The sequence below is a fragment of the Chitinophaga barathri genome, from assembly GCF_003807585.1.
Lineage (GTDB): Bacteria > Bacteroidota > Bacteroidia > Chitinophagales > Chitinophagaceae > Chitinophaga > Chitinophaga barathri.
Genome location: NZ_RMBX01000006.1, coordinates 113,111 through 343,796, shown reverse-complemented (window position 1 = coordinate 343,796; position 230,686 = coordinate 113,111). Strand labels below are relative to the sequence as shown.

196 protein-coding genes, 7 tRNA genes and 1 other RNA gene (2 of these 204 cut by a window edge) are annotated in these 230,686 nt (G+C 51.3%); 55 read left to right on the top strand and 149 right to left on the bottom strand.

Annotated features, from left to right (window positions below; all coding sequences use genetic code 11):
- The 4 genes from def to EG028_RS13110 all read right to left on the bottom strand — a co-directional run.
- Positions 1-420, bottom strand: the 5' portion of a protein-coding gene (gene def, locus EG028_RS13125; protein ID WP_120516717.1) for a peptide deformylase. The gene continues 159 nt to the left of window position 1, outside the view; the window shows 420 of its 579 coding nt (coding positions 1-420); it begins with the start codon at positions 418-420; the stop codon falls past the left edge of the window.
- Positions 421-486: 66 nt separating this feature from the next.
- The gene (ruvX, locus tag EG028_RS13120; RefSeq protein WP_120516718.1) at positions 487-900 is read right to left on the bottom strand and encodes a Holliday junction resolvase RuvX; all 414 of its coding nucleotides are present in this window, start codon (positions 898-900) and stop codon (positions 487-489) included.
- A 5-nt stretch (positions 901-905) separates the two neighbouring features.
- Entirely contained in the window at positions 906-1,775 is an 870-nt protein-coding gene (locus tag EG028_RS13115; protein WP_120516719.1) for a UbiA-like polyprenyltransferase, read from the bottom strand.
- A gap of 5 nt (positions 1,776-1,780) precedes the next feature.
- Positions 1,781-2,314 carry an RNA methyltransferase gene (locus EG028_RS13110; RefSeq protein WP_120516720.1) on the bottom strand — a complete coding sequence of 178 codons (534 nt, stop codon included), beginning with the start codon at positions 2,312-2,314 and terminating at the stop codon, positions 1,781-1,783.
- A gap of 55 nt (positions 2,315-2,369) precedes the next feature.
- Here EG028_RS13110 and mutS point away from each other — a divergent pair, with 55 nt between their 5' ends.
- Entirely contained in the window at positions 2,370-4,970 is a 2,601-nt protein-coding gene (gene mutS, locus EG028_RS13105) for a DNA mismatch repair protein MutS (RefSeq protein ID WP_120516721.1), read from the top strand.
- A 1,013-nt stretch (positions 4,971-5,983) separates the two neighbouring features.
- On the opposite strand, the gene EG028_RS13100 is transcribed toward mutS, so the two are convergent.
- Both EG028_RS13100 and EG028_RS13095 read right to left on the bottom strand, forming a co-directional pair.
- Positions 5,984-7,675: a SusD/RagB family nutrient-binding outer membrane lipoprotein gene (locus EG028_RS13100; RefSeq protein ID WP_120516722.1), complete on the bottom strand. Its 1,692-nt coding sequence runs from the start codon at positions 7,673-7,675 to the stop codon at positions 5,984-5,986.
- Between the two features lie 18 nt (positions 7,676-7,693).
- Complete coding sequence (locus EG028_RS13095; RefSeq protein WP_120516723.1) at positions 7,694-10,981, bottom strand: SusC/RagA family TonB-linked outer membrane protein; 3,288 nt, start codon at positions 10,979-10,981, stop codon at positions 7,694-7,696.
- A gap of 1,339 nt (positions 10,982-12,320) precedes the next feature.
- On the opposite strand from EG028_RS13095, the gene EG028_RS13090 reads away from it, so the two are divergent.
- The 3 genes from EG028_RS13090 (at position 12,321) to EG028_RS13080 (ending at position 17,178) form a co-directional block, all read left to right on the top strand.
- Positions 12,321-13,961, top strand: a complete 1,641-nt coding sequence (locus EG028_RS13090; protein WP_120516724.1) for a carboxypeptidase-like regulatory domain-containing protein — start codon at positions 12,321-12,323, stop codon at positions 13,959-13,961.
- Between the two features lie 63 nt (positions 13,962-14,024).
- On the top strand, positions 14,025-15,572 hold the full coding sequence (locus EG028_RS13085; RefSeq protein WP_123864657.1) for a SusC/RagA family TonB-linked outer membrane protein: 1,548 nt from the start codon (positions 14,025-14,027) through the stop codon (positions 15,570-15,572).
- 19 nt (positions 15,573-15,591) lie between these two features.
- A complete protein-coding gene (locus EG028_RS13080; RefSeq protein ID WP_162946466.1) occupies positions 15,592-17,178 on the top strand; it encodes a SusD/RagB family nutrient-binding outer membrane lipoprotein in 1,587 nt (528 codons plus the stop codon).
- A 133-nt stretch (positions 17,179-17,311) separates the two neighbouring features.
- Here EG028_RS13080 and EG028_RS13075 read toward each other — a convergent pair whose 3' ends face one another.
- Complete coding sequence (locus EG028_RS13075) at positions 17,312-18,346, bottom strand: LacI family DNA-binding transcriptional regulator (protein WP_120516727.1); 1,035 nt, start codon at positions 18,344-18,346, stop codon at positions 17,312-17,314.
- 310 nt (positions 18,347-18,656) lie between these two features.
- Between EG028_RS13075 and EG028_RS13070 the strand changes: the two genes are divergently transcribed.
- Positions 18,657-19,532, top strand: a complete 876-nt coding sequence (locus tag EG028_RS13070; RefSeq protein ID WP_120516728.1) for an AraC family transcriptional regulator — start codon at positions 18,657-18,659, stop codon at positions 19,530-19,532.
- Positions 19,533-19,677: 145 nt separating this feature from the next.
- Here EG028_RS13070 and EG028_RS13065 read toward each other — a convergent pair whose 3' ends face one another.
- The 4 genes from EG028_RS13065 to EG028_RS13050 all read right to left on the bottom strand — a co-directional run bounded on the left by EG028_RS13065 (position 19,678) and on the right by EG028_RS13050 (position 26,480).
- On the bottom strand, positions 19,678-21,297 hold the full coding sequence (locus EG028_RS13065) for a RagB/SusD family nutrient uptake outer membrane protein (protein WP_120516729.1): 1,620 nt from the start codon (positions 21,295-21,297) through the stop codon (positions 19,678-19,680).
- A 35-nt stretch (positions 21,298-21,332) separates the two neighbouring features.
- On the bottom strand, positions 21,333-24,785 hold the full coding sequence (locus tag EG028_RS13060; protein WP_120516730.1) for a SusC/RagA family TonB-linked outer membrane protein: 3,453 nt from the start codon (positions 24,783-24,785) through the stop codon (positions 21,333-21,335).
- Between the two features lie 4 nt (positions 24,786-24,789).
- Entirely contained in the window at positions 24,790-25,818 is a 1,029-nt protein-coding gene (locus EG028_RS13055; protein WP_120516731.1) for a FecR family protein, read from the bottom strand.
- 80 nt (positions 25,819-25,898) lie between these two features.
- The gene (locus tag EG028_RS13050; RefSeq protein ID WP_120516732.1) at positions 25,899-26,480 is read right to left on the bottom strand and encodes an RNA polymerase sigma factor; all 582 of its coding nucleotides are present in this window, start codon (positions 26,478-26,480) and stop codon (positions 25,899-25,901) included.
- 242 nt (positions 26,481-26,722) lie between these two features.
- Between EG028_RS13050 and EG028_RS13045 the strand changes: the two genes are divergently transcribed.
- Both EG028_RS13045 and EG028_RS13040 read left to right on the top strand, forming a co-directional pair.
- Positions 26,723-27,595, top strand: coding sequence for an SPFH domain-containing protein (locus EG028_RS13045; RefSeq protein ID WP_120516733.1), 873 nt, complete (start codon positions 26,723-26,725; stop codon positions 27,593-27,595).
- Positions 27,596-27,598: 3 nt separating this feature from the next.
- Complete coding sequence (locus tag EG028_RS13040; RefSeq protein ID WP_120516734.1) at positions 27,599-27,781, top strand: hypothetical protein; 183 nt, start codon at positions 27,599-27,601, stop codon at positions 27,779-27,781.
- A 61-nt stretch (positions 27,782-27,842) separates the two neighbouring features.
- Here the strand turns inward: EG028_RS13040 and EG028_RS13035 are convergent, their stop codons facing one another.
- Positions 27,843-30,164 carry a M1 family metallopeptidase gene (locus EG028_RS13035; RefSeq protein ID WP_162946467.1) on the bottom strand — a complete coding sequence of 774 codons (2,322 nt, stop codon included), beginning with the start codon at positions 30,162-30,164 and terminating at the stop codon, positions 27,843-27,845.
- An 11-nt stretch (positions 30,165-30,175) separates the two neighbouring features.
- On the bottom strand, positions 30,176-30,763 hold the full coding sequence (locus EG028_RS13030; protein ID WP_120516736.1) for a HupE/UreJ family protein: 588 nt from the start codon (positions 30,761-30,763) through the stop codon (positions 30,176-30,178).
- 69 nt (positions 30,764-30,832) lie between these two features.
- Here EG028_RS13030 and EG028_RS13025 point away from each other — a divergent pair, with 69 nt between their 5' ends.
- Positions 30,833-31,321, top strand: coding sequence for a DUF6702 family protein (locus EG028_RS13025; protein ID WP_120516737.1), 489 nt, complete (start codon positions 30,833-30,835; stop codon positions 31,319-31,321).
- On the opposite strand, the gene EG028_RS13020 is transcribed toward EG028_RS13025, so the two are convergent.
- From EG028_RS13020 to EG028_RS12875, 30 genes are all read right to left on the bottom strand, one after another.
- A complete protein-coding gene (locus tag EG028_RS13020; protein WP_120516738.1) occupies positions 31,318-32,607 on the bottom strand; it encodes a phenylacetate--CoA ligase family protein in 1,290 nt (429 codons plus the stop codon). The two genes, EG028_RS13025 and EG028_RS13020, sit on opposite strands and share 4 nt — an antisense overlap.
- A gap of 11 nt (positions 32,608-32,618) precedes the next feature.
- The gene (gene acpS, locus EG028_RS13015; RefSeq protein ID WP_120516739.1) at positions 32,619-32,981 is read right to left on the bottom strand and encodes a holo-ACP synthase; all 363 of its coding nucleotides are present in this window, start codon (positions 32,979-32,981) and stop codon (positions 32,619-32,621) included.
- 7 nt (positions 32,982-32,988) lie between these two features.
- Positions 32,989-34,671, bottom strand: coding sequence for a C45 family autoproteolytic acyltransferase/hydolase (locus EG028_RS13010; protein ID WP_120516740.1), 1,683 nt, complete (start codon positions 34,669-34,671; stop codon positions 32,989-32,991).
- Position 34,672: 1 nt separating this feature from the next.
- Entirely contained in the window at positions 34,673-36,181 is a 1,509-nt protein-coding gene (locus tag EG028_RS13005) for a phytoene desaturase family protein (RefSeq protein ID WP_120516741.1), read from the bottom strand.
- On the bottom strand, positions 36,174-40,043 hold the full coding sequence (locus EG028_RS13000) for a trifunctional MMPL family transporter/lysophospholipid acyltransferase/class I SAM-dependent methyltransferase (protein WP_120516742.1): 3,870 nt from the start codon (positions 40,041-40,043) through the stop codon (positions 36,174-36,176). The genes EG028_RS13005 and EG028_RS13000 overlap by 8 nt, the downstream gene beginning before the upstream one ends.
- Before the next feature lie 9 nt (positions 40,044-40,052).
- Positions 40,053-41,252 (bottom strand): DUF2062 domain-containing protein, encoded by a 1,200-nt coding sequence (locus tag EG028_RS12995; RefSeq protein ID WP_120516743.1) that lies wholly within the window; start codon positions 41,250-41,252, stop codon positions 40,053-40,055.
- Entirely contained in the window at positions 41,253-41,615 is a 363-nt protein-coding gene (locus EG028_RS12990; RefSeq protein ID WP_120516744.1) for a 3-hydroxyacyl-ACP dehydratase, read from the bottom strand.
- Positions 41,615-42,238, bottom strand: coding sequence for a hypothetical protein (locus EG028_RS12985; protein ID WP_120516745.1), 624 nt, complete (start codon positions 42,236-42,238; stop codon positions 41,615-41,617). Before EG028_RS12985 ends, EG028_RS12990 begins: the two co-directional genes overlap by 1 nt.
- The gene (locus EG028_RS12980) at positions 42,216-42,845 is read right to left on the bottom strand and encodes a LolA family protein (RefSeq protein WP_120516746.1); all 630 of its coding nucleotides are present in this window, start codon (positions 42,843-42,845) and stop codon (positions 42,216-42,218) included. The genes EG028_RS12985 and EG028_RS12980 overlap by 23 nt, the downstream gene beginning before the upstream one ends.
- Positions 42,838-43,608 (bottom strand): polysaccharide deacetylase family protein, encoded by a 771-nt coding sequence (locus tag EG028_RS12975; protein ID WP_162946468.1) that lies wholly within the window; start codon positions 43,606-43,608, stop codon positions 42,838-42,840. The genes EG028_RS12980 and EG028_RS12975 overlap by 8 nt, the downstream gene beginning before the upstream one ends.
- Positions 43,602-44,639, bottom strand: coding sequence for a beta-ketoacyl synthase chain length factor (locus EG028_RS12970; protein WP_120516748.1), 1,038 nt, complete (start codon positions 44,637-44,639; stop codon positions 43,602-43,604). Before EG028_RS12970 ends, EG028_RS12975 begins: the two co-directional genes overlap by 7 nt.
- 5 nt (positions 44,640-44,644) lie before the next feature.
- Positions 44,645-45,838, bottom strand: coding sequence for a beta-ketoacyl-[acyl-carrier-protein] synthase family protein (locus EG028_RS12965; RefSeq protein WP_120516749.1), 1,194 nt, complete (start codon positions 45,836-45,838; stop codon positions 44,645-44,647).
- Positions 45,835-46,098: a phosphopantetheine-binding protein gene (locus EG028_RS12960; RefSeq protein WP_120516750.1), complete on the bottom strand. Its 264-nt coding sequence runs from the start codon at positions 46,096-46,098 to the stop codon at positions 45,835-45,837. The genes EG028_RS12965 and EG028_RS12960 overlap by 4 nt, the downstream gene beginning before the upstream one ends.
- Before the next feature lie 6 nt (positions 46,099-46,104).
- Positions 46,105-46,716, bottom strand: coding sequence for a hypothetical protein (locus tag EG028_RS12955; protein WP_185096817.1), 612 nt, complete (start codon positions 46,714-46,716; stop codon positions 46,105-46,107).
- Positions 46,713-47,960 carry an NAD(P)/FAD-dependent oxidoreductase gene (locus EG028_RS12950; RefSeq protein ID WP_120516751.1) on the bottom strand — a complete coding sequence of 416 codons (1,248 nt, stop codon included), beginning with the start codon at positions 47,958-47,960 and terminating at the stop codon, positions 46,713-46,715. The genes EG028_RS12955 and EG028_RS12950 overlap by 4 nt, the downstream gene beginning before the upstream one ends.
- Positions 47,961-47,980: 20 nt before the next feature.
- The gene (locus tag EG028_RS12945; protein WP_120516752.1) at positions 47,981-49,048 is read right to left on the bottom strand and encodes a methyltransferase; all 1,068 of its coding nucleotides are present in this window, start codon (positions 49,046-49,048) and stop codon (positions 47,981-47,983) included.
- Between the two features lie 24 nt (positions 49,049-49,072).
- The gene (locus tag EG028_RS12940) at positions 49,073-50,206 is read right to left on the bottom strand and encodes a beta-ketoacyl-[acyl-carrier-protein] synthase family protein (protein ID WP_120517005.1); all 1,134 of its coding nucleotides are present in this window, start codon (positions 50,204-50,206) and stop codon (positions 49,073-49,075) included.
- Positions 50,203-50,628, bottom strand: a complete 426-nt coding sequence (locus EG028_RS12935) for an acyl-CoA thioesterase (RefSeq protein ID WP_120516753.1) — start codon at positions 50,626-50,628, stop codon at positions 50,203-50,205. The genes EG028_RS12940 and EG028_RS12935 overlap by 4 nt, the downstream gene beginning before the upstream one ends.
- A 25-nt stretch (positions 50,629-50,653) precedes the next feature.
- Positions 50,654-51,307, bottom strand: coding sequence for a hypothetical protein (locus tag EG028_RS12930; RefSeq protein WP_120516754.1), 654 nt, complete (start codon positions 51,305-51,307; stop codon positions 50,654-50,656).
- A 5-nt stretch (positions 51,308-51,312) separates the two neighbouring features.
- Positions 51,313-51,735, bottom strand: coding sequence for a 3-hydroxyacyl-ACP dehydratase (locus EG028_RS12925; protein WP_120517006.1), 423 nt, complete (start codon positions 51,733-51,735; stop codon positions 51,313-51,315).
- A gap of 94 nt (positions 51,736-51,829) precedes the next feature.
- Complete coding sequence (locus tag EG028_RS12920; protein WP_120516755.1) at positions 51,830-52,714, bottom strand: LpxL/LpxP family acyltransferase; 885 nt, start codon at positions 52,712-52,714, stop codon at positions 51,830-51,832.
- On the bottom strand, positions 52,714-52,971 hold the full coding sequence (locus EG028_RS12915) for a phosphopantetheine-binding protein (RefSeq protein ID WP_120517007.1): 258 nt from the start codon (positions 52,969-52,971) through the stop codon (positions 52,714-52,716). The genes EG028_RS12920 and EG028_RS12915 overlap by 1 nt, the downstream gene beginning before the upstream one ends.
- 123 nt (positions 52,972-53,094) lie before the next feature.
- Positions 53,095-54,315: a beta-ketoacyl-[acyl-carrier-protein] synthase family protein gene (locus EG028_RS12910; RefSeq protein ID WP_120516756.1), complete on the bottom strand. Its 1,221-nt coding sequence runs from the start codon at positions 54,313-54,315 to the stop codon at positions 53,095-53,097.
- A gap of 66 nt (positions 54,316-54,381) precedes the next feature.
- Positions 54,382-55,110, bottom strand: coding sequence for a 3-oxoacyl-ACP reductase FabG (fabG, locus tag EG028_RS12905; RefSeq protein WP_120516757.1), 729 nt, complete (start codon positions 55,108-55,110; stop codon positions 54,382-54,384).
- Between the two features lie 83 nt (positions 55,111-55,193).
- On the bottom strand, positions 55,194-56,771 hold the full coding sequence (locus tag EG028_RS12900; RefSeq protein WP_120516758.1) for an HAL/PAL/TAL family ammonia-lyase: 1,578 nt from the start codon (positions 56,769-56,771) through the stop codon (positions 55,194-55,196).
- Between the two features lie 226 nt (positions 56,772-56,997).
- Positions 56,998-58,284 carry a hemolysin family protein gene (locus tag EG028_RS12895; RefSeq protein ID WP_120516759.1) on the bottom strand — a complete coding sequence of 429 codons (1,287 nt, stop codon included), beginning with the start codon at positions 58,282-58,284 and terminating at the stop codon, positions 56,998-57,000.
- Between the two features lie 24 nt (positions 58,285-58,308).
- On the bottom strand, positions 58,309-59,046 hold the full coding sequence (locus EG028_RS12890; protein WP_120516760.1) for a ZIP family metal transporter: 738 nt from the start codon (positions 59,044-59,046) through the stop codon (positions 58,309-58,311).
- The gene (locus tag EG028_RS12885; protein ID WP_120516761.1) at positions 59,043-59,618 is read right to left on the bottom strand and encodes a phosphatase PAP2 family protein; all 576 of its coding nucleotides are present in this window, start codon (positions 59,616-59,618) and stop codon (positions 59,043-59,045) included. The genes EG028_RS12890 and EG028_RS12885 overlap by 4 nt, the downstream gene beginning before the upstream one ends.
- Positions 59,618-60,367 carry a class I SAM-dependent methyltransferase gene (locus tag EG028_RS12880; protein WP_120516762.1) on the bottom strand — a complete coding sequence of 250 codons (750 nt, stop codon included), beginning with the start codon at positions 60,365-60,367 and terminating at the stop codon, positions 59,618-59,620. Before EG028_RS12880 ends, EG028_RS12885 begins: the two co-directional genes overlap by 1 nt.
- A gap of 14 nt (positions 60,368-60,381) precedes the next feature.
- Positions 60,382-62,358 carry an LTA synthase family protein gene (locus tag EG028_RS12875; RefSeq protein ID WP_162946470.1) on the bottom strand — a complete coding sequence of 659 codons (1,977 nt, stop codon included), beginning with the start codon at positions 62,356-62,358 and terminating at the stop codon, positions 60,382-60,384.
- Between the two features lie 196 nt (positions 62,359-62,554).
- On the opposite strand from EG028_RS12875, the gene glmM reads away from it, so the two are divergent.
- Together glmM and EG028_RS12865 are read left to right on the top strand one after the other, a co-directional pair.
- On the top strand, positions 62,555-63,937 hold the full coding sequence (gene glmM / locus EG028_RS12870) for a phosphoglucosamine mutase (protein ID WP_120516764.1): 1,383 nt from the start codon (positions 62,555-62,557) through the stop codon (positions 63,935-63,937).
- 119 nt (positions 63,938-64,056) lie between these two features.
- Entirely contained in the window at positions 64,057-65,184 is a 1,128-nt protein-coding gene (locus EG028_RS12865; protein ID WP_120516765.1) for a cysteine desulfurase family protein, read from the top strand.
- Positions 65,185-65,269: 85 nt separating this feature from the next.
- On the opposite strand, the gene EG028_RS12860 is transcribed toward EG028_RS12865, so the two are convergent.
- The 6 genes from EG028_RS12860 to EG028_RS12835 form a co-directional block, all read right to left on the bottom strand.
- Positions 65,270-65,458 carry a hypothetical protein gene (locus tag EG028_RS12860; RefSeq protein ID WP_120516766.1) on the bottom strand — a complete coding sequence of 63 codons (189 nt, stop codon included), beginning with the start codon at positions 65,456-65,458 and terminating at the stop codon, positions 65,270-65,272.
- A 1-nt stretch (position 65,459) separates the two neighbouring features.
- Positions 65,460-66,041, bottom strand: coding sequence for a hypothetical protein (locus EG028_RS12855; RefSeq protein WP_120516767.1), 582 nt, complete (start codon positions 66,039-66,041; stop codon positions 65,460-65,462).
- Positions 66,042-66,136: 95 nt separating this feature from the next.
- Entirely contained in the window at positions 66,137-66,829 is a 693-nt protein-coding gene (locus tag EG028_RS12850; RefSeq protein WP_120516768.1) for a LytR/AlgR family response regulator transcription factor, read from the bottom strand.
- Positions 66,804-68,135, bottom strand: a complete 1,332-nt coding sequence (locus EG028_RS12845; RefSeq protein ID WP_120516769.1) for a histidine kinase — start codon at positions 68,133-68,135, stop codon at positions 66,804-66,806. The genes EG028_RS12850 and EG028_RS12845 overlap by 26 nt, the downstream gene beginning before the upstream one ends.
- Positions 68,136-68,220: 85 nt before the next feature.
- Entirely contained in the window at positions 68,221-68,514 is a 294-nt protein-coding gene (locus EG028_RS12840; protein WP_120516770.1) for a DUF4907 domain-containing protein, read from the bottom strand.
- 23 nt (positions 68,515-68,537) lie between these two features.
- Entirely contained in the window at positions 68,538-69,563 is a 1,026-nt protein-coding gene (locus tag EG028_RS12835; RefSeq protein WP_120516771.1) for a Kelch repeat-containing protein, read from the bottom strand.
- 283 nt (positions 69,564-69,846) lie between these two features.
- Between EG028_RS12835 and EG028_RS12830 the strand changes: the two genes are divergently transcribed.
- Entirely contained in the window at positions 69,847-71,145 is a 1,299-nt protein-coding gene (locus tag EG028_RS12830; RefSeq protein WP_162946472.1) for a DUF4270 family protein, read from the top strand.
- Positions 71,142-72,365, top strand: a complete 1,224-nt coding sequence (locus tag EG028_RS12825) for a hypothetical protein (protein WP_123864656.1) — start codon at positions 71,142-71,144, stop codon at positions 72,363-72,365. Before EG028_RS12830 ends, EG028_RS12825 begins: the two co-directional genes overlap by 4 nt.
- Positions 72,366-72,468: 103 nt before the next feature.
- Here the strand turns inward: EG028_RS12825 and EG028_RS12820 are convergent, their stop codons facing one another.
- A complete protein-coding gene (locus tag EG028_RS12820; protein ID WP_120516774.1) occupies positions 72,469-73,809 on the bottom strand; it encodes a GH1 family beta-glucosidase in 1,341 nt (446 codons plus the stop codon).
- 88 nt (positions 73,810-73,897) lie between these two features.
- On the opposite strand from EG028_RS12820, the gene EG028_RS12815 reads away from it, so the two are divergent.
- Complete coding sequence (locus tag EG028_RS12815; protein WP_120517008.1) at positions 73,898-74,944, top strand: formylglycine-generating enzyme family protein; 1,047 nt, start codon at positions 73,898-73,900, stop codon at positions 74,942-74,944.
- Between the two features lie 89 nt (positions 74,945-75,033).
- Here EG028_RS12815 and EG028_RS12810 read toward each other — a convergent pair whose 3' ends face one another.
- From EG028_RS12810 to hisG, 20 genes are all read right to left on the bottom strand, one after another.
- On the bottom strand, positions 75,034-77,250 hold the full coding sequence (locus EG028_RS12810; RefSeq protein WP_120516775.1) for a M56 family metallopeptidase: 2,217 nt from the start codon (positions 77,248-77,250) through the stop codon (positions 75,034-75,036).
- Positions 77,251-77,273: 23 nt separating this feature from the next.
- A complete protein-coding gene (locus EG028_RS12805; protein WP_120516776.1) occupies positions 77,274-77,630 on the bottom strand; it encodes a BlaI/MecI/CopY family transcriptional regulator in 357 nt (118 codons plus the stop codon).
- Positions 77,631-77,651: 21 nt separating this feature from the next.
- Positions 77,652-78,806 carry a carboxypeptidase-like regulatory domain-containing protein gene (locus EG028_RS12800; protein ID WP_120516777.1) on the bottom strand — a complete coding sequence of 385 codons (1,155 nt, stop codon included), beginning with the start codon at positions 78,804-78,806 and terminating at the stop codon, positions 77,652-77,654.
- A 650-nt stretch (positions 78,807-79,456) separates the two neighbouring features.
- A complete protein-coding gene (locus EG028_RS12795) occupies positions 79,457-80,599 on the bottom strand; it encodes a TlpA disulfide reductase family protein (RefSeq protein WP_123864655.1) in 1,143 nt (380 codons plus the stop codon).
- A 94-nt stretch (positions 80,600-80,693) separates the two neighbouring features.
- A complete protein-coding gene (locus tag EG028_RS12790) occupies positions 80,694-81,785 on the bottom strand; it encodes a TlpA disulfide reductase family protein (RefSeq protein ID WP_123864654.1) in 1,092 nt (363 codons plus the stop codon).
- Positions 81,782-82,378 carry a bifunctional phosphoribosyl-AMP cyclohydrolase/phosphoribosyl-ATP diphosphatase HisIE gene (hisIE, locus tag EG028_RS12785; RefSeq protein WP_120516778.1) on the bottom strand — a complete coding sequence of 199 codons (597 nt, stop codon included), beginning with the start codon at positions 82,376-82,378 and terminating at the stop codon, positions 81,782-81,784. Before hisIE ends, EG028_RS12790 begins: the two co-directional genes overlap by 4 nt.
- Before the next feature lie 37 nt (positions 82,379-82,415).
- Positions 82,416-83,171: an imidazole glycerol phosphate synthase subunit HisF gene (hisF, locus tag EG028_RS12780; protein ID WP_120516779.1), complete on the bottom strand. Its 756-nt coding sequence runs from the start codon at positions 83,169-83,171 to the stop codon at positions 82,416-82,418.
- Positions 83,172-83,174: 3 nt separating this feature from the next.
- Positions 83,175-84,320 (bottom strand): 1-(5-phosphoribosyl)-5-[(5-phosphoribosylamino)methylideneamino]imidazole-4-carboxamide isomerase, encoded by a 1,146-nt coding sequence (hisA, locus tag EG028_RS12775; protein ID WP_241559113.1) that lies wholly within the window; start codon positions 84,318-84,320, stop codon positions 83,175-83,177.
- Positions 84,317-84,910, bottom strand: coding sequence for an imidazole glycerol phosphate synthase subunit HisH (hisH, locus tag EG028_RS12770; protein WP_120516780.1), 594 nt, complete (start codon positions 84,908-84,910; stop codon positions 84,317-84,319). The genes hisA and hisH overlap by 4 nt, the downstream gene beginning before the upstream one ends.
- A complete protein-coding gene (gene trpA / locus EG028_RS12765; RefSeq protein ID WP_120516781.1) occupies positions 84,907-85,689 on the bottom strand; it encodes a tryptophan synthase subunit alpha in 783 nt (260 codons plus the stop codon). Before trpA ends, hisH begins: the two co-directional genes overlap by 4 nt.
- Before the next feature lie 6 nt (positions 85,690-85,695).
- Complete coding sequence (gene trpB / locus EG028_RS12760; RefSeq protein ID WP_120516782.1) at positions 85,696-86,901, bottom strand: tryptophan synthase subunit beta; 1,206 nt, start codon at positions 86,899-86,901, stop codon at positions 85,696-85,698.
- A 6-nt stretch (positions 86,902-86,907) separates the two neighbouring features.
- On the bottom strand, positions 86,908-87,531 hold the full coding sequence (locus tag EG028_RS12755) for a phosphoribosylanthranilate isomerase (RefSeq protein WP_120516783.1): 624 nt from the start codon (positions 87,529-87,531) through the stop codon (positions 86,908-86,910).
- A complete protein-coding gene (trpC, locus tag EG028_RS12750) occupies positions 87,528-88,319 on the bottom strand; it encodes an indole-3-glycerol phosphate synthase TrpC (protein WP_120516784.1) in 792 nt (263 codons plus the stop codon). The genes EG028_RS12755 and trpC overlap by 4 nt, the downstream gene beginning before the upstream one ends.
- Before the next feature lie 7 nt (positions 88,320-88,326).
- Positions 88,327-89,316 carry an anthranilate phosphoribosyltransferase gene (gene trpD, locus EG028_RS12745; RefSeq protein ID WP_120516785.1) on the bottom strand — a complete coding sequence of 330 codons (990 nt, stop codon included), beginning with the start codon at positions 89,314-89,316 and terminating at the stop codon, positions 88,327-88,329.
- A gap of 18 nt (positions 89,317-89,334) precedes the next feature.
- On the bottom strand, positions 89,335-89,904 hold the full coding sequence (locus EG028_RS12740) for an anthranilate synthase component II (RefSeq protein WP_120516786.1): 570 nt from the start codon (positions 89,902-89,904) through the stop codon (positions 89,335-89,337).
- A gap of 1 nt (position 89,905) precedes the next feature.
- On the bottom strand, positions 89,906-91,315 hold the full coding sequence (locus EG028_RS12735) for an anthranilate synthase component I family protein (protein ID WP_120516787.1): 1,410 nt from the start codon (positions 91,313-91,315) through the stop codon (positions 89,906-89,908).
- A gap of 227 nt (positions 91,316-91,542) precedes the next feature.
- Entirely contained in the window at positions 91,543-92,676 is a 1,134-nt protein-coding gene (gene hisB / locus EG028_RS12730; RefSeq protein WP_120516788.1) for a bifunctional histidinol-phosphatase/imidazoleglycerol-phosphate dehydratase HisB, read from the bottom strand.
- A gap of 76 nt (positions 92,677-92,752) precedes the next feature.
- Complete coding sequence (gene hisC / locus EG028_RS12725) at positions 92,753-93,805, bottom strand: histidinol-phosphate transaminase (RefSeq protein ID WP_120516789.1); 1,053 nt, start codon at positions 93,803-93,805, stop codon at positions 92,753-92,755.
- A 4-nt stretch (positions 93,806-93,809) separates the two neighbouring features.
- Positions 93,810-95,090, bottom strand: coding sequence for a histidinol dehydrogenase (hisD, locus tag EG028_RS12720; RefSeq protein ID WP_120516790.1), 1,281 nt, complete (start codon positions 95,088-95,090; stop codon positions 93,810-93,812).
- 11 nt (positions 95,091-95,101) lie between these two features.
- A complete protein-coding gene (gene hisG, locus EG028_RS12715; RefSeq protein ID WP_120516791.1) occupies positions 95,102-95,956 on the bottom strand; it encodes an ATP phosphoribosyltransferase in 855 nt (284 codons plus the stop codon).
- 511 nt (positions 95,957-96,467) lie between these two features.
- Here hisG and EG028_RS12710 point away from each other — a divergent pair.
- The 7 genes from EG028_RS12710 to EG028_RS12680 all read left to right on the top strand — a co-directional run bounded on the left by EG028_RS12710 (position 96,468) and on the right by EG028_RS12680 (position 102,540).
- Positions 96,468-97,046 carry a Crp/Fnr family transcriptional regulator gene (locus EG028_RS12710; protein WP_120516792.1) on the top strand — a complete coding sequence of 193 codons (579 nt, stop codon included), beginning with the start codon at positions 96,468-96,470 and terminating at the stop codon, positions 97,044-97,046.
- 80 nt (positions 97,047-97,126) lie between these two features.
- A complete protein-coding gene (locus tag EG028_RS12705; RefSeq protein ID WP_120516793.1) occupies positions 97,127-97,474 on the top strand; it encodes a YciI family protein in 348 nt (115 codons plus the stop codon).
- 9 nt (positions 97,475-97,483) lie between these two features.
- Positions 97,484-97,927 (top strand): DUF1569 domain-containing protein, encoded by a 444-nt coding sequence (locus EG028_RS12700; RefSeq protein WP_120516794.1) that lies wholly within the window; start codon positions 97,484-97,486, stop codon positions 97,925-97,927.
- 11 nt (positions 97,928-97,938) lie between these two features.
- A complete protein-coding gene (locus tag EG028_RS12695) occupies positions 97,939-98,601 on the top strand; it encodes a hypothetical protein (protein ID WP_120516795.1) in 663 nt (220 codons plus the stop codon).
- Positions 98,602-98,864: 263 nt separating this feature from the next.
- Complete coding sequence (locus EG028_RS12690) at positions 98,865-99,899, top strand: sensor histidine kinase (protein ID WP_120516796.1); 1,035 nt, start codon at positions 98,865-98,867, stop codon at positions 99,897-99,899.
- Complete coding sequence (locus EG028_RS12685; protein ID WP_120516797.1) at positions 99,868-100,557, top strand: LytR/AlgR family response regulator transcription factor; 690 nt, start codon at positions 99,868-99,870, stop codon at positions 100,555-100,557. Before EG028_RS12690 ends, EG028_RS12685 begins: the two co-directional genes overlap by 32 nt.
- Before the next feature lie 57 nt (positions 100,558-100,614).
- Positions 100,615-102,540 carry a heparinase II/III domain-containing protein gene (locus EG028_RS12680; RefSeq protein WP_120516798.1) on the top strand — a complete coding sequence of 642 codons (1,926 nt, stop codon included), beginning with the start codon at positions 100,615-100,617 and terminating at the stop codon, positions 102,538-102,540.
- A 33-nt stretch (positions 102,541-102,573) separates the two neighbouring features.
- On the opposite strand, the gene EG028_RS12675 is transcribed toward EG028_RS12680, so the two are convergent.
- The 10 genes from EG028_RS12675 to EG028_RS12630 form a co-directional block, all read right to left on the bottom strand.
- Positions 102,574-103,452 (bottom strand): glycosyltransferase family protein, encoded by an 879-nt coding sequence (locus EG028_RS12675; RefSeq protein WP_120516799.1) that lies wholly within the window; start codon positions 103,450-103,452, stop codon positions 102,574-102,576.
- Between the two features lie 205 nt (positions 103,453-103,657).
- Positions 103,658-104,521: an alpha/beta hydrolase gene (locus EG028_RS12670; protein WP_120516800.1), complete on the bottom strand. Its 864-nt coding sequence runs from the start codon at positions 104,519-104,521 to the stop codon at positions 103,658-103,660.
- 10 nt (positions 104,522-104,531) lie between these two features.
- Entirely contained in the window at positions 104,532-105,716 is a 1,185-nt protein-coding gene (locus tag EG028_RS12665) for an AGE family epimerase/isomerase (protein WP_120517012.1), read from the bottom strand.
- Between the two features lie 14 nt (positions 105,717-105,730).
- Complete coding sequence (locus tag EG028_RS12660; protein WP_120516801.1) at positions 105,731-106,666, bottom strand: DUF4434 domain-containing protein; 936 nt, start codon at positions 106,664-106,666, stop codon at positions 105,731-105,733.
- Position 106,667: 1 nt separating this feature from the next.
- On the bottom strand, positions 106,668-107,330 hold the full coding sequence (locus EG028_RS12655) for a GDSL-type esterase/lipase family protein (RefSeq protein ID WP_120516802.1): 663 nt from the start codon (positions 107,328-107,330) through the stop codon (positions 106,668-106,670).
- A gap of 1 nt (position 107,331) precedes the next feature.
- Entirely contained in the window at positions 107,332-108,003 is a 672-nt protein-coding gene (locus EG028_RS12650; RefSeq protein ID WP_120516803.1) for a GDSL-type esterase/lipase family protein, read from the bottom strand.
- Positions 108,000-109,853 carry a sodium:solute symporter family protein gene (locus EG028_RS12645; protein ID WP_120516804.1) on the bottom strand — a complete coding sequence of 618 codons (1,854 nt, stop codon included), beginning with the start codon at positions 109,851-109,853 and terminating at the stop codon, positions 108,000-108,002. Before EG028_RS12645 ends, EG028_RS12650 begins: the two co-directional genes overlap by 4 nt.
- A gap of 10 nt (positions 109,854-109,863) precedes the next feature.
- Positions 109,864-111,207, bottom strand: coding sequence for a DUF5009 domain-containing protein (locus EG028_RS12640; RefSeq protein ID WP_120516805.1), 1,344 nt, complete (start codon positions 111,205-111,207; stop codon positions 109,864-109,866).
- 61 nt (positions 111,208-111,268) lie between these two features.
- Entirely contained in the window at positions 111,269-112,594 is a 1,326-nt protein-coding gene (locus EG028_RS12635; protein ID WP_206614443.1) for an alpha amylase family protein, read from the bottom strand.
- A gap of 30 nt (positions 112,595-112,624) precedes the next feature.
- Entirely contained in the window at positions 112,625-114,490 is a 1,866-nt protein-coding gene (locus EG028_RS12630; RefSeq protein ID WP_241559114.1) for an FAD-dependent oxidoreductase, read from the bottom strand.
- A 396-nt stretch (positions 114,491-114,886) separates the two neighbouring features.
- Here EG028_RS12630 and EG028_RS12625 point away from each other — a divergent pair, with 396 nt between their 5' ends.
- From EG028_RS12625 to EG028_RS12600, 6 genes are all read left to right on the top strand, one after another.
- Positions 114,887-116,116: an ROK family transcriptional regulator gene (locus tag EG028_RS12625; protein ID WP_120516807.1), complete on the top strand. Its 1,230-nt coding sequence runs from the start codon at positions 114,887-114,889 to the stop codon at positions 116,114-116,116.
- Positions 116,117-116,171: 55 nt separating this feature from the next.
- Complete coding sequence (locus tag EG028_RS12620; RefSeq protein ID WP_123864653.1) at positions 116,172-116,843, top strand: helix-turn-helix transcriptional regulator; 672 nt, start codon at positions 116,172-116,174, stop codon at positions 116,841-116,843.
- Positions 116,844-116,869: 26 nt separating this feature from the next.
- On the top strand, positions 116,870-118,183 hold the full coding sequence (locus tag EG028_RS12615; RefSeq protein ID WP_120516809.1) for a GntP family permease: 1,314 nt from the start codon (positions 116,870-116,872) through the stop codon (positions 118,181-118,183).
- A gap of 75 nt (positions 118,184-118,258) precedes the next feature.
- The gene (locus EG028_RS12610; protein ID WP_120516810.1) at positions 118,259-119,179 is read left to right on the top strand and encodes a helix-turn-helix transcriptional regulator; all 921 of its coding nucleotides are present in this window, start codon (positions 118,259-118,261) and stop codon (positions 119,177-119,179) included.
- Positions 119,172-119,864 carry an HAD family hydrolase gene (locus EG028_RS12605; RefSeq protein ID WP_120516811.1) on the top strand — a complete coding sequence of 231 codons (693 nt, stop codon included), beginning with the start codon at positions 119,172-119,174 and terminating at the stop codon, positions 119,862-119,864. The genes EG028_RS12610 and EG028_RS12605 overlap by 8 nt, the downstream gene beginning before the upstream one ends.
- Positions 119,861-120,487: a chloramphenicol acetyltransferase gene (locus EG028_RS12600; RefSeq protein WP_120516812.1), complete on the top strand. Its 627-nt coding sequence runs from the start codon at positions 119,861-119,863 to the stop codon at positions 120,485-120,487. The genes EG028_RS12605 and EG028_RS12600 overlap by 4 nt, the downstream gene beginning before the upstream one ends.
- Here EG028_RS12600 and EG028_RS12595 read toward each other — a convergent pair.
- From EG028_RS12595 to EG028_RS12580, 4 genes are all read right to left on the bottom strand, one after another.
- On the bottom strand, positions 120,471-121,097 hold the full coding sequence (locus tag EG028_RS12595; protein WP_120516813.1) for an alpha/beta hydrolase: 627 nt from the start codon (positions 121,095-121,097) through the stop codon (positions 120,471-120,473). The genes EG028_RS12600 and EG028_RS12595 overlap by 17 nt on opposite strands.
- A 25-nt stretch (positions 121,098-121,122) precedes the next feature.
- Positions 121,123-122,070 (bottom strand): ring-cleaving dioxygenase, encoded by a 948-nt coding sequence (locus EG028_RS12590; RefSeq protein ID WP_120517014.1) that lies wholly within the window; start codon positions 122,068-122,070, stop codon positions 121,123-121,125.
- Between the two features lie 281 nt (positions 122,071-122,351).
- Positions 122,352-123,203, bottom strand: a complete 852-nt coding sequence (locus EG028_RS12585; RefSeq protein ID WP_120516814.1) for an NAD(P)H-binding protein — start codon at positions 123,201-123,203, stop codon at positions 122,352-122,354.
- Between the two features lie 155 nt (positions 123,204-123,358).
- Positions 123,359-123,429 (bottom strand) — tRNA-Gln (locus tag EG028_RS12580).
- 185 nt (positions 123,430-123,614) lie between these two features.
- Here EG028_RS12580 and EG028_RS12575 point away from each other — a divergent pair.
- A complete protein-coding gene (locus EG028_RS12575; RefSeq protein WP_120516815.1) occupies positions 123,615-124,052 on the top strand; it encodes a hypothetical protein in 438 nt (145 codons plus the stop codon).
- A 181-nt stretch (positions 124,053-124,233) separates the two neighbouring features.
- On the opposite strand, the gene EG028_RS12570 is transcribed toward EG028_RS12575, so the two are convergent.
- On the bottom strand, positions 124,234-125,517 hold the full coding sequence (locus EG028_RS12570; protein ID WP_123864652.1) for a hypothetical protein: 1,284 nt from the start codon (positions 125,515-125,517) through the stop codon (positions 124,234-124,236).
- A 186-nt stretch (positions 125,518-125,703) separates the two neighbouring features.
- Between EG028_RS12570 and EG028_RS12565 the strand changes: the two genes are divergently transcribed.
- On the top strand, positions 125,704-126,102 hold the full coding sequence (locus EG028_RS12565; RefSeq protein WP_120516817.1) for a lysozyme inhibitor LprI family protein: 399 nt from the start codon (positions 125,704-125,706) through the stop codon (positions 126,100-126,102).
- A 35-nt stretch (positions 126,103-126,137) separates the two neighbouring features.
- Entirely contained in the window at positions 126,138-127,511 is a 1,374-nt protein-coding gene (locus tag EG028_RS12560; RefSeq protein ID WP_162946474.1) for a phosphatase PAP2 family protein, read from the top strand.
- A gap of 54 nt (positions 127,512-127,565) precedes the next feature.
- Here EG028_RS12560 and EG028_RS12555 read toward each other — a convergent pair whose 3' ends face one another.
- The 7 genes from EG028_RS12555 to EG028_RS12525 form a co-directional block, all read right to left on the bottom strand.
- A complete protein-coding gene (locus EG028_RS12555) occupies positions 127,566-128,615 on the bottom strand; it encodes an isoaspartyl peptidase/L-asparaginase family protein (protein WP_120516819.1) in 1,050 nt (349 codons plus the stop codon).
- 1 nt (position 128,616) lies between these two features.
- Complete coding sequence (locus tag EG028_RS12550; RefSeq protein WP_120516820.1) at positions 128,617-129,645, bottom strand: cyanophycinase; 1,029 nt, start codon at positions 129,643-129,645, stop codon at positions 128,617-128,619.
- Positions 129,646-129,689: 44 nt separating this feature from the next.
- The gene (locus EG028_RS12545; protein WP_120517015.1) at positions 129,690-131,105 is read right to left on the bottom strand and encodes a RagB/SusD family nutrient uptake outer membrane protein; all 1,416 of its coding nucleotides are present in this window, start codon (positions 131,103-131,105) and stop codon (positions 129,690-129,692) included.
- Between the two features lie 18 nt (positions 131,106-131,123).
- On the bottom strand, positions 131,124-134,441 hold the full coding sequence (locus EG028_RS12540) for a TonB-dependent receptor (RefSeq protein WP_120516821.1): 3,318 nt from the start codon (positions 134,439-134,441) through the stop codon (positions 131,124-131,126).
- A gap of 189 nt (positions 134,442-134,630) precedes the next feature.
- Positions 134,631-135,689 (bottom strand): FecR family protein, encoded by a 1,059-nt coding sequence (locus EG028_RS12535; protein ID WP_120516822.1) that lies wholly within the window; start codon positions 135,687-135,689, stop codon positions 134,631-134,633.
- Between the two features lie 77 nt (positions 135,690-135,766).
- A complete protein-coding gene (locus EG028_RS12530) occupies positions 135,767-136,318 on the bottom strand; it encodes an RNA polymerase sigma factor (RefSeq protein WP_120516823.1) in 552 nt (183 codons plus the stop codon).
- Positions 136,315-139,506, bottom strand: a complete 3,192-nt coding sequence (locus tag EG028_RS12525; RefSeq protein WP_120516824.1) for a S41 family peptidase — start codon at positions 139,504-139,506, stop codon at positions 136,315-136,317. The genes EG028_RS12530 and EG028_RS12525 overlap by 4 nt, the downstream gene beginning before the upstream one ends.
- Positions 139,507-139,717: 211 nt before the next feature.
- Between EG028_RS12525 and EG028_RS12520 the strand changes: the two genes are divergently transcribed.
- Together EG028_RS12520 and EG028_RS12515 are read left to right on the top strand one after the other, a co-directional pair.
- Positions 139,718-141,070, top strand: coding sequence for an IPT/TIG domain-containing protein (locus EG028_RS12520; protein WP_120516825.1), 1,353 nt, complete (start codon positions 139,718-139,720; stop codon positions 141,068-141,070).
- A 645-nt stretch (positions 141,071-141,715) separates the two neighbouring features.
- Positions 141,716-142,699, top strand: coding sequence for a glycosyltransferase family 2 protein (locus tag EG028_RS12515; RefSeq protein ID WP_162946476.1), 984 nt, complete (start codon positions 141,716-141,718; stop codon positions 142,697-142,699).
- A 56-nt stretch (positions 142,700-142,755) separates the two neighbouring features.
- Here EG028_RS12515 and EG028_RS12510 read toward each other — a convergent pair whose 3' ends face one another.
- The 14 genes from EG028_RS12510 to rplK all read right to left on the bottom strand — a co-directional run bounded on the left by EG028_RS12510 (position 142,756) and on the right by rplK (position 162,448).
- Entirely contained in the window at positions 142,756-145,143 is a 2,388-nt protein-coding gene (locus EG028_RS12510) for an ABC transporter permease (protein ID WP_221198104.1), read from the bottom strand.
- Positions 145,144-145,251: 108 nt separating this feature from the next.
- Complete coding sequence (locus tag EG028_RS12505) at positions 145,252-145,665, bottom strand: DUF6157 family protein (protein ID WP_120516827.1); 414 nt, start codon at positions 145,663-145,665, stop codon at positions 145,252-145,254.
- A gap of 189 nt (positions 145,666-145,854) precedes the next feature.
- A tRNA-Gln gene (locus tag EG028_RS12500) sits at positions 145,855-145,925 on the bottom strand.
- Between the two features lie 75 nt (positions 145,926-146,000).
- On the bottom strand, positions 146,001-147,032 hold the full coding sequence (locus tag EG028_RS12495) for a glycosyltransferase family 9 protein (protein WP_120516828.1): 1,032 nt from the start codon (positions 147,030-147,032) through the stop codon (positions 146,001-146,003).
- A complete protein-coding gene (locus tag EG028_RS12490) occupies positions 147,013-147,621 on the bottom strand; it encodes a DUF4254 domain-containing protein (protein ID WP_120516829.1) in 609 nt (202 codons plus the stop codon). Before EG028_RS12490 ends, EG028_RS12495 begins: the two co-directional genes overlap by 20 nt.
- A gap of 556 nt (positions 147,622-148,177) precedes the next feature.
- Positions 148,178-149,599, bottom strand: a complete 1,422-nt coding sequence (locus tag EG028_RS12485) for an APC family permease (RefSeq protein WP_120516830.1) — start codon at positions 149,597-149,599, stop codon at positions 148,178-148,180.
- Positions 149,600-149,668: 69 nt separating this feature from the next.
- Positions 149,669-150,280 carry an OmpH family outer membrane protein gene (locus EG028_RS12480; RefSeq protein ID WP_120516831.1) on the bottom strand — a complete coding sequence of 204 codons (612 nt, stop codon included), beginning with the start codon at positions 150,278-150,280 and terminating at the stop codon, positions 149,669-149,671.
- 178 nt (positions 150,281-150,458) lie between these two features.
- A complete protein-coding gene (locus tag EG028_RS12475; protein ID WP_162946478.1) occupies positions 150,459-151,481 on the bottom strand; it encodes a glycerophosphodiester phosphodiesterase in 1,023 nt (340 codons plus the stop codon).
- Between the two features lie 217 nt (positions 151,482-151,698).
- A complete protein-coding gene (gene rpoC, locus EG028_RS12470) occupies positions 151,699-155,997 on the bottom strand; it encodes a DNA-directed RNA polymerase subunit beta' (RefSeq protein WP_120516833.1) in 4,299 nt (1,432 codons plus the stop codon).
- 155 nt (positions 155,998-156,152) lie between these two features.
- Positions 156,153-159,962: a DNA-directed RNA polymerase subunit beta gene (gene rpoB / locus EG028_RS12465; RefSeq protein WP_120516834.1), complete on the bottom strand. Its 3,810-nt coding sequence runs from the start codon at positions 159,960-159,962 to the stop codon at positions 156,153-156,155.
- A gap of 209 nt (positions 159,963-160,171) precedes the next feature.
- The gene (rplL, locus tag EG028_RS12460; RefSeq protein WP_120516835.1) at positions 160,172-160,546 is read right to left on the bottom strand and encodes a 50S ribosomal protein L7/L12; all 375 of its coding nucleotides are present in this window, start codon (positions 160,544-160,546) and stop codon (positions 160,172-160,174) included.
- A gap of 81 nt (positions 160,547-160,627) precedes the next feature.
- A complete protein-coding gene (gene rplJ / locus EG028_RS12455) occupies positions 160,628-161,200 on the bottom strand; it encodes a 50S ribosomal protein L10 (RefSeq protein ID WP_120516836.1) in 573 nt (190 codons plus the stop codon).
- Positions 161,201-161,268: 68 nt separating this feature from the next.
- A complete protein-coding gene (gene rplA / locus EG028_RS12450; protein WP_120516837.1) occupies positions 161,269-161,958 on the bottom strand; it encodes a 50S ribosomal protein L1 in 690 nt (229 codons plus the stop codon).
- A gap of 46 nt (positions 161,959-162,004) precedes the next feature.
- Positions 162,005-162,448 carry a 50S ribosomal protein L11 gene (gene rplK / locus EG028_RS12445; RefSeq protein WP_120516838.1) on the bottom strand — a complete coding sequence of 148 codons (444 nt, stop codon included), beginning with the start codon at positions 162,446-162,448 and terminating at the stop codon, positions 162,005-162,007.
- Between the two features lie 407 nt (positions 162,449-162,855).
- Between rplK and EG028_RS12440 the strand changes: the two genes are divergently transcribed.
- On the top strand, positions 162,856-163,929 hold the full coding sequence (locus tag EG028_RS12440) for a lactonase family protein (protein WP_120516840.1): 1,074 nt from the start codon (positions 162,856-162,858) through the stop codon (positions 163,927-163,929).
- A 147-nt stretch (positions 163,930-164,076) separates the two neighbouring features.
- The gene (locus EG028_RS12435) at positions 164,077-164,637 is read left to right on the top strand and encodes a DUF1579 domain-containing protein (RefSeq protein ID WP_120516841.1); all 561 of its coding nucleotides are present in this window, start codon (positions 164,077-164,079) and stop codon (positions 164,635-164,637) included.
- A gap of 72 nt (positions 164,638-164,709) precedes the next feature.
- Here EG028_RS12435 and nusG read toward each other — a convergent pair whose 3' ends face one another.
- The 11 genes from nusG to rpsU form a co-directional block, all read right to left on the bottom strand.
- A complete protein-coding gene (gene nusG, locus EG028_RS12430; protein ID WP_120516842.1) occupies positions 164,710-165,285 on the bottom strand; it encodes a transcription termination/antitermination protein NusG in 576 nt (191 codons plus the stop codon).
- Positions 165,285-165,479: a preprotein translocase subunit SecE gene (gene secE / locus EG028_RS12425; RefSeq protein ID WP_120516843.1), complete on the bottom strand. Its 195-nt coding sequence runs from the start codon at positions 165,477-165,479 to the stop codon at positions 165,285-165,287. Before secE ends, nusG begins: the two co-directional genes overlap by 1 nt.
- 111 nt (positions 165,480-165,590) lie before the next feature.
- Positions 165,591-165,661 (bottom strand) — tRNA-Trp (locus EG028_RS12420).
- 107 nt (positions 165,662-165,768) lie between these two features.
- Positions 165,769-166,956: an elongation factor Tu gene (gene tuf, locus EG028_RS12415; protein ID WP_120516844.1), complete on the bottom strand. Its 1,188-nt coding sequence runs from the start codon at positions 166,954-166,956 to the stop codon at positions 165,769-165,771.
- A 232-nt stretch (positions 166,957-167,188) separates the two neighbouring features.
- Positions 167,189-167,260 (bottom strand) — tRNA-Thr (locus EG028_RS12410).
- 15 nt (positions 167,261-167,275) lie between these two features.
- A tRNA-Gly gene (locus EG028_RS12405) sits at positions 167,276-167,348 on the bottom strand.
- A gap of 95 nt (positions 167,349-167,443) precedes the next feature.
- Positions 167,444-167,526: transfer RNA gene (locus EG028_RS12400), tRNA-Tyr, on the bottom strand.
- Positions 167,527-167,573: 47 nt separating this feature from the next.
- A tRNA-Thr gene (locus tag EG028_RS12395) sits at positions 167,574-167,647 on the bottom strand.
- Positions 167,648-167,879: 232 nt separating this feature from the next.
- Entirely contained in the window at positions 167,880-168,179 is a 300-nt protein-coding gene (locus EG028_RS12390; RefSeq protein ID WP_120516845.1) for an HPF/RaiA family ribosome-associated protein, read from the bottom strand.
- Positions 168,180-168,421: 242 nt separating this feature from the next.
- Positions 168,422-169,375, bottom strand: coding sequence for a tyrosine-type recombinase/integrase (locus tag EG028_RS12385; protein ID WP_120516846.1), 954 nt, complete (start codon positions 169,373-169,375; stop codon positions 168,422-168,424).
- Positions 169,376-169,468: 93 nt separating this feature from the next.
- Positions 169,469-169,666: a 30S ribosomal protein S21 gene (gene rpsU / locus EG028_RS12380; protein ID WP_120516847.1), complete on the bottom strand. Its 198-nt coding sequence runs from the start codon at positions 169,664-169,666 to the stop codon at positions 169,469-169,471.
- A 166-nt stretch (positions 169,667-169,832) separates the two neighbouring features.
- Between rpsU and EG028_RS12375 the strand changes: the two genes are divergently transcribed.
- The 4 genes from EG028_RS12375 (at position 169,833) to truB (ending at position 173,566) form a co-directional block, all read left to right on the top strand.
- Positions 169,833-170,429, top strand: coding sequence for a riboflavin synthase (locus EG028_RS12375; protein ID WP_120517017.1), 597 nt, complete (start codon positions 169,833-169,835; stop codon positions 170,427-170,429).
- Between the two features lie 8 nt (positions 170,430-170,437).
- Positions 170,438-171,424, top strand: a complete 987-nt coding sequence (locus tag EG028_RS12370) for an NAD(P)H-dependent flavin oxidoreductase (RefSeq protein WP_120516848.1) — start codon at positions 170,438-170,440, stop codon at positions 171,422-171,424.
- A gap of 1 nt (position 171,425) precedes the next feature.
- Positions 171,426-172,562 carry an MFS transporter gene (locus tag EG028_RS12365; RefSeq protein WP_120516849.1) on the top strand — a complete coding sequence of 379 codons (1,137 nt, stop codon included), beginning with the start codon at positions 171,426-171,428 and terminating at the stop codon, positions 172,560-172,562.
- Between the two features lie 314 nt (positions 172,563-172,876).
- Positions 172,877-173,566, top strand: a complete 690-nt coding sequence (truB, locus tag EG028_RS12360) for a tRNA pseudouridine(55) synthase TruB (protein WP_120516850.1) — start codon at positions 172,877-172,879, stop codon at positions 173,564-173,566.
- A 57-nt stretch (positions 173,567-173,623) separates the two neighbouring features.
- On the opposite strand, the gene tamL is transcribed toward truB, so the two are convergent.
- A complete protein-coding gene (gene tamL / locus EG028_RS12355) occupies positions 173,624-176,050 on the bottom strand; it encodes a translocation and assembly module lipoprotein TamL (protein ID WP_123864650.1) in 2,427 nt (808 codons plus the stop codon).
- Between the two features lie 84 nt (positions 176,051-176,134).
- On the opposite strand from tamL, the gene EG028_RS12350 reads away from it, so the two are divergent.
- Positions 176,135-176,875 (top strand): TrmH family RNA methyltransferase, encoded by a 741-nt coding sequence (locus EG028_RS12350; RefSeq protein ID WP_120516852.1) that lies wholly within the window; start codon positions 176,135-176,137, stop codon positions 176,873-176,875.
- Positions 176,876-176,932: 57 nt separating this feature from the next.
- Here the strand turns inward: EG028_RS12350 and EG028_RS12345 are convergent, their stop codons facing one another.
- A complete protein-coding gene (locus EG028_RS12345) occupies positions 176,933-178,153 on the bottom strand; it encodes an ABC transporter permease (RefSeq protein ID WP_120516853.1) in 1,221 nt (406 codons plus the stop codon).
- Between the two features lie 42 nt (positions 178,154-178,195).
- Between EG028_RS12345 and EG028_RS12340 the strand changes: the two genes are divergently transcribed.
- Entirely contained in the window at positions 178,196-179,482 is a 1,287-nt protein-coding gene (locus tag EG028_RS12340; RefSeq protein ID WP_120516854.1) for a type IX secretion system plug protein, read from the top strand.
- A 138-nt stretch (positions 179,483-179,620) separates the two neighbouring features.
- Here EG028_RS12340 and EG028_RS12335 read toward each other — a convergent pair whose 3' ends face one another.
- From EG028_RS12335 to EG028_RS12310, 6 genes are all read right to left on the bottom strand, one after another.
- Entirely contained in the window at positions 179,621-180,952 is a 1,332-nt protein-coding gene (locus EG028_RS12335) for an NAD(P)/FAD-dependent oxidoreductase (protein ID WP_120517018.1), read from the bottom strand.
- Positions 180,953-181,182: 230 nt separating this feature from the next.
- Entirely contained in the window at positions 181,183-181,890 is a 708-nt protein-coding gene (locus EG028_RS12330; RefSeq protein WP_120516855.1) for an MIP/aquaporin family protein, read from the bottom strand.
- A 26-nt stretch (positions 181,891-181,916) separates the two neighbouring features.
- On the bottom strand, positions 181,917-183,416 hold the full coding sequence (glpK, locus tag EG028_RS12325) for a glycerol kinase GlpK (protein WP_120516856.1): 1,500 nt from the start codon (positions 183,414-183,416) through the stop codon (positions 181,917-181,919).
- 616 nt (positions 183,417-184,032) lie between these two features.
- The gene (gene fsa / locus EG028_RS12320; RefSeq protein WP_120516857.1) at positions 184,033-184,683 is read right to left on the bottom strand and encodes a fructose-6-phosphate aldolase; all 651 of its coding nucleotides are present in this window, start codon (positions 184,681-184,683) and stop codon (positions 184,033-184,035) included.
- A gap of 137 nt (positions 184,684-184,820) precedes the next feature.
- An RNA gene (gene ffs / locus EG028_RS12315) (signal recognition particle sRNA small type) lies at positions 184,821-184,920 on the bottom strand.
- A gap of 60 nt (positions 184,921-184,980) precedes the next feature.
- On the bottom strand, positions 184,981-185,682 hold the full coding sequence (locus tag EG028_RS12310; RefSeq protein ID WP_120516858.1) for a hypothetical protein: 702 nt from the start codon (positions 185,680-185,682) through the stop codon (positions 184,981-184,983).
- 170 nt (positions 185,683-185,852) lie between these two features.
- Here EG028_RS12310 and EG028_RS12305 point away from each other — a divergent pair, with 170 nt between their 5' ends.
- Complete coding sequence (locus tag EG028_RS12305; protein WP_120516859.1) at positions 185,853-186,659, top strand: class I SAM-dependent methyltransferase; 807 nt, start codon at positions 185,853-185,855, stop codon at positions 186,657-186,659.
- Here EG028_RS12305 and EG028_RS12300 read toward each other — a convergent pair.
- The 4 genes from EG028_RS12300 to EG028_RS12285 form a co-directional block, all read right to left on the bottom strand.
- Complete coding sequence (locus tag EG028_RS12300; RefSeq protein WP_120516860.1) at positions 186,637-187,098, bottom strand: hypothetical protein; 462 nt, start codon at positions 187,096-187,098, stop codon at positions 186,637-186,639. The genes EG028_RS12305 and EG028_RS12300 overlap by 23 nt on opposite strands.
- A 16-nt stretch (positions 187,099-187,114) precedes the next feature.
- A complete protein-coding gene (locus EG028_RS12295; RefSeq protein ID WP_120516861.1) occupies positions 187,115-187,837 on the bottom strand; it encodes a shikimate dehydrogenase family protein in 723 nt (240 codons plus the stop codon).
- Positions 187,838-187,896: 59 nt separating this feature from the next.
- Positions 187,897-188,661, bottom strand: coding sequence for a phosphosulfolactate synthase (locus EG028_RS12290; protein WP_120516862.1), 765 nt, complete (start codon positions 188,659-188,661; stop codon positions 187,897-187,899).
- A gap of 165 nt (positions 188,662-188,826) precedes the next feature.
- Positions 188,827-190,257, bottom strand: a complete 1,431-nt coding sequence (locus tag EG028_RS12285; RefSeq protein WP_120516863.1) for a tetratricopeptide repeat protein — start codon at positions 190,255-190,257, stop codon at positions 188,827-188,829.
- Between the two features lie 195 nt (positions 190,258-190,452).
- On the opposite strand from EG028_RS12285, the gene EG028_RS12280 reads away from it, so the two are divergent.
- A complete protein-coding gene (locus tag EG028_RS12280) occupies positions 190,453-190,803 on the top strand; it encodes a hypothetical protein (RefSeq protein ID WP_120516864.1) in 351 nt (116 codons plus the stop codon).
- A gap of 69 nt (positions 190,804-190,872) precedes the next feature.
- Here EG028_RS12280 and EG028_RS12275 read toward each other — a convergent pair whose 3' ends face one another.
- The 5 genes from EG028_RS12275 to pafA form a co-directional block, all read right to left on the bottom strand.
- Complete coding sequence (locus EG028_RS12275) at positions 190,873-191,361, bottom strand: DUF6169 family protein (RefSeq protein WP_120516865.1); 489 nt, start codon at positions 191,359-191,361, stop codon at positions 190,873-190,875.
- 31 nt (positions 191,362-191,392) lie between these two features.
- Positions 191,393-191,668 carry a hypothetical protein gene (locus tag EG028_RS12270; protein WP_120516866.1) on the bottom strand — a complete coding sequence of 92 codons (276 nt, stop codon included), beginning with the start codon at positions 191,666-191,668 and terminating at the stop codon, positions 191,393-191,395.
- A 101-nt stretch (positions 191,669-191,769) separates the two neighbouring features.
- Positions 191,770-192,432, bottom strand: a complete 663-nt coding sequence (locus tag EG028_RS12265) for a hypothetical protein (protein ID WP_120516867.1) — start codon at positions 192,430-192,432, stop codon at positions 191,770-191,772.
- Between the two features lie 59 nt (positions 192,433-192,491).
- Positions 192,492-193,265, bottom strand: a complete 774-nt coding sequence (locus EG028_RS12260; RefSeq protein ID WP_174235427.1) for an enoyl-CoA hydratase/isomerase family protein — start codon at positions 193,263-193,265, stop codon at positions 192,492-192,494.
- Positions 193,266-193,450: 185 nt separating this feature from the next.
- A complete protein-coding gene (pafA, locus tag EG028_RS12255) occupies positions 193,451-195,127 on the bottom strand; it encodes an alkaline phosphatase PafA (protein WP_206614444.1) in 1,677 nt (558 codons plus the stop codon).
- 137 nt (positions 195,128-195,264) lie between these two features.
- Here pafA and EG028_RS12250 point away from each other — a divergent pair, with 137 nt between their 5' ends.
- From EG028_RS12250 to EG028_RS12240, 3 genes are all read left to right on the top strand, one after another.
- Positions 195,265-196,503, top strand: coding sequence for an aminotransferase class I/II-fold pyridoxal phosphate-dependent enzyme (locus tag EG028_RS12250; protein WP_120516869.1), 1,239 nt, complete (start codon positions 195,265-195,267; stop codon positions 196,501-196,503).
- Positions 196,504-197,100: 597 nt separating this feature from the next.
- On the top strand, positions 197,101-199,443 hold the full coding sequence (locus EG028_RS12245) for a TonB-dependent receptor (protein WP_120516870.1): 2,343 nt from the start codon (positions 197,101-197,103) through the stop codon (positions 199,441-199,443).
- A 9-nt stretch (positions 199,444-199,452) separates the two neighbouring features.
- On the top strand, positions 199,453-200,508 hold the full coding sequence (locus tag EG028_RS12240) for a PepSY-associated TM helix domain-containing protein (protein WP_262707111.1): 1,056 nt from the start codon (positions 199,453-199,455) through the stop codon (positions 200,506-200,508).
- Between the two features lie 152 nt (positions 200,509-200,660).
- Here EG028_RS12240 and purL read toward each other — a convergent pair whose 3' ends face one another.
- Positions 200,661-202,880: a phosphoribosylformylglycinamidine synthase subunit PurL gene (gene purL / locus EG028_RS12235; protein WP_120516872.1), complete on the bottom strand. Its 2,220-nt coding sequence runs from the start codon at positions 202,878-202,880 to the stop codon at positions 200,661-200,663.
- A 257-nt stretch (positions 202,881-203,137) separates the two neighbouring features.
- On the opposite strand from purL, the gene EG028_RS12230 reads away from it, so the two are divergent.
- From EG028_RS12230 to EG028_RS12220, 3 genes are all read left to right on the top strand, one after another.
- A complete protein-coding gene (locus EG028_RS12230) occupies positions 203,138-205,333 on the top strand; it encodes a glutamine synthetase III family protein (protein ID WP_120516874.1) in 2,196 nt (731 codons plus the stop codon).
- A 125-nt stretch (positions 205,334-205,458) separates the two neighbouring features.
- On the top strand, positions 205,459-206,964 hold the full coding sequence (locus EG028_RS12225) for a TlpA family protein disulfide reductase (RefSeq protein ID WP_162946484.1): 1,506 nt from the start codon (positions 205,459-205,461) through the stop codon (positions 206,962-206,964).
- 53 nt (positions 206,965-207,017) lie between these two features.
- Entirely contained in the window at positions 207,018-207,671 is a 654-nt protein-coding gene (locus EG028_RS12220; protein WP_120516876.1) for a hypothetical protein, read from the top strand.
- 277 nt (positions 207,672-207,948) lie between these two features.
- Here the strand turns inward: EG028_RS12220 and accC are convergent, their stop codons facing one another.
- From accC to efp, 3 genes are all read right to left on the bottom strand, one after another.
- Positions 207,949-209,286 (bottom strand): acetyl-CoA carboxylase biotin carboxylase subunit, encoded by a 1,338-nt coding sequence (gene accC, locus EG028_RS12215; RefSeq protein WP_120516877.1) that lies wholly within the window; start codon positions 209,284-209,286, stop codon positions 207,949-207,951.
- 77 nt (positions 209,287-209,363) lie between these two features.
- Entirely contained in the window at positions 209,364-209,843 is a 480-nt protein-coding gene (gene accB / locus EG028_RS12210; protein WP_120516878.1) for an acetyl-CoA carboxylase biotin carboxyl carrier protein, read from the bottom strand.
- Between the two features lie 63 nt (positions 209,844-209,906).
- Complete coding sequence (gene efp, locus EG028_RS12205; protein WP_120516879.1) at positions 209,907-210,473, bottom strand: elongation factor P; 567 nt, start codon at positions 210,471-210,473, stop codon at positions 209,907-209,909.
- A gap of 162 nt (positions 210,474-210,635) precedes the next feature.
- Between efp and EG028_RS12200 the strand changes: the two genes are divergently transcribed.
- The 4 genes from EG028_RS12200 to EG028_RS12185 all read left to right on the top strand — a co-directional run bounded on the left by EG028_RS12200 (position 210,636) and on the right by EG028_RS12185 (position 213,509).
- Positions 210,636-211,133, top strand: a complete 498-nt coding sequence (locus EG028_RS12200) for a peroxiredoxin family protein (RefSeq protein WP_162946486.1) — start codon at positions 210,636-210,638, stop codon at positions 211,131-211,133.
- 119 nt (positions 211,134-211,252) lie between these two features.
- A complete protein-coding gene (gene mdh, locus EG028_RS12195) occupies positions 211,253-212,191 on the top strand; it encodes a malate dehydrogenase (protein WP_120516881.1) in 939 nt (312 codons plus the stop codon).
- A gap of 193 nt (positions 212,192-212,384) precedes the next feature.
- Positions 212,385-212,966 carry a YceI family protein gene (locus EG028_RS12190; RefSeq protein WP_120516882.1) on the top strand — a complete coding sequence of 194 codons (582 nt, stop codon included), beginning with the start codon at positions 212,385-212,387 and terminating at the stop codon, positions 212,964-212,966.
- 78 nt (positions 212,967-213,044) lie between these two features.
- A complete protein-coding gene (locus tag EG028_RS12185; protein ID WP_120516883.1) occupies positions 213,045-213,509 on the top strand; it encodes a MarR family winged helix-turn-helix transcriptional regulator in 465 nt (154 codons plus the stop codon).
- Between the two features lie 12 nt (positions 213,510-213,521).
- Here EG028_RS12185 and EG028_RS12180 read toward each other — a convergent pair whose 3' ends face one another.
- The 3 genes from EG028_RS12180 to EG028_RS12170 all read right to left on the bottom strand — a co-directional run bounded on the left by EG028_RS12180 (position 213,522) and on the right by EG028_RS12170 (position 217,030).
- Positions 213,522-214,772: an MFS transporter gene (locus EG028_RS12180; RefSeq protein WP_120516884.1), complete on the bottom strand. Its 1,251-nt coding sequence runs from the start codon at positions 214,770-214,772 to the stop codon at positions 213,522-213,524.
- Positions 214,773-214,865: 93 nt separating this feature from the next.
- Positions 214,866-215,567, bottom strand: coding sequence for a DedA family protein (locus EG028_RS12175; protein ID WP_120516885.1), 702 nt, complete (start codon positions 215,565-215,567; stop codon positions 214,866-214,868).
- Positions 215,568-215,650: 83 nt separating this feature from the next.
- The gene (locus EG028_RS12170) at positions 215,651-217,030 is read right to left on the bottom strand and encodes a dicarboxylate/amino acid:cation symporter (RefSeq protein ID WP_120516886.1); all 1,380 of its coding nucleotides are present in this window, start codon (positions 217,028-217,030) and stop codon (positions 215,651-215,653) included.
- Between the two features lie 260 nt (positions 217,031-217,290).
- Between EG028_RS12170 and EG028_RS12165 the strand changes: the two genes are divergently transcribed.
- Together EG028_RS12165 and EG028_RS12160 are read left to right on the top strand one after the other, a co-directional pair.
- The gene (locus EG028_RS12165; protein ID WP_120516888.1) at positions 217,291-218,739 is read left to right on the top strand and encodes an amino acid permease; all 1,449 of its coding nucleotides are present in this window, start codon (positions 217,291-217,293) and stop codon (positions 218,737-218,739) included.
- A gap of 136 nt (positions 218,740-218,875) precedes the next feature.
- On the top strand, positions 218,876-219,586 hold the full coding sequence (locus EG028_RS12160; protein ID WP_120516889.1) for a YebC/PmpR family DNA-binding transcriptional regulator: 711 nt from the start codon (positions 218,876-218,878) through the stop codon (positions 219,584-219,586).
- A 77-nt stretch (positions 219,587-219,663) separates the two neighbouring features.
- Here EG028_RS12160 and EG028_RS12155 read toward each other — a convergent pair whose 3' ends face one another.
- From EG028_RS12155 to EG028_RS12135, 6 genes are all read right to left on the bottom strand, one after another.
- Complete coding sequence (locus tag EG028_RS12155; RefSeq protein ID WP_120516890.1) at positions 219,664-220,617, bottom strand: D-2-hydroxyacid dehydrogenase; 954 nt, start codon at positions 220,615-220,617, stop codon at positions 219,664-219,666.
- A 90-nt stretch (positions 220,618-220,707) separates the two neighbouring features.
- Complete coding sequence (locus EG028_RS12150) at positions 220,708-221,037, bottom strand: c-type cytochrome (RefSeq protein WP_162946487.1); 330 nt, start codon at positions 221,035-221,037, stop codon at positions 220,708-220,710.
- 378 nt (positions 221,038-221,415) lie between these two features.
- Positions 221,416-221,577: a hypothetical protein gene (locus EG028_RS27685; RefSeq protein ID WP_162946488.1), complete on the bottom strand. Its 162-nt coding sequence runs from the start codon at positions 221,575-221,577 to the stop codon at positions 221,416-221,418.
- Positions 221,578-222,181: 604 nt separating this feature from the next.
- Positions 222,182-222,526 (bottom strand): hypothetical protein, encoded by a 345-nt coding sequence (locus EG028_RS12145; protein ID WP_120516892.1) that lies wholly within the window; start codon positions 222,524-222,526, stop codon positions 222,182-222,184.
- A gap of 120 nt (positions 222,527-222,646) precedes the next feature.
- Entirely contained in the window at positions 222,647-223,582 is a 936-nt protein-coding gene (locus EG028_RS12140; protein WP_120516893.1) for a DnaJ C-terminal domain-containing protein, read from the bottom strand.
- Positions 223,583-223,684: 102 nt separating this feature from the next.
- Positions 223,685-226,060 carry an alpha-ketoacid dehydrogenase subunit alpha/beta gene (locus EG028_RS12135; RefSeq protein ID WP_241559118.1) on the bottom strand — a complete coding sequence of 792 codons (2,376 nt, stop codon included), beginning with the start codon at positions 226,058-226,060 and terminating at the stop codon, positions 223,685-223,687.
- Positions 226,061-226,277: 217 nt separating this feature from the next.
- On the opposite strand from EG028_RS12135, the gene EG028_RS12130 reads away from it, so the two are divergent.
- Both EG028_RS12130 and EG028_RS12125 read left to right on the top strand, forming a co-directional pair.
- Positions 226,278-226,682, top strand: coding sequence for a DUF1573 domain-containing protein (locus EG028_RS12130; protein ID WP_120516895.1), 405 nt, complete (start codon positions 226,278-226,280; stop codon positions 226,680-226,682).
- A gap of 109 nt (positions 226,683-226,791) precedes the next feature.
- On the top strand, positions 226,792-227,988 hold the full coding sequence (locus EG028_RS12125) for a pyridoxal phosphate-dependent aminotransferase (protein WP_120516896.1): 1,197 nt from the start codon (positions 226,792-226,794) through the stop codon (positions 227,986-227,988).
- 892 nt (positions 227,989-228,880) lie between these two features.
- Here EG028_RS12125 and carA read toward each other — a convergent pair.
- Both carA and EG028_RS12115 read right to left on the bottom strand, forming a co-directional pair.
- Positions 228,881-229,966, bottom strand: a complete 1,086-nt coding sequence (carA, locus tag EG028_RS12120; RefSeq protein WP_241559119.1) for a glutamine-hydrolyzing carbamoyl-phosphate synthase small subunit — start codon at positions 229,964-229,966, stop codon at positions 228,881-228,883.
- 128 nt (positions 229,967-230,094) lie between these two features.
- A protein-coding gene (locus EG028_RS12115; RefSeq protein ID WP_120516899.1) for a hypothetical protein crosses the window boundary here: on the bottom strand, positions 230,095-230,686 show its 3' portion. It continues 215 nt past the right edge of the window; only the last 592 of its 807 coding nucleotides appear in the window; its start codon lies off the right edge, out of view; it ends in the stop codon at positions 230,095-230,097.

Below are 230,686 nucleotides of genomic sequence, written 5' to 3'. Positions count from 1 at the left end.
TCCATGAAATGTACGCACATGCGGCTGGAAATTCTCGTCCAGGTATTTGATCTTCACCTTTTCAGGACGGTACACGTCTTCCCTGATCTTCGGGATGCTAAGGCAACCCTCGTTGTACGCCCAGTCGTCCCCTTCCGTTTCCACGATCTTCGCGTTGATGAACACCTGTTTGATGCCATGATCGCCGGGATAGAGGTTTTCCTCGTCTTCTTCAAGATTATTGATGATCTGCTCGCTGTCCACCACAAAAAGGCGGATAGGTTTGTTGATCTGCGGCGCGGCCAATCCCACCCCGCTGGAGGCATACATGGTTTCCCACATGTTGTCCAGCAACTTTTGCAGATCCGGGTAATCAGGCGTAATGTCCTGGCTTACTTCTCTTAAAACGGGCGCCCCATAGGCTACTATTGGTAAAATCATCTCTTATTTGATCAAAATGGAAAAATGCAAAGTTAGGTTTTTTCCCGGAAGGGCTCAGCCATCCCCCTACGGGTTGTGCTGAAGGTATTCCTGGAGAATGATCGTCGCGCTGATCTCGTCCACCAAACCTTTATTCTGCCGGTCCTTTTTTTTCATCCCGCTGTCTATCATACTCTGGAAGGCCATTTTGGAGGTGAACCGCTCGTCCACCTTCTTCAGCGGCATATCCGGGAAGTTTTTGGTCAGGATCCTGATACATTCCTCCACCAGCGCGGTGGCGTCCGTAGCAGAGCCGTCCAGGTTGCGGGGCAGGCCTATCAGGATCATCTCCACCTGTTCTGCCGCGAAATATTTTTTGAGGTAAGGGATCAGGTCGTGCGAAGGAATAGTGCCCAGCCCGCTTGCAATGATCTTTAAAGGGTCCGTTACCGCCAGTCCCGTGCGCTTTTTCCCGTAATCGATGGCGAGTATCCTGGGCATATTTGTTATTGTTTGAAAATCAGCATGTCCGCAATGGCAAACACCGCGTATACCACGCTGGCCACCCCGTTTGTGGTCATAAATGCAAGGTTCACGCGGGAAAGATCGTCCGGCTTCACCAGCCTGTGCTGCATGAGCAGCATCAGGATAAACACGCCCGCGCCGATCCAGTACAGCCAGCCGAAATGCCCCATCACCCCAATGGTAATGGCCATGGCCGCGGCTACCAGGTGCAGCCCCTCGGAGAAGCGCAGCCCGCCGGCCTTGCCCAGCCAGGTGGGAATGGAATGCAGCCGCTGCGAGCGGTCGAACTCCTCGTCCTGCAAAGCATAAATGATATCAAAGCCGGATACCCAGCAAAGCACCATCACGCTCAGCAATACCGGCAACAGGCTGAAATGCCCGGCAACCGCCAGGAATGCGCCTATCGGCGCAAGACTGAGGCCCACGCCCAGTACCAGGTGGCAAAGGGCGGTGAAACGTTTGGTATAACTGTACCCCAGTACCACGAGCACGGCTACCGGGGATAAAAAGAAACATAAAGGATTGATGAACCAGGTGGTGGCCATAAACAGCACCACGTTGCCGATCACGAACCAGAGGGCATTTGAGGCGGAAATAATACCGGCCGGTATTTCCCTTTTGGCCGTACGCGGGTTCTTTTTATCAAATTCCGCATCCAGCCAGCGGTTGAATGCCATGGCCGCGCTGCGCGCAAACACCATACAAAGCACCACCAGCAGCAGGAGCGTCCAGCTGAAGGAATAACCCGCCCAGCTCACCGCCATAAAAAAACCCGTCATGGCAAAAGGCATGGCGAAAATGGTGTGGCTGAACTTTACTAACGAGAGATAGTTCTTAACAGTTGTGGACATGGCTGCTAATTTACAGGTTTCAGTTTACAAAACAGGTCCCAGATCACGATACCCGTGCTCACGGAGATATTCAGGGAATGTTTCATACCCAGCTGGGGTATCTCGATACATCCGTCCGCCAGTCGCATCACGGCGGGGTCCACGCCGCTCACTTCATTGCCGAACACCAGCGCCAGGGGTTGTTCACCCGGCTGAAACGCATCCAGCATCACGCTCTGCGCCGCCTGCTCGATCGCCATAATGGCGTAACCCTGTTCTTTGAGGGCCTGCACCGCTTCCACCGTGGTAGGAAAATACTGCCATTCCACCGTTTCCGTAGCGCCCAGTGCCGTCTTCTGGATATCCCGGTGCGGGGGCACGGGCGTATACCCGCACAGCGCGATGCCCTGTAAAAGGAAAGCATCCGCCGTTCTGAACACGGAGCCCACATTGTGCATACTCCGCACATTATCCAGCACCAGCACCAGCGGCGTTTTGTCCGCCGCCTTGAACTCAGCCACCGTTTTACGGCCCAGCTCCTGCATGTTTAACTTCCGCATGGTTGCAAAGATAGTTGACTATAAGTTAATGCTCACAGCTTCTTATATTTGCCGCATGGCTAAAAGTAAATCGGAAGAAACGCCCCTGATGATGCAGCACAACGCTATCAAAGCCCGCTACCCGGACGCGGTGCTGCTTTTCAGGGTCGGGGATTTTTATGAAACTTTCAACGCGGATGCGGTGATCGCATCCAAAGTGCTCGGCATTGTACTCACCAAAAGGGCCAACGGCAGCGCTTCTTACGTAGACCTCGCGGGCTTCCCCCATCATTCACTGGATACTTACCTCCACAAGCTGGTAAAAGCCGGCCATCGCGTAGCCATCTGCGACCAGCTGGAAGATCCCAAAATGGTAAAAGGCATCGTGAAACGCGGCGTGACGGAAATGGTGACGCCCGGTGTAGCCGTGAACGATAAACTGCTGGAAAACAGTACGAACAACTTCCTCGCCGCCGTGCACTTCGGCATGAACGAACAGGCCGGCGTGGCTTTCCTGGATATTTCCACCGGCGAGTTTTTCGTAGCGCAGGGCAGCCTGGAATATGTGGACAAACTCCTGCAAAGTTTCCGCCCCTCGGAAGTGCTCTTTGCCAAACAGCAGCAGAAACATTTCCGGCAAACCTTCGGCAGCCGCTTTTATACCTACACCCTCGAAGAGTGGATCTTTACCAATGCCTACGCCAGGGAGATCCTGAACAAACATTTCGAAACCCATTCCCTCAAAGGGTTCGGCGTGGAAGACCTGAACGATGCGATCATCGCCGCCGGCGCCGCCATGCATTACCTGAAAGACACGGAACATCCGAACCTCCAGCATATCACCGCCCTCACGCGTATAGACCAGGACGATTTCCTGTGGATGGACCGTTTTACGATCCGCAACCTGGAACTGCTGCAAAGCACCGTGGAGCAGGGCAGATCGCTGATCGGCACGCTGGACCATACCCTCTCCCCCATGGGCGCACGCCTGCTGAAACGCTGGATCATTTTCCCGCTCCGCGATATCGGCAAGATCAACGAAAGGCTGGACGCAGTGGAAACGCTCATCCGCGAAGCGGACCCTACTAAATTGCTGCAAACGCATCTCAAGATCGTGGGCGACCTGGAAAGACTGGTATCAAAGATCCCCCTCAAAAAGATCAACCCGCGCGAAGTGATGCAGCTGGCCAAAGCGCTGCAACAGGTGCATGAAATATCCACTACGCTCAATGCTATCGACAACCCGCTGCTCAGGCAGCTGCAGGAGCAGCTCGATCCCTGCCAGCCCATCCTGGACCGCATCCTGGCGGAAATATCAGACAACCCGCCGGTACTGGCAAACAAGGGCGGCGTGATCCGCGAAGGTACAGACGCCACGCTGGACGATCTCCGCGCCATCGCCACCTCCGGCAAAGAATACCTGCTGCGCATCCAGCAGCAGGAATCCGAAGCTACCGGCATTCCTTCGCTGAAAGTGGCTTTCAACAACGTGTTCGGTTATTATCTCGAAGTGACCAACACGCACAAAAACAAAGTACCGAACAACTGGATACGCAAACAAACGCTGGCGAACGCGGAACGGTACATCACGCCCGAGCTGAAAGAATACGAGGAAAAGATCACCGGCGCCGAAGAAAAGATACTCGCGCTGGAAATGCGGTTGTACGACGCGCTGCTACTGGCGTTGCAGGATTACATCGTGCCCATCCAGCGGGATGCGCAGGCCCTGGCCCGCCTGGACTGCCTGCTTTGTTTCGCGCACAACGCCGTGCAGTTCAAATACCGCCGCCCCAACGTAACCGATTCCCATCACCTTGATATCAAAGAAGGCCGTCACCCTGTGATAGAACAGGGCCTGCCCACCGGCGAAAGTTATGTAACGAACGATCTGCTGCTGCATCGCGACGAGCAGCAGGTGATCATCCTCACCGGGCCTAACATGAGCGGTAAATCCGCCCTGCTGCGGCAAACCGCGCTCATCACGCTTATGGCGCACATGGGCAGTTTTGTGCCCGCTTCCGCCGCCGAGATCGGCCTTACGGACAAGATCTTCACCCGCGTGGGCGCCTCGGACAACCTGAGCGGCGGCGAAAGTACCTTCATGGTGGAAATGAACGAAACCGCCAGTATTATCAACAACATCACGCCGCGCAGCCTCATCATCCTCGACGAGATCGGCCGCGGCACCAGCACCTACGACGGTATTTCCATCGCCTGGAGCATCGTGGAGTACCTGCACGACATGACGGATCACCGCCCCAAAACTTTGTTCGCCACGCACTATCATGAGCTGAACGAGCTGGAAAACACGCACTCCCGCGTGAAGAATTTCCATATCACGAACAAAGAAGTGGGTAACAAAATAATATTCCTCCGCAAGCTGGCCCCCGGCGGCAGCAGGCATAGTTTTGGTATACATGTTGCGAAGATCGCGGGTATGCCGCCGCAGCTGATCAACCGTGCAAACGAAATACTCTCCCAACTGGAAAGCCAGCATATCGAAGCGCCGATGGAACAGATCGCCACGCCTGTGCAGAAAGTACAGCTCAGCATTTTTGACGCGCACACCGATACTTTCCAGAACATCCGGGAGAAGCTGAATGCCGTAGATATTAACCGGCTTACGCCGGTGGAAGCGCTGATGAAACTGAGCGAGATCAAGGACCTGCTGCAATAAACGCAGGCTGAAATAAGGGGGAACGGGAAAATCGAAGGATTTTCCCGTTCAAACACAGTATGGTAAAAGTTTTCATGCTAAAAAACCTCTCAGGGGCAAAAATGACCCAAGTCCAGGTAAAGTCCAGGTAAAGTCCAAGTATAGTCCAAGTAAAGTCCAGGTATATAGGTATTATGCTGTGGGTATATCAGTATGATGCTTCTGTCATACTTGCTTCATACCGCGGTCATACTCCCTTTATACTCCCATCTGCCCCCTTTCCTACCTGTCTTTTAAGTTTCTGCCAGTCTTTTGCCATCGCGCGACGCTATACTTGTGCCGATCATCATACCGGGCGCGGCTTTCCGGAAAGCCTCTTCCCTGCTTTATTATCGAACCCACCCCACTGGTATTTTTTTAACCCGCATCAAGTCCGCCTCATCTCCACGTCATCTCCACCTCAACTTCAGTAACAATAGTACTTCCATATAACTACCCTATAAAAACACAATATCGGTAATATAGCACCACCATACTCCCCATACAACTCAGATTCAGATTGTTATACTCATAACTAAAACACCATTTTACCCTTTTTCACGTATACTAAAATTCTCTGCACTGAAAGTGCAGAGGTTCGGAATCCGGATTAAAGTCCTGCTTCGGTGCTGATCATCACATTAATGCCCCAAATTAGAAGAGCCCCAGGCTGGCGCAAAGCCGTCATTGCGAGGAGCAGCAGCGCTAAAGTGGGTGGGGCGACGAAGCAATCTCCTGCATCGAATAGATGTACGCCAATATCTGGAGATTGCTTCGTCGCCGCTCCTGCACAAATCCCCGCTGCTCCTCGCAATGACGACCTTTTCACAAGGACGCCACAAACAAGGCCAGTTCTGTAGTAGATTTTCCCGCATTACCAAAGCCCTTGCACTAAAGTGCATAGTTTTAACTAACGGCCGGGACCAATAAACCCATAAAAAAAGCCCCGGGAAATCCCAGGGCTTTTTGCTTTTCAGCCTTTATTCCATTCTTCACTATTTTTTATCCCACCAAACACGGCCGGTGATATCTTCCACCGCGTTGCCGTATTCTCCTGTTGCCTTCATTTCGGTCACTGCTTTATTGTAGTTGTCGATATTCTGGTTGGAAATAGGCAGCGGCCAGCGGCGCGGAATTTCCTGTTTCACACCGCTTGCGATAAATTCCTTGCGGTTCAGGATGCCGCCCACTTTCGGGTAACCCAGCAGCTTGTAATAACCCCAGGCTTCCCAGGGCGTTTTGAAGCTATTGATATATTGCTGGATGCCGATCTTTTCCATCTTCTCATCGGTAGTGCCGGTAAATGCGATCGCGGGTTTGGCCAGGTAAGCGTAGATGGCTTCGGGCGTTGCAACCGTGAAGTCCACCGCCGGGGCCAGGGTAGCGATACCGCTGTAGGCATTGATGGAAGCAGTCACGCCTTTGTTATACCACTCTGTTGCGTCTCCCGTGATGATGCTTTTCAGGGAAAGCTCGGACAGGATGAAACACATTTCAGCGTAAGTCACCATAGGCTGGGTATATGCACCGGCCAGGTCGCCGTCCGATCCGAGATCGAAAATGCGGTTCTGGAAAGTAGACAAGGTATCCACTTCCACACTCACGTTCTGACCGCCTTCCACGATGCTGTAACGTTTTACGCCGTATAACCTGGCGAAAGCGGGATTGTTCCTGTCATCAGGGCTTTCAGGCATACCTACATACTGGCGGGGATTGTATACCGCTGATGCGGGGAATGCGCCGCCGGCTTTCAGGCGGTTGAATACCGCCAGCGTGAAACCGTTCTTTTTGAAGAACAGGTTCAGGCGCGGGTCCGAGTTGTCGTACATGAAGTCCACGAGGGTTTTGCCGCCGCGCGTTGCGTTGCCTTGTGCGTTCCAGTTGCCGCCTCTGGCGAAGTTGGTGCTGGAGATAAATTTCCATTCATCCGCCACGCCGGTGAACAGGCCCGCGGGGCTGGCCATTACTTCTGTGGCGATAGCCTGCAGTTTCTGCGGAGCACGTTTGCCCAGGCGCATGGCTATTTTCAGACGCAGCACATTTGCAGCTTTCGCCCATTTGGATGCGTCGCCGGCGTAGAATATGTCATATTTGCCCACCTGCATAAACTGGCCGGCGGTAGTCAGCGTAGTGATGGCGGCTTTCAGTTCGGCATCAAAAATATCGAACAGTTTTTCCTGGCTGTCGTAAGCAGGCTTAAAGCTCCCCTCTCCCACACGGGCCAGGAAGGCTTCGGTGTAAGGAATGCTGCCGTTCACATCTGTTACGCGGAACGCGGAATACACTTTGTTCACCGTCGCAATGGCTCTTACCTGTGCGTAATAAGCCTGGTCGGACCCGGTTTTGCCGTCCACGATCTGCTGAATATCGGTGAGGTTCCGGCCGATGTTTGTATAAAACGCCGAATAAAAATCATTCACGCGCGGATTGGCGAACATACCGCCGGTATTACCGTCAGGATAACTTACTGTAAACTGCGTATAACGCATCAGGTACTGGTAATGCTCGTAGAACCAGTCGAAGTCACGGTCTACCATCGCTTTCTGCGAAGTAGTGATCAGCATTTCGGGAGAAATATCGGGCGTGATCTCAGGATTTTTATTGATGTTCTCGAAATCCTTTGTGCAGGAGCTGGCCAGTGTTGCCAGGGCCAGCGCCCCTATTCCTAATTTATGAATTGCTTTCATGGTTGTCTCGTTTTGAAATTAGAAGCCAAGTTGAAGGGTTACTGCCATGTTCCGCACGAACGGTGTGCCGCCGTACTCGGAGAATGCGCTGGTGCTGTTGTTACGCAGGCTCTCCGGGTTGATGTTATCCGGCAGGTTGTTGTACAGGTAACCGAGGTTACGGCCGATCAGCAGCACACGTACTTTGTTCATACGTATCTTCTCCGCGATCTTGCTGGGCATGGTATACCCGATGGACACCTCGCGCAGCGCAACATAAGATGCGTCGAACACAGATGCTTCGCGGATACCGATACCCCAGTCACCCACCATGCTGTAATACTGGTAGGGGCTCATGGGTTTCACATAACCCCTGCTGTATGCATCGCGGTAGGTCATGCCGCCAAGGTCCACTTCCGTGCCGTTGTGGGTGATCTTGTAACCGTCTTCAAATACGCCTTCGGGGATCATACCGTCATTGCGGCTGCGGCCTGAATTATCCGTCCAGGCAACGCCACCGTGCTCCGCATCGCGGCCTTCGATGGTGCTGGCTACTGTACCGCGGCCTGTACCGTACTGGTGGGAAGCGGAGAACATATCGCCGCCGATCCTGGCCTGTAACAGGAAGCCGAGGCTCCAGTTTTTGTAATTGAAGTTGTTGCTCAGGCCAAGGTTGAAGTCCGGCGTGATATTGCCCACTACTGCCGCGCCGCGTTTGAATTTATACGGCTGGTCCGCTGAGTTGGGTGAAATCACGGGTTTGCCGTTGTTCGGATCATTGGCATCTTTACCTACGTAAGGCGTGTAACCATAATTGGTCTGGATTACACCATAGGCCGCGCCTACGATCGCCAGTACCCTTACGTCCTGGTCGCTGCCCATTTCATATTCCTTTTCATTTCCGTAGAGGGAGATGATCTTGTTATTGTTTTTGCTGCCGTTCAAAGTAAGGTCCCAGCTGAAATTCTTTGATTCAATGGGCCTTGCGTTGATCGCGATCTCGATCCCGCTGTTCCTGAACTTGCCGGCGTTGATGAAACGGTCTTTTACACCGGATTCCATCGCCACGGGGATCTTGATGATCTGGTCCTTGATGATGGAGCGGTACCAGGCCACATCCAGGCCCAGGCGGTTGTTCAGGAAACGAACGTCCGCACCTACCTCTACAGAGCTGGAAGTGGAGGGTTTCAGGTTCAGGTTCGGCAGTGTGTTGGACTGGTAATATTCGTTGATCGGAAGAATGTTCGCGGCGCCGTTCCACACGGAGGAGGTAACATAGCCGGAGTTGTTCTCCCAGGGCATCATATCCCCGCCCACGAAGGCGTAAGACGCGCGGAGCTTACCGTAAGAAACCCAGGAAGGCATGCTGCTCTTCAGGCTTTCGGTAAATTCCCATGCCGCGCTCACGGAAGGATAAAAATAAGAAGGTGTGCCGTGGCCGTCAGGATACATCAGGGCGGAAGACCAGTCGTTACGGCCGGTCACGTCCAGAAACCAGGCATTTTTATAAGAGAAGCTCGCTGCGAAGAACAGGGAGTTGATCCTTTTCTGCGCCAGTGTTTTTGCCTGTGCATCCAGCGGTCCTTCACTGTTCGTCATGGCGTACATGCCGGGGATACGGAGACCGTTGGTGGTAGCGGTACGGAAGCTGTTGCCGATACCGGAGGTCCAGGTTTCAGCACCAAGGTTCAGGCTGGCGGTGAAGTCGGAGCCCAGTTTCGGGGTGATCACAGCCATACCGGTGAAAGTGTATTGTGTTTTATTCTGACCGGAAAGCACAAACAGGCCGCGGTTGCCGGTGTAGTTCGGGCCCCAGCCCAGCTGGCGGCGGTCATCCGCATTCTGTTCGTAGCTGAAGTTACCGCGGGCGATGAATTTCAGCCATTCGGTAGCCGTGCCGGTGAGGGAGAGATTACCCATGAGGAGTTTCTCTTTACGCACCCAGTTGTCGTTTTCCAGGGAGAACCAGTAGTCCGCGCCTGGATATTGGCCCAGGTAGCTGTTCAGGTCCTGCTTGCCGGGGTCCGGGCCCATGTAGCGCGCCTGCCAGTAACCGGGATCGTAGTTACGCGGGAAGATGTAGATCCATTTACGGCCAACGTTTTCGTTGGTATAATCGCCGCCCTGGCGGGTGGGATTGGTGGATTCGCTGGAGGTGAACGTTACGCCGCCTTCAGCGGAAAGGAATTTGGAAATAACGGCGGATGATTTCAGGGAGAACGCGTCTCTTTTGAAACCGTTGTTCGGCATCACGCTGTTATTGTCCACGTGGGAATAAGAAAAACGGAAGTTCGCTTTTTCGTTTCCGCCTTCCACGGCCACGTTCGTATTAAAGTATTTACCGGTCTGGTAAGTGTTTTTCCAGTTATTGGGCTGCGCGCTGAAAGGCACCACATCACCGTTGATGATCTTAGCCATAGTGCCGTCCATTTTGGGGCCGAAGCTGAAGCCGCCTGCCCACTCCACTACGTTGCCGTCCGCATCCGTGTTGAAGAAAGGATTATAACCCGCGCCGTATTCATTTTGCAAAGCGATGGGCGTGCGGTATACCTGCTCAAACTGTGCGGTCTGGCTGAATTCCACACCCAGGCCTTTACGGGTGGTTCCTTTTTTCGTGGTGATGAGGATGGCGCCGTTGATGGCGCGTGTACCGTAGAGAGCCGTAGCTGCCGCGCCTTTGAGCACGGTTACGGATTCAAAATCATCCGGGTTGAAGTTTTTGAGCACGTTACCGAAGTTCACGGCATTGTCCGCATCTTCATTTTCGAAGATGGTACCATCTATGATAAAGATGGGCTGGTCTTTGCCGTTGAGCGACTTGGCGCCGCGCAGTACGATGCGGCTGGCAGCCTGCGGGCCGCCGGCTGCGCCGGAGATGTCCAGGCCGGCCACTTTACCCTGCAGGGCTGCTACGGGGTTGATGGCGTTGGTTTTGGCCACTTCGGAACCCTTCAGTTCCGTAACGGCGTAACCGAGTTTTCTTTGCTCACGTTTGAACCCGAGGGCGGTTACTACCACTTCATTCAGGTTTTTGGAATCTTCTTTCAGCACGATGGCGAAAGAAGCGGCGGAAGCGGAAACTTCCTGCTGGGCATAGCCCATAAACGTAAACACCAGTGTGCCGTTCGGGGCCACGCTGATCTTAAAGGAACCATCCGCAGCGGTCATTGTGCCGTTCTGTGTTCCTTTTTCCATAACTGTTACGCCGGGTAATAGCTGGCCGTTAACATCCTTGACGGTGCCGGAGACTGCTTTTTTTTCCTGCGCCCATGCGATCGGGGCAAAGCAGAAAGACAGCAGCGTGGCAAGCAGAAGAATTCTTCGCATAGCTTCCTTAGATTTTAAGTTTGAACGTGAAAACAATAGTTTAGTTATCCTTTTATTATTGGTTGATAGCCGATGGCGGGCATGGCATAGGTTGCCCCGCGCATTGACCGCAATGCAATACAATTCCGTCCCGCCGGATGAAGGCAGGTGTGCATTAGCGCTGATAAAACTTCACAGATTTTCCCGTTGCATCAGTGCAATACGAATCCATCCCGTCCCTTAAGGCCAGGTCTACATTAGGCTGATAAAACGTAACAGATCGCCGGTTGCATCAGTTGTTATACAATACTTTCCTATCCAGCTTTTGGCGGGCGGGTCTGCATAACAGGCGGCTGATAAAAGAAGAGGTTTGTTTTGTTGCTGCTACCTCATGTCGCGTATTCTGATTATTCCGTTCACTATTCTCCGTTGTTCCTGGAATGGATAAAACGTTTTAGCCTCATCCAATAAAAAAATCCGTGCATGCCTTGCTCCTCCTCAATTTCACGGGCCAGGGGGTTTAGTTTATATGATAAAACGTTTTAGCATTTTACCAATAAAAAAAACCTGTGACATGCCAAGCGCTTCATATTCTTTCAACTCGCACAGATTTAGTTCAGAAAAACGAACGAATGCAAACTAGTCAAACTTTATAAAGTCACAAAAGAAAATTTAACTTTTTTTTGATACGCTCTTAAGATTACGCTAACAATCCGGAAAAAAACATCATTCCGCGCGAATATTCTACATAAATCCTGCTAAATTCCCTGCAAAATCATACCAATACAAGGTTCCAGCCGGTTTTGCAACCGATTTCGTATAGCACAGGCAGTAGGCGATCTTGTCTTGTCTTTGAGCCTAAAAACTTGATAAACGGCCATGGTGGATTTCGAAAAAAAAGGTAAGTTTGAGTAACAACAAAACCGGCGTTTTGGTAATTATTCAGAACAGGGCAAACCACCAGGCGCACCCCGGTTCTTTTTTTAGAAGGAAAGGCTAAAACGTTTTAGTGTAAATCCGCGTCCAATCCCCATACCGCACCGCAAATCATGATTATTTATCTGGTCAACCAATAGTATTTTTATCCGTACGGAACTCAGTGAACAAACCAGGAACAAACCTCCAGAGGACGGCAATGATCGAACCCAAAAAATAACTACAAACAAAACGGCCCCCAGGACGTTAACAATGAGCAACCAAAAATAATAACCAGAATTCAGTACTAACAACACCGTAAACCAGGAACCATTTTTTGAACAAACACAGGACCGCAACAGGAAGGTCCCCTGTTTTCCCATTCAGTAAACCCGGCCGGATTACCGGGAACCGCATCTTTTTTACGCATTTAAAACAGTGAACAATGAAAAGAACGCTACTACTTTTAGCGGTCTTCGTTAGCCTGTGCAATCAATTCTCTTTTGCACAGGCTAAAAAGACCGTATCCGGAACCGTGCGCAATGCCGGCGGGGAAGCCATCCCGGGTGTCACCATCACCGAAAAAGGCACTTCAAACGGCGCCATCTCGCAGACGGACGGCAGCTACCGCATCAATGTGACGCCCAACGCCACCCTCGTATTTAATTACATCGGGTTTCTGAAACAGGAGATCAAAACCGGTGATGGCTCCGCTTACAACATCACCCTCCAGGAAGATGTGACCGGCCTCAACGAAGTGGTGGTGACCGGCCTCAACCTCCCCCGCTCCCGCAAAGCCCTCGGGTATTCACAAGGCACCGTCAAAGCGGAACAGCTGGAAAACATCGGCTCCCCGGTGAACGCCTTCAGCGCGCTCTACGGCCAGGTAGCCGGCCTCAAGATCACCGGTACCGCCCTCGGGCCTGCCGGCGGCCTTTCCATCAACATCCGCAATGCCGTAGCCCTCTACGAAGGCTCTACCAACAGGCCCCTGTTTGTAATAGACGGCATCCCCATGCTGGACTGGCAGACGGACATCAACCGCAGCACCGGCAACGGCCTGAACGACCTGAACATGGATGACATCGCCACGTTTGACGTGCTCAAAGGCGCCAAAGCCGCCGTGCTTTACGGCTCCCAGGGCGCCAACGGCGTGATCCTCATCACCACCAAAAGCGGCACCAAAAAGAAAGGTTTCGGCGTGGATGTGAACCTCACCCATTCGCAGGACAGGGTATGGCTCATGCAGGAATTTCAGAACGAATACGGCTCCGGTTTTCCCGCCGCATGGGTGAACCCCGGCGTGGTGGACGGTGAAGGTTTTTACCAGAAAAACGGCAAACAGGCCTATTACCCCACGAACTACAACTTCGGCCCCAAAATGGACGGCCGCCAGATACTCTGGTACGACAGCGTGATGAGGCCCTACATCGCCCAGCCGGATAATATCCGCAACTTCTACCGGAACGGGTACACCAGCTCGGCGAACGTTGCCCTGCAGGGCGGCGGTGAAAACGGCGGTTTCCGCGTGTCTTACACCCGCAAGGATTACAAAGGCATCTTTGAAGGATTTAAACTGCACGACAACAACTTTACCTTCAACGGCAACATAAAGATCACCAACCGTGTAAACTTCAAGCTGGTGAGCACTTATGCGAACACCTTCAACCACAACTCGCCACCCACGAACCAGGACGTGTTCGTAACCTACGGCGTGCCGCGGCAGCTGAGCACCGAACTGCTCCGCACCCAGGTGGTGGACCCCGCCAATGACGATTACTTCTGGTGGGCCATGGAAAACCGGCAAACCCGCTACCCCGTAGGCGGCATCGTAAGGGACGGGCTGGCCGGCAACTACTTCTGGAACCAGATGCAGAACGATTACGACAATACCCGCAATCACTTCATCAACTCAGCCACCGTAGACGTGGATATCGCCAAAGGCTGGAAGTTCCAGCTGCTGGGCGGTTTTGACTGGGTCACCAATAAGAACGAACAAAAGGAAAAACTCCGCAGGCCGCTCTCCATGGGCGAAGGCGGCAGGTATTACCTGTACAACAGCACGGACGTGTATTATAATGGCTAGGCCATCGTCAGTTACGAAAAACAGATCAACACAAATTTCAGCCTGAACGCATTCGTGGGCGGCGTGATACAGAAACGCACCAGCGAATGGACCAGCCGGAACACCCGTTCTGACGGGTTCATCACCCGTGACTGGTTCTCCTTCAGCAATGCCAAAACCACACCGGTGGAAAGCAACGGCTTTCGCCGCTACAGCCTGTTATACGGCGCGTTCGGCTCCGTACAGGTAGGATTTAAGGAATGGCTGTACCTGGAATTGCAGGGGCGTAACGACTGGTCTTCCATCCTCCCGCCCGCCAACAATTCCTATTTCTACCCCGGCGCCAGCGTGTCCTGGATATTCAGCGAAACGCTCAAAATGCCCGCATGGGTAAGCTTCGGCAAGTTCAGGGTATCCTGGGCGGATGTTGGCCGCCCCGGCCCGGAATATTTTTCGAACAATGTGTATGACATCGGCAACTACGGTGGTGTGATCACCTACGCCCCGCGCGGGAGCCGGCCACCTGAAGACCTGAAGCCCGAACGCAAACGCGAAGTGGAGCTTGGCCTCGAAACCAAGTTCTTCAACAGCCGCCTTGGCCTGGAAGTGAACTATTACAACGGCAACACCTACGACCAGATCATGGGCCTGAGCGTACCGCCGTCCTCCGGATTTGGCGATACCAAGATCAACGCCGGGCAGATCTCGCACAGCGGCATCGAAGTATTCATCAATGCCACGCCGCTCAAAACGGGCAGTTTCAACTGGAATACCGTGCTGAACTTCCACAGCGACAAACCGATGGTGAAAAAACTCGCCCAGGGCATTACCACGCAGGGATTGTGGGGTATGTCCGGCGCCAGGGTAGTGGCGGTTGAAGGCCAGCCATGGGGCCAGGTAGTCGTGAGGCCGTATAAGGTGAATGAAAACGGCGAAAGGATCGTGGAAGGCGGGTATTATTCCACCGATCCCACAAAAGAAGAAGTGATCGGCAAAGTACTGCCGGATATTGCCGGCGGTTTTAACAACACCATTTCTTACAAAGGCCTTTCATTGGACTTTAATATCGATTACCAGTTCGGCTCCACACTCGTGTCCCAGACCAATATGTACATGGTGGGCAATGGCTCCGCTGCTTCCACCACCGCTTACCGCGATGAAGCGCATGGAGGCCTCCCCTATTACATCAACAACAGCAGCACGCTGGTATTATTGCCCAGTCACACTTCCGGCGTACCGGCAGATTCCAAATACCCCTTTATCATGCACGACGGTGTGATACTGCCCGGCGTACAGCCTGACGGCAAACCGAACGAAACGATCATCACCGCGGCGGATAAACATTCCTATTACTGGCAAACGTTTATGGACATCCAGCCCGATATCGTGTATAAAAACGATTACATCAAACTGCGCAACATCGTGCTCACATACGAACTGCCGAAGAAACTCACCAATAAGATACGTTTCGACCGGCTCGCGGTTTCATTGTTTGCCAACAACCTCTGGTATATCTACAAAACAATGCCGAACGTAGATGCGGAAGCGCTGAACGGCACGAACGTATTCTACGAAAACAATGCATTCCCCACTACCCGGAGTTACGGCGCAAGCATCAGGGCATCGTTTTAACAGCACAAAACAGTACAACATGAAAAAGAAAAACATATTCAACATACTGGCCGGATTGCTGATGTTATCGGTCGTTTCCTGCCAGAGCAAGCTGGAAGACCTTTACCTGGACCCGGACGGGTTCACCAATCCGGACATCCAGGGATTTTATACGAACACCCAGCAGCAGCTTGGCATCTTCCGGTATTCCTACGGGGAAATGTTCCATAATTTCAACACGCTCAATCCCATACTGGGCTCCGGCGGTTTCCAGAACGACGGCGCGCCCAGCAGCTTTTCCTGGGTGCACGACCCCTACTCGGACGCCTACAGCAAACTGCGCTCCATCGCCGCCATGCAGCAGGTGTACAACGGGCTTTCCGAACAGGATAAAAATGATTACGAGATCTTTATGTGGACGGCCGGCGCTATCAAGGAATACATCTTTCACCAGCTGACGGATGTATGCGGCGATGTGCCTTATTTCAAAGCCATGCAGGGCGCCGAACTCAACTTCTTCCCGCCTTTCGACAAGCAGTCCGAGATCTACCCGGCCATGCTGGCAAACCTGAAAGAAATATCCACTAACCTCAAGGGGTATACGCTGAACGGAAGTTTTATCCAGCAGCAGTTCACCCGCAACGATGTGTACTTCAATGGCAACATCACCAAATGGCGGGTGTTCATCAACAGCCTGCGGATGCGCCTGGCGCTGCGCCTGACGAACGTGATGCCCGAACTGGCGAAAAGCACGATACAGGAAGTGCTGGCGGATGATGAGTACGCAAAAGACAGGGCCACGTCCATTACGCTCGTGGACAGGCGGCCGGACCAGGCGATGGAACTGCTCATCTTCCGTTCCCTTTCAGAAAGGCTGACCCTGCGCCTCTTTGTGCCGGCAAACATGCTGAACCTGATGCGCAAGACCGGCTTTGCGGATGATCCACGCATCCCCGTGATCTTCCAGCCTGACAAAGACGGCAACTACACCGCCATGCCCACCGAAGCGCCCGATGTAGCCGCCATCGCCAGCCAGATCACCACCACGAACCTGGCAGCCACCTTCCCGTCCTTTTACAACCGCACCACGTTTGAGCGGAATTTCGGGATGCCTTACCAGATCATCACTTCTTCCGAGATACATCTGCTCAAGGCGGAAGCTAAACTCCGCTGGGCAGACCTGACGATCACCGCCGCGGATGAATACCGCGCCGCCATCAAAGAATCCATCGACATCTATTACGAGATCAACGCACTGAACCCGGACAACCAGTACAACGGCTTCATCCCCGCCTCCAAGGCCGTGAAACCGCCGGATGCCACCATCAATACTTTCCTGGACCAGAAAGTGGCGGAGTTCAATGCGGCCGCCGCCGGTGAAAAACTGGGCCTGATCTACGACCAGCGTTACATCCATTACAATATGCTCAAACCCTATGAGCTATGGGCGGACACGCGCAGGCTGATGAAAGAGCTGGGCCCGAGAGTGCGTAAATCGCCGAGCAACGTGCGGATGATGGAAAGGACCGTGTATCCGACGAGTGAAGAATTAAATAATCCCGTGAATTTCCAGGCTGTAAAGGCCTCTAACAATTATACCACCCCGGTGTGGTGGACAGGCCGTTAACAATTCCACGTAGAAAAAGGGGCCGTGCCGGATGGTGCGGTCCCTTTGTGTTTCGCCGGGGCATAAAAAAGAGACTGTAACCTCCTGGATAACCTGGTTACAGCCTCTTATATGTTTACCTGGTGAATGCGGATTAAGCGACGGTTTTAGCCTTTTTACGGCAACTTTCCCGTTTGATGAGGGTAGCAGGCAGCACCACCTGGTTGATCTGGTTATTGTGCTGGTTCAGCTCGTTCATAAGCACCTGTATCACATTGCGGGCAATGTCGTGAATGGGCTGCGCCACGCAGGTGATCCCGGGGGTGTGCAGGCGGAAGAGGTCGTGATCGTCGAAGCTGATGAGCGCAACGTCCTCGCCTATCTTCATCCCCAGCTCCTTTACGCTTTCGATGCCGTAAATGCCGAGATAGTTGGTCGTGAAAAAGATGGCGTCCAGGCCGGGAATGCCTTTGATGAACTCAATGATCTGGCTCACCGCCTCTTCGTTCGTGGCGCCGAATGGTATCTTTTTGCACATTTTGCGGGGAAGGTTGGCGCGGTGCGCTTTCATGGCTGCGGAGAAGCCGTTGAAACGTTCTTTCATCTGGATCTGCTCCGAGGTGGTGGTGACCAGCGCTATTTTCTGGTAACCCAGCTCAATCAGGTACTCCGCGGCATCGTACGCACCCTGGAAGTTGTTCACCATCACGTAGTTGGTGGGTATCTGGGGCAGGTAACGGTCCATGAGCACCATGGGCTTTCGGGAGTTCTTCAGCACTTCGATCTCCTTGTCCAGGTTAGGCGTGGGCGTGATGATATACCCGTCCACCTGGCGGTATTCGAGCACTTCCAGCAGGCCGCGGGCTTTCACGAGATTATCTTCCGTGGATCCGTACAGCACTTTATAGCCGAATTTGTCCGCTTCCTCTTCCACGATCTTCGCGACGTTGGCAAAGAAGTGGTTGGCAATGTCCTCCACGATGAGGCCGATGGTCTTTGTTTTGCCGGTCCGGAGGCCCCTTGCAAGCTGGTTTGGTTTGTATTTGAGCTTGGCAGCGAGTTTTAGTATTTTTTTACTAACCTGGTCGCTGATCCGCTTTTCTTTGGCTTTGCCATTTAGTACAAACGAAACGGTTGTGGGAGAAACGCCGGCTTGTTTAGCAATATCTTTGATGGATATACCCTTCATATGGAATTATAGGTCGTACGCGCTATAACGATTTAGCACGAACAAGGTACGGAAAAATCAATAAAACAAAAAAGAATTCCCGGCCCTGATACCGCCTGCCGGCAGGTTTTAGCAGCAAATCAGCCACTACAAGGGGCCTGGCCTGTTTGCCGCGGGTCATATTTTTCAAGCCCCGTAAATATTATGGGAAAATAGTACCGACTAGTATTTTTTTAACCGAAATTTAATAATTTGGCAAAATAGAATTCAAAATGGCAGAATTACTACCTGCTAATTACTTTCATAGGACTAAACCAACAAGGAAGCAAACATGAAACCCATTCTGATAAAAGTGGGGGCCTTTGCCGACAACCAGATCACCATCATCGAACGCTGTGATCCTTACTTTAATACACCTTTCCATTTTCATCCCGAATGCGAACTGGTGTATGTAACGGAAAGCCAGGGAAAACGCATCGTAGGAGACAGCATTGAAAGCTTTGACGTAGGGGACATGGTATTCCTGGGGCCGAATATACCGCATGTGTGGTATAACGACGAGGCCTATCATAAAAATGATGAATCGCTCAAAGCCCGTTCCGTGGTGATTTATTTCCCCAAGGACATTTTTGGCGACAAGTTCTACGGCCTGCCCGAAACCAAAGCACTTACAGACCTGTTCCACCGCGCCCAGCGTGGTATGAAGATCATCGGCAACACCCAGGAAAAGCTCAGAGATGAGATCCTCTCCCTTCCCAAAAAGGACGGGCTGGAGCGTATCATTTCCCTGCTGCATATCCTCAAAACGCTCTCGGAGACCAAAGACTGCTATTTCCTGGCCAGTACCGGCTATTCCCACGCCTACAACGTGAAGGACAACCACAAGATCGACGAGGTCTTCAAATACGTGATGAACAACTTCTCCAAGGAGATCTCCCTCCAGGACGTTGCCAGCATTACCAACCTTTCCCCGCAGAGTTTCTGCCGCTTTTTTAAGAACAGGACCAAAAAGTCTTTTGTACAGTTCCTCAACGAAGTGCGTATCGGCCATGCCTGCAAACGCCTTACCGAAGAAGACTGGTCTATCGCGGAGATCGCCTATTCATGCGGGTTTAAGAACCTTTCTAATTTCAACCGATTCTTTAAAGAGATTGTGGGTAAAACGCCGAAAGAATATAAAAATGAGCTGAGGCTCAAGGAAGCGTAACTCCCTTACACCGATATGTTTTTTAGCGCAGGCCATTGGGGCCTGCGCTTTTTTATTGCCGCCTGAATCCCTATCGTTCCCGCTACAAAAAAAGCCGGCCCAAAAGGGCCGGCCGGTCATTCTTAGATGAGCTATGTCTATAATGCTATGGTTTGTCCCACCAGAGGCGGGTACCCCCGTTGTCGGGACCACCTAGTAAAGTAACGGCCCGTTGTACGCCCAACGGATTGGATGCGTACTCGGTATTAGCAAAGTTCACACGGCGGATGTACAGGTCGGTGGGTATCTTGCCACCGCTGTTGTTCACCACCACCTTAAACAGTTTGGGATAACCCGTCCTGCGGAATTCGCTCCAGGCTTCCTGCCCGTCAGGGAATACGGATATCCACTTCTGGGTGATGATCCTTTCCAGTTTTCTCTCGAAAGCATCGCCTTCTTCCCACCTGATTGTCACAGTGCTGATGGTAGGGTCGCTGGCGTTTACATTGTTCACCGGGTTTTTGGTATCCACGTAGGGCGCTGCTTTGGCGGTATTGTTCGCCAGGTAAGCATCTGCCCTGGAGGCCAGTTCGTATTGTGCGAAAGAGGCTCTAACGCCTGCTTCATAGTTGTCTTTGGCGGTACCTGCTTCGGCCCATCCGCGCAGGGCGGCTTCGGCTTTCAGGAACCATACTTCCGCGGCGGTCATCAGCTGCATTTTGCTGGGCATTGGCGCCAGTTTGGAATAGTCCGCATAGATCTTATCCGGCAGTGCGATGCCGGTGCGGATGCCTTTATAAATACCTCCTGGCATGGCCGTTGCCGTATCGAAGTATTTAGCGATACGCGGGTCGTTGTAACCGGTCAGGATAGATTCCATGGGCGCGCCCATTCTGATATCGTTGTAACCGCTGGTATAAGTATTGTAAGGGTTCGGCGTGGGCGCGATGTTCACCGCCGCGATATCCGCTACTGTGCTGAGCAGGCCGCCGGGATTGGACAGGGCGGCTTCGCCTTCGGCTTTTGCCTTCACCGGGTCCACCTTCGCGATCCGGATGGCGAGGCGCAGGCGGAGGCTGTTGGCAAATTTCAGCCAGGCGCCGTAGCTGCCGTCGTAGGTAAGGTCAAACTTCTCGAAAGGTTTGAGCGCGGAGTTGCGTAAAGGCGTAAGCACCGTGATCGCATCGTTCAGGTCTTTGAAGAACGCGTAATAAGCGTCTTTCTGGGAATCGTAATCGATGCTTTTATCCGGGTTGATCACCCCGTATTTTGTGTAGATGATAGGGCCGTATACATCGCTCACGCGCTGCATTACCAATACTTTCAGTATCTGCATCCAGGCTTTGAAGTCTTTGAACTCCTCTCCCGCCAGCTGCTCGATCCTGCGGGCCACGGGCATTACGGACAGGTTCGGGGCATCGGGATAGTTACCGTATGCGCAGCCCCACATCACCACCGTCCAGCCGTCAATGAGGTTGTAGGTGGAGTTGTTGTTGCCGCCGTTGCCAAATGGCCCGGGTACGCCCATGTAGCCGCTCCAGATGTCGCCTTCGAGGTTCTGCTGTACCTGCATTACCCAGCCTGGGGAGTTGCCGTAGATACTGTTCTGTATCTGCTTGAACGGTTCGCCGATCAGGCGGAAATCCGTTTTAAGATCATCCTCACTCACCCCGTAAGGGTTCGTATTGATGCGCTCGAAGTCTTTTGTGCAACCTGCCAGCGCAACCACAGCACTGATCCCTGCTATGGCGAGGTTCCGGATATATTGTAGTTTAAACGTTCTCATCTTTGTAAGTTTTTTAGTCAAGTACTTGTCTAAGCTTAGAATCCTACTTTCAGGCTTGCACCAATGCTGCGGGTGGCCGGCTGTCCGAATACGTCTATACCCTGCAGCCTGTTATCGCCACCGGCGCTTACTTCAGGGTCAAACGGCGCATCGTTCTTGAAGAAGAACAGGTTCCTGCCGATCACCGCCACCTGCAGGTTGCGGATCACTTTTGATTTTACCGGTATTTTGTAGCTCAGCGCCAACTCGCGGAGGCGGATATTGGTAGCGTCGTACATGTACAGGCTGCCCACACCGGCGCGGCCCGCAACGGCCAGGTAATATTTGTTCGCGTCGATCTTGGTAACTGCCTTACCGGTTTCGTCCACCGCTCTTACATCTACTCCACCGTTGTCCCTTGCAGCAGCACTTACTTCGCTTACACCGTACTGGTCCAGCACAGCCTGTGTCATACTCATCACTTTACCGCCAAAACGGCCATCTATCAGGAAGGTGAGGGAGAAGTTCTTATAATCGAACGTGTTGTTCCAGCCTAGGTTAAATTTAGGATTCGGGTTGCCGATGTTATAGAAACCGCTGGTGCTGTCCATGGGTTTGCCATCAGCATCCACGATCATTGCCCCGTCTTTGGTGTAACGCAGGGAACGGTTCGTATAGATGTCACCCCATGATCCGCCTTCCTGTATAAAAGAGCCGAACATGTTGGAGCCGAACTGCGTCAGCACAAAACGGCTGCTGGGATCGGCGCCGGAAATGGCGTCGTCTGAGAGTTTCACCACTTTGTTCTGGTTGGCGGAGAAGTTCACGTTGGATGTCCAGGTGAAGTCTTTGCCTTTCACAGGCACGGCGGTGAGCATACCTTCAATACCCTTGTTCTGGATGTTGCCGAGGTTCACGAAATAAGTGAGGAACTCGGAGCCTGAAGGAGCGGGTATTTCCATGTACTGCCTGAAGTTGTTGTTTTTGTAGAACGTCATGTCCAGCGACAGGCGGTCGTTGAAGAAGTGGATATCAAAGCCTGCTTCGATGGAACGGTTGTCTTCGGGTTTCAGGTAAGTACCGGGGTAAGGGCCGTTGTTGTTCAGCAGCAGCTGCGGCGCGCCGCCAATGATGCGTACGGTGAAGTCCGCCGGGCGTGAGTTGTACGGCGCGATGTCGTTACCCACTTTGGCGTAGGAGAAACGTACTTTGGCGAAGTTGATCGCTTCGGGCAGTTTCACCATTTCGCTGATCACACCGGTGATACCGGCTGAATAGTAGAAGAAACCTTTGCTGGCGATAGGCGTGAAAGCCAGTGTGCTGGACCAGTCGTTGCGGCCGGTCAGGTCCAGGAAGAGGTAATCTTTAAAGCCGAGCTGTGCGCTTCCGAACAAGGCCTGCACCTGTTTGCGGTCCATTCCCTGGATGGAGGTAAGCGCCATCGGGTCGATGTTCGTTACCTGGAATTTGTTCGCATATACAAGGCCCTGCGCGGCGTCAAAAGCAACGTCCGTAAGGTTGCGGTCCCTGATACGCTGGTCCAGGACGCTGGTACCGAGGGTGGCGGCCAGGTTAAAGGTTTCGCTCAGCTTTTTGTTCGCTGAGAAAATAAGGTCGCCGTATAGTTGTGTGTTGAATTCTTTTTCCACGGTATACCTGCCGTTCGGCGGAGCCAGTGAAGCCTGTGTGCTGGCGTATGCCTTCATTTCATACTCGTCGTAGCTTTTATCGAAGCTGCCGCGTGCCTGTACGCTCAGCCAGTCCAGCAGCTGGTATTTGAGTGAAAGCGAAGCCATGGCGCGCATCCTGTTTTCGTCGCGCAGGTTCCTGTTCTGGATCCAGTAAGGGTTCTGCTGTTCGGGATCGCCCGCCCAGGCGGAATCTGAATTCAGGTTCCACCAGTTTTGCAGGTCGGTGTTACGTTTGGCGGAAGGATAAGTGTAGTTATTCTTGTAGGTATCAAAGTTCAGCCCGCGTGGGAAAAGGTACAGGCCGGTGAGCGGGTTGAAATAAAAACCGGTGCCGGGCCTGTTATGCGCTTTCTGCGCGAGGAACGTGATGTTCGCGTCCGCGGTCAGTTTGTTGTCCAGCAGTTTCAGCGTTTCACGGAAGTTGAATGTGTGGCGGTTGAACTTGGCGGTGGGCATAATGCCTTTGCTGCTGGTGTTGGAATAGGAGAAATAAGACTGCGCCACTTCGTTGCCGCCGCTCAGCGCGAGGCTGTTCGTATAAGTTGTGCCGGTTTTGAAAAAGTCGTCTACATGGTTATTGGCGTTCGTTTTCGGGCCCCAGCTCTGGTTGCTGCCGGGCCTGGACGAAGAGGGGGACTGTGCGTACCTGTATTGCAGGTCCGGCTTCAGCATGGGGGATTCAAAGGTCGCGTCGGAGCTTACGTCTATGCGGGTTCTGCCTGCGCGGCCTTTTTTGGTGGTGATCACGATCACGCCATTTGCAGCCTGGCTGCCATAAAGAGCGGCCGCGGATGCGCCTTTCAGGATGTTGATGGTCTCGATATCGTCCGGGTTGATGTTCGAAATACCGTCGCCACCGTCGCGGCCTGCGCCGGACTGGATGTCTGAAGACTGGCCGTACACGTTCGCGGGCTGGGAGGGTGAAAAGTTCGCCATCGGCACCCCGTCTATCACGTATAGCGGCTGGTTTTCGCGGGTGGATTTGTTTCCGCGCATGATCACGCGGGCGGTGCCGCCCAGGCCGGAGGCGCTGCGGCTGATGGTCACACCGGCGGCTTTACCGGCCAGGCTGTTGATCACGTTTGCGTCTTTTACACGGCTTAAGTCGCTGTTACTCAGTTGTTGTGTAGAATATGTAAGCTCTTTTGATTTCTTTTCGATACCCAGCGCTGTCACCACAAACTCGCTCAGGGACTGGGAGTTTTCAGTCAGCATGATGTTGATCACATCACTGGCACCCACGGCTATTTCCTGGGTGGTAAACCCCAAAAAACGGATCACCAGGATGTCGCCGGGGTTGGCGCTCAGCACATAATTACCGGTGGCGTTGGTCTGGGTGCCGCGGTTGGTGTTTTTCACCACGATAGTCACGCCGGGCAGCGGGTTGCCGTTGGCGTCCTTTACAACGCCGCGGATCTCCTTTTCGAGGGTCCCGGCGCCGCTCATCAGGGCTACTGTCGTTAAGGAGCCGGCAGCATGTTGTTCCTGATTTACTATGACTTTATTGTTTTTTCTCGTAAATTTCAGTCCGGTTTGGTCTGTGAGCAACTGAAGCACCTCGTCAATGGGTTGCTTCACGCAATTCAGGTTAATCTTCTTTTTGAGATTCAGATCGGATTTGTCGTAATGGAAACTGAGGCCTGTTTTAGCAGAAATTTCAGTAAACACGTCTTCCATGTTTTTGTTCTTGACCTGGATGGTGATACTGACGTTCTTGGTGTCCTGCGATTCGGCACGAGCACTGGCGGTGTAAGGAGCCGCCAGTGTGATGGCCATCGCAAGAACCACTAGAGAAACAAGGCGTAGGCATTTTTTCATACATCTAGTTTTTGCGGGTAAGGAATATTGTGTCGTTCTTGAGCGTGTAGCTGATGTTTTTGGTCAGACAAATGGTTTCAATAATTTCCTGCAGGCTCTCGTCTTTAAAGAAACCCGTATAAGTCCACTCTGTAATGCCCGAATCGTTGATCACCGTTACGTTGTAGCGGTTTTCGATCTCCGTGGCCACCTCGTCGTAATTGGCATCCCTGAATACGATATAGCCGTTTTTCCAGCCGATGATATCATCTTCTTTATTAAACACGGATTTGGCCATGGCCATAGACGTTTTGTCTATGCTCAGCTGTTCGCTGGGGAGCAGAATCACAGGCTGCCGCTTTTCCCCATGATCCACTTTTACTTTACCGGTCAGCAATGCCACTGTAATGCGGTGCTCACGGCTGTATGCCCGGATGTTGAAAGAGGTGCCGAGGGCGGTGGTGGCGATGTTCCCGCTATGCACGATGAACGGGCGTTTCGGGTCGCTGGCTACCTTAAAGAAAGCCTCGCCTTCTTCCAGGAAAATGCTGCGGGTATCGCCGTCGAAGTTTTCGGGGTAACGGAGTTTTGAAGAAGCATTCACCATGATGGTAGAACCATCAGCAAGTACAACCTTTTCCGTGGATCCCCTGGTGGTGGAAATTTCTACGTAGCCGTTCCTGATCACCTTGTTCGTTTTAACCACTACAGATTGTACTGCCGGATGGGTTGGGTTCCCTGGATGAGTGGCAGGCATAGGTTTATATAGTAGGGTAAATGCTATTGCTCCGGTGATCATGGCCGCCGCGCCGGTATATATCCAGGCGCGCAGGCGGCGTCTCCGCGCAGGGGCTTCCACGACCGGTGTACTGATCTGCTCCTGGATGCGCATACGCACTTCTTCCAGCTGTTCCTTGAGGAAATCGTCCTCTATCATGGCGGAACGGTGCTGGTTAATGCTTGCAAACCATTGTTCTATAATCCGGATTTCTTCCTGGGTACATTTTCCCTGGGTATAACGCTCCAGAACTTTCCTGATCTGTTCAATTTCCACAGCGGTAGTTTTTAGAAGTTGGTGATATAAGGGAGTCGGGCCAGCTTCAAAAAGGTACCATCGGGGTCAAAAGAAATTTTTTAAAGGATGGACAGCACAACCGCCAGGACCATCAGGTCGGTTTGTGTGTAGTGGGTGCGGAGGATCTTAAGGGCTTTGGATATCTGGTTTTTTACCGTCTGCTGGGAGAGGTCGAGGCGGCATGCAATCTGTTCAATGCTAAGGTTTTCGAATCGGCTGAGCATGAATATCTCTTTCATTTTTTCGGGCAGCCGGTTGATGGCTTCAAACACTTCGGTGGCTTTGGCCTTATAGTCATACGTCTCGGAGATGTTGTGCGGCTGGGCGTCAAAATGTTCTATCAGTTGCTGGAGATACTTGCGATAGGTCACGTCTTTGCGGTACAGGTCTATGATCTTGTGCCGCACGGACTGGTAAAGGTAAGAACGGAGGGATTGGTGAATGTCGAGGGTGAACCGTTTTTCCCACAGGGTGGCAAAAAGGTCCTGCAGCACGTCTTTACTCGTCTCACCACGGTCCGTTTTGCTCAGGATATACAGGTACAAAGGCCTGCTGTACCGGTCGTAGATGGTATTGAAAGCCGTACTGTCGCCATCACGCAATAACGATAACAATTGCTCGTCTGAATAGCTATTGTACATAAAAGATTAAGGTTGATAAAACGCTGTCGATTTTGGTTATGCTGTAATTCTTTGGCTTATTCTAACGTGTCGTGACCCGGTTAACCGGGACTGAAAATAGTAATTCTCTTTAAAATTAGAACTTTTTTACGAAGCAAAATTTAAAATCATTCATGGTGTCCGTTGTACACTATCCATTTTTTTGTCTGGATTAAGTTTATTAAATTTGATATCAAATCGATATCACTATAAAATATCCCCTTATGGAAAAGATCGTCAAGCCAATGAGCGGCTACCTTGCATTTGTGCTCACCATCGTCTTTTTTCTTGCCGGCATCTTCGCCGTTGTACAGGCCACAAAATTAGAGTCTTCCGGCTACTGGGGAGGCCTCGCCGTTGTACTTTTTATCACCTTTATTTTTATTGCCAAAGGCATCATGATCGTCAATCCGAACCATTCCCGGGTACTTACTTTTTTCGGGAAATACGTGGGAAGCGTAAAACAGAACGGTCTTTTATGGGTGAACCCGCTGTACCGCACACAGAATATTTCACTGCGTTCCTATAACCTGAACGGCCAGACACTGAAGGTGAACGACAAGATGGGCAACCCCATCGAAATTGCCGCCGTGATCGTTTGGCAGGTGAGGGACACTTACAAAGCGGCCTTTGATGTGGAAGGATATAATCAATATGTGCAGATCCAAAGCGAAGCAGCCGTGCGCCACCTGGCCACCAGCTGTCCTTACGACCGCATGGAAGCCGAGAACGCGGAGATCACGCTGCGCGACGGCGGTGAGAAAGTAAACGAGCTGCTGGAAGTGGAGCTGAATGAAAGGCTCTTTGCAGCGGGCATCCTGGTGCAGGAAGCGCGTATCAGCCACCTCGCCTACGCCCCCGAAATTGCGGGCGCAATGCTGCAACGCCAGCAGGCCACCGCTATCGTAGCCGCACGTTCTAAGATCGTGGAAGGCGCTGTGGGCATGGTGGAAATGGCGCTGGAACAATTGTCGAAGAAAAATATCGTGGAGCTGGACGAAGAGAAAAAAGCGGCAATGGTGAGCAACCTGATGGTGGTGCTTTGCGGTGAGAAAGCGGCCACGCCAATATTAAATACCGGATCTTTATATCATTAATCCATGGCGGGGAAGGAAAAAAAGTCTTTTGTACTGCGGATAGACAATGTCACTTACGAGGCGTTGGAACGTTGGGCGGCGGATGAGTTCCGCAGCGTAAACGGGCAGATGGAGTGGATCATCGCGCGGGCGCTGAAAGAAGCAGGCAGGGACAAAAAGAAAGAATCCACCAGTAAAAAAACATAACAAAAGGCCAGCGGTTACATTCCCGCCGGCCTTTTGTTATCAATCAAATATTCACCTCATTTTATTGTCTTGCTCTCTGCATCGGGTTGCCGCTGTTATTCGTGCCTCTCGGCCCGCCGCCGCCTTCCATCTTAAACAACTCAAACCTCGAAGGCACTGCCTGCCGCGGCCATGAGTTATTCAGCTCGTCGATGTCCGCCGTTTCCCTATATGGGTCCAGCCGGATGCCGGTTACCGCTTTATCTTTCGCGAACACTTTGGTCACTTTCAGTTCGTCGTGACGCCAGATGTAAGCGGAGATACGCTCTACTTCTTTTGTGCCGTCCGCAAACGTCCATTCAATGATCAGGGGCATTACGTTGCCACCCACATTGGAGAATGTAAGCTCGTAGAAATTCTTTTTGCTTTCGTACAGGCGTTTTTCATCCGGAGTGAGGCCTGCCTGCATTTTGCTGTAGGCTTCGGTCTGATCCGGCGTTACAGCGTAACGGTCCCATTTGTTGTAGAAGTCCTGCAGACTGGTATCCTGGTCTACCGCGAATTTCACGCCGGCCGCTTTATTCCGTGTTTGTGCGATGTGCACGTCATCCGCATTGGTGCTTGTTTGTTTCAGTTTATTTTCCACCGCGGGATTTTTTGTATCCATACGGTACCATTTCACGGAATCGATCGCAATGTCCACCGGCTCGATGCCAAAGAACCATCCGCGCCAGAACCAGTCCAGGTCCACCGCGGAAGCATCTTCCATGGTCCTGAAGAAGTCGCTGGGGGTGGGGTGTTTGAAGGCCCAGCGGCGGGAATATTCTTTAAATGCATAGTCGAACAGTTCGCGGCCCATGATGGTCTCGCGGAGGATATTCAGGGCGGTGGCCGGCTTTGCGTATGCATTAGGCCCAAACTGCACAATGTTCTCGGAATTGCTCATAACAGGCTCCAGCTGGTCTTTCGGCAGCGCCATATATTCCGCGATCCTTTGCGCGGGGCCCCTGCGGGAAGGGAAGTTATTGTCCCACTCCTGCTCCGTGAGGAACTGGCAGAAAGTGTTCAGCCCTTCGTCCATCCAGCTCCACTGGCGTTCGTCGGAGTTCACGATCATGGGGAAAAAGTTGTGCCCCACTTCGTGGATGATCACGCCGATCATACCATTTTTCGTGGCTTCGGAATAGGTACCGTCTTTTTCAGCGCGGCCGTAGTTGAAGCAGATCATCGGGTATTCCATACCGTTCGCGGCTTCTACTGAAATAGCCACGGGATAAGGATATGCGATGGTATGTTTGGAATAAGTCTTCAGGGTGTGGGCCACTACTTTCGTGGAGTAACGGCGGTAAAGCGGGTAGGCTTCGGGGCCGTAATAACTCATCGCCATCACGTGTTTGCCTTCCACATTGGTGCCCATCGCATCCCACACCAGCCTGCGGGAACTTACCCAGGCAAAGTCGCGTACGTTCTGTGCTTCGTAGATCCAGGTCTTTTTGGCCCCGGCTTTGTTTTTCATCGCGTTTTGCGCTTCACTGAGCGTTACCACTTCCACGGGTTCTTTCGCGCTCTGGGCCTGTTGCCAGCGCTGGTATTGCGCGGGCGTCAGCATTTCTTTATAGTTGCGGCATTCGCCGGTACCGCCTACCACATGGTCCGCCGGAACGGTCATTTTTACTTTAAAATCGCCGAAGGTGAGCGCAAACTCTCCCCTGCCGGTGAACTGTTTGTTCTGCCAGCCCTGGAAGTCCGAATACACGGCCAGGCGGGGATACCATTGTGCCATGGTATAAATGTTGTTGTTGTCTTCCGCGAAATTTTCATATCCGCCGCGGCCGCCGAGGGTCATGCGGTTGGAGATATTGTACCACCAGTTCACATTAAAACGGATCTTTTCACCGGGCATAAGCGTTTTGGGCAGCTCGATACGCATCATCGTCTGGTTGATGGTGTATTTCAGGGCATTGCCCGCCGCATCCGCACACTTTTCGATATTTACCCCATGGCCCGGCTCAATGCCCATAATGCGGTTGATAGCGCGGCTGGTCATCTTGTCGCGCATGGAACTTCCGTCGAAGCTGTTGTTGTCGCTCTTCGGATCGTGCTCGTTTTCGTCCAGCTGCAGCCAGATGTAGGTGAGTGGGTCGGGCGAGTTGTTATAATAAGTGATGGTTTCCGCGCCTTTAAGGATGCGTTTTTCATCATCCAGCTCCGCGCTGATGTCGTAATCGGCTTTTTGCTGCCAGTACTTCGGGCCGGGTACGCCGGAAGCGGAGCGGTACATGTTCGGGTCCGCCAGCAGGTAACTCAGCTGCTCGAAGCGGTTACCGTGGTTGGAACCTGGGTTCTGCGCCCGGAGGATCGCCGGGGCGGCCATAAGCAGACAGATGATTAGTTGATTCCTCATAATTATGTATTCTAATGCATTAGTTCTCTGAGTCTTTCAATGCTCATGATAAAAGCTGAGCCGAAAATAGCGGAGGACAGGAACATGATCCAGTCCCGGCGCGCCATGCTGGTAAGGTTTACAACGATCTGCGACAGCAGCAGGATCACCATTACGATCAGTATCTGCCCGAATTCGAGCCCCAGGTTAAAGGCCAGCAAGGGTTGTACGATATTGGTCTGTGTACCGAGCATACTTTTCAGGTAGTTGGAAAACCCCATCCCATGTATCAGCCCGAAAAAAAGCGCAAAAAGGTAATTCAGTTGTAATGCACTTCCCGGCTGATCTCTCCGTACAATGTTCACCAGCGCGGTGATCACGATGGTGACCGGTATCAGGAATTCGATCAGTGCGGTCGGTACCCTGATGATATTCAAAACACTGAGTGCCAGGGTGATGGAATGCCCTACAGTAAACGCGGTCACCAGTATGAGCACCTTTTTCCAGTCTTTCAGCAGGTAAACGGCGCAGAGCGCCATTACAAAAAGAATATGATCGTAACCGTTCAGGTCCGCTATATGTTTCCAGCCCTCTGCAAAATACAGACTGAACTCCTCCATGGCGTAGATTTTTGTGTAACTTCGTAATTATAAGCAAGACAAGTTTAAAAATAAAATTTTTGGTGGCAAATGGGAGTATTATTATGCAAATGGTTGTTGCCGGTATGGATGAGCGCAGTGCATCCCTTTTACATGAGCGTGACGGAAATAAGGTATAACCAGCCGCGTAAGTCGCTGGAAGTGAGCTGCCGCATCTTTACGGACGACCTGGAGAATGCCCTCAAAAAGTACAATAAAACGAGCCTTGACATCATCAAACCCAAAGACCGGCCCGCGGTAGACACGATGATCGCGCGGTATCTCCGCCAGCATTTTGCGCTCAGCGCGGACGGCAAAACACTTCCCTTACATTATCTCGGTTACCAGATATCCGAAGACGCGGCCTGGTGTTTCCTGGAATATACACCCATGACGCCTTTCAAACATCTTGACATTCAGAATGACGTGCTGTATGCGGAGCATGACACCCAGGGGCACATGATCCACCTGATCGTGGGCGACCGGCGGAAAAGCACCAAGATCGATAATCCAAAAGCTACGGCCAGCTTCGATCTTTAGCGGTTATCCAGGAATTTTACGGGTTTGCGGCTGCCTTCGGGGAACTGCATTTTGAGAATCTCCTGCATGGAACAGTACTTCACCTGGGGTATCACCCTCAGTTTGGCCTGCAGATATGACTTGATCCTGCGGTCCACGTCCTCGTTCACCTCCGTGGGGCTGAGGTGCAACAATATTTCATCTGTGCCTATTTCGTTGGAGAACACTTCGACGATAAATTCTTTCACTTCTTCCATATCGCTCAGCAGGTCGTACAGTGCGGGCGGGTATAACGTCGTTCCTTTGTATTTGATCATTTGTTTCCTGCGGCCTATCACGGGAGAAAGCCGGAGCGTCTGCCTTCCGCAGCTGCAGGGCGTTGTATCGTACTGGCAAATGTCACCGGTCTTATAACGCAGCAGGGGCATGGCTTCCACGCCCAGCGTAGTGATAGTTACTTCGCCGGGAGCGCCGGGCGGCACGGGCCCGTCGTTTTCATCCAGCAGTTCCACGATGAGCAGTTCCGGGTGATGGTGCCCTCCCCTGCCCGCTTTGCATTCCGTAAAGGCGGTCTGCATTTCAGTGGAAGCATAGGTGGAAAACAATTGGATATCCCATTTGTCCGTGATCTTTTTGCCGAGTACGTTGTACGTGTAGTCGGTATTTCGGATATTTTCGCCGATACATACGGCTTTTTTCACGGAGGAAGCATTGATATCAATACCGTGCTCTTCCGCAAATGCGATCAGTTTGAGGATAAAAGAAGGTACGGCCACGATGGTGGTGGGCTGAATGCGGGTAATATTCTCCCATTGCATGGAAGGCACACCCGGCCCCACGCGTAACACGCCGGCGCCTATCTTCCGGATACCGGAATAATAAGCCATGCCGGCCATAAACTGCCGGTCCAGCGTAAGCATCAGCTGGTATATGTCTTCGTCTGTGCCACCGGCGCAGCTGAAGGAGATAAATTCATTGTAGGTAAGGCGTTCAAGGTCTTTTTCCGTTAAAGGGATGATCACCGGTTTGCCTAAAGTTCCTGATGTGGACGTATACTCCGCGATCCTGCCTTTATCCACGCACAGGAAGTCCCAGTTGCGCTGCTGCAAGTCTTCCTTTCCCACGGTCGGGATCTTACGGAGGTCTTCGATGTCACGGATAGTATCTGTATCCAGGTTATGACGGGCGAACCATTCCCTGTAGAAGGGCGAAAACTGCCGTAGGTAGCCCAGCTGGTGTTGCAGGGCTTTTGCCTGGAACTGCCGGATAGCGGCCGGGGATTGCAATTCTATATCAGGTATGTACATAGTTATTCCGGTTAGAAGATCACGACAGTGGCCATAGCGACCGCTTTTACATGGCTCATGGACAACAATACGTTCAGCCCTTCCATTTGCGGCGCCGCATTGCCGGTTAAGAACAGCTCCGGTTTGCCGGCCGGGTTGTTCCTTATCTCGATCTCGTTGAAATGGATGCCGCTGCCGCCATAGCCTGTGCCCAGGGCTTTCAGGAATGCTTCTTTGGCGGCGAAGCGGGCGGCGTAACTTTCGTATTTATTCACCTGTTTTTCGCAATAAGCGATCTCCAGCGGTGTAAACACCAGCTCCCGGAAGCCCTGTCCTTTTTCGATCTTGGAGGCTACGCGATCTACTTCAACGATATCTGTCCCGATGCCTTTCATAAAAGATTCATATTCGTTTATCACAGTCCGCAATACGCTGCAACACATGGCCTTTCTCCGCTTTGGTAGCGATCTCTTTCATGAGCGCCTGCTGATAATATTGTCTGGCCTGTTTGTAGTCTTTCTGACGATAAAGATAATCACCCGCCAGCACATAGGCATGGTAATAGGAAGGATTGTCCGCCACCATCCGTTTCACGTCCACGGGCTGTTTGTCCATTACAGCTGCTTTCAGCATGCGGAAATCCACAAACTTACGGTAATCCGCCGTTTGCAGGAAAGTGTCCGCGGGTATGATCAGCGCGCTGTCGCAGATCTCGTGGTCTGTCTGAAGGCCGTTCATGGCAAAGACTTTTTTCAGGTCGTAGGCCACAAACTCGCCCAGCTGCCAGGGCGCGGTGCTCACCCATACTTTCAGCTGCTTCGGCTCAAACACCACGGAATGGTGCGCGATCAGCTGGTTCAGGGCCTTTTCATTGCCCATACCGATATCTGTATCTTTTAAACCTTTCTGGTCACGGAGGATGGCGATAGTTTTAGCCACGGAGTTTTTGCCGTTGCGTGCCAGCAATTCCTGCAGGCGCTGGTAACGGTAGGGAGAGGCGCTTCCTTCCAGTTGTTCCTGGTTGGGGGCCGATGCGCCCAGCGTTTTGCTCTGGAAGTGATTGGCGCAGGATATCTCGTTTCCTTTGGGATCGTACAGCGCCAGCTCCTCCGGCGTCTTTTCGATAATAGCGGCACGATTGTCGTTCGCGGAGCCGATCAGGAAAGACTCCGATACAAACATCTTCCTTTTCTGCGCAATGGCGTATGCTTCATTGATGTTTTTGGCGTATTGCAGTATCTCCCTTGCCACCAGCGATACCGGTGTGGCCGAACCGGAAGGTATGCTGGATTTTGCCGCGTTGATAGTGACAGTAAGACCTTGCTCGTTCATGCCGGATACCACGCCGGTAAAGCCCGCCCAGGTGATGAACATAAAGCGGTATCCCTGCTCCGGTTTGTAAAAGGCCACTATCTTTTCTTCGGCAAACTTATCGCCTACATAAAAATCGAAGTTGCGGCCGATGATCAGCGAGCTGTCTTCGGAACGGTCGTTCCAGGTGCCGAACGACGTACAGCCTACCAGTGCCATACTTTGCAGGGCATGGCCAATGTCATGCGCGGCATGATAGTTCATGATACGCTGGTAATTGGAGCCGATAAATTCGTATTTGTTGCTGGCGGCGAAAGACACGCCGTAGATTTCTTCTTTGTATTCTTCAGGAACGTTTTCGTCCATGTGGCGGTTGAACCAGCCGATGAGGTATTTCAGGAAATGCAGGTAGGCTTTGGAAGGGATCATTTTGCCGATCTGTTCCGTGAAGTGATCTTCCTGCCGCTGCACCAGCTCTTCCGTCAGTTTTCCATACACCACGCCCCTTTCAAAAGGTTTGCCTTCCACATACAATTCATACAGGCCGCTGCGGCTCTTGCGGAACCAGCTGTTGTTCAGGGTAAAGGCCGTGGAATCTATCCGGCTGCGCGTCCACTCCAGGCTCGTTTTGTCCGCGATCTCCGGAGGATGCATACGGGCTACGGTGTAGAGATAAACGATCAGGCCAATGAGCAGCAACACAAAAAAGCCGAGGATAAATAAACAGAACCTCAGCAACTTCTTCCATATCGATCTTTTCTTCTTCTCCGCCATTTTAAGCCATCTTGATATCGTGCAATAATTTTTCCATATCCAGTAATTCCGAACAGGTCACCACGGAGCTCATGCTCACGCCGAGTATACCGTGCATGTTCAGGTTCTGCCCGGTGAGGAACAGGTTGTTCAGCTTCGTCCGGGAAGAAATGAAGGTACGCAAAGGATCGTTACTGTCCTTCAGCACGCCGTACATGGATCCATCCGAGGTACCGATGTAATCGCGGAAAGAAAGCGGGGTGGCTACGTAGTAGCTCTGGATGCACTGCCTGAGCACGGGGAAACGTTTTTCCACCATGTCCAGAAGTTTTTCTGCTTTTTCTTTTTTGAAAGCTTCATAGTCATCGCCACGGTCGCCCTCGCTCGTCACGGTGTTGAAGGTATCGATCCAGGGTGCCACGTCTTTGATGTTCATGTATGCCATGATGGACAGGCCGTTTGCAAAACGGTGATCTTTCGCGTCAGGGGAAATGAACATCGCGTAGCCCGTGGGCCAGGTTTCTTCGGTATAATCATGACCTCCCCACACGCTTTCCACGCCGTGGTAGTAGTAGTTGTAATTCATGTGCGGGAACATACCGGGCTTCAGTACGGCGTTCACCATCAAAGTGGAATTGCCATTCTCCAGCGATTTAATGCGGGAGCGGTAAGCCTGGCGGATCACGTCGGACTCCAGCATGTCCAGCGTATTGGCCGGGTGTACGTTCGAGATAAAATGTTTGGCCCTGTATTGTTCGCCGGTGGCGGTTTCTACAAACTGCACCTCGTGCCCTTCGGCCACAATACGTTTCACCTCCTGGTATTTGATCATCGTACCACCATTCTCCAGGATCACGCGCCCCAGCCACTTCCCGATCTGGGAGCCGCCGTTCACGCATTTCCAGGAGCTTTCGATATAGCTGTTCAGCACCAGTGCGTGCACGTACATCGGCGTTTTGCCTTCCACACCGGCGTACAGCGGGTTGTTCGCGGCCAGCACCTGGGTGAGGCGGCGGTTGGAACTGAGACTGTTGATATATTCAGCGGCATTGATGCTCAGCACGGATTCTTTTTCATCAAACCCGCCCATACGGAGGTTGTACAGCGGAAACTTGGTGCAGATATACTGGAGCATATCGCAGTATTCACGCAGCGCCTTTTCTTCACCCGGAAAGTCTTTCAACAATCCTTCGATGAACAATTCATAACCCTGCGCCATTTTATATTCCTTGTTATCTCCCGCAAACGCAATGCGGTCAAAACAATCCATATCCAGCCGCTTCAGGTTGAGCTTTTCCATGATGCCCAGGTATTTGAATATCTGGTACATGTTCTGCCCCGGCTCCAGCCCGCCTACGTAATGCACGCCCGAATCAAAAATGGTTTTGTCCCGGGTGAATGTTTGCAGGCATCCGCCGATCTGTTTGTTTTTTTCCAGTACACACACTTTGTAGCCGTTCTTGCTGAGGATTGCTCCGCAGGTTAAGCCGCCCAGGCCACTACCAATGATCACTACATCGTAATTATGCATATTGCTCGCTGAATGAATGTTTTATAATGAAAATAACGTTGGAAGTGAACTTCGTGTTGTCTATCTGCTCTACCGTGCCCCCGTTCTTTTCCACAATGCTGCGGAGGGTGGAGGAAGAAAAGAACGATAGTTTGTTGCCCGTTTTGTTGAAACCCAGCAAACGTGTGCTGAACAATTCCGTCAAACGTGTGCCTTTGTGCCGTTCGGTAAGGTCCGCATCCCCGTCCCGTACTACGATCACACCGCCCGGGGTCAGTTTTGCCAGGCATTGGCGGATCAGTTTTTCCTGCGCTTCCGGTTGCAGGTAATGGAGTACGTCCAGTATTACGAATGCATCCTGGTGCGGGAGGTTGTATTGTGTAATGTCCGCTGCTTCAAAACGTACATGTTCGTTGCGGATGTAGCAGTATTGCGCGGTGGCGATCTTGTCTTCGTCGTAATCCACGCCCAGGATAATCCTTTCAGAACTCAGGAAGTGGAGCATGTAACTCATAAAGCCGTATCCGCAGCCAATGTCCATGATCTTTCCTTTGGTGGGGAGCAGCTCGTGAAAAAGGGCGTAATTGTTTTCCAGCTTCGTTTTGATACGCATGTACCACTCCAGCACCGGGCCTTTGTAAATATACTGGTAAACGAGCTGTTCGCGGTACCAACCGGGTGTTTCCATGGTTTTGCGCATCTGTTCGTACTCCTGCCGGAAGTACCTGCTCACCAGTTTGGTGCGGGTGCTGTAATTGTCGCCCCAGCGCGTATCGCCCGGTTTGATGCGGGGTAATATCTTCTGGGTAATGGTGCCGTTCTTAAGCAGGAAGTCGCCTTTGGACATGGTATAGGCCGTGCCGTGCAGTACCACGGGGATGATGTCCAGCTTCAGTTCTTCCGCGAGATAAAAGGCGCCTTTGTGGAAACGTTTGATGTTCGCGTCCGAGGAGCGGGTGCCTTCAGGGTAAATGACAATGGAATAACCATTATCCACCCTATCTTTCAGCTTGTCTATACTGGCTTCCGCACCTTCAGCCACCGGGTAATAGTCCGCCATCTTCACCACGTAGCCGAACAACGGCGAGTTGTACACCCACTGGTTCGTGAGGAGCACTACATTCGGCGTCATCGCGGTGGACATGAGGATATCCAGGAAAGACTGGTGGTTGCTGATGATCACCGCCGGTTTTTTAAAGTCTTCGCCACTGGTGTTGACCGTCCTCTTTTTGATGTTGCCCATGATATGAAGCAGGCTCCAGGTAAATTTGGACAGGATCCAGTGGTATATCTTTTTCCCCTTTTCGATATTGATGAAGTTGATGCGGGTGAGGATCACACCGATCACCGTCAGCAGCACGGCGCCTAAGGTATAATACGTAAAGGCGAACATGGACTTTGACCAGCTCCACAGCGTCCATGGTGGTCTTTGGCCCTTCTTTACGCGGTTCGTAATGAGGAAGTTGAAGAAAAACGGTATGAGTACCTGCGACGTCACCACCACGCAGCTGATGCCGATCACCGCTATCAGGGCAATGGAACGCAGGGAAGGATGTTTTGCGAAAATAAGCACACCCAGGCCGAGGATGGTAGTGATGGCGGAAAAGAAGATGGAAGACTTAAAGGACGGCAAATGTTTGCTGCCCGTTTTGTATTCCTGTTGCAGGCCATCCATCGTGAAGATGCTGTAATCATCCCCCAAACCAAAGATGAATGTGGACAGGATGATATTGACGATATTGAACGGAATGCCGAAGAGGCCCATGATACCGAGAATCCATACCCAGCTGATGAGCATGGGAATGAAGGTGATCAGCGCGAGTTCTATCCTGCCGTAAGACAGCAGCAGTGCGAAAAACACGAGTAACGAGGTCATCCACGCGATCGTATTAAACTCTTTCTGTATCAGCTCGGCAAGACGGTTGGCGGTATATTGTTTATCGATCACGATGGTGCCGGGCTGATTTTCCAGGGCTTCGTACACTTCCGTTTTGCGGGCGGGGTCCACCTTCAGCAGGCTGGAAACGGAAGCGGATTGCGGCTTCACGGTCACGAGGTCGTTGATCATACTTACATCCAGCAGCGCGGATTTCTCAGGGGAAATCACCTTGTATTCTTTGCCCAGCAACTGTTCAAACGGATCGAAAGCGGTAGGTTTGAACTTAAACGCCTGGCCTTCGGTTCTTAGCTGCTGCATGAGCCGCTGCTGTTTCTCTGTTGTCCAGTAAGCTTTCCAACGTGCGATCCTCCTTGCCTGTTCTTTTTCGGAGAGCAACAAACCACCCGTGCCCGCGACCTTTTTGATCGCGCCGGATTGCAGGAGGCGCTGGATAGTCGTGTCTGTTTTTTCGCGGTGCTGAAGGGCTTCGTCCAGCGTGTTGCCTTCGGACAGCATGTACACGCTTTGCGCGGTATAGGCATTCAGCCTGTTCAGCTGCGCTTCCGCTTTTTGCAGCCGCTCCGGCATAAAATTCATCCGCATCATATCGCTCTCGAACTTCACATTACCTGCCGTGAAGAAAAATACGATGGTGAGCAGGATGATACCCCAAACGAGGTATTTGTTGCGTTCAGGCCGCCATTCGCTGAGCCTGTCGATGATATTGTGACGGGAGGCCGTTTCTTTTGCGGGCTTGCCCAGTACGACCAGGTGAGGGAGGATAATAAGTGAAAACAATGAAGCGCCAATGAGGCTGAAGGCTGCAAACAGCCCTACATCCTGCAGCATCGGCGATTTCACGAACTGCAGGCATAAGAAACCTCCCACGGTCGTGAAGCTACCTACGGTCATGGGCATGGCCAGATCGCGGATCACCTGCCGGATGTCCGGCAAATGGCGGTAGTGGTTGAACACATGCAGGGAATAATTCACCGCAATACCCAACACCACACAGCCCGCGCCCAGCGCGATCACTGAAATACCACCCTGTACAAGGTATACCATCGCAATGGAGAACACGGCGCCGAACACCACCGGCAGCATCACCAGCAAAGGCGCGCGTTTCCTGCGGAAAAACACTGCGATCAACACGATAAGCAGCAGCAAGGTAATGCCCTGCGTCAGGTAAGTATCCTGTCTCAGCTGCACCGCGTTGCCTACGGACACCGCCGTAGCGCCGAAATAACTGATGCCCGCAACAGTATGCGTCGTTTGCAGCGTATCGATCCAGCTATCAAGACGGGCGAGGAATTGTTTGTTTTTACCCGTTTCATTCGGCGGATGCACCGGCGTGATGAACAACAGGATGTTACGATGGTCTTTGCTCATCACAAATCCGTCGTACAGTTCAAACTGGTCATCTACCTGCAAAGCCTGTAATTTCTTCACGCCCAGCCAGGTGATGCCTACGGGATCGGCTTGTATCACCTGTTTCAGCACCATGCCCGCAGGCGAGATAAGCGTATTGTAATTTGATTCAACCGTTTGCTTCACTTTTTCAGGAGCAATCAGCGAATCTATCGCTGCATAATCCTTTTCTTCAAGAAACACCGGCAGGTGCTCCTGCACTGTGTTCATCAGCCCCATGATCATCCCGTCGTCTGATTGCCCCTGTACGGCTTTGATATCGGCGCGCAGCTGTTCGTTTTCCAATCCGGCCACAAATGCCTGCGCCAGCGCCGTCAGGCTGTCCGGCTGTGCTTCTTTGGTGCTGTCTTTCTGCGAAACCATGATCACCAGCTTGTCCGCGAACTTGGAGTTTTGCAGGAACTGGCTCAGCTGGTCGATTTTTTTATCCCTGGGAAGGATGCGGGTGATATCTTCTTCCAGCTTTATCTGCGAAGCCAGCAGGCCGGCAACGGCAAACAGCGCCAGCGTAAACAGCCACAGCAGCCATTTACGGGCATTGAAAAAATTATAGATGGATATAAAAAATGTTCCCATGGATCAATATTAGTGGTTAACCGCCACGCGTTTTTTCCTGAAAACCGACAGCAGCAGATACGTCACCGTCCCCGCCAGCAGCCCCGCGATCACAGCCAGCGTGATGGCGCCCGTGATGTACTGGAACAGGTTCTGCTTCATGGAATCTATCGTAAGTTCTTTACTGAAAATAAGCCAGGTGGCGTCTTCCGCTACATACATACGCCCGGTGAGAAAACTCAGGTAAATGATCAGCGGGATCATCGGCGGGATGCTGATGTTCGCGGCAATGATCACCAACGCCTTGTTCAGCCGCCACAATGCGGCCAGCGCGATCGCTACCAGCATCTGGAAACCCCAGATAGGCACAATGCCCATAAACACGCCAAAACCGACGGAGAGGGCTTTGCGACCGTTGCTTTCGCCGGGGCTCATCAACAGGTTTTTTAATACCTGTTTCAGGCCGCCTTTGGAAAACAGCAGGCGGATAAAGTTGCGGGGATGTATATAAAGGAACGCGATCGTTACCAATACGGTATTCAGTACGCTGATACGCGAAAAATCGCGGAACGGCCGGAAGTGGGAGACCCTTTCGTCCGCAGGCGGGTAATACACCTGCACGGGCACCCAGTCTACTTTAATGCCTTTCCAGGAGCTTTTAACCAGTACTTCTATTTCGAATTCGTACTTCCGGCAGGCGAAGCGCATCTTTTTCATGGCGTGCAGCGGGTACAGGCGGTAACCGGATTGTGTGTCCGGCCCCTTCAGCCCCGTTTCCACGTAGAACCAGAAGTTGGAGAATTTGTTGGCGAATGTATTTTTACCCGGCATATTCTCCTGCTGCAAATTCCTTGCACCAATGAGAATAGCTTTAGGTTCGGTTTCCAGTTTTTCGAGAAATACAGGAAGATCGCTGGCAAAGTGCTGCCCGTCCGCATCGATGGTAATAGCATAGTCGTAACCCTGCTCTATCGCATATTTAAAACCACGGCGGAGCGCGATGCCCTTGCCCTGGTTCGGCAGATAGGATACGACGGATACCTGCGGGAAAGCGGCCAGTACTTCGGCAGTATGGTCGGTGGCGCCATCGTTCACTACGATGACGTGGCTGGTATAGGAGAGCACGCTCCGCAATACGTCGGCCAGGGTCCCGGCGTTGTTGTAGGTAGGTACCAGCACGCAGATCTTTCCGGCGCTGAATTGCGGGTCGTATGTTGGCGTAGGTTCCATTTATTTAAATCGTCCCTGGAATTTCAGGAAAACGGTTGCTTCGTGTTTGATGACAGCGGTGGTTTTGTACGCCGCTTCGTCAGGCGTCCAGGTGATCTCCACGGTTACCTGCGGCGCCTGCCTCGGGTCGATCATGTTGAGGAATTTCATATTCGAGGCTTTTTCCACCAGCAGGTCTTTGCCTACGGCGGCAGACAGCAGTTCTTGGATGGTTTGCATCATACAAACCCCGGGCACCACGGGCTGATCGGGAAAGTGGCCTTCAAAGATCGGGTGGGCGGCGTTCCAGGCAATAACAGTGTGAACGGATTGTGCGTCCGGCTGCTGTTGGGAAACGATTGTAAAGAATTTTCCTGTTAACATTATTTTTCCACTCGTTGTGATGAAATAGTAAATTTTACTTTTTTATGCTGCACCAGCAGGCTGTCCGGCACGCCGTTGCGGTAATGCGTCATAAACGCCTCCACCACAGGTTTACGTTTCGATCCGTTCTCCACGCGCAGCAGCGTCTGGCAATCCCCGTCCGTGATGTAATAGATCTTCCCTTTCGGCAGATCAAATGCAATATACCGTTGCCCGTTCATGGTATACAACGTAGCGGTGGCAGGGTCCTGGCGCATGAGGATCATTTCGAAATCCTTTCTCAGTGTTTTTACTACTGCTTTTTTATCCATTTTGGGAAGCATGTAGTGTTTGGTAAAACGCCCGTCCTTACTGAATTCGAAGTCAAAAAACTTCATTCCCATCTCGCTCATGAACACCACCCGCATACTGCTGTCCTCCATCGGTTTGAAATACAACAGGCCCGAAAGATGATGCTGCAATACGTCCACCTGCGTGGCGTACAGCACAGGCTGTTCTATTTTCGGGCGAAAACGTTCCAGGCACGGAGCCATATCGTTGTCCAGGCGCATCAGCCCCCGGTAGGCGGAGCTACAGGAAGCCAGCGTCAGCAGCAGCAGGCTATTTAAGAGCAAATATCTCATCAGGTATGGAAACGTTGGTTTCTTTCTGGTTAAAACTGATGATGGTATCGTCCCCGGAACGCTCATGCATGGTGATCTTCAGGACAGACAGGTCTTTTTTGTCCACCAGCAGGTCAATGGAGGCGAAAAAGTCTTTCATCCCTTTGCTCACCGGCGTCATCTGCAACAAATAATACTGTGGGTTCTCCTGCACTTTTGTGGAAAAGTCCGTATTGCCCAGCACATTCCCCTGCACACAATCCGCTGTGATCTTGCTGATCTGTTCAAACAGTTTGTTGCCGCTGGTGGAGATATTTTTATCCGTCCTGGCGTCTTTGATACGGAAATTCCTGCCATTGATCACCATCAGGTAATACGAAGGGCTGCTGTATTCCATCCGCACCTTGTTTTCTTTTTTGAACCAGAACTTGCCTTTGCTCACGATCTTGTCTGACAGCATGCTGAGGTGTTTCTCCTGCACGAAGTCGCTCTTGATGGTATTGGTCTGCTGTGCGGCTTTGGCGAACTGCTGCCTGAACTGCTCCATGTTACCGACAGGCTTAAAACCAGTCTGGGCGGAGGCGTTCAGGGCCAGCAAACAACAGCACCATAAAATCCATTTACGCATAAGCCGGTATTTTTAAAAGTTCATCTATCCGTTTGATGGCGAAACCTTCCCGTTGCAATTTTTTGATGAGCGCCGGGAGTATTTTTACAGTGGCCGCGCAGGTATCGTGAAACAGGAAAATATCTCCCGCCTTGATCTTTTTGGTCACGCGTTCGAACAGTTCATCTTCATCTTTTATCATCGTGTCCAGCGAGCGGATGCTCCAGCCTACTGAAATAAAATCGAATTTTTTAACCGCCCGTGCCAGCATCGGGTTGGTGACGCCGTAGGGCGGGCGGAAAAGTTTGGGCGTCTCTCCTATCACCTGTTCAATCACATCGTTTGCCTTTTGCAGGTCCGCTTTCATTTTGAAGGTCGGGTACAGATCGAAAAGCGCATGATGGGAATAACTGTGATTTCCTATCAGATGGCCTTCCGAATGTATCCTGCGAAGCAGCTCAGGCGCCGCGGCGGCACGGTGGCCGATGCAGAAAAACGCGGCGGATATCTCATGTTTGCGGAGAATGTCCAGTATCTGCGGCGTATAATTTTCAACAGGGCCATCGTCGAAAGAAAGCGCTACGGCTTTTTCCTTTGAATCACCCTTGCATAATGTTTTGATAAAATAGTTGGAATCCACACGGCTGGCGCCCCAGGCGGAGATACCCGTAGCCACTGCCAGCGGGATCAGTATCACCCAGAACGGAATATAATCCATCCTGTACTGGTACAAGAGCATGAAAAAGACCAGCAAGGTCAGGTATGTGATCCAGTCTCTCAGCATGCGCTTAATAAAATGAGTGAATGATGTTTGCCGTTCTGGTGGTTCCAGATCAGTATCTTTTTCGGGGCTGCCGGTGTTTCGCCTTTGAACATGGCAGCGGCAGGAACTGTCCCCTTCTTCAGTATCCCCGCCGTCATCCATATGGCAAATGCGGCAGCTGTGGGATATTCCCCGGACAAATGTTTGAATGCCGCCACCGGTACGCCGGCGAACAGTTTTTCTTCGCCCGCGCCATAATAACCGTCGTTCTTCACATCCCCGTTCCTGCCGGTCACCAGCAGGTCCGGTCTGCCAAAACGTTCCAGGAACTTCGCGATATGCACGAATGTTTCTTCTTCGGACGCGGGATTGTAAAGCATTTCCACCGCCGTAAGTTCTGCTGCGGTGTGTTCGTTCTTCTCCGCGCCCAATACAAAAAAAGCCGCCCCTTCACCCGCTACCGTTCCGTGTGTACCGGAGTGCAGCAGGTTGCCGGTGGATGCGTTTTTATACAGCCTGAAACGGGAAAGAATCTGGTGGGAATAATCGGTGATCTCGTCCACCGCGCCGGCCAGTATTTGTTTTGAAGGGTCTTCAGCCAGCAAAAGCAGGCTGTCCTGCAAAGCATTTTCCAACGAAAAGGCGCCGTGAACAAAAGTATTGTTATAAGCATGGCAGCCCAGCATCAGCGCGATCTGCCCGCTTACCGTATTATGTGTACTCTGGATAAACGCCGTGGGCGTAAGCATATCCTCGTGCTGCGTCACCAGTTTGTTCAGGAACACGCCGGTATCCGCAAGGCAGCCGTATGCCGTACCCATCACGATAGCGTCCGGCATGGAGAGGTTTGCATCCTGTAAACTGATATGCGAAGCGGCTACGCCCATCTTGATCACACGGCCCATGCGGCGGATCTGTTTGATGTCGATCCACTGCTTGTAATCCGGGTCCGCCACGGGCATACGGTCTCCTTCATGCTCCCGGACAGTTCCGGAAAACAGGGCGTTATCCTGGGCGGATACACAACCGGTGCCTTGTATATATGCTTGCATACGTTTTATTCTTTTGAAAATACCAGGCTTGAACAATTACCACCAAAGCCGAATGAATTGGACATTACATGCCGCAGGTTGTTGTCTTTCGAAAAGGCCGTCACCGGGCTGAATGGAATTTCTTTCATCCGGGTGGTAAAGTTCGCGTTCGGGTAAATGATGCCTTCGCGGAGGGCCCAGGCGGAAAAAACCGCCTCAATGCCGCCGCTGGCGCCGAGCGTATGCCCGGTAAAACTCTTGGTGGAACTTGCGGGCGGATATGCGGGCGCAAAAAGCCTTTCCACTGCCTGTCCTTCAGAGCTGTCATTGTTCTGCGTGCCGGTGCCGTGCAGGTTGATGTAATCAATCTCCGAAGCTGCCAGCCCGCTCATTTTCAGCGCGCCCTGCATGGCCATAAAATTGCCGGTGCCTTCGGGCGAAGATGCCGTCTGGTGATAGGCGTCGTTTGCATTCGCAAAACCGCTGAGCCGGCACCATGGCTGGATCTTTTTCGCTATTTCGTCTGATACCAGCACTACGTAACCCGCCCCTTCGCCGAGATTCAGACCCGTGCGGGTATCGTCGAACGGGCGGCAGGGCTGCTGATCCAGTATCATCAGCGTATTAAAGCCGTTGAGCGTAAAACGTGTGAGCGCGTCCGTACCGCCGGCGATCACCACATCCAGCATACCCGCGCGTATCATGCGCGAGCCGTACATCAGCGCGTTTGCACCGGATGAGCAGGCAGTGCTGATGGTGGATACGTGATGCCTGATACCTAAAACATCCGCCACCAGTTCCGTTACCGCACCGCATTCATGATGCACCACTTCGCGCAGGCTGCCTTTGGATGTATCTTCCAGGAAGGCTTTCATAAAGTCTTCTGTTTTGTCCATCCCTCCTACTGTATTCGCAGAAACAAAACCCGCGCGGTATTGGGCAATATCGCCGAGGCCGGTGCTTTGCCAGGCTTCCCGGGCGGCGATCATGCTCAGCAAAGCGGTCCTGCTCCAATGGGCAGGCATGCCTGCTTTTTGGGCCAGCTCCGCGTTGCCCGCCTTCACTTCCACTACCGGGAAGGTATCGGCATGCACGGAATGCAGGTGCTGCAACGTTTTCATTCCCGGCCGCATTTCTTCAAATGCAACCATGCACTGGCCAAGATCATGACCAATGCCGGAAATAACGCCGCCGCCTGCTATCCATACGTTTCCGTTCATGCGGTCTTGTTTTTCTCCGCGGTAATATATTCGGCCATGGTACGCACGGAATAAAAGATATTCGGCCCGTCCTCAGGTTTGGCAATACGGATGTTGTGATGCTGCTGCAGCAAAACGATCAGCTCCAATGCGTCGATGGAATCCAGTCCCAGTCCTTCTTTGAACAAAGGCTGGTCGTTCCCGATGTCTTCCGGTTTTACTTCCTGCAAATTCAATTGCTGAATGATCTGGGCTTTCAGATCTGCCATCAACTTTTCCATATTATGTTATCTGTACAATTTTTCTGCCTGTTCCGCGGTGAACGGCAATGCCATGCCGCGGCTGTTTTTTTCCACCAGGTACAACGCGGCTTCATAACCGGCGTGGTATTGTTCCACCCAGCCGCAGATGCAGGCGTTGATAGCGCCCGTATCCAGCAGTTGCCGCACGTACCCTGTAATAAATTCAATATCGAAATGATCGTCGATAAAAAATGCATTCTCGCCTTTGAACCTGTGCCGTATACTGATCTCGCCGATCACGATGTTCGGCAGGGTGTATACGAACAAAGCGGGGCTTGCTATTTCGCTGACTGTTTCATAATAACGTTCGTCCGTATCCAGGCTGCTGCTGGTGTTCGCCAGCACCACGCCGGTGTCTTCCGGTACGTATATATCCATCGGCATATCCTGCAGCAGTATTTCCGTAGCGGCCCAGCCCAGTTTGCTGAGCAGGTCCATTTTGTGAAACTTCGGATACTGCCCGCTGTAGCGGTCGTACAGGCTGCGCAGGAACTCGGGCAGCCCGGTATTGTCTGATGTAAATACCGGTTCGCCGTTCTTCGTCACCGTATTGTTACGGATCACGCAGGCAGATGTGATATATGCGTTGTTACTCACGCAGTCGGGTTTAGTTTTTCGGTCAGTTCAATGAGACGGGCCAGTCTTTTAGGCCCTTCTTCATGATTTTTCACGTAAGGATTGCTCTGGTCCCACACGTAACCGGCCAATACGGAACATATTTGCTGTTTGATCTCCTGGTCAGGATTTTTGCTGAAGAAAATAGTGTCCAGCGTGCCTTCGTACCAGGCCATCACGTAAGAGCGGAACACGTTCACGCCCTGCAGGGTAGGTTCCATATATTCTTTTTCCCAGTCCACCGCTTCTCCTTTCAGTTTCCTGATCACCAGCTTGGCGGCCGTTTGCGCGGATACCGTAGCCAAAGTTACGCCGGATGAAAAGATCGGGTCCAGGAATTCTGTCACGTTGCCGGTAAGCACAAATCCCTCGCCATAAAATTTATCCGTGGTGGCGCTCCAGGCTTCCAGCTTGCGCGGCTCGAACACAAAAGGCACATCTTTGAAACGTTCCCTCGTATACGGCTCTTTATCCAGCATGGCGCGGAACTGCTCTTCCGGTGTGCCGGCAAAGCGGTCGTGGAAGGTGTGATCACCCACGAAACCTACGGACGTAACGCCGGTGGAGAAGGGAATGATCCAGATCCAGACACCTTTTTCGTGCACAACAGCCGTAATTCGGTTGGGCTCGTCCGCCATGGAGCGGCGGATGTCTTCCGTATGCGCAAAAAGAGCTTTACGGGGCTGGAGAACGGATTGTTTTTCAAGGTTAAACAGCCTGGGTATTACCCGGCCATAGCCGCTGCCATCCACTATAAAACGGGCTTCGATCTGTTTTTTATTGCCGTTGATGTCTTCTACGGTTGTTACAGAATCGGAGCCGGTAAATTTAATATCGGTTACGGTTGTTTCATATTCCACCGGCACCCCCATCTTTTCAACGGTTTGGGCAAGGGTGTGATCGAAATCCGCACGCTGCACCTGCCAGGTCCAGGTCCAGCCGGGGGTATGCTGCTCTTCAAAGGTGAAGTCACAAATCTTGCCGTTCTTTACGAACTTGGCGCCGAATTTCTTCTGGAAGCCGCGTTCCGTGATGGCATCGATGAAGCCGGCCTCTGTGAGGGCGTCCATACAGCGTGGCAAAAGGCTTTCACCGATCACGAAGCGGGGGAATTTCAGCTTCTCGACGATCTTAACTGAATAGCCGGCTTTGTTGATAATGGATGCGGCTACCGTTCCAGCAGGGCCGGCGCCGATTACGAGTACATCCACCTTTTCAGTTTGCATATTAAAGGGTTTAAATTTTCTTAAGCTTTCACACAACGAAGCAGGGTATAACTCAGCCCCACGTTGTTGTTTTCCATCACTACCTCAAGCCCGGCGGCACGGATGCAGGCGAAGAAATCGTCTGTATGGTACATCTGGCTGTTGCCGTTCGCAATGGCGGTGAAATAAAGTGACGTCTGCTGTAAACAGAAAGCAGCCGATTTGAACTGCTGTTTGTTCCAGAACGGCTCCAGGATAAATACGCTGCCGCCTTCATTCAGCGCTTCCCTGCAACGGCGCAGGATGCTGATGATCTCGGTTTCGGAGAAACAATCCAGGAACTGGCTCATCCAGATCACGTCGAAACCTTTCGCAAAGGGCAGGCTTTCGTCGAGGATGTTTGTTTCGTAGAAAGAAACACGGTCTTCCAGGCCGGCTTCCGCGATATTTTTCCTGGCCACATTTACCTGCACGGGCAGGTCCATGATGGTGATATGTACATCCGGATCGTGTTTGGCGCAGGCCATGGACCATTTGCCGGTATTACCGCCAATGTCCAGCAGCGATTTCGGAGAGTGTTCGAATACGATGGGCAATACGCCGGGAAAAGCGAGATCGGAATAATAGTGATCGAAGTTGAACCAGCTGGTGCGGGAAGGTTCGGGGAGAATGGAAAGGCCCTGGTAAATGGTATCCCATGGCCCCAGCTCCTGCAGGCCGCGCGGCCTGCCTTCCGTCAGGCTGTCCTGCAAATGGAACATGGCTTTATAACATACGTCATGCGAAAAATCCATGTTGATGCGGGTAAGCGTATCACTCAGGATAAAAAACCCCGTTTTGGTGAGGGTGTACTTTTTGTCGTTCACCACCAGCATTTCAAGTCCCAGACCGGCTTCCAGCAATACACGGGCGGAGTAACGCGATAATTTCACATGTTCGAGTATCTCTTCGATGGTTACACCGTTCATGCCACTGTCCGCCACTACCTGGAGAATGCCCAGGTCTCTCAGCGCCTTGGAGGCCTGGAAAGCGATAGGTGCGAATGCCAGCCAGAGCGCCTGTTCTTTTGCCTGTAATGCGGTTTTTGTTTCCTTGGTAAAAAAATTCATCTCTTTGATCTGCTTTTTAAAGATTTACAATTTCACTTTACTGAACACCATCGCAGCGTTACATCCTCCGAAGCCGGAGGTCGTTTTGATGTAATGCGCCATGGGCCGTGGCTCTAATTGACTGCTCACCATCAAGGGATGGCTGATTCCGGATGAAGCAAAGCCGGCGGTGGGGATCACTACTTCCTCCTGCATGCTGTACATGCCAATGATAGCCTCTATGAGCCCGGCCGCACCTAATGTGTGGCCGTAATACCCTTTAAGACTGTTCACCGGCACATGCTGCAGGCCCGATAAATGGAATGCTTTCGCTTCCATTTCATCGTTGTAAAGGGTAGCGGTGCCATGCGCGGATACGAACCCGATGTCCGGGGGCTGAACGCCGCTCTGCTGCATCGCCCTGGTGATGGCGGAAGCAAGTTCGGCGCCCGTCCTGGAGGGGCCTGAAATATGGTTGGCATCGTTGCTGGAAGCGCCTTCGCCGAGGCGGATGGCGTCTGTTCCCCACAACAATGTTTTGTTCTTTGTTAAAACTACCGTGGCTGCGCCTTCGCCCAGCGTAATGCCTTTCCTGTCCGCGTCAAACGGGCGGCAGGGCTCGTCGCTCACAGCCTGGAAAGACTGGAAGCCGGAGAGCACGAATTTTGTCAGCACATCCGCGCCGCATACCACTGCGTGGTCGTATTGGCCGGAGCGGATCATCCGCTGCCCGATCAGGATGGCCAGCAGGCCGGAGATGCAGGCGTTGCTGATCACTACCGGGCGGTTCGCCGCCTGGAAATATTCCGCCGTTTTCAGGGCGGTGTGGTGCAGCTGCATCGGTTTGATGTCCGCGCCCAGCCCCTGTTCCAGCAGGGCAATGTTTCCTTTGGTGGTAGAAACAATAAAAGCCGTGCGTTTGTCCCGCAGGCTGATAGTTGTCTGAGCCAGCGCATCCTGAATGCTCAGGATCAGCAGCTGCTCGAATTTTGTGTAGCCTGAAAGGCCTGACGCTGTTACCAGTGGTTGCAGCACTTCGTCCGGTATCACGGAGGCAAAAAACCCCTCGGGCTGACGGCTGATGCCGCTTTCGCCTGCGCGCACCCGGTCAAAGTTTTCACGGGCGGTTGTTCCCAGCGGGGAAACGATGTTTCCCGCAGCTACAAAAACCTCCATCATATCAAACCCCACTGCTTTTTCCATTCCGCAAAGAAGGGCGGAACGGTGAGTTGTAACATGGACCCTTCTTTGTCCAGGAAAACCTGAATGGAAGACCCGGTACACACCACTTCGCGGGTACCCGCATTGTAAAGGGTGTATTCAAACCTGATCTTGGCGGCCTCAGTGTTCACATAACGGGTTTCCACCACTACGGTGTCCCCGTAACGGAGGGGCCGCTTATAATTGCATTCCACGTTCACCACGGGCACGGTGTACCCATGATCGAAAATGTCTAAATAACGCAACCTGTATTTACTGCCGAATGCCTCGCGACCGTCTTCAAAATACCGGATGTAATGGCCGTGCCATACAATTCCTAATGGATCGGCTTCGTTGAACCGGATTAAAACTTCAGCACTCTCGGTCAATACAGGTTGCATGTAATGTTTTATACTAATTGATGAATTATCCGCCGTAGGTGGATTTCCACTCTTTGAACTTTTTCTTTTCGATGTCGTCTATCACGGCTTTCACGCCGGTGAGGTAGAGGTTGGCAAAACCCCAGGCCACACCAAAACGGCCACCCAGAGAGCCTGTAACGCGTTCGGTGAACAGCACTTTTTTTGCTTTCATATCCACCAGCGTTACGTAAGTGGAGATCTCTTTTTTGGTCTTGTTAAAACCTTCCATTACAAGCAGCAGGCCCAGCCCGGTTTTGCCGTTGAAATCAAAACCGCTCACGAGCGATTTAACGTCGTCGGGCGTCAGCGCCTGGTAATCGTCGGAGTTATCGGATTTGATATTGTCCTCGTCGATCTTCGCGTTCCTTTTGTTCACAGGGCCAATGTCCGTGCTTACTTCTTCCCTGTTGAACGCTTCGGCAATGGTGTATTTTTTTGCTTCGTTTACTACTTTCTGGTTAATGCTGGCGTACTGGGTTTCCGGAATATCGTCCGTTTTGAGGGCTGCGTCACCAATGATTTTCGCTTTGGTGAAATCGATTCCCAGGTAAGTCAGTTTTACTGACTTGTCAAATACGTCTTTGGCAGTTTGGGCGGTTACTGTGGTTACTGTCAGCATCAGGGCCACAAAGGGCAGTGCTAGGTGTTTAATTTTCATTTTGCTTATTTATTTTGGGACACAAAAATCTTCATATCACATTCGGCCATGAGGCGGCCGTTCTGTTTCACGGTACCATGGATAACCGTAGCGTTGAACACTTCATGCTCTATCACGATCTCCGTTTCGAGGCTGGTGCCGGCGAGGGGCAGTTCCAGTATCTCCAGGTTCTGGATAGCGCCGATGAAGCCGAGCGGCACAGGCACATTGTGTTTTTTGGCGAGATACCCGATACGCGCGGCGGCGGTCTGCGCAATGTTTTCCACCAGTCCGGGCGCCATGAACGTGCCGTTCTGCACAAATACATTATCCTCCGCGATATCAAAACCGGTGCGGATATTTTTGTCCCCTGCTTCCAGCAGGCGGCTGATCATCACGATCGGGGGGCGCTGGGGAATGTATTCCGTTATGTCTTCTTTGTTGATCATGGTATTCAGGTATATCAGTCTTTCATCCGTTAATAATCTATTTTCAGTGGTCGGATGGAACCTCGCATGGCCGTTTCTCTTGTGAGAAGTTTTTTCAGCCCGGTTTTGACCAAAAATCATAATAATTGAACCACTGCAGCGGATACTGCCGCACTTTCTCTTCCATTACCGCCACAAAATCCTTCATGGATGCTTCGAGCCCTCCCTGTTTTGCGCCCTGGTATGTTTTGGGCGGGGTTGCATACAGGTGGTAGTGTTTGCTGGTTTCCTTAAAAGCAAAAACGAACGAAACCGGCACCCTGAAAGTGGAAGCCAGCAGGAAAGGGCCAACCGGGAAGCGCGCGGCTTCCCCGAGAAACGGCATTTCCGCTGTTTTATTTCCTTCCAGGAAGCGGTCCGCATGCATACACACCAGTTCCTGCTTGCTCAGCGCATCGTGGATGGCGTAAATATGCGATAAATCGTCCTTTAAAACAATTACATTTACATTCCTCCCCCCTGTTATGCCTTCCAGGTAATTTTTAATCCTTTCATGCTCCCCGTCGAACATCACGATATTGATACGGGTATTAAGACGGGTGAACAGGTGGCCGGCCACTTCCCAGTTACCCAGGTGGGCACTGAGCAGAATGCCTCCTTTCTGGCCGGAAACAACCCCGTGAAGGTGTTCTTCCCCGTCAAACCGGAAGCTGAACCGGTTGGGAATGCCCGCCATTACCACGATCTTGTCTATCAGCGTTTGCCCGAACACGTAATAGTTGCGGTACACGCTAATGAAAGAGCGGAAACGGCCGAAGCCAACCTTTCTGTGAAAATACTGGAAAATGGATTTGGAAGAGCGATAGGAGAAAAGGCAGTAGTAACTTGCAACAAATCCCAGGAGAAAATAAGCCGGCCGTACTCCTCCATAACGCAATACACCAATAAAGATCCTATACCCCAGCTTATTTCCTTTGGACTTACCCTGCCAGGATGGCATTATACCAACTCTTTTTGTTTAACACGGGCAATTACATAATCATAGAAGTCCTGGAAGGTAACAATACCTTGAAAGTCTTCGGGTTTAACTTTAAAACCAAAGTTATTCTCAATAGCCACCACCAGGTCTATATAGTCCAGGCTGTCCAGCTCCAGCGTGGCCTTCAGATCGGCCCCGGGGGTAATGCTTTCCACGGCAACTTCAAATTCCTCTGCCAGAAAAGCATTCGTTCGTGTGATAATCTCGTTAATTTCCATAAAAAAAAGTGTGTTCTCCAGATATAGGTTGATTAGACAAATAAGCATTCCCGTTTCTCAATATGGGGCTCTGCTACCGGCAAAATTATACAAATTATGCCCATAACCACCGCATACCGGTTTTTATTGCCATTTCCTGACTACCAGGGAGGAGTTTGTCCCTCCAAAGCCAAAAGAATTAGACAAAAATATATTAAAGTTTTTATTAATTGTATTCGTGATGATATTTAACCGGGCTGAATCTTCATCCGGGTTCTCGAAATTGATGTTCGGGGCTATGAAGTCGTTCTGCATCATGAGCATGGAGTAAACAATCTCGCTGGCGCCGGCCATCCAGCATTCGTGCCCGGTCATGCTTTTGGTGGAGCTGATGGGGGTTTTGCTGCTTTCAAAGATCGCGGCCAGGGCTTTGGCCTCACTGGCGTCGCCCGCGGGGGTGGAGGTGGCGTGGGCGTTGATGTACCCGATCTCTGAAGCGTTCAGGCCGGATTCGCGCAGGGCCATTTCGAGGCTGCGCATGGGCCCGTCCACGCTGGGATTGCTGATGTGGGCGCCGTTGCTGGAAAAACCATACCCCAACACCTCGCCGAGGATAGCAGCTCCCCTGCGCTGGGCGGATTCGAGGCTTTCCAGTATCACCGTGGCCGCGCCACCACTGGGCACCAGGCCGTCACGGTCGCGGTCAAAGGGGCGGGAAGCTTTGGTAGGTTCGTCTTCTTTTACGGAAAACGCCGCAATAGCGTCAAAGTTGCCCATCGCGTATTTGTTCACTTCCTGTGCGCCGCCGCAGATCACCGCATCCTGCAGGCCGTTGCGGATAAACATATAACCAAGGCCGATAGCATGGGAACCACTGGCGCAGGCCGCGCTCACGCTGAAATTCACGCCCTTGAGCTTAAAGATCGTGGCCAGGTTCATGTTCACGGTGGAGTTCATGGTCTGGAACACGGAGCCGGAGCCCACCAGCATGGTGTCTTTTTTCTCACGGATGATGTCCGTGGCTTCTATGATAGGTTTGGCGGAGCTGTCGTTGCCAAACAGCAGGCCTACTTCCTTTGTGTCGATATAATCCTGGTCCATGCGGGCATTGGCGAGCGCCTCGCGGGTGGACATATAAGCATATTCCGCCTGCTCCGGCATCATCAGCCGGGCCCTGCGGTCAAGCAGTCCTTTCAGTTCAGGACGGGCTACATAGCCGGTAAGGCCGGAGCGGTAGCCGAACTGCTTGCGCTCTGCGTCCAGCACAATGCCGGAACGGCCCTGGAACAGTGATTCCCGGACCTCTTCCAGGTCTTTGCCGATGCAGGAGTAAATGCCGATTCCTGTTATCACTACTCTGTTCATGCGCTTTAATCTTTGTATGCCGCTAATTGGATGCGGGCCAAACAATATTTTTTCTCTGTATCCTGATCAGGAGTAAAGGCCGCCGTTGATATTCAGCACTTCTCCCGTGATATAAGACGCTCCTTTTGAAGCGAAAAAAGCCACTGCTTCCGCTACTTCCTCCGCCGTTCCGAAACGTTGCATGGGTACCATGGCGGAAAGTTCCTTTTCAGGCAGGCCGTCCGTCATGTCCGTTTTGATAAAACCCGGTGCAATAGCGTTCACCGTTACGTTACGTTTGGCCACTTCCTGCGCCAGCGCTTTGGTGGCGCCTATCAGGCCGGCTTTGGCCGCGCTGTAGTTCACTTGCCCGGGCGTGCCTTTCAGGCCGCTCAAAGACACCATGTTCACAATACGGCCGTAACGTTTCAGCAACATACCGGTGAGCACCAGTTTGGTCACGTAAAAGAACCCGTCAAGGCTGGACTCGATCACGTTTTTCCAATTTTCCGTGCTCATCTGGAACATCATCATATCCTGGCGGATGCCGGCATTGTTCACCAGTACTTCTATCTGTTTGTCTTTATTCGCGTCTATCCATGCACCCAATACGTTCTGCACTTCTTCTTCCTTTCCCACATTGAACTGCATCAGGGTGCCATCGGTCCCTTTAGCGCGTACCGCTGCCAGCGTTTCTTCCGCGGCAGCCGTGTTGCCTTTATAATTGATCAGGATGTGATATCCCTGTTCCGCCAGTTTAATACATACCGCCCTTCCTATTCCCCTGGAACCTCCTGTTACTAAAGCACATTTCATTCGATCTTATTTGTCTTTTTTTATTCGTCTCATGGAGCCTTACGGCTTCATCAGTTCTTATTTATGTTTATTCTTCTCTGCTATTATTGTACGGGTGATGATTTAGGTTTTTTCTCCACGGCAGGTTCCGTCAGGGAAGGTTCATGGCGCATCAGATAGGCTTTGATCTTCTGCACATCAGCATAGCGTGGAGCGTCTTCAATAAATTTAGGGAAAATAGCCCTGATGTCCTGATAGATTTTGTGCGAGAAGCCCGCCAGGCGCTCCTGGCAATTGAGGTAATCCACCGCCTGCAGCAGGGTCATTACCTGCACGGTAAGCACTTCGAAGGTGTTCTCTATCACTTTGTAGGTCATCTGTGCCGCGTTGCAGCCCATGCTTACGATATCCTGGTTATCATTGTTGTTGGGGATGCTGTGTATATACATGGGGAAACTCAGGGTCTGGTTTTCCGCCACGGTGGATGTAGCGGTGAACTGTACGCCCTGCATCCCGAAGTTGAAGCCCAGCTTGCCGAGGTTCATAAACGGCGGAAACTTGTGGTTCAGCTTGTCGTTCAGCAGGTAATTCAGCTGGCGCTCGCTCAGCATGGAGAGTTTCGTCATGGCGATCTTCACTTTGTCCATCTCCAGCGAAATGTAATCGCCATGGAAGTTGCCGCCGTGGAATACGTTCTTCGCACGGTGGTCCACCACAGGATTGTCGCTTACCGAGTTCAGCTCGCCCACCACGATATTTTCCGCATGTACGAGGGTATCATAAATGGGACCCAGGATCTGCGGCACACAGCGCAGCGAATAATATTCCTGTACTTTATCTTTAAATATCTCCTCTTCCAGTTCTTTATACAGGTGATCGGGCCTGTGGCGGATCATTTTGCTGCCTTGCAGCATACCGCGCATCATTTCGGCCACTTTGTTCTGGCCGTTGTGGCGTTTCACTACGTTCAGCTCATGACTCAGGTGATCGTCAAACGCCTCCACCACTTCGTTGATCATGGCGCTGAGACTACAGCTCCAGAGCAGGAGTTTGCGCGCTTCGATGATGTTCACCAGGGCAATGCCCGTCATAGCGGAGGTACCGTTGATCACGGCGAGGCCTTCGCGGATGTGCACGTCCAGCGGTTTGAGGTCAAGCTGTGCAAATATCACGGCTGCCGGGTGGATCTCGTCTTCATACAGCACGTTGCCTTCGCCGATCAGTGCGTGGGCGAGATGGGCAAGCTGCACGAGATCGCCGCTGGCGCCTACGCCGCCGTGTTCATATATACAAGGGTAAATGTTGTGGTTGATCATATCGCGCAGGAGGTACACAAGGTCTGTGTGCACCCCGGAGAAACCCTGCATGAAGCTGCTGAGGCGCGCTATCATGAGGCTTTTGGTGAGCACGGGAGCAAGGCATTTGCCGGCTCCTGAGCTATGGCTGCGGATCAGGTTGTATTGCAGCTGGAAAGTATCCTCTTCAGGGATGCGGTATTGGGCCATCGGGCCAAAACCTGTATTTATGCCGTAAATGAGCTTTTTTGATGAGAAATTTTTCAGGAACTCAAAGTTGTCATTCACATTCTTTACAGCGGCTTCGTCCAAAACAAGCTCCTCCCCTTCAAACAGTACTCTATGCACTTCTTCCAAAGAAAGCACCTTACTTCCAAGTACGACCATTATCTTAAATTAAATTATTTGTTTATGTAAAAAAGTGCTCAAAAATAGTATAAAGACGGATTTTTTCTAATATCCCCTATAAAATTTTTATCACTGATAACTTTATTGTTACCGGCTTGGCATTCAACTAGTTTATTCGCTGTTGCAGGTTCCCGTTCTTTCGGTTATATAGTCGGCGTCAAACACATGAAAACGCTGCCGGACAGCGTTTTCTGATGTAAATGTATTACTCTTCTGCTATATTTTCAGGGGGAGTCACTAATATTTTATCAATACGGTGGGCGTCCATATCTACAATTTCGAAGGTAAAGTCCCTCCATTCCAGTTTTTCACCCGTTTGGGGAATATGCTCCAGGTGATGAAGGATAAAGCCGGCCAGGGTATCGAACTCCTGTTCGAACTCCGCCATGAGGTCTTCCATGTCAAATTCACTGAGAAAATCGTAGAAAGGTATCTGAGCGTCAATGAGATAGGAGCCATCATCCCGTTTTATCATGTTGTAATCATCCTGGCCGGTTTCGGGCATATCGCCCACGATGGCTTCCAGGATGTCGTTCAGGGTGATCATACCCAGGAAAGTGCCGTATTCGTCCACGATAAAAGCGGCGTGTACCTGGGTTTCCTTAAACTTCTCCAGCACCTGGTAGGCGGTATTGTTGTCCGGGATGAAGAGGGGTTTGCGCATAATGTCCCTCAGCACAGCCAGGTTTCCGGCGGCATAAAGGTCTTTGATGGTCAGAATGCCTTTGATATGGTCTATCTGGCCCTCGCATACGGGGTAAACAGAGTGCGGGGCGGCTTTGATCTTACGTTTGTAGCTTTCTCCTTCCTCGTGGATGTCCAGCCAGATGATATCCGTCCGGTGGGTCATAAGGGAGGTGATATTGCGGTCCCCGAGGTGGAACACGCGTTCGATGATCTCCTGTTCGGTTTCCTCGATGGCGCCTGATGAAGTGCCTTCGGAGATGATCGCCTTGATCTCCTCTTCCGTCACATTGCTGTCAGACGAGCGTTTGAGCCCGATGATCTTTACCAGCGCGGTGGTGGAGCGGCTCAACAGCCATACGAAGGGGAAAGTAAGGCGGGAAATGAAGTACATGGGCTTGGCCACCAGTTTCGCGATCGCTTCGGGGTTTGCCAGCCCTATCCTTTTGGGCAGCAGCTCCCCCAGTACGAGGGTGAAATAGGTGACGCCTATTACGATCACGGCAGTGGCAAGGCCATTGGCGTAAGCGGCCAGGAGCGGGATGTCCAGGAAAAAGGCTTTTACGTCCTCTTTCAGCTGTTCGCCGGAGTACAAACCGGTTAAAATACCGATCAGCGTAATCCCTATCTGTACGGTAGAAAGGAATGTATCCGGGCTATTGGATAATTTAAGAGCGGCTTTGGCTTTTTCGTCCCCTTGCCTGGCTGAATTCTCAAGCCGCACTTTTCGTGCGGAAACCAGGGCTATCTCCGCCATTGAGAAGATACCGTTGAGCAAAATAAGGACGAGGATAATGACGACTTCCATAATATTAAGCCTAAAAATAATTAATTATTCAAATATCAGTGTAACAAAAGCTAAAGTGATGCCGGCTGCGATGGCCAACACCTTCTGACGGCTCAGTTCATGATGTTTGGTTCCGCTTTCATAAAAGATGGTGGTGGAGATGTGCAGAAAGGCACCTACAACCAATGCCACCAGGTATACCAGCGAATTTGTGACAACTTCAAATTCCCTGCCCAGCTGCGCGGCGAGTATAGCGGATAAAGGAGTGATCAATGAAAAAATAACCAGTATCCTCCATAATTGCGTCTTTGACTGATGCGCATGTATCATCACGGTGATCAGGGTGAGCGCTTCCGGCACTTTATGCGCCATGACGCCCAGCATCAGGGAGGGAAGGGCGGACTGGTCCTCGTAATGGAACCCCAAAGGGATACCTTCCATAAAAGCATGTATGGACAAGCCTATGAGCAGCGGCAGCACCGCCACATGCTGATGGCCGCCGCCGGTGGATGGCAGATGGGTATGCCCATGCTCCATACCGTGGCTCAACTGCTGTAGAAAAACCTGTAAAAAGAAGCCCAGGACGATATAAATGCCCGCGGAATGCCCCAGCTCGTGGTACACTTCGGGGAGTAGATGCATAATAGTGATCCCGAAAAGAAAAGCGCCCGTAAATGCCAGCAGGTAAATAGGCAGATTGGGGTGCACCTTTCTGAAAAGCATGGGGATCATACCCCCGCCGATGGTGGCGGCCAGTATTAATATCAGGTATGTTAAGTTCATGTTGTCTGTTCCAGCTCCAGTCTGATCCTTCGTTGAAAAAACCCTCCGCTCAGCAGGCCGGCCAGCATACCCAGCAGCGCACCGCCCACAATATCAAGCGGGTAATGCACGCCTACGTATACCTGTGAATAACCTATCACGGCCGCCCACACGAAAAAAAGCCAGGCCCATTTCCCGATCTGGGGTCTTAAAGTTATAAAAGAAAACATCGCCAGCCCGAAATGGTTGGCGGCGTGGGAGGACGTAAAACTGCCGCTCCGGGGATAATAATCCACCAGCACCCGCACGTACGGGGCTATCACCGGGTCGTTTCCCGGCCGCAGGCGACCCACCAGGTTCTTGAAAAACAAGCTGGACTGATCCGTAATGGCGAAAGTGATGATAAAAAACACCAGCCAGAAAAAACCCCTCCACCGGAAGTTATACGGTACAAAGATCAGCAGGAACAGGTACAGCGGCGCCCAGAAATACGGCTCGCGCATCCAGGGCAGCAGGAAATCAAATAACCCGTTCGTCCATTTGCCATTGATATAAAAGAACAGCTTCAGGTCCCAGGTAAGCAGGTCGTTCATCAGCCAAGCGGTTTTTGTGCAATAAGAATAAGCCTCGGGGAGTGCTCCTCATCGAAGATATTAAAATGATAGTCACCGAACACGTCGGTGATCCGCAATCCCTGCAGCGCGAACATTTCCTCAAAGTCCTTCCGTCTGAAAGCGCTCACGCTTTCGGTAAAAGTGGCGCGCAGTAATTGTTTTTTATCGAGTATGTGGATCTTTTTGAGGAATTTGCTGCCCTCCATTTCCCGGTGAATGTCAAACACCACATGGTCCAGCTCTTTCACCTCATTTTCTACCAGGTGGGCGGCTACGTAGGGGCTGTTCAGGTAGTCCAGCACCAGTCTTCCCCCGGGTTTCATGGAGTTTGCCAGGGTACGCAGCGCATTGTCGTTCTCATGGCGCGTTTCGAAATACCCGAAGCTGGTGAAGAAGTTAAACACTACGTCGAAGTAATTGATCCTGAACGGCAGGCGCATATCGTGCTGAAAAAAACTGAGATGTTCATTCTCCAGCTTGCGGGCGGCCGCGATACTTTCCTCGGAGAGGTCTATGCCGGTTACGTTAAATCCTTTGTCCGCGAGATATTTGGCATGCCTGCCCTTGCCGCAGGCCACGTCCAGCATAAGGGCGCCGGGCGCCGGGTGCAGGTATTCCACCAGTTTGTCAATAAATGAAGACGCTTCCCTCTCATCCCTGTTGCTGTACAAAAGGTGATAATAAGGTGAATTAAACCAGTCTTTGAACCATTGTTTCGGAACTTCCATTCTCGTGCGCTGTATTATCTCGGTTTCTTGTTGTTAAACATCAAATATCGGGAGCTTTCGTAAAAACCCCGCGTTAATTTATCCAGGCCGGCCGCAATTTCAGGCCGCTGATCCTTTATATCTCTGAATGGATCGGCTTTCAGGTCGTATAATTTCATCTCGCCCGATTCCAGTCCGATCTCGCAAAGATACTGCTGGCCCTGTAATGCATAAAACGATTGCAGGTTGCGCGTGTAAGTGATAAAGGCATACCGTTCTCCCTGGTAGGTGGTGTCCAGCATATCCACACCCATGGTATAGTTCGTAAAAGGGATGCCGGCCAGCCTCGCCACGGTGGGATACACGTCCAGCAGGCTGCCCATGCGGGTGATCTTCCGCGGTTTCAGCAGCTTCGGGTTATAGATGATGCAGGGCACATGATCCACGAAGGTGCCCATCTCGTATTCCGGCAAGGGCATGTGTTTGAACGGGTTAAGCCGGGCGCTGTGATCGCCGAAGAACACAAAAATGGTATTGTCCAGGTAACCGCTCTGCGCGGCCTTTTCCATGAGGTAACCAATGTTATAGTCCATATAACGCAGGGCGTTCAGCTGGTCTATGGAGAGGAAACCGCTTTTGTTAAAAGCCGCCACATCAATATCTTTTCCCGTCAGTTTCCTGAAATCCCCTTTTCCTTCGGTAGTGGTATAAGGCTCATGGTTATCCGCCGTTTGCAGGTAGGCGATGAACGGCTGTTTCCGGTCATGCGCCGCTTTAAATATCTCGTCGGACTCGGTGATGAGGTCGAAGTCCGAAACGCCCCATACGTCCGCCTTTGGCGCTTTGAAATAACCTTCCTCGTAAATCTTTATGCCATTGACATTATTGGTGAACACCGCGCGGATATTGGCCCAGTTGGTATTTCCTCCAAGAAGGTAATATTTTTCATAGCCGTCGAACTGGTCCATGATCACCCGCTGGTCCACAATGGTCGGGTGGCGGCTGGCAGTTTTGAACTTGAATATATCCGGCAGGCCGGTGGTTACGCCAAAAACGGTCCGGGCTGTGCTCATAGCGGGCACATGAAAATTTTCGAAGAAAAGCCCTTCGTCCGCCAGTTTTTGCAGGTTGGGCGTGGCTTGCATGGGATTGTTGAACATGCTCATCATGGCCGCGCCCCCCGATTCCAGCATTACGATGATTACGTTCTGGCGTGGCTTCAAGCTGTCTCCCGGAAAGCTCCGGGCGTAATTCAGTTTTTCAGGGTCGGGATTGTCCACCCCCAGGTATTCCGCTACAGGCTCATAATACTGCCTGGTCAGCTTCCGGTCAAACGACTCTTCCCGCACGGAAAGGTTGGATATATAATAGGTGACCGGGTTAAGAGCAAGGCTGGTGATGCCGTTGTCCCGCGTGAACATGGCCTGGCTCCACCGGAGAGGGAAATAAGCCACATTCCCGTATATCCCGGCGCTGAAAAGCAATACCAGTACTACCACCCATACGGCATACCGGCGAGGGCGCACCGCTATACCTTCTTTGCCTGCGTAACGGCGGAAAATGCAGCGCACACTCCAGTTTATCAACGCCAGCAGCAGTACAATGCCCAATACGCCCCAAATTATGGGGTAACTTTCCCAGAGCATGCGGGCATTGGTAAGCCTTTCTCCCGGCGCCAGGAATCGCATAACAGAAGGGTCTATCCGCAGGCCGAGGTAACTGTAATACCCCAGGTCCGTCACGTAAAAGAGGGTAAGCAGGAGATATATGATGAAAAAATACCAGTAATTGATGCGGCGGAGCGCGCCGGTGCCAAAAAGCCTGTCCCGCGCAATCACTGCAATGAGGCCCATGGGGATCATGAGGATGAGCGTGAGCCGCAGGTCGAACTTCAGCCCGAGGCCCCAGGCCCTCATGATCACAGCGGCGTCATGAATGGTGCTGGTAAAAAAGAAGCTGTAGAAGATCACGCGCCAGAAAACCAGGAATCCGAAAAGGTACAGGGTTTGCATGAATATATACCGGATGTACCTGGGTATACGCGACCAAAGATGAATCATTATATTATATTCTCGTTAAATTTTATACGTAGCTGCAAATATAGCCTAAATGCGGTAACTAGTATTTAATGCTTTGTTCACGGCAAATTAACAGGTGGGATAAAGTTCTAATCGACTATCTTTGCAGTCCTAAAAAAATCCAACAATTGTGGCACTGATTAAATCAATTTCGGGCATTCGTGGAACGATCGGCGGTAAACCGGGAGAAGGCCTTTCTCCCCTTGATGTTGTGAAATTCACCGCCGCCTATGGCACCTGGCTGTTGAGGCAAAACGCCGAGAACAGGAAGGTAGTGATCGGGCGGGACGGACGCATTTCCGGAGAAATGGTCAAAAACCTTGTGGTATCCACTTTGAATGGCCTGGGTATTGACGTGGTGGACCTGGACCTGAGCACTACTCCCACGGTAGAAATTGCCGTAACCATGGAGCAGGCCGCAGGCGGCATCATTCTTACCGCCAGCCATAACCCCAGGGAATGGAACGCCCTGAAACTGCTGAACGCCAAAGGCGAATTCATCTCCGGAGCGGACGGCGCGGAACTGCTGGACATCGCAGCCAAAGAAGATTTTGTATTTGCGGACGTATCAAAGCTCGGCACCTATCGCACGGACGATACTTACCTCCAGAAACACGTGGACCTGATCGTGAACTACCCGCTGGTAGACGTGGCCGCCATCAAAGCCGCCAACTTCAAAGTGGTGGTGGACGCTGTAAACTCCACCGGCGCCATTTACGTTCCCGCTTTGCTGAAAGCCCTGGGCGTGGATGAAGTAACCGTACTGTTCGGCGAAGTGAACGGCAAGTTTTCCCATAACCCCGAGCCCCTCCCCGAAAACCTGACAGCGCTCTCCAACGAGGTGAATAAAACGCAGGCGGACTTCGGCATCGCCGTGGACCCCGACGTGGACCGCCTTTGTTTTGTATGCGAAGACGGCAGCATGTTTGGCGAGGAATATACCCTGGTGGCCGTTGCGGATTATGTGCTGAAACACAGGAAAGGCAATACCGTGTCCAACCTCAGCTCTACGCAGGCCCTGAAAGACATCACCCTCAAAAACGGTGGTGAATACCATCCTTCAGCCGTAGGCGAAGTGAACGTGGTGAACCGCATGAAAGCCGTAAACGCCGTGATCGGCGGCGAAGGCAACGGCGGCATCATTGTACCGGACCTGCATTACGGCCGCGATGCCCTCATCGGCATCGGCCTGTTCCTGAGCCACCTGGCCCAGACCAAAAAGAGCATGAAAGCCCTCCGCAATTCCTATCCGGACTATTTTATTTCCAAGAATAAGATCGAACTGGACAAAGGGATTGACGTAAAAGAGATCTTCGAAAAGATCAAGGGTAAGTATAAAAACCAGCCCCAGAACACAGAAGACGGCCTGAAGATCGAATTCGACAAGGACTGGGTGCACCTGCGCACTTCCAATACGGAGCCTATCATCCGTATCTATGCGGAAAGCCAGAATGAGACCACCGCGGACAACATTGCCCGCAAGATCATGCAGGACATTAAGGAATTTATATAATTCCTATAGACTTAAATATACATGAGCGGATGACGGAATAGACCGTCATCCGTTTTTGTTTATGGCTAATTCCTTAAATTTGTGGCGCTTTTAGTCAAAAACCAAACCACCGCAAGAAATTGGAAAGGATCTACTTCGACAATGCCGCCACCACGGCGCTTGACAAGGCAGTATTGGACACGATGCTGCCTTATATGACCGAAAAGTTCGGCAACCCGTCCTCCATTTACTCCTATGGACGCGAATCGCGCCTGGGAATTGAAAATGCCCGTAAGACCGTTGCAAAGATACTCGGAGCGCACCCCGGCGAGATATTTTTCACCTCCGGAGGCACGGAAAGCAGCAATACCGCTATTACCGCCGCCATCCGCGACCTCGGCTGCCGCCACCTCATTTCCTCCCCCATCGAGCACCATGCCACCCTTCATACGGTAGAGAACGCCGGCCACAAGGAAGACGTGAAAGTATCCTGGGTGAAGCTGCTGCCTGACGGCCACGTGGACATGGAAGACCTCCGCGCCCTGCTGGCCGGCTCCAAAGAAAGATGCCTCGTATCCCTCATGCATGCGAACAACGAGATCGGCAACCTGCTGGACCTCCACGCCGTAGGCAACCTTTGCAAGGAATACGATGCCATTTTCCATTCGGACACCGTACAGACCGTAGGCCACTACCCTTTCGACCTGCGCAACACACCCGTTCATTTCATCAACGGGGCCGGTCATAAGTTCCATGGCCCGAAAGGTGTGGGCATTCTTTATATCAACGAAAATGTCAAGATCACTCCCTACATCCAGGGCGGCTCACAGGAAAGGAACATGCGCGCAGGCACGGAAAACCTGTACGGCATCGTCGGTTTTGCCAAAGCGCTGGAGCTTGCCACCGAACACTTCGAAGAACATAGCCAGTATATCAACAGCCTCCGCCTGTACATGGCAGAGCAGCTGCAAAAACATATTCCCGGCTTCAGCTACAACGGCGACCTCTTTGGCCGCAGCCTTTACACCGTGCTGAACGCTTCTTTCCCCAAGTCTGAAAAGAGCGAAATGCTGCTTTTTAACCTGGACATCAACGGCATCTGCGCATCAGGCGGCAGCGCGTGTACCTCCGGTGCGGATGCAGGCTCTCACGTGATCCGCGCCATCAACAATGATCCCAACAGGGTCGCGGTGCGGTTCTCGTTCTCAAGGCATAACACGAAGGAAGAGGTGGATAAGGTGGTGGAGAAGTTGAAGGAGTTGATCTGATTGATCTGAAGGATGAATAATTAAAAAAACCGCTTGGGCCGTAGGGCTGAAGCGGTTTTTGTTTGATATAAAAAGAAGTACGTTCCTACAGAACGCCTATTTTATGTAATACTTTTTTTATTCCCTGCCAGAAATCATTCACAAAGCCAAAATAAAAGCCTTCTGTGATAGCAAAATAGCCTGGATCTTTAACCATTTCATTTCTAATCCCGGGTAAGTTAATAATGGGTTTGGACGACTCCTTTTCTTGCAATTTGTTTTTTTCCTTTACCATTTTATGGCGTTTTTATAAAGTTACTGAATTTATTAACAATTTCTACCTTCTGAATATCATCTTTCTTAGTTCCTAAATGAAAGCCTAAACATACGACATAAGGTATTATGGCAAATGCGCCCAATGAAAACGCCTTGCGGTAGAACAACGTTTTTCTTTCCAGGTTCAGTCTGTTGATGTTCACTGCGATCTGCAATTCATAAATATACGCCGCTTTCAGAAACGAATCGGTTTGGCTTTGATCTTCGTTTATGGCCTCATACTTCTCCCGTTGCGTCAGATAGTAGTCCCGCGGTTCCAGAAGATGCCGGACGTCCGTAGGTATCAAAAGCCTTACCGTATAAAACAGCGAATATCCAACCAAGAATACAAAAACATAAAAAGACAAACTATGCAGCCAATAACAGCCAACATCAGAGAAGTATATTGCCTCAATAATAGGTACTAAAAAGATCGCAAACGCGGAATAGATCACTAAGAGAACGGTAAATCTTTCCAAATACTTTTGATAAGCGCTGGCATATTGCTCCAGTCTCTTCTCATTCAATTCAATGAGATAATCCAAGTCATAAAATGAAGTCATGTCTAATAGGTTTTCTATCTATTAAGACACAAAACCGATTCAGAAAGGGGGAAGCAATTTTCACATATTTCTTTTCACGATGGCAGACTCACTCATCACGAATACCGCGTGATCACATCATAAAACCGGTCCCTGTATCCTTCACTGATCGGGATGGACTGGTTTGCGATCATCACCGTATTCCGCTCCACGGAATTGATCTTGTTCATCGCTACAAGATAGCTGCGGTGCACGCGCATGAACTTGTCTTTGGGAAGACGGCTTTCGAATGACTTCAGGCTTTTGAGCGTAAGCACCGGCTGGTGCGCTGTGTAGATCTTAATGTAATCTTTCAGGGCTTCGATGTAAAGGATATCTTCCAGATTGATCTTGATGATCTTGTACTCTGTTTTGACGAAGATATAATCGGTTTCCGTCGGCCGCGGCTGCAGTACGCTGAAATATTCCTGCGCCCTGGTCACCGCTTTCATAAACCGTTCGAAAGGAATAGGCTTCAATAAATAATCCACCACATCCAGCTCAAACCCATCCAGCGCATACTCTTCGTAAGCGGTGGTGAAGATCACCATCGGCGGATGTTTCAGCGATTTAAGGAATTGTATGCCGGTAATGTCCGGCATTTTAATGTCAAGGAAGATCAGGTCCACAGGCTCTTCCTGCAGATATTTCAAGGCGAGCGCAGCATTCTCGAAAGTTTTCAGCTGCATGGGCACAGGCGCCTTGGCGGCAAAATCTGCAATGATCTCCAGAGCCAGCGGCTCATCATCCAACGCTAAGCACTTCATCATGTTTCAATGCAATTTTAAGGTCAGCAATATATTCATCTCCATGCTCGCGGACAGTTATGGTATGTGCATCATGATATAATAAACTCAACCGTTTCAGTGCATTGTTTAAACCTACTCCCCCTTTTTCCGCCACCCGCTGTTTGAACAACCGGTTGCGCACCACCAGGTGCAGAATGCCCCCTGGCTCTATGTGCAGGCGGATGTTGATGAATGCTTCTTCCCTGTAGCTGACCCCGTGTTTGAACGCATTCTCCACAAAGGGGATCAGCAGCATCGGCGCAATTTCAAGCCCCGAGGCATCGCCATCCTGGCTGAATTCCACGGGTATGTTGCGCGTCATGCGTAAGCGTTGTATGTCAATGTAATCCTGCAGGTACCGCAGCTCGCTGCTCAGTTGTACCTTATCCTCGTTGCTCTGGTAGATCATATACCGGAGGATATTGGAAAGCTTTACCAGCGCATGTTCCGTCTCCGGCGAGCGGCGATGCGCCAGTGAATAGATCGTGTTCAGGCTGTTAAATAAAAAGTGCGGATTGATCTGCGACTTCAGGAACTTCAGCTCCGCATTCAGGTTGGCCAGCTTCAGCTCTTCTCTTTGTTTTTCACTTTTGAACCACTCTAATCCTATTTTGATAAACCCGCTCATAAACAGCATCAGCAGCGTGAACGTGGCGCTCTTGCGGAATATCTCCGGGAAAAAGAAATGCCGGATGAACAGCCTGTCTCCAAAAGGCGTGGCAGGCGCGGCCATAGTGGCGGTCATGGTAGCCATAGAATCCATCCCAACGGTCGCTATCACGGGCCTGGAGTTCCTGTAGTCCAGGATAGCCCGCCTGCGCCACCCGGGAGACGGGCGTGCAAATTGCGCAATATGCAGCTCCGGCCCCTGATCATCGTCCATGATAGCGCCGCCGGTGATCAGCATCTTGCCCCGCGCGGGCAGCATCATGCCCGGGCCTGTCACCGCCATGCCCACAGCGCCCATCTTAAACGCCATGATCCTTTTCATGAACTGGTACTCCACCAGCGCCTGCTGCGCGCCGATGAACAACAGCGAAAGCATCACAAAACCGATATAGATGCCGATCCGTTTCAGTGTGAAAAAGCGTGGTATCAGCACGTATATATTCAGGTAAAAAAGCCCGATGATAAATAACGTGTTGATCGCTTCTTTCAGGTAAAAGGAATGATCTTCCACCCTGATGCGGTATATAAAAAAAGGGAACAGGAAAAGACAGGTCCATGCAGCCACATGAGCGGCCACCAGCACTAATTTGTTCCTGAAAATATGCCTGATACTGATCATAGGTGTGAATCGGCGATAAACTTACTTCACATACTCTTAAGCAAGTGTTAAAAGAGCTGCCGATACTCTTAAGCAAGTGTTAAAGTTACCGAGTGAGTTGAAGGCTGTCCACTTCTCTTATACTGAGCGAAGGCCACTTGCGGTTTTCCAGTTTAGATAACACCAGTTGGCCGGTCCGTTGCGCGTCTTCCCTGCTTCTGAACGGATGAAAACCAGGAATGGCGGGTATGTTTTCCTGGTAAATAAGCGGTTCCCCTTTTTTGGTGATCCTGTAAGCCCACCCATGCTGCGTTTGTTCTGTCGTGAGCCTCAGTATTGACTGCCGGCGGCATGCCAGCAGTATCAATACAACGGCTGCTGATAAGCATAATTTCCTCATAAGTGATAGTGCGGATGGTAAGATCAATCGTCTTCGTTATAAGTTTCGTCCGGATCGAAGCTGTAAAGATCATCGAAGTAGGAACCGCTGCTGCGGCCGGTGGACAGGTACAGCACGTTGCCCAGCGTAAAACCCACAGCGCCCGTTCTCGCCACACCTTCAAATTCCCTTAACTGCAGCCACATGTCAGTAGCGGGATTGTATTCCCAGGTAAGTTTGGAAAGCCCGCCTTTGGTACCGGTGCTGATATAAGCCTTGTTGTTTTTTACAAATGCCACTGCATTGCTGCAGGCCATGTCGTAATCATCGTCATAATCCTGGTCATCGTTTGTGTTGGCAATTTCGCGCAGCTCCACCCAGTCATCTTCATCGGGATGATATTCCCAGAAATCGATCTTGTTCTCACTGTTGTTCACACCTGTTACGATGTATGCCTTGTCCTGGATCACAAACGCCACGGCTTCGGTACGTTTGGTGCCTTCAAAAGACTGGCGGGGATACCATTTGTCTTCACCAGGCGAATACATCCATACGTCTTTCAACGCGCCGTTATGATAACCGGTGGCTACGTAGCCATTGCCTTTCAGCGCGAATGCCACGGCATCTTTACGGTTAAGCTCCAGTGAAGGGTTGGGGCCTATGAGCGACGCCTTTTTTTCCCAGTAACCTTTGGACGGAGTATAGGACCAGAAGTCATTCAGGCGGTAACCCAGTTCATTCTGCCCGGTGCCCACATAGGCCGTCTGCCCGATCACCATGGCCACGGCGCTGCTGCGCGCATCCGCCGCCGCCGGCAGGTCCGCGATCTGCGTCCAGCCGCTGCGGGGGGTATACTTCAGGAAATCCCTTAAATAATCCTCCCCGTTAAAGCCCGTGCCGATGTAAGCGGTGTCCCCTATCACGAACGATACGGCTTCCGCCCGGGGATCCCCGGCCAGCTCGCTCAGCTCCCTCCAGTTACCGTTGTCGTCATCGTCCGATGAATCGTCTTTGGAACACCCCGCCAGCAGCGCCGCGAGTATCCAGCAATAAATTCCTGCTTTCTGCATACAATAGTTTTTTTTATCACGGCCAAAATTATCCGGGGAACTGTTATGGGTACTTTAAAATAGACGGACTATGGGCATTTGCTGACGAATAAGCCGTTTTCATCTGCCAACACAGCGTTTTGCCGCTTTGCCGCACAAGGGGCTTAAATCGCCTTAAAACACCACTCGCCGGGAAATATCCGGGTATGATCGGTAAAAAGAGGGAACCTGCATATTACCCCGGCATCAGGCTGGTGAACCTGATTATCATTGCGCAGCTATGCAACTTACAAACCATTGCTTTATGAAGCGGTTGAGTATACTGGCCGCAATGGCCTGCCTCACCGCCTGTGACAAGAGCGGATTTTCTTATGATAATGTCGTTGACGGGGGAAACGTGCAATACTCACTGCTGGATACCCTGCAGGTGCAGATGCGTACCGTGCAGCTGGACTCCGTGCGTACCTCCGGCACCGGCACCGGCCTCGTAGGCAGCTACGCCGACCCTGTATTCGGGAAATTCACTTCGCACACCACTTTCCGCCTGGGCCTTCCACCGGCAACCGAACCCGGCCTCCGTGCCATCTATGATTCGCTGGAGCTGGTCATCTGGCCGGACGGGCATTATTATGGGGACACCCTCCCGCCGCAGCGTTTCCAGGTATACCAGCTCACCCGCCCGCTGCTGCTGCCGGACGAATATTTCGCACTGTTCAGCCACCAGGACTTCCCCATTGCATCAGCGCCGCTGGCCGATGTAACACAATACATCCGCCCCACTTCCGGCAAAGCCCTTCACCTGAGGCTGGACGATGCCAAAGGGATCGAGCTGTTTGAAATGATCAGGAACAAGTCGGACGACCTGAAGAACGAAGACTACTGGCGCGATTATTTCAAAGGCCTCAGCATCCGCGGCGTGAATAATACCGCCGCATTCCGCCTGCTCATGAACGATACCGCCGTGGTGATGCGCCTGCATTATCACATCGCGAATACCACCGTGGAAGAAAAAACAATCGACTTCCGCATGAACCTTCCCGAGCTGCAGTTCAATACTTTCCGGTACGACCGCACCGGCACCGCCATCGCCGGCCTGCAGCCCGGCCCTGACGGCATTTCCGGTGAAGCAACTGGTAATAAAACATTCTCCCAGCCCTTAACCGGCGCCGTTACCAGGATCGATTTTCCTTCCATCGCAGCCCTGCAGGAGTTGGGGCGTTACGGCCGGATCATGTCCGCCGAACTGGTCATAAAGCCGGACAACAGCACCCTCAAGGATTACCCGCTGCCGCCCAGGCTCACACTCACGCTGGCGGATAAAAAGAATTTCGTGACGCAGGGAGACACCCTCTCCGACGCCGCGGGCGTACAGTACGGGAACCTCCGCGTGGACAAACTTTATCCCGAAAACAACCAGTATTCCTGGGATGTGACGGCATACTGCCGCGCCATGATGACGGCCGATGTGTACACTTATCGCGGGCTGCTGCTGGCCGCCCCTTTCAGTGAGTTCCATACACAACTGAACCGTATTGTAGTGGGAGACGGCAACGGCAAACAGTACCGCGCACAATTAAAAATCTATTACCTGTTATACGAATGATGCGAACATATACTATCGGCTGCTGTATGATATTGCTGGCCATGCAGGCGCAGGCGCAGAAAGGCGTTAACTCGCTGTATTCCGCCTATGGCATCGGCGACCTGGAAGAAAAAGATTACAGCCGTAACTTCGGTACAGGCAGCGCGGGTATTGCCCGCCCATCCGGCAATTACCTGAACGAACTGAACCCCGCTTCCTACGGCCGGATACCCATGGAGACCTTCTTTTTTGAAGCCTCCGTGGCGGCAAAGTCCATCCAGTACAACAGCTCGGAGATCAGCCAGAGCGCGGGCGATATTTCCTTCAAACGTTTTGCGATGGGCTTCAAAGTGAATCCCCGCTGGGGCGTGAGCCTTGGGCTAATGCCCTACAGCCGCGTGGATTTTAAACTGGTGAACAATACCAGCATTGCCGGCACCGGCGCGGAGATACAGAATGCCATTGAAGGCACCGGCGGCATCAACCGGCTTTATTTTTCAAACGGCGTAAAACTTACAAAGAACTTCTACGCGGGACTGTCTTCCGCATTGCTCTTCGGCCCCGTAACGATCACGGATAGCCTGGGCAACAACGAGATCCATACGGAGAAAAAATACTTCTACCGCAGTTTTAATTTCACAGCAGGTTTACAATACACAGGCAGGGCAGGCGCCTGGGAAGTGGGTGCCGGCGCTACATACCGCTGGCAAACCCGCCTCCAAAGCGAAGATGAATTTTCCATCCGCGACGCGGACGACAACATGCTGTACGAAGGCCAGGACCATACCGGCAGTTATTACCTGCCCGCGCAATACGGCCTCGGGCTCATGATGGGAAAGGAACGTATTTCGCTGATGGCGGATTACCGCCTCCAGCAATGGGATGGCCTCAATGGCAAAAACACGGATTTTAAATACGTGAACTCCCAACGTTTTGCGGGCGGCATGGAATATTCTTTCTACAAGTATTATTTCGACAAGAGGGTCGAACATTTGTCTATCCAGGCAGGCCTGAGCTATCACACGGGTTATATACAGGTAAAGGGTGAAAAGATCAATGATTTCGGGTTATCCGTAGGCGCGTCCCTGCCCAGCAGAACCGGCCATTTAAGGTATTACCTGGGGCTGGAAGGCGGGCAGCGTGGCACGTCTTCGAACGGGTTGATCACGGAGACTTATTTTAATGTCGTGCTGCACCTGGGGTTAAAAGATAACTGGTTCTTCAAACGGAAGGAATTATAAAAAAGCCCGGCGGGTAAAAGGAATACGATTCTCAGCAACCTTTATACGGCGTTAATCCCAAAAAACGGATTTCTTTTGCCCGCCGGTGTTTTATGCTGATCATTTATTTATTCAACAGTTCACGGAACCATTGGCCGGACGCTTTTATCGTCCTCGCCTGCGTGTCATGATCCACATGCACGAGCCCGAAACGCGCATTGTATCCTTCAGCCCATTCAAAATTATCGGTAAGCGTCCAGGCGAAATATCCGTTTACGGGCACTCCCGCCCTTTTAGCCATCAGTACGCCTTCCAGGTATTCCTGGAAATAGGCGGTCCTCCCCGCATCATCCACCACACCCTCCACCAGCGCGTCTTTAAAGGCCGCGCCGCTTTCTGTTACAATGATCTCTTTTACGCCTTCGTATGCGGCGAACTGCTTTAATATGCTGTACATCCCCGCTCCGCTCACTTCCCAACCCAACGCGGTTTGCGGCACGCGCCGCTGCGCGGGTTTCACCTCGGAGGCCTGTATGTACGGCATAAATGCATTGTAGCGGATCACCAGCGGAAAATAATTCTGTACGCCGATAAAGTCAAAATCAAACGGCAGTTTTTCCCAATCGCGCCAGAGCGCATACCGCCTGCCGATGCGCTTCAGCAACGGGAATACGTCTGTAGGATAACCCAGGCCCAGCGCGGGTTCTATAAACAGGCGGTTGAACAATGCGTCCGCGCGCCGGGCAGCCAGTTGGTCGCGTTCGTTGTTTGTATACGGAATGATCTGTGAACAGGAGTAGGTGGTGCCGATGCGCGCATCCGGCACTTCCGCGCGTACCGCCCTCCCGCCTTCGGCCTGCGCCAGGGCGGTATGATGTACGGCCGGGAAAAAATAACTCAGCCCGAACTTGCCCGGCGCATGCACTCCCAGCATATAACCAAGGGAAGTAAAACCAAAAGGTTCGTTGAGGATGATCCAGTTTTTTACCTTATGCCCGTAAGCGCGGGCGCAGAGATGGGCAAACTCTTCAAAAGCGAATACGGTGCCCCGGTGGCACCAGCCGCCTTTGTGCTCCAGCGCCGCCGGAAGGTCCCAGTGATACAACGTGACGTACGGTTCCATACCCGCTTCCAGGCAGGTGTCGATCACTTTATGGTAAAAATCGATGCCGGCCTGGTTCACCGCGCCGGTGCCTTTTGGCAGGATGCGTGGCCAGGAAAGTGAAAAACGGAATACGGTAAAACCGAGGGAACGGGCCAGGAATATATCTTCCCGGTAACGGTTGTAAAAGTCACAGGCAATGCGGGCGTGTGTCCGGTCTTTGATCCTCCCTTTCCTGTCCTGGAAAGCGTCCCAGATGGAAAGGCCCTTGCCGTGAGTGTCGTGGGAGCCTTCGTTCTGAAAAGCGGAGATTACCACTCCCCATTTGAAACCCGGTCCAAAATCTTCTCGCGTGAAAGCCATGATGGGGCAAGTTACGGATTATGCCCGTTCATGGGCACTCCGGAAACAATTTAACAATTTCACAACCCGGTCGTACATTTGTACCCGTATGATACGGAAATATCCCGGCCAGGCACTGGCCCTGACTATAATGCTGGCAGCATGTAACCACCAACCCGCCAACCAGAAAGAACACGCCATCCCACAGGTGGTGGAGCAGCTGAACCCCATGCGGCTGGTGCCTTCAGGGCAGTTCGAAATGGGCGCGGATGACGATACCGGCTCCCCGGACGAATACCCGAAACACCTGGTAAAGATCGATTCTTTCTGGATTGACGAGCATGAGGTGACCAACGCGGAGTTCGCCGCTTTTGTACAGGCCACCGGCTACGTGACCACGGCTGAAAAGCCTATTTCCAAAGAAGAGATCATGGCTTCAATGCCCCCCGGCTCCCCCGAGCCGGACAGCCTGGACCTCCTCCCCGGCTCCCTCGTATTTGTACCTACCACAACAGCCGTAGACCTGAACGACGTAAGCCAGTGGTGGAGCTTTGAGCGTGGCGCCAGCTGGCAGCATCCAAACGGCCCCGGCAGCGACATTAAAGACAAAGAACAGCACCCCGTAGTACATATCAGCTGGGACGATGCGCAGGCTTACGCGAAATGGGCCGGTAAAAGGCTGCCCACCGAAGCGGAATGGGAATATGCCGCACGGGGCGGTTTAAAGAACCAGCCTTTCCCCTGGGGCACGGAAACGCCGCAGATGAGCAAAGGCAGGACCAATATCTGGAACGGCCACTTCCCCTACGAAAATTCCGAGGTGGACGGCTTCTACGGCACCGCTCCCGCCAGGTCTTTCCCCGCCAACGGTTATAAATTATTCGATATGGCCGGCAACGTATGGGAATGGACCGCGGACTGGTACGACCACAACTATTACAGCCAGGTAAAACCCGGCACGCTGAACCCCGAAGGCTCACGCACGCCCAACGATCCGTCGGACGATCCCAGGAATACAAAAAGGGTGATCCGTGGCGGTTCTTTTATGTGCAGTGATGAATATTGCAGGGGCTACAGGGTATCTGCGAGGATGAAAACGACCCCTTCTTCCGGCTTGTCCAACCTGGGCTTCCGGTGCGCCCGCAGCGCGAATTGAGATATTCCGGCGCTTCCTCCTACGAACCCGGCAGGCTGAACAGCCCGCCGCATGGTTTCGTCATTACATTTTTATCAATTCTCGAAAAGTTATTGCTTTATTATTTTAGAGGTCATGTCCGCACCGGGCAGTTTCACCCGGACGATGTACGTGCCCGCGGGATAACGGCTAAGGTCCACCTGCCCCCTGTAATTTCCTTTGAAACCTGCCAGTGAATAGCGGTACAGCGTTTTGCCGTTCATGTCATTTACTTCCAGGAAACTGTTCGCTGAATCATCAGGAACCGCGATCAGGACATTTACAATGCCTTTGGTGGGATTAGGATAAAGCGTGCTTAAGCCGGTAGTGGGCTCATTGGATTTGGCAAGCGTTAAAATGGAATTTTTAGTCTCGCTGGTTGTTGTTTCTCCCGCTTGTTTTGTATCCCTGGCCGATCTGCCTTCCACTGTTTTCACCGGTTCTTTCGCGGCCGTTGAATACCCGGTCACCGTCACTTCAGTGGGTTTGCCTTCCACCGCTTTTTCCGGTTGTTGTCCAGGTACCGCATAACCAACTACCACTACTTCGGATAGATCCTTCCCGATGCCGGCCGTGCCACTCCCGGTTACGGTTGCTGCGGGTTTGGCCGCATAACCGTTCACCACCACACCTTTCAGCTGCTGGCCTTCTTCCTGCGGCTGCCTGGTGCCATAACCTACTACGGTTACTTCATTCAGCTGTGCGGCTTTGGACGGGCGGCCCGTTACCACTACTTCTTCCACTTTGGGTTTCTGGGAATTCTTTTTGGTAGAGATGAGCAGTACCCCGTTTTTTGCAGCCGGGCCATAGATCGCCGCGGCGGATTGATCCTTCAGTACGTGAATGGATTCGATGGTGTTAGGATCAAGGTCGCTCAGAACGTTGCCGTCTTTACCCAAAGGGTATGGTTTGCCGTCCACGATCACCAATGGCTGGCGGCTGGTATCCGGCATATAACTAAGGGTTGCATTTCCGGTCGCGCGCAGCCGCAGGCCCGGCTTTTGCGTACGTACCTCCGCGGGGGTGGTGGTATAACTGGCATTTGCCTTCATGCTGTAAGTAACCGTGCTTTTAGCAGGTTCCTCCCCGGTAGGTTCCTGTATGGAGTAAATAGTTATCGGCTTCTGGGTGATAAAAGTATCCGCCTTGATGGAGATGCCGCTTACCCTGCCGGCCAGCTGCCTGCTGCCGTTGATGGTGAGCGCCTGGGCGCGGAACCCGTCCGTGGTTTTGTCATCGCCGATGGTCTGGAATTCATCCCTGTTCAGGGATTTGAATTTATCTTCCACGGTTTTGTAACGGTCTTCTTTCACTGCGTCAAACTTGTCTATGGCGGGAGGAGGAGGAACGGGCGTCGTAGTGTCCCCTTTTTGTACGTCCAGTACGTTTTTCACTTCACTCACCACATTGTGCACCACCGTACCGGCTTTTGTATAGTTCAGGGATAAAAGGACGCCGCATACCACGCCTGCCAGTACTCCATAGCGGTAGAGCTGCACGCGGGATGATTTAGTTTTGTTCATCATTTTTATGCGGTTTTTTAAATGGGAGAAATTAAAGTTATTCGCCACTCCCGCGGTGTATTGCGCGGCGCTCACCTTTACAAGACTGTACTGGTATGCCGTGGCGTTCACGCCGGAGCGGAGTATCTTCCGGTCCGTCAGGAATTCAAGGTTTTCTTTTACGGCAGTCTTCATGAGCCAGGCGCCGGGGTTGAACCAGTAGAATACGTTGTTCACCTCGCTCATCATCACATCGGCCGAGTGCCACTGGCTTACGTGCACCTGCTCGTGCCGGATGATAGCTTCCAGCTCTTCCTGCGAATGCAGCTCCGGGTTCACATATATATTCCTGAAAAAGGAAAAAGGATTGATATTGCCGTCCATCCGGCGTACGGCATGGTCCTGCAGTTTCACCGGCTCCGTTCTCCAATGCAGCACCATCAGCGACACCAGTTGTATCAGCAGACGAATGCCCATTACCACCACTCCTGTCCAGAACACCCACTCCAGCAGCACCCACATGGTAAACACCTCCGGCTTCGCAGCCTGCCGCAGTACGCCGAAGTCCGGCACATACTGCACCACCTGCGCCGCGATCGTTTCATTACGGCTGAAAAAATCATTCACGTCCACAAGGGGGAACAAAGATGAAAACACGATACCGGTAACCAGGAACACCCTGTTTAGCGTATAAAATGTAAGCCGGCGCAGTCCCAGGCGATAGGCGAGATAAAAGAGGCAAAGCGCGATATTGGCTTTTATCAGGTATATGAACAATGCGGTCATACCGTAAGTTTATAAGTTCAGCATTACTTTTTACCGATCATATTGATGATCTCCTGCAATTCTTCAGGACTGATCTTTTTATCCTTCGCAAAGAACGTCACCAGCTCTTTGTAGGAGTTCTCGAAATAGTCTTTTACAAAGCCGCTCATGAACTTCTTTTTATATTCACCTTCTTCGATACCAGGCGTGTATTCGTATACGTTACCGATTTTTTTGGCTTCCACGTATCCTTTTTTCTCCAGGTTTTTGATAGTTGAGGCTAAAGTGGTGTAAGGAGGCGCAGGCGCGGCGTGCGCTTCCAGGAAGTCTTTCACAAACCCGCTGCCCACTTTCCAGATGGCCTGCATGGCAGCTTCTTCCTGTTTGGTCAATTTTTCCATATTATGAACGGTTTGAAATTTTTACAGTTTATAGTCAAGCGGTAACATTTCCGCCATTTTTTCCCATCCCCAGTACTGTTCGCAGATCACGTCCATCGGCTTTTCAAGGTTGCCGTTCTGGTCCATCTTCACTTCCGGCGCCAGCAGTTGCAGCACCGATGTCTGCCAGCCCCGCTTTGCATTCGGCGGAAGCATCATGCTCACATACCGTTTGTCTTCTTTTTCTTTTTTGTAGGTCACGTACAGCAGGTCGTTGAAATTCATCACGTAGCTGTTGCCCGACCTGTACAGGATGCTGTCGTAAGGCAACTTTGCCGTGTACAGGTAGTTCACGTATTTGGAGAACATGGCTGGCTTCTGCATCTTCGCCTGCCCGGATTCCAGGTCCGCCACAGGCTCCACGAAATCCCGCTTTCTTTCTTTGCGCACCAGCTTCTGTACCATGAACCCGTCTTCTTCCAGCGTCTTATTCACAAGGCTTTTGTAAAACTGCGTGGTAGATCCCAGATAGGCAGCCTTCCTGTTGTCCGTCCATGTTTGCAGCTGGCGTTTGTTCCTCGGTTTCATCGGTTCAAACATCGGGTTGCCGTAGTACATGGAGTAACCCACCCGCATATCGTACGTAAAATGCATGAGCAGGAATTTGATCCTGTAACCCAGCGCCGCATTTTCTATCACCAGGAAGTCATCCGCCCCGGCGGTAAGGGTATTGGCGGCCCGGTCATATTTCAGGTCCACTATTTCCCCGTTCATCAGTTTACATTGCTGCGCAAAACTGCTTTGCCCTACAAATGTGTTCAGGAACACTTTCATCCATTTTTCACGGTCCGGGTCCCTGCGTACCACATATTCCTTCAGAACGCCCGCTTTCGGCTTCAATACGACGGTTACGCCACTTACGTCAGCCTGTACCTCCACCGGCAGAATGACGGGCTCATATCCAAGATATGACACGATCAGCTCGTATTTGCCCGGCGGGATGTTCTGTATCGTAAACATGCCCGCTTCGGTGGTCCTGTCGCCCAGTGTGGTCTGGTTGAGGAAGGCGCTTGCAAAGGGCAGCGGTTTCCCCCTTTCGTCCTGCACTTTCCCGCTTACCCTGAATACCGTTTGCGCAACGGCAGGTGTGATTCCAATGGCCAACCAGATGATTATTCCAAGCAAAACAACTTTCATAGTTACGATACTATCGTAAATCTACGAACAGTTCGTAATACTTCCAAATATTATTTGGGAAAATTCGGGACCGCCCGCCGTCATTTTACTACCATCCTCCCGGCAGCAAGGGTTTGAGGCGTTTCGTGGGAAGATGACGCTACTGACATCCTTCGGTGATCCTTCGGTGGTGTTCGGTCGTGGTACGGGTTTGAGGGTGTTTCACCGAAGGATGACCGAAGGATCACCGAAGGATGACCGAACAACTGGTATAAAGGTCATCCTGGCAAGACTTCCTTTTATCCCGCACTCCAACCTTTATCAGAAAGCGGGCTTATGGTAGCCTCCAGATAGTAATACCATCATGATATCCCATTTTCAAGGCATTTTTAAAGCACTGTTAAAGCATAGATAAGGCATATCTTATAGATATGCCTTATCTATGGGATATATATGCCTTATATATGGGACATATATGCTTTATCCCTACCGTAAGACAGTACTATGGCTGCTTTTAGCCAACTGTAATGTAAAAGTCCTATAAAAGAGGCCTGGAGGGAAGCGGATATTTTCCCATAACAAATTAATATTCAATGGATATCCGGGAGGGAGGTGGCATAAAAAAAGCCAGCCCCCGGGAGGGACTGGCCGCTATCAATTTTGAAAGATCCTTATTTCAGTAATTCCTCCAGCTTCCGGTTCAGGTCTTCAGCGCGGAGGTTGCGGGCGATGATCTTGCCCTGGGGGTCCACCAGCACGTTCTGCGGGATGGCGCGGATGCCATAGAGCTTGCCCACCTCGTTGCCCCAGCCTTTCAGATCGGATACATGCGTCCAGGTGAGGTTGTCCTGCTCGATGGCCTGCTCCCATTTATCCTTCCGCTCGTCGAAGGACACGCCGAGGATGGTGAAGCCTTTTTCTTTGAAACGATTATAAGCCTTTACCACATTGGGATTTTCCGCGCGGCAGGGGCCGCACCAGCTTGCCCAGAAGTCCACCAGCACATACCTGCCACGGAAAGACGCGAGGGATACCGGGTTGCCCGCCGCATCCTTCTGGTTAAACTCTATGGCGGGCTGGCCTACCGCCAGTTTCTTCGCTAGGTCCATCCGGTGCTCGAATTCTTTGGCAGAAGGGTATTTACGGATGTTTTTAGGTAGTGCGTTAAACAGCGGCTCCACATCTTCGGGGTTCATTTCGTAACCGGCCACCTGGTTCAACACATACATGCCGATGGGCGTGGCTGGATTCTCTTCGAGATATTTCCGCATCACGGCTTTTTTGCTGGCTTCCAGCTGCTCCAGGCGGGTTTCGGCTTTTTTGAGCCGGTCTTCGTCTTTGGATTCAGCGGCATCGCGGTATTTTTTTACGGCTGTTTCGTAGTCTTTATTGACGGAGCGGAGGAGGTCATTCAGTTCGTTGAACGCACCCTGCTCCTCGGTGCCGCCTGCTTCGGCCTTTGCCGCGGGCGTGGCAAGGTTCAGCTGGGTAGTGCCTTTGCCCAGGAAAATGAGCGCCACTTCCTTTTTGCCCATCGGGTTGTCGGGCGTTTCAGGGATCACGGCGAATACCTGTGCTAATTGTGGTTCGGGAATGTCCCCGGTAAATGAAAATTTTCCATCGTTGGCGATCGCGCTGTCTGTCTTAAAAACCCCCGCCGTTCTCATACGGAGATAAAATTTGGCTGGTTTTCCCTGGTTTGCATTGATGATGCTGCCTTCGATATGGTACTGGTAGGTTTTTGTTTTCTTATCCTGCGCCAACAACACTGCAGCCGGGCTTATCAGCACAGCTGCAAGGATCAATTTCTTCATATTTGGTAACAGTTTATAGTCCTGTCAACAAAGTTGGCTATTCCGCCAGCCAAAAGCAAGGCTAAAATGATAAGCGGTTCTATGGGGAAGGAACTTACTTCAGTATTTCCGCCAGCTTCTTTTCCAGGGCGCGGCCGCGGAGGTTGCTGGCAATGATCTTACCGTTGGGATCTACCAGGAAGTTCTGCGGGATACCCTGCACACGGTACAGTTGCGCCGCGGCATTTGCCCAGCCCTGGAGGTCGGACACCTGGGTCCATTCCAGGCGGTCCTGCTCGATAGCTTCCAGCCAGGCGGATTTACTTTTATCCAGCGATACACCAAGGATGGTGAAGTTTTTGTTTTTGAATTTGTGATAAGCCGCCACTACGTTGGGGTTCTCCTGCCGGCAGGGGCCGCACCAGCTGGCCCAGAAGTCGATCAGCACGTATTTGCCCCGGAAAGAGGACAGTTTTACCGTTTTGCCTTTGGGGTCTTTCTGTTCAAAGTCTTTGGCCGTGCCCGCATCGGCCTTTTCAGCATTGGCGGAAGATATCTCAGCGGCAATCGACCTGCCGAATTTGCTGTTCCTGACTTTTACATCCAGTGAGCCGAACTGCCTGCTGAATTCATCTTCGGTCAGCCTGTCCTTCAGCTCGCCGTACAGCAGAAAAAGGCTGGCCTGGGCTTTGGGGTGGGTTTTCACGAAGTTCATCCCTGTATTCATCAGCTCCGTTTCAAAATCGGTCGCTTTTGCGCGGAACGCGGCTTTGGCGGCTTCATCGTCACCGCTGATGACAGAGGCTTCTGAGTTCAGTTCTTTTACTTTATTCAGTACCGGCTCCATGGTCTTGTGATAAGCCTGCATCCACTCGGTCTGCTGGCCGCCTTTCACGGTTTTGGCCACGGGAAAACTGCCCGCATCACCCTGTATTTCCACTTCGTTGTTTTCAGACACCAGCAGCATCGGGTATTGTTTGCCTTCGAGTATCAGTGCAAACATATCGTCCGGAGCGGGTTTATAAGCCGTCTTAAACGAAAACCGGCCGTCCTTCAGTACGGAAGAATCCCTTGTATTGCCGTCTTCGCTGACAAAATAAAGCTTCTGCCCTTCCTGGGCCGGCGCGATGCTGCCGCTTACTGTAAACTGGGCGTTTGCCGCTGTGGCAGCCGTTAAAATGGAAAAGAGGATGGATACGGTTCTCATTTGTGCCGTTCTTTTAATATGGTTATGACATCTTCGAGCGTAAAGCCCTTGGCCTGTAACAAAATTAAGTAATGAAACAACAGGTCCGCCGCTTCGCCTAAAAACAGGTCTTTATTGTCGTCTTTGGCTTCTATCACGAGTTCAACAGCTTCTTCGCCTACCTTTTGCGCCACCTTGTTGATGCCTTTGGCAAACAGGGAAGCGGTGTATGACTTTTCGGTCGGGTTTTCTTTCCTGTCGCGGATCACCTGTTCCAGGCCGGTGAGGAAAGAAGCCGTGTCTTTGTTTTTTTCGTTCCAGCAGGTATCCGCGCCGGTGTGGCATACGGGGCCTACGGGATGCACTTTCAGCAGCAGCGTATCCTGGTCGCAGTCCAGTGCGGCGCTCACCAGGTTAAGGAAATTGCCGCTTTCCTCCCCCTTGGTCCACAGCCGGTTCCTGGAACGGCTGAAGAACGTCACCCGTTTCTCGGCCAGGGTTTTGTCCAGGGCTTCCCTGTTCATGTACCCCAGCATCAGCACGCGGTGGCTAATGGCATCCTGAATAATTGCCGGCACCAATCCGTCCGGTGACTTGGTAAAATCTACCTCCATGGGTAAAATCACTTTAAATATAATAAATATATATTAATCAGAAGCGGATCTGCACACCTCTTTTGTAGAGGTATGTTTTCAGCTCCTGAATTTCCATTTCTTTATAGTGGAAGATGCTCGCAGCCAGTGCCGCATCCGCCCCGGCCTTCTCAAAAACGTCCGCAAAGTGCTCCATAGTACCTGCCCCGCCCGAAGCGATCACCGGCACATGCAGGTTTTGGGAAAGGCGCCCGGTGATATCCAGGGCAAAACCCTGCTTGGTGCCGTCGTTGTTCATGGACGTGAGCAGGATCTCTCCCGCGCCGCGGTCCACGGCTTCTTTGGCCCAGTCCGTGGTAAGGATGTCGGTTTTTACGCGGCCGCCGTTGAGGTATACGAACCAGTCGCCGTCTTCAAAACGCGTATCGATGGCCAGTACGATGCATTGGCTGCCGAATTCGCGGGAAAGGTCGTTGAGCAGCTGCGGATTTTTGAACGCGGCGGTGTTTACGGATACTTTGTCCGCACCGGCGTTCAGCAGCACGCTCACGTCTTCCACGGAAGAAATGCCACCGCCCACGGTGAACGGGATGTTCACATGCCGGGCTATTTTGGTCACCAGTTCGGAAAGGGTTTTTCTCCTTTCATTCGTGGCCGTGATGTCCAGGAATACCAGTTCATCCGCGCCCTGTTCCGCATACAGCGCGCCCAGCTCGATAGGGTCTCCCGCATCGCGGATATTCTCGAAGTTCACGCCCTTCACGGTGCGTCCGTCCTTGATATCCAGGCAGGGTATGATGCGTTTTGTAAGCATATCTTAAATAAATTTCTTCAGTTCGGGTAATGTAATACGGCCTTCATAAATGGCTTTACCGATGATGACGCCGGCCAGGCCTGCGGCCTGCAATTCTTCCACATCACCGATGTGGCTTACACCGCCGCTCGCGGTGAGCCGGATGCCGGGCAGCTCCGCGATGATCTTTTTATACAGCTCCGTGGAGGGGCCCTGCAACAGCCCGTCCTTCGCGATATCCGTACAGAATACTTCTTTTACGCCGCGCTCCAGGTTGGTACGCAGGAAGTCGAACACACTGCGGTCCGTGGTTTCCAGCCATCCGCCCACCGCGATCATTTCTTCTTTTACGTCTGCACCGAGGAACATTTTATCAGCGCCGTATTGATCCAGCCAGCTGAAGAACAACTCCGGCTGTTTGACGGCCACGCTGCCGATGGTGGCAAGTTCCGCGCCGGATTCGAATACGATCTTCAGATCGTCCCCGCTTTTGATACCGCCGCCAAAATCAATGGTGAGGCCGGTCTTAGCGGCAATGGTTTCCAGTACTTTCCAGTTCACCACGGCTCCTTTTTTAGCGCCGTCCAGGTCCACGAGATGCAGTCGCTGGATGCCGCTGTCTTCGAATTCCATCGCTACTTCCAGCGGGTTTTCGTTGTATACTTTTTGCTGAGCGTAGTCGCCCTGGGTGAGGCGCACGCATTTCCCGCCGATAATGTCTATGGCGGGAATGATGGTGAAACCTTTTGCCTGGGCTGGTTTTACGGGTATTTTCATTTTGAAGAAAGGAAGATCGTCTTTAAAAAAGCGTTCGCTGAAAACGGTGAAGCCCAGTTGCTGATAAAAGCTGAGGGCGGTTTCCCGGGCATTGCACCAGAGTGTGCCGATGCCGCGCTGCCGGCAAACCTCTTCGAGGTGCCGCATCATCAATTTACCAAACCCTTTGCCCTGCTGGTCATGTGCGGTGGCCAGCTTGCGGAACTGCGCGGAATCGCCTTCGATAAAAAGAGATACCACGGTAGCCAGCCGCCCATCTGAATAAAGTCCGAAATGAATGCCGTCCGCATCGTGCGGCAGCGTCACCTGGTCCAGCGACCAGGTGGGGTACATTACGTCCCTGCGCAGCTGCAAAGTGTCTGCTGTGGTTATATTCCTGATTTGTATGCTCACAGTCGTAAAAAACTCTCGATGATGTTCTGGCCTGCTTCCGCAGACTTTTCCGGGTGAAACTGCACTGCGTAGAAATTGTCTTTCTGCAATGCCGCGCTGTAATTGATCACGTAATTGGCGATAGCCGTGGTCTCCGAGCCCAGCTCCGCGAAATAACTGTGCACAAAATACATGTAGTCATTCTGGTTCACATGTTCAAAGATCACACTGTGCAGGCCGGTGATATTGTTCCAGCCGATCTGCGGGATCTTCAGCAGGTTCTCTACCGGGCTCTGGAACTTCTTCACTTCCAGGTCAAACACGCCGATGCAATCCGTATTGTTTTCTTCAGAATGTTTGCAAAGCAGCTGCATGCCCAGGCAAATGCCCAGCACCGGCTGTTTCAGGTCTTTGATCAATGTATCCAGCTTGCGTTCGCGCAGGTAAGCCATGGCGGTGCTGGCTTCTCCCACACCGGGAAATATCACCTTATCCGCGGCTTTCAGCTCTTCCGGATCGTCCGTTACCGTAGCTTCCACCCCCAGTCTTTCGAGGGCGAACAATACGGAGCGGGTATTGCCGGCGTTGTATTTTAGGATCGCTGTTTTCATCTGTTCATATTTGTCTTGATGCCTGCCACAAATTCTTTCACGGTAGCCTGCAAGTTAGCACTGTTTTCGATGGCTTTTACAAAAGCGCTGCCGATAATTGCCCCGTTGCTGTGGCGGCAGGCTTCCCGGAAGGTTTTGTTGTCCCGTATACCAAAGCCTATCAGGATGGGGTTGCGGAGGTTCATGGCCTTCAGCCGCTGGAAGTACACCTCCTGGTCGCCCATCTCCTTATTTTTACCCGTGGTGGAAGAGGAAGACACGGCATATACAAAACCGTTGCTCACCCCGTCTATCTTACGGATGCGCGCTTCGCTGGTTTCGGGCGTTACGAGGAAGATGTTGTGCAGGCCGTATTTTTCAAACAGGCCCTTGTATTCCGATTCGTATTCGTCCATCGGCAGATCAGGCAATATGAGGCCGTCTACGCCGGTTTCGGCGCATTTCCGGAGGAAGTTCTCCACCCCGAACTGCATCACGGGATTCATGTACCCCATGAGGATGATGGGCAGGGACACCTTGTCCCGCAGGCCTTTCAGCTGTTCGAACAGTACGCTGATGCGCATGCCGTTTTTGATGGCGCGGGTGCTGCTTTCCTGTATCACCGGGCCGTCCGCCAGGGGGTCGGAGAAGGGCATACCCAGCTCCACCATGTCCGCACCGCTCTGTTCCAGGGCTTCCACGATGGTCACGGTATCGTTCAGCGAAGGGTAACCAGCTGTGCAGTATACATTCAGAATGTCTTTCGGTTTATTTTGAAAGAGTTGATCAATCCTGTTCATGCTCTTTTACTTTAAGTGTTTGATATAGGTTTCCAGGTCTTTGTCCCCCCGGCCGCTGAGGCATACCACCACCACGTCTTCGGGCTTCAGCGACAGGTCTTTCAGTTTAGCCAGCGCATGGGCCGATTCCAGCGCGGGAATGATGCCTTCCAGCAGGCTTAGCTCATAACCCGCGGCCAGCGATTCGTCGTCTGTCGCATTGAGGAACAGCGCGCGGCCGGTGGTGTAGAGGTTCGCGTGCATGGGCCCTACGCCGGGATAATCAAGCCCCGCGGAAATAGAGTGCGGCTCCACGATCTGCCCGTCATCCGTCTGCATCAGCAGCGTTTTGCTGGCGTGGATGATACCGGGCCTGCCCAGCTGGCTGGTGGCGGCGGAAAAACCGCTGTTCACGCCCTGCCCTGCCGCTTCCACGGCTACCAGTTTTACCTTCTCCGCATCGGTGAAGTGGAAAAATGCGCCGGCTGCATTGCTGCCGCCGCCTACACAGGCTATCACATAATCGGGATCGGGTTTGCCGGTCTTTTCCACCAGCTGCTGCCTGATCTCTTCGCTGATCACGGACTGGAAACGCGCCACCATATCGGGATACGGGTGCGGGCCTACTACCGAGCCGATGATGTAATGCGTATCCACCGGGTTGTTGATCCAGTCGCGGATGGCTTCGTTGGTGGCGTCCTTCAGCGTTTTACTGCCGCTGGTGGCAGGCACTACGGTAGCCCCGAGCATGCGCATACGGGCCACGTTGGGCGCCTGCCGCTGGATGTCCACACTGCCCATATACACCACGCATTCCAGGCCCATCAGGGCGCAGACGGTGGCCGTGGCCACGCCATGCTGGCCCGCGCCTGTTTCCGCGATGATGCGTTTTTTGCCAAGCCGTTTGGCCAGCAGTATCTGCCCGATGGTATTGTTCACCTTATGGGCGCCGGTGTGATTGAGGTCTTCGCGTTTGAGGTAGATCTTCGCTTTGTACTTTTCAGACAAACGTTTTGCGAAGTACAACGGAGAAGGCCGGCCTACGTAGTCTTTCAGCAGTTGTTCAAATTCCTGCTGAAACGCGGGGTCGGAGATGATCTGCATATACTGCTCTTTCAGCTCCTCCACGTTGGGATACAGCATTTCGGGGATGTATGCGCCGCCGAAATCGCCGTAGTAGCCCTTTTTATTGACATGATATTTGGATTGTGATGTATTCACCGCTATATCCATGATTCGTTATTTTTTTATCGTGTTGATGAATGCCGCTACTTTATCCATATCCTTTACGCCGGGAGCGGTTTCGAACCTGCTGTTCACATCCAGCGCAAACAGCTGTTTGTGGCGCCATCGCAGCACGGCTTCGGTATCATCAGGGCCAATGCCGCCGCTGAGGAAAAAGGGTTTGTCGTAGCTGTAGTCATTTAAAAGCTCCCAGTTGAACTGCCTGCCCGTGCCGCCGTATTCCTTACTGGCTGTATCAAACAGGAAAAAGTCGGATACCGCCATAAAAGGGGCTGCGTAATCCACTGCATTAGCCTTCTCTCCCATCGGGAACACCTTCATCACCGGAACGGTGAGGCGCAGCTGCTGGCATACGGCAATGGATTCATCGCCATGGAGCTGGATCATGTCCAGCCCGTAATCCTTTACGGTCTGGATCACCTGCTGCGGATCGGCGTTTACAAACACGCCCACCTTCCCGATCCTCCCGGCTATTTCGCGCACGGTACGCCCGTCCAGCTTGTTGCCGGCAAACCGGGGAGATTTGCCGTAGAAGATAAAACCCGCATAGTCCGCGCCCAGCTGTACCAGTGCGTCCAGGTCTTCTTTCCGGGTAATGCCGCAGACTTTTATCTTCATAACGACGCGAGTTTTTGGGTGAATGATTCAAATGCGGCGCCGGGGTTTTCCGCTTTCATAAAATGCTCCCCGATCAGGAAACCGTCAAATCCCGCGTTGCGCAGGGTCACGATCGTAGCAGGGTCATCCATGCCGCTTTCGGCCACCTTGCTGTATTCAGCGGGTATTTGTTTGAGCAGTTCCATGGAGCGGTAAATGTCCACCTGGAAGGTTTTCAGGTCACGGTTATTGATACCGATGAGATGCGTGTGCGGGCTGATCTTGTCCAACTGATCAGCGGTATGCACTTCCAGCAGTACTTCCAGGCCCAGGTTGTGCGCAAACTCCGCAAGGTGTTTTATTTCCTCTTTGGTAAGGCACTCCGCTATCAGCAGGATCACATCCGCGCCGATGGCTTTGGCTTCCAGTATCTGGTATTCGCCGATCACAAAATCTTTGCGCAGGATGGGGATGATGTTCACCGCCCGTGCCATTTGCAGGTCATCCATGGAGCCGCCGAAATAGTTCTGGTCCGTTAAAATGCTCAGGCCGGATGCGCCGTGGCGGGCGTAGGTGGTGGTTACGTCCTGTACATCCGCCGTATCGTTGATGATGCCTTTGGAGGGACTTTGGCGTTTGAATTCCGCAATAATACCGTTGCGCCCGGGTTGTTTGAGGAAGCTGCGGAGCGAAAGCGGCGTTCGGCTGAACATGGAAGTGTTTTCCAGTTCCTGCGCGGGACGTACTTTCTGTCTTTCCGCTACTTCCACGGCTTTGTGCGCGGTGATTTCTGCCAGGATGTTTTTCATAACGGTATTATTGTAAGGAAATGAGTTTTTGGAATACTTTATATGCCGCGCCTGATTCCAGCGATTCTACAGCCGCCTGGAAACATTCATCGTAAGTCGGGTATTTTTCGAGGCAATACAATCCCATGGCGGCGTTTGCCATTACCACGGAATGCTGCGCCCAGCTGCCTTCACCTTTCAGCACTTTGAGGAAGATCCTGGCCGCGTCTTCGGTGGTGTTGCCGCCGAAAATATCTTCCGCATGTACTTTTCTTTTGCCAAGGGCTTCGGGCGTCCAGTCCTGCTCGCCTTTGTTCGTAATAATGCGGGTATCGCCGGTGAGAGAGATCTCGTCATAACCGTCCAGGCTGTGCACGATAGCATACCGTTTGTCCGTCTGCTGGAAAAGATAGTTGTAGATACGCGCCATTTCGAGGCTGTATACGCCTATCAGCTGGTGCTGTGCAAACGCGGGGTTTACGAGCGGCCCAAGCATGTTAAAGAACGTGCGCACACCCAGCTGGCGGCGTACAGGAGCTACGTTTTTCAGCGCGGGGTGAAACAGCGGGGCGTGCAGGAAACAGATGCCGGCTTCGGCCATTTCCTGTTTCAGCTTGCCTTCATCGTTCTTAAACTTATACCCCAGGTTTTCCATCACATTGGAAGCACCGCTGATGGAGGACACGCCATAGTTACCATGTTTAGCCACCTTACCGCCCGCGCCCGCCACCAGGAAGCAGCTGAGCGTGGAGATGTTAAAGGTGTTTTTACCATCACCACCGGTGCCTACAATATCCAGCACGTTATCTTCCAGCTTCACCGGTACGCAAAGCTCCAGCAGCGCATCCCGGAAGCCCAGCAGCTCTTCGATGGTGATGCTGCGCATGAGGAACACCGTCATGAAGGCGGCCAGCTCGCTTTCGTTGTACACGCCTTTGGAAATGTTGGTCAGTATCTCCTTCGCGTTTTCGCGGCTGAATGTTTTATGTTCGAACAGATAGTTGAGTATCTTTTTCATTGTGCTTTGTTTATTGTTTTACAGCCCTAACCAGTTGCGCAGGATTTGTTCTCCCTGTGGCGTGAGCACGCTTTCCGGGTGGAACTGCACGCCGCAGACGTCGTATTTACGGTGCTGCAATGCCATGATGTAACCATGCCCGTCACGGGCGGTGATCTCCAGCTCCGCGGGCAGCGTGGACTCGTCCACCACCCAGGAGTGGTAACGGCCTACTTCCAGCTCATCGGGCAGGTTGCTGAACAGCCGGCCGCTGCGGGAGATGATGTTTACGGGAGTGGCTACGCCATGATACACATCGGTGAGATTGGTAAGTTTGGCACCAAAGGCCTCTCCGATGGCCTGCTGGCCAAGACATACACCGAATATCGGTTTGGTGGGGGCGTATTGTTTGATCAGGGGGAGCAGCAGGCCTGCTTCCTCGGGTATACCGGGGCCGGGGGAAAGAATGATCCGGTCGTATTGATCCACATCTTCCAGTTTGATCTCGTCATTCCTTACCACGGTCACTTTTCCGCCGATGATCTTCTCGACGAGGTGCACGAGGTTGTAGGTGAACGAATCGTAATTATCAAATACCAGGATGTTCATACTAGATATTTTGCGCCAGGATAATGGCCTGTTTTAATGCATTGAGTTTATTGTTCACTTCCTGTAATTCCGAGCTGGCAACGGATTTCGCTACCACGCCCGCGCCTGCCTGGTAATACAGCGTATTGTTTTTACTGAGGATGGAGCGGATCATAATTGCGTGGTTGAAGTCACCGTTGAAACCCACAAACCCCACACAGCCGCCGTAGAATCCACGGGCGGTAGGCTCGTAGGAATCGATCAGTTCCATCGCTTTGTATTTGGGCGCGCCGGACAGAGTGCCTGCCGGAAAAGTGGCCGCCAGTATATCAAACGGACTGCTGTTCGGTTCCAGCTGGCCGGTCACTTCGCTTACGAGGTGGATCACGTGGGAGTAATATTTGATCTGGCGGTAAGTTTCCACTTCCACGTCTTTGGCGTAACGGCTCAGGTCGTTGCGCGCAAGATCCACCAGCATCACATGCTCCGCGTTTTCTTTCGGGTCTTCCAGCAGCTGGTCGGCCAGGAGTTTGTCCTGCTCGTCGTTGCCGGTGCGCTTGAAAGTGCCCGCGATAGGGTGTATCACGGCTTTACGGTCTTTGATGATAAGCTGCGCTTCAGGCGATGAGCCCATCAGTTTGTAATCGCCGTAATCGAAATAAAAGAGATAAGGGGATGGATTGATGGAGCGGAGGGCGCGGTAAACGTTGAACTCATCGCCGTTGAACTCCCTGTGGAAAGAGCGGGACAGTACGATCTGGAATACATCGCCACGGAAACAGTGCTGTTTGCCTTTTTCCACCATCTGCATGTATTCATCGTCCGTCATATTGGTTTGTTCTTCTCCTTTACCGGTAAAGGAGTACATCGGAAAATCCTTGTTGCGGATGAGGGATTCCACGAACTCGAATTCACTTTCCTGGCCATCCACCTGGTTTTCGATGAGGTACATGTCATCCTTGAAGTGGTTGATGGCGATCACGTACTGGTAAAAACGGTAACGCATCAGGGGGATGGTGTTCCCCGCGGCCGGGCGTTTTTTGAAGCTGATCTTTTCGAAGAACTGCACGGAATCGTAGGTACTGTAGCCGTAGAGGCCTTCGCCGAAAGGAATGGGGGATTTTTCGGTGAACACGAAACTTTTCAGGAAAGCGTCCATTTCTTTGAGCACGGCGGCTTTGCCGGCGAGCTGCTTGTGCTCTACGGGCTGGCCGGGGTATTTGAACTCAAAGATGTCCGTGGAGGTCACTTCAATACCGGCGATGGGCTTGATCCCGATAAAGGACCAACTGTTTTCGCTGGCGTTGGAATCCGTGCTTTCCAGGAGGATGGAGCCCGGGAATTTGTCGCGGATGCGGAGGTAGATGCTGACGGGGGTGAACACGTCAGCAAGCATCTTTTTGGACTTTGTTTTTACCTGAATTAACTTCATATATACCGTTTGACTTTTGTTCTATCCCGGTACGGTACCGGCTGAAAACGAAGAAGGCCCGCTGTGTACAGCGAGCCTTCTTTTAGTATGTTCAATACAAACATGGCACTGCTACACAGCGGAGAAATTGCCTGCGTGCCACCAAAGTTTGTATGTGTTGTTCATTTGCATTATGAGGGCAAATATGCAGGGTTTTATCCGAAAATGCAAATTTTATTTTATCCATCTTACAGTACGCCTTTGGTGCTGGGAAGCTGCATATTGTCCGGGTTCCGCTTCACGGCCATCTTGATCGCCTTGGCGAAAGCCTTGAAGATCGCTTCTATCTTGTGATGTTCATTCTCCCCTTCCGCCTTGATATTCAGGTTACATTTAGCGGCGTCCGAGAAGGATTTGAAGAAATGGAAGAACATCTCCGTGGGCATATCCCCTACCTTCTCCCGTTTGAATTCCGCATCCCATACGATCCAGTTCCGGCCGCCAAAGTCGATAGCCGCCTGGGCCAGGCAGTCGTCCATAGGCAGGCAGAAGCCGTAGCGTTCCATGCCCTTTTTGTCCGCAAGGCCCATTGCAAAGGCTTCTCCCAGCGCAATACCGGTGTCTTCGATGGTATGGTGCTCGTCTATATGCAGGTCGCCTTTGGCGCGGATAGTCAGGTCTATGCTGCCGTGGCGGGCGATCTGGTCCAGCATATGGTCAAAAAAAGCAAGCCCGGTGTGGATATCCGCCTGGCCTTTGCCGTCCAGGTTCAGTTCGATGTGAATGTCTGTTTCCTTGGTGGTACGGGTATGGCTTACCTTGCGCAGACCTATTTTAAGGAATTCGTAGATCTTTGCCCAGTCGGTCGTTTCCAGTGCGATCACGTCTTTCAGGCTTTCGTCTCCCCTTACTTCAGCGGCGCCCAGGCCGGTGCCTTCGTTCAGCCAGATGGCCCTGGCGCCCAGGTTCTGGGCCAGCTTCACGTCCGTGATACGGTCGCCGATCACAAAGGAGTTGACCAGGTCGTATTCCGGGGTAAAGTACTGTTTCAGCATACCGATGCCGGGTTTGCGGGTGGGCGCATTGTCTGCAGGCAAAGTAGGGTCGATATGTTCGCGGGCAAACACGATGCCTTCGTTCGCAAAAGCGCGGATGATGTGGTTATGCGCCGGGTGAAAGGTGTCTTCCGGGAAAGAAGCCGTGCCCATGCCATCCTGGTTGCTTACCAATACCAGCTCGTAATCCAGCTCAGCGGCGATCTTCCCGAGGTAGGTAAAAACCTTTGGGTAAAACTCCACCTTTTCAAGGCTGTCTATCTGGTAAGTGGGCGGCACTTCGCGGATCATGGTGCCGTCGCGGTCTATGAATAGTACCCGTTTCATCCGTTCAAGTTGTTTTTTATAGGCCGGATGGAACCTCGCAGTTCATCCTCCCGATGTAAATTAATTATGCTCGGTTTCATATAGCTGGAATGGATTTTAAAGTATTGAGCAATGTGATATTCTCTTCCGGCGTACCGATGGTGATGCGGAGGCAGCCTGCGCAAAGCTCCACTTTGGAACGGTCCCGCACGATAATGCCCTGCTCTACCAGCTTGTTGTAGATGCCTTTGGCATCAACGGTTTTTACCAGCAAAAAGTTCGCATCGCTGGGGTATACCAGCTCCACGATGGGCAGCGCCGTGAGCGCGGCCTGGAGTTTGTTGCGTTCTTCCACGGTTTCTTTGATCCAGCCGTTCACCTGCTCAATGTTGTCCAGCGCCTGCAAAGCCAGTTCCTGGGAAGCCTGGTTGATATTGTATGGCGGCTTGATCTTGTTGAACACGTTGATAATGTCTTCGCTGGCAAAAGCCATCCCTACGCGCAGAGCGGCGAGGCCCCAGGCTTTGGAAAGCGTTTGCAGGATCACCAGGTTCGGGTACTCCGTAAGTTCCCGGATGAGGGACTTCTGGCGGGAGAAATTAATATATGCTTCGTCTACCACCACGATGCCGTCGAAGTTGTTCAGCACCATTTCGATGTCTTCGCGGTTGATGGCGTTTGCGGTGGGGTTGTTCGGCGAACAGATGAAGATAAGTTTTGTGTTTTCGTCTATCGCGCTTTCTATCGCCTCCAGGTCCAGCTGAAAATCCGGGGTGAGAGAGGCTTTGCGAATGGTCACATCATTAATGTTTGCGCTTACTTCGTACATGCCGTAGGTGGGTGGGCACAGTACAACATTATCCACGCCCGGGCGGCAGAAGGCGCGGTAAAGGATATCGATGGCTTCGTCGCTGCCGTTGCCGAGAAAAATATTCTGCGGCGGCACCCCTTTGATCTCCGCAAGACGATATTTCACCTTCCATTGCAGGGGATCGGGGTAACGATGATATGCGGCGGGAAGCGGGGAGCCGAAGCTGTTTTCGTTGGCATCCAGGTATACGGAGGCTTCGCCTTTGAACTCATCGCGGGCGGATGAATAAGGCACCAGTCTTTTGATATTGTCCCTTAAAATACTTTCCAGGTCGAACATATGTCTACATGTTTTTTATTCTGATTGAAACTGCGTTCCTGTGCGCTTCCAGGCCTTCCGCGGAAGCCATGGCTTCGATGGCGGGGGCCAGCGCCCGCAGGCCTTCGCGGCTGAGCCGCTGGAAGGTGATCTTTTTCACAAAACTGTCCACGCTCACACCGCTGTATGCTGTGGCGTAGCCGTTGGTGGGCAGGGTGTGATTGGTACCGGATGCGTAATCGCCCGCGCTTTCCGGGGAATAATTGCCGAGGAAAACGGAACCGGCGTTGATCACGCGGGTGGCCAGTATTTCATCGTTTTCACAAGCCATGATAAGGTGCTCGGGCGCGTAGGCGTTGAGCATGTCCATGGCTTCATCGCGGTCTTTTACCAGCACCAGCTTGCTGTTGTCCAGCGCTTTGGCGGCAAATTCTTTCCGGGGAAGCAGCGCCAGCTGTGCTGCCACTTCTTTTTCCACAGCCGCGATCACTGCATCTGAGGTGGTTACGAGCAGCACCTGGCTATCAGCCCCGTGCTCCGCCTGAGACAGGAGGTCCGCCGCCACAAAGGCCGGCACACAGGTATCGTCTGCAAATACCGCTACTTCAGAAGGTCCGGCGGGCATGTCTATCGCCACGCCATTGCTGTTCACCAGCTGTTTTGCGCAGGTCACGTATTGATTACCCGGCCCGAATATCTTGTAGACCTTCGGCACGCTTTCCGTACCGTAAGCCATGGCGCCGATGGCCTGTACGCCGCCGGTCTTAAACACCCGTGTAATACCGGTGTAACGGGCAGCCCAGAGTACAGCGGGATGCACGGCGCCGTTCTTACCGGGAGGCGTGCAAAGTACTATCTCGCTGCAGCCGGCCAGCCTGGCGGGAATGGCCAGCATCAGGATGGTGGAGAACAGCGGGGCGGTGCCGCCGGGAATATATAAACCTACTTTTTCGATACCTACCGGTTTGCGCCAGCATTGTACGCCGGGCATGGTTTCCAGCATGGTTACAGATTCCACCTGCGCGCGGTGAAACATTTCGATATTGGCTGCGGCAGTGCGGATGGCGTCTTTGAGAGGTTCTTCCAGCGCGGCGTCCGCTGCTTCAAATTCTTCCGCCGTTACGAAGATCTCGTCCAGGCTCACTTTGTCAAACTGTGCGGTATAGCGGCGGAGGGCATCATCACCGTTTTCCTTTACATCACCGAGAATGGCGGAAACAGTGGCCTCCAGCTCACGGGTGTCAAAGGCGGGGCGTTTCAGCAGCTCCTCCCATGTATTTTTCTCCGGGTAACGGATAACTTGCATAGTTCTTTGTTTTAAACAACCATTTTCTCGATCGGCACTACCAGGATGCCTTGCGCACCGGCAGCTTTCAGGCTTTCGATGATATCCCAGAAATCGTTTTCATTCAGCACGGAATGCACGGAGCTCCAGCCTTCTTCCGCGAGAGGCAGTACGGTGGGGCTTTTCATGCCCGGCAGCAGCCCGATGATCTCCGGCAGCTTGTCGTTCGGCGCGTTCAGCAGTACATATTTGTTGTTTTTGGCCTTTTTCACCGCCTGGATGCGGAAGAGGAGTTTGGCCAGCAACTGCTGCTGTTCGGGGCTCAGCTTGTCGTTGGACACCAGTACGGCTTCGGAGCGGAGTACGGTTTCCACTTCCTTCAGCCCGTTCATGAACAGGGTGGAACCGCTGCTCACCAGGTCGCAGATAGCGTCCGCGAGGCCAATGCCGGGGGCAATTTCCACGGAGCCGCTGATCTCGTGTATTTCCGCCTGGATGTCCAGCTTTTTCAGGAATTCGTTTACGATCACGGGATAGCTGGTGGCGATGCGCTGGCCCTGGAGGTCGCGGATGGAGTTGTACTGCATCGCTTTAGGCACGGCCATGGCCAAACGGCATTTGCCAAAACCCAGTTTTTCGATGGTGCGCAGGGGCCGGTTCTTTTCCAGCACTACGTTTTCACCTACGATACCGAGGTCTGCCACGCCGTCTTCCACGTACTGCGGAATATCGTCATCGCGGAGGAAGAACACTTCCAGGGGGAAGTTGGTAGCTTCTGTCTTGAGTTTGTTCACGCCGTTGTTGATATCTATCCCGCATTCTTTCAGCAGTTTGATAGAATCTTCGTGTAAGCGGCCGGATTTCTGAATGGCAATTCGCAGTTTCATCTGTACATTTTTATTTTCTTACGGGCCAGATGGGACCTCACGGTCTCACTAGTTCATTTTTATTCTTTTCGGGCCTAATGGGGCCTTACGGCCTCATCAGTGCATTTTTATTTCTTAAGGGTCTGATGGGACCTAACGGTCTCATCAGTAACATTTTTATTTCTTACGGGGCTGATGGGGCCTCATCTGATCATGTTGAAACAAAAAAGGCTTACCGAATCCGGTAAGCCTTTTATGGTGAATATCTGTAAAGTAATACTACAGCATCCCCTGCCTACCGGTCGGGTAAGTATGGTGATGATGTGTATGTACGTTGTTGTTCATAATTGTAATCCGGTGCAAATGTAGGAAGTAATTTTAAAATTCAAAACTCCGCTTCGTTTTATAGAAAATATTCGGATTTTGAGCTGTTTTAGTAGAAAATATTCAAAATCAAAGGACGAAAGACCCCTCATTTCTATGGCCTTTTCCTGTTATATTTGAATTCACGCCATCTTATAAAACCTGACATATGCAGCAACATTTCCTCGCCAACATCTTTAAAGAAGGCCAGTTTACCGCACAGGAGCTGGAAACCATCATTCCCAGGTTCAGCGAAGTAAGGTTTGAAAAAAACGCCTTTTTGCTGGCTGAAGGGAAAACCGCGGGCAACTACTGGTTCGTTCAGCAGGGGTATATCCGCTCTTTTGCCATAGATACGGAAGGGGACGACATCAGCACGAATTTTTATACCACAGGCGATATCGTTATCGACTGGACTTCCTTTTTCCTGCGCAAGCCTACACGGGAAAACATCCAGGCACTTACAGACTGCGTGTGCTGGCAGCTGGATTTTGAAACCTTCCAGCAATTGTTCCACAGCATAGAATCATTCAGGGAAGCAGGCCGGAAAAGACTGGTGGAAAGTTATTTCGAATTAAAAAGCCATAACATCTCCATGATCTCGGACCAAGCGAAAGACCGCTATAAAAGGCTGGTAAAGGAAAAGCCGCAGATCGTGCAGAATGTTTCCTTAAAACAGATCGCCACGTACCTTGGCATTACGGACACTTCGCTGAGCAGGATACGGAAAGAGATTGCCAGCGAATAACCGTTTCTTGCCATATGGCAAGAGAAATTTTTGCCGTTGCCGGTAGCTTTACACCATTCCATCACCCAAAAACCTATTACATGGAAAAGCTACAGGACTTTATGCTCCTCTTCAGATTCACTCCCGATTTCAGCCACCAGCCTACAGATGCTGAAATGACCAGCCAAAAACAGCTCTGGGGCTCCTGGATCAGCGGCATCGCCATGCAGGCGAAGCTGGTAAGCACCAGCCAGCTTGGATTCGAAGGCAGGCAGCTGCAGGCAGACCTTTCTGTAAAAGACGGCATTCATATCACGGCCAGCCAGACGCTGGGCGGCAATATGATCCTAAAAGCGCAGGACTTCGACGAAGCGCTCAGCCTGGCCAAAGGCTGTCCCATACTCGGGATGGGCGGTACGGTAGAAATAAGAAACATCCTCCCCATGTAAACCCCACTTATGAAAACGATATTCGATACAGAAACCCGCACACAGCTGACCGGCAGGATACAGTCGCTTTCGCCGGATAACAAGGCCTTGTGGGGAAAAATGACTGCTTTCCAGATGCTCCGGCATTGCAACAAAAGCGAAGAACTGTTCCTGGGCATGAAAACCTACAAACGGCTGTTCATTGGCCGGCTGTTTGGGAAAATGGCGCTGGGCAGTATTTTGAAAGATGACAGCCCGATGAAAAAGAACCAGCCTACCCATCCGGAATTCAGGATCACCGGCGACGGCGACTTTGAAGCGGAAAAAGAAAAATGGATCGGCCTGTTGCAGCGCTACGACCACACTACAGCCAGGGAATTCGTGCATCCTTTTTTCGGGAGGATGAGCCCTGAACAGATCGGGCAGTACGTTTTTAAACACACCGACCATCATTTGCGGCAATTCAATCATTAAAAACACCCGGTATGCCTGATCTCTCTTTTATAGCCATTACCCTGGCGGCAATCCTGTTTTTTTACTTTGGTACAGGCCGGAATACCGGTGTGCTGGTGGTTTCATTGTCCTGGATGGTTTTGGTGGGAGTGGTTTCCGGAGCGGGCTTCTTTGAGGATGAAAGATCCGGCCTGCCAAAGGTCATGCTGGGCGTGAACCTCCCTGTTATCCTGTATGTCGTTTACCTGTACCGGCAGCTGAACCCCGATAAAATACAACAGAACTGGCTGCTGGCAGTGCACGCACTGCGGGTTCTCGTAGAGATCACGTTGTACCGGCTCTTTCTTGATGGGAAAATACCCCGGATCATGACCTTCGAAGGCTGGAACTTCGACATCCTGATCGGCCTGACGGCTATACTGCTGCTGGCTTACAGGCTTTATTCCGGCAAAGGGATAAACCGGCTCTTCTTCAGGGCCTGGAATATTGCCGGGATTGTATTCCTCGCTATTATTGTCATCACAGCCATCCTATCCGCTCCTTCCCCCATTCAGCAGCTGGCTTTTGACCAGCCCAATATTGCGGTTACCCGTTTTCCCTATATTTTCCTCCCGGCCATTGTGGTGCCGCTGGTGTTATTGTCTCATTTACTGGTCCTGAAAAGTATAGGGAAACAGGGCAGCCGGAGAAAATAACAGGGTGGTATTTCAGCTGAAAACACAAAAGGGGCGGGCCAGAAGGCCCACCCCTTAGTGGTTAAATGGTCAACATGGTTTGAGACTAACTAACAATTTCAGTTTTTAGAATGGCGGCTGAAATTTCTATTCAGGACACAAAGCTGCAACTTGGAAAGTTGACCGCCAAATACATCTGACCAAACCCGCACGGGAAATGACGAATGCGGGATATCAGAAAAATGGCCCCATATACTCCCGGATCGTCTTAAATTGCCGCTTGTATGGCTTTTAAGAACATATTCAACAATAGCTGGGTAGTCAATATTCTGTTCCTGATAGTGCTGCTGGGGGTGAACCTGCTCATTAACCTGCAATATGAACCTATCACCAATACCCGCCTTTACCTGTACCAGAGCCTGTCATTGGTATTCATATACGTCATGGCCGCGCTGCACAACAAATACGCGCTTCAGCTGCTCATTATCAAAAGACATTACTGGAAATATCTCGGCGTGATCTGCGCGGGCCTGACCGTGACCACCCTCGTGACCTATACCCTCCGTGTGGAAGTGTTCAAAACGGATATGGACATGTTGTGGATCGGGGACTTTGTGTTCGCATTGGCCTGCCTGCTCATCGGTATCGGTCTCTGGTTCCTTTACCGGGGCGCCACACTGCAAACCATGGAATTGCGGAACTCTCTCCTGTTAAGGGAAAAGGAGTTACAATACCTTCAAAGCCAGCTCAATCCGCATTTCTTTTTTAACACGCTGAATAACCTGTACGGGGTAAGCCTCCGGTATCCCAATAAAACGCCCGAGCTGATCCTGAGCATTTCCGAACTGATGCGTTACCAACTGGAAAGCTCCCGCAAACAGTTTGTACCGCTGGAAGACGAACTGCAGTTCATCCGCAACTACGTACATCTCGAAAGGGCCCGTGTACGCCAGCGCTGCCAGGTGAATTTTAAGAAAAAAGGGCATGAAAAAGACCTGCTGATCACCCCGCTGATCCTGATCGCATTTGTGGAAAACGCTTTCAAATATGCCCCATCCAGCATGAGCGCCAGCTATATCAAAGTAGAGCTGGAGATCAAAGGGGAAACGCTGCATATGAAAATCCGCAATACCGTGCCGGACAACAAACAATCCGTATCTTCGACGGGCGTAGGGTTGAACAACGTAAAACAGCGCCTGGCGCTGGCCTATTCCAAACGTCACACGCTTATTACGCATGAAGAGAACAACATTTATTACACAGAACTCCTTTTAACACTGGACCGCCATGCAAACACTCCGTTGCCTGATCGTAGATGACGAACCCGGAGCGCACTACGTGCTGGAAGCTCATATTGAAAAAGTACAGGCCCTGCAGGTTGTAGGCCACAGCTACAATGCCATGGAGGCTGCGAACTTCCTCCACCGCGAGAAAGTGGACGTGGTATTCCTGGACATCAATATGCCGGAGCTGAGCGGGCTGGACCTTCTCAAAACGCTCAACAATAATCACCCGAAGATCATACTCACTACGGCTTACAGCGAATTTGCGCTGGAGAGTTACGAGTACGATGTAGTGGATTATATTCTCAAACCCATCAGTTTTCCCCGATTCCTCAAGGCGGTGAACAAGATCCTACAGCAGGAAGCCCCCGTGAGCACGCCACCCGTGGAGCCGCTGGTGCTCAAAACCGGCAGCACACAGACCACCGTGGACCCGATGGACATCTATTACGTACAAAGTATGGGCAACTACGTAAAAGTGTACCTGGAAAACAAATGCCTGATCGTAAACGCCACCACCGCGGAGATGGAAAAACTGCTGCCCGAATGCCACTTCGTGCGCATTCACAAATCCTATATCATAGCGGCGGACAAAGTGGAAGAATGGGGCCCGAGGCATGTAGTGGTGCTGGACGAGAGCCTGCCCGTGGGGCAGACGTTCAAGATCAACCTGAACAAACTGAAGGAAAGATAATACACAACCTGTTTGATCTCAATAATTTTGGTGCTATTTTGTACCAAATTAATCCACGTGAAAAGAATACTAGTCGTACTGGCGCTCCTGCTGCCAGGCCTTATCCATGCACAGGATCACCAAAAACTGCTGACCCGCACCTACTCCGAAGCCCAACTGGGCGGCATGCTTATCAACAACCAGGATTGGGTAACCCTCCCGGCTTATAATGACCGCACTTTCTGGGACGGCCTGCCCGCTTCCATCAGGGGTGAGCTGATCAAGGCCGGGGAAAATGCGCTCAAATCCGGTTGGGGCGTTGTGAAAGCAACCGATTACATGGAATTTACCCGCACGGGCGACCGCAACATCATGCAGAACCCGAACACTGACCGTAAATCCGCTTTACAGGCCCTTGCGCTGGCAGAACTCACCGAAGGCAAAGGTCGGTTCACCGACCAGCTGATCAACGGGATATGGGCCGTTTGCGAGCAAAGTTCCTGGGTATTGAGCGCACACCTTCCCGTGACCCGCGGCAAAGAGCTGATCCCCGACGTGACCAACCCGGTGATAGACCTTGGCTCCGCGGACGCAGGCGCATTGCTGGCCTGGGTGCATCATTTTTTCCGCGCAAAGCTGGATGAAGTGAACCCGCTCATTGCCGCGCGTATCCGTTATGAAGTGCGCAACAAAATATTAGAGCCCTATTACAAGCGGAATGACTTCTGGTGGATGGGTTTCAACGACCGCCCGCAGAACAACTGGAATCCCTGGATCAATTACAACGTGATGCAGTGCATTCTGCTGCTGGAAGAAGACCCCGCTCTCCGTTCCAAAAATATTTACAAAGCCATGCAGTCCATCGACCGGTTCACCGACTGGTACCATCCGGATGGCGCCTGCGACGAAGGCCCCTCCTACTGGAGCCATGCGGGCGGAAAATATTTCGAATGCCTGGAGCTGCTGAATCACGCCACCAAAGGCAAACTGGACGTATACGCCCACCCGCTGATCAAAAACATGGGCCAGTATATCGCCAATGTTTATATCAACGAACCATACTTTGTGAACTTCGCGGATGCCAGTGCCAAAGGCGGTATCAACGAAGGCATGGTGTACCGCTATGGCAAAGCCATCAATGATACGGTGATGACGGGCTTCGGTGCATTCTACGCACAGAAGGATAAGATGAATGAACACGCGTCTTCCGGCACCATTGAAGCAGTGATCACAGACCTTACTACTATGAACGAGATCATGGCCAGCCCCGCGCGTGAGCCGCTGATAGGCCATGCCTGGTATCCGGACAACCAGGTGGCCATTGCCAGGGAATATCCCGGCACCAAAAAAGGGTTTTATTTTGCGGGTAAAGGCGGGCACAACGCCGAATCGCATAACCACAACGACGTAGGCACGTTCATCCTGTACTACAACGGCCTGCCCTGCCTCGTGGACGCCGGCGTGGGCACTTACGTGCGCCAGACTTTCAGCCCGGACCGTTATAAGATATGGACAATGCAGTCCGCCTATCACAACCTGCCGCTGATCAATGGTGTGCAGCAGATGAATGGACGTGAGTTCAAAGCCGCTTCAGCAGCATTCTCCGCTACCGCCAAACAGGTCAGCTTTATTGCAGACATTGCCACTGCTTACCCCAAAGACGCGAAAGTAAGATCCTGGAAAAGGGGCTATATCCTCCAACGCGGCAAATCCTTCACCATCACGGACGCATTTGCACTGGATGCCTTCGTGGCCGCGCCGGAACTGCATTTCCTCTCCGCCTGTAAAGTGGACGTATCCACACCCGGCGTCATCAAACTGGCAGGAAAGGATTTCACGCTGAACATGACGTACAACGCACGCCTGCTGGAAGCCAGCACGGAGCACATCGACAATAAAGACCCGAGGCTGGAAAGAAGCTGGCCCGGAGGCCTTGAAAGGATTATCCTGAAAGGAAAAACGCCCGGTGTAAAAGGAGAATATAAAATAGAGATAAAGAGTTAAAAAAAGAAAAAGAGCCGATCGGGCTCTTTTTCTTTATCTGATAAGTTTGTAGTTCCGGTAGTCGAATAACCGTTTCCCCATTTTCTGTTCAATCCAGTACAGCATTTTTTTGCTGAAGCTCTTGAATTTTTTCTTGCTCACATCATGCTCGAACTCCCAGTTCTTATTGGCGATGCGCTCTTTCATCACTGAAGGGTGCGTACCAGTAAAGTGTTTCAGGGAATCGATGCCGGAGTAGTCGAACCATTCGGCTTCGATGACGTGTTTGATCTTATCGGGGTGATTGCCGTGGTAGAGTTTGGCGGTGTTTTTCCATTTGTTCATTGCGTGCATCAGGTCTTTCACCCAGCCGTAATGGTAGATGTAGGCGTTGATGGCCTTTACATGCAGTTTCCGGTCGTTGATGCGGAAGCCCTGCGCATCTTTATAGGAGCGGATATCTTTGAGATACCTTACAATCCTGATCTCCTGGTTGTACCAGGTGCGTGAATCGCCGAGGTAATCGTAGCTGCCGTAGAAATGGTTGTATTTAAACAACAGGCCTTCCACTTTTTTGTCATCCTTGTATTGTTCCATGGCGGCGCGGATGGCGTCATAATCATTTTCATTCACTACTTCATCCGCCTGAATGTAAAAAGCCCAGGTAGTATCGGGGCTGATGTGCGCGTACGCTTTGTCTGTTTCCACGGCCAGGATGCGGCCGCCTTCCTTTAAAGAATCATCCCAGACGGAATGAAATATTTTGATCTTTGGCGAATTGATGGATTTGATCAGCTCAAGCGTTTCATCTTCCGAATCGCCCACGCTTACGATCACCTCATCACAAAGCGGGAGGATGGAGCGGATAGATTCCACAACAGGATAGTCGAATTTGACAGCATTTCGCACAAAGGTGAATCCGGATACTTTCATATAAACAGTTTGCTATAGGGCGGCCCGAAAATACATTCTTCGGGGGAGAAATTTATCTAATGCACGCCGTGAAGCTGGCAAGATATAACTGTTTTTGTCAAATTACACTGATTTACAATAAATTATAATTGACTCCGCAGTGTTGAGCCAATTGAAAAAGCCTTACCGTTACCGGCAAGGCTTCAAAAACATATCAAACAACCGTTTATTTCGTCTTTTCCTCCACGATCACGTCTTCCGCTTTGATCTGCTTCCCCTTCACCACATCCTGCATAAAGGCATCCATCTTATCGAATTCGCGGAACATGTAATTGGCCACTTCGTGACCTTTGCCGGGATAGGTGTAAAGGACCGCCGGCTTGTTCCAGGTCTTTGCCTGCTCCAGGATGGTTTTGGCGCCGAACAACATCAGCCAGCCTTCGGAGTTGGCGCTACAGTAGTGGTGGGAAGCCGTTCCGTATGGCACCAGCTGGTCTTTTGTACCGTGCATCAGCAGCATCGGCACCCAGTTGTCCTGCTTCAGCGTATTTATATCGATCAATGCACCGGCGAATACCAGCGCGCCTTTGAAACGCGGTGTGGCAAAGTAATCGTAGCGGGCTTTATCCGTGGTGGCCCAGGGATTGTACAGCAGCTGGAGGATCGTTTCAGCACCCGCGCTGCTGCCGGAGATGAAAAATTTCGAGGTATCCACTTTAAGGGTTGCGGCATTCGTGATAATGTATTTCGCGGCATCAGCGGCGTCTTCCACCGCGGTGCTGATGGCTTTGAGCTTTACCGGCGTAGCCGTATTGCAGCCAAAGCTCCCGCCCTTCAGGTAAAGCCGGTACGAAATCACAAATACATTATAACCTTTTTTGCACATGCCTTCCGCGAATGGCCTCTGGTTCTTTGGGTCTCCGGCTGTAAAGCCGCCGCCGTGCACGAACATGATACTCATGCCATTGGGCGTCGTTGTAGGCTCGTAATGATCTATGTAAAGGGTATCGTTTCCTTTAACGGCGTATGTGATCCTTTTCTGCGCCTGCGTGGAGCAGGAAAACAACATTAGTATGAATATCCATCTCATGGCAACGAATTTAAACAATTACAGGCTGAGAGTGAAACGCCGGGGATTTTTCCAACGTTTGCCATACCTGGTACAGCCCACGCGGCACGTGAAAACACCCTTTCCATTTACCGCCTTTCAGCTGCAGCAGCGGCTGGCCCTGGCGATTGAGGTAACCGAACCATTCGGGATGTTCTTTATCCTTAAAATGTTCCCAGGTGTAGGTGTGTACTTTTTCAAACCATGCCTGGCATGCTTCGTTGCCGGTAAGCTGCCAGCCTTTGGCGAGGAACACTAGCGTTTCAAGATGTACCCACCAGAGCTTCTGATCCCATTCCAGCTGCTGCGGCGGACGGTTATGGATGTCCATGAAATAAAAGATGCCGCCATATTCATGATCCCAGCCGTGTTCCAGCATTTTCAGCCCAATGTCGCAGGCTTTCTGAGCCAGCGCGGGATCGTTCAACCGCACGGCCAGGTCCATGATGAACCACATGGCTTCGATGGCATGCCCGGGATTGAGCAGGCGGCCTTCGAAGCTGTCGGAAAAGCTGCCGTCCGCGAGTACGTTCTCCAGGATCAGGCCCGTTTCTTTGTGATAAAACACATCCATCACTTCGCTGAGCACTTCCGGGATGAACTGGTTCACCTTTTCGCTGCCAAGAATGTGCTCCAGCTCCAGCGAGAGATTGCAAAGGATCATGGGCAGCGCGAAATTCTTCAGGGGGCGGGTGCCCGGTACATTTTTGGTGTATTTTCCTTTCGGGTCATTCCGGCGGCGGAGGATATTGTCGAAAGTATCTTTTGCGATGGCGTAATATTCGGGGTTCTGTTCTATTTTGTACAAAGCCCCAAAACCCATGGCAGCAAAACAATCGGAGAAAATATTGTACGGCTGGATCAGGGGCTTGCCTTCTTTGGTAGTAGAAAAATACCAGTTGCCTTCAACATCCCGGCCGTGTTTCTCCATGAATCTCGCACCCAGGAGGGCCATATCCTTCCATTGCGGGTTGGGCATCACTTTGTCGTACAGCATGGAAAACATCCATACTTCACGGCCCTGCAGCCACATAAATTTATCTGTGTCAAATACTTTACCCTGGCGGTCCAGGCAGGTGAAGAAGCCGCCGTTCTCTTCATCGCGCGAGTTCGCAATCCAGAATGGCAGCACGTTTTCCAACAATTCGCGTTTATATAGGTCGGCTAGTTGTTTCATTGAATTTGGATGGGTCATTTTAATCCGGCTATGTATTCCTGATAACGGTTAAATAAATGCCCGGCCTGGAGATATGCAGACTGCGGGCTCATAAAATGTGAAAACTCAAATGTGATAGCTTTGTCGTAGCCAGCCATGCGTGCGGCTTCCAGCTTCAGGCGCAGCTTCTCGAACTTGATGGGCAGAAACTTAATGGGCATGTCCCTGTCAAAGGATTCAGCATTGGTCCAGCATTGCATGCCGAATTTATCCGCCATCTTTTTGTTGACGGCGAAAAACTCCGGCAGTTCATGATAATCGATGTGGCCGTCCTGGAAAGCAATGGCATCTACCGCACCGCGAACGCCTTCAAATATTTCGCTCCATTCTTTTTCGTGTTCCTGCACGGATACGGCGTCCGCCTTGGTAAGGCCCGCCGAAGCAGCCATGACAGCCTTTTTACCATCTATCCAGGGGGAGATAAAAGTGGGGAGCCCGTTGCTCACCGCCTTACACTGGTTGCCCAGCGTGGAAAAAGCTTCCACGGCACCTTTTGTCCTGCGGCTGATCTCCATACTGAGGTACCAGCCCCGGAAACTCTTGTAGTGACCGTATTGCCGCCACACTTCATCTATTACGTAACGGTTGGCGTCTATTTCATCCTGCATATTGCCGGTATCCCAGTAATGGCCACTGTCGTACAGCCCGAAATAGAACTGCATGCCGTGTTTGTCCGCCAATTCCAGGTACATCTTTACGAGATCCACCGGCGGTTCGTAGCAGCCGAACTGTTTTTGCAGGTAGGCGGAAGGGTAAGTGATAAACCTCCGGTAGCCGCTCCTGATCAGGATCACGGTGTCTATACCGATGGCTTTCATATACCCGAAATCTCGGTCCCATTCCTCCCTGCCCCAGTTCTGGTGGGGTATATCGTGGCTGATCTCGTCCAGGAAAGTGCCGGTTATCTTCATACTACAATTGTTTTTTTGTTTTTAACCAATTCACCCAGTCCACGTAAGCCCCTGGCAGCAGGTGAATGCCGTCTTTCGTGTAATCCGCCTTCAGTTCTCCTTTTTCATCCGCAAACAATTCGTGGAGATTGAGGTAAGTAAGGCTGAATTCTTCCGCCAGCTTCACAATACCTTCGTTCATCGCTTTCACCATATGCGCTTTACCTTTCAGGTAGGCGTATGGAAGTTTGGCTTCGTTCAGCGGCAGTACGCACTGCACGATGATCTTTGTTTTGGGAAGGCCCTGCGTGAGGCGGGTGAGTATCCTCCGGTAATTGTTCAGGCTTACCTCCGTGGGCAGGCTTCTGCCGATATCGTTGATGCCGATGAGGAGGAAGATCTTCTTTGGCTGCTGCTGTATCACGCCATCCAGGCGGGCCAGTACACCAAAGGTATTGTCTCCGCCAATGCCCCTGTTGGCCACTTTGCGGCCGGGCAGCAGTTCCTGCCACTCCCCTCTTTCGGTGATGCTGTTGCCGAGGAAAAGGATGTCCGCCGGTTGATCGTTCAGCTGGTTATAGAGTTTCATCCTGTCCTGGTAGTACCAGTTGGCATAACTGCTGTCTGTCTTCTGGGCCATGCCTGCAAAGGGAAGCAGGCAGAGGGCGAATAATAACCACTTCATGTTACAGGTATTTTTTGCTTCGCAGATAATTGACCCAGGCCGGATAGGAGCCTACCCTCAGGTGAAGCCCATCCGGTGTTTCTTCTATTTTCAGCTGCCCTCTGGCATCCGCAAATACTTCATGCAGGTTTACATAGGTGCAGCCCTTTTCCCTGGCGATCCTTTGCAGGCCTTCGTTTACCAGGGCCACGTTTGCATTGGTCACTTTTTTGAAACCTTCCACCAGTATACTGTCGTTCACGGGCAGCACGCTCTGGAGGTAGATCTTCGTTTTAGGGGAACCGGCTTTCAGCATATCCGTGATCCTTTCGTAATTGCGGACGATCACGTCCACCGGGGTACCCCGCTTGAGGTCGTTCACCCCGATGAGCAGGAACACCTTTGCGGGTTTCCCCGCGATGATCTGCGGCAGACGGGCCAGTACACCGAATGTAACGTCACCGCTGATACCGCGGTTCTGCACGGGCATACCAGGCAATATGTCGTTCCATTTACCGGCTTCCGTAATACTGTTGCCCAGGAAAACGATTGTTTTCTTTTGGGCAGGCAGTGTGGCGAACAGTGCCATCCTTTCTTTGTAATGCGTATTATCGTAGGAGCTGTCCATCTGCTGAGCGTAAGCTGAAGAAGCTGCCAGCAGGGCCAGCGCCGCTATGATGACCTGTCGTTTCATGCTGCCTGTTTTTTATATTTTTCGTCCACATCTTTCAAACGGTTCCACCAGTTTTTCTTCAGTATCCAGGTGGTAGCGATGAAAATAAGCGTCCAGCCGAGGAGCTGGTAGTTTTCGCGGATCATGAAGTAGATCGGTATTACCACCTGCGCCATCTGCCATACAATGCCCGTGAGGATGTTGACCATATCACGTTTGAAATCTTTATTCGGTACAAAAGCAGGGTCTTCTTCCTGTACTTCTTTTTTGATCGGACCCCAGAAGCCCCAGGGATTGGTTTGTTTATAAAACGCTTTCACCGCCTCGCGGTTTACCAGCGGGGACAAGTAAGTACCTGCGATACAGCCGCCGAAAGAGAACAGCAGGATAATGGGGAACACATAAATATCTACGATGTCCGGGAAAAAGAAGAGCTTGATGGTGCTGCCGATGAGGCCGAACAACATACCGTAGAAATAACCGTAGCCGGTAAAACGCCACCATATCCACTTCAGGAAGTTGGCCGCCGCATAACCGCCGTACAGCGCGGAAGTGATCCAGAGCGTGAGTTTATTCAGCGAAGCGCCCATAAACCCAAACAGGATACCGATGAACACCAGTACCATGGAGGATATGATGCTCATGCGGATCAGCTTTTCGTTCGAGCCGTTCGGGTTGATATATTTTTTGTAGATGTCGTTCACAATATAAGCCGGGGCCGCGTTTACAAAAGCGGAGAACGTGCCCATAAAAGACGCGAGCAGGCCCGCGAGCAAGAGCCCTTTAAAACCGGCCGGCACGAACTTGGCAATCGCCAGCGGCGCAATCTTCTCAAAATCGATACTGCCGCCCTGGGCACCCAGCTCCGTTTGCATATACACCAGCGCCAGCACACTGAAAGCCGCCACCATAAGATAACGCGGGATGTACATCACCCAAATGGTCGTAAAGCTCATTTTAGCCGCATCGCCGGGCGTGCGGGTACTGAGCACCCTCTGCATATCATAACTCGGCACAGGCCCAGCAATAGATGCAAAAATGCCTTTAAACAGCATCATCATGATCAGGATGCCAAACAGCCCGAAGCCGTCTTTTTCGATCTTTTCGTTCACACCCGGGAATGGCGTGCCCGTCCAGTCCAGGCCAAGGTTCCAGCCAAAGCCCAGGTCTTTCCAGCCGCCGGGTATGGCAGCCTGCACCTGGTCCGCCGTTACGGAAGTATACGCGATATACCCGATCACAAAACAACTGATGGTCATGATCACGAACTGCATCACTTCCGTGGCTACCACACTGTACATGCCACCTTTGATAGTGTAAAGCGTTGTGAGGATACAAAGGATCAGGGCGTAACTTCTTTCTGAAGAAAGATGGAACGCACCGATCTGTACCGCCAGGTCCCATGGAAGAATGGATGTACAGAACTTACCGATGCCTTCAAAAAAATACGCGATAAAGCCGATCACGCTTACGATCGCAAAGATGACGATGATAATATGCGAAAGCCTGGCGCCCTTGCCGTCACCAAAGCGGAAAGTGATCCACTGCGCACCCGTCATTACATTGGAGCGACGCATCCAGATGGCGAGGTACACGAATACGAACACCTGGTTCCACACGGGCCAGAGCCAGGGGATGAAGGCGCTTTTCAGGCCATAAATGAACAGGATACTCACCGTCCACATCGTGCCCGAAATATCGAACATGCCGGAAGCATTGCTGAGGCCCAGCATGTACCATTTCATCTTGTTGCCGCCCAGGAAGTAGCTTTGCAGGTCTTTAGAGGCTTTTTTCGCTATGTAAAAACCCAGGAACAGGATGGCGATGATATAGCCGATAATGATCCCAATATCCAGTACGCTTAATGACATCTATATATTTTTATGTTTTCCAGAACCATTTTCGGTTGACAAAAAAGAGGGTGATCAATGATACGATGCCAGTGAAGAGCAAGCCTTTCAGCACGCCCAGCCACACGTTCGCATCCATATTTTTGTATACCTGCATCAGGCCGCTGAGGTGCATAACCGGTATCAGCAGCAGGTTGCCCGCCACATACGCCACCATCGGGTTCCTCCCGTTGGCCGCCAGGTATTTTATCAGGCGGTTGCAGTACCCATAATATTCCAGTATGCTGAAACCCAGTATCACCAGGAATGCCAGGCCGCCGGTCACAAAATAATAGCTGTAGTTTGAAGGGTCTTTTTTGATGCCGCCCTGCGTGCAGTCAAAGAACAGCCCCAACCACAGGAGGTAAACACCCGCCTGGAGGTAATTCATCCAGGAAGGGACAGGGCTGAGCATCTTGCGCGAAAGGAACAGCATGGCAGCCCCCACCCCGATGTTCAGTACGAGGTTCAATACCAGTTGGCGGTTGAACAGGAATATGACATTGATCAGCACCAGCGCCAGCGTGCCCGCGGCTACCAGCTGCCATTTGCGTTTATCCCCGCCGTTGCCCGTGGGGAGGGCCATTTGCAACCACTCCCCTGCAAACGTTCCAGGTATAATGATAAACAGGTATTTGAGATAATAGAACTTGTAAGCCCAGGGTATGGGGCTCCAGTCGTACACCACTTTGCCCCAGCTGTCCGGGGTTTGGGCGGAGAGGAATATTGCAGCAATAAAGGGTAGCACCCCCAGCCTCAGCAACGGCTGCCTGATCGTCAGCCACCAGATGAGCGTGCCGAACAATGCCATATTGGCCAATACGATAATGATCACATCACTCCTTGACAGATCGATCTTTTTATAGAACAGGAACGCGATAGCCAGTGCAAAAGCAATGATCTTCGGGATCACCGACTTCATTTTTATGAACATACAACACAACAACCCGAATGCGGCGATGGATACCAGGTATTCCGTTACACCGGGCGTACCGGACTGTACCCATGCACGGGTATGCAAAGTAAAAATGGCAAAAAACACGAGCAGGGCGAATCGTTGCAGTATATGTCCCAGCAGTTTGTACGCCGGTGTGTTTTCCCTGATCTTTTTCTGAAGCGCCAGCGGTATGGCCGCGCCCATGCTGAACAGGAAAAAAGGGAACACGAGGTCCACCCAGGTGATGCCCGGCAGTTCAGGTTTGAACTGGTGATATGGCGGCGGCGTCTGCGCATGGTACATCCAGGCCGGCAATATGCCGAACGCGATGCTGCTGGACAGCACCATGGCCAGGATGGCAAAGCCGCGGAGGGCGTCTAAACTGTTACTTCGGTTCATAAAACGGATTCAAGACGAACTGCCGGCGTACACCGGCAGTTCGCGGGATCAATGCCTTGCTTTAGTTCTTTAATCCTTCCTTCAATTCTTTCCACCAGCCGTAGTTGATGATATGCACGATGTCGAAAACCATGGCGCCGTCTGATTTCGCACGGCACATTTTCATGGCTTTTACAAACTGTTCAGGGTGACCTTTATATTGTTCTACATACAATCCGGCGTATACAGGGATCTTGCCGCCGGTAAGCCTGTTCACCAGGTCCGCGGAGCCTTCCACGGTGTACCAGTCTTCCGCCGCCTTTGTCTGCGCCGCTTCCGTACGGTTCACTTTACTTGTATCGATCTTGTTCTTTTCTTCTTTGGTTACTTCAAAGTAGTAGTTACCGGTGGTGAAAAGATCCAGCGCCTCGGCGTATGCGTATTTTTTATAGTTCTGTGTAGCCCAGGAAAATTCTTTGGATGGATCGTAATCCTTGCTGGCCCAGTTTACACCCAGCTCATAATAAGTGGGGTACCAGCTGCCGGTGTAGTCGCCGAAAACGATCTTCGGGTTTGCTTTTTTGATCACACCACGGGCTTCGTAAACGAAGTCATGGATGATTTTAGCGCGCCATTCGATCCATTGGTTAAAGAGCGGGCCTTTTACTTTTTCCGGTTTTTCACCTGTGGTGTAGGACAGGATATCTTCCGGCCAGCGGCTTACCTTTTTACCAAGGTGCTTTTCGAACGCCTTGCGGGAATAGTCGGAGAAGTCCGTGGCCAGGGCGTCGTAGCGCACGCGATCCAGGATGATACCGTCCAGTTTAGGGTACATTTTTACCAGTTCCTTCAGGATGGACAGTTCATATTTCTGCACGTCCCTGTTGGCAGGGTTGAGCATGGCGGAGTATTTGTTTTTCTGTTCGGTGATCTTTGTAAAACCGGTGCCGGGCAGGTAACTGATCGTCTGCCAGTTGGTCTTGGAAGGGTCGCTGAACACTACGCCACGGTCGAAATGGTTATGACCTGCCACGAAAACGTTTGTGCTGGCATGTACTTTCAGGCCCAGGCGGTGGCCCTCTTCGAGGAATACGGTGAGCATGTCCCACGACAGGTCCTTTACACCGCTTTCATATTCGCCTTTCCATTCTTTCATCACCGGCGCTATCTTGCTGGGATACAGCACCTCACCGGTAATGGGCTTCAGGTCCACCACCACATCGGTCACACCCGCGTCTTTTGATCTTTCCAGGTAATAGGTGATAGAATCTTTGATGGTGAAACGTTTGAAGTTCGCCGTAGCGTCAAACCAGAGGATATTTTTGCGGGGATGCGCTTTTTGTGCGTTGGCAGTCATGCCGCATCCCATCAGCATACAAAGGCCCAGTGCTAATTTTTTGTATTTCATCTTGTTCGTTTATTCCGTTCGGTTAATTGATCATTGCAACTGCCCGGCAAAGTTGACACTACGCCGGAACGGCTCGAGATAATGGTCGATGAGCACTGCGGTGGTGGCGCGGTTGAGCGTGATATCCGCAGCAGGTGTATCGGGTAAGGATAATTTTTTCCAGTCGTTTTGTATTTGCTGAAGCGTTACTTTTTTACCGCATTTTTCAAACAGCTCCAGCAGGAATTGCAGGGTGAGCGGCTCCCCGGAAGCGCCCCAGAACGTGCGGAGCGGCTCGTAGTATGCGCGCAGGCCATCCAGCACGTCGTAGCGGGAAGGAATATTATCAGGATAAAACCAGGTCTGGTTTGCCCACTGGTAAGGAATGCCGGTGCCTTTCAGGATACCGGTGGCGCCGGTGCGCTGTATGGCGGCGAAATACGGGCTTTCGGCTTTTACATCGATAAAAGGCATGATGTAGGCTTTGCTGTCCAGCAGCGCCTGCTGAACATCACGGATGGATACCTGCCGGGGTTGTATGTTCTGTTTTAAAGCCACGGCGGCGATCGCTCCGGCCGCCTGGCCAATACCCAGCACTACGGGCTGGAGGCGTGTAGCGCCGTTCACGATATTCGTCACGCCGATACTTTTTTCCGCCACGATCAATCCATCCACTTCTTTTGGCAGCAGGCTGCCCAGCGGTATGTTATAGGACGGCACACGTATTTTCACGAAGTCGATCTTTGGCGCGGAAGGATTTTTTTCATGATGATGATCGATGGTATAATCGCCCACGGCAATACCGGTGCGGTAAAGCGGCTGCGGCTGTTCGTATGGTTTAGCCACATGATTGACCGTGAGCAGCGCTTCTCCTTTCAGGCGGCGGCTTTCGCGATGGTAAGGTATCATGGGTAGTTTGTCCGCGGTGGGGAACTCATCGTCCGCAATGCCCAGGTTTCTGTATCCTAAAGCGGTTTGCAGGTAATAGACAAAACGCAGGCTGTGGAGTTTGGCGGCTTTCAGCGCTTCTTCGCGTTCGGCGGGCGTTTTTTCGATGATGTTCAGGTAATAATCGTTGCCGCTTTTCGGCCAGTTGATCATGTATTTATTGTTCGGGAGCCGGCCGTACTGCATCATTTTATTGCAGTTGTTGTCCGGGGAGTCAAAAGACGCGGGGTCGGATACATCACAGCTGTGCTTAAACTCAGCCTCGTTGTAGCCTTCCGGCCTGCGGATGGTTTTGTCCGCTCCTTTACCATAATCTTTTAGAACCACCACATAGGTAAGGTCCTGTATAATATCATTGGACTGTGCGGGAGCCTGCGTTTCGCCGGTTTCCCCGCTTGCGTCCATGCCGATGTCATATTTTACGCCCGCGGCCGCCATCACATCACCCAGTTCGGTGGCATCTATCAGCAGTTTAGCTTCGATGACAGCAGATTTTTTTCCTTTCAACACCGTCACCTGCCAGCGGCCATTCTCTTTCCTGATAGACTGAAACCTGGTCTGGTAGCTGATCTTCAGGTTCTTTTCCTTCGCGGCCATTTGCTTCAATATATTATTACCCACATGTGGTTCGAAGAGCGTATTGCTTACCCAGCCGGTAAATACCTTTTCAGGGCCGCCGTAATAATTATATAACTGTGCGCGAAATTCGCCCCAGAGGCCGGAAGGCATACGGTGATTACCATCTATGGCGGCAACACCCGCCGAAGTGAGCATCCCGCCCAGCCAGTCTGTCTCTTCTATAATAAGCGTGTTCGTTCCCATCCTTGCGGCCTGAATACCCGCCATGGTTCCGCTGGCTCCCCCGCCGATGATCAGCAGGTCCGTTTGCTGCTGGGCGTTCACTTTAAAACAAATCAGGCTGAATAACAGTATTACACACTGACTGCCGATGCGCATCCTTCTGTTCATTACGTGTTTCTAATTTACCCCGGGCGCCGGCGCCCGTACTATTCCGGCGATATTGACTGACGTTGTTATGGAACAACAAAACGTGTAGGCGTTAGCGTTTAAAAATTGAGATGGTATAAGGCGTACTATCTAATTCTTAAAATGATTCCTCTAAATAAGAATAAAATTTATTAAAACACAAGTACTTTTTAATTTATTTTTTTAACTACGAAGTAATTAACCCTAATTCAATTTTAAGTTCCGCTCGAAATCAAAATAATATTATTCCCGGCTACAGGTTTTGGGGTTTGTATCATCCACTCTTTCAAATCCCCTGTTTTAGATAATTTGTTTTTAATTTTTTTTAAAAAGAATATATTTGTGTGAAGAATCGTTTTAAAAACACCTTCCCCAACAATGAGTACTTTCTTTGAAGAACTGAATAATGAGACCCTGGGCGGAGTGGCTTACAAAAACCTGAGCCTGAAGAAAAAGATCATCGCATATTTCACCAATATCAATAATGCCACCATTGCGGACCTGGCGAAGGAGCTGAATGCCTCCACCCCCAAGGTGACCCACCTGCTGAACGAACTGTTGCAGGAAGGGCTGGTGAACGATTACGGAAAGGTGGACAGCACCGGCGGCCGTAAGCCTAATCTCTACGGGATGGCGCCGGATGCGGGATTTTTCATCGGGGTGGAAGTAAAAAAGTATCATATTAACATAGGACTGCTGGATTTTAAACGGAACCTGGTGAAGTTTTCCGAAAAGATCCCTTACGACCTGCAGAACACGGCCGCTTCGCTGGACGAACTGTGCAAGATCATCCTCCGTTTTATGGACGAGCTGCCCGTAGGCCGCGAAAAGATCCTGGGCGTGGGCGTGAACCTTTCAGGCCGTATCAATTACGCCACTGGCTACAGCTACAGTTTCTTCCATTTCGATGAAGAACCGCTGAGCAAGGTAATAGAAGCCCGCATCGGCATACGCACCTTCCTGGAAAACGATTCCCGCGCCATGGCCTACGGCGAATTCAGCAGCGGTACGGTGAACAACGAAAAAAACGTGCTTTTCGTGAACCTGGACCATGGCATCGGTCTTGGCATCCTCATCAACGGGCAGCTGTATTACGGCAAATCCGGCTTCGCCGGTGAATTCGGCCACATCCCCTTCTTTAATAATGAAGTGATCTGCCATTGCGGTAAAAAAGGCTGCCTGGAAACCGAAGCCTCCGGCCAGGCCCTGGTACGCAAGTTCCACGAAAAACTGAAAGCCGGTTTTTCCACCGTGGTGATGCGTAAACACAAACAGCCGGAGCAGATCACGCTGGCGGACATCATCCATGCCGCGAACAATGACGATATGCTGGCCATAGAGCTGGTGGCCGAGATCGGGGAAAAACTGGGCAAAGGCATCGCCATGCTCATCAACCTCTTTAACCCCGAAATGGTGATCCTCGGCGGCAGCATCGCCACCACCGGGGATTACATCCGCCTGCCCATCAAAAGTGCGATCAATAAATACTCCCTCAGCCTGGTAAACAATGATACCCAGCTGGTACTTTCCCGCCTTGGCGAAAAAGCCGGCATTATCGGCGCATGCCTGCTGGTGCGGAATAAACTGCTGTACCCCGGGACCAACTGAGATTAATTTCGCGTCAAGACTTCCTGATGCATAACTTTCTGTGTATCTTGTGGATATGAGCAATCCGGCGCAATCCCTGTATCAGAAAATAGCAGCACTGGAACGAATGGGGGAAGAGTTTCCTGCTGTTATCATTGTACACAACCTCGACACACAATCTGTAGAATACATGTCATCCAGAGGGCTGGAATTTTTACAAACCACCCTGCCTGAGCTCCGCGCCATGGGCCCGGAATATCACCACCGTTTTTTTAATCCCCAGGAAATGGATGACTACCTTCCACGTATCATGCAACTGATCCACGAGAACCGTGAAGACGCTTTCGTTTCCTTTTTCCAGCAGGTGCGCCCCCATCCCGGGATTGACTGGGAATGGCATCTCAGCGCCACGCGGATATTCATGCGGAATGAAGATGGCACGCCTTCTCACTGTATCACCCTCGCAATGCCCATCAACCCTGAACATCACATCACCGTGAAAGTGAACAGGCTGCTGGAGGAAAATAATTTCCTGCGCAAATACAAACAGGTGTTTGCAGCGCTTACGCACCGTGAAAAAGAAATCTTACGCCTGATGGCCCTGGGTACCAATTCCGCGGATATCGCCGCCAGGCTGAACATTTCAGAGAAAACAGTCTCCACGCACCGCCGTAATATCAAGAACAAACTCAACGCACAATCCACGTATGACATCACACGTTTCGCACAGGCATTTGACCTGATCTGACCGGGATTTATTATTATATTGTGGTTATGACCACATCCTTCCTGCAAGTATTGCTGTCCCTCGCAGCGGGCATTGGCCTTATTGTTTTGCTGACTGTAAGATTCAGAGTGCATGCGTTCTTCGCGCTGTTCCTTGCCTGCTTTGCAGTAGGGCTCGGCGTTCAGCTCCCATTCACGGAGATCATCAACACAATGAAGGACGGATTCGGGCATATCCTGCGCAGTCTTGGTTTTATTATCATGCTGGGCACCATGCTGGGCGTGATACTTGAATACACCGGCGCCACGCGCGTGATGGCGGCGGCGATACTGAAGATCGTGGGAGAAAAAAGAGCGGCGGTGGCCATGGGCATTACCGGTTTTATCGTGGGCCTGCCCATCTTCTGCGATTCGGGATACATTGTGCTGAGCGGGCTGAACCGTTCCGTAGCGAGGCGCAGCGGGGCTTCCATCCTGGTGATGTCCGTATCGCTGGCGTCGGGGTTGTATGCCGTGCATTGCCTGATCCCGCCGCACCCAGGTGCTACGGCCGCCGCGGGCATCATCGGCGCTGATATAGGGAAACTGATACTCACCGGCGCGCTGGTGGCCATCCCCGCCGCGGTGGCGGGCTGCTGGTGGGCCGCGTTTATGGGGAAACGTATACCCGTGACGGATACCACGGAAGAACATGAGCCTGAGGAACTGCCGGATACGCCCGCCTGGAAAGCTTTTTTGCCCATCATCCTGCCTATCGTGCTCATCGCCACCGGCGCTTTCAGCGACCTGCAAAAAGGCGGCGGCGTCTGGCATGTGTTTGGTGACCCTGTAGTGGCCCTGGCAGTGGGTGTTTTGCTGGCATTTTATACAGGAAAAAACTGGAAACGCGCAGCCGTGAGCCACCTCATGACAGAAGCGGCGGAAAAAGCAGGCGGCATCCTCGTGATCATCGGCGCGGGCGGCGCTTTTGGCGCCATACTGGCCACTACAAAGATCGGGGATCACTTTTCATCTTCACTGCAACTGGGCCATATCGGCATCATATTCCCTTTCCTGCTCACCGTACTGCTGAAAACAGCACAAGGCTCCTCCACCGTGGCTATTATCACCGCAGCATCCATCATCCAGCCGCTGCTGCCCGTGCTCGGGCTGGACAGCGATATGGGGCGCCTGCTGTGTATGCTGGCCCTGGGAGGCGGTTCCATGATGATCTCCCACGCAAACGACGCCTATTTCTGGGTGATCAGCAAATTCTCCGGCCTGGAAATGAACCCCATGCTGAAAGTCTATTCAGGCGCCACCATTATCATGGGCATGGTCACTTTTGCCATAGTTTATGCACTGTCGCTGATACTGCTCTAAAGCGCGTTTTGAAAGCGGAAATGGATTATCTTTGATCCCCTGATTTGTTTGACCGCTCCGCCTAACATACGCTGAATGCCTGCACAATACACACTTACAGAACAAAAATTCCGGCATACGGAAGACCATGCTGATTCGGAAGTGCGTACCGCTTCGTTTGAAGGGGTGAGTATCATTTTTGCCAGCGGATACCAGCAGAAAGAAGTGAAAAGAGACGATGACCGCACGGAACCGTTCATGGACATGTATTTCTGCCTGGAAGGCTGTAGTGCCGCCCATTCCCGGGACAATGCACTGACAGCCACCCTCACCGACGCGCAGCATACGATCTACTATACGCCTGAATTTCACGGCTATTACAGCATTACCAGCCCGGTGATCAGGCTGCTGAGCATTGAGATGAAGGAACCTTTCTTTGAACGGTTCATTTCAGATGAAGACGGAGTTTCCGACCGTTTCTGGGACCAGGTGCTCAACGGCGAGCCGGCCAGCCTTACCAGCAGACCCATGCCCGTTACCGGCAGGCAGATGGCGGCCATATCGGACCTGCAATACGGGCGCTACAGCGGTTTTATGAAACAGCTTTTCCTGGAATCCCGCATCACGGACCTTTTCCTCCTGCAGATGGAACAGGCACAGTTGTTTCATGGCATCCGCCCTCCACGGATCAAACCGGCGGACAGGGAAAAATTATACGCCGCCCGGGAATTTGTGAAACAGCATGTGCATGAACCGTTTAGCCTGCTGGAAGTGGCAAGGCACTGCGGCCTGAACGACTTCAAACTAAAGAAAGGTTTCCGGGAGCTGTTCGGCAACACTGTTTTTGGTTATCTTAACGACCTGAAAATGAACCATGCGCTGGAACTGCTCCGGGATACTTCCCGCTCCGTCTTTGAAGTAGCGGATTCATTGGGGTACAGCGAAGCCGCCAACTTTTCAAAAGCATTCAAAAAACATTTCGGACAATTACCAAAAGACATCAGGCACCATGACTAACATACAGGTTATAGCATTCGACGCGGACGATACTTTGTGGGTGAACGAACCCTACTTCCAGGAGACGGAACAGCAGTTCTGCGCCCTGCTGGAAGATTACCTGCCCATGCACTCCACTTCACAGGAGCTTTTTAAAACAGAAATGGCCAATCTCCCGCTTTACGGCTACGGCATCAAGGCTTTTATGCTTTGTATGATCGAAACCATCATCCGGGTGACGAACAATACCGCCAGCCCCGAGCTGATCATGAAAGCCATCGAAACGGGCAAAGAGATGCTTAATAAGCCCGTGGAATTGCTGGATGGGGTAGAAGATGTACTGAAAGCACTGAAGGGAAAATACAGGCTCGTAGTGGCCACAAAAGGCGATCTGCTGGACCAGGAACGGAAGCTGCTGAAATCAGGCCTCGCTCATTATTTCCATCATATCGAGATCATGAGCGACAAACAGGAAAAAGACTACCGCAAACTGATCCGCCACCTGGACTGCAAGCCGGAGGAGTTCCTCATGATCGGCAACTCCCTGAAATCGGACATCATGCCGGTGCTGGCCATCGGCGGGCATGCTGTGCACATCCCTTACCACGTCACCTGGTCGCACGAAAAAGTCGAACACAACGTGGAACATGAACAATTCCGCCAGATGAACACCATTTCGGAAATCTTACCGGTACTGCTTACATGAAACAGAAGATAGATCTCCAGCAATGGCCCCGCCGGGACCATTTTAATTTCTTCAGCAAATTTGAAGAACCATATTTTGGCATCTGTGCTGAAATAGATTGCACACGCGCTTACGATGCCGCGAAAGCGCAAGGCATTTCCTTTTTCCTGTATTACCTCTACCGCTCGCTGAAAGCAGCCAACCAGGTTACGCCCTTCAGGTACAGGATTGCGGATGGCGAGATCTGGGAATACGACGCCGTACACGCTTCTCCTACCATCAACCGGCCGGATGGCACTTTTGGTTTCGCTTACATGGATTACCTTGAGGACTTCGCCGCATTCCAGGCTTCAGCGCAGCAGGAAATAGAAAAGGTACAGCAAAGCACCGGCCTCATCCCGTCGGTATCCGGCGAAAATGTGATCCATTATTCCTCCATTCCCTGGGTGAAATTCACATCGTTGTCACATGCGCGGAGTTTTTCCTTCAAAGACAGCATTCCAAAAATTTCCTTTGGCAAAATGACGGAACAAAGCGGCCAGCGCAGCATGCCGGTATCCATCCACGTGCATCATGCATTGATGGACGGGTATCATGTGGGGCAATACCTGGAATGTTTCCAGGAACTTATGATGCAGTATTAAACACGACCCGGTTCGCCAACGCCAGCTCATCAAGGCCAATGGTGTGCGGCCTGCCCGGGTATAACTTCAGGGTTACTTTAGCACCCATGGAATCCACGATGGCGACAGTTTCTTCCACCCGTTTTACGGGCACATGCATATCAGGATCGCCGCTGGCGATGAATACAGGTGTTTGTTCAAAACTTCCCTTGTAGTTTTCAGGATAAATGCGGTCCCCGATAAGGCCACCGGTAAAAGCCGCTACACCACCGTATCTTGCGGCATTTCTCGTTATAAATTCCAGCGTAAGGCAGGCGCCCTGTGAAAAGCCGGTGAAGAAAATATGTTCTCTTGCAATTCCTTCCGCCACAATATCGTTCACCACTTCTTCCAGTACAGCGATGGCGGATGACAGCCATGGCTCGTTCTGCAATGGCGGCGCCATAAAAGAATGCGGGTACCAGGTATTGCCGCTGGCTTCTGGCGCTACCAGCGCGAAATCTTTCACATGCAGATGGTCCGCCAGCGTGAGGATATCTTCCGCGCTCCCTCCCCGACCGTGTATCAGCACGAGCGCCTGATTGGCCTCTGATAGTTTTTTCCCGCCGGTGAATATCTTTTTCTGATGCATGTTGCCTGGTTTTGGATGTTGGGTTTTACCTGAATTTTTCGATGTCAACAAAAACAGGAGGAAGACTTTCGTTCAGTTCCGCACGCATCGGCTCGTACTGCAGAGGCAGCTTCAGCGCTTCGCCCAGGTGATCTTTTGTCTCGTCTGTAGCAAATCCGGGGCCTGCAGTAGCGATCTCGAATAAAACGCCGCCGGGCTCGCGGAAATAGATAGAAGTGAAATAACTGCGGTCTAAGATCGGCGTGGGGTTCATCATCCGCAGCTTTTCGCGGGCCGCTTCCTGCGTGGCGTGATCGGGTGTGGCGAATGCAATATGATGCACAGTGCCGCCGCCGCTCAGGCCCCTCAGGCTGTCCGGCGAGCAGAGAATATCCACATAATTACCGGGAGAATCATTGGCCGCGAAACGGAAACGGTTGCCGCTTTCGGCAATGAGCTTATGATCCATTTGTTCGGTGAGCAGCGCCGCTGTTCTTTCATATCCTTCTTCCCATATCTCCACGTTATAAAACCCTTTGACAGCATGTTCCGTCGGGATCTGGCCGTAGCTGAAACCAGGGCGGCTATCCGCGTCGTTGAACACGAGTTCAAGTCCCAGGCCGTCCTGGTCTTCGAAATATATGACCGTTTCTTTCTCAAACCTTTCCTGTGGGGGTTTTGGCGTGACCCCAAATTTCATCAGCCTTTCCTGCCAGTAATTCAGCGAAGCGGAAGGAACCGAAAACGAAGTGGTATTGAGCATTCCTTTCCCGCGGCGGCCTTTGTGGATACCCTGGAACGGGAAAAAAGTAAGTATGCTGCCCGGATTTCCCGATTCGTCCCCGTAATAAAAATGATACACATCCGGCGCGTCAAAATTGACGGTTTTCTTCACCAGCCTGAGCCCGAGGATGCCGGTGTAAAAATCAACGTTTTTCTGGGAATCATCCGCCATCGCCGTGATGTGATGGATGCCGGTAATCAGCTGTGCCATAATGTATGTGTGTTTGTGCGGGAATATAGTGAAAACATGTATTCCCACGTATTTGTTCACCTCAATAATACACCTGGCGGCGGGTATTTCCAATGCGAAACCGCGGATGTACATTGAAGGTCAGGGTTTGTACATCTTAAAAATAACAGTTCATACCCGGATTTAACGTGGCGGCATTTACTGTTAACTGAAACATAAAAGAGCACGGCTGACGTTGATTGCCCACGCACAAAAGGGCCGCCTTACAAAGTAAAGCAGGCCCCGGTTTCCGCTTTTAAAGGTTAAATGGTTCTGATAAATTCCGGCAGGGTACGTCTCCTGCGCTGCAACAGTTTTTCGATCACATCATCCGTCTGGGAAAACTCATGCGCCTTCACGCTGTTTGCCATACTGATATGGAAATCGGCTTCCTGCCCGGACATCCCGAACTTCAATAGTTCCGTGTGATATGCCTTCGCGGGTACATCGATGTACCGGGCTTTGATGCCTTTTTCGGAATGCAGCATCCCGGCAATATCGTCAAAACCGTAGGCCTCGCTGCCGGTGATATTATACGCCACGTTGCGGTGATTGCCGCCGGTGAGCACATTGGCCAGGGCCTCTGCGATATCAGGCATGGATATGTAACTTACTTTTCCCCTCCCGCCGGGATAATAGACCTGCCCGTCTTTCAGGGCGCTGCCGATTAAAAAAGGAATAAGCTCGAAATACATGCTGTTCCTGAAAATGGTGTAATGCATGCCGGAGTTTTTGATAAGCCGCTCCGTGTTGCCGCAAACGCGGCCTGCGAGGAAATGTACGTGATCTCCGGGTTTCAGGATGCTGGTGTATACGATGTGTTTTACATCCTGCTCTTTGGCCGCCCGCACTACATTCTGTTCTTCTCGCATGGCCTGCTCCCCGTAGCTGGAAGTGGATATCTGCAATACTTTCTCCACGTCCCCGAAGGCCCTGCGCATGGAAGCGGGATCGTTGTAATCCGCTACCCTCACCTGGATGCCGGCTTCCGCATAATCCTGCACTTTGGAGGCATCCCGTACCACCGCTACGATGTTCCGGGGGACTGTTCTGTCAAACAAAAACGAAACGGTGGCCCTGCCTAAATTGCCGTTGGCGCCTGTTATAGCTATCATAGTCTGGATATTTTGTAACCCAAAACTAGGACGGCGCAAAGCCGGAAAATAGAACAAAACCGACAGGAGTATAAAATGGTGGGAAAGAAGCGTATTGCTGAAATGAATTAAAAGAAAATGGACAACCCGGGATGTTGCGGATTGTCCATTTTTTGTTGCCGAACCTGGATTCGAACCAAGACAAACAGAGTCAGAGTCTGTCGTACTACCGTTATACTATTCGGCAATTACTTCATGCGGTAGCATTTTTCAGGCTGCAATATTACGCATTAAATTACTGAAATCCAAATTAAAACATTTCAAATCTTAAATCCTTCACTACGGCGGCCCCGTCCGCCGTTCCGCTACAGCGGCTGTTCCGCCCGGGCAGCGGTTATTGTAGCTTGCCCCATTTTGTAAATATTCTTATATATGAAATTATCCATTCTTGCCCCGGCAGTGCTTATCTGCCTCATATCCGCCTGTTCCAAAGGCGGCGATGGCCCCGCTGATCCGGATACGCCCAACGGCGTACCTACTGTGATTCCTTTGCCCGCCGTGGCCGGGGAAAATACTTTTGACCTCGGACCTGATGCGGATAATGTAAACCTGATGGGTGACCTTCCCGGCCAGGTGCCCGTCTTCCCCCAGCTGACCAAAAAAACCGGCAAACTCATCGGGTATGTGACCGACCTCAGCGGCAGACCCATCGAGGGCGCTTACATTGGCGTGCGCAGCAGCGCTGTGGGCGGGCTGTACAGCTATTCCAGCGGGCTGTCCGACAATAAGGGGTATTACGAAATGGTGGTGCCCCAGGGAGCCGTGCATTTCTGGGCGGGCGGCGTGTTGGTGAATTATGCGGGCGCCTGAAACCGGTGAATGTAATGGGCTCCTCTTTTGTCACCTTCATACCCACCAGCTCCGAAGCCTCTTTCGCGGCGCCCAACCGTGGCGACTGGACGCAGGTGAACGTGAAAGTGGAATTAGCAGAATAAAAAAGAAAAAGGATATGCGCACAGGCACATATCCTTTTTTCTTCCGATGATCACCATCACAGTCCCCTTATCGTCCTGAATTTTACTGTCAATTGTTTTTTCTTAATGTTGTCGCAACTGCCTGAATATAACAGGCCCGTAAATGTGCCTTCCACCTGCTCTCCCACCTTTCCCCATTTTTCCAGTTCCACGACGCCTTCGGAATATCTTGTAACACGCGGAGGGCCGCACTCTTCGTATTGTGAACCATAAGAATATACGCCGGGCTCCCTATCCCGGACTGCAATGGCCAAAGATGTTCCGGGCAGGTTCGCATCTCCGCAGGGATATGATTTTGCGCCACTCCCATTCAGTGTAAGACTTACAGAACCAGTGGCGGTATGGCCTGTGATGTAGATCTTGCCCGCGGAATACAGTGCAAATACCTGGTCTGTACTGATGTCATCCGCGAATGAGCCTGTCATATAACTACCGCCCAGCACGGTTATGCTGCCTAATAATATCGCCTGCTTCATAGTTCTTCTTCCACCCGGTGCGGTACTGTCCTTCACCCACATATTGCCGGTAAGCTCCACCTGCAATTCCGCCAGCTGCGTCATGGCCACATTGTCCGGAGCCTTGAACATTTTCACCAGCGGCTCATTGGTAACATCGGACAGGATACCGTCGCCAGCAATGAGCTTCCAGTTGTGGATGCCTTGTACCCAGCCTTCAAGGTCATCATTTGAAAGTGGTGCCAGCAGATCGTCTTCCTCTACCGGTACCATTCCTTCTATTTTAAAACGTGTTTCTTCCATGGCCACTATCTCTTTTTTATCAGGCACCAGTTTCAGCAAAGACACGATGGACCAGTCACTGAAATGTGTGGTGGCCACTTTCACCGTTTTTGCCTGTTTGTCCAGTACGGACGATACCGCTTTCCAGGTGCCGTCCGGATTCTGGCAACCTATCATCATCCCATCCGCCAGCGCGTCCCATAACCCCGGCTGGTCATAGCTGAAAGCCACGGTCACCGGTTTTGAGAATGTGCTTCCTTCCGGCGTCAGGCGGTAATTAAGCACGGTGGAGTCTCCGGTGAGGGTATTGGTGATAGACTGAATACCAAATTCCGTATTGGCAGCGACAGTACCGGCGGGAACGGTGATGGTCACCAGGCCGTCCACACTGGTAAGCGCTCCGCCTGCTGGACCGATAATTTTACGGGCGCCGGCACCCCGCGGAGTACCTTTCTCTGATACAACCGGTTCCGGCTTAGCGCCCTGTTCTGGGCCATTTGAGGATTTTTTGCAGGCATACATCGTTATTATGCCCAGCATCCAAAGCAAACAATATTTCTTCATGTAATTATTGATTAAAAGCGATAAAACTCCGTAATACAGGTGCAGAATGCAAGCCGGAGCAACCGGAATGCAGAAAAGACCGGCTGAAGTGAGGAATTGTATCTCCGAAAGGAATGTGTTATCTTATCACTGAACATTCTCCCGGTTTCTTTGTTATTCCAGCATTACCCCCTAAAACGCGCTCGTATGAAAATCTTGCCAATTACCGTCGCGCTGCTGATCCTTGTGAATATATGCTCCGGCCAAAGCCAGTCCGAAATGAACACCTCCAGCGGCAAAGACTTTCAGAAAGCCGACAAGGAATTAAATGCCATTTACCAGAAGATCCTGACAGATTACAAAGCCGATACCGCCTTTATCAGGAACCTGAAGATATCACAGCGGATGTGGGTGCAGCTCCGTGAGTTGGAAATGAATACGATGTTCCCCAGCAAGGAGCCGGGATATTACGGCAGCGTGTTGCCGATGTGCTGGGCCAACTATAAAACTATGCTCACTTACGACCGCATCAAATTTCTGAAACAATGGACCGACGGCACCGAAGAAGGTGACGTATGCAGCGGTTCGGTGAAGATCAAATCATAGTTTCCCGCGTACTATTAACCTATATAAATAAGCATATGACCTCTCTTTTCCGAAAAAGATTGTTCCTTACCATATCCGCTACCGCAGCCATTTTTAGCGTGCGGGCACAGCAGATCGCCCCTGACACCGTGCCGCATCACAACTTCTGGCAAAGCAAAGCCGTCCGTATCACCACCGTTCCCGTCATTCTCTTCGCAGGCAGCGCTCTCACCTGGGGCGAGCGTAAAAATGTCAGGGAACTGCGCAACCGCTACATACCTACTTTCCGTTATCATTTCGATGATTATATGCAATATGTGCCGGCAGTGGCGGTATTCGGGCTGAATGCAGCCGGCGTGAAAGGTAAACACACCCTGAAACGCGCCTTTTTTTCTTATGCGTTTTCCGCAGTGATCATGGGCGTCACCGTGAATGCGATCAAGTATACAGCCAAAGTGGAAAGGCCTGACGGCTCGGAGGCTAACTCCTTCCCCTCGGGGCATACCGCCAATTCATTTATGAACGCCACTTTTCTGCATAAAGAATACGGGCAATACCGTCACCCATTGTACAGCGTGGGCGGCTACGCCATGTCCACTGCTACGGCCATCGGCAGGCAGCTGAACAACCGGCACTGGGTAAGCGATGTACTGGCGGGCGCAGGCATTGGCATCCTTTCCACCGAGCTGGGTTATCTTATTGCTGAAAAGGTATATAAAGACAAAGGCGAGCGCCCCGTGCTGCACAAAGACCCGATACCCGTAGATGGCAAGCCCAGCTTCCTGGAAATGCGGATGGGCTTCGCTACAGCCACCACCAAAGACCTTACCGGCAAAGTAAATGGCGTGAAAGCCAAACAGGGTTTTAATCTTGGCGTGGAAGGCGCCTGGTTTTTCCACCGGAATATAGGCGTGGGCGGGGAATTTGCGTTCACCAGTTTTCCGATCAACGATGACGGGCTGGTGATAGACGATCCCGATGTGGCAGAGATCAGCGATGCGCACTATACCCAGCCAATGGGCATCCGGTACCTGCACGCCGGGCCTTTCTTCAGCGTTCCCCTTCCGCATAACTGGTTCATTACCGGCAAATTGCTGGCGGGCTCTTCACTGGGCGCAGACGGCAATGTGGTGCTGGTATTAAATGAAACCTGGAAAGAACTGCTGGAGATGAATGAGTTCCCTTACCTGCGTTACAAACCGGAAGCCACCTTCAGCTGGTCCGCGGGAGTGGGCATACAGAAACGTATCGCACGCAATCTTGGCATTAAGGCTTATGCCAGTTATTTTGATTCCGATCATAATTTTGATATCGACATCGTGGATGATGTGGATGCAGACGGGACATTTATTTTCAAAAATATCGGGCAGGAAAGAGTGCGGTTTAATCACTTCGTATTCGGGCTGGGGCTGACGGCATTTATCTGGTAAAAAAATGGCCGCTCCCCTTTCGGTGGAACGGCCGGCCTTTATCCAGTTTGCAGGTTAGTTTTTGTATATGAGGATTTCGATCTTTCCATCTTTTGTTACGGTGCCGCGGTACATGCCTTCCGTGTTAAACGGCATGGCCATATTCCCGTCCTTGTCCAACGCGATCAATCCGCCATCTCCGCCCAGGTCGCCTACTTTTTTGATCACTGCTTTTCCCGCTTCTTCCACGGACATGCTCTTGTAACCCATCAATGCGGACAGGTCATAAGCTACCACGTTACGGATATAAAACTCACCCCAACCTGTGCAGGAAACGGCCACGGTAGCATTATTCGCGTAAGTGCCCGCGCCAATGATGGGTGCGTCGCCGATGCGGCCGTACTTTTTATTCGTCATGCCGCCGGTGGAAGTGCCCGCCGCGAGGTTGCCTTTTTTATCCAGCGCCACGCAGCCTACTGTTCCGAATTTATTGTCCCTGTTCAGGATGCCGAGCTTGTGCGCCGGGATGTAACTGTGATCGAGCTTTGCTTTCGCGGAATCTTCGGCCAGTGCCTTTTGCAGGCCCTGCCAGCGTTCTTCCGTTCTGAAATAAGAAGTGTCTACTATTTCAACTCCGGCCTGTGCAGCGAACTCTTCCGCCCCGCGGCCCGCCATCATTACGTGCTCTGATTTCTCCATCACGGCCCTCGCAAGGGAGATCGGGTTTTTGATAGTGCGCACACCCGCTACAGAGCCCGCCGCCAGCGTGCTGCCGTCCATGATGGCTGCATCCAGTTCGTTGCGGCCGTCGTGGGTGAATACAGCGCCTTTGCCCGCGTTGAACAGCGGGTCATCTTCCAGTATCCTGATGGCGCCTTCCACGGCGTCAAGGCTGGAGCCCCCTGCCTGTAATATTTCGTAGCCTTTTTTGAGCGAGGCTTCAAGGCCTGCTTTGTATTGGGCTTCTTTTTCAGGCGTCATATTTTTCTTCAGGATGGTGCCCGCCCCGCCATGGATCACCAGTACGTAATTGCCCGCTTTTTTCTCAGGCGACTTTTGCATACAGGCGCCCAGCATTACCGCGAAGACCAGCGTGAGTAGCGTATAGAAATAATTTTTGCGCATATTATTTTGTTCTTTCTTTTAAGATACCATTTTCCACCCACCAAAAATACCATTTCCCGCCTTTTGCTTTTGCCGGTGCAAAGTCCGACACGGAAAAATAACCATTGCCATTCTCCGCGCCCTGCAACTCGTAAACCGTCACTGCTTCCCGGTTGCCGAGCCATTGCACGGGTTTGCCCGGCGCGCATTGCTCAGGGGCATGCCTGGCGCTGGTGGACAGAAAATAAGCTTTTCCTTCCCCATATACCTGCGCATTCCCCTTCTCGTCGATGCATACGGCCGTTCTTTCGTCCGGCGCGATGCCTTTGGGGAATACCTTCCAGTCTGTGATAATACGCGCTAAAAAGGCCATATGCCGTCCCTGGCGCTTGCGGGCCACGTAATGCTGATCGCTGATCACGTTGTGCAGGAAAGGCGGTTGCAGGAAATCGTTGTTGTATAGCGTCACCAGGCTGTCGTAGGGATTCTCCAGGGCTTTGGCCGTGGCGCTGCCTGTTTCTCCGCTGTAATACATACCGGTGAGCACAGCGCAACCCGCGCTCGTGCCGCCTACAGGCACTTTTTTCTCATTCAGCAGGTAATTAATGGCTTCGGCGGTTTTGGTGCCTCTCCAGAAATTCATGTAATTGGATTGGTCGCCGCCCGATATAAACAGCATCTCCGCATTCCTGATCACCCGGGCCACTTCGGGATTGTTTGCCAGCTCACGGGAGTCGATCAGCAGGGTTTCCACCGAACTTACTTTGCCAAGGCTGTCTATGGTATTGTTGTACAAATAATTGCTGGAAGCGCGGATCACCACTACGTTCCCTCCCCCGCTCCTGTCGATCATCCACCGGAAAGCGCCGGGCACATCGCCACCGCCGCCCACAAGGGCTACGCCGCCACGGGTTTTGGTCACTACATCCGCCGTATCGCCTGTTACCCCCAGTGAAGCCGCCCTCCCGCTCACAACGCGGGCTGGTCTTACCGTTTGAGCCTGCGCATATGCGGAAAACCCTATTAAAATAACCGTCAATAATCGTTTCATGAGTTCAAAATCTCTTTTAAAGGCCTGATGTATTTCCCTTCCGTTTATTTATTCACGTAACCGGGATTCTGTTTCATGTTCGGGTTTGCGCGCAACTCGCTGTTCGGGATAGGGAATACATATTCCGCATCGTTTGGTGTAAGCAATACAGCGCCGAGTGCGTTCACCGCATCCTGTGGATTCCTGGAGATGTTCATATCCCTTCTTCTCAGGTCAAAATGCCGGTGCCCTTCAAAAGCAAGCTCTTTAAACCGTTCTGTATAAACAGCTGCAATGATGGCCGCTTTATCCGCGAAGGTCTGCGGTACATATCCCGCAATACGCGCGGCACGCAGGTTGTTCAGATCATCCGCCGCGAGGCCAGGCTGTGTTTTTTCCGCATATGCTTCGGCGCGTATCAGGTACATTTCGCCGGTACGCAGCAGTTTCACGTCCACCAGGTTGCTGGCAGAAGCGTTTGCGCCGATATATTTCACTACTACATTCGGTACGTTCCCGGCTGCGAGACGTCCCGGATCGATGGTGATGTAGGAGGAAAAACGGATATCGTTAACCTTGTCGAACAGGTTTGTGAGTTTGTAGGAAGCGGCATAATACACTCTTCTGCCTGCGGGGTTGTCCAGGAAACCGGCCTGGGTATAAAACCCACCGATCTCTTCGTCACCGGTCACTCTTTTTAGTTTCCAGAACACCTCGGCAGTGCTGTTGTCTTTCCATATCTGCGGGAACTGTGTGCGGGTAGCCAGCGGCAGTGCGGTTATCGCCTCGGTGGCGAAGGTGATCGCATTGTCCCAGTTCTTCTCATACAATGCCACACGTGCCTGCAAAGCGGACACCGCCGCTTTGGTGATCCTCGTGCGGTCATCGAAACCTCCGGGGATCAGACCTTTTGCCGCGGCGAGATCTTCGTTGATCTTTGCCATGGTCTGCCCGAAACTGAGCCTGGCGGGTTTGCCGATATAAGAGCTGTCCATGTAGGGAACGCCCATAGCAGCAGGTTCGTATTTCTCCGCAAAGTTGCGCACCAGCTCCAGGTGGCAATAAGCCCTCAAAGCCAGCAGCTCGCCCTGGTACTGGGCCAGCGCTTCATGTTGCGAGGGCAATACGGCAACTTTGCGTGAAGCGCTCAGCGCTCTGTTCAGCCGGTCTATGGCAATGTAATTGTCTTTCCAGGCATCGTGCAGGAAACTGCCGTCGTACTGCCAGCGGTGGGTAGCAAAACCCGAACCGGTGCTGTTCTCGGAAGGCAGCATGTTTTCGTCCGTAATGAGGGAGGTGTAACGGATGCTGGAATAATAGCTGAGTATGGAATAAGCGCCCAGTAAGCCCTGGTTCACATCCTCCACGTTCTGGTAAGCACCTTCCGGATCGATATAATCCGAGGGGCGGAGGTCCAGCTGTTTGTTACAGGCTGAAGCGGCAAAGGTTATGGCGGTTATATAGAGAAAATATTTTTTCATGCTGCGCATAATGAAAGATTAAAAGTTAACATTTAAGCCTACCACATAGGTCCGGGGAGTGGGATAGCTGAAGCGGGCGTATTCGTTGCCGTTTTCAGGATCAAAGCCTCTCCATTTGGTCCAGGTGAACAGGTTTTGCCCCTGTACATAGATCTGCGCGCCTTTGATGATCTTCAGGCTGCTGAGCACATGTTTCGGCAGGTTGTAGCCGATGTTCGCATTGCGCAGGCGCAGGAATGAAGCATCCTGTATGTCGCGTGACGTGTAATTGCGGTCCGCGCTGATGCGTGGCAGGATGGCATTGTCCCCCGGCTTTTTCCAGCGGTCGTACAGCAGCCTGGTGCTCTGGTTGCTGGTGATGAAGCTGGGGTTTTCGTTGAAGTAATCCTCATTGTTATAACGCATCACTTTCGCATTAAAGCTCAGCAGCGCGTTTGCATAAAAGTTTTTCCAGGTAAGGCCTGTATTAAAACCGCCTGTGATCTCCGGAACATAAGTACCAAACTCCGCTACGCTCATGGTGGCCGCATCGTAGTCGGTCGTGATCTTGCCGTCGATGTCGTAATAAAGCGGGTCGCCGTTGGCAGGGTCTACACCAGCCCATTTGGGTGCGTAATGCGAGCCGAAGGGCAGGCCTACGCGGATGATGCCGGTATACCCGTTCTCAAATTCGTCCGCGCCGCCAAGGTCCAGTACTTTATTTTTATTGTAAGCCATGTTCACGCCCACGGTCCAGGTGAGTTCCGCTTTGCGCACGATGTCTCCCTGGAGGTCTATTTCAATACCCCTGTTGCGCATTTTGCCGGAGCTGATCGGCAGCGTTTCGTCCGGTACGCCGGCGGTGAAGGAAAGGCGCTGGTCGATGAACAGGTTACTGGTAATGCGGTTGTAAAACTCCATGGTCAGGCGGATGCGGTTGCTGCGGGTCAAGCCGAGGTCAAAACCGATGTTCAGCTCTTTTGCATATTCCCAGTCATACTCCGCGTTGCCCGGCTGGCTGGGCACAATAGCAGGATTGCCGCCGTAGGAAGCCCTTTCGAAGGTAGCCAGGTAAGCAAAGTCATTCAGGAACTGGCTGGCGGTGGTGCCGTAGCTGGCCCTGAAACGAAGGGCGGAGATGAAGTCCACATCTTCAAGGAATGCCTCGCGTTTGGTTTCCCAGCTTACCCCCGCGGAGTAAAAGCCGTGCCACCTGTTGGTTTCAGGCACCATGGAAGAGCCGTCGTAACGGTAACTTCCGTTGAAAGTATACTTGTTGTTGTAAGTGTAACGGAGCAGCCCGATAAATGATGCGGTGGCGTTTGATGATTTGCCGCCGTTCAGCAGGGGCGTATACGTGCCGGGATCGCCGACTCCCGCGGGCGTCCTGGGCAGGCGGGGGTCAAGGCCGTAGCCGGTATATCCGAAGGAACGGAAAGTGTTTTTGAGATATTCGAAATAACCGGATACTTCCAGCTCATGTTTGCTGTTGAATGTGTTATTGTAGGTAAGACCGGAAGTGGAGATCACAGAACTGCGGCGGGATATACCTTCGCTGTAACTGCCGGCGGAACCATTGGATATTTTACTGCCCGCATAAGAAGCCGGGTTGATCCATTCTTCATTCGTCAGGTCTCTGTAATCGATGCCCAGTCTCGTTTTTGCCACCAGTCCTTTTACGATCTCGTAGTTGAGTGAAGTGCTCACGATCATTTTCAGCTGGTTCTGCGTTTTGGTGGTGTTCAGCATCCTTTCGTAAGAATCGCTGCCTTCGCGGAGGTCCAGCACGGGATAATCCGCGCCGTCGCCCGTGGTCACCAGCTTCCCGTCCGGAGCGTAGGGATATTCATAAGGCAGCGCGTAATACACGGAAGACAGCGGGTTGTTGGCTCCCGTACCACCTTCGTTCTGTATAAAGTTGCTTTTTGAATACCCTACGTTCGCATTCAGGTTGGCGGAGAATTTTCCCGCCGTGAAGTCCAGGTTGTTTTTTAGTGTGTAACGCTTCATGTCGGACACCCGTACGAGGCCCTGTTGATCGAAATAGTTAAGGGATGTATAGAACCTGATATTTTCATTGCCGCCGCTGGCGCTTACCTGCTGCTCCATGTATTTGCCGTTGCGCATAAAGAGGTCGCGCCAGTCTGTATCCATGTGCAAAAGGCTGTCCACGATGCGGTCGGCATCCGCTTTTTCGGCTGCGCTCATGTTTGCGTATTCAGGGTTCAGTTTGGAATAAGTCCAGAAGGGGCCTGCTTCCGCGCCGGTCTCTACACCGATCCCTTCTTCAAATTCTTTTCTTTCCGCTGAATTCATCATATTAAAACGGGGGGTGGTAAGGGTAGAAACACCGTATTGCGAGCGGTATTCCACGGCCACTTTCCCTGATTTTCCTTTTTTGGTGGTGATCACGATCACGCCGTTGGAGCCGCGGGAACCGTACAGCGCTTTGGCGGATGCGTCTTTCAGTACGGTTACGGATTCGATGTCCCCGGGGTTGATCGCCTGGAAAGCCCCCGCTTCGATGGGTACGCCATCCATTACGTAGAGTACGCTGGTATTACCTGCGATGGTGCCTATGCCTCTCAGCGTTACATTGGCGCTGGTACCCGGCTGGCCGGACACTGCGTTCACCTGCAACCCCGGCACACGGCCCTGGAGCGCCTGCTCAAACGTTGCCGCCGGCACTTCGTTGATCTTGTCCCCTCCCACGGTAGTGGCGGCTGATACGGATTTACTCCTGTTATAACCGGTATAACCTGTTACCACCACTTCTCCCAGGCTGGTGGTAGAAGGCTGCAGCACTACGTTGAATTCCGCCAGCTGGCCGATGGTCACCGTCTGGGCAACGAAACCCAGCAGTGAAAACTCCAGGGTTTTGGCCCCGTCCGGTACGCTCACGGCAAAACGGCCGTCTCCGTCCGTAGCGGTGCCGGTGTTGGTACCCGTTACGCGAACGGCTACACCGGGCAGCGGTTCGTTTGCGGCGCTGGTCACGCGGCCTTTTACGATCCTGTCCGCAATGGCGGTCTGGCCCGCGGCGACGATCACCACCAGGTTATCTTCTTTTATCACATAGTTCAGCCCCAGCCCGGCGAAGGCGCGGGAAAGCACCTGTGAAAGCTCCGCGTTCTCAACGGTAATGTTCACCCGCTGGTTTTCCGGCAGGGTGCCCGTATGATACACAAAACGGTAGGTGGTTTGTTTCTCGACCTGGTTGAGAACGTTCCTGATGCTGCTTTTGCGCAGATCAAGACTAATCTTGTCCTGCCCCGAGCCGGTAATGGCATGCACCTGGAAACCCAGTAGAAGCAATAGCGTAATTAGTTTCATAGCCAACAATAGCGGGAGTTTCATAACTTTGTTATGGTTTAGTGAGTGAATAGCCTTATACATTTTCTGAACCGCAGGGAAGTGCGCCAACACTTCCCGTTTTTTATTTTAGTAATTGATCCTGGTTGATGGAAGAAGTGCGCCAACACTTCTTTTCCTTGTTTCTAAAGTGCTTCCTGATTGATTACTGTCTGAATGATCCTGGTTGTTTTGTTATTTACTGATAACGATCCTGGTTTGTTCTACTTCAAAACTGAAGGGATAAGATAACTGCAAGGCTTCCAGGGCCTTGATGACAGTTTCACTCTCAAATGTCCCGGAATAGCTGTATTTCTTTACTTCTTCGTTTGTAATAACGATGGGAATGCCGTACCACTGCTGAAGACGCCCCGCGATCTGCTCCAGCGACTCATCCTGGATCTTCAGCCGGTTCCTCACCCATGCAATCTCCTTTGCTTTATGATCCACCGGGTCCACCGCCAGTGAACGGACGGCGAAAGCGGTGTCCCTTTTGCCGCCGGACTGTATCACCAGTTTCTGGCTGGGCATCAGCACGGTTTTACGGGAGGGGTCTTCTTTCGAAGTCACCTCCACCCTGCCCCTGAACAGGGCCGTTTCCGTATAGGAATTTTCGGGATAGGCGCTGACATTAAAAACGGTACCCAGCACTTCGATGCTGGCGTCTTTGGTGTGTACGATAAAAGGATGCGAGGGATCCGGTTTTACATCAAAAAAGGCCTCCCCGGAAAGGGTGAGTACCCTGTTTGTTTTGCTGAAGCCTTCAGAGAGGGAAATGCTGCTGTTGTGGCGCATGGTCAGTACCGAACCGTCCGCCAGCATCAATGTTTTGCGCGGCTCGCTACCGGATTGGATGGTGGCGGCGATGACGGGCATTGATTCAGGGGATTTACCGCCCTGCCTGTCCAGGAAAAAGTAGACGCTTACGGCCAGCAGCAAAGACGCGGCGATGCCCGCATACAATATCCTGCGGGGCCTGCGGCTGATGGCCTCCCGCTGCCCGAACTCCTCTTTCAGGAACGTGGAGCGCTCCAGGCCATCCTTCAGTTCGCGCACCTGCTCCCCAAGGTTGCCCTGGCGGGCATTCAGCATGGAAAAGAGTTCCCTGGCCCCGGCTATCTCAGCGGAGGCATCAGGATGTTCCTTTATCCAGTTTTCCCAGAAATCAGTGGCGGACTGGTCCGTTCCGAGGCAATATCGCTGGAATGATTCGTCACAGACAAAATCTTCCACGCTGCGGTAGTTATCGCTCATCTACATACACCTTTCAGAAACTGACGGCGGAAAAGGCGATTTTACCCAAAGAAATTTTAACTTTTTTTTAAACCCGGTCATTTCAATAGCTCCCGGAGCAGCCGGATAGCGTTGTACATGGTATTGTACACGGTTTTGACGCTTTGCGAGGTATGTTCGGCGATCTGCTGGTAACTGTACCCTTCGAAGAACATCAGGTCGATCAGTTCCTTTTGCCGGGGGGTGAGCTGCTGCATGGCATGGTAGAGTTTTCGTTTCAGCTCTTCGTCCTGCTGCACCCGCACGATAATCTCTTCGTAGGGCAGCTCGCTGGCAGCTTCCTGCTGCCCCATGCGATGGATGGCCGTCTCTATCCTGGCGTTGTATTCCAGCTGGTCCAGCAGCATGCGGCGAAGCGCTGTAAACAAGTAAGCCCGTACCTGGGTAACGGCATTCAGGCGATGGCGCTTTTCCCAGATCTGGAGGAACAGCTGGGTGACGGAATCCTTTACCAGTTCGTCATTGGCCGTGATCTTCAGCCCAAACCGCACAAGATGGAAATAAGTATTGTTGTAGAGATCAAAAAAGGCCTGTTTGTTCCCTTTCCTGATCCCTTCCCAATAAGCTATATTGTTCTCTTCCCCTGTCACCGGTTTGCGTTAATATCTTTCATCAATGCCCGGATAGCGGCTTCCAGCTGCTGGTCGCGGCCGGCGGCTACTGTATCGTAGGTGTTCATGACTTCTATATCAGGCTGTGTTTGTGAATTTTCAAGATAACGCCCTTCCAGGTCTTTCACGCCGAGGGTGGGCACGCTGAAATGCATGGCGTTGTCATGCAGGGTCTGGCCCGTCATCCAGGTACAGCTGCCCGGGACAGGCATGCCTACGAGTTTGCCCATTTTCAACACCTGGTAGTCGTGCACAAAACAATGCCCGTCGCTGTAGTTCGCTTCGCAGGCCAGCACGATGGAGGGTTTTGTCCAGCGGAAGGCGGGCTCGCTGTATACCAGGAAGCGGTCCGTAGTGTTCTCGCGTATTTTTTTCCCGCTCAGGAACATGATCAGTTCCGAAGCGAGGTCTCCGCCGCGGTTAAAACGGGTGTCCACGACCATTCCTTTCCGGCCGGGGAATTTGCCCAGCACTTCTTCGTAAGTCCGGCGGTAAGCGCCGTCGTTCATACGGTACAAATGCACGTAGCCAAGCTGGCCGTTGCTGAGTTTGTCCGTTTCCGCTTCGTTGCGTTTTATCCAGCGCTCATAAAGCAGGTCAAATTCTTTTTCGGGCGTTACCGGTTTTACCTGTATTTGTCTTGTACTATTTCCCTCGCGTAAACCGAGCAATATCTTTTTCCCTGCCTTCCTGTCCAGGTAAGCCGCAAAATCTTTATCCGCACTCACCTTTTCCCCGTCGATCATTTCAATCACCGTTCCCGGTGTAACCTTGAAAGCGGGATCATCCAGCCGGCCGCCCTTCATCACTTCTTTAATGGCCATACCCGGGCCTTTGTAAGTAAGATCGTAAAATACACCCAGCGAAGCCGTCACGTCCCCGTCTTTCATTTCGTCATCGAAGCTGGCGCCGGTATGGCTGACGTTCAGCTCGCCCAGCAGCTCATTCAGTAGTTCCGCAAAGTCGTAGTTGTTATTGATGTAAGGAAGGAACTTTTCGTAATTCGTTTTCAGCGCATCCCAGTTTACACCGTGAAGACCGGCGGTATAGAAGGTCTCTTTTGTCCTGCGCCATACGTGTTCAAACATCTCCTTTCTTTCCCCGGCAGTGTTCACGGCCATTTCACCGCTGAAAGAGAGACTTTCTTTTTTTGAAGCGGCCGGGTCTATCCGGAGTACTTTACCGCCGGCCAGCAGGTAGATATATTTTTTATCCTTGTCCCATTGCATGGAAGCCCCGCTGATATTGAGCGGCAGGAGGATCTTTGTTTCTTTCGTCCGGAGGTTGCAGCTCCAGAGATCGTAATTTCTTTCAAACTTTGCGAGGTAATACAATGTTTCACCTTCTTTGCTCACCACGGCGCTGCTTAGCAGCGAAGGATGCGTGGTGAGCCTTGTTTTGCGAAGCTCCAGCCCCTCCCAGTCTATATCCGTTTCTTTGGCGGCTGCCGGTTGCGGGGATTTTGTATTCAATCCTTTCTGCAATGCCGCTTCGTCTTTGCTCAGGTTAAAGTTTTTCCAGAGGTCCCGGTCGAAAAACAATGCGTATACATCATCCTGGCGGGTGCTGCTGTTTGCATAACTGTGCAGGCCGTTGCGGTCCGTTTGCCAGATCATCATCCGGCCATCCATCATCCACTGCGGATTGGAGTCGCTATAGCCGCTGCGGGTAAGGTTTACGGGCTTCCCGTTCCCGGTAGCGGAGATGATGCCTACTTCATCGTTGCCGTTTCCACCGCCGTTGTACTTTATAAGCAGCCACCGGCTGTCCGGGCTCCATTCAAAATACTGGTCGTGGTCATTGCGGCTGTACAACTGATCCGGGCCTGCGATGGTGCGGGCCTGGCGGCTGGCGACATTCAATATTTTCAGTGTGGTCCTGTCTTCCACAAAAGCGATCATTTTGCCATCGGGAGAAAACTGCGGCTGGTAGTTTTCATGATCGTTGTTGATGATAGTGGTTTCTTTCAGTGAAGAAGCGTTGAAGAAAAACCGTTCTTCGGGATGGATCATTTCGGACTGGTAAATATTCCAACGGCCGTTGCGCTCACCTGCGTATAGCAGGCGCTGCCCGTCCGGCGAAAAACTCAATCCTGCTTCCGCACCCGGCGTACGCGTAATACGTTTGATCATATTGCCTTCCGTGCTGCCGGCAAATACTTCGCCACGCATAATAAACGCAATTTCTTTACCGGAAGGCGAAACGGTCATTTCCGTGATATCAGAAAAAGGCACGTGTGTTTCATCATCGTTTTTTTCCGCAGCAGAAATGTCCACCGACACTTTTACTGGATTGCCGTCCTGCGTTTTTACATATATCTCCCCATTGTATCCAAAACAAAGCACGCCGTTGCCCATGCTCAGAAAGCGCACAGGATGATCTTTCAGGAAGGTTACTTGTTGCGGTTCATTATTTCCTGACAGGGAAGAACGGTATACATTAAAGCTGCCGTTTTTTTCACTGAGATAAAAAAAATTGTCAGAGCCCGCCCATACAGGGTTCCGGTCTTCACCAACAAACGGGCTGAGCTTCCGGTGGGATTTTGTACGGCTGTCGTAGACCCACACATCGCGGGCGATGGAGGAAGTTTGGTGTTTGCGCCAGATATTCTCACGGCCTTTCCTGTCATGATATATGATAAAACGTCCGTCGGCGCTCATCTTTGCATCTTCCGCGGGCGTAGTGAGCAGCTGTTGTACACGCCCGCCTGAAACAGGGACCTGGTACAATTCCTGTAAAGCATCCGAAGGGAATTGCCTGTTCTCCGGATCATCCAGGCGCACGGCGCCGAATATCACGCCTTTGTCAACAGAAAAATCATAGGGGAATTCATCCGCCGAATGCCAGGTAAGCCGCCTGGCTTCACCTCCGGCTGAGGGAATGAGATACACGTCAAAGTTGCCCGCCTGGTTGCCCGCAAAAGCGATGGATGAACCGTCGCGGCTCCAGACTGGCATGCAGTTGTTAGTCCCGTCCATAGTGAGCGGAGTAGCTGTGCCGCCCGCTGAGGATACTTTATAAAGGTTTCCCCGGTAAGTGAAGGCAATGGTCTTGCCATCAGGCGAAATTGCCGGGTATCGCAGCCACAGAGGACCATCCGCCGCCGAAGCCATGAGGCTGGAAAGCAGAAGACATAGCGCCGGGAGTAGTCTTTTGAAGGGGATCATTGCGAGAAAAATACGAAAGATTTACGGAAATCAAAGATCAGGGGTAGTAAGGCATGGTGTTGGGATTGATATTTCTACTATCTGAAAAATGGGGTATTTATACCTGGACGACAGGTTCCGGTTTTCATTAACTTTACCCTATAGAGAACCTAAGACGATATCCAGAACAACACCCCGGCACAGTATTTTTTTACCCTGAATTCATTTAACCGTGAAACCTATTACTTTACCTGTAACAGCGCGCATATGCCATGCGTTTCAAATTATCCTGTTTGTATTTGCAGCCGCCTCCTGCGGAAAAGGCGATGGCGGCGGCGGAATAGTCCCTCCCCCTGAACCGACCCCACCGGCCATTAGCGGAATAACACCCAATACAGGACCGTTTAACACGGTCGTTGTGATCAGCGGGAGCAACTTTTCCGCTACAGCCGCAGACAATGATGTGAAGTTCAACGGGAAAACCGCAAAAGTTACCGCAGCTACCGCTGCCAGCCTGACCGTGGAAGTTCCGAAAAGCGCGGGCAACGGTGTTGTAACCGTGACGGTAAAGGGCAAAACAGCCACCGGCCCGGCATTCACCTATATTTTTACAGGAACCGTGTCCACACTGGCAGGCAGTACAAACGGATACCTGGATGGAACCGGCGCCGGTGCACTGTTCCATGGCGTTGCGGGTATTTGTGTCGATGCCCAGGGAAACCTGTATGTATCTGATCATTATAACCATAAGATCCGCAAGATCACGCCCGCCGGTGTTGTCAGCACATTGGCCGGCAGTATACGCGGCTATGCAGACGGTACAGGTACCGCCGCACAATTCTGGAACCCCAGCGGGATTGCGGTTGACCCACAGGGGAATGTTTTTGTGGCGGACGCGGGCAATCACCGCATCCGCAGGATAACGCCAGCAGGCGTTGTAAGCACATACGCGGGAAAAGACCCTTATGGTTATGAAGACGGTGCAGCGCATTCAGCAAGGTTTTTCGGCCCTGAAGACGTTACACTCGACGCGAACGGCAATGTGTATGTAGGAGATGCGAACAATTACAAAGTAAGAAAGATCACCCCCGGCGGCGTTGTGTCCACACTGGCGGGATCAACTTATGGTTACCAGGATGGAACCGGCTCCGGTGCAATATTTTATACGCCCCGCAGCATTCAGTGCGATGCACAGGGGAATGTATTTGTTTCCGATTATTTTAACCAGAAAATACGCAAAGTCACACCGGGCGGCGTTGTTACAACCGTTGCGGGCAGCACGTACGGATGGGTGGAAGGAAGCGCTTCCACTGCTAAATTCGAAGGGCCGCGCGGGATGGTGATCACAGCGCAGGGAGAAATATTTGTGGTGGAAGACCGGAATAATACTGTCCGGAAACTTACCGCGGCTTTCGATGTGAGCACTTTATGCGGGCAGGCTGGGCTTACTTATTCAGACTGGAAAGATGGTACGTTGGGTGAGGCAAAATTTCGTACGCCGATGGATATCTGTGCGGATGCACAGGGGAATTTTTACATCGCGGATTTTAACAACAACCGGGTGAGGAAGATCAGTTTTGAGTAAACCCATAGAAAGTAATACTTTTTTACCCCGGATCAGGTGCGGATCAAGTCCGCCTCAACTCCGCCTCATGTCCGGCTATCCTTCAATGCTGGTATAGCTTTCCTTTAAGCACGCTGTATGTATCCTGTAATGGTAAAATAGGATCATTCCAGGCCGGATATTCCAGTCACTACCGGATCCAATATTACCGGTGCGCTTTCATTGGCGCTTTCGAAGTGCTTAAAAAAAACAGTTGCATTGTAAATTATGAATAACTATATTAGTTGTCTCAATATCAAAATTTATGTTTGATAAGAATTATTTATGCCCATGATATTGACTGTAGATTATCCTTATGTATGACTTGTGAAGTGCGTTAACCATGAATCAGAATGAAAATCATCACTGAATTTTGATTTTTAGTGTATTGCAGCCCTTAATGCAGTCCACTTTGTTGACCAGGTATTATTTCAGGAAACTTTTTTAATGAAAAACGGAATGCCATCATGCTGCGAATATCGAATGCGTTTGTTGATCCGCCCGTTTTTCCCATTGACTTTTTGATGAACGTTTGTATGAAAAACACCGTTTCATGGACGCACAACACCTATATGCCGGCATATGTGCTGCTTCATGCAATTGCTTGTACCTATAAATATTATTAGCATGGACAAAAGACCCAATATCAGGCTGGTGATCATATCCGCCTGTTTTAACGAACAGGATGGCATTGGCTCGTTCTACCGGCATGTGCGGCAGGTAATTGCCCCGTACGATTACCAGATCATCTTCGTGGACGATGGAAGCACGGATGGCACCGTACAGAAGATCCGCGAAATCTGCGGAGAAGATAACCGTGTTTCCTACATCAGCCTTTCAAGGAACTTTGGACAACCTATTGCGCTCAAAGCAGGTTACGACCATGCGGAAGGTGATTGTGTGATCTGCATGGATGCGGACCAGGAACACCCGCCCGAGATCATCGAACAACTGATAGCCAAATGGCAGGAAGGCTACGACGTGGTCAACACCATCAGGGTTTCTGATGAACGGGTTCCATTGCCGAAACGCTTTCTGTCCGGTCTTTTTTACAGGTTGGTCAATTATATGTCCGACCGCAAAATACTGATGAACGGCCCCGATTACAGGCTGCTGGACATTAAGGTTGTACAGGCGATCAAACGCATCAGCGAAAGCAACCCATACCTGAAGGAACTGGTACCCTGGCTTGGATTCAGGCAGGCTACGGTAAGTTTTCACGCAGGCCGGCGGCAAAACGGGGGTAGCCGGTATTCATTCATGAAATTGTTTTCGTTATCCGTTACCGGCATCACTTCTTTCAGCATTAATCCTTTACGGCTTTCGTCGCTTGTCGGTTTATTTTTCTCTTTTCTCGCATTTTTATATGGCGGCTATGCCCTGTATGTGAAGATATTTACAGAAGAGACCGTGCCGGGATGGACCTCGATCCTTGCCAGCGTGTTATTCATTTCAGGCCTTCAGCTGATCATGATCGGTATTATCGGGGAGTATCTTGGCAAAACGTTCATTGAGGTAAAAAACAGGCCGCAGTACATTATCAGCGATGCGCTGATCGCCGCGCGCCCGTTGCCTGTGAGACCGATGGAAAAAGCAGACAGTACAGCCTGAGCTATGTGATACCGCTTTTTACCAGGAGACATTCGAAGTCCTGAAGCAAGGTTCGCCTATTCAAGTCTCAGGCTGATCACCGGATTTGCCAGTGCGGCTTTGACTGCCTGATAACTGATCGTGATGCAGGTAATCAGCAGCATAGCCCCGCCCGCAATCAGGAATGTGCCGGTTCCGGGAGTAATATGATATGCAAATCCTTCCAGCCATTGGCTTGTAGCCCACCATGCCAGGGGAAAAGCGATGAGTATTGCCAGTACTACCAGTTTAAGGAAATCGCGGGAAAGCAACATTACCACATTGCCCGTGGACGCGCCAACTACTTTACGCACACCAATTTCCTTCTGCCTGCGCTGGGCGGTATAAGCCGTCAGTCCAAAAAGGCCAAGGCAGGATATCAGGATGGCGAGGCCGGCAAAATACCTGGACAGGATGCTGATCCTGTTTTCGGCCGCATACATGTGCCTGTAGCCTTCGTCTAGAAACTTGTAATTGAAAGAAAAACCCGGGTTGAAGCGGCTGTACAATTGCCCCAGCGCTGCGATCGTTTCCTTTTCCTTACCAGCTTTCAGCTTGACGGCGGCCACGTATGTAGCGCCGGGATTCAGGCGGAAAAATAATGGTTTAACTTCCTCATGCAACGATTCAAAATGAAAATCTTTCACCACTCCGACGATTTGCCTGGTTTCGCCCCACAACTCCACCGTTTTGCCGATGGGCTCTTTAAAGCCTATATACCTGATGGCCGCCTCATTAAAAATTATCGCGTTGCTGTCTGATGCAAAATCTTTTGAAAACGCCCTTCCCTCCTTCAGTTCAAATTTCATGGTTTCAAGCATGCCGTAAGAGACCGCTACATTTTCAAACTCCGTTCTGTCGTCAGGATCGCGGCCCGGCCATTTTATGCCGGATGTGCCGCTGTTGTGGCCAGCCATATTGTGAGCAATGAAAGTGGCGTTCTCCACTCCCGGAACATTCTTCACCTGCCCGATAAATGCTTCCAGGTGAGCATCGGACGAAAGTTTTCCTTCCCGCCAGAAAGTGATCACATTTTCTCTTTGATATCCAAGATTTTTATTCTGCACAAATTTTATTTGTTTGTACACAACCATAACGGACACTACCATCACCGCGGAAATCGTAAATTGAAAAACCACCAGGCCCTTCCGCACCCATAATTCCCCGATAGGGCCGGATAGTCTGCCTTTCAGTACGGCAACCGGTTTGAACCCGGAAAGGTATAAAGCAGGGTAACTACCGGCAAGCAATCCGGTAAACAAGGCGATCATCAGAAAAATCACCGCTGGTTTCAGATCGAATGTCAGTGCTAATTGTTTGCCGGTTAAAGTATTAAAAGAGGGCAGCAGCAAAGCCACCATGAGCAACGCAATGGCAAGCGCGATGCAGCTCAGCAGCACGGATTCGCCCAGGTATTGTATCACGAGCGAACTACGGCTGGCACCAGCTACTTTTTTGATGCCTATCTCCTTCATTCTCCTGGAAGCCTTGGCAGTGGATAGATTCATGAAATTGATGCAGGCGATGAGGAGGATAAAAATACCAATGATGATGAACATCTTTAGATAAGCAATCCGCCCGCCGCTCACTACACCATTCTCATAATTACCGTGCAGGTATTCTTCGGAATATTTTTTGACAAAAGGTGTACGGTGTTTTGTTTCTCCATTCGTTTGGGCTGTTACAAATCCCGAGAGCTTGCGGTTAAACGCGTCGATGTCTGTTCCTTCTTTCAGCAGCACACGCGTCTGGCAGCCTGTATTGCTCCACCTTTTTATCCCTTCCTGTGTTGCGAAAAGCTGATCTATCTGCAAAACAAAATCAAACTGCTCGGTCGCGTTCGCCGGTGGAGTTTTATATACACCAGATACCGTGTAAAGGTCCTTTTGCTGCAGGGTTACCGTTTTGCCGATAATTCCGGAGGTCGAGCCGAATAATTTCAGCGCCAGCGGCTCTGATAATACGATCGAGTTTTTATCATCCATTGCATGATCGCGGCTGCCTTCAATAAGGTCGTAAGAAAAAATCTTAAACAGATCTTTCCCTGAATATTTACCGTTGGCCCTGACAGCATTTTCCCCTATGCTCACCACCATGCTGCCGGCATCTCTTTCCGAAACGGCAAATAGCACCTCCGGCAATTCCGCTTTCATGGCGGCGGCCATCGGGCCCGATGTGGAGGATGCAGTCCAGATGCCACCTGCCTTAATGCGGTTTTCTTTTACAAGGAATACCTGGCTGTCTTTTTCATTGAACTTGTCTACCTGCCATTCATCCGTCACCCACAGATAAATAAAAAATGTACATGCCAGGCCGGTGGAAAGACCTATAAGGTTTAAAAAATAGGATTGACGGTCTTTTTTAAGGCTGCGCCAGATGAGCTTGAGGTGATTTTTAAGCATATGCGGGAAAATATGCTGTTTCATTTACGAATAGGATACCAGATTACTGATCATTGTACACTACAACGAAATGAATTATGAAAATAACTAACCTGTTCATTTTCGATACAGGCCACGTTCGGAATTGAACAATCATTTACCTGATCTCATCGCTTTTACGACTGCCAGGTTTTTATCTTTTGAGAATTTCTCATATTCCTTCGTTTCACTGCCGTAAATAGCCATTTTACCGTCCTTGTCGAAGTGAACTCCCCATCCGTAGCGTTTTGTAAGCGGCGAAGCCCTGAAGCAGGGCTGGCCTTTCGAATAAAATTTTTCTCTTGCCTCTTTATATTCGCTTTTGACTAAATCGTTTTTGTCCGCAAACACCTGGAAAAGCACATCATCCGACGTGTATTTGTAAGGGTTTTGCCTGATCATATCAAACTCAATATTTGCGATGGTTTTGTTTTCTCCTTTAACCGGAGGAATTTCACCGTTTGCAACCGGGCAGTCATCCGCCACAATAATGAAGGTGTTGAAGTAGTTCGTGGTGTGTAGTTTCATGGGACCTGATTTTATATTTCAAATCTAGTGTGGGCAGGTGACAGCCCTATGTCAGGATGCGGACATAGCTAATGTAGGAAAAAACAGGTATCCGTTTTATTCGAACTTTTCCAGTTGTATCCTGGTTTGGGCAAAGTCCCGATCAGGTGAGAAGAAAATAAAAAAATCCGCTTTTCAGCGGATTTTTTGTTGCCCGACCTGGATTCGAACCAAGACAAACAGAACCAAAATCTGTCGTACTACCATTATACTATCGGGCAATTCGTTTGATGGGATTGCAAAAGTAGACTTTTTTCCATTTCTTCCAAAAAACTGACCGTTTTTTCTGGAAAATATCACACAAAAGCCCGCTCAGCCAGCGTTTTACGCACCTTTTCAACGATCGTTTCAGGCGCCAGCTGCTGCATACAGGCATGGTCTCCGCGGAAGCAGGGTTTGTTCCCGAACACTGAGCAGGGGCGGCAATACAGTTCAATCTGCGCCGCATTTTCTTCTTTTTGCCCAAAACCCATAAACCCCGCATAAGGATGCGTAGCGCCCCATACAGACACCACCGGTACGCCGTAAAGGGAGGCAAGGTGCATGTTCGCGGAATCCATGCTCACCATCAGCGTAAGGCCGCTGATAATGCGCAGTTCCTCGTTCAGGCTGTATTTGCCGGCTATTACTTTTAACCGCGGATTTTCCCCGGCAAGGTTTTCCAGTTTCGCCACTTCTTCTTTCCCACCGCCAAACAGCAGGATCTCCACTGCTTCATTGCGTGTGATCATCTCTATCACCTGCCGCATCTTTTCGAGCGGGTAAGTTTTTTCAAGATAGGTGGCAAACGGAGCGATACCGATCTGCATTTTTCCCGGGACGGGCTGCTGTGGCAGCGTGCCGGGGGAAGATGGGTTGATGTGATATCCTAAGCCCGCGAATACATCGCGATAGCGGTCGATAGTGGTTTTCAGCGGAAGGAATTCTTTGTTTTCCTTTCGTGTGAGGGCTTTTTTGCCGGCCCTTCCTTTGTCAATGACGGACACGCGGATGCCGGACAATTTATAGAACGTACGCACGATGCGCGAGCGCAGTACATGGTGCAGATCCGCCACAGCGCGGATGCCGGGGTGTGCCTTGCGGATGGCCCGGAACAGTTTGTAAAGGCCTTTTACTCCTTTATGTTCTCCTTTCAGGTCCGCAGCGAAAAACACCAGCCGGGGAATGCCTTCGCAAAGCGCTCCCCAGTTTTTGTTCGTCACAAATACAATGACCAGTTCCGGATGGGCGTCCAGTACCTGTTTCATCACGGGGATGGTCATGGCCACATCGCCCATGGCGGAAAAACGGATGGCGAGGATCGTATTGTTATCGGGGCTTTTGGCCATACAGCACGGGGTTGAGCGAAGGATCGTTGTACATCTTCATTTGTTTGTACACTTTCATGTATTTGCGGCCCCTGCTGATATCTTCCAGCAGCGCTTCTATGGCGGTGGAAAGATCGCGCTGCTGCTCCAGGAGGATGTCCAGCTTTTTTTGGCAGGTTTCGCGGTGGGCTTCTGTAGCGTCGGGGCGGGTGGCCTCTTCGCGCATGTGCCATATTTTGAGACCCAGGATAGAAAGGCGGTCGATGGCCCAGGCCGGGCTTTCCGTGTTGATGGAAGCGTCCGGAACGGGGATCACCGCTTTGTATTTATCAAGGAAATAACTGTCGATATACTCCACAAGGTCTGTTCGCTCCTGGTTGCTGCGGTCTATCCAGCGCTTCATTTCCAGGGCGTTAACGGGGTCTATGTTCGGATCGCGGATCACGTCTTCCAGGTGCCACTGTACTGTATCGATCCAGTTCTTGGCGTACAAAAGGTGCTCCACGGTGTTTTTTTCATACGGATTTTCAATAAGACGGTGAATATCATTGTGCTGGTGATAGTCCCGGATGCTATGGTCGAATGTGCTGATACAAAGTGCGGTAAACATGCAGCAAATGTAAACTGGAATTTTGAAAATCCCGCATCGCCCGCAGCGGGTCCAGGGCAAAAAAAAGGCACACTGTAGAAACAGGTGCCGGGCATAAAATCATGTGAATGTTCGAGAATGCAATTGTGTAGGCTTTCAATGGTTCTCTAAAGAGGGCTTTGAAAATCATTAAAATTGCTAAAATCTTTGTTTCATGCACGTTATCAACCGGTTGGAGACGCCCGCAACACGGCCAACAACAATTCATGGGTCCATAAATGTCTTTGGAAAATCAATGGTGGAGATTTTCCGTGTCTTATCTGGTTATATCTTCTCTACAGGTATTGTTCGGGTTATTTAGTAATCACTGTTGTTCACTCTGTGTTAGGATTAATTGGCATTAACATCCCTCATGTCTCAGAGGCGTACTACTAAATTACGAGGAACGACTGTATTATTTCCGCAGTGGGAAAAAATTCAGTGTTGCTACATCTAAATTATTGTAAACCGGAAGGTTGTAAAACGAAAAGGGTGCGCCATCATGATGGCGCACCCTTCTTTTCCGCAGTGAGTGCGGTTATTTGAGTTCTTTTTTGGCTAAAAAGTATAACGGAATACCCAGCAAAATGATACCCAGGCCCGGTATGGCATACTTTGGTTCATAAATGAGCAGCAGTACGGCCAGGCTCAGCGCCACCACGATATAAATAGCGGGCAGCACCGGGTAACCAAAGGCTTTGTAGCTCCTGGGTACGTCCGGTCTTGTTTTGCGGAGGATGAAGATGCCAAGGATCGTGATCACGTAAAATACGAGCACCCCGAAGATCACCATCGCCAGCAGGTCCCCGTATTTGCCGCTGAGGCAGAGCAGGCTCGCCCACACCGCCTGTATCCAGAGGCCGTAACCCGGTACGTCAAAACGGTTCAGTTCGCCCGCTTTGCGGAAAAACAGGCCGTCTTTGGCCATGGTATAATAGATCCTTGCCCCGGAGAGGATAAGGCCGTTATTGCAGCCAAAAGTGGAAATAATGATCATTATAGCGATCGTATAGGCCCCTATGCCGGCGCCGAATATGTTCTCGGCCGCCGCAACGCCTACCCTGTCCTGTTCGGCAAACGCGATCTCGTTAAACGGAAGCACTGCCAGGTACATAAGGTTGGCGGATACGTAGATGATAGTCACGATAAAAGTGCCCAGGAACAGGGCTCTGCCGATGTTCTTCTGGGGATTTTTGATCTCCCCGGCTATAAAGGTCACGTTGTTCCAGGCGTCGCTGGAAAACAGGGTGCCTTTCATGGATACGGCAACGGCGCCCAGGAAAGCCATACTGGTGAGCGCGGTGGTTACCACCTGGCCATCCACCATGGTGAGGCTGGCGCTGTTCCAGGCATTTTCCCAGTTAGCGTTCCATATCTCCGCTTTGGCGCCCAGGATGAGGCCGAAAACGATCAGTCCGAACAGGGAGAAGAGTTTGGTAAAGGTGAACACGGTCTGGATGATCTTCCCGTTCTTCACCCCCCGGGTATTGATATAAGTCAGCAGGAATATCGATGCGATCGCCACCAGCTGGGCCATATTAATGTTCAGCCCGGCTATGGACCATAACACATTCTTTTCCCCCAAAGCCGGTTCCAGGTATCCTAAATATTTGGCAAAGGCCATGGCCACTGCCGCAATGGTACCGGTCTGGATCACACCAAACTGCGTCCAGCCGAAAAGGAAGGCGATAAAGGGATTGTAGGCCTCACGGAGATATACGTACTGGCCGCCCGCTTTCGGGAACATACCGGACAATTCCCCATAGCTCAGCGCGGCGATCAGCGTTACCACGCCGGCCAGCACCCACATGCCCATCATCCAGCCCGCGGAGCCCATGGAGCGGGCCACCTCGGCGGATACAATAAAAATACCGGATCCTATCATGGAACCGGCAACGATCATGGTGGCGTCCACCAGACTGAGACTTGGTTTAAAAGAGTTTTCCTGGTTGATTGACATAAAGGCTGATGAATGGTTGATAAAAAAATCCCGGCGTTTGCCGGGATTAAATGTAATATTTTCCGTTCATTATTTCTTCGGTGCTTCCGCGTTCAGCACCTTGATCACTTCGGTGGTAATGTCAAACGCTTCGTCCTTGTAAAGGATGTTGCTGGCTCCTTCCCTGTAGGAGAAGATAAAAGCATAACGTTTGTCGGCGTTGTACTTTTTGATCGTTTCGTTCAGCCGTTTTTGCAGGTCTTCGTTGAACTGTGCTTCCTGCGTTTGCAGCTGTGCAATCAGGTTCTGTTTGTATTGCTCGTGCTGCTGCGCTTTTTTCTGCAGACCTGCTTCCGCGGCCTGGCCTTCCTGCTGTGTCATCGTCGGGGCCCTTTGCTGAAGATTGTATAATTCATTCTGCAATTGCCTTTCGCGTCCTACTATATCGTTCTGTGCCCCTTCTTTTTTCTTGTCGAGTTCCGCTTTTTTGTCTTTGAAATAAGTGTAATGCGCTTCCAGGGAGTCAATATCTACGAATGCCAGCTTTTGGCCTGCCGCGCCTGTAGCCGATGCAGCCTGAACAGATGTGTCAGAACCAGCGGTTGCTGCGGTCTTGTTGTTACCCTGCTGGCACGCCGCGAATACTCCGGCTATCGCCGCCAGGAAAATTCCATTTTTCACAAAAAGTTGACGAGTGTACATGTTGATCGGTAGATTTTAACCCTTTAAATTGAAATAGAAAATCTTATGGCGGCTAAAATAACATTTTTGGGATATAAAAAAACGTTAAAATGAAATTCGTGGAAAGAAAGTGTGGGTAAGGGTTTGGAAGCCAACAACGGGGGAAAGCAAAAAGGGAGGGCGATTGCCCTCCCTGATGTTATTTTTTAACGATCTCCAGCGCTTTCTCTGGTTCGTCCGTCGTCAGGAAGTCTGCGCCGGCATTGAGATAGGCGCTCATCTGCTCGGGCGTGTTCACCGTCCAGATATTTACCGTCACATTATTTTTACGGGCCTCTTTAAAGATATTCGGGTCTTTGTCGATCACTTTAAAATTATAGTCAAATCCCCAGATACCGTCCGCTTTCAGCTGCTCAGGCGTTTTATCGCCGTTCAGGTAGGCCACTTTCGCGTGCGGGTCAATGGATACCAGCTTTTTGCAGATACCATAGTCAAAGCTGATATACAGCATCCAGGCTTCGCATTTGTATTTGCGGATCAGGTCCATACAGGTCTGGGCCAGTTGCTCGCCACGGCCGGTTTTGGAGGGTTTCAGCTCCAATACAAGGCGGGTCTTGTTCTGCTTCATCCCTTCTTTGATATAATCTTCGAATAGAGGCACATGATCCCCGTTCTTCAGCTCTATAGTGGTCAGTTCCGCAACGGGCGTTTCTTCAATCGATTTGCCGCCGATATGGGGGTCGTGACTCAGTACAGGCACACCGTCTTTGGAGAGCCATACGTCAAATTCGGAGCCTTCGCAGCCGATACGCACCGCATCCCTGAAGGAGGTGATGGAATTCTGGCTGCCGCCATTGTTTTTCCAGGCGCCGCGGTGAGCCACGATCTTGTTGCGGTGAAATTCATCTTTCACCAGGATAAAAGATTCGCTGGCATCCCCTGCCTTCAGCGTTACCGCGTACTGCATGGATGCATCCGCGCCGATGCCCACCTTTTTCTTCAGTTGTAAAACGCCTTTTTTGCTGATGGCGAACAGGCCGGAAGTGTCTTCCGCCAGCTGTACGCCTTTCGCCGCTCCCTGGGGAGTGTAGATATTGCCAACGGTGGCCCCGGATTTACCTACGGGAATAGTGTAGTTGTCCAGGTGAAGTGCGGGCGCCTGCCCGTTCACGGCTGCTGCTGCGAGTAATGCCGGGATCATGATTCGATAACGTAAACGCATGGTATTGTGTTTGCTGTTTTCTTTTGACATAGTTACACAAGCTTACGGATTATTTCTTTCAGCCTTCAAATTTGTTACATAAGGTTACAAAATACAATGGTGAACGGATAAATCAAAATAGCGGCGGGAGAATTTATGAAATGGTAACAGTGTTTACATAAAAAAGAGGCCGCACCTTTCAGGTGCGGCCTCCGGACTATCAGTAAAGGCTTTGGGCCTATTCTTCTTCGTCGAACTGGAACACTTCTTTGGAAGATGCGAGGATGTCGTATTCTTCTTTCGAACCTACGATCATGTTCTCGAACTCTCTCAGACCGGTACCGGCAGGGATCAGGTGACCCGTGATCACGTTTTCTTTCAGGCCCAGCATATCGTCCGTTTTGCCGTTGATGGCCGCGGAAGACAGTACTTTGGTGGTTTCCTGGAAGGATGCCGCGGAGATCCAGCTGTGGGTACCCAGAGACGCCTTGGTGATACCGAGCAGCAGCGGGCTGGACGTTGCGGACTCAGCATCGCGGTATTCCACGAGCTTTTTGTCCGCGCGGCGCAGGATACTGTTCTCTTCACGCACCTGGCGGAGGGTAACGATCTGACCGGCTTTCATAACACCGGAATCTCCGGCTTCTGTCACCACTTTCTTATCGAAGATCTGATCGTTCTCTTCAAAGAACTCGAATTTATCGGTAGTGTCGCCTTCCAGGAAGCGGGTATCTCCCGGATCCTCGATGGTTACTTTACGCATCATCTGGCGTACGATCACCTCGATGTGTTTATCGTTGATCTTCACACCCTGCAAGCGGTAAACCTCCTGGATCTCATTCACCAGGTACTCCTGCACTGCAAAAGGACCTTTGATGGAGAGGATGTCTGCCGGGGTGATGGAACCGTCGGAAAGTGCGGTACCTGCTTTCACGAAGTCGCCGTCCTGTACCAGGATGTGGCGGGTCAGCGGAACGAGGTACTTCTTGATCTGGCTTTCACGGCTTTCGATGATGATCTCGCGGTTACCGCGTTTGATATTACCGAATGCCACCACACCGTCGATCTCGGAAACGATAGCGGGGTTGCTCGGGTTACGGGCTTCAAACAGCTCCGTTACACGCGGCAGACCACCGGTGATGTCTCTCAGTTTACCGATCACACGCGGAATCTTAACGATTACCTGGCCTGCTCTAACCGGCGCACCTTCTTCGAGAATGATATGTGAACCCACGGGAAGGTTATAAGACTTCACTTCCTTGTTTCCATCCACGAGGAGGGACGGGATCTTGTTTTTATCCTTGGTTTCGATAACCACTTTCTCACGGTGACCTGTCTGCTCGTCAGCTTCCTCACGGAAGGTGATGCCTTCAATGATGCTGTCGAAGCGGATCTTACCGGCAATCTCGGAAACGATAACGGCGTTGAACGGATCCCATGTACAGATCACATCGCCTTTCACTACTTTCTGGCCGTCTTTTACTACCAGGGTAGAACCGTACGGTACGTTGTTGGTGATCAGCAGGCGGTCGTTTTTCACGTCCATGATCCTGAGCTCACCGGTACGGCCGATAACCACCTGTACTTTATCACCATCGTTGTTTTCGAAGGTAGTGGTACGGAGGCCGTCGAACTGAACGGTACCGTCGAATTTGGCGTTGAGGGTAGATTCTACAGAAGCAGAACCGGCCACACCACCCACGTGGAAGGTACGCAGTGTCAGCTGTGTACCAGGCTCACCGATGGACTGCGCCGCGATGATACCTACGGCATCGCCACGTTGTGCAGTATACCCGGTTGCCAGGTTCTTGCCATAACACCTTACGCATACCCCTCTCCTGCTTTCGCAGGTCAGTACGGAGCGGATTTCAACGAGGTCGATCGTGCTTTCTTCAATCTTGCGGGCTATCTCTTCCGTGATCTGTTCGCCTGCCGCAACGAAGATTTCGTCTTCATTCAGCGGGTTGAATATATCATGGAGGGAAGTACGGCCCAGGATACGGTCGTACAGCGGTTCTACTATTTCCTCATTGTCTTTCAACGCTGAAGTAGCAATACCACGGAGCGTTCCGCAATCTTCTTCGGTGATCACAACGTCCTGCGCAACGTCTACGAGACGACGGGTCAGGTAACCCGCATCCGCCGTTTTCAACGCCGTATCCGCAAGACCTTTACGCGCACCGTGCGTGGAGATGAAGTACTCCAATACGTTCAGACCGTCCTTGAAGTTGGAAAGGATCGGGTTCTCGATGATCTCGGAACCGGTAGAACCGCTCTTACGCGGTTTTGCCATCAATCCCCTCAAACCGGCCAGCTGTTTGATCTGTTGTTTGGAACCACGGGCACCGGAATCAAGCATCATGTAAACTGAGTTGAAACCTTGTTTGTCCGTAGCCAGTTCGCGGATCAGCGTTTCGGTCACTTTCGTATCCACACGGCTCCAGATGTCGATGATCTGGTTGTAACGTTCGTTGTTAGTGATCAGACCCATGTTGTAGTTATCCCACACTTCATCCACCTCACCGGCAGCACCATCGATCATGAGCTGTTTGGCATCGGGGATGATAAGGTCGTTGATATTGAAGGACAGACCACCACGGAATGCTGTACGGAAACCAAGTGTCTTGATATCGTCCAGGAATTTCGCGGTTTTCGGAATGTCGGTCGCTTTAATGATGTCGCCGATGATTTCACGCAGTGATTTCTTGGTGAGCAGGGCATTTACAAAGCCTGCTTCCCTTGGAACGAACTGGTTAAAGATCACGCGGCCCACGGTAGTTTCGATCAGTTTGCGCTCCAGGGTACCGTCTTCTTTACGCAGGTCAGCTTTTACCCTGATGTGTGCGTGCAGGTCCACACGGCCCTCGTTATGCGCGATGATCACTTCTTCCGCGGAGTAGAAGGCTTTGCCTTCACCTTTCACGATTTCGTCACCGATGGTTTTCTTACCCTTGGAAATGTAGTAGAGGCCGAGTACCATGTCCTGTGAAGGCAGGGTGATAGGCGTACCGTTCTGCGGGTTGAGAATGTTGTGTGAAGAAAGCATCAGCAGCTGTGCTTCCAGGATCGCGGCGTTGCTCAAAGGTACGTGTACCGCCATCTGGTCACCGTCAAAGTCGGCGTTGAACGCGGAACACACCAGCGGGTGAAGCTGTATCGCTTTACCTTCCACCAGTTTCGGCTGGAACGCCTGGATGGACAGACGGTGAAGCGTCGGAGCACGGTTGAGCATTACGGGGTGACCTTTCAGTACGTTCTCCAGGATGTCCCAAACCACTGCTTCTTTTCTATCTACGAGCTTTTTAGCTGATTTAACAGTTTTTACGATACCTCTTTCGATGAGCTTACGGATAATGAACGGTTTGAACAGCTCGGCAGCCATGTCTTTCGGCAGGCCGCACTCGTGCAGTTTCAGTTCAGGGCCTACCACGATAACGGAACGACCGGAGTAGTCCACACGTTTACCGAGAAGGTTCTGACGGAAACGGCCTTGTTTACCTTTCAGTACATCGGAGAGAGATTTCAGTGCGCGTCCGCCTTCTGCTTTCACCGCGTTGGATTTCCTGGAGTTGTCGAACAGGGAATCCACGGCTTCCTGCAGCATACGTTTTTCGTTACGCAGGATCACCTCGGGCGCCTTGATCTCGATCAGGCGTTTGAGACGATTGTTGCGGATGATCACGCGGCGGTACAGGTCGTTCAGATCGGAAGATGCGAAACGGCCACCATCCAGGGGAACCAGCGGACGTAATTCCGGCGGCACCACGGGGATGTATTGCATTACCATCCATTCAGGACGGTTATCTACACGGCCATTGGCGTCACGGAAAGCTTCCACCACGCTCAGGCGTTTCAGCGCTTCTGCTTTACGCTGCTGGGAAGTTTCGGTAGCTGCCTGGTTGCGGAGCTGGTAAGAAAGGCCGTCGAGATCAATACGCGCCAGCATCATTTCTACCGCTTCAGCGCCCATTTTGGCGATGAATTTATTCGGGTCTTCGTCGGGCAGCATCTGGTTGTCTTTCGGAAGGGTATCCAGGATGTCCAGGTACTCTTCTTCAGTGAGCAGATCGCCGTAATTCAGTCCTTTCTCTTGTTTCACTCCGCTCTGGATGATCACGTATCTTTCATAATACACGATCGTTTCCAGTTTTTTGGAGCTCATACCGAGCAGGTAACCGATTTTATTAGGTAATGATTTGAAATACCAGATATGTACAACGGGCACTACCAGCCGAATGTGGCCCATTCTTTCGCGGCGCACTTTCTTCTCGGTAACCTCAACACCACAGCGGTCGCACACAATGCCCTTATAACGGATACGCTTATACTTTCCGCAATAACATTCGTAGTCCTTCACAGGGCCGAATATCCTTTCGCAGAACAAACCATCACGTTCCGGTTTGTAAGTACGGTAGTTGATGGTTTCGGGTTTCAGCACCTCGCCATAAGAACGCTCCAGGATGGTATCCGGTGAAGCGAGACTAATAGTGATGCTGCTAAAATTTGATTTAGGACGATTTTCTTTTTTGATGGCCATTGTATGTTTTTTAAAGAAAACTCTATGTCGTAAGTGAAGCTGGTCCGCAGGTATTCCGCCTTAAGCTTTCCGTAACATTCACTTTAAAATTGCCGGAGCTGAAACTGATATAACCGTATCCCGGTTTTCACCGGGATACGGAAGGAATATTATTATCAATCAAATTTCAGGTCCAGGCCCAGACCACGCAGCTCATGGATCAATACGTTGAAGGATTCAGGCACACCGGCTTTCGGGATGTTGTCTCCTTTTACGATGGATTCATATGCTTTTGCACGGCCTACGATATCATCGGACTTGATCGTCAGCAGCTCTTGCAGGATGTTGGATGCACCGTATGCTTCCAGTGCCCAAACCTCCATCTCACCAAAACGCTGGCCACCGAACTGGGCTTTACCACCCAACGGCTGCTGTGTAATGAGAGAGTACGGTCCGATGGAACGGGCGTGCATTTTGTCATCCACCATGTGGCTGAGTTTAAGCATGTAGATGATACCCACGGTTGCTTTCTGGTGGAAGCGTTCGCCGGTTTCACCGTCGCTCAGGTAAGTATGGCCGAAGCTCGGGAGTTTTGCTTCAGTGATATATTCTGCGATCTCTTCAGTGCTTGCACCGTCAAAGATCGGGGTTGCAAAACGGACACCCAGTTTCTGACCGGCCCAGCCGAGTACGGTTTCATAGATCTGGCCGAGGTTCATACGGGAAGGTACGCCCAACGGGTTCAGAACGATGTCTACCGGTGTACCGTCTTCCAGGAACGGCATGTCTTCGTCACGCACGATCTTGGCTACGATACCCTTGTTACCATGGCGGCCCGCCATCTTATCACCCACTTTCAGCTTACGTTTGCTGGCCAGGTATACTTTCGCCAGTTTCAGAACGCCCGCGGGAAGCTCATCACCGATAGAGATGTTGAATTTCTCACGTTTGTAACGGCCCAGCTCCTCGTTATACTTGATGTTGTAGTTATGGAGCAGGGTGTTGATCTGGTCGTTAGTCTCCTGGTCCGTAGTCCAGCCCAGGGGATTTACGTTCTGGAAGTCTACGTTCGCCAGGTTTTTGTTAGAGAACTTGGAACCTTTGGAGATCAGTACTTCACCGTAAGTGTTGGTGATGCCTGAGGAGGTTTTCTCCTTCAGCAGCGTCAACAGTTTACTCATCAACACTTCCATCAGGTCTTCTTCGTTCTTCTGGTGGATCTTCTCCAGTTTCTCCAGGGCTGCTTTTTCGCGGGTCTTGGAGTTTTTATCTTTTTTAGCACGGGAGAACAGCTTCTTGTCGATCACCACACCTTCGGTAGACGGGGGCGCCTTCAGGGAAGCGTCTTTCGCATCGGAAGCCTTATCACCGAAGATCGCGCGGAGCAGTTTTTCTTCAGGTGAAGGATCGGATTCACCACGGGGGGTGATCTTGCCGATCAGGATATCGCCTTCCTTGATATGCGCACCTACGCGGATGATACCGTTCTGATCCAGGTCCTTGGTGGCTTCCTCGCTCACGTTCGGGATATCCGGGGTCAGTTCTTCTTCACCGAGTTTGGTGTCACGTACTTCGAGTTCGTATTCGTCGATGTGGATGGAAGTGAACCAGTCTTCTTTCGCTACACGCTCAGAGATCACGATCGCATCCTCAAAGTTGTAACCTTTCCAGGGCATGAACGCCACTTTCAGGTTACGGCCCAGTGCCAGTTCACCGGCGCGGGTGGCGTAACCTTCCGTCAGGAAGTCTCCGTCTACCACACGCTGACCTTTCTTCACCGCGGGGCGGAGGTTGATACAGGTGCTCTGGTTGGTTTTTACGAATTTGGTCAGCTGGTAGATGATCAGATCATCCTCAAAGCTCACCAGTTTCTGCATTTCATCGCGCTCGTAACGAACATGGATCTCGTTTGCATCTACAAACTCAACCACGCCTTTACCGTTAGAGGTGATCTGCAGGCGGCTGTCACGCGCTGCCTTACCTTCCAGGCCGGTACCTACGATAGGCACCTGCGGATTGATAAGGGGAACGGCCTGACGTTGCATGTTTGATCCCATGAGCGCACGGTTGGCGTCATCATGCTCAAGGAAGGGGATCAGGGAGGCGCTCAGACCCACGATCTGGTTCGGAGCGATGTCCATGTATTCCACTTCACCCGGGTCGAGGATCGGGAAATCGCCGGTTTCACGGGATTTCACTTTATCACCGGTGAACATTCCTTTTTCATCCAAAGGAGCGTTCGCCTGTGCAATTTTCACGGAGTCTTCTTCTTCAGCGCTCAGGTACTCGATCTTCAGCATATCCACTTTACCGTCTTTTACTTTGCGGTAAGGTGTTTCAATGAAGCCCATTTCATTCACCATGGCGTGTACGCACAGGGTGGAGATCAGACCGATGTTCGGTCCTTCAGGGGTTTCGATCGTACAGAGGCGGCCGTAGTGGGAGTAGTGTACGTCACGCACCTCAAAGCCGGCACGCTCACGGCTAAGGCCACCGGGCCCGAGCGCGGAGATACGACGTTTGTGGGTGATCTCGGACAGCGGGTTGGTCTGGTCCAGGAACTGGGACAGCTGTGAGGTACCGAAGAAGGAATTGATCACGGAAGAAAGTGTTCTTGCATTGATCAGGTCCACCGGTGTGAACACCTCGTTGTCCCTTACGTTCATCCTTTCGCGGATGGTACGCGCCATACGCGCCAGGCCTACGCCGAACTGGGCGTAAAGCTGTTCGCCTACTGTACGTACACGGCGGTTGGACAGGTGATCAATATCGTCGATCTCAGCTTTACCATTGGTCAGTTGTACCAGGTATTTGATGATCGAGATAATGTCAGCCTTGGTCAGCACCTTCATGTCCAGCGGAGTGGGTAGGCCGAGCTTACGGTTGATCTTGTAACGGCCTACGTCCCCGAGGTCATAACGTTTGTCGGAGAAGAATAATTTATCGATGATGCCCCTTGCTGTTTCGTCATCCGGCGCATCGGCACCGCGCAGCTGGCGGTAGATGTGCTGAACGGCTTCCAGCTCGGAGTTAGATGTATCTTTATTAAGGGTGTTGTAGATGATGGCAAAGTCGCCGCTCACCTCTTCTTTCTGTACAAATACAGATTTCACGCCCATGTCTGTGATCAGCTCGATGTTGTTTTCGTCCAGGATGCTGTCGCGTTCCAGAACGATCTCATTACGCTCGATGCTCACCACCTCGCCGGTGTCTTCATCCACGAAATCTTCCACCCAGCTGCGTAAAACGCGGGCGGCCAGCTTTTTGCCGGCGTATTTTTCCAGGTTCTTGCGGTCTGCTTTTACTTCGTCAGCCATGCCAAACAGTTCCAGGATATCCTTATCTGTTTCATAGCCGATGGCACGAAGCAGGGTGGTAACCGGGAACTTCTTCTTACGGTCGATGTACGCGTACATGACGTTGTTGATGTCTGTAGCAAACTCCATCCATGCGCCTTTGAAAGGGATCACCCTTGCGGAGTAGATCTTGGTGCCGTTAGGATGTATGGATTGACCAAAGAACACACCTGGTGAACGGTGAAGCTGGGATACAACTACACGTTCTGCGCCGTTGATAACGAAGGTACCTCTGGGGGTCATGTAAGGGATGTTTCCGAGGAATACATCCTGCACAATGGTCTGGAAATCTACGTGCTCCTCATCATTACAGCTCAACCGGAGCTTTGCCTTGAGCGGCACGGAGTACGTAAGCCCCCGCTCAATACATTCTTCGATGGTATAACGCGGAGGGTCCACGAAATAATCCAGGAATTCCAGATTGAAGATATTTCTGGTATCTGTAATCGGGAAGTTTTCCTTGAATACTTTAAAAAGGCCTTCGTTGTTACGCTTGTCTGGTGTGGTTTCTAATTGGAAGAAATCCTTGAAAGATTGGATTTGGATAGCCAACAGATCCGGTGTCTCAGCAACTTGTTTGATCTTTCCAAAATTTACTCTTTCGTTAGTTTGGGCTTTTTTTAGAGACATATTCGAAGTTAGCAGTTAATATGACTTGATGATTAAGGGAAATTAATGATTCTTTGTCAATACACCCAAAATATTGTGTTTCAATACAGATGGCCGGCTTATTTCCCGTTTTGCCGGACGTCCTGAAACACCACCTTCCCAAAGGGAGTAAGGCCAAAAAGTACCGAAGCACTTTTTGACCTTAAAAATGATGTATACTAAACAAAGAATTACTGAATTTCAACGTCAGCGCCAGCTTCAGTCAGCTTCGCTTTCAGATCTTCAGCTTCTGCCTTGCTAACGCCTTCTTTCACTGCTTTCGGCGCACCGTCAACCAGTTCTTTGGCTTCTTTCAGACCGAGACCTGTCAGATCTTTAACGATTTTCACTACGTTCAGCTTGCTGGCGCCAGCAGCTTTCAGTACTACGTTAAATGCAGTTTTTTCTTCAGCAGCAGCGGCTCCGCCACCACCATCAGCAGAAACTACTACTGCAGCAGCAGCAGGTTCAATACCGTATTCGTTTTTCAGAACATCTGCCAGTTCTTGTACTTCCTTAACAGTAAGACCTACTAATTGTTCAGCTAATGCTTTTACGTCTGCCATTGTATGATATTTTTTGAAATTTTTTAAAATGTTGTAATTGTTTATGTTGTGACTTGGAAGCCAGTGTTATACGCCCCGGAATTACTCCGCAGCGGGTGCATCAGTTGCCGGAGCATCCGGTGCAGGTGCGGCAGCTTCTGCAACGGCAGCGCCACCTTCTTCTTTTTTGCCTTTCTCAAGCAGCGCAGCGATAACGCGTTTTGCAGGAGATTGCAGCAGACCGATAACTTCGCCGATAAGCTCGTTCTTGGTCTTGATTTTCACCAGGTTAGCCAGCTGGTTGTCCCCCAGGTAGATCTCTTCAGCTACAAACGCAGCTTTCAGAACGGGTTTTTCCAGTTTAGCGTTTTCCTTGCGGAAAGTGCTGATGATCAGGGCCGGTTCTTTCGGACTGTCTGAGAACATCAGGGCCGTAACGCCGTTCAGCGCTTCGTAGATACCTGCATATTTCTCATTGTCCAGGCTTTCCAGCGCCTTCTTGATGAGGGTGTTCTTAGCCACCTTCATTTCCACATTCTTATCGAAACATACCCTTCTCAGGTGGTTCACCTGCGCTACCGACAGAGACTCTGTATTGGTGATGTAGAAGTTGTTGTATTGAGCAAACTTGCCTTTCAGCAGTTCGATTACCTCATTCTTTTGATCTTTGTTCATTGCTTTGTGTTTGTCATTGACCGTTTCGCCTTCTCAGCCACAAAAGGCTCCGGCTACAGGGCGGTCAATTAGTTTTGAACAGATTTAGTGTCAATAACGATACCGGGGCTCATGGTGCTGGCCATAGACAGACCCTTCAGGTATGTGCCTTTCGCGGTGGAAGGCTTCAGCTTGATGATCGCGTTGATCAGCTCCTGTGAATTCTCTTCGATCTTTTCGGGAGCGAAAGAGACACGGCCGATGGAAGCATGTATGATACCGGCTTTGTCCACTTTAAAGGTGATCTTACCGCCTTTTACCTCGTTTACAGCAGCTGCCACGTCGTTCGTAACAGTACCGGTCTTCGGGTTAGGCATCAGGTTGCGGGGGCCCAGGATCTTACCCAGTTTACCGATCTTCGGCATTACAGCGGGAGTAGCGATGATTACATCAATCTCGGTCCAGCCTGCTTCGATCTTCTGGATAAATTCGTCCAGACCTACGAAATCAGCACCAGCTTCTTTTGCAGCAGCCTCTTTATCGGGCGTGCAGAGAACCAGTACTTTTTTGGTCTTACCAGTACCGTGGGGAAGCGTAACGGATCCGCGGATAGCCTGGTCAGCTTTCTTGGGATCTACGCCCAGACGGATATGTAAATCGACGGAAGAGTCGAATTTAGTACAGTTAATGTCTTTAACGAGAGTGGAAGCCTCTTTCAGGCTATAGGATTTATTCTTGTCCACCTTAACGTCAGCCACTTTTCTTTTCTTAGTTGCCATTTCTACAATGATTTAAAAGTTAACCTGCTTTAACAGGGTGAACAATTTAGTTTTCCCAGGGAGCTTTACCATCTACGGTAATACCCATGCTGCGGGCGGTACCGGCAACCATTCTCATGGCGCTTTCCAGCGTGAAGCAGTTCAGGTCAGGCATTTTGTCTTTGGCAATTGCCTCTACCTGTGTCCAGGATACTTTACCCACCTTGCTACGGTTAGGTTCTTTAGAACCACCTTGAATCTTGGCAGCTTCCAGCAGCTGTACGGGAGCCGGAGGCGTCTTGATTACAAAATCAAAGGATTTGTCTGTGTAAACGGTCAGCAATACAGGCAGCACTTTACCCATTTTATCCTGGGTACGGGCGTTGAACTGTTTGCAGAACTCCATGATGTTCACACCTTTGGAACCCAGAGCGGGACCAATCGGAGGTGCAGGGTTGGCTTGGCCGCCTTTAACCTGCAATTTCACGTACGTTGCGATCTCTTTAGCCATTAGTCTGTTTTTTAATTTGGTTAAACGTTCCGCAGCCGTTACCAGCCGCAAAACTCCCAAAACTCAAAAGTCTCTGAAAGACATTTTAAGGGGGATGCAAAGGTATGTATATTTCAAATGAATAACAAAAAATGTTTGGAGTTCGGCATTTTTTTTGCTATTATACGGGGATTGGGATAAATTTTAATAGCTATCCTATTGAAAACGAACGATATATACCGGAACGTTCGAAGGTCAAAGATACGTCATTTCCCGCATTTCCCAACATAACTCCCTCCCCTTTCGCTCCCGCCCCTATTAAACTATCAACCCCCTGAAATTTTCCGTATTTTGATCCCAGAACATCTTCCCGTATGAAAATCATTACTACCATTTTACTCCTAACCCTTTTCGCAACTCCCAAACCAATGCAGAAAAAACAATTCCTGCTCGTCGGCACCTACACTTCCGCAGGCAGCAAAGGCATTTATGTCTTTCAGAAAGACCCCGCCACCGGCCGTTTTATCCCCACGGATACCGCCGAAGGCATTCCCAACCCCTCTTTCCTGGCCCTCTCGCCCGATCAGCAACGGGTGTACGCCGTCAGCGAATTCGGGAAAAACAGCCCGGGAAGCGCGTTTGCTTATAATTTTAACCGCAGCGCCGGCACCCTCACCGAAATTAACCAGCAGACCGGCACAGGCACAGGCCCCTGCCACATCAGCACCGACGCGGGCAATCGCTTCGTGTTCACCGGCAATTATAACGGCGGCAGCCTCACCGTAATGCCCGTTCAGGCGGACGGCGCCCTTGGCACACCCGTCCAGCAGATCGTTCACCAGGGCTCCGGCCCCGTGGAATCACGGCAGAAAGCTCCCCACGTGCATTCTGTGAACTTCTCCCCCGACGGCAAACAACTTTTTGTCCCCGACCTCGGAACGGATAAAGTAATGATATACGATTTTGAGCCTTCCCGCAAGATGCGCCCCCTTCAGCCCGCTGCCCAGCCATTTATCAGCGTGGAGCCCGGCGGAGGCCCCCGTCATTTCGTATTCCACCCCAACGGGCGTTATGCCTATCTCGTGCTGGAGCTCAGCGGCAAAACGGCCGCCTTCAGCTACGACAACGGCCGGCTTACTCATCTCCAGACAATCTCCGGCGCTCCGGCGGATTATAAAGGCTCGGATTTCGGCAGCGCGGACATCCATGTGTCGCCGGACGGGAAGTTCCTCTATATGTCCACCCGCGGCGATCTGAATAACCTCTCCATATATAAGATCAGTGAAAAAGACGGAACGCTCAGCCTCGCCGGCCACCAGCCTACTTTAGGTATCGGGCCGCGGAACTTCCTCATCACGCCGGACGGGGAATACCTGTTGGCCGCGAATCAGAAAAGCAATACCATCGTGTTTTTTAAACGGGATACTAAAACCGGGCTGCTGAGCCCTACCGGCGAAGAGCTGTCCGTCCCCACCCCCGTTTGCCTGAAATGGGTAGAATAAAAGGTTACACGGCGAGGCGCAAAACAGCTATCGCCGTGACTCTTCCCGCCCCTCCAAGGTGTTGACAACAAATTAAATGTGGCACCATCTAAAAAGTTGCTAAAACAAGTATTGCGTACCTTCATGATCCAAAAAACACCCCGAATTATGAAACGCATATTGTTAGCACTCACAGCAATGCTCACTGCGCTCGCAGCGCATTCCCAGGACGAAGCGTCCATGAAAGCCTGGATGGATTACGCCACCCCCGGTTCTATGCAAAAGATGATCGCCATGGCCGATGGCGAATGGAAAGCGGACATGACCTTCTGGATGGCGCCCGGCGCCCCGCCAATGACCACCACCGGCTCCTGCACCAATAAGATGATCATGGGCGGCCGTTACCAGGAAAGCCGTTATACCAGCACCATGGATGGCCAGCCTTTTGAAGGTACCGGCATACTGGGTTATGACAACGTCAGGAAAGTATTTATCACCACCTGGATCGATAACATGGGCACGGGCGTTATGTACCTGGAAGGAAAGCTGGACGATGCCACCCGGACCATTACCTTCACCGGCACCGCCACGGATGCCATAGCCGGAAAAGCAATGCCTGTAAGGCAGGTGGTGAAATGGGTGGATGACAACAACCAGGTTATGGAAATGTACTCGATGGCAAACGGGACGGAATTTAAAAGCATGGAGCTGAAGTTCACCCGCAAATGATGATCCCACGTATTACCGCATTAAAAAAGCCGTCCCAACCGGGACGGCTTTTTTTGAATATGTTTGAACAGCTTAGCTGATCTTTTCTACCTGCATGAAGTTCAGCTCTACCGGTGTGGCGCGGCCGAAGATCTTCACGGTTACTTTCAGTTTCTTTTTGTCTTCCAGTACTTCTTCGATCACACCGTTGAAGTCGTTGAACGGGCCATCGATGATCTTGATGGTTTCGCCGACGATATACGGTTCGCTCATGGTGAGGCCCTGGTCGGAGATCTCATCCACTTTACCGAGCATTTTGTTCACTTCTGATTTGCGGAGAGCGATGGGTTTTTCTTTTCCAAGGAAATGAATCACGCCGGATACGTTGCGGATCGCCTGGATCACTTCGTCATTCATTTTACCGTCAATGGCTTCGATCATCACATAACCCGGGTAGAAGTTCTTTTCGCGCATTACTTTTTTACCGGCCTGCACTTTGTAAACTTTTTCCACGGGCAGGAAGATCTGGGTGATCACGTTGCCCCAGTCACTGCGGCGAACTTCGATGTCCAGGTATTCCTTTACTTTCTTCTCTTTGCCACTCACCACGCGCAGCACGTACCATTTGGTTTCCTGAGCAGGCTGAGTGGGGATTTGGGCTTCATCCATTATGAAAACAGTTTATAGTATTGCGTTAAAACAAGGTGAGAAGCACTATCCATGCCCCATACCATCAGGGTAATGATGATAGTGGCGATCAGAACGATCATGGTAGAGGATTGCAGCTCCCGCCAGGTTGGCCAGGATACTTTATGGACCAGTTCGTAATATGATTCCCTGAAATAGCTGAAAATTTTGTTCATGGTAATAAGTTATCCTGATATGAACGATAAAAATTGCCGTGGAGAAAAATGGCAGGTGTTCCGTAAAAAACCAGCGATTTAACTTTCCGGCAATTCATTTTTTTTATTCCGCACGGGTACTAGGATTCGAACCCAGATCAAAGGTTTTGGAGACCCGTATGCTACCGTTGCACCATACCCGTATTTAAAAAGCCGTTAGCCGCAATGTTCGTCTCTGGCAAATATAATCTACTATTGATTACTTATTACTTGCTAACGGACTTTTTTTATGTGTCAGTATTGCTACTGATTATTTCAGGATTTCAGTTACCTGACCTGCACCTACGGTACGGCCACCTTCGCGGATCGCGAATTTCAGACCTTTTTCCATAGCGATCGGCTGGATCAGTTTAACTACCAGGCCGATGTTATCGCCGGGCATAACCATTTCAACACCTGCGGGCAGTTCAACCTCACCGGTTACGTCAGTTGTACGGAAGTAGAACTGGGGACGGTATTTCTGGAAGAACGGAGTGTGACGGCCACCTTCTTCTTTGCTCAGTACATACACTTCACATTTGAAGTCTGTGTGCGGAGTGATAGAACCAGGCTGGCAGATAACCATACCGCGGCGGATCTGGGTTTTTTCAATACCACGGAGCAGCAGACCGGCGTTGTCACCAGCTTCACCTTCGTCCAGCAGTTTTTTGAACATTTCAACACCAGTGCAGGTAGATTTCAGAGACTCGGGGATCAGACCTACGATCTCAACGTTTTCACCCACTTTGATGCGACCGCGCTCGATACGACCGGTAGCAACAGTACCACGACCGGTGATAGAGAACACGTCTTCTACGGACATCAGGAACGGTTGGTCAACGGGACGGGGAGGCAGGGGGATGTAAGTATCCACAGCTTCCATCAGTTCGTCGATTTTAGCCACCCACTGGGGATCGCCTGCGAGAGCGCCGGTAGCAGAACCCTGGATGATGGGAACGTTGTCGCCATCAAAGCCATAGGAATTCAGCAGTTCGCGGAGTTCGATCTCAACGAGTTCCAGCAGTTCCGGATCGTCTACCAGGTCTACTTTGTTCATGAATACCACCATACGGGGAACACCTACCTGGCGGGCCAGCAGTACGTGTTCTTTAGTCTGGGGCATGGGACCGTCTGTAGCGGCCACCACCAGGATAGCACCGTCCATCTGGGCAGCACCGGTGATCATGTTTTTCACATAGTCGGCGTGACCAGGACAGTCAACGTGCGCATAGTGACGGTTTGTAGTCTGATACTCTACGTGAGCTGTATTGATAGTGATACCTCTTTCTTTTTCTTCGGGAGCCGCATCGATCTCGTCATATCCTTTCTTCTCAGCCAAGCCCTTGTTTGCCAGAATTGTAGTAATGGCAGCAGTCAAGGTAGTTTTACCGTGGTCAACGTGACCGATGGTACCAATGTTAACGTGGGGTTTATCCCGCTTAAAGGTTTCTTTTGCCATTGTATGTTTTTTTTAAGATGGTTTGTAAAGTTTACTTTTTTGATATAATTTTTTAAATAAAGCAAATCACAACAAACTTGAGCCAATTACAGGGATTGAACCCGTTCCTCCCCGATTACGGTCGGGATGCTCACCCATTGAGCTTACCGGCTTAGTTAAACTTCAAATTTCGGACACCGGCCCCGGGACCTCCCGAAGGATAATCCGGCTACCCTGCATCCGAAACTCTTTGAGCTGTTGATGAGAATTGAACTCACGACCTCTTCCTTACCAAGGAAGTGCTCTACCCCTGAGCTACAACAGCAAGTTTTTTTTTCTGAGCGGGAGACGAGGTTCGAACCCGCGACCTACAGCTTGGAAGGCTGTCGCTCTACCAACTGAGCTACTCCCGCATACTCAAATACGAATTACGCACATCCATCAACTCCGAGCTCTCACTCTTCCATTGACCAATCTTTCGTAATTCGCTTGAAAGTAATAATTGGTGTGGGCAGGACAGGATTCGAACCTGTGAAGTCGAAAGACAGCGGATTTACAGTCCGCCCCATTTGGCCACTCTGGAACCTGCCCAACTTAAAAAATTCTCGCACCCGGTTTTAACCCCGGAAACACTTGCGAGCCAGCAGAGGGATTCGAACCCCCGACCCACTGATTACAAATCAGTAGCTCTGGCCAACTGAGCTATGCTGGCAATTTTCTATCAAGAAAAAGTTTCACATCCTCGTAAAAGGAGTCGCAAAATAAGTGTGAATCTTTTTAAGAAACAAATATTTTTTTCACCCCCAGGATGTTAGCCTTAAACCCGATATAAGTTGGCTAAAATGCCCTACAGTAAAGAACTTTACTACCTTCGCCGATCCCTTTTTGAATCGGGATGGCAAAGGTAGTAAAGAGAAAATTAATTCCAAAATATTTTTAGGATTTTAATGTAAATTCTTCTCCTTCTGTCGTTTGATCTGGGTAACAAGGCTATCAAACGCAAGGTCAAAGCTCTCTTCGAAGGATTTGCTCTCATGCTTAACGAAGAAATCGTGGCGGGGAATGTGCACTTTAATTTCTGCAATCTTGTCCTTAACCTGGTGGGCTAACTGATCTAATTTTAAAAACACTTCAACATTGACGATCCGGTCATAAAAGGTGGAAAGCTTCTGTACTCTCTTATTTACATGATCAATAAGTTTGGCGTCAGCATCGAAACGCACAGTTTGAATTTGAACATTCATAGCACTAAAATTTAACATTTAACAATCTAGTTTCTAGCATGTAGTCGTCCATCATAGGCGTATTTTTTATGTAAAGAACTGGATTACTAATTTACCAAACTTTCCATCCCTTTCCTATTTTGCCCCGAAAAATTTTGTTAAAATCAGAATAATGCAATGGTAACACAACTTTCCCCCTCCGCCACTGATCCCCGTCAGCCGCAGCCATCTCTTTTGTCAATAAAATTATTGATATTTATCAGCTATGCCTTGGGATGCGCCTGCTGATGCACTTTTTTGAGCTTCTCGATCGTATTGTGCGTATATACCTGCGTGCTCGCCAGGCTCGCATGACCCAGCAATTCCTTTACCGCATTGATGTCCGCCCCGTTATTCATCAGGTGAGTGGCAAACGTATGCCGAAGGATATGCGGGCTCCGCTTAGAAATCGTCGTTACCCTGTCCAGCGCAGCCCGTACCGTACGGTACACAAAAGCCTTGGTGATGCCTTTCCCGTCCGCCCGTACCAGCAATTGTCCGGACTCCGTATTTCCAGCCTCTTTACGCCGCCTTTCATCGTACTCCCTGATCATCGCTATCAAGGGCTGGCTGAGGGGTATAATGCGCTCCTTATTGCCTTTTCCCAGCACTTTCATCTGGCTGTTGCTCAGGTCCATGCTGCGGTGCGTAAGCCCCAGCAGCTCCGCCTGGCGCATACCGCTCTGGTACAGCAGCGCCACGATCAGCCGCTGCGTAGCCCCTTCAAAGTCGTCCGCGAACAGCTGCTCCCCCTCCGCATGGTTCTCTTCCACCTGCTGCATCGCCTTTTCATCTACAAACATCGGCAGGCGGCTCCGCATTTTCGGGCTCACCACCTTCGCCATCGGGCTTTGCGCCAGCTCGCCCTTGCGCACGGCATATTTGAAAAAGGATTTGAGCGTGGAGATCTTCCGCCGGATCGTAGCGGGCGTTACCGGCTCAGGTTGTTTCTTTTTGGAATGGGAAGGATATTTCGGCTCCAGCCCCAGGGCCAGCCAGGATTGTATATGGAAATGGGTGAGTTTGGTTAACGGAAGCTCCCCATAATGCGCGGAAAGATAATGGAAGAACTGGAAGAGGTCCAGCCCGTAGGATTCCACGGTGTGCCTGGAATACCGCTTCTCCAGCTCTATATAAGCCAGGAAGCCCTGTGCAACCGGTGGAAGTGTTTCTTTCATACCCAACACAAAAAAATTGATGACTGTAAAGTTATCGAAAACCTTACAATCATCAATTTTGTGTATTGAAATTTAAATACTGGCTCGTTTTAACTATACGTCATACTTGCCGGTAGCCACCTGCTGCTTGTAAACAGCTTTCAGCACCTGGGTGCGGCGACGGATAGACGGCTTCGTAAATGACTGACGCTCTCTCAGTTGCAGCAAAATTTTCGCTTTCTCAAATTTCTTCTTGTACTTTTTGAGCGCTTTGTCAATGTTTTCGCAATCTTTGGAATCGATAATTAACATAAATCTCCTTTAAGTTTTTTACGGACGGCAAAGATATGTATTCCTCTTTTATTTGCCAAATTTCCAATCTCCTATTCAACAAATTTTCTTCTCCTCTCCTTTATCTACACACCCTGCCTTTACCAGGACTGCAAAATTACCCAATTCGTCAGTAACTTTGATGATTATGTTTACAGGAATCATCGAAACAATGGGGACCATTGCCGCGGCTGTTCCGCAGGGCGGCAACCTGGAGCTGACCATTCACTCCCCCCTGGCACAGGAATTAAAGATAGATCAGAGCGTGTCTCACAACGGCGTTTGCCTCACCGTCACCGCGGTGGAGGACCAGCAATATAAAACCGTGGCGGTAACCGAAACCCTCCAGAAAACCAACCTGGGCGGCCTTCAGCCCGGCCACTCCGTGAACCTTGAAAGGGCCATGGTGTTCAATAGCCGAATAGACGGGCACATCGTCCAGGGGCATGTGGACGGCACCGGCACCTGCCAGTCCGTAACGGAGCAGGACGGCTCCTGGCTGTACCGCATCGGTTTCCAGCCTGAGTTTGCACCGCTGATCGTGGAAAAAGGCTCCATCTGCCTGAACGGCATCAGCCTGACCGTGTTTGATATCAGCAACGATGCTTTTACCGTGGCTATCATACCTTACACTTTCCAGCACACCAATATCCAATACCTGAAACCCGGCGATACCGTGAACCTTGAGTTTGACATCCTGGGCAAATATGTTGCCCGGCAGTTAATAACGCGCGCAAGCCATTAAATAACAGCATGAATCCATCTATCACGCAGAGCCTGGGCATCAGGTACCCGGTCATTATGGCCCCTATGTTCCTCGTGAGCAACGAGCCCATGATGAAAGCGGCCATCCGCAGCGGGATCGCAGGCACTTTCCCTTCGCTGAACTACCGGAAGGAAGGCGAGCTGCCCGCCCTGCTGGAAAGGCTCAATGAAACAAAAGCACAGCACCCGCATGGTACTTATGGGGTGAACCTGATCGTACAGAAAACAAACCCGCTCTATAAAAAACACCTGGACGCCTGTGTAGCCGCCAAAGTCCCCTTTTATATCACGTCCCTCGGCAACCCGCGCGATGTGATAGACGCGGCACACAGCTACGGCGCCAAAGTGATCTGCGACATCACCAACCTGGCACATGCCGAAAAAGCGGCCCAGAACGGGGCAGACGGCTTTATCGCCGTGTGCGCGGGAGCGGGCGGCCATGCCGGCCCCTACCCCATGCATATACTCGTACCGGCTCTGAGGAACGCTTTCCCTGAAATCCCGGTGATCGCCGCGGGCGGCATCGCCACCGGCCGGCAAATGGCCAGCGCCATGGTACTGGGATCGGACGCAGTGAGCATCGGCACCCGCTTTATCGCCAGCGCGGAAGCTACCGTGAGCGAAGAATACAAACAGGCCATCCTTGAGCACGGGATGGAAGATATCGTACTCACCGAACGCCTCTCCGGCACACCCTGCAACATCATCAACACCCCCGCCGCGCAGAAAATGGGCTACAAACAAACCGGCTGGGAAAAATGGCTGGGCCGCAACCCGCGCACCCGCAAGTATTTCAAGATGATGGTGCAGCTGAAAGGCATGAAGCTGCTGGAAAAAGCCGTGAAGCCAAACAATTATCACCAGCTGTGGAGCGCGGGCCAGAGCGTGGAAATGGTGAACGACATTTCGTCCGTGGAAGAGATCGTAGAACGCCTGATGGAAGAATACAACGAAACAATACAGGCTTTCAGATAATATGATTATCAACAAATGGCACGCCCGGCTGGCCGTAAGCGCATTTTTTTTCCTGAACGGCTTGTGTTTCTCCAGCTGGGGATCGCGTATTCCCGCCATCCAGGAGCGGCACGGGCTCAGTGAAGCCGGGCTCAGCGCTTTGCTGCTGTGTATCCCCATCGGGGCCTTGCTATCGCTGCCGTTCGCGGGCTGGCTCGTGTCCCGCACGGGCAGCAGGCCGGTGATGCTGGCAGCTGCGCTGCTGTACGCAGCTTTCCTTTCCCTGATAGGCCTGGCGGGCAACCCATTCATTCTCGGGGCCATTTTGTTTGTATTCGGTTTTATCGGGAACCTGGGTAATATCTCTATAAACACGCAGGCCGTGTCCGTGGAAGCGCTGTACGGGCAAACTATCATGTCCTCCTTCCATGCCGTCTGGAGCCTTGCAGGGCTTACAGGCGCAGGTATTGGTACGTTGATGGTGAATCTTTTTGTGCCTCCTTCCATGCACTTCTTTTTTATTTCCGCCATAGCGCTGGTGATCACTGCCTTTGCTTACCGCTATGCACTGCCGGAGCCTGCGCAGCTGGATACTTCGCGGCCGCCAATCTTTGTAAAGCCGGACAAAACCCTCATCGGCCTTGGCATTATTGCTTTCTGCTGCATGATCTGCGAAGGCACGATGTACGACTGGAGCGGGGTTTATTTCGTAAAAGCCGTTCATGCAGCCCCGGGGCAGGTGACCATGGGGTTCACCGCGTTCACCCTGGCTACCACTTTCGGCAGGCTCAACGGCGACTGGCTTACACGTCGTTATGGTATTACCGGCATGCTTCGCGGCAGCGGGCTGCTCACCGCCGCTGGGCTTCTGCTGGCGGTACTGCTTCCCCAACCCATTCCCGCCGCCATCGGCTTTTTTCTTGTGGGACTGGGGGTATCCACCGTGATCCCGCTGGTGTACAGCGAGGCGGGACGAAGCACCACGATGTCCCAGAGTATGGCGCTGGCCGCTGTTTCCACTGTGGGTTTCCTGGGGTTCCTGGCGGGGCCTCCCATTATCGGGTTCATTGCGCAGGCCGCGGGGCTCAGAGCTTCGTTTGCAGGTATTGCCCTGATGGGATTAATGATCTCCATCCTCGCCGCCAGAAAAAAAGCCTGAAAAGCAGTCCCAAAGCCACTCTCCATCAAACCGTGCCTGGTCGGACGGCAGGCACCTGATAGCATATTACCCAAATTATCTCCAGATCAAGTCCGCCTCATCTCCACCTCAACTCCGCCCTGCCTGTATCTATCCTATAGCCACCATACTATGTTACAAGTCATTCCCAGTAATTGCGCCGTTACTTCCAGGCAAAAGGCAAAATACTATCACATCATCGCTCTCTATGCGACCTGTGGCGGTTTTGGCTGTAAGACAACCTGAAAGAAAACCCTAATTTTCGCTTCCGTATAAATACACATTATCTTTGCAATATGCCCGAAACACAGAATTTCCAGGAAGGCGCCGTGCTGTTGATCAACAAACCGTTGACATGGACCTCCTTCGACGTTGTACGCAAGATCCGCAATACCACCAAAGCCAAAATAGGCCATGCCGGTACTTTAGACCCGCTGGCCACCGGCCTTCTCATTTGCTGCACCGGTAAAATGACCAAAAAGATCAATGAATACCAGGCGCAGGAAAAAGAATACACCGGCACCTTCACCCTCGGCGCCGTTACGCCCACCTACGATCTTGAATCGGAGCCGCAGGACCATAAACCTGTGCCCCCACTGGATAAAGAAGCGCTCCAGGCCATTGCGGACCAGTTCACCGGTCCGCTTCAGCAGCTGCCTCCCATCCATTCCGCGATCAAACAAAACGGCAAACCTATTTACCACCTGGCCCGCCAGGGCGTGGAGGTAAAGGTGGAGCTGCGTTCCATCGTTATCTATGCTTTTGAGATCACCGCCGTGGAATTGCCCGTAGTCCATTTCAGGGTGCAATGCAGCACCGGCACCTATATCCGTTCATTGGCGCATGATTTTGGCGCCGCAGTAGGATGCGGCGGGCACCTGAGCAGCCTTTGCCGTACCCGTATCGGGGCGTTCAGGCTGGAAGACGCAATAGAAGTGACAGATTTTATTGAAAAGTATAAAAAGGCGCAGGAGCAGGCGGGGTAAACGCTCCGGCTATTGTCAGGCACGTAAATTCTCCGGTAATAAATATCCGCGGGTATATCAGAACGGGTAGCCGATCGCTACGTTCCAGATGATGTTGTCCCTGCGCCAGCGGCTGTCTCCCAGCATCCATTCGCCGATGTACCATCCGCTTTTGTTTTGCGTGGGGTAAGGTTTTTTGAGGGGTATGCCCCAGTCCAGCCTGATCACAAAATAGCTGAAATCCAGGCGCAGGCCCGCGCCCGTGCCGATGGCCATTTGCCTGTACAGGTTCTTGAACTGGAATTCAGCACCGTCGCGCAGCGTATCTTTTTTCAGCATCCAGATATTACCGAAGTCCAGGAAGGTAGCGCCTTTCAGGTACATGCTGCCGCCAAAGAGGCGGAGCAGGTCAAAGCGGTACTCCACATTGCCTTCCAGTTTCATATCCCCCGTCTGGTCCGGGAACAGCTGGGCTGTCTCCGTGGTGTCCACAAAAGAACCGGGGCCGAGCGTGCGCAGCCGCCATGCACGGATGCTGTTTGGCCCGCCGGAGGTGAACTGGCGGATATAAGGCAGTACATCGCTTTTGCCGTAAGGAATGCCCAGGCCGGCATAAGCGCGGGTAGCCACCGATGATTTCGCATAATTCCAGTAATGGCGGTAATCCGCTTCCAGCCTCACAAATTGCGAGATCGTCACTTTCGACAACGTTTCAAGGTTTTCTCTCCCGTTCGTTGTCCAGTTCAGCAGGCTGTTCACCCCTTCCAGCCACAGGCCTGATTCTTCCGCGTTTATCCTGAAAAAGGTATTCTGTTTTTTGTGAAAAATATCGTTGTTCGCAAATGTATACGTCACCGCTTCACCGCCTATGAACGCGGGCTCGAAGCTGCGTTGCAGGTAAGGGTTCTGGTCCACCACGTCCGCTTTGAACGTCGGGTTCAGCGACACGCCCACATAGTTGAGCGTAAACGGTTTCAGGTTCCAGCTTTTGTAAAGGGATTCCCGCCACTCGTAACCAAACGCGCCGTTCACCGTTCGGATATTGAACCTATCGATACGGCGCAGGTTGTTGAAACCCGCCGATATCCTGGTTTTGGAAGTAGAGCGGTTATTCTGTCTTACCCGGAACGGAAGGATAAAACGCGGCAGCACAAGATCCGCATTGAGGCCGTATTCCTGCGCCTGCATTTCAAATTTATTGTCTTCGTTCCTGATCACTTCAAGCCCGCCTTTCAGCGTGATGTGCAATTCGTTTGCCGCGCGGTTCAGGTTGAAGTGCCGGTAACCGAGGGACACGCCGCTACCCAGGAAATACTGGCTGCCCGTGGTAAGGTCTATGTTCGCGCTCAGCTCCTGCTTTTTACGCGGGGTGAGCTGGATGTATGCGTCCAGCTTTTGCACCGTGTCTTTTGCGTCTTTGTACTGCACGTTCACAAACTGCCAGATGTTGAGGTCAAACAGGCGGTTCACCGTGTTATTATACTCCTCCGTGGAATACCGCGCGCCGGGCCGCAGCTGTATGGCGCGTGTGAGCACCCTGGGCCTGATGATGTTCTGGTGGTATTTGATGGTCAGGAAGCGGCTGTTCGTGGTGGTGAAAGTGGAATCGTTCACGCTTTCCTGCAACAGGATGTCCGGGAACACATAAATGTCATTGATGTAAAACAGCTTGGTAAGATCGTTCGCGGAGTCTTCGGGATTTTTGATCACGACCTCCACGTCCAGCGTGGGTCTTAGGTCGGAGCTCAGTACGGAAGGCATTACCTCGAAAGGGTTCAGCGGGTCTACGAACAGTGATTTATTGAGCGTGTCCACCGTAAAAGAGATCAGGTCGCGGTTGAACTTATAATACCCCGCATCGCGTATGAGGCGCATGAGCCGCTCACGCTCGCTGCTAATGTCCGAGGCTTTGTAAGACGCGTTTACATGCAGCAGCGAAAACCGTTCGCCTTCTTTTACCACGCGGGCGATGGCGGTGTCCGGAATATCGTAGGTGATCTTTTTGATCACGAAATTTTTGCCCGTGTTCACTTCGTAGGTGAGGCTGGTCTTCTGGCCTTTGGTTGGATCCCTGTATCCCACCGTGGCGTAAAAGTAACCCTGGTTGTTCAGGTAAGACACCATGCGCGCCGCGGATTCTTTTGTTTTAAGGGAATCGTAGATCACCGGGGCCTGGAGGTTTCGCTCGCTGAGCGCCAGGTTCCAGAACCAGTTGCTTTTTTTCTTGTAGGTCTTTTGATTATAGAGCCACACTTTCAGGCGCGTGCCGGCCACCTTCTGGTTGGGCTGCTGCAACATGAGGGAGCGGGAGTTGAGATCGTTTTTCAGGTCTGTTTTTTCGGTGGAGGGCAGTTTACCGGTAATCTCCACACCGGTTTTGATAAGCAGGTTCTGGTCCTTTTGCAGGTAGCGGGTGTTGGAACAGGCGCTCAGCAACAGGCATACCATCAGTAACAACACCGGTCCCGGCACATTTATGTATGATGGGTATGTCTTTTTCTTCACTGGTGCATTGAATTAACGGGTATTGATAAGGCCCGGTCTACGGGGTTGTTGGCTGAATGCCGGATTTCTTGTAGGTTTGACCCCATGTTATCAAAGGCGCAAATTAAATATATTGTCTCATTACAGCACAAAAAATACCGTCAAAAATTTGGCCAGTTTGTAGCTGAGGGAGACAAGATCGTGCAGGAGTTACTCCAGGACCACCGGGATGTAAAAGCCGTATTCGCCACGCGCGAATGGCTGCTGGATCACCGGGAGCTGGCTGAAAGTGCCGCCGCTGTTGATATACAGGAAGTGGAGCCCGCTGTGCTCAAACAGCTTTCCTCCCTTTCCACGCCCAACCAGGCGCTGGCACTCGTGAACATCCCCAAAGCACCACCCCTGCAAATGGAAGGAGCCGTCACCCTCGCCCTTGAAACGATCCAGGACCCGGGAAACATGGGCACCATTATTCGTATAGCCGACTGGTTTGGCATCCGCCAGATCGTATGCTCTCCGGACAGTGTGGACGCCTACAATGCCAAAACCATCCAGGCCACCATGGGCAGCATCATGCGTGTACCCGTGATCGTGCAGGACATTCCGGCGCTGCTCGATAAATTCCCCAAAGTCGCCTCCTATGCCGCCACCTTGCATGGCGACAATATCATTCATACAAAAACCATCCGCGAAGGCATCATCCTGGTAGGCAACGAATCCCGCGGCCTGAGCGAAGAAGTGCTGAAACGGAGCAGCCATCACATCACCATCCCCCGAACCGGCCACGCCGAATCTCTGAACGCGGCGGTGGCTACCGGTATTATCTGCGGGCGGCTGCTTATTTAAAGAGGTTTGCCCCGGCTTTCCTTTTGAAACCGGCAAAGCCGCTCTCCCCGCTTTTCCTTATTTAAACTGTATTGCCTTCACCGGCAGGATGTTCCGGATCAGCAGGCTTGGGATGATCAGTATCAGCACACATATCAGCAGGGTGCCGCCGTTTATCAGCGCCACTTTCCACCATTGAATGGCAATAGGCGCCACGGACATGTAATAGGATTCTTCCGGCAGCCTGAAAAAGCCCGTGTATTGTTGCAGCAGGGCGAGGCCGATACCCAGCACATTCCCGATGATCACACCGGCCAGCGTGATATAAGCCGCCTGGTAGATGAATATCCCCTGGATAGCGCCGTTGCGCATGCCCAGGGCTTTGAGTATCCCGACCATATTGGTACGCTCGAGTATCAGGATGAGGATGGCCGTGATCATGTTGATCACCGCCACAATGACCATGATGACAAGGATAATGATCTCGTTTTTGTTTTGAAGCCCCAACCAGTCGAAGATATTGGGGTATACCTCCTGCATGCTGCGGATGGCCAGTTCCGCAGGCAGTATCTCTCCTATCTGGCTGCGCGCGCTGTCTATTTTGCGGTAATCTTTCAGGAATATCTCGTACCCGCCGATATCGTCCGGCGCCCAGTCGTTCAGCCGCCGGATAAGATTGATGTCCCCGACGAGATAGGTTTTGTCGTACTCCTCGATGCCGGTCTTGTAAATGCCGCAGACGTTAAGTTTGCGGGCGCGGGGCGGCAGACCGTCCCCCCGCACGAAATACACGATCACCGCATCGTTCAGCTTCAGCTGCAAAAGGGCCGCGGTATTGGCGGACAGGATCACATCCGCGGCATATCCGCTGTCCGTGAACCTGATGGGGCGGCCCTCCTGGAGGAATTCCATTTTGGCGCCCGGGCTGATCCCTTTAAAGATCATCCCTTCCGTTTCCCGGCCTTTTTTGACGATCACGGATTTGGTGGCGAATTCGTTCACGGCCGTCACATCCGGCAGGGCCAGCATCTGGCTGCGGAAGGCGGGTTCCTGCGGAAATGGCACCTGCTCGGCCAGGGGGCCAGCGTTCATCTGGTATTGGGTCACATGCATATGCCCCCAGAAACTGAAGATCTTTTCGGAGATAACCTGCTGAAACCCATTGATCATTGCCGTAGCCAGGATCATTACCGCCACACTGAAAGCAGTAGCGATCATAGCGATATTGATGATGAATTTGGTAAAGGAAGAGAACCGGTTAAAGGCAATCCTTCCGGCAATAAACATGGATACGCGCATGATGCAATTTAACAATTTAGAAATTCATTGTAAATTACAGTTATGAGGACAGTTGCACTAGTATGCTTCACCGTTATGGCGATGTTCGTTTTTTCCGGTATCAAGGCCCAGGAAAACAAAATAACCCCGGATCACATTTATCACCAGAACATCAAAACGGTCAAGTTCACCCCGCCCGGAGACTACCTGGGGCTCCCCATTATTGCGCTCAACAGTAGCGAAACCCTCGAGCTGAATTTTGATGACCTGATGAATGAAGTGCGAACGTATTATTATACGCTGGTACTCTGTAATGCGGACTGGACACCTGCCCAGCTCAATACCATCGAATACCTGCGCGGTTTTTCGGAGAACCAGATCAGGGATTACCGTTTCTCCAGCATCGCGCTGCAGAAATATGTGCACTATAAGGTAAGCATCCCGAATAAAAGCTGCCAGCCCACAAGAGCAGGCAATTATATCCTGAAAGTATACCTGGACGGAGATACCAGCCGCCTCGCCTTTACACGCAGGCTGATGGTGATCAATAACAGGGCGGGCGTTACCGGCTGGATCTCCCAGCCCACCAATCCCAAACTTTTCAGGAACAGCCAGAAGCTGAACGTACAGGTGAACACCAAAGGACTAAATATTCAGAACCCCTTCGACCAGGTGAAAGTGGTGATCATGCAGAACTTCCGCTGGGACAATGCCATTACCGGCATCAAACCCATGTTCATCAAAGGGGATGTGATAGAATATAACGCGGAGCAGGATTGCATTTTCCCCGCTATGAAAGAATGGCGGTGGGTGGACCTCCGCAGCTTCCGCCTGCAAACGGAAAGGGTCGCGAAAACGGACTACCGCCGCAATGCCACGGATGTGCACGTCATGCCGGATTTCCCGCGGGATAATGTCATCTATCAATACCTGAAAGATATCAACGGGCTGTTTTATCCCGCCACCATTGATGATTATGATCCGAATTTTGAAGGCGATTATGCACGCGTGGATTTTACCTTCCCCGTAAAAGAACCTTACGCGGGATATGATATGTACATCTTCGGGCAGCTCACGGACTATGAATGCAACGAGCTGAGCAAAATGACCTGGAACGGTGCCAAGCAGGCGTATGAGGGAGCTTTATTTCTGAAACAGGGGTATTACAATTATGTGTACGGCCTGATTGATAAAACCAATAATCAATTCAGTACAGAATATACGGAAGGTAACTGGTGGGAAACGGAAAACGCGTACACCGTGCTCGTGTATTACAAAGGCCTCGGCGGCCGCCACGATGAGCTGGTGGGCCAGCTGCGGATGAACTCGCTGATCAACCGGATGCGGTAAAATGCAAAGCTGAAAGGGCGGCTTCACGCTTACTCAGCAGGGCGCAAGGCTTTAAAATATACCGCCGCCTGGCGGATACGCTACCAACTTATTTAAAGGACTGCATGTATTACACATGCAGTCCTTTTTTTAATACGGTCAGGGTGTTAACGGGTCCGCCTGGTAAACGCTTTGCCGCAGCTTCACAATGTTTGCCGCGCCCCGTTTTATGATGATGCGGGTACCACGGTCGTAAGTGAGGTAACGGTAGCTCCAGTTGATGAACACCACCAGTTTGTTACGGAAGCCCAGCAGGTTCAGCAGGTGCACGATCATCCAGGCGATCCAGGCGATGTAGCCGCTGAGGCGGATGCCTGCAAATTCAGCCACTGCCCTATTCCGCCCGATCGTAGCCATACTGCCGAGGTCCGTGTAGCTGAAGGGTTTCATGCTACGGCCCGCCAGGCTGGCTTTCAGGTTTTTACCTAATTGTTTGCCCTGCTGCATGGCCACCTGCGCCACCATGGGATATCCTTTGGGGAAACGTTTATCATTGAGCATCTGCGCAATGTCTCCCATCGCGTAGATATTCGTGGTGCCGTCCACGAGGTTCACATCATTCACGTTCACACGGCCGTTCGGCAATACAACGTCTTCGGGCAAACCTGCAATGGGCATACCTTTCACGCCCGCGGACCATAACAGGGACTGTGTTTCTATCACATCACCGTTGCTGAGCAGGAGTTTTTTACCGTCGTAATCTTTCACCGCGATGTTCAGGAGCACTTTCACGCCGATATGTTCCAGGCTGGCCATGGTTTTGCGGCTGGTTTCCTCGGACATGGAGGCCAGTACGCGCGGCCCCGCTTCTACGAGATAGATGTTCATCAGGTGCAGCGGCAGCTCGGGATAGTCTTTGGGAAGAATGTATTTGCGCAGTTCCGCGAAAGCACCCGCCAGCTCCACACCGGTGGGGCCACCGCCTACCATCACAAAATTGAGTTTCGGACGGACCTCCTTTTCATCGCTGATCAGCAGTGATTCCTCGAATTGTTTCAGCACATAATTCCTGATCTGCACGGCTTCTATCAGCGACTTCATGCCAATCGCATGTTCTTCGATCAATTTGTTGCCGAAGAAGTTGGTATTACTGCCGGAAGCGAGCACGAGATAGTTATACGGGATGTCCCCGATATTAGTCTCCAGCGTGTTCTGCTCACGGTTGATGTGTTTTACTTCCGCCATGCGGAAAACGAAATTCTTCTGTTTTTTGAAAATGCCCCGCAGGGGAAATGCGATGCTATCGGGTTCCAGGCCTGCCGTAGCTACCTGGTACAAAAGGGGCTGAAAAAGGTGATAGTTGTTCCTGTCCAGCAGCACTACCTGTACGGGGGCCTTTTTTAAGGCTTTCGCAAGGTTAATGCCCGCAAATCCGCCGCCAACGATTACGACCCGGGGAAGGTCTGTGTCCGGAATGTTCGGTTGTATCATGACTTGTGTGTTTTTGGATAGTACAACATTCCTGGCCACAAATGCCATACCATCAGAAATATTTCCCAAAAGTACAAAACTTTCAGTATAAAATGAAAGATTTGAAATCAAAGGATATGTTAAATAAAAAAAGGCGCACTATTGCACGCCTTTTTATGATAATTATCAGTTTTCCCTTCATTTTAAAAGCTCCTCAAAGCCTTTATCATGGCGGATAAAGTTCCTTCGTATTATTTCAGCGCCATGTGCAGCGCAGCCGCCAGCAAAGCGCCGATCGCGGGCCCTGCAACAGGTATCCACGCATAGCTCCAATCGCTGTCCCTTTTGCCTTTAATGGGCAAAATTGCATGCGCGATACGCGGCCCGAGATCGCGTGCGGGATTGATGGCATAACCCGTAGGCCCGCCAAGCGATAAACCGATAGCCAGTACCAGCAATGCCACGGGTAATGCATCCACGGCCCCTAATCCCACGTCTCCTTTCGCAATGTAAAACACCCCGAAAATGAGTACAAAAGTCCCCACAATCTCCGTTACCAGGTTCGGTATAGTGCTGCGGATGGCGGGACCTGTGCAGAAAATGGCCAGTTTGCCATCCGGATTGTCCGTCACGTCAAAATGCTGTTTGTAAGTAATGTACACGATACAGGCGCCGATGAACGCACCCAGCATCTGGGCGGCTACATACACGGGCACCTGATCCCAGGGAATAGCCCCGGTAACTGCCAGCGCAAGTGTTACGGCGGAATTCAGGTGAGCGCCGCTATAAGCACCCACTGCAAATACGCCTACAAAAACGGCCATGGCCCAACCCATGGTGATCACGATCCAGCCGCCGTTCTGCCCTTTGCTTTTGTTCAATATGCAATTGGCCACCACTCCGTCTCCCAGGATGATCAACAGGGCGGTACCGATAAGTTCTGCCAGGAAAATTGACATAGTTGGTCTGTATTTACTTTTAAAGATTATTGTTCGTCCGCCCAAACTTTAGCGGCTTTTACGGCACGCGCCCAGTTTTTGGTGAGTGAAGTTCTTTTTTCAGCAGGCATGGAAGGTTTGAACCTTGCATCTTCCTGCCATTGTTTGCGGATAGTGTCTATGCTGTCCCAGAAACCTGTGGCCAGGCCTGCGAGGTATGCCGCGCCCAGTGCGGTGGTTTCCGTCACTTTGGGGCGTACCACCTGCGTTTCCAGGATGTCTGCCTGGAACTGCATCAGCAGGTTATTCGCGGTAGCGCCGCCGTCCACCCTCAGTTCCTGGATCTTCAGGCCGGCGTCCGCCTCCATGGCTTTCAGTACGTCCATGGTCTGGTAAGCGATGCTGTCCAGCGCCGCGCGGGCAATGTGAGCGTCTTTGGTGCCGCGCGTCATGCCTACGATGGTGCCGCGTGCGTACTGGTTCCAGTGGGGGGCGCCAAGGCCGGCAAATGCGGGCACAAGATAAACGCCGTCCGTATCCGCTACCTGTGCGGCCAGCGGCTCCACATCCGCGGAATGACGGATGATGCCCAGCCCGTCCCGGAGCCACTGTACTACAGCGCCGCCGATAAAGATGCTGCCTTCCAGCGCATAATGGGTGGTATTGCCGATGCGCCACGCAATGGTGGTGAGCAGGTTATTTTTGGAGGTAATTGCTTTTTCGCCGGTGTTCAGCATCATAAAACAACCGGTGCCATAGGTATTTTTCACCATGCCCGGCTCAATGCACATCTGCCCGAAAAGCGCCGCCTGCTGGTCGCCCGCGATACCGGCAATGGGTATTTCAAAAGGCGTCAGCGTGGCTTCAGTATGCCCGTATATTTCACTGGAAGCGCGTACTTCCGGCAGCATGGAGGCGGGAATGCCCATCAGGTCCAGCAGGCTTTTGTCCCACTCCTGCGTATGAATATTATACAACATGGTGCGGGAGGCGTTGCTCACGTCTGTTACATGCAGTTTTCCTTTGGTAAAATTCCAGATCAGCCATGAATCTACTGTTCCGAATGCCAGTTCGCCGGCTTCGGCCCTTTTGCGGGCGCCTTCCACGTTGTCCAGTATCCATTTCACTTTGGTGCCGGAAAAATAGGCATCCAGGATAAGCCCGGTTTTGGAGCGGATGTCTTCCGCCAGGCCTTTGGCCTTCAGTTCGTCGCAATAGGCCGCGGTACGGCGGTCCTGCCACACGATGGCATTGTACAGCGGTTTACCGGTGGCGCGGTCCCAGACGATGGTGGTTTCCCGCTGGTTGGTGATGCCCATGGCGGCGATCTGGTCCCCGGAGGTGCCGGCTTTTACGATTACTTCCGCGGCTACGCCCGCCTGTGTGGACCAGATCTCGTTCGGATCATGCTCCACCCATCCCGGCTGGGGATAGATCTGGTTAAATTCTTTCTGAGCTACGGCTACGATGTTCCCGGCACGGTCGAAGATAATAGCGCGGGAGCTGGTGGTTCCCTGGTCGAGGGCCATAATGAATTTTGCTTCCATCGAGAGTGGTCTGGCTATTTTTAGTGATGATTTAAGTATAGTTTAACGTGGTACCTTGTTTTACGAGGTAGTAAGATACATGTAATAAATTAAAAGTAAAAAAAATTTCGTGTAAGGGGGAAAATGGTCAGCTGAAATACCCGGTTTCGGTGTTTCCTTTATCTGTCAACTGTTTTAAAGCTATAATAGTACTGTGGTACAGGCAGGATATCCTAATCTTAAACTATTATTAAGGAATAGTTACGGCATAGATAAGGCATATCTTATAGATATGCCTTATCTATGGGATATATATGCCTTATATATGGGACATGTATGCTTTATCCCTATCGTAAGGCAGTACTATGGCTACTTTAAGAGAACTCTACTATATAAGTCGGGAAGTAGTGGTCTAAAAAGCCCCGTACATGGGGCTGAATAGACAGCGGATGAGTTCCCGGCCCGGTGCACAGGGAACAGCAACAAGTACATGGAATTGAGGGGAATTGAGGGGACCGCAGCATACCTGGAATCGGGCAGCTGGTGCTTTTGGGGGTATACTTGGGAACCAGGCACAAAAAAGGGGCCGCCCTGCAGGACAGCCCCTCTATACATGAAAAATTAAACGCTAAGGAGATTACATCTTTTTGGCATCTTCCAGGAACTTAGCCAGGCCGATGTCCGTCAGCGGATGTTTCAGCAGGCCCAGGATAGAATCCACGGGGCAGGTGCATACATCAGCGCCCACTTCAGCACATTTTACGATATGCAGCGCGCTGCGGATAGAAGCGGCCAGTATCTCAGTTTTGAAACCCTGGATGCTGTATATCTGCGCGATCTGGGCGATCAGCTCAACGCCGTCCCAGTTGCTGTCGTCTATACGGCCGATAAAGGGAGAAACGTATGCCGCACCGGCTTTAGCAGCCAGGATGGCCTGACCCGCGGAAAACACCAGGGTACAGTTGGTACGGATACCGTTTTCGGTAAACCATTTGATGGCTTTTACGCCGTCTTTGATCATCGGCACCTTCACCACGATGTTCGGGTGGATGGCGGCCAGCTTTTTACCTTCTTCCACGATGGTTTTGAAGTCCGTGGAGAGCACTTCAGCACTTACGTCGCCTTCTACCATTTCGCAGATGGCTTCGTAATGTTTCATGATGGCAGCTTCTCCTTTGATCCCTTCCTTTGCCATAAGCGTGGGATTGGTGGTTACGCCGTCCAAAATGCCCAGGTCATGCGCCTCCTGGATCTGTGCAAGGTTTGCTGTATCAATAAAGAATTTCATATAGAGCGATTTTATGCTTGTAGTTTTAAAAAAAGATCACGTGGCGCCCTTCTCCGAAACATTCCGGGCAATTCAAACAAACCAACAAACTAATTTCGGAAATTATAAGGAGAGAAACCTGCCATAAAGGGAAAAAAAAATGGCAAGTTACTTATATCGCACCGCTACAACCGCCTACCCTTGCTACATTCCTGTCCTGGGGGAGTTCAGCAGGAGCTGGTCGTATAAGACTTGCCGTTGCAAAGGTAAATGAATGCTGATTAATTTGCAAATTATTCCAATGCTGTTTTTCTTTCTTTAGTTGCCTTTTTTCTTTTTCGGTGCCTTTTTATAAAGGTCACGCGCATCCTGGATGATGAGCGATTCATCGTCTGGCAGCTGTTTTACGGGGATATCGGAAGCGGCATTGATGTCCGCGTTGCCACGGTAAACGGCTTTCACTGCAATGCTCCGCGTAATGCTGTCTTCCTGCGGGATGAGCAGGTCCTGCCCTATTATTTTCCCTTTGTCCGCAAACAATTTCACGCGCGAAGTATCCAGCGGGTAAATGCGGCCGCTGTTATAGATACCCTCAACGTTCAGATAAAAATGAATGCCCCGTTTCAGGCTGTCCGCATAATGATGGAAGCGGATCGCGGTGAGGAACGGGAGCTGGAGGTATACTTCATGCTGTTTACCCGACTGCTCCGCCAGGGTCACCAGCAGGCGCATCCGGTAATTGTCCGGGCGAATGGCGTTGCGGTTGAAACGCAGCACACCGTTTCTGCATTCGCCATAAGGCGATTCCACCTTCACCTCGTTCCAGCGGATATCTCCTTTCAGGAGGCCTGCTGTTTTGCGTTTGCTGCTGTCTGCATAGGTCACTTCCAGCCCGATGGGCGTAGTGCTGTACAGTTCCGCTACGGCGCCGGAATCGTACACCGCCGTGATGCGCACCGCTTCTTTTTGCTGCGCGGCGGCGGGAAAGGCCAGTAATAAGAGGAAAATCGTTCTCAGCATATTCTTAAATGGGCTAAAACCATTCCAAAAATAAGGAAAGGAACCGAGGCCGGGGGATTTTGTAACAGCGGCCCGTACCGGCTATAATCGGTCCGGAACGGGAATTAACCCGCTACGGGCTTCGACACTTGAAAAAATATTCTATTTTCACGGAATTTTAGCAACAACGCATGTCATTACCGCAACATACAGATGCCACCCTGCGCTACCAGCAGCAGGTAGAGAATTCAAGGAATTACGTACTGCCTTTTATCGCCCGGGAGTTCCCGGACCTGCGCGGCCTCCGCGTAATGGAAATAGGCTGCGGCGAAGGCGGCGTGCTCACTCCTTTCCTGGAGCAGGGCTGCGACTGTGTGGGCGTGGACCTCTGGCCCGAGCGCATCGAGCTCGCGAAAGGGTTCCTGGGCAGTTATGCCGAAAGCGGCCAGCTGCGCCTGATTGCCAAAAATATTTATGATGTGGACTTCTTCGGCGAGTTCCGTCATGCTTTTGATATCATCATCCTCAAAGATGCCATCGAGCACATCCCCGATCAGCATAAACTGATCGCTTACCTGAAAGAACTGCTCAGCCCCGGCGGACAGGCATACTTCGGTTTCCCGCCCTGGTATATGCCCCACGGCGGCCACCAGCAGATCTGCCAGAGCAGGGTGCTCAGCTTCCTCCCCTACATCCACCTGCTGCCGCGCCCGCTGTACCGCGGCCTGCTGAAAGCGGCCGGCGAAAGCCAGGGCACCATACAGGAACTGATGGAACTGGTGGATACCGGCATTTCCATTGAAAGGTTCGAAAAGATCGCGAAAGAAACGGGGTATGATATTACGCAACGTAAATATTATCTGATCAACCCGATCTATAAATATAAGTTCAAACTCCAGCCCAGGGAGCAATTCGGCTGGATGAAAGGGATACCGTTCGTGCGGAATTTTTTTACGACGTGTATGTATTATATGATTAAGCCGAAGGCTGCTCAATAAGGTTTTTCAGCTCCGTCATTTGTTTTTTCGACCACACTGCCGATTCCTTCTGGATATAGTAGATACGTTGTTGGTAAATGATCTGTATTTCCAGCGCCATGGTAAAACCCGGGCTGCGTACTACCCTGATCTCGACATCGCTTTTTTCAAGTTTCACCGTTGAGATATTGTTACCCTTAAGGATTTCTATCTCATAATACTCACCAGTCTTATCAAGCGCAATACTGTAAAGGGTTTTGTACGACAGATACAAAGCATAGGCAGTTGATGGCAGTGCCACGATGGTGAATAAGGTCCAGTTCATGGGACGCGTAGTTAGCTTATCGAGCAGCAGCAATAATACTACCAGAACAGAAATGGCCACCAGCAGTTTTTTGCCAAGAGGAACAAGCCTGGCACCGAGCCGTTCATACTTTGCATCAAGGGAAGTCAATATCATAGGGGGAACATTTTTCCTATGCATTCCATATCTCCCAGCTCGCCTCTGCCTGCAGCACGAGCATTTCATGTCCATTCTTCACCGCAGCACCTTGTGCGGCGCCATTTTTCATGAATTGCGTTTCAGCGGGATTATAGATCAGGTCGTAAAAAAGATGTTGCGCGCCCGTGAATTCATAAGGGATCGGCGGCGCTTCATTTACATTGGGGTACATGCCCAGCGGTGTGGTGTTTACGATGAGCGTGTGTTCCCGCATCATGGTTTCGTTCAATGCCTCGTACTGTACGGGGCCGCTGCGGCTTACTTCCGTGTATGTAATGCCCAGTTGCTCCAGCGAATATTTCACGGCTTTCGCCGCGCCGCCGGTGCCGAGTATCAACGCTTTGGTGTGTTGCGGCTGAAGGAGCGGCTGTAATGAACGGCTGAAGCCGATTACGTCCGTATTGTTGCCTGTTAGTTTCCCGTCTTTGCGGCGGATGCAGTTCACCGCGCCGATGGCTTTTGCGGCATCGCTCAGTTCATCGAGATAAGGGATCACGGCCTGTTTGTAAGGGATGGTGACGTTGAGGCCTTCCAGCTCTGCATGATGAGCCCAGAGGCCGGGAAATTCTTCTATCGATGGGATGGGAAAATTCTCGTAATGGCATCCGGTGATGCTTTCGTTGCGGAATTTGTCCGCAAAAAAACCTTTGCTGAAGGAATGAGAGAGCGGGAAACCGATGAGGCCGAATAAACGCACGGTTAGGTCGATTACAAAATGAAAGGATTGCCGGAGGCCGGCAATCCTGTATAATTAGTTTATTCTTTATCGAGGAAAAGATGGAAGGTATCTCCGCGAAGCCCTACGCGCATGGCTTCCAGGGGGATGACTTCATGCGGGGCGAGGTTGCCGAGGTTCGCATTGCAGCCTACCAGCTCCAGGAAATACAATTGCTGGTCTTTCTGGGGCGCTTCCCAGATGATCTTTTCAGCGGGGATCTGTGTGAGTATCTCCTGTACCAGCCCTTCACGCACTTCGCCTGAGCCGCGGTAGATGCCTACGTTTCCGCCTTCGCGGGCTTCAGCGATCACATAGGTGGCTCCTGCCTCCAGTTCGGCGCGCATCAGTTCGATCCATTTGTAGGGAGGAATGATATGCTCCGCATCTTTTGAACCGACTTCGCTCAGTACGATACCGTGTTTGGTCAGTTTTTCGATGTAGCCGCATTTTTCCGCGTGCGGGATGGTGATGGAGCCGTCCGATACTTCCATCATGGAGATACCGTAGTCTTTGACCACTTTTACGTATTCTTCAAACTGGTTCCTGATGAGGAATGCTTCAAACAGGGTACCGCCGAAATAAACGGGAATGTTGGCAGCCTGGTACAGTTCGATCTTTGTGCGCAGGTTAGGCGTTACGAAGGATGTTCCGAATCCCAGCTTAACAATGTCTACATGTGGCGCTGCCGCAGATAAAAAGTTCTTCGCTTCTTCGACACTCAGGCCTTTGTCCATCACCATGGTCAGGCCATGGCCACGGGGCTTACTGGTTCTTTCAGGAATTTGCGTCAGATTAAAATTCATTTTTCACGATTTTATTCTTCTTAATGGTCATTTCCTACCAAACTACATTACAAAGCTATGCCTACCTGTACTGGGTTGGTTTTTTCCGGTTTTCTATTTGGAGCCCCAAATTAAAAAACCGCGGCAAAAATAAGAAGTAATACGATAGGAGGAGCAAAAAATGACTTAACGCTTACGCCTGTACCTTGCAATAAGTTCTACCACAGCGGTATGTTGCAGAATAGAAGGGTCCAGCTCGACCATTTTTTTGACCTGCCTGGGATGAAGTTGCAGGGCGGTTTCCAGTTGCAGCAGGCCTTCCTTGGTTTTGCCGATGGCAATGAGGAGCGCTGCTTTGTAGAACAGGAACACGGGTTTCCGGCCTATTTTGGCTTCCGCCGCTTCCAGTTGGGTAAGGGCTTCTTCCACATGGCCGGCGGCATAAAGGCCCCGGATGAACTCTTTCCAGGCCTGGGCACTGTTTGGCCTGAGGCGCACGGCGCTGAGGAACTGCACGAGGGCTTCCTTGTCCATGCCCAGCTGCAGGTAACATTGGCCGAGGGTGATATTGTACTCCGCACTGTTTTTGTTGATGCGCAGGGCGGACTGGAGGGACTTGATGGCGTTTTCCCAGCTTTCTTCCGTCATGTACGCTTTGGCGATCTTCAGGTACAGCTTATCGTCGTGCGGGCTGAGGTGGGATGCTTTGCGGTAATAATAACGGGCCTGGGTGAACTTGCGCATTTTTTCGTAGCAATGGCCGATGGCTTCGTAGATGACGTCTTCGGGTTTGGCGATCTCCAGGTGTTTCTGGAGCACTTCGATGGCTTCGTTGTATTTGCGCAGGTGGATATAGGCGTCTCCCATGTTGCGGTAGGCGTAATCGAATTTTTCATCGATCACGACGGCGTACTGATAGGCGTCTATGGCTTTTTCGTAGAGCTTCAGGCCCTGGTAGGCCGTGCCCAGGTTGAACCAGGCGAGCTGGTTGTACGGGTGCTCGTTGATAATATTGGTATGCAGGCGGATACTTTCCTCGTTGCGGCCGGTAAATTCCGTCCAGAAGCAGATCTTATGGAGAGCTTCTTCGTTATTGGGATCGTATTCCAGGAGGAGTTTCAGGCAGTCGAACACTTTTTCGAATTCCTCCCAGTCGTCGTACACGTCCGCCAGCTCCAGGAGCAGGTCTGTGCGGTCTTCTCCGTCGAAGATCCTGATTTGTTCCTCGAGGAGCGCGGCGGCTTTTTCGTGCTGGTTCATGGCCAGGTACACGTCTGTTTTGAGGATATAGAGGTTAATATCGTTACTGTCCAGCAATGCGGCTTTTTCCAGCAAAGCGAGGGCTTCACGGTATTTTTTGGTTTCTATAAGTAAGGCGGATTTTTTAAGGAGGAGAGCGGAGGAGAAGGGAAATTGCTCGATGGCTATTTCCACGGCCTGGAGGGCATTATTGAGTTCATCGTGTTCGTCGTAATAGTCGATGATCTGTTCGAAGGAATCCTCATCCAGGAAGGCGTGGGAGCGTCCCTCCTTTAGATTTTCAAATTGCTGAAGCAGGTCCCTCAAATCTTCAAAATCCTCGTTAAACTCATTAAATGATGGGAAGTCGTGATTCATTGATGTAAATATATGGGATTTTGGTGCTGTCACCAAACACCCGGAGGCTTACCGCTTATGTATTTTTTAACATTTTTTTAAGATAATTGGGTACTTTGCATTAGGATTCCGTTATGATAGATAATTTTTTCGTATATTTGCACTAAGATGAACAAGCTAAATTACATAATCCAAAGATTATCACTGAGTTGCCTCATGGTAGTCGCCCTGTCCGCAGTGGCGCTCCGTGTGCAGGCCAGTGACCTGGGCGGTAATTTGGACAACAACGAAGACAAACTGGGCAAGAAAACCGAGGTCAAATACCGGCTTACCGCCATGCCGAAGACCAATCTGAGCCTTGATGCAGGATTTAAGGCAAATGGTTTTCTGAACAACGCTTTTAAACTGAGCTCTGACAATGCCGTGAGTGTGAAGTCAGTAATGACTTACAAGAAGGGCAACGTTACCTATATCCTTCCTTATTCCGTGAAGGCGCAAACCCCTGCTCCGCAGGTGGACATGCAATATCATCACCTGCAGGTGAGATTACCGTTCCGGAAAGGTTAGGTTGAATTTGAAAGAGATTTTTATGAGAAGGCTGCCGGTTGGCAGCCTTTCTTGTTTGTTAGGTGCTGTTTATTTGCCATCTGGTTTGCTGAGAGCTTTGTTCAGCCTGTCACAGGCAACCAGGAAATAATACCATAGTGGATTGTCTTTACTTAGGATCATCGAATTATAAACCTTCTCTTCTCCAAAAATTGCCGCGTACTCTCCTTTCACAAATGCATTGTTATGGTATTTGTTGAACCATATATCGAACTTCCGTTTCCGGGCCAATTCACGGGAATCAGATGAATCGCAAATATAGATGAGTGCCTTAGTTTGTTCTTCAAAAAATCTCCGGAGAACTGCGAATACCGTATCGGCAACACGGAGATCAACACCATTTTCTCCGGGCTTTCCTTCTTCTACCACAATGTTAAAGAGATATACGCATCGTGCCATTACAGGGTCTCTAAACCTATGTCCGTATTCACTAAAGTACATCTTGTACTTTATGTTGTAGTCAGTAATAAACATATAAGAAAGAGCTCTGCTCTCTGTTATATTATATGGGTTAAACAAACGTATCTATTTTTTGGGTTAACAATTAATTTCACCAGCCAGATTCTCTATACCTTGCTATCGCCGTATTTAAATCTGCTGCGGTAAAAGGCATTACAAAATCATACTGATCTTTCAGGTCTTCAAGCTCTCCCCCATTTCTGAGATGCTCTTTTATTGCTCTATTGTCTTCGAGCACCTGTTTACAGAACAGAAACCATGCAGACGGTTCCTCTGACGGCTTAACATTTTTTTCTTCCATCATTTTCAATTTAAAGATTAAACAAACACCAGGAATTTCAATACCCGGCTTTTCTTTTTCTATCATTTCAAATTTATTGTAAATTCTTCATAACTAACTGATTTCCATAAAATAAAGAAGGCCGCAGTATCACACTGCGGCCTTATATTTCATGATGAAAATATCTTTTAACCCCTGATCTTTTTTAACTCATCGGAGGTGATCTCCCTATACCCTTTCGGCACATCAAAGATCGACATCGGCACCGGGCTCAGATCCACTTTTGTTGCAATCGCTTTCATCTTCGACCCGGATTTCATGATGATCTCATACTCCAGCGGAATACCTTTGAGGTTCAGAAAACGACGGTTATAATAACGATTCTCCGGTATGATATCCACCGTGTAATACACGTCAAACGTGCCGCCGTCAGCCAATTTACCGATGGCTTTGCGGCATTTGTAGCCGGCTATCTCACGGGTTTCCGCTTGATCGGTGAAAGTAGTGGTCTGAAAACGTTTCATATCTTCCTCGTAAGACTTTTTGTCCGTACGGATCAGGTATTTGTCCCCGTGATTGTCCATCAGCGTGATAAGACCTTCCGTTTGCGCATTGATAAGATAGATGTAGTTCACTACATTAAAATTCATGTCTATCCTGCTCAGGTTCCCCCGGATGTACTGGATCATGTTGCTGCCCGCAAACATAGCTTCCATCTGCAGCTGCTCGGGCGGCAGCTCCAGCTTGTACTCGATCCTTGCGTCAGAAATGGTCCTTTGTGCCAGCAGCGGTGTTGCCCAGCCCGTAATACAGGCGGTGAGCAATATCCAGAATTGTGACAGTTTCAGCATAAGAGTTCAGTTAATACATAGGTGTTTGAGAAAAATCTGTGCCAAAAGGTGAAAACCCTTTACCAGTCTGGCTTTAGCTTATCTAAAAATGCCCCGATGCCCTTGCGGCAATCAGGATGCTGCCTTGTTTCCGCATTGATGCGGGCGGCGGATTCAAGCGCTTCCGTGAGCGGATTCTCCAGCGCGGCGCTTATCAGTTTTTTTGTTACGTTCAATGAGTTGGCGGATGCGTCTGTGCAGAGGCTGAATGCCACCTGTTGGACATAATCCCTGATCTTGTCCGCGGGTATTGTTTCGTTGATAAGACCGAAAGATGCAGCTTTTTCCGCGGTTACCAGCCTGCCGGTGAGCAGCAGGTCACGCGCGCGGCCTTCGCCTATTTTTCTTACCAGGAATACGCTTACGAGGGCAGGAACAAACCCTATTTTTACTTCCGTGTAGCCAAAGCGGGCTTCCGGAACGGCATAACTCAGATCCGCAATAGTGGCCAGGCCACAACCGCCGGCGATCGCGTCTCCTTCTATCCTGGCGATCACTACTTTTTCCATGCTGTATATCTCCTGCATCAGCAGCATCAGCTCGCGGCTGTCCGCAAGGTTAGCCTCCAGGTTGTTCGCCTGCAACTGCTGCAGGTAATCGAGGTCCGCGCCGGCGCAGAACGCTTTTCCGTTCCCCGCCAGCACCACCACCTTTACAGTGTCATCCGCGGCGGCGGCGGCGAATGCCTCCCGCAATTCCCTTACTACGTCCCCGTTCAGCGCGTTCCGCTTTTCCGGGCGGTTAAGGGTAATGGTGGCTATCCTGTCTGCAATATGATACGTTATGCCGGGCATGTTCCAAATGTAAGCGAATTATTTTTAATGATTATAACACATGCGTAACACGCTGAAAACAAAAAACCTCTGCCGGATTTTTAGTCTGACAGAGGCTTTTTATTGATCAATTATTTATGCTCAGGCTTCATTTTCTCTGATACTACGGCAGTTCCGCACGGGAGGTTGCCGGGTACCCCGTTTCCTTATTTTGTCACTTCCTGGATCACGCTGCCCACGGTGCCATTCGGCATCTGGATACGGAGCATCGCGGCCACGGTAGGTGCAATATCCGTCATATGCGTAGTGCGGTTGGTTTTGCCGGGTTTTACGCCCCAGCCCATCCATACCAGCGGGATATGTGCGTCATAAGGATTCCAGAGACCGTGGGTGGTGCCGGTTTTGCCGCCATCCAGCCATCCGGGCTGCAGGATCACCATGATGTCCCCGCTGCGTTGCGCGTTGAAACCGTTGGTCATCATAAACTTCTGCGGTTCAGGCAATGTGGTGGAGGCCATATTGTGAAGGTCCACAACATTGGCGATGCCGGGCCATTTCATAGATTCCCGCAGAATGTATTTTTTCACGTCGGCCAGTTTACCTGCTTTATCCAGCCCGTTGATATCGAGGGTGAACTGGTAGTTGTAAGAAGCGGTGATCGCTTTGGCGAAGCCGAATTCCTTTTCTATACCGGCATTGAGGGCTTTCACCATCGCCGCATCGTCCCAGAGGCCGTTATTGATCCTGTTTTCTTCGAGGAAACCCGGTACATGCGCCACGCCATGGTCTGCGGTGATGAAAAACAGCCAGTTGCCCTTGCCTACTTTCTGGTCAAGGAATTTGAAGAAGTCGCCCAGGTCTTTGTCGAGACGCAGGTAGGTATCTTCTGTTTCAACGGAGTTGGGGCCGTGTTGGTGGCCTACATAGTCCGTGGAGGACAGGCTCACCGCCAGGAAGTCCGTTACGGGGCCTTTTCCCAGCTGATGGCCTTCCAGCGCCTGTTTGGCAAATTCGAGGGTGAAAGTATTGCCGAAGGGTGTGGAGGACAGCAGGCCGAAGCTGTTGCCCATGGTGCCGGCCAGCTCGTGCGGGAAAGCAGAATTCTGCTGGCCCCTGAAGCGGCCTTCGTAAGGTTTATCGTCCGCGGTGCTTTGTGTGTACGTTTCAACCGGGTACAGCGTATTCCATGGTTTGCTCAGGTATTTGGCGGGCAGCCCGAGGCGGTTGAAGGCCTGTGCCCAGGCCGGCAGGCTGGTCATGTAATAATTGCTGGTCATGAAGTTGCCGGTGGTACCGTCGAACCAATAGGCTGCATTTGCGCTGTGCCCGGCGGGCAGGATGGCGCCGCGGTCTTTGATGGCGATGCCTACCACTTTGCTGCGGAAGTTGGTAGCCAGGCGCAATTCGTCCGTAATGGTGGTGGTGAGCATATTGCGGGGGCTCATGCGGCCCGCGGCATCGCTGCCGCCTACGGCTGTGGCCAGGGTGTCTTCCGTGCAATACACGCTGCGTTTCAGGTCGCGGCTATACCAGTTGTTGCCGATAATGCCGTGAATGGCGGGTACAGAGCCGGTGTAGGCGCAGGTATGGCCGCATGCGGTAATGGTGGGCGTATACGGGATCATCGTGTTTTCGCAGGAAAAACCCTCATTGATCAGGCGTTTGAAGCCATCATTTGTATAACGGTCATAATATCGGTAGAGAAAATCCCACCTCATCTGGTCCACTACCATTCCTACCACTAATTTCGGGCGGGGTACGTCTTTTTGTGCTTTTTTTCCATAGTTGGGCGGAAACCCGATTGTCGGCGAAGTGGCTTTCTGGCCAAATACTGCCGGCGCCGTCATCATGAGGATAACGGCCAGAATTTTAATACGGCTCATATTAGTCTTTAAATTTGTTCCTTTGTTATAGCTCCGTCTGAACGTGGAAAAAAATGTTCGTAAAAGTAACCTAAGTTTACAAAAAATAATATTTTAATACCTTTGTGGTCGAATTTTAATTTCATTTTAATAATCATATGGATATATTCGAGAAACTGAAGCATATGGGCCCTATCGGGGAGCACTCTGACAGAGCCCACGGTTACTTCGCTTTCCCCAAGCTGGAAGGCGAGATTGGTCCCAGGATGAAGTTCCGGGGCAAAGAAAAAATCGTATGGAGCCTTAACAACTACCTGGGCCTGGCCAATCACCCCGAGGTGAGGGCTACAGATGCCAGGGCAGCGGCTGAATACGGTCTTGCGGCCCCCATGGGAGCGCGTATGATGAGTGGCAACACCAATTTCCATGAGCAGCTCGAAAGAGAACTGAGCGAATACATGGGCAAAGAAGACACCACGCTTCTAAACTATGGTTATCAAGGCATTATGAGCGCGATAGACGCCATCTGCAACCGCCGCGACGTGATCGTATACGACGCTGAATGCCATGCTTCCATCGTAGACGGCCTGCGCCTGCACCAGGGTCACCGTTATGTATTCAAACACAATGATATCGAAGACTGCGAGAAACAGCTGAAACGCGCGGTGGAATACACCAAAACCAGCGGCGGCGGCATTCTTGTGATCACCGAAGGCGTATTTGGCATGGCCGGCGACCAGGGTAAGCTCCGTGAGATCGTATCGCTGAAGAACCAGTACGAATTCCGCCTGATGGTGGACGATGCGCACGGCTTCGGCACCATGGGCAAAACCGGCGCCGGTACCGGCGAAGAGCAGGGCGTACAGGAAGAGATCGACCTCCTGTTCAACACCTTCGCGAAATCCGGGGCTTCCATCGGCGCGTTTATGAGCGGCGACAAAGCAATCATCAACTACCTGCGCTACAATATGCGCTCACAGATATTCGCGAAATCCATTCCTTTACCGCTGATCATCGGCCACCTGAAACGCGTGCAACTCATGCGCCAGCAGCCGCAGCTGAAAGAAAAACTCTGGAGCAACGTGAATAAACTGCAAAAAGGCCTGCGCGACAGAGGGTTCAATATCGGGCGTACCAACTCCCCCGTTACCCCCATCTACCTGCAGGGCGACATCCCGGAAGCCACCGCTATGTGCCTGGACCTCCGCGAGAATTATAACATCTTCTGCTCCATCGTGGTATATCCCGTGATCCCGAAAGGCCAGATCATCTATCGCCTGATCCCTACAGCGGCTCATTCCGACGAGGATATCGAGCTGACCCTGAAGGCGTTCACCGAAACCAAGCAGAAGCTGGACCAGAAAGCATATGCCGTTGCGGAAATACCGATGGTGTAGTTATTATTCAGAAAGTAAGTACCGTAGAAATAAAAGGAGCGTCTGACCGGGCGCTCTTTTTTTATTCCATTAACAAATGAAGAAAACGCCCTCCCCTCTCATTAACAAATGATCAACACCTGCTTACCTACAGGGCAAAAAAAGGGGGCTGATGGTTAGTCAGCCCCGGCAAACAAATCGTTCTTTCACTAGGTGTAATACATGATCTTAAGAATCGATCGTTCAGTAGGACATGGTAATAAAAAAGTTTGGGCCATCATAGAATATGGATAAACAAAAAGATGTTACCCATGGAATTATTTTATGATTAGTCAGTTATATCTGAATGTGTTGGAAATCTGAGTAATAAAAGGTAGTAGCTCTTTCCGCTTCCCGAACTTATTTAAGTGTTAACCAAAAATAACGTAGTTCTACGGTAATAACATCACACTAACGTGGTATTTTGTTAACGCACTGTTAAAGTACTTCTACGTTGTAACTTTCATCGCACAGCCTCCATGGCTGTTTTTCCCGATCCGATCATTACTTTTCCGCTTTGCGTAATTCTACGCATCGCCACTTACGGTACCTTTGCGGCCAACTTTTTAACAAAACCCGATGAGGAATATTTTAACAATCGTTGTACTGGCAGCTTCCCTTACCGCACAGGCACAACAGGCTCCGCAAGGTGTCATTAAAGGTATGGTGCGCAACGAACAGGGCCAGGCTGTACCTTTTGCCAATATCAGCATCCCCGGTATCAAAAAAGGCACGGTAGCCAATGCCAACGGCAGCTACATCCTTGCCGCCCCCGCCGGTTCATACACATTCCGTTTCTCCGGCGTAGGCTTCACTACCACGGAACAGACCATCGCCATCACGGCGGACACCACCATACAGGATATCGCCATGAAATCCTCCGCGGACCTGCAGGAGGTGATCGTATCCGCCAGCCGTAAAAAAGAGACGCTGGATGAAGTTCCTTCTTCCGTGACCATCGTAGGCCCGCGGGAAATGGAAGCGCAGAAAGGCATTAATAATAATATTACCGCCATCCTCGCAAACACCGTTCCCGGTCTCGCCATCAACGACAATACCACCGGCAACACCGGCCAGACCCTCCGTGGCCGCAACGTACTGGTAATGGTAGACGGTATACCGCAGTCCACCCCGCTCCGCAACGGCGGCCGCGACATGCGCACGATCGACCCTTCCGCCATTGAGCGCATTGAAGTGATCAAAGGCGCAACCGCCATTTATGGTAATGGCGCGGACGGCGGCCTGATCAACTACATCACCAAAAAAGGCGATAAATCCAAAAAAGGCCTCAGCGGCCAGACCACCATCGGCGCGAACACACAGCTGGTGGAAGCCCAGCATACCGGCGGTTTTGCCGTGGGCCAGCTGCTGAGCGGCTCTTATAAAAAATGGGACTTCGTAGTGTCCGGTCATTATGAACAGACCGGCGTATACAAAGATGCAAACGGCGTGGTGAACTCCCCCGAATACAGCCTTGGCGAATCGCAGATATGGAACGGCTTTGCCAAGATCGGTTACGATATCAACGGGCGCAACCGCCTGGAGCTGATGTACAACTTCTTTGGCAGCCAGCAGCGCACCGATTACATCCTGAAACCCGGTAAATACCTGGATTCAGCAGCTACCGGCATCATCGGCGACCGCCCCGGCGCCGCGGAAGGCACTCCTTACAACCACAATGCCAGCCTGCGCTGGAGCAGCGAAGGCATCATCGGCGGTACGGACCTGGACGTGAGCCTGTACATGCAGCGTTTCAAAACCGTATACAGCTGGGGGCCTACTTTTGAAGGCGGTGGCCAGTCCGAAATATCCTCGCAGAAACAAGGCGTGCGCATCAACTTCAGCAGCCCGCTGCATCTTTCCGGGAACTACGACCTGTCACTGGTGTACGGCCTGGATTATATGAACGACGTTACCTCCCAGAGCCTGCTGGACGGCCGTACCTGGGTGCCGGACATGGATATGAAGAACTATGCGCCCTACGCGCAGGTGAAGCTGAACCTGTTCAAAGATTTTGTGTTCAAAGCAGGCGCGCGTTTCGAAAATATCAACATCGGCATCCCAGACTACGTGACCGTTAAACAACTGAACCGCGTAACAGGCGAGTTCACCGAAGGCGGTGTAAGCGTAACCGGCGGCGATCTCAGCTACAATGCCCTGGTGTACAACGCAGGCCTCCGTTATAACAAATTCAGGTTCTTCAAACCCTTCATCAGCTATTCACAGAGCTTTTCCATCATGGAGCTGGGCCGCATCCTGCGCGCGGCAAAGGAAAACACCGTTTCCCTCCTGAAAACCGAAGCTGTGATAGCCAACAACTACGAGGCCGGCTTTAACAGCACCCTCGGCCCCGTAACACTGGAGGGCAGTTATTATATCAGTACCTCCAAACTGGGCTCTTCCTTCCTGGAAAAGAACGGTAAGTTCGAGATACAACGCGCTCCCGAAAAGGTGTACGGCTTCGAGATCGCGGCGGACGCCAGCATCCTGCGCAATCTCGGTGCGGGCGCTTCGTACTCCTATGTGGAAGGCAAACAGGATATTGACGACAATGGTAAATATGACGATGCTACGGATAAATACCTCGGCACCGACCGCATTGCGCCTCCCAAAGTGACCACCTACATCCGTTATGCCCCCATAGAAAGGCTGAACCTCCGCCTGCAGATGCTGCACGCCGGCAAACGCAACCGTTTTGAGAAAGTGAACGGCCTTTATTCTTACGGAACCGGCCCCGTGGAAGGGTTCACCACCTTCAGTTTCCTGGGCAACCTGCAGCTGGATGGGCACAGCAGCCTGGGCCTCGGTGTCGAAAACCTTTTCAACGCTGATTACTATACCGTAAGCTTCGCAGTGGAATGCGCGCAACGAAAACTATGTAAAAGGCACAGGTGCACGCATCAGCCTGAATTACAGTTATAATTTCTGATAGTGTTACAACAACAGATATTCCGGGTTCACCGAATCACGGGCTTGATAGCAGGAGTTTTTCTCCTGCTTTTGAGTTTTACAGGGAGCATACTCGTATTCAGCGACGAGATCGACCATTCGCTTAATAAAAACGCTTACCAGGTGCAGCCCGGCGGTACTCCACTGCCGCTGAACACCCTGTACGAAAAAGGGCTGGCCGCCAATCCGGGCAGGCCTTACATCACTTTCCTGCGCCTGCCCCAGGCACCGGACGAAAGCCTGATCATGCGGGCGGAATACTCCGCGGAGGATAAGGTGTACGTCTACCTGGACCCTTATACCGGCAAAGTACTGCACAGGAGGGGCAATAAAGGCTATTTTACAGATTTCCTGCTCTACCTCCACTTCACACCGCTAAGCGGCCGCAATGGGTCTGTAATCATCCTTTGCGTGGCTTTTATCATGGTCATCTCCCTGCTGAGCGGGCTGCATGTATACCGGAAACATTTGGGGAAGGTGCTCACCTTCCGCGACAAAATAGAATGGAAACACCGCCGCCGGCGCTGGCGTAACCTGCACCGCGTCGTAGGCGTCTGGGCGCTGGTATTTAACCTGCTGATGGTTATCACCGGCATTCTTATACAATTTAAGGTGGTGGGTGCAAAGGTGGGTAAAAAAGCCGCTTCCCTCGCCGTACAGGAGCAGATCGATTACGACCGGCTGCTCAGGGACGCCCGGGCCGAAATACCCGGCTTCACGGTACTGGGCATCCGCCCGCCAAGGGCTGAAGGCGGCACTGTGCTGTTCCTGGGCAATGCGGGCGAGCCCGCGATTTTCGGGGAATACGCCAGCACGGTCACCATCCGGCCGGAAGACGGGATAGTGATGAAAAAAGTGGATTTTAAAACCGCGGGAGTATCCCAAAAGCTGAATGCCAGCGTGTTACAACTGCATTTCGGGAACTTTGGCGGTATCCCGCTGAAGATACTGTGGACCCTGCTAGGCCTGGCGCCCGGTGTACTGGCGCTTTCGGGCATATTGATCTGGTGGAGAAGGAAGTTTTTGGTAAAGAAGTGATAGGATTTTAACCAACCTTCTCCTTCGACTCTCGTTCGACTATCCTTCGACAATCGTTCGACCATCGTTCGACTACGATATTGGTTAATATAATATCAATAAAAAAGACCACCCGGTAAGGTGGTCTTTTTCTTTATGCATTGTGCTGATGATTAAAGGTGATTCTCCAGCGCGGTATCATATTTCACTTTCCACCCGGAAACAGCGCCCCAGTCTTCGCCATCCACTACCATGTTCTCCCCTTTCACGGTACCGATCTTCTCATACCGAACGGAATGGTCGGAAGCATCCACCAGGCCGTGCAGCAGGGCTTCAAACTTCTCTTTGTCCACCGGGCTCACGCTCACTACCACGCGGCTTTGTGATTCGCCGAACAGGTAAGCATCTTTACGGAACTGTTTGTTCGTAGCCACGTCGAAACCAAGGCCACGTACCATGGAGCTTTCCAGCAGGGTGGTGAACAGGCCGCCTTCGCTTACGTCGTGCGCGGACTGGATAAGTCCCGCGCTGATCAGTTTGGCGACAGCCTGCTGCAGCTGCAGCTCTTCTTCCAGGTTAAAATGGGGGGCGGGGCTGAATTCCACGCCGATCAGCTTGTGGAGGTATTCTGAGCTGCTGATATCATTGTAGCTGCGGCCAACCAGGTAAATGAGGTCACCGGCCTGTTTGAAATCGAGGGTCATGCGCTGGTCCATGCTGTCCAGCACACCGAGCATACCGATGGTGGGGGTAGGATATACCGGGCCGTCGGGGCTCTGGTTGTAGAAGCTTACGTTACCGCCGGTCACCGGGGTGTTGAACTTACGGCAGGCTTCACCCATGCCTTGTACAGCGTGTACGAACTGGTAATATACTTCCGGGTCGTAGGGGTTACCGAAGTTCAGGCAGTTGGTGATCGCCACCGGTTCGCCGCCGCTGCACACGATGTTGCGTGCTGCTTCGGCTACCGCGATCTGCCCGCCGGTATGGGGATCCGCGTGAACGTAGCGGCTGTTGCAGTCCGTGGTTACGGCCAGCGCTTTGCGGGTTCCTTTTACGACTACGATAGACGCGTCGCTGGGGGCGTTGGTGCTCGCGTTTGCAGTGCCTACCATGCTGTCGTACTGGGTATATACCCAGCGTTTCGAAGCGATGTTCGGCAGCTGCGCGATCTTTTCCGCTACTGTTTTAGGTTTGGTGATATCCGGGATGTTGTGGATATCGTATTGTTTGATCTTTTCGAAATATTTCGGTTCTACGTAAGCGCGGTGATACTGGGGAGCGCCGCCACCCAGCACGAGGCTCTCCGCGGGCACTTCCGCTTCCAGCGCGCCGTTCATATAGAAACGCAGGACGGGCTCTTTGGTCACGTCACCGATCTGTACGCAGTGGAGGTCCCATTTGTCGAAGATGTCCAGCACTTCTTTTTCACGGCCTTTGTGGATCACGATGAGCATACGCTCCTGGCTTTCGGAAAGCAGCATTTCCCAGCCTTTCATGTTCTGCTGGCGGGTGGGCACTTTATCCAGGTGGATATTCATGCCGTGTTCGCCTTTTGCGCTCATTTCGGCGGTGGAGCAGGTGATACCGGCAGCGCCCATATCCTGCATGCCTACCAGGGCACCGGTTTTCACCACTTCCAGGCAGGCTTCGAGGAGTTTCTTTTCCTGGAAGGGATCGCCTACCTGAACAGCCGGGAGATCTTTCGCGCTTTCCTCGGTAATATCAGCGGAAGCGAAGGAAGCGCCGCCGATACCGTCTTTGCCGGTAGCGGAGCCTACGATAAATACGGGGTTGCCCGGACCGTAAGAGGTGGCGGACACCATGGTGCCTACTTTCAGCACGCCCACGCTCATGGCGTTCACAAGGGGGTTGGTGCCGTAGCAGTCTTCAAAATATACTTCACCGCCCACGGTGGGTACGCCAAAGCAGTTGCCATAATGGCCGATGCCGTCTACCACACCTTTCAGGAGATGCTGATTTTTTTTGTCGTTGACATTACCAAAACGCAGGGAGTTGAGGGCTGCGATGGGGCGTGCGCCCATGGTAAAGATGTCGCGGTGGATGCCGCCTACCCCTGTGGCCGCTCCCTGGAAGGGCTCCAGTGCGGAGGGGTGGTTGTGGGACTCGATCTTAAATACACAGGCCCATCCATCACCAATATCCACGAGGCCGGCGTTTTCCTCACCGGCTTTCACCAGCAGCCTGCCGCCTTCACGGGGGAGGCTTTTCAGCCACACGATAGAGTTTTTATAGCTGCAATGCTCGCTCCACATAACGGAGTACATGCTCAGTTCTGTGAAATTCGGAGTGCGGCCCAGGATGGATTTTATGCGTTCAAATTCGTCTGCTGTAAGTCCTAACTGTTCGGCGGTTTCTACTGTGGTTTGCATGAATTGATGAAGATTTAAAAAGAAGATGCAAAACTACATAGATTTCCGGCAATTGACAACAAAGAGAGTTTATACGGTTATATGCATTATATTATTTTTAATATATCAGTTTCAGGGGAGCGAGATGCCAAATATTTGGCCAAAAATTAAAAATATAGCGTTTTTAGACGAGAAATGCAATTTTTTGATCAAAAAGTGGAAAACAACTTGCATTTTAACCCAAAGAGGCGTTCTTTTGTACTAAAATTTTTCACATCATGCAATCGTTACGCTTTCAAGCGCTGGAGAATCTTACCGGCGTTGACTTCAAAGTAAAGCCCGAACTGAATGGCAAGATTACAGACTTGTTCGGCAGCAATGTTTTTACCGGCAAAGCAATGCGGGAAAACCTGAGTGATGAGGCTTACAAGAGCCTGATGAACTCTATTAAAGGTGGTAACAAGATCGAGCGTAAGATGGCCGATCAGATAGCTTCCGGTTTGAAACAATGGGCAATGAAGAAAGGTGTGACCCACTATACCCATTGGTTCCAGCCCCTTACCGGCACTACCGCTGAAAAACATGACTCCTTCTTCACTATTAAAGGTGACGGCACCAGCATCGAAACCTTCGACGGCGACGCACTGGTACAACAGGAGCCCGATGCTTCCAGCTTCCCTAACGGCGGTATCCGCGCTACTTTCGAAGCACGCGGCTACACAGCATGGGATCCCTCTTCTCCTGCTTTCATCATCGAGCAGGGCGTGGGTAAAACCCTTTGCATCCCTACCATCTTCGTGGCTTACACCGGCGAATCCCTTGACTACAAGGCTCCCCTGCTGAAAGCACTGTCCGCCCTGGACAAAGCTGCGGTAGACGTATGCAACTATTTCGACAAAAACGTAACCAAAGTAACTGCTACCCTTGGTTGGGAACAGGAGTACTTTATGATAGACGAAGGTCTGGCTAACGCCCGCCCTGACCTGGTGCTTGCAGGCCGTACCGTTGTAGGTCACGCTCCCGCAAAAGGCCAGCAGCTGGAAGACCACTACTTCGGCGCCATTCCTGAGCGTGTATACGCTTACATGCGCGATTTCGAAGAGGAATCTTACAAACTGGGTATTCCTTTAAGGACCCGTCACAACGAGGTGGCTCCCGCTCAGTTCGAGTGCGCTCCCATCTTCGAAGAAGTGAACATCGCTGTGGATCACAACTCCCTGCTGATGGACGTGATGAGCAAAGTGGCCAAACGCCATAAACTGAGAGTACTGCTCCACGAAAAACCTTTCGCAGGCATCAACGGTTCAGGTAAACACAACAACTGGTCCCTCGCTACCGATACCGGCGTGAACCTGCTGGCTCCCGGTAAAACACCGAAGACCAACCTGATGTTCCTCACTTTCTTTGTGAACACCATCAAGGCTGTGCATGATTATGCAGACCTGCTGCGTGCTTCCATCGCCACCCCGAGCAACGACTTCCGCCTTGGCGCAAACGAAGCTCCCCCCGCAATTATCTCCGTATTCACCGGCAAATACCTCTATGAAGTACTCCAGGAAGTAAAAAGCCGCGTAAATAACAAATTCGACGAACAGGACGAAGCTATCCTGAAACTGGACCTGCACCGCCACATTCCGGAACTGCTGCTGGACAATACCGACCGTAACCGTACTTCTCCGTTCGCCTTCACCGGCAACAAGTTCGAGTTCCGCGCCGTGGGTTCTTCCGCAAACTGCGCTTCCGCTATGACCGTGCTGAACACCATCATGGCCAAGACCCTGGCTGACTTCAAAAAAGAAGTGGACAGCCTGATCGAAAAAGGCGAGAAAAAAGAAATCGCGATCATGCAGACCCTGCGCAAATACATCGTTGAATCTGAGAAGGTACTCTTCGAAGGCGACGGTTACAGCGAAGACTGGGCTAAAGAAGCCGAAAAACGCGGCCTGCAGAACGTAAAAACCACTCCTAAAGCACTGGACGCGTTCGTTACTAAAAAATCCACCGACCTCTTCGTAGGCACCGGCGTTTACAACGAAAAAGAACTGCATGCACGTCACGAGATCCTCCTGGAAGATTACGTGAAAAAAGTGCAGATCGAAGCACGCGTAATAGGCGACCTGGCTACCAACCACGTATTGCCCGCAGCTATCAAGTATCAGAATGAGCTGCTGATCAATATCAAAGGTTTGAAAGATGCCGGTTTTGGTGATGACGCTTCCAAAGCGCAACGCCAGATTGCAACGAAAATATCTGAACACATAAATGTCATCAGTGAGAATGTACAGGCGATGATCGAGGCCCGTAAAGTGGTTAACAAGCTGGAAGACAGCCGTCAGAAAGCGATCGATTACTGTGAGAAAATCAAAGAACCTTACTTTGATGTGATCCGGTACCACTCCGACAAACTGGAGTTCCTGGTTGATGACAAAATCTGGGGTCTCCCCAAATACAGAGAGCTGCTTTTCTTGCGATAAAAACCGTAAGATTGTTTTGGTGTATGATGGCCCCCGGTATTCACCGGGGGTTCTTTTTAAATTACCCTACGAAATATTTCCTATTTACGAAATATTCGTATATTGTGCTCATTAAAACTCTTTATATGTTGAAATCCATCAGTACCCTAGCCGTTTGCCTTGGTTCCCTGTTATGTTCCGCCCAGCAGAAAGCCCCGGCCCCGCTGGAATTAAAGAATGATTCCCTTACCATCATCGGGCAGTACGATCATTACAACCATCAGCCTAAAGATGAGTTCGTATTGACTGTTTTTGACTGGACCAGCTCCTATCAGAAAAAATACGCCACTCCCATTGACCCTTCCGGGAAGTTCAGCCTCACGGTTCCCTTTCCCACTGCCGGTGAACTATACCTCGACTGGGGCCGCATTTCCGAAATGACCATCGGCCTGCCGGGTGAAACCATAAGGCTGTACGCAGATCTGGACGATTACAAAAGACCCGCGGACTTCACGGATAAAAGCCGTGAAGAATGGTTTTCCCGCAAAACCAAAACCCGTTTTGACGGCGCTAACGCCGGCTTCCATACCAGCGTAAGGCTGTTCAAACGTGAGCTCACAAGGCGCACGAGCCGTGAACAGTCGGAATGGCGCAATACCATTACATCAGACCTGGTTTACAGGGACAGTGTGATGCTCAAACTAAAAAACGACCTTCGTTTCCTGGATGAATATGCCCAAAACCATCCCATGGAGCCACGGGCCAAACAATACCTGGCGGCAGATCTCCGCTGCGAAGCGACCAGCGGCCTTTCGCAGTATTCCTATAATCTCCGGGAACAGAAAAAAGATGCTTTCAGCCCCGACTACATGGAAACGCTTGATTCTATAAGAACCCTTGTGCAATCCGCCGGCTATTACAGCGGCGATTACATGACTATGCTCCGGGATCTGAAATCTTACGCCTACACCGTGGCATCAGGCGTTAAAAGCCGTAATACGGATTCCGTCTTCCAGCTGTTGGTAACAAACCCCGCGGAAAAGGAAATAACGTACACCTGGGACGTGAACAGGACACTGGAAACCTCCATGCCACTGGAGCCCTCAGCTATCGAAACATTTGAGGGCAAAGTAAAGAACCCTTTCCTCCGTGCGGCAATAATGGCCAAAAACAATGCGCTGCTGAAACTTGCACAGGATGACAGTATGCTTAAAGATACCCGCCTGGTAACTTCCATGCCCGAATTCACAACGGCGGAAGAAATGCTGGCGCACATCGCCGGTCAGTACAAAGGAAAAGTGATCTATATGGATATCTGGGGCACCTGGTGCGCACCCTGCCGGGATCAGATGAATTACGTACCCGCCCTCAAACAACGCCTGAAAGGGAAAGATGTAGTATTTGTATATCTCGCCAACAACTCCGTGGAAAAAGCCTGGAAAGGCGCCATCAAACAGCATAAACTGGTGGGTGACAATGTTGTTCACTACAACCTCCCGCGCGAACAGCAGGGTATTCTTGAAAAAAAGTATCTGTATGGGGGCTGGCCTACGTATATAATCATAGACAAAGAAGGAAAATACGTGACTAACCAGGCTCCCCGGCCCAGCCAGCCGGATGAAGCCGTAAAAGCGATCACAGACCTCCTGTAAAGCCTGATTAAACTTTCGGCCTCCGGGACAGTCTATTATGCAAATCGTTTAAAATGAAGCAAACCTTATTGTTGATTTTCCTGGCATTGGCCGTACATACCGGTTACGCGCAGGATTCGGTGAAAACGAAGATGAAAGTGAGGCCCAATGCGGACCTTAAACTGAGCGACAAACAATCACTGGCGTTACAGGATATCAATAAATCCTACATGCAAAGCACGCAGGACATCAGGAAAAATAAAAGCCTGAGCAAAGAGGACCAGAAAACAAAGCTGGACGCCCTGCAAGCCGAGCGCAGCGGTAAGATCAAAGAGGTGCTGGATGCGGAACAATATGCCAAATGGCAGCAGAACCGCGAGCAGATGATGGCCAAAGCCGATCGTTACAAACACAGATCCGGCAAAAAAGGTAAAAGTCCCCGCGAAGTGCCCGCGAAAGAACTGGGCTTTACAGACAGCCAGGTCGAAGAACTGAAAGCCATCAACAAGGAATATATGGCCAAGGGGATGGCACTCAGGGGTCTTGATAAAGATGAAAAAAAGACCAAAATGAAGGCCCTGAAGGACGAAAGGCAGCAGAAGATCAAAACAGCCCTGGGAGACGAGAATTATGGCAAATATGAAACCTGGGAGAAAGAAAGGATGAAAGGAATGAAAGAAGGTATGAAAGACAGGAAGAAAAAAGCGCCTGCCGCCGAGAATCTTTGATGAACTGAACTGGTGCCGCCCAATGGTTCAGGCGGCATGCTTTTCATCAGCATACAATACGTGATATTTTTATTTTGAAAAGGTTTTAAGGTTTAAAATTACAGGCTGCCCCCGGGTGGCCTGTTTTTTGTTATGTACAGAACGTGCCGGCTGTTACCGGGCATTTTCATCCAGCAACCCGCGCTGTAACGGCGCATACCGGCCCGCAATGGGTGACATCCGACAAAAAAGGCTCCTGCAAACGCAGAAGCCTTTTTTAGTATCGGGAAAACTGCTGTTACTGCAGTTTAAAACCTTCGGTGAATTTGGTGGTGAAGTTTCCCTTCCTGAAGTTCTCGTCCTGCATCAGCTGCTGGTGGAACGGAATAGTTGTTTTCACGCCTTCGATCACGAACTCGCTCAGTGCTCTTTCCATGGTGTTGATGGCTTCTTCACGCGTCTGCGCTACGGCGATCACTTTGGAAACCATGGAATCGTAATAAGGAGGGATCACGTAACCGGCATAGATGTGCGAATCCACCCTTACGCCGTGGCCGCCCGGTGTATGCAGCACCGTGATCTTACCCGGGGAAGGACGGAAGTCGTTATATGGGTCCTCCGCGTTGATGCGGCACTCGATGGCGTGCATCTGCGGGGTGTAATTTTTTCCGGAAATAGGAATGCCCGCAGCAATCTTGATCTGTTCCTTGATCAGGTCAAAGTTGATCACTTCTTCGGTCACGCCGTGCTCCACCTGGATACGGGTGTTCATTTCCATGAAGTAAAAATTGCGGTGTTTGTCCACCAGGAACTCGATGGTGCCCACGCTCTCGTAGTTGATGGCGCTGGCGGCCTTGATGGCAGCTTCGCCCATCTTCTCACGCAGTTCGGGCGTCATAAAGGGAGAAGGTGATTCTTCCACCAGTTTCTGGTGACGGCGCTGGATGGAGCAGTCACGCTCGCTGAGGTGGCACACTTTGCCATATTGGTCGCCGGCAATCTGTATCTCGATGTGACGGGGCTCTTCCACGAATTTTTCCATGTAGATGCCATCGTTGCTGAAAGCCGCTTTGGCTTCAGTTTTGGCCATGGTATATGCGTTCTCGATCTCGCTTTCGTCCCATACCACGCGCATGCCTTTACCGCCGCCGCCGGCGGTGGCTTTCATGATCACGGGGAGGCCCATCTCTTTTGCAATGATCTTAGCCTGTTCCACGCTTTCCAGCAGGCCTTCGGAGCCCGGGATAACGGGTACGCCCGCGGCGATCATGGTTTCTTTGGCCGTCATCTTATCTCCCATTTTCCGGATCATTTCCGGGGTGGGGCCGATGAACTTGATACCATGCTCGCCGCAGATCTCCGCGAAGCGGGCATTTTCAGCGAGAAAGCCGTATCCCGGGTGGATGGCGTCGGCATTGGTGATCTCGGCTGCGGCCATGAGGTGCGGTATATTCAGGTAAGAGTCGCTGCTCTGTGGTTTTCCAATACACACGGCTTCATCGGCAAACCTGACGTGCAGGCTGTCTTTATCAGCGGTTGAATACACTGCCACTGTTTTGATCCCCATCTCTTTACAGGTACGGATGATCCGCAGGGCAATCTCGCCACGGTTGGCGATGAGTATCTTTTTGAACATGTTTTTCTTATAGGTTAAAAATCGAAAAAAGGAAAAGGTTGCAAGCAACCTTACAACCTTCCACCGCTATTAAAGAGTTACGGTTCTACCAGGAACAGGGGCTGATCGTATTCCACGGGGGATGCGTCGTCCACCAGCACTTTCACGATCTTTCCGCCTACTTCGCTCTCGATTTCATTAAACAGTTTCATGGCTTCAATAATGCAAACCACTTTTCCAGGTGCTACATCGTCGCCCACGCTTACAAATGCCGCTTTATCGGGGCCGGCGCTGCGGTAGAAAGTACCGATCATGGGGGATTTGATAGTGACGAGGTTGGTATTTACAGGCGCGGCAGCGGCAGCAGGAGCAGCGGCGGCAGGCGCAGGAGCGGCAGCGGGCTGGGGAGCCATTGCCACGGGTTGAACCGCCGTTACCGCCGGTACTGTTACGATCTGCTGTACTTCGCTTTCCTTTTGCTTTATTGTAATCTTAAACTGGTCCTGTTCAATGCTCAGTTCGCTGATGTTTGATTTGTTGATCATTTTAATCAGCTCCTGAATCTGTTTAAAGTCCATGTAGACAGTTTTTGGTTTTTAGTAATTGCTGGTTCGCTAATGAAAGAAATGTAAGTAATATGGTTATTCTTTTACTCTCTCGATATATTCACCTGTCTTGGTGTTTACGCGGATCAGTTCGCCCTCGTTTACGAACAGGGGAACCATCACGGTAGCGCCGCCCTCTACAGTTGCAGGTTTCAGGGTGCGGGTAGCTGTATCGCCCTTCATACCGGGCTCGGAATAAGTTACTTTCAGCACAATTTTATCAGGCAGCTCAACGCCCATCGGCAGTTCAGTTTCTGTATTGATGGAAATAGCCACTTCATCGCCGTCTTTCAGGAATTGCGGTGCATCCACCAGCGTTTCCGCTACAATGATCTGCTCAAAGGTCTCTTTGTCCATGAAGTTATATCCGCTATCGTCCTTATAAAGGAACTGAAATGGTTTTTTCTCTACGCGCACCGGGTAAATGGTATCGCCTGAGTTCCAGGTATGCTCGATGGAACGGCTATTGTCAACGCCCTTCAATTTTGCCCATACTTTTGCAGCTGCACGGGCGGTTTTGTTCTGACCAAACTCTACAACAGAATACAAGCTGTTATCCAGCTTAATGATTAATCCTGTTCTGATATCTGCGGTGGTAGCCATAAAAGGTCACTGATTTAAAGTTAAAAATTTACATTAGGATTGCAAAAGTAAAAATTTTCGCATATGAACAAACAAAACTTACCGGAATTCCCACAAAAGCGGTATAGTTTTGGTGCAACATACACGATCTGTATATCACTTTATTAATTAAAAAATATGAATATGAGAAGATGGCTCTGCTTGTTTTTACTCCTTCCTGCATTGCTCAAAGCCCAATCCAATACGAACGATCCGGCAAATATCCCGCCTTTTAAGCAATATTCCATCATTTCACCCTTGCCAATGTTGCTTTACAGCGGCCAGAGCTTTACCAAGAACGATCTTCCCAAAAATAAACCTGTTCTCGTATTCGTGTTCAGCGTGGAATGTGATCATTGTGCTCACATGACGCAGGACATCCTGAAGAACATCGATAAGTTCGGCAAAACCACGCTCCTCATGGTAACGCCCTTCAGGCTGGACCGGATGAAGACCTGGTACGATGAATATCACATCGGGAAATACCCGAATATCATCATGGCAGCCGAACCCACACGCCAGATACTGGCTTATTACGACCTGAAAAATTTCCCCGGCTGCTATACCTACAACAAAAAACACAAATTCCAGGCAGGGTACGAAGGTACCGTTAAACTGGACACATTGTTAAAGCACTTGTAAATTTTCCCGGCAGCGGTAACGGATCGGGAAAATTTAGCAGATTCCGCCGAAATTAACGATCCGATACCCTATTTTTGTTTCCCAAATAATTCTTCACCTTTTTAAAATACTCAGATACGATGAAAGTTACTGTTGTAGGAGCTGGAAATGTGGGCGCAACCTGCGCTAACGTGCTGGCCCACAGAGATTTTCTGCAGGAGGTAGTTTTGCTTGACATCAAGGAAGGCACCGCAGAAGGAAAGGCCCTGGATACCTGGCAGCAAGCCCCCATTGATTATTACAGCACGAAAGTGACAGGCGTAACCAATGACTACACTAAAACCGCCAACAGCGATGTGGTGGTGATCACTTCCGGCCTGCCACGCAAACCTGGTATGAGCCGCGACGATCTGATCTCTACTAACGCCAATATCGTTAAATCTGTTACCGAGAACGTTACCAAATATTCTCCCGATGCCATTATCATCGTGGTTTCCAACCCCCTTGATGTAATGACATACTGCGCTTACCTCACTGCCAAAAAAGACAGCAGCAAGGTATTCGGCATGGCAGGTATCCTGGATACCGCCCGCTACCGCGCTTTCCTGGCAGATGAGATCGGATGCTCCCCCAAAGACATCCAGGCTATCCTGATGGGCGGCCACGGCGATACCATGGTACCCCTCCCCCGCTACACCACCGTAGCAGGCATCCCTGTTACCGAACTGGTAGCCGCGGACAAACTGGAAGCGATCATCCAGCGCACCAAAGTGGGCGGCGGTGAGATCGTGAACCTGCTGGGCACTTCCGCATGGTACGCTCCCGGCGCTGCTGCGGCACAGATGGTGGAAGCCATCGTGAAAGACGAAAAACGTATCTTCCCCGTTTGCGCATGGCTCACCGGCGAATACGGCCTGAAAGACATTTACCTCGGCGTACCCGTGGTGCTGGGCAAAACCGGCATCGAAAAGATCATCGAGCTGGACCTGAACGGCGAAGAAAAAGCACTGCTGGAAACTTCCGCCAAACACGTGAAGGAAGTGATGGACGTGCTGGACAACATGAAAACACCTGCTTAATTTACAGGCAGTTCCAATTTATAAGAGCATCCGCCTTCCGGCGGGTGCTTTTTGTTTTTCCGGGTTAACCAGCCGTTTGCTGTTATAACAGCCGATATTCGTAACTTTGACCCGACAGAGGGCCTATCAGATTGTGAACCATATTTTTAGAAAGGAATAGAACTGTTATACGTGTCATCCCAAAAGCCATATCATGAAAAAGCTACTGTTTGCCTTGCTGCTGTACAGCCCGCTTTTAGCCGGCGCGCAGGCGGCCACATGGAAGGTTGACCGGGATCATTCTTCAGTGGCTTTCTCCGTTACGCACCTCGTGATCTCAGAAGTAGAGGGCAACTTTAAAAATTTTGAAGGGGAACTGAAAGCCGCCAAACCGGACTTTTCAGATGCCACGATCACTTTCAGCGTAGATGTATTCAGTATCAGCACAGGCAACGATCCAAGAGATAACCATTTGAAATCCAATGACTTTCTGAATGCGGAAAAATACCCGAAAATGACCTTCAAAAGCACGTCCTTCACCCGGATCACCGAAGGAAAGTACCTGCTGGAGGGAGACCTGACTATAAGAGATGTAACCAAAAGCGTGAAATTCAACGTTACCTACGGGGGAACAGCCAAAGACCCGGCAAACAAGCTGCGGGCAGGCTTCAAAGCGAACACTTATATCAACCGGTTCGACTACAACCTCAAATGGGATAAAATGACCGAAGCCGGCGGCATGGTGGTGGACAAAATGGTCAATATTGAACTTAAACTTGAACTCATCAAACAATAACACATACAGGATGAAAGCGTTAGCAATTACGTTTTATATCCCCTTATCAATTAAATTGCGTAATATTTTTTGCCGCATATGTCCAATATCGAAAAATTGATAGCCAATAAAAGTTTTACCAGTGAACACCATAAAAGCCTAGTCAGTTTGATTTTTGTGGGGAACTGGATCATTTCGAAGCAACAGACGTTTTTCAAAAAGTATGATATCACCATGCAGCAGTTCAATATACTGCGCATCCTTCGCGGTCAGCATCCAAAATCCGCCAGCATCAATACGCTGAAGGAAAGGATGCTGGATAAAATGAGCGATGTGAGCCGCCTGGTGGAACGGTTAAGAAAAGCGGAGTTGGTAGAACGCAAAAGCTGCGAGGCGGACCGCCGGGCAGTGGACGTGAAAATCTCCCCCAAAGGCCTGCAGCTGCTGAAAGTGATCGATGAAGAGATCTACGCGCTGGAAGACATGTTAAAAAACTCCCTGACGGACAAGGAAGTGGTGCAGCTGAACAAGCTGCTGGACAAGATGCTGAGCGCTTACCCGTAAATGCGTGGAGGTTTATGCCTCCTCCACGTAGTCCAGGTCCTTCCCAAATGTTTCTTCCATGGTGAAAGCAAATGCAAAAGCCAGTACGATACAGAGGATACCGGTAGCAAGGCCGCTTTGCAGGTAAGTGAGGCCGGCGCTTTGCAGGCCGCCGAAGACCAGGGAAATCACCGGCAGCATCCCTCTCGCATAGTTCGGTACAGTAGTAGCCGCCGTAGCCCTGAGGTTCGTGCCGAACTGTTCCGCGGCCACCGTTACAAATATCGCCCAGAAGCCCACACTGAAGCCCATGATCCCGCAGATGGTATAGAACCCGCTTACCGTGTAGCCATATGCATTGAAGTACCAGATCACACTGATCAGTACGAGCGTATAAAAGATATACAATACTTTTTTACGGCTTTTCATCAGCTGGCTGATATAGCCGCTCGCCAGGTCGCCAAAGGTGAGCGCGGCATAACAGATCATGATCGCTTTTCCCGGATCAATTTTTCCCTGCACGCCCATCTTTTCAGCAAAAGCATTGGAGAAGGTCATGAGGATGCCTACCACATACCAGGTGGGGATACCGATCATGATGCATTTGAGATACCGGAAAAACCTTTCTTTATTGGTGAAAAAAGCGAAATAGTTGCCCCTGCTCACGCTGCTGGATGCTTTGAGGTTATTGTACATTCCGGATTCCACCACGCTGATGCGGAGGATGAGCAGGGCCAGGCCAAGCCCGCCGCCAATATAATAACAGATCCGCCAGTTGTCCCCGAAATATTCCGATACAAAATAAGCCGCCACTGCTCCGGAAATACCCACACTCGCCACGATCATCGTGCCCAGTCCACGTTTTTCCTTCGGCAGCACTTCGGATACCAGGGTGATGCCTGCGCCCAGCTCTCCCGCCAGGCCAAGGCCCGCCACAAAACGCCAGATCATATACCACATGATGGCATTGTCCCCGCCTATCATCCCGTTTGCCACATTGGCCACGGAATACAGCAGGATGGAGCCGAACAGTACGGACAAACGGCCTCTTTTATCGCCCAGGATGCCCCAGATGATCCCGCCTATCAGCATACCCACCATCTGGATATTGATCAGCCACATGCCCACACGGTCTATCTCTTCGCCGGTCAGGTTCAGGGATTGCAGGCTTTTGATACGGATAATTCCAAAAAGAAGGAGGTCGTAAATATCTACGAAGTAACCCAGGGAAGCTACGATCACTGCGGCGTTCAGCAGCCGGACCGGTTTGTTGGCGGAATTCATATAGGACGTGAATTTATTAAGGTTGATATACAGAACTTCCCTAAAAAGGAAAGAGACGCAAATTAGTTGCGTCTCTTTAAATATCAAAACAATTTATGATTTTATTTCTTCTTTAACTGGCGGTTGCTCAATCGGGTTCCCAAATTCGTCGAAATGACTGTGGATGGGCGACTTCCCGAAAATGAACTTAATGGCCACCGGCAGGGTCGTGATCACTATAATAATAATGATGATCCATTCCAGGTGTTCTTTCAGGTTGGGGAAGGCTTTATCCAGGTAATGGCCTGCGAGCATCATGGAAAACACCCAGCAGAAGGAGCCTATCACGTTCCAGAACATAAATTTCTTCCTTTCCATGTTCACAATACCGGCCACGATCGGCGCAAAGGTACGCACTACGGGCAGGAAGCGGGAAATGAAGATAGCGCCTCCGCCATATTTATCATAAAACTCCTTGGCCTGCCAGAGGTGTTTCTTTTTAAAAAGGAAGGTGTCTTTTCTTTTAAATAAAAGGGGGCCGGATTTTTTCCCGAACCAGTATCCCACCATATTCCCGATCACGCCGGTTACGGCGATCATGGTCATGATCACTACAAAAGGAACATTAAAGAAGTGATCGCTTAACTCCTGCCCATAAATACCCGCCACAAAAAGCAGGGAATCTCCGGGCAAAAAGAATCCTACAAAAAGGCCGGTTTCTGCAAACACGATCCCTAAGATCAGATACAATCCGCCATGCGCAATAATCCACTTCGGGTCTATCAGGTGCTTAAAAAATTCAATAATCTGATCCATGCTGATGATTAATATATAGTTAGAGCGGCTAAAAATAAGCTTTTTAATGTCAACAGTAAGTTAATATTTACCCGAGATAGGCCCTAGGCTTTCGTTTCAGCGGGCAGCTTCTGGAAGTCCACTTCCCCTTCCCATTTCCCGATCACCGCGGTGGCCAGGCAGTTGCCGATCACATTCACGGAGGTACGGGCCATGTCCATCAGTTCGTCTATACCAAGAATGAGGAATACCGGCCAGGCGGGCAGGTGGAAAGACGCGATGGTACCAAGGATAATTACCAGGGTGGCACGGGGAACGCCCGCAACGCCTTTACTGGTGAGCATCAGGGTAAATACCATAATGATCTGCTGGCCCACGCTAAGCGGTGTGCCGGCCGCCTGTGCTACAAACACGGAGGCAAGGGCGAGGTATAAGGTTGAGCCGTCCAGGTTAAAACTATACCCGGTGGGCATTACAAACGCGATCACTTTACGGGGCACGCCCATTCTTTCCATGGCTTCCATGGCTTTGGGAAGGGCGGATTCCGAACTGGTAGTGGCAAAGGCGATGGACACAGGCTCGGAAATTTCCCGGATGAACCGGCCGATGGGCAGCTTGATGATCAGCGCCACGGGCACGAATACGACCAGGATAAATACCGCCAGCGCAACATATAATGTAACGAGAAGCTGCAAAAGATTACCCAGGATGGATAGCCCTCCATGCCCCACCGTATAGGCGATAGCGGCACCAACCCCTATCGGGGCGAAATACATGACGATGTTCGTGAACTTGAACATCACTTCGGACAAACTCTCGCAGAAACCGAGCATCGGCCCGCGGAACTTCTCTTTCACCAGCAGCAGCGATATACCGAAGATCACGCTGAATACCACGATGGGCAGTATCTCGCCATGGTAAACGGATTTCGCGATATTCTCCGGGAATACGTGCAGCACTACATCCTGCCAGGTCTGCGGTTTGGTCTCAGGGAGTTTTTCGTGCACGGCTTCAGGTGGCATTTTGATGCCGGCGCCCGCCTGGCTGATATTGATCGCCGCAAGGCCTATAAATAATGCAATGGTGGTAACGATCTCAAAATATACCAGGGACTTCCAGCCCATGCGGCCTACCTGCTTTATATCGGAGTGGCCGGCGATGCCCACCACCAGCGTGGCGAACAGGAGTGGCGCGATCACTGTCTTGATCAGTTGAAGGAAAACCTTGCTCAGCACCTGGAAATTCACGGCAATGGCTGGGTAATCGTGCCCCAGCTCCGCGCCTATCACCATACTTACCAGTATCCAGGTGGTGAGGGATTTTTTGGTGACGGCAAACCAGATCACGGTGGCCACGGCTATCCAGCGGAACACCATCAGTACAACGGGGGAAATTGTCAGCCAATCCAGGTGGTCCAGCGTATGAAGGCCTGCAACGATAGTAAAAGTGATCAACGCAATAAGGGCTGCCAGTTTCTTGTTCATTGAGAGAGGTGATTTAGTTTTTGTTGGACATGAGGAACCAGCCCTGGCCCCCCACGGGTAAAAAATTGTCCAAAAATAAGGTTATAGTCGCAAAGTTCACACAAATGTTGACAGACGGCCGCAACCCCTTGAGCAGCCGGGCCTTAGCCCTTAAAGCGGGCACCAGTAAAATAAAATACTGCTTTATGATTTTAGATACTATATTTGACGATCTGTTAAAAAAAATCTAAACAAGCTAGTATCAACCACAACATCATCGTATGAGTAGACTCTTTGTCAAAAAGCCCATCGGCCAGTTGATGGCTGAAGCCAACGAAAATGAAAAGGGCTTAAAAAGATCTCTATCCGCTGCCAACCTAGTTGCTTTGGGAATTGGCGCCATCATAGGCGCCGGATTATTTTCTTTAACCGGTCTTGCTGCTGCTAACAATGCAGGCCCCGCCGTTACGCTTTCATTCGTGATCGGTGCGATAGGCTGTGCTTTCGCAGGACTTTGTTACGCGGAATTTGCTTCCATGATCCCTATTGCCGGAAGTGCCTACACTTATTCCTACGCTACCATGGGAGAGTTTCTCGCCTGGATCATCGGCTGGGACCTTGTGCTGGAGTACGCCCTTGGCGCGGCTACCGTATCTATCAGCTGGAGCCAGTACCTGGTGAAGTTCCTTCACTCCATGAACATTCACCTGCCAGCCCAGTTCACCTGTTCGCCGTTTGAAACGGTCACACTCACGGATGGTTCCGTAGTGAATGGTTTTATGAACTTCCCCGCCGTACTGATCATTGTATTCCTGTCCCTCGTGCTGATCCGCGGCACCAAAGAATCTGCCTTTATGAACGGATTGCTGGTAGCGCTGAAAGTAGCCGTGGTACTGGTTTTCATTGCAGTAGGCTGGAGCCACGTAAACCCTGCGAACTACGATCCTTATATTCCTGCTAACACCGGCGCTTTCGGCCACTTCGGTATTTCCGGCGTGTTCCGCGGTGCTGCTGTGGTATTCTTCGCTTTCATCGGTTTCGATGCTGTGTCCACCGCGGCGCAGGAAGCCAAGAACCCGAAGAAGGATATGCCTATCGGCATCCTTGGTTCGCTGGCCGTTTGTACCATTCTTTATGTGCTGTTCGCGCACGTAATGACCGGTCTGGCAAACTACACCGAATTTAAAGACAGCGCTGCTCCCGTGGCAATCGCTATCGCCAAAACGCCTTACCACTGGCTGCAGCAGGCTATCATCCTCGCCATCCTGGCAGGTTATACCTCTGTGATCCTGGTGATGCTCATGGGCCAGAGCCGCGTGTTCTATTCCATGTCCCTGGACGGTCTGCTGCCGAAAGTTTTCTCACAGGTACACGCTAAATACCGTACCCCCTACAAATCCAACCTGCTGTTCATGTTGTTCGTGAGCCTGTTTGCCGCATTTGTACCGGTAAGGATCGTGGGTGAAATGGTAAGCATCGGTACCCTCTTCGCTTTCGTGCTGGTATGTATCGGCGTGATCGTGATGAGAAAAACCAACCCGGAAATCCCGAGAGCTTTTAAAGTGCCTTTAGTTCCGGTGCTGCCTATCATCGGCATCGTGATATGTATCGCACTGATGGCTTCCCTGCCGCTGGACACCTGGATCCGCCTGGCAGTATGGATGGGCATCGGCATGTTGGTATATTTTACCTACAGCAAAAACAAAAGTAAACTGGGGAACAATTTATAAATTCCCCTCATATCATACTCAATCCCGCCGGTCATCCGGCGGGATTTTTGTTTCAGGGGCAGGGAAATGCCCGGAATTTAATATTTTTGCACCCGTCTTTGGGGTATAGCCTCAGAAGGTATAACTACAACATTTTATGGGACGTATTTTTGAAGTAAGAAAACATACCATGTTTGCCCGCTGGGACCGCATGGCCAAACAGTTTACCCGGATCGGTAAAGAAATTGCAATTGCGGTAAAGAACGGCGGACCTGACCCTGAGAATAACCCCGCGCTGCGCCGCTGCTACCAGAACGCCAAAGGTGTGAACATGCCGAAGGACCGTGTGGAAGCCGCGATCAAACGCGCAATGGGTAAGGATAAAACGGATTATGAGGAAGTAGTGTACGAAGGATATGCACCGCATGGCATTGCCGTAATGGTGGAAACCGCAACGGACAATACCACCCGTACCGTTGCAAACGTGCGTATGCACTTCAATAAACTGGGCGGCAGCTTTGGGAACAGCGGCTCCGTTGCGTTTATGTTCAACCGTATCGGTGAGTTCAAAATAAAAAATGAAGGCCAGAACCTGGAAGATCTTGAGCTGGAGCTGATCGACTTTGGCCTGGAAGAGATCGGGGAAGACAGCGAAGGCAATATCATCATCCGCGCTTCTTTCACCGAATTCGGCAATATGGCGAAAGCGCTGGAAGAAAAAGGGCTGAACGTGATCACCGCGGAGCTGAAACGCATTCCCGCAAATACGGTGGAACTGAACGAAGAACAGGCAAAAGAAGTATTGGAGCTGGTTGACCGCCTGGAGCAGGATGACGACGTACAGCAGGTGTTCCACAATCTGAGATAATCAATTTTTTATACCAGAAAAGGCCGGAGAGCATTGCTTTCCGGCCTTTTTTATGGAGATCTTTGGATTATCCACCCTCACGTCACTACATTCACCGGCTTCCCTTCCCGGAACGCTTTTATATTCGACACCACCTTGTCCATCAGCCGGCTGCGGGCTTCTTTACTGGCCCAGGCAATATGCGGGGTGATCACACAGTTTTTTGCGGAAAGCAAGGGGTTGTCATCTGCTGGTGGCTCCACTGTGAGCACGTCCAGCCCTGCGCCTGCGATAGTACCATTGTTCAGCGCCTCCACCAGGTGATCTTCCCGGATGAGCGGGCCGCGGCTGGTATTGATGAGGAACGCCGACGGTTTCATCGTCGCCAGCAGTTCCGTATTTACAAACCCTTTATTCTCAGCGTTCAGCGGGCAGTGCAGCGATACCACATCCGCTTCCTGAAAACAAGTGGACTGGTCCTTAAAAGTCACGCCCTCCATCCTGTCCCTTTCCGGGTGTTTATGGCTCGCGATCACACGCATACCAAAGGCCATGGCAATCCTGGCCACGGCCTTCCCTATCTGTCCAAAACCAATAATAGCAAGAGTTTTATCCTGTAGTTCTGTCAACGGCATTTTCCAGTAGCTGAAATCCTGCGAACCGGCCCATTCGCCTTTATGTACGCTGGTCGAATGCCGGCCCGCGCCCTGGCAAAGCTCCAGGAGCAACGCGAAAGTAAGCTGCGCCACAGATGCAGTGCTATATGCCGGAACATTGGCCACGGTAAGGTTCCTTGCCGATGCCGCCTGGATGTCCACCACATTATATCCCGTGGCCATCACGCCGATATATTGCAGATCGCTGAGTGCATTGATCGTATCCGCATTGATGATCGCTTTGTTGGTGAGTACAACGTTGGCCCCTTTGGCGCGTTCGGCCACTTGCTCCGGCGGCGTCCTGTCAAATATCTTTACGTTGCCCAGAGCCCGAAGTGCCTCCCAGCTGAGGTCTCCCGGGTTGAGCGTATAACCGTCCAATACTACAATGTTCATGGGAACAGGAAATGGTGAAGGGATAAAAATAAACAATTCCGGGAATGGAAGGTAACAATCGGCAGAACCAGCAGAGATGCATAGCAGTATTTACGGCTGTCTTAAGCTTTTCACATACCCGGCGAGAACAGTCAGTTCCTCTTCTGTGAATTTCCTGTTGAAAGATGGCATCACACCTTTCCCCTGGCGTATCTGCCGGATAATAGCCGGGATTTCCAGCCCGCTGAGTTTCAGGTTTTTGGCACCGAACATCCCCCTGGTGCCGTCGCTCCCATGGCATTGTTTACAATTCTTTTTATAGAGCACGTCTCCGGCCCCGGCTGGTTGGTCTGCACGGTTTTTAAAGCTGCTGCCTGTTATGATAGTCATGCCGGCGAGGAGCGCGAGGAAGATGATAACGAAGTGGCGATTGTATTTCATAGCGGTGTCTTTTTTTGATTTGATATAACAAAGAAAAGACAGCAGCGGCCCGGGAAATAGAACAAAACCGACAACCGGGAAAGGCGATTCGTTATTGCGCAATAAAAAATTCACCATAGTGAAACTGCCCGGGCGGATCATGGGTGCGCAATGTATGCTGTTCCATGTGCCGGGGGATGGTTCTACGATAATAATATTAAGTAATACCGGAACCACAAGCCTGGATGACTTCGGGGCACAAATAGCCAAAAAATTTGTACGATGAGGGGTTAATGGAAAGGCAATGCAGGGAACCCTGCGTCCTCCTGCGATGGCTGGTTGTTAGCCGGTGAATAATAGACCACCGGAAGTACACAGGGATTACCTGCATCAGAAAACTTACCGCAACAGGTTAACGCGTTGGAAAGTATTATTGACCCGGTCGATCACGAAGTTGCCAAACACCGAACGGTAAGTGCCGTAGCACAGTTTGCCGTTCAATTCCAGGTTATGTTCCCTGCCGAGCGGGTGCGTGCCTTCAATGAGCCTAATGAATTTCATTCTTTGGAGCTGCCCGCCGCATTTACATTTAAGTTCAGAAAGCTTCTTATGAGAATGCACAATAGTGCTGCACCTGATACATCTGGCTTCCATAATTCAGTTACATTTATTTTGGTTGCATTTTTACCCTCAGATGTCTGCATGTATGCATATAAACGGATTACCAAACACACGCTCATGCTTGAAAAATAGCTAAAGTGGAGAAAAAATGCTTCGGAGTAATGAGGTAAAAAAACCTGGACTTGTTTTTTCTGACTTTCCGCCAGCAATCAAAGGATGATGGTTAAACAATTTTTAAAAACCAAGTCCCCGGTTTCCGAACTAATAATAGTTATCAAAGGATGATGGTTAAGATGTCAATCTGCTTACTATGGTAAAATACACACTGTTTCAAAGGAAAAAGAAAAACTGAAGGAAGGCCGCCCCGTAGAGAACGGCCCCCGTTTTCAGCCTATTTGAACCGTCTAAGCAATTTCGTTTTTGTTAATGAATTGCAATTTATTCTTTTCCACTATCCCACGGAAGTATGACGGTACAATGAACGGGGAATGAATATAAGAAGGTAAATGAACAAACAATTTATTGATAACTAGTTTGATATGAATTAAAATGAATAACGTTTCCTTAAAAGATGCAGCTGTGCCCGGGCCACCGCCGGGTGGCGGGGATCGCAGTTCACCACCAGGAAATATCCCGCCAATCCGCTTAACAACCAATCCGCCTCCATACCCGCCGTATTACAACAATACGTCCTCCTGAAATTCAATTCCACCGGGATATGCAATGCCGCACAAGCCTGCATCGCCCGGTCCAAAGCCCCTGCCGCCTCACTCAGCCGGTAGCCCAAAGCCTCCAGCAACTCACTGGCATAAAAGACCGGCTCCATCTCACGGGCCGCCCGGTGCTGCTGTTCCAGTATTTCGTCCAGGTAATCAATTGACTGCAACATATTCGTAAGATTTTCAGGTTACTTTCATAAAAAGTGCTGTGCCCGCAAGCGTTCATCACAATTCCGTATCCGTACAATCTTCTCCAGGTCCGCTCCGTTTAGATGCCTGCGGGGTTTCCCTTATTTCTTCAGCTCCTGCAATTTTGCAAACAACTCTTTCTCCTGCTCGCTCAACCCTTTCGGCACAGTGATCATCACTTTCACGTACAAATCCCCGGCCACATCTTTACTGCCTTCAGGCGCCGGAAGCCCCTTTCCTTTCAGCCGGAACAGTCGGCCACTGTCTGTACCCGCCGGAATAGTGAGCTGTAGCGGGCTTCCCGGTACAGCTACCTGCAATTTACCGCCCAAAACAGCTGTATACATATCCAACGGCACATCCATATACACGTCTTTCCCTTTCAACTCATACCGCGCATCCGGAGCGATACCGATTTCAATCAGCAGATCGCCGGATTCTGCGCCGTTCTGCCCCGGCCGGCCTTTTCCTTTTAGCCGCAACACCTGGCCATTGTAAGTACCGGGTTTTATTTTCAGGTTCAGCTTTTGGCCGTTCACTTCTATTTGTTTCGTCGCACCGGTGTACACATCATCCAGGCCTACCTGCATAGTAGCCTGGAGATCAGCACCACGGCGGCTACGGGGCCTTCCCTGCTGACCGCGGCCCCTGAAACCGCCGCCAAAAAGATGTTCAAAAAAATCGGAGAACTGCCCGCTTTCGCCAAACATCCCTTCCATGTCCTCGTACTGCTGCTGTTGCTGCCTGCCGCCCTGCGACGCCCTCCACCGGCCCCAGTCAAAGTCCCCGCCATTCTGGCCCGCCTGCTCATAATACTTCCAGTTCTCGCCAAATTCATCATACTTTTTTCTTTTCTCCTCATCACCCAACACCTCGTATGCCTCATTCAGCTCTTTGAACTTTTCCTCCGCCAGCTTATCGTCCGGGTTCTTGTCCGGGTGGTATTTTACGGCCAGTTTGCGGTATGCCTTTTTGATGTCGGCGGCGGCGGCTTTTTTGTCCACGCCCAGTATTTTATAATAGTCTTTGTATTCCATATTCGTATATAATAACAGTCAATTGAAGCCGCTTGTTAAAAAATTACGCCCCCTGCAGGTTATACAGGGGGCGCTAGCATAAAAAATTTATGTGCAGGATTGCTACTCCCTGATCATTTCCATTACAACTTTTACCACATCTTCCACATTCGGTTTGGAGAAATAATCCCCGTCGGAACCGTAGGCAGGTCTGTGCGGCTGTGCTGCCAGCGTGCGGGGAGCCACATCCAGGTGGCGATAGCCGCCCTGGTTCTCCATTACCTGCTGGTACATAAATGCCGTTCCGCCACCGGGCACATCTTCATCTACAAAAAGTATGCGGTTTGTTTTTTTCAGCGATTCCACAATGGAATGCTCAATATCAAAAGGCAGAAGGGTCTGAACATCGATCAGCTCACAGGAGATACCCTGCGCCTCAAGGATATGCATCGCTTCTTCGATGATGCGAAGGGTGGAACCGTAAGATACGATCGTGATATCCGACCCAACATGCAGCACGTCCGGGATACCCAGCGGTACCGTAAAGTCATACAGGTTTTCGGGCAGCCTTTCTTTCAGGCGGTAGCCGTTCAGCGCTTCGATCACGATGGACGGCTCGTTTGCCTTTAATAAAGTATTGTACATACCGGCGGCCTGCACCATATTGCGAGGCACGCATACATGCATCCCGCGAAGGGAATTGATGATCATCCCCATAGGTGAACCGGAATGCCAGACGCCTTCCAGCCTGTGGCCGCGTGTGCGTACAATGATCGGGCAGAACTGTGTGCCTTTGGTACGGTATTGCAGTGAAGCCACATCGTCGCTCAGAGGTTGCAGGCCGTACAGCAGGTAATCCAGGTACTGGATCTCCGCGATCGGGCGCAGCCCTCTCAAAGCCATGCCTATCCCCTGCCCCATGATGGTGAGTTCGCGGATGCCGGTGTCCGCAATACGCAGCTTGCCGTGTTTCTGCTGAAGCCCGGCAAAACCCTGGTTTACATCTCCGATCTTACCCACATCTTCCCCGAAAGCAAATACCAGCGGGTGATGGGAGAATAGCTGGTCGAAGTACCTGTTCAGCACCTCATAGCCGTTGATGGAAGGAGCATCGTCCGCATAAATAGCGGGCACTTCCTCCACGTTCAACGCTGAGTTGGGACCGGCGGCGTATGTATAGGTATTGTAGTTTTCTTTTTCGATCAGCAGCTGGTTGTCATAAAACAGCTGTAATTCTTCCAGTGCGCCCGGGAAATTACGCGGGTGGCGGAACAGTATACCGGCGGCGGCTTTCAGGATATCCCTGCGTTGCGGCTCGCGGTTGGCGGCCAGCTCCTGCATGGTGTGGTTCACGAAGTCTACTTCTCCGCGGCCTTCATCCACGATCTGCTGGCAGTGGCCCAGGAATGCCTGCACCTGTTCTTTGATAGGCGCAATGTATTTGTCCCAGGCTTTTTTACGGCCGTCCTGCGCAATGGTTTTGGCTTCGGCTTCAATCTGCTGCAGGATCTTTTCATCCGCCAGCGCATTTTCCAGCAGCCACTGGCGCATCTTCAGGTTACAGTCAAATTCTTTTTCCCAGGCCAGGCGCTCCTTGCTTTTATAACGCTCGTGGGAGCCGGAAGTGGAATGGCCTTGCGGCTGGGTGATCTCTTCCACATGGAAAAGCACGGGTACATGCGTTTCGCGGGCTTTGCGGATGCCTTCTTCGAAAGCTTCGCACATACCTGCATAATCCCATCCTTTTACATTATATATTTCAAGACCATTGGAGTCCTCGCTTTTGCGGAAACCTTCCAGGGCCGCGCTGATGGAGCCTTTGGTGGTCTGGTATTTTCTAGGTACTGAAATGCCGTAACCATCGTCCCATACGAATATGACGAGCGGCACCTGCAAAACGCCCGCTGCATTGACGGTTTCCCAGAAATGGCCTTCGCTCGTAGAGGCGTCGCCGATAGTGGCAAAACAAACCTCGTTCCCTTCATGGGAAAGATGCTGGTATTCCTTAAGTTCCGGCACTTCACGGAAGAGTTTGGAAGCATAGGCCAGGCCCAGCGCACGGGGCATCTGGGCAGCGGTGGGCGCCATATCCGCGGCAGTGTTTTTCATGGATGCAAGATTCATCCATTCACCGTTTGCATTCACGTTGGGAGTGGCAAAATGAGAGTTCATCTGCCGGCCCGCTGAAAACGGGTCATTTTCGATATTCGGATCGGCGTACAGCTGTGAGAAAAACTGTTCCACGGTAGCAATACCGCTGGCAAACGCAAAGGTCTGGTCGCGGTAATACCCCGAACGGAAATCGCCCGGTTTAAAATATTTGGCCATTGCGATCTGCGCCACTTCCTTGCCATCGCCAAAGATGCCGAATTTTGCCTTACCGGTCAGTACTTCCCGGCGGCCCAACAGGCTGATTTCCCTGCTGATACAAGCCAGTCTGAAATCATTCAATACTTCCCTGCGGAACTCTTCAAATGATAACGGGCTTTGTAAATTCATAGCTAATTCGTTGTTTTCGATCATGCCGTCCCTGTTAAAGCACAAATGTAGGGGAAAATGATGAATGGGTAAATGCCTCTCCGGGACCTGTAATAATTAATTTTTAAGAAATTTTTAATATCTTGATACGTAAGGTTCAGTTTTTGGCCGTAAATTTGATCCTGGAAACTGGAAGGAACTAACGTTTTAACCAATCGTTTTAAAACCCAATTGAAACATGAAAAAGTTTATCGTATCCCTATTTGCGACTTTACTGGTAACCACCGCTGTGTGGGCACAGGCTCAAAATGGCTCCGGCGCGGCTAACGCTGTGGATGCCAAGCTGAAATTCAAAAAGGAAACAGTTGACTTCGGTAAAACCAAGTATAACAAACCCGTAACCGTAACTTTTGAATTCACCAATATTTCCAAAGAGCCCGTTCTGATCGAATCCGCGAAACCCAGCTGCGGCTGCACCGTTCCCAAATGGACCGTTGAGCCGATCCTGCCTGGCAAATCCGGCGTGATCAGCGCGACCTACAGTGCGAACCAGGTGGGCAAACCGATGAAAACGGTTTATGTAAAGCTCAAAGGGGTAGACCAGGAAAAAGAACTGTTCCTGACCGGTACAGTAGAGAATTAAAGCAAACAATAATTCTGCATAATGGCCTCCCGATCAATAATCGGGAGGCCTTTTTGTTATAGAACTATTTCATTCCCTTAAATTTGCAACGCAAAAAAAGTACAGCAAAATGCCTAACATCAGCGAGCGCGGACAACACATGCCGCCTTCTCCGATCCGCAAGCTGGTTCCCTACGCGGAAGCCGCTAAAAAGAAAGGAGTTACGGTTTACCACCTTAACATCGGCCAACCAGACATTGAAACCCCTAAACCCGTGCTGGATGCGGTTAGGAATTCTAATTTCAAGATCCTCGAATACAGCCACAGCGCGGGCAACGAAAGTTACCGCCGCAAACTGACCGGCTATTACAAGAAGTTTGACATCACCGTGGACCATACAGAGATCATTGTGACCACAGGCGGCTCAGAGGCTATCCTGTTCGGTTTTATGGCCTGCCTGGACCCGGGTGACGAAGTGATCGTTCCCGAGCCGTTTTACGCCAATTACAACGGTTTTGCCGTGGAAGCGGAGGTAAAGGTCGTGCCGGTCACTTCCGGCATCGAAACGGGCTTTGCATTACCCCCGATCGGTGATTTCGAGAAGCTGATCACGCCGAAGACCAAAGCCATCCTCATCTGCAATCCCAATAACCCTACCGGCTACCTGTACAGCCGCGCGGAAATGGAAGTGCTCAGGGAAATCTGCCTGAAACATAACCTGTTCCTGTTTTCCGACGAAGCATACCGTGAGTTCTCCTATGACGGCGAAAATATCTCCGCCCTGAATCTCAGCGGCCTGGAGAATAATGTAGTGGTATTTGACACGATCTCTAAAAGATACAGTGCCTGCGGCGCCAGGATCGGCGCGGTGGTGACCCATAACAGGGTTATCCTGGATGCTGTGATGAAGTTCGCACAGGCAAGATTGAGCCCTCCCAGTTTTGCGCAGATTGCCGCGGAAGCCGCTGTGGACCTGCCTGATGACTATTTTGACGAGATAAAGGAGGAATACCAGAGCCGCAGGGACCTGCTGGTAAGCCTGCTGAACAAGATCCCGGGCGTGTTCTGTCCCAATCCGGGCGGCGCTTTTTATGCGATGGCGCGTTTGCCCATCGACGATGCGGATAAATTCTGCCAGTGGCTGCTGGAGGCTTTTTCGTATGAACAGCAGACAGTTATGCTGGCTCCGGGCACTGGTTTTTACGCTACACCGGGGCTTGGGAAGCAGGAAGTAAGACTTGCATACGTTTTGAACAGGGAAAATATCGCAAAAGCGATGGAATGCCTGGGTAAAGCGCTGGAAGTTTACCCCGGCCGCCTACAATAAAAGGGAGAAAAAGTTTTAAAAGAGTGTTAAAAAAACATTACCCTTTAAAAACCTGACAAAAATCATGTTTTCAAAATCAAGGCCCGGAATGCTTGTCAATACAACGAATTCGCATTAAAATAAATTCTATATGACATTTTTCGGCGACACAATCGATAATTTCTGGAAATATAGTTTTGAAATTTGATTTTTATAGCTATTTTTACTGTGTAATCGGGACGCAAAGGTGAGGAAAAGATGAGATGATGAAAATAAGATATACAAGTTGAACAAAAATCTAAACCTGCTTAGCAAAAATTTAACTTGTAGAATTTTGACAAATGAGAAAATGACCCGACCTTTGCATTATCAACACAATGTAAAAAATGCGGCGACGAACTAAAACGTTTTAGCCAAACAACATATTTTTGTATCAGTTTTTCATAACGTGGAATTTATAAAGGCAAACGGCTCTGTTCACAGAGCCGTATTTTTTTGCCACTTTCTCAACTAATTTCATTTTCCAACCGATTGCAATTTAAATTCCTCTATTTCAAGAAAACTTACACCCTTTTTGCAAGAGCAACTCGCCATTTTTTTCATATTATTGTCATGTAATGAAAAGACAAGGTGGGTATTGTGCTTAACCGCATAGTACCTTTCGCTAGTTTTCATAACGTGGAATTTTAAAATGCGCGGTCCTGACTCCTCAGGACCGTTTGTTATTGATAACCCATACAAAGTCGCTTGTTTGCCACCATTACGCTTATGCCTGATCGTAATCGATTCGCGGAGAAGGACTTCCACGCTCCCTCGCATAAAAAAAGGCCTCCCGGAGGAAGCCTTTCTTAATTTTATCTGGATACATGCATGTTTCAACATGTCTCTGCTGTCATTTTCTGGAACCGAAGCCCTACTTCGACATGTTTGCGCGGATCAGTGCAAAAAAATCATCGAACAGGTAGCGGGAATCGTGAGGGCCCGGAGTAGACTCAGGGTGGTACTGCACGGAAAACGCCGGTTTATTTTTGATCCTGATCCCTTCTACTGACTGGTCGTTCAGGTTCACGTGCGTGATCTCCACATTTTCAGAAGCCGCAACCGCTTTGGCATCAATCGCAAACCCGTGATTCTGGGTAGTGATCTCGCATTTGCCGGTAAGCAGGTTCTTTACGGGATGGTTCAGCCCGCGGTGACCATGGTGCATTTTGTAAGTAGGAATACCATTCGCCATTGCCAGCAGCTGGTGGCCCAGGCAAATGCCGAACAGCGGACGCTCTGCTTCCAGCACCTTCTTAATGGTGTCTACCGCGTAAGTAAGCGGCGCCGGGTCGCCGGGACCGTTGGAAATAAAATATGCGTGCGGTTTGAAGGTTTCGCACTCTTCAAATGATGTTTGGGTGGGATGTACTTTCAGGTAAGCGCCTTTTTCGGACAGGCATTTCAGCATGTTGCGTTTTACGCCGTTGTCCATCACCGCGATACGGATCTCGGCATTCGGGTCGCCAATGTAATAAGGCTCTTTGGTGGACACTTCCGCGCAGAGGGCCAGGCCTTCCATGGAAGGAACTGTTTTCAGCCTAGCCTGCAATTCTTTTTCATCCAGTATTTCGGAGGAAATGATGCAGTTCATGGCACCTTTGGCACGAATATGAGAAACCAGCGCACGGGTATCCACTTCGTGGATCGCTACCAGGTTATTTTGTTCAAGGAACTGGGCCAGGGATTCGTCGGCCATTTTGCGGGAAAAGTTGTGGGCAATGTTCTTGCAGATCAACCCGCTGATCTTCACACTGCTGCTTTCCACATCCTCATTTTTAGTGCCATAGTTACCTACGTAACAGTTGTTCATGATCAGCACCTGTCCTTTGTAGGAAGGATCGGTGAACACCTCCTGGTAACCGGTCATTCCGGTATTAAAACAAAGTTCCCCGGCTGCGGTCCCAATTTTTCCGAACGCTTTGCCATGGAATACGGTGCCATCTTCTAACAACAGCATGGCCGGCTGTGTGGATCTGGTAGTCTGCGGCATTTCTTCTTACCCTTTCTTTTTTATGCCCCGTTAGGGACGGTTAAAACTGTGCAAAGTTAGGGCAAGATTATGAATTTTGAACAGGTTTTTACGATCTAATTCATCAGGGCGGATGTCATGATCTTTTCGGCCACCTTCCGGCCGGTTTCATCGTTGGCCGGATGGGTCACCAGCAACTGTACCCGCGACCCGCCTTTTACCACCACCAGGCTGTTAAATTCCATGGCGGAATTTTCCTGGAGGATATAACTTCCCTGCTGCAGCACCGCCTGCTGACCGTTCAGATGTAGTTCCCGGGTTTTATAGCTGAATTTCGATATGCCAACTGTTTTCTCCATTCCCCTAGTGAGCTCATTCGCCGTTTCCACCAGGTCAATGTGCGAATCCGAGAGATATACGGCCTCATCCATCCTGATCACCAGCCCGTCCGCATAACTGCCGCCTTTAAACGCTTTCCTGCGCATATTCGGGGCGTCATTTACTGTAACGGGAGATAATGACATCGGGCTCTGGATCCGGAGGATATTGCCCCTGAAAGTACGCCAGTTATCCATCTCCAGCATGGTCTGCGATACCTTTGGCTCGCGGAACATCTTCACCAGCACCGGCCCGTAAAATGCGCTCAGCGTGCCGCAGGCGATCAGTACCACGATGCCGGTGATCAGCGCGGCTTTGCCCCGCAGGTCG

Excerpts from the sequence above, each read along its gene's own strand:
- ruvX (WP_120516718.1), bottom strand. The coding sequence starts at position 900 with ATGCCCAGGATACTCGCCATCGATTACGGGAAAAAGCGCACGGGACTG.
- EG028_RS13115 (WP_120516719.1), bottom strand. The coding sequence starts at position 1,775 with ATGTCCACAACTGTTAAGAACTATCTCTCGTTAGTAAAGTTCAGCCAC.
- EG028_RS13110 (WP_120516720.1), bottom strand. The coding sequence starts at position 2,314 with ATGCGGAAGTTAAACATGCAGGAGCTGGGCCGTAAAACGGTGGCTGAG.
- mutS (WP_120516721.1), top strand. The coding sequence starts at position 2,370 with ATGGCTAAAAGTAAATCGGAAGAAACGCCCCTGATGATGCAGCACAAC.
- EG028_RS13100 (WP_120516722.1), bottom strand. The coding sequence starts at position 7,675 with ATGAAAGCAATTCATAAATTAGGAATAGGGGCGCTGGCCCTGGCAACA.
- EG028_RS13095 (WP_120516723.1), bottom strand. The coding sequence starts at position 10,981 with ATGCGAAGAATTCTTCTGCTTGCCACGCTGCTGTCTTTCTGCTTTGCC.
- EG028_RS13090 (WP_120516724.1), top strand. The coding sequence starts at position 12,321 with ATGAAAAGAACGCTACTACTTTTAGCGGTCTTCGTTAGCCTGTGCAAT.
- EG028_RS13080 (WP_162946466.1), top strand. The coding sequence starts at position 15,592 with ATGAAAAAGAAAAACATATTCAACATACTGGCCGGATTGCTGATGTTA.
- EG028_RS13075 (WP_120516727.1), bottom strand. The coding sequence starts at position 18,346 with ATGAAGGGTATATCCATCAAAGATATTGCTAAACAAGCCGGCGTTTCT.
- EG028_RS13070 (WP_120516728.1), top strand. The coding sequence starts at position 18,657 with ATGAAACCCATTCTGATAAAAGTGGGGGCCTTTGCCGACAACCAGATC.
- EG028_RS13065 (WP_120516729.1), bottom strand. The coding sequence starts at position 21,297 with ATGAGAACGTTTAAACTACAATATATCCGGAACCTCGCCATAGCAGGG.
- EG028_RS13060 (WP_120516730.1), bottom strand. The coding sequence starts at position 24,785 with ATGAAAAAATGCCTACGCCTTGTTTCTCTAGTGGTTCTTGCGATGGCC.
- EG028_RS13050 (WP_120516732.1), bottom strand. The coding sequence starts at position 26,480 with ATGTACAATAGCTATTCAGACGAGCAATTGTTATCGTTATTGCGTGAT.
- EG028_RS13045 (WP_120516733.1), top strand. The coding sequence starts at position 26,723 with ATGGAAAAGATCGTCAAGCCAATGAGCGGCTACCTTGCATTTGTGCTC.
- EG028_RS13040 (WP_120516734.1), top strand. The coding sequence starts at position 27,599 with ATGGCGGGGAAGGAAAAAAAGTCTTTTGTACTGCGGATAGACAATGTC.
- EG028_RS13035 (WP_162946467.1), bottom strand. The coding sequence starts at position 30,164 with ATGAGGAATCAACTAATCATCTGTCTGCTTATGGCCGCCCCGGCGATC.
- EG028_RS13030 (WP_120516736.1), bottom strand. The coding sequence starts at position 30,763 with ATGGAGGAGTTCAGTCTGTATTTTGCAGAGGGCTGGAAACATATAGCG.
- EG028_RS13025 (WP_120516737.1), top strand. The coding sequence starts at position 30,833 with ATGGGAGTATTATTATGCAAATGGTTGTTGCCGGTATGGATGAGCGCA.
- EG028_RS13020 (WP_120516738.1), bottom strand. The coding sequence starts at position 32,607 with ATGTACATACCTGATATAGAATTGCAATCCCCGGCCGCTATCCGGCAG.
- acpS (WP_120516739.1), bottom strand. The coding sequence starts at position 32,981 with ATGAAAGGCATCGGGACAGATATCGTTGAAGTAGATCGCGTAGCCTCC.
- EG028_RS13010 (WP_120516740.1), bottom strand. The coding sequence starts at position 34,671 with ATGGCGGAGAAGAAGAAAAGATCGATATGGAAGAAGTTGCTGAGGTTC.
- EG028_RS13005 (WP_120516741.1), bottom strand. The coding sequence starts at position 36,181 with ATGCATAATTACGATGTAGTGATCATTGGTAGTGGCCTGGGCGGCTTA.
- EG028_RS13000 (WP_120516742.1), bottom strand. The coding sequence starts at position 40,043 with ATGGGAACATTTTTTATATCCATCTATAATTTTTTCAATGCCCGTAAA.
- EG028_RS12995 (WP_120516743.1), bottom strand. The coding sequence starts at position 41,252 with ATGGAACCTACGCCAACATACGACCCGCAATTCAGCGCCGGAAAGATC.
- EG028_RS12990 (WP_120516744.1), bottom strand. The coding sequence starts at position 41,615 with ATGTTAACAGGAAAATTCTTTACAATCGTTTCCCAACAGCAGCCGGAC.
- EG028_RS12985 (WP_120516745.1), bottom strand. The coding sequence starts at position 42,238 with ATGAGATATTTGCTCTTAAATAGCCTGCTGCTGCTGACGCTGGCTTCC.
- EG028_RS12980 (WP_120516746.1), bottom strand. The coding sequence starts at position 42,845 with ATGCGTAAATGGATTTTATGGTGCTGTTGTTTGCTGGCCCTGAACGCC.
- EG028_RS12975 (WP_162946468.1), bottom strand. The coding sequence starts at position 43,608 with ATGCTGAGAGACTGGATCACATACCTGACCTTGCTGGTCTTTTTCATG.
- EG028_RS12970 (WP_120516748.1), bottom strand. The coding sequence starts at position 44,639 with ATGCAAGCATATATACAAGGCACCGGTTGTGTATCCGCCCAGGATAAC.
- EG028_RS12965 (WP_120516749.1), bottom strand. The coding sequence starts at position 45,838 with ATGAACGGAAACGTATGGATAGCAGGCGGCGGCGTTATTTCCGGCATT.
- EG028_RS12960 (WP_120516750.1), bottom strand. The coding sequence starts at position 46,098 with ATGGAAAAGTTGATGGCAGATCTGAAAGCCCAGATCATTCAGCAATTG.
- EG028_RS12950 (WP_120516751.1), bottom strand. The coding sequence starts at position 47,960 with ATGCAAACTGAAAAGGTGGATGTACTCGTAATCGGCGCCGGCCCTGCT.
- EG028_RS12945 (WP_120516752.1), bottom strand. The coding sequence starts at position 49,048 with ATGAATTTTTTTACCAAGGAAACAAAAACCGCATTACAGGCAAAAGAA.
- EG028_RS12940 (WP_120517005.1), bottom strand. The coding sequence starts at position 50,206 with ATGATGGAGGTTTTTGTAGCTGCGGGAAACATCGTTTCCCCGCTGGGA.
- EG028_RS12935 (WP_120516753.1), bottom strand. The coding sequence starts at position 50,628 with ATGCAACCTGTATTGACCGAGAGTGCTGAAGTTTTAATCCGGTTCAAC.
- EG028_RS12930 (WP_120516754.1), bottom strand. The coding sequence starts at position 51,307 with ATGAAAATTAAACACCTAGCACTGCCCTTTGTGGCCCTGATGCTGACA.
- EG028_RS12925 (WP_120517006.1), bottom strand. The coding sequence starts at position 51,735 with ATGATCAACAAAGAAGACATAACGGAATACATTCCCCAGCGCCCCCCG.
- EG028_RS12920 (WP_120516755.1), bottom strand. The coding sequence starts at position 52,714 with ATGCCATCCTGGCAGGGTAAGTCCAAAGGAAATAAGCTGGGGTATAGG.
- EG028_RS12915 (WP_120517007.1), bottom strand. The coding sequence starts at position 52,971 with ATGGAAATTAACGAGATTATCACACGAACGAATGCTTTTCTGGCAGAG.
- EG028_RS12910 (WP_120516756.1), bottom strand. The coding sequence starts at position 54,315 with ATGAACAGAGTAGTGATAACAGGAATCGGCATTTACTCCTGCATCGGC.
- fabG (WP_120516757.1), bottom strand. The coding sequence starts at position 55,110 with ATGAAATGTGCTTTAGTAACAGGAGGTTCCAGGGGAATAGGAAGGGCG.
- EG028_RS12900 (WP_120516758.1), bottom strand. The coding sequence starts at position 56,771 with ATGGTCGTACTTGGAAGTAAGGTGCTTTCTTTGGAAGAAGTGCATAGA.
- EG028_RS12895 (WP_120516759.1), bottom strand. The coding sequence starts at position 58,284 with ATGGAAGTCGTCATTATCCTCGTCCTTATTTTGCTCAACGGTATCTTC.
- EG028_RS12890 (WP_120516760.1), bottom strand. The coding sequence starts at position 59,046 with ATGAACTTAACATACCTGATATTAATACTGGCCGCCACCATCGGCGGG.
- EG028_RS12885 (WP_120516761.1), bottom strand. The coding sequence starts at position 59,618 with ATGAACGACCTGCTTACCTGGGACCTGAAGCTGTTCTTTTATATCAAT.
- EG028_RS12880 (WP_120516762.1), bottom strand. The coding sequence starts at position 60,367 with ATGGAAGTTCCGAAACAATGGTTCAAAGACTGGTTTAATTCACCTTAT.
- EG028_RS12875 (WP_162946470.1), bottom strand. The coding sequence starts at position 62,358 with ATGCAAACCCTGTACCTTTTCGGATTCCTGGTTTTCTGGCGCGTGATC.
- EG028_RS12860 (WP_120516766.1), bottom strand. The coding sequence starts at position 65,458 with ATGGTAAAGGAAAAAAACAAATTGCAAGAAAAGGAGTCGTCCAAACCC.
- EG028_RS12855 (WP_120516767.1), bottom strand. The coding sequence starts at position 66,041 with ATGACTTCATTTTATGACTTGGATTATCTCATTGAATTGAATGAGAAG.
- EG028_RS12850 (WP_120516768.1), bottom strand. The coding sequence starts at position 66,829 with ATGATGAAGTGCTTAGCGTTGGATGATGAGCCGCTGGCTCTGGAGATC.
- EG028_RS12845 (WP_120516769.1), bottom strand. The coding sequence starts at position 68,135 with ATGATCAGTATCAGGCATATTTTCAGGAACAAATTAGTGCTGGTGGCC.
- EG028_RS12840 (WP_120516770.1), bottom strand. The coding sequence starts at position 68,514 with ATGAGGAAATTATGCTTATCAGCAGCCGTTGTATTGATACTGCTGGCA.
- EG028_RS12835 (WP_120516771.1), bottom strand. The coding sequence starts at position 69,563 with ATGCAGAAAGCAGGAATTTATTGCTGGATACTCGCGGCGCTGCTGGCG.
- EG028_RS12830 (WP_162946472.1), top strand. The coding sequence starts at position 69,847 with ATGAAGCGGTTGAGTATACTGGCCGCAATGGCCTGCCTCACCGCCTGT.
- EG028_RS12825 (WP_123864656.1), top strand. The coding sequence starts at position 71,142 with ATGATGCGAACATATACTATCGGCTGCTGTATGATATTGCTGGCCATG.
- EG028_RS12820 (WP_120516774.1), bottom strand. The coding sequence starts at position 73,809 with ATGGCTTTCACGCGAGAAGATTTTGGACCGGGTTTCAAATGGGGAGTG.
- EG028_RS12815 (WP_120517008.1), top strand. The coding sequence starts at position 73,898 with ATGATACGGAAATATCCCGGCCAGGCACTGGCCCTGACTATAATGCTG.
- EG028_RS12810 (WP_120516775.1), bottom strand. The coding sequence starts at position 77,250 with ATGACCGCATTGTTCATATACCTGATAAAAGCCAATATCGCGCTTTGC.
- EG028_RS12805 (WP_120516776.1), bottom strand. The coding sequence starts at position 77,630 with ATGGAAAAATTGACCAAACAGGAAGAAGCTGCCATGCAGGCCATCTGG.
- EG028_RS12800 (WP_120516777.1), bottom strand. The coding sequence starts at position 78,806 with ATGAAAGTTGTTTTGCTTGGAATAATCATCTGGTTGGCCATTGGAATC.
- EG028_RS12795 (WP_123864655.1), bottom strand. The coding sequence starts at position 80,599 with ATGAAGAAATTGATCCTTGCAGCTGTGCTGATAAGCCCGGCTGCAGTG.
- EG028_RS12790 (WP_123864654.1), bottom strand. The coding sequence starts at position 81,785 with ATGAGAACCGTATCCATCCTCTTTTCCATTTTAACGGCTGCCACAGCG.
- hisIE (WP_120516778.1), bottom strand. The coding sequence starts at position 82,378 with ATGGAGGTAGATTTTACCAAGTCACCGGACGGATTGGTGCCGGCAATT.
- hisF (WP_120516779.1), bottom strand. The coding sequence starts at position 83,171 with ATGCTTACAAAACGCATCATACCCTGCCTGGATATCAAGGACGGACGC.
- hisH (WP_120516780.1), bottom strand. The coding sequence starts at position 84,910 with ATGAAAACAGCGATCCTAAAATACAACGCCGGCAATACCCGCTCCGTA.
- trpA (WP_120516781.1), bottom strand. The coding sequence starts at position 85,689 with ATGAACAGGATTGATCAACTCTTTCAAAATAAACCGAAAGACATTCTG.
- trpB (WP_120516782.1), bottom strand. The coding sequence starts at position 86,901 with ATGGATATAGCGGTGAATACATCACAATCCAAATATCATGTCAATAAA.
- EG028_RS12755 (WP_120516783.1), bottom strand. The coding sequence starts at position 87,531 with ATGAAGATAAAAGTCTGCGGCATTACCCGGAAAGAAGACCTGGACGCA.
- trpC (WP_120516784.1), bottom strand. The coding sequence starts at position 88,319 with ATGAAAAACATCCTGGCAGAAATCACCGCGCACAAAGCCGTGGAAGTA.
- trpD (WP_120516785.1), bottom strand. The coding sequence starts at position 89,316 with ATGAAAAAGATACTCAACTATCTGTTCGAACATAAAACATTCAGCCGC.
- EG028_RS12740 (WP_120516786.1), bottom strand. The coding sequence starts at position 89,904 with ATGAACATCCTGGTATTTGATAATTACGATTCGTTCACCTACAACCTC.
- EG028_RS12735 (WP_120516787.1), bottom strand. The coding sequence starts at position 91,315 with ATGAAGTTAATTCAGGTAAAAACAAAGTCCAAAAAGATGCTTGCTGAC.
- hisB (WP_120516788.1), bottom strand. The coding sequence starts at position 92,676 with ATGAAACGGGTACTATTCATAGACCGCGACGGCACCATGATCCGCGAA.
- hisC (WP_120516789.1), bottom strand. The coding sequence starts at position 93,805 with ATGTTCGACCTGGAAAGTATTTTAAGGGACAATATCAAAAGACTGGTG.
- hisD (WP_120516790.1), bottom strand. The coding sequence starts at position 95,090 with ATGCAAGTTATCCGTTACCCGGAGAAAAATACATGGGAGGAGCTGCTG.
- hisG (WP_120516791.1), bottom strand. The coding sequence starts at position 95,956 with ATGAAACTGCGAATTGCCATTCAGAAATCCGGCCGCTTACACGAAGAT.
- EG028_RS12710 (WP_120516792.1), top strand. The coding sequence starts at position 96,468 with ATGCAGCAACATTTCCTCGCCAACATCTTTAAAGAAGGCCAGTTTACC.
- EG028_RS12705 (WP_120516793.1), top strand. The coding sequence starts at position 97,127 with ATGGAAAAGCTACAGGACTTTATGCTCCTCTTCAGATTCACTCCCGAT.
- EG028_RS12700 (WP_120516794.1), top strand. The coding sequence starts at position 97,484 with ATGAAAACGATATTCGATACAGAAACCCGCACACAGCTGACCGGCAGG.
- EG028_RS12695 (WP_120516795.1), top strand. The coding sequence starts at position 97,939 with ATGCCTGATCTCTCTTTTATAGCCATTACCCTGGCGGCAATCCTGTTT.
- EG028_RS12690 (WP_120516796.1), top strand. The coding sequence starts at position 98,865 with ATGGCTTTTAAGAACATATTCAACAATAGCTGGGTAGTCAATATTCTG.
- EG028_RS12685 (WP_120516797.1), top strand. The coding sequence starts at position 99,868 with ATGCAAACACTCCGTTGCCTGATCGTAGATGACGAACCCGGAGCGCAC.
- EG028_RS12675 (WP_120516799.1), bottom strand. The coding sequence starts at position 103,452 with ATGAAAGTATCCGGATTCACCTTTGTGCGAAATGCTGTCAAATTCGAC.
- EG028_RS12670 (WP_120516800.1), bottom strand. The coding sequence starts at position 104,521 with ATGAGATGGATATTCATACTAATGTTGTTTTCCTGCTCCACGCAGGCG.
- EG028_RS12665 (WP_120517012.1), bottom strand. The coding sequence starts at position 105,716 with ATGAAACAACTAGCCGACCTATATAAACGCGAATTGTTGGAAAACGTG.
- EG028_RS12660 (WP_120516801.1), bottom strand. The coding sequence starts at position 106,666 with ATGAAGATAACCGGCACTTTCCTGGACGAGATCAGCCACGATATACCC.
- EG028_RS12655 (WP_120516802.1), bottom strand. The coding sequence starts at position 107,330 with ATGAAGTGGTTATTATTCGCCCTCTGCCTGCTTCCCTTTGCAGGCATG.
- EG028_RS12650 (WP_120516803.1), bottom strand. The coding sequence starts at position 108,003 with ATGAAACGACAGGTCATCATAGCGGCGCTGGCCCTGCTGGCAGCTTCT.
- EG028_RS12645 (WP_120516804.1), bottom strand. The coding sequence starts at position 109,853 with ATGTCATTAAGCGTACTGGATATTGGGATCATTATCGGCTATATCATC.
- EG028_RS12640 (WP_120516805.1), bottom strand. The coding sequence starts at position 111,207 with ATGAACCGAAGTAACAGTTTAGACGCCCTCCGCGGCTTTGCCATCCTG.
- EG028_RS12635 (WP_206614443.1), bottom strand. The coding sequence starts at position 112,594 with ATGAAATACAAAAAATTAGCACTGGGCCTTTGTATGCTGATGGGATGC.
- EG028_RS12630 (WP_241559114.1), bottom strand. The coding sequence starts at position 114,490 with ATGAACAGAAGGATGCGCATCGGCAGTCAGTGTGTAATACTGTTATTC.
- EG028_RS12625 (WP_120516807.1), top strand. The coding sequence starts at position 114,887 with ATGAGTACTTTCTTTGAAGAACTGAATAATGAGACCCTGGGCGGAGTG.
- EG028_RS12620 (WP_123864653.1), top strand. The coding sequence starts at position 116,172 with ATGAGCAATCCGGCGCAATCCCTGTATCAGAAAATAGCAGCACTGGAA.
- EG028_RS12615 (WP_120516809.1), top strand. The coding sequence starts at position 116,870 with ATGACCACATCCTTCCTGCAAGTATTGCTGTCCCTCGCAGCGGGCATT.
- EG028_RS12610 (WP_120516810.1), top strand. The coding sequence starts at position 118,259 with ATGCCTGCACAATACACACTTACAGAACAAAAATTCCGGCATACGGAA.
- EG028_RS12605 (WP_120516811.1), top strand. The coding sequence starts at position 119,172 with ATGACTAACATACAGGTTATAGCATTCGACGCGGACGATACTTTGTGG.
- EG028_RS12600 (WP_120516812.1), top strand. The coding sequence starts at position 119,861 with ATGAAACAGAAGATAGATCTCCAGCAATGGCCCCGCCGGGACCATTTT.
- EG028_RS12595 (WP_120516813.1), bottom strand. The coding sequence starts at position 121,097 with ATGCATCAGAAAAAGATATTCACCGGCGGGAAAAAACTATCAGAGGCC.
- EG028_RS12590 (WP_120517014.1), bottom strand. The coding sequence starts at position 122,070 with ATGGCACAGCTGATTACCGGCATCCATCACATCACGGCGATGGCGGAT.
- EG028_RS12585 (WP_120516814.1), bottom strand. The coding sequence starts at position 123,203 with ATGATAGCTATAACAGGCGCCAACGGCAATTTAGGCAGGGCCACCGTT.
- EG028_RS12575 (WP_120516815.1), top strand. The coding sequence starts at position 123,615 with ATGAAATTATCCATTCTTGCCCCGGCAGTGCTTATCTGCCTCATATCC.
- EG028_RS12570 (WP_123864652.1), bottom strand. The coding sequence starts at position 125,517 with ATGAAGAAATATTGTTTGCTTTGGATGCTGGGCATAATAACGATGTAT.
- EG028_RS12565 (WP_120516817.1), top strand. The coding sequence starts at position 125,704 with ATGAAAATCTTGCCAATTACCGTCGCGCTGCTGATCCTTGTGAATATA.
- EG028_RS12560 (WP_162946474.1), top strand. The coding sequence starts at position 126,138 with ATGACCTCTCTTTTCCGAAAAAGATTGTTCCTTACCATATCCGCTACC.
- EG028_RS12555 (WP_120516819.1), bottom strand. The coding sequence starts at position 128,615 with ATGCGCAAAAATTATTTCTATACGCTACTCACGCTGGTCTTCGCGGTA.
- EG028_RS12550 (WP_120516820.1), bottom strand. The coding sequence starts at position 129,645 with ATGAAACGATTATTGACGGTTATTTTAATAGGGTTTTCCGCATATGCG.
- EG028_RS12545 (WP_120517015.1), bottom strand. The coding sequence starts at position 131,105 with ATGAAAAAATATTTTCTCTATATAACCGCCATAACCTTTGCCGCTTCA.
- EG028_RS12540 (WP_120516821.1), bottom strand. The coding sequence starts at position 134,441 with ATGAAACTCCCGCTATTGTTGGCTATGAAACTAATTACGCTATTGCTT.
- EG028_RS12535 (WP_120516822.1), bottom strand. The coding sequence starts at position 135,689 with ATGAGCGATAACTACCGCAGCGTGGAAGATTTTGTCTGTGACGAATCA.
- EG028_RS12525 (WP_120516824.1), bottom strand. The coding sequence starts at position 139,506 with ATGATCCCCTTCAAAAGACTACTCCCGGCGCTATGTCTTCTGCTTTCC.
- EG028_RS12515 (WP_162946476.1), top strand. The coding sequence starts at position 141,716 with ATGGACAAAAGACCCAATATCAGGCTGGTGATCATATCCGCCTGTTTT.
- EG028_RS12510 (WP_221198104.1), bottom strand. The coding sequence starts at position 145,143 with ATGAAACAGCATATTTTCCCGCATATGCTTAAAAATCACCTCAAGCTC.
- EG028_RS12505 (WP_120516827.1), bottom strand. The coding sequence starts at position 145,665 with ATGAAACTACACACCACGAACTACTTCAACACCTTCATTATTGTGGCG.
- EG028_RS12495 (WP_120516828.1), bottom strand. The coding sequence starts at position 147,032 with ATGGCCAAAAGCCCCGATAACAATACGATCCTCGCCATCCGTTTTTCC.
- EG028_RS12490 (WP_120516829.1), bottom strand. The coding sequence starts at position 147,621 with ATGTTTACCGCACTTTGTATCAGCACATTCGACCATAGCATCCGGGAC.
- EG028_RS12485 (WP_120516830.1), bottom strand. The coding sequence starts at position 149,599 with ATGTCAATCAACCAGGAAAACTCTTTTAAACCAAGTCTCAGTCTGGTG.
- EG028_RS12480 (WP_120516831.1), bottom strand. The coding sequence starts at position 150,280 with ATGTACACTCGTCAACTTTTTGTGAAAAATGGAATTTTCCTGGCGGCG.
- EG028_RS12475 (WP_162946478.1), bottom strand. The coding sequence starts at position 151,481 with ATGCGTTTACGTTATCGAATCATGATCCCGGCATTACTCGCAGCAGCA.
- rpoC (WP_120516833.1), bottom strand. The coding sequence starts at position 155,997 with ATGGCCATCAAAAAAGAAAATCGTCCTAAATCAAATTTTAGCAGCATC.
- rpoB (WP_120516834.1), bottom strand. The coding sequence starts at position 159,962 with ATGTCTCTAAAAAAAGCCCAAACTAACGAAAGAGTAAATTTTGGAAAG.
- rplL (WP_120516835.1), bottom strand. The coding sequence starts at position 160,546 with ATGGCAGACGTAAAAGCATTAGCTGAACAATTAGTAGGTCTTACTGTT.
- rplJ (WP_120516836.1), bottom strand. The coding sequence starts at position 161,200 with ATGAACAAAGATCAAAAGAATGAGGTAATCGAACTGCTGAAAGGCAAG.
- rplA (WP_120516837.1), bottom strand. The coding sequence starts at position 161,958 with ATGGCAACTAAGAAAAGAAAAGTGGCTGACGTTAAGGTGGACAAGAAT.
- rplK (WP_120516838.1), bottom strand. The coding sequence starts at position 162,448 with ATGGCTAAAGAGATCGCAACGTACGTGAAATTGCAGGTTAAAGGCGGC.
- EG028_RS12440 (WP_120516840.1), top strand. The coding sequence starts at position 162,856 with ATGCAGAAAAAACAATTCCTGCTCGTCGGCACCTACACTTCCGCAGGC.
- EG028_RS12435 (WP_120516841.1), top strand. The coding sequence starts at position 164,077 with ATGAAACGCATATTGTTAGCACTCACAGCAATGCTCACTGCGCTCGCA.
- nusG (WP_120516842.1), bottom strand. The coding sequence starts at position 165,285 with ATGGATGAAGCCCAAATCCCCACTCAGCCTGCTCAGGAAACCAAATGG.
- secE (WP_120516843.1), bottom strand. The coding sequence starts at position 165,479 with ATGAACAAAATTTTCAGCTATTTCAGGGAATCATATTACGAACTGGTC.
- tuf (WP_120516844.1), bottom strand. The coding sequence starts at position 166,956 with ATGGCAAAAGAAACCTTTAAGCGGGATAAACCCCACGTTAACATTGGT.
- EG028_RS12390 (WP_120516845.1), bottom strand. The coding sequence starts at position 168,179 with ATGAATGTTCAAATTCAAACTGTGCGTTTCGATGCTGACGCCAAACTT.
- EG028_RS12385 (WP_120516846.1), bottom strand. The coding sequence starts at position 169,375 with ATGAAAGAAACACTTCCACCGGTTGCACAGGGCTTCCTGGCTTATATA.
- rpsU (WP_120516847.1), bottom strand. The coding sequence starts at position 169,666 with ATGTTAATTATCGATTCCAAAGATTGCGAAAACATTGACAAAGCGCTC.
- EG028_RS12375 (WP_120517017.1), top strand. The coding sequence starts at position 169,833 with ATGTTTACAGGAATCATCGAAACAATGGGGACCATTGCCGCGGCTGTT.
- EG028_RS12370 (WP_120516848.1), top strand. The coding sequence starts at position 170,438 with ATGAATCCATCTATCACGCAGAGCCTGGGCATCAGGTACCCGGTCATT.
- EG028_RS12365 (WP_120516849.1), top strand. The coding sequence starts at position 171,426 with ATGATTATCAACAAATGGCACGCCCGGCTGGCCGTAAGCGCATTTTTT.
- truB (WP_120516850.1), top strand. The coding sequence starts at position 172,877 with ATGCCCGAAACACAGAATTTCCAGGAAGGCGCCGTGCTGTTGATCAAC.
- EG028_RS12350 (WP_120516852.1), top strand. The coding sequence starts at position 176,135 with ATGTTATCAAAGGCGCAAATTAAATATATTGTCTCATTACAGCACAAA.
- EG028_RS12345 (WP_120516853.1), bottom strand. The coding sequence starts at position 178,153 with ATGCGCGTATCCATGTTTATTGCCGGAAGGATTGCCTTTAACCGGTTC.
- EG028_RS12340 (WP_120516854.1), top strand. The coding sequence starts at position 178,196 with ATGAGGACAGTTGCACTAGTATGCTTCACCGTTATGGCGATGTTCGTT.
- EG028_RS12335 (WP_120517018.1), bottom strand. The coding sequence starts at position 180,952 with ATGATACAACCGAACATTCCGGACACAGACCTTCCCCGGGTCGTAATC.
- EG028_RS12330 (WP_120516855.1), bottom strand. The coding sequence starts at position 181,890 with ATGTCAATTTTCCTGGCAGAACTTATCGGTACCGCCCTGTTGATCATC.
- glpK (WP_120516856.1), bottom strand. The coding sequence starts at position 183,416 with ATGGAAGCAAAATTCATTATGGCCCTCGACCAGGGAACCACCAGCTCC.
- fsa (WP_120516857.1), bottom strand. The coding sequence starts at position 184,683 with ATGAAATTCTTTATTGATACAGCAAACCTTGCACAGATCCAGGAGGCG.
- EG028_RS12310 (WP_120516858.1), bottom strand. The coding sequence starts at position 185,682 with ATGCTGAGAACGATTTTCCTCTTATTACTGGCCTTTCCCGCCGCCGCG.
- EG028_RS12305 (WP_120516859.1), top strand. The coding sequence starts at position 185,853 with ATGTCATTACCGCAACATACAGATGCCACCCTGCGCTACCAGCAGCAG.
- EG028_RS12300 (WP_120516860.1), bottom strand. The coding sequence starts at position 187,098 with ATGATATTGACTTCCCTTGATGCAAAGTATGAACGGCTCGGTGCCAGG.
- EG028_RS12290 (WP_120516862.1), bottom strand. The coding sequence starts at position 188,661 with ATGAATTTTAATCTGACGCAAATTCCTGAAAGAACCAGTAAGCCCCGT.
- EG028_RS12285 (WP_120516863.1), bottom strand. The coding sequence starts at position 190,257 with ATGAATCACGACTTCCCATCATTTAATGAGTTTAACGAGGATTTTGAA.
- EG028_RS12280 (WP_120516864.1), top strand. The coding sequence starts at position 190,453 with ATGGTAGTCGCCCTGTCCGCAGTGGCGCTCCGTGTGCAGGCCAGTGAC.
- EG028_RS12270 (WP_120516866.1), bottom strand. The coding sequence starts at position 191,668 with ATGATAGAAAAAGAAAAGCCGGGTATTGAAATTCCTGGTGTTTGTTTA.
- EG028_RS12265 (WP_120516867.1), bottom strand. The coding sequence starts at position 192,432 with ATGCTGAAACTGTCACAATTCTGGATATTGCTCACCGCCTGTATTACG.
- EG028_RS12260 (WP_174235427.1), bottom strand. The coding sequence starts at position 193,265 with ATGCCCGGCATAACGTATCATATTGCAGACAGGATAGCCACCATTACC.
- pafA (WP_206614444.1), bottom strand. The coding sequence starts at position 195,127 with ATGAGCCGTATTAAAATTCTGGCCGTTATCCTCATGATGACGGCGCCG.
- EG028_RS12250 (WP_120516869.1), top strand. The coding sequence starts at position 195,265 with ATGGATATATTCGAGAAACTGAAGCATATGGGCCCTATCGGGGAGCAC.
- EG028_RS12245 (WP_120516870.1), top strand. The coding sequence starts at position 197,101 with ATGAGGAATATTTTAACAATCGTTGTACTGGCAGCTTCCCTTACCGCA.
- purL (WP_120516872.1), bottom strand. The coding sequence starts at position 202,880 with ATGCAAACCACAGTAGAAACCGCCGAACAGTTAGGACTTACAGCAGAC.
- EG028_RS12230 (WP_120516874.1), top strand. The coding sequence starts at position 203,138 with ATGCAATCGTTACGCTTTCAAGCGCTGGAGAATCTTACCGGCGTTGAC.
- EG028_RS12225 (WP_162946484.1), top strand. The coding sequence starts at position 205,459 with ATGTTGAAATCCATCAGTACCCTAGCCGTTTGCCTTGGTTCCCTGTTA.
- EG028_RS12220 (WP_120516876.1), top strand. The coding sequence starts at position 207,018 with ATGAAGCAAACCTTATTGTTGATTTTCCTGGCATTGGCCGTACATACC.
- accC (WP_120516877.1), bottom strand. The coding sequence starts at position 209,286 with ATGTTCAAAAAGATACTCATCGCCAACCGTGGCGAGATTGCCCTGCGG.
- accB (WP_120516878.1), bottom strand. The coding sequence starts at position 209,843 with ATGGACTTTAAACAGATTCAGGAGCTGATTAAAATGATCAACAAATCA.
- efp (WP_120516879.1), bottom strand. The coding sequence starts at position 210,473 with ATGGCTACCACCGCAGATATCAGAACAGGATTAATCATTAAGCTGGAT.
- EG028_RS12200 (WP_162946486.1), top strand. The coding sequence starts at position 210,636 with ATGAGAAGATGGCTCTGCTTGTTTTTACTCCTTCCTGCATTGCTCAAA.
- mdh (WP_120516881.1), top strand. The coding sequence starts at position 211,253 with ATGAAAGTTACTGTTGTAGGAGCTGGAAATGTGGGCGCAACCTGCGCT.
- EG028_RS12190 (WP_120516882.1), top strand. The coding sequence starts at position 212,385 with ATGAAAAAGCTACTGTTTGCCTTGCTGCTGTACAGCCCGCTTTTAGCC.
- EG028_RS12185 (WP_120516883.1), top strand. The coding sequence starts at position 213,045 with ATGTCCAATATCGAAAAATTGATAGCCAATAAAAGTTTTACCAGTGAA.
- EG028_RS12180 (WP_120516884.1), bottom strand. The coding sequence starts at position 214,772 with ATGAATTCCGCCAACAAACCGGTCCGGCTGCTGAACGCCGCAGTGATC.
- EG028_RS12175 (WP_120516885.1), bottom strand. The coding sequence starts at position 215,567 with ATGGATCAGATTATTGAATTTTTTAAGCACCTGATAGACCCGAAGTGG.
- EG028_RS12170 (WP_120516886.1), bottom strand. The coding sequence starts at position 217,030 with ATGAACAAGAAACTGGCAGCCCTTATTGCGTTGATCACTTTTACTATC.
- EG028_RS12165 (WP_120516888.1), top strand. The coding sequence starts at position 217,291 with ATGAGTAGACTCTTTGTCAAAAAGCCCATCGGCCAGTTGATGGCTGAA.
- EG028_RS12160 (WP_120516889.1), top strand. The coding sequence starts at position 218,876 with ATGGGACGTATTTTTGAAGTAAGAAAACATACCATGTTTGCCCGCTGG.
- EG028_RS12155 (WP_120516890.1), bottom strand. The coding sequence starts at position 220,617 with ATGAACATTGTAGTATTGGACGGTTATACGCTCAACCCGGGAGACCTC.
- EG028_RS12150 (WP_162946487.1), bottom strand. The coding sequence starts at position 221,037 with ATGAAATACAATCGCCACTTCGTTATCATCTTCCTCGCGCTCCTCGCC.
- EG028_RS27685 (WP_162946488.1), bottom strand. The coding sequence starts at position 221,577 with ATGAAATTCATTAGGCTCATTGAAGGCACGCACCCGCTCGGCAGGGAA.
- EG028_RS12145 (WP_120516892.1), bottom strand. The coding sequence starts at position 222,526 with ATGTTGCAGTCAATTGATTACCTGGACGAAATACTGGAACAGCAGCAC.
- EG028_RS12140 (WP_120516893.1), bottom strand. The coding sequence starts at position 223,582 with ATGGAATACAAAGACTATTATAAAATACTGGGCGTGGACAAAAAAGCC.
- EG028_RS12135 (WP_241559118.1), bottom strand. The coding sequence starts at position 226,060 with ATGAATTTACAAAGCCCGTTATCATTTGAAGAGTTCCGCAGGGAAGTA.
- EG028_RS12130 (WP_120516895.1), top strand. The coding sequence starts at position 226,278 with ATGAAAAAGTTTATCGTATCCCTATTTGCGACTTTACTGGTAACCACC.
- EG028_RS12125 (WP_120516896.1), top strand. The coding sequence starts at position 226,792 with ATGCCTAACATCAGCGAGCGCGGACAACACATGCCGCCTTCTCCGATC.
- carA (WP_241559119.1), bottom strand. The coding sequence starts at position 229,966 with ATGCTGTTGTTAGAAGATGGCACCGTATTCCATGGCAAAGCGTTCGGA.